The sequence below is a fragment of the Tunturiibacter empetritectus genome (assembly GCF_013410875.1).
GTDB lineage: Bacteria > Acidobacteriota > Terriglobia > Terriglobales > Acidobacteriaceae > Edaphobacter > Edaphobacter empetritectus.
The window spans coordinates 115,344-344,069 of sequence record NZ_JACCCU010000002.1 but is presented as its reverse complement, the minus strand read 5'-3'; the positions used below and the strand labels follow the sequence as shown (position 1 = coordinate 344,069).

Annotated in this window: 202 protein-coding genes and 2 tRNA genes (2 of these 204 running past the window's edge); 106 read left to right on the top strand and 98 right to left on the bottom strand. The window is 59.4% G+C overall.

Annotated elements, in window-relative coordinates:
• From queA to HDF08_RS13620, 3 genes are all read left to right on the top strand, one after another.
• Positions 1-84: the end of a tRNA preQ1(34) S-adenosylmethionine ribosyltransferase-isomerase QueA gene (gene queA, locus HDF08_RS13630; protein WP_218884700.1), read on the top strand. The gene continues 1,011 nt to the left of window position 1, outside the view; only the last 84 of its 1,095 coding nucleotides appear in the window; its start codon lies off the left edge, out of view; it ends in the stop codon at positions 82-84.
• A gap of 283 nt (positions 85-367) precedes the next feature.
• Positions 368-3,205 carry a DNA polymerase I gene (gene polA / locus HDF08_RS13625; RefSeq protein WP_179639216.1) on the top strand — a complete coding sequence of 946 codons (2,838 nt, stop codon included), beginning with the start codon at positions 368-370 and terminating at the stop codon, positions 3,203-3,205.
• A gap of 98 nt (positions 3,206-3,303) precedes the next feature.
• Complete coding sequence (locus tag HDF08_RS13620) at positions 3,304-5,676, top strand: Tex family protein (RefSeq protein WP_257031122.1); 2,373 nt, start codon at positions 3,304-3,306, stop codon at positions 5,674-5,676.
• A gap of 98 nt (positions 5,677-5,774) precedes the next feature.
• On the opposite strand, the gene HDF08_RS13615 is transcribed toward HDF08_RS13620, so the two are convergent.
• Positions 5,775-6,815 (bottom strand): AI-2E family transporter, encoded by a 1,041-nt coding sequence (locus tag HDF08_RS13615; protein WP_179639215.1) that lies wholly within the window; start codon positions 6,813-6,815, stop codon positions 5,775-5,777.
• Between the two features lie 108 nt (positions 6,816-6,923).
• On the opposite strand from HDF08_RS13615, the gene HDF08_RS13610 reads away from it, so the two are divergent.
• Complete coding sequence (locus HDF08_RS13610) at positions 6,924-7,205, top strand: hypothetical protein (RefSeq protein ID WP_179639214.1); 282 nt, start codon at positions 6,924-6,926, stop codon at positions 7,203-7,205.
• Between the two features lie 138 nt (positions 7,206-7,343).
• On the opposite strand, the gene HDF08_RS13605 is transcribed toward HDF08_RS13610, so the two are convergent.
• Positions 7,344-8,258: an Fpg/Nei family DNA glycosylase gene (locus HDF08_RS13605; RefSeq protein ID WP_179639213.1), complete on the bottom strand. Its 915-nt coding sequence runs from the start codon at positions 8,256-8,258 to the stop codon at positions 7,344-7,346.
• A gap of 22 nt (positions 8,259-8,280) precedes the next feature.
• Positions 8,281-9,120 (bottom strand): 3-mercaptopyruvate sulfurtransferase, encoded by an 840-nt coding sequence (gene sseA / locus HDF08_RS13600; protein WP_179639212.1) that lies wholly within the window; start codon positions 9,118-9,120, stop codon positions 8,281-8,283.
• Between sseA and HDF08_RS13595 the strand changes: the two genes are divergently transcribed.
• Together HDF08_RS13595 and HDF08_RS13590 are read left to right on the top strand one after the other, a co-directional pair.
• Entirely contained in the window at positions 9,119-9,292 is a 174-nt protein-coding gene (locus tag HDF08_RS13595) for a hypothetical protein (RefSeq protein ID WP_179639211.1), read from the top strand. The two genes, sseA and HDF08_RS13595, sit on opposite strands and share 2 nt — an antisense overlap.
• Before the next feature lie 47 nt (positions 9,293-9,339).
• Positions 9,340-9,798 carry a DsrE family protein gene (locus HDF08_RS13590; RefSeq protein ID WP_179639210.1) on the top strand — a complete coding sequence of 153 codons (459 nt, stop codon included), beginning with the start codon at positions 9,340-9,342 and terminating at the stop codon, positions 9,796-9,798.
• Between the two features lie 74 nt (positions 9,799-9,872).
• On the opposite strand, the gene HDF08_RS13585 is transcribed toward HDF08_RS13590, so the two are convergent.
• The 7 genes from HDF08_RS13585 to HDF08_RS13555 form a co-directional block, all read right to left on the bottom strand.
• Positions 9,873-10,574, bottom strand: coding sequence for a hypothetical protein (locus tag HDF08_RS13585; RefSeq protein ID WP_179639209.1), 702 nt, complete (start codon positions 10,572-10,574; stop codon positions 9,873-9,875).
• 33 nt (positions 10,575-10,607) lie between these two features.
• The gene (holA, locus tag HDF08_RS13580) at positions 10,608-11,750 is read right to left on the bottom strand and encodes a DNA polymerase III subunit delta (protein ID WP_179639208.1); all 1,143 of its coding nucleotides are present in this window, start codon (positions 11,748-11,750) and stop codon (positions 10,608-10,610) included.
• Entirely contained in the window at positions 11,750-12,259 is a 510-nt protein-coding gene (gene lptE / locus HDF08_RS13575; RefSeq protein ID WP_179639207.1) for an LPS assembly lipoprotein LptE, read from the bottom strand. The genes holA and lptE overlap by 1 nt, the downstream gene beginning before the upstream one ends.
• 216 nt (positions 12,260-12,475) lie before the next feature.
• Positions 12,476-12,835, bottom strand: a complete 360-nt coding sequence (locus HDF08_RS13570; RefSeq protein WP_179639206.1) for a DUF4260 domain-containing protein — start codon at positions 12,833-12,835, stop codon at positions 12,476-12,478.
• Between the two features lie 390 nt (positions 12,836-13,225).
• Positions 13,226-15,145 carry an ATP-dependent zinc metalloprotease FtsH gene (gene ftsH, locus HDF08_RS13565; RefSeq protein WP_179639205.1) on the bottom strand — a complete coding sequence of 640 codons (1,920 nt, stop codon included), beginning with the start codon at positions 15,143-15,145 and terminating at the stop codon, positions 13,226-13,228.
• 631 nt (positions 15,146-15,776) lie between these two features.
• Positions 15,777-16,826: a tRNA lysidine(34) synthetase TilS gene (tilS, locus tag HDF08_RS13560; RefSeq protein ID WP_179639204.1), complete on the bottom strand. Its 1,050-nt coding sequence runs from the start codon at positions 16,824-16,826 to the stop codon at positions 15,777-15,779.
• A 58-nt stretch (positions 16,827-16,884) separates the two neighbouring features.
• Positions 16,885-17,367, bottom strand: coding sequence for a carboxypeptidase-like regulatory domain-containing protein (locus tag HDF08_RS13555; protein WP_179639203.1), 483 nt, complete (start codon positions 17,365-17,367; stop codon positions 16,885-16,887).
• Between the two features lie 85 nt (positions 17,368-17,452).
• Here HDF08_RS13555 and HDF08_RS13550 point away from each other — a divergent pair, with 85 nt between their 5' ends.
• The 3 genes from HDF08_RS13550 to ispF are packed head-to-tail and all read left to right on the top strand — an operon-like array spanning position 17,453 to position 19,310.
• A complete protein-coding gene (locus HDF08_RS13550; RefSeq protein ID WP_257031121.1) occupies positions 17,453-17,890 on the top strand; it encodes a GNAT family N-acetyltransferase in 438 nt (145 codons plus the stop codon).
• A 26-nt stretch (positions 17,891-17,916) separates the two neighbouring features.
• Positions 17,917-18,639 (top strand): 2-C-methyl-D-erythritol 4-phosphate cytidylyltransferase, encoded by a 723-nt coding sequence (ispD, locus tag HDF08_RS13545; RefSeq protein WP_179639201.1) that lies wholly within the window; start codon positions 17,917-17,919, stop codon positions 18,637-18,639.
• Between the two features lie 59 nt (positions 18,640-18,698).
• The gene (gene ispF / locus HDF08_RS13540) at positions 18,699-19,310 is read left to right on the top strand and encodes a 2-C-methyl-D-erythritol 2,4-cyclodiphosphate synthase (RefSeq protein WP_179639200.1); all 612 of its coding nucleotides are present in this window, start codon (positions 18,699-18,701) and stop codon (positions 19,308-19,310) included.
• 199 nt (positions 19,311-19,509) lie between these two features.
• Here the strand turns inward: ispF and HDF08_RS13535 are convergent, their stop codons facing one another.
• A complete protein-coding gene (locus HDF08_RS13535; RefSeq protein ID WP_179639199.1) occupies positions 19,510-20,178 on the bottom strand; it encodes an O-methyltransferase in 669 nt (222 codons plus the stop codon).
• 114 nt (positions 20,179-20,292) lie between these two features.
• Here HDF08_RS13535 and HDF08_RS13530 point away from each other — a divergent pair, with 114 nt between their 5' ends.
• The 3 genes from HDF08_RS13530 (at position 20,293) to HDF08_RS13520 (ending at position 24,754) form a co-directional block, all read left to right on the top strand.
• On the top strand, positions 20,293-22,191 hold the full coding sequence (locus HDF08_RS13530; RefSeq protein ID WP_179639198.1) for a M14 family metallopeptidase: 1,899 nt from the start codon (positions 20,293-20,295) through the stop codon (positions 22,189-22,191).
• 100 nt (positions 22,192-22,291) lie between these two features.
• Complete coding sequence (locus tag HDF08_RS13525; protein ID WP_179639197.1) at positions 22,292-22,723, top strand: hypothetical protein; 432 nt, start codon at positions 22,292-22,294, stop codon at positions 22,721-22,723.
• A 117-nt stretch (positions 22,724-22,840) separates the two neighbouring features.
• Positions 22,841-24,754 (top strand): CocE/NonD family hydrolase, encoded by a 1,914-nt coding sequence (locus tag HDF08_RS13520; RefSeq protein WP_179639196.1) that lies wholly within the window; start codon positions 22,841-22,843, stop codon positions 24,752-24,754.
• A 62-nt stretch (positions 24,755-24,816) separates the two neighbouring features.
• Here the strand turns inward: HDF08_RS13520 and HDF08_RS13515 are convergent, their stop codons facing one another.
• On the bottom strand, positions 24,817-25,590 hold the full coding sequence (locus tag HDF08_RS13515; RefSeq protein ID WP_179639195.1) for an SDR family oxidoreductase: 774 nt from the start codon (positions 25,588-25,590) through the stop codon (positions 24,817-24,819).
• A 154-nt stretch (positions 25,591-25,744) separates the two neighbouring features.
• Between HDF08_RS13515 and HDF08_RS13510 the strand changes: the two genes are divergently transcribed.
• Positions 25,745-26,299, top strand: a complete 555-nt coding sequence (locus HDF08_RS13510) for a TetR/AcrR family transcriptional regulator (protein WP_179639194.1) — start codon at positions 25,745-25,747, stop codon at positions 26,297-26,299.
• Positions 26,300-26,477: 178 nt separating this feature from the next.
• Here HDF08_RS13510 and HDF08_RS13505 read toward each other — a convergent pair whose 3' ends face one another.
• Positions 26,478-27,779: a M24 family metallopeptidase gene (locus tag HDF08_RS13505; protein WP_179639193.1), complete on the bottom strand. Its 1,302-nt coding sequence runs from the start codon at positions 27,777-27,779 to the stop codon at positions 26,478-26,480.
• A 193-nt stretch (positions 27,780-27,972) separates the two neighbouring features.
• Complete coding sequence (locus HDF08_RS13500) at positions 27,973-28,434, bottom strand: REP-associated tyrosine transposase (RefSeq protein WP_179639192.1); 462 nt, start codon at positions 28,432-28,434, stop codon at positions 27,973-27,975.
• A gap of 178 nt (positions 28,435-28,612) precedes the next feature.
• On the opposite strand from HDF08_RS13500, the gene fbp reads away from it, so the two are divergent.
• The 4 genes from fbp (at position 28,613) to HDF08_RS13480 (ending at position 30,488) form a co-directional block, all read left to right on the top strand.
• Positions 28,613-29,656, top strand: coding sequence for a class 1 fructose-bisphosphatase (fbp, locus tag HDF08_RS13495; RefSeq protein WP_257031120.1), 1,044 nt, complete (start codon positions 28,613-28,615; stop codon positions 29,654-29,656).
• Positions 29,653-29,916, top strand: a complete 264-nt coding sequence (locus tag HDF08_RS13490) for an alanyl-tRNA editing protein (RefSeq protein WP_179639191.1) — start codon at positions 29,653-29,655, stop codon at positions 29,914-29,916. The genes fbp and HDF08_RS13490 overlap by 4 nt, the downstream gene beginning before the upstream one ends.
• 111 nt (positions 29,917-30,027) lie before the next feature.
• Positions 30,028-30,103 (top strand) — tRNA-Ala (locus HDF08_RS13485).
• 175 nt (positions 30,104-30,278) lie between these two features.
• On the top strand, positions 30,279-30,488 hold the full coding sequence (locus HDF08_RS13480; protein WP_179638960.1) for a hypothetical protein: 210 nt from the start codon (positions 30,279-30,281) through the stop codon (positions 30,486-30,488).
• 30 nt (positions 30,489-30,518) lie between these two features.
• On the opposite strand, the gene HDF08_RS13475 is transcribed toward HDF08_RS13480, so the two are convergent.
• The 9 genes from HDF08_RS13475 to dinB all read right to left on the bottom strand — a co-directional run bounded on the left by HDF08_RS13475 (position 30,519) and on the right by dinB (position 40,066).
• The gene (locus tag HDF08_RS13475) at positions 30,519-31,349 is read right to left on the bottom strand and encodes a cytochrome c oxidase assembly protein (protein WP_179639190.1); all 831 of its coding nucleotides are present in this window, start codon (positions 31,347-31,349) and stop codon (positions 30,519-30,521) included.
• 135 nt (positions 31,350-31,484) lie between these two features.
• Positions 31,485-32,960: a cytochrome b N-terminal domain-containing protein gene (locus tag HDF08_RS13470; RefSeq protein WP_179639189.1), complete on the bottom strand. Its 1,476-nt coding sequence runs from the start codon at positions 32,958-32,960 to the stop codon at positions 31,485-31,487.
• Positions 32,948-33,640: a QcrA and Rieske domain-containing protein gene (locus HDF08_RS13465; protein ID WP_179639188.1), complete on the bottom strand. Its 693-nt coding sequence runs from the start codon at positions 33,638-33,640 to the stop codon at positions 32,948-32,950. The genes HDF08_RS13470 and HDF08_RS13465 overlap by 13 nt, the downstream gene beginning before the upstream one ends.
• A 64-nt stretch (positions 33,641-33,704) precedes the next feature.
• Positions 33,705-34,484 carry a c-type cytochrome gene (locus HDF08_RS13460; protein WP_179639187.1) on the bottom strand — a complete coding sequence of 260 codons (780 nt, stop codon included), beginning with the start codon at positions 34,482-34,484 and terminating at the stop codon, positions 33,705-33,707.
• Positions 34,481-35,350, bottom strand: coding sequence for a hypothetical protein (locus HDF08_RS13455; protein ID WP_179639186.1), 870 nt, complete (start codon positions 35,348-35,350; stop codon positions 34,481-34,483). The genes HDF08_RS13460 and HDF08_RS13455 overlap by 4 nt, the downstream gene beginning before the upstream one ends.
• Before the next feature lie 22 nt (positions 35,351-35,372).
• Positions 35,373-35,984 carry a cytochrome c oxidase subunit 3 gene (locus HDF08_RS13450; protein WP_179639185.1) on the bottom strand — a complete coding sequence of 204 codons (612 nt, stop codon included), beginning with the start codon at positions 35,982-35,984 and terminating at the stop codon, positions 35,373-35,375.
• Positions 35,981-37,666 carry a cytochrome c oxidase subunit I gene (gene ctaD, locus HDF08_RS13445; protein ID WP_179639184.1) on the bottom strand — a complete coding sequence of 562 codons (1,686 nt, stop codon included), beginning with the start codon at positions 37,664-37,666 and terminating at the stop codon, positions 35,981-35,983. Before ctaD ends, HDF08_RS13450 begins: the two co-directional genes overlap by 4 nt.
• 24 nt (positions 37,667-37,690) lie before the next feature.
• On the bottom strand, positions 37,691-38,719 hold the full coding sequence (coxB, locus tag HDF08_RS13440; RefSeq protein ID WP_179639183.1) for a cytochrome c oxidase subunit II: 1,029 nt from the start codon (positions 38,717-38,719) through the stop codon (positions 37,691-37,693).
• A 288-nt stretch (positions 38,720-39,007) separates the two neighbouring features.
• On the bottom strand, positions 39,008-40,066 hold the full coding sequence (gene dinB / locus HDF08_RS13435) for a DNA polymerase IV (RefSeq protein ID WP_179639182.1): 1,059 nt from the start codon (positions 40,064-40,066) through the stop codon (positions 39,008-39,010).
• A gap of 171 nt (positions 40,067-40,237) precedes the next feature.
• On the opposite strand from dinB, the gene HDF08_RS13430 reads away from it, so the two are divergent.
• Positions 40,238-40,312: transfer RNA gene (locus tag HDF08_RS13430), tRNA-Gly, on the top strand.
• A gap of 72 nt (positions 40,313-40,384) precedes the next feature.
• Here HDF08_RS13430 and HDF08_RS13425 read toward each other — a convergent pair.
• Positions 40,385-41,998, bottom strand: coding sequence for a S41 family peptidase (locus HDF08_RS13425; protein WP_179639181.1), 1,614 nt, complete (start codon positions 41,996-41,998; stop codon positions 40,385-40,387).
• A gap of 277 nt (positions 41,999-42,275) precedes the next feature.
• On the opposite strand from HDF08_RS13425, the gene HDF08_RS13420 reads away from it, so the two are divergent.
• The 4 genes from HDF08_RS13420 (at position 42,276) to HDF08_RS13405 (ending at position 49,229) form a co-directional block, all read left to right on the top strand.
• Positions 42,276-44,234, top strand: a complete 1,959-nt coding sequence (locus HDF08_RS13420) for a peptidylprolyl isomerase (protein WP_179639180.1) — start codon at positions 42,276-42,278, stop codon at positions 44,232-44,234.
• Between the two features lie 81 nt (positions 44,235-44,315).
• Complete coding sequence (locus HDF08_RS13415) at positions 44,316-45,296, top strand: 3'-5' exoribonuclease YhaM family protein (RefSeq protein ID WP_179639179.1); 981 nt, start codon at positions 44,316-44,318, stop codon at positions 45,294-45,296.
• Positions 45,297-45,716: 420 nt separating this feature from the next.
• Positions 45,717-45,887, top strand: coding sequence for a hypothetical protein (locus HDF08_RS13410; RefSeq protein WP_179639178.1), 171 nt, complete (start codon positions 45,717-45,719; stop codon positions 45,885-45,887).
• A 162-nt stretch (positions 45,888-46,049) separates the two neighbouring features.
• Positions 46,050-49,229 carry a TonB-dependent receptor gene (locus HDF08_RS13405; protein WP_179639177.1) on the top strand — a complete coding sequence of 1,060 codons (3,180 nt, stop codon included), beginning with the start codon at positions 46,050-46,052 and terminating at the stop codon, positions 49,227-49,229.
• A gap of 157 nt (positions 49,230-49,386) precedes the next feature.
• On the opposite strand, the gene HDF08_RS13400 is transcribed toward HDF08_RS13405, so the two are convergent.
• The gene (locus HDF08_RS13400) at positions 49,387-49,845 is read right to left on the bottom strand and encodes a hypothetical protein (protein ID WP_179639176.1); all 459 of its coding nucleotides are present in this window, start codon (positions 49,843-49,845) and stop codon (positions 49,387-49,389) included.
• 200 nt (positions 49,846-50,045) lie between these two features.
• Here HDF08_RS13400 and aroC point away from each other — a divergent pair, with 200 nt between their 5' ends.
• The 4 genes from aroC (at position 50,046) to HDF08_RS13380 (ending at position 54,350) form a co-directional block, all read left to right on the top strand.
• On the top strand, positions 50,046-51,230 hold the full coding sequence (aroC, locus tag HDF08_RS13395; RefSeq protein WP_179639175.1) for a chorismate synthase: 1,185 nt from the start codon (positions 50,046-50,048) through the stop codon (positions 51,228-51,230).
• Positions 51,231-51,296: 66 nt separating this feature from the next.
• Positions 51,297-51,836 carry a peptide deformylase gene (gene def / locus HDF08_RS13390; RefSeq protein ID WP_353069392.1) on the top strand — a complete coding sequence of 180 codons (540 nt, stop codon included), beginning with the start codon at positions 51,297-51,299 and terminating at the stop codon, positions 51,834-51,836.
• A gap of 202 nt (positions 51,837-52,038) precedes the next feature.
• Positions 52,039-52,971 (top strand): methionyl-tRNA formyltransferase, encoded by a 933-nt coding sequence (fmt, locus tag HDF08_RS13385; protein ID WP_179639174.1) that lies wholly within the window; start codon positions 52,039-52,041, stop codon positions 52,969-52,971.
• Entirely contained in the window at positions 52,968-54,350 is a 1,383-nt protein-coding gene (locus HDF08_RS13380; protein ID WP_179639173.1) for a transcription antitermination factor NusB, read from the top strand. The genes fmt and HDF08_RS13380 overlap by 4 nt, the downstream gene beginning before the upstream one ends.
• Before the next feature lie 312 nt (positions 54,351-54,662).
• Here HDF08_RS13380 and HDF08_RS13375 read toward each other — a convergent pair whose 3' ends face one another.
• From HDF08_RS13375 to aroB, 12 genes are all read right to left on the bottom strand, one after another.
• A complete protein-coding gene (locus HDF08_RS13375) occupies positions 54,663-55,430 on the bottom strand; it encodes an SDR family NAD(P)-dependent oxidoreductase (RefSeq protein ID WP_179639172.1) in 768 nt (255 codons plus the stop codon).
• 294 nt (positions 55,431-55,724) lie between these two features.
• Complete coding sequence (locus HDF08_RS13370) at positions 55,725-56,564, bottom strand: PASTA domain-containing protein (RefSeq protein ID WP_179639171.1); 840 nt, start codon at positions 56,562-56,564, stop codon at positions 55,725-55,727.
• Between the two features lie 227 nt (positions 56,565-56,791).
• Positions 56,792-59,128: a TonB-dependent receptor gene (locus HDF08_RS13365; RefSeq protein ID WP_179639170.1), complete on the bottom strand. Its 2,337-nt coding sequence runs from the start codon at positions 59,126-59,128 to the stop codon at positions 56,792-56,794.
• Between the two features lie 111 nt (positions 59,129-59,239).
• Entirely contained in the window at positions 59,240-59,620 is a 381-nt protein-coding gene (locus tag HDF08_RS13360) for a hypothetical protein (protein ID WP_179639169.1), read from the bottom strand.
• A gap of 87 nt (positions 59,621-59,707) precedes the next feature.
• Positions 59,708-61,324, bottom strand: a complete 1,617-nt coding sequence (locus tag HDF08_RS13355; protein ID WP_257031119.1) for a Na+/H+ antiporter — start codon at positions 61,322-61,324, stop codon at positions 59,708-59,710.
• A gap of 268 nt (positions 61,325-61,592) precedes the next feature.
• The gene (locus HDF08_RS13350; RefSeq protein ID WP_179639168.1) at positions 61,593-63,047 is read right to left on the bottom strand and encodes a cation diffusion facilitator family transporter; all 1,455 of its coding nucleotides are present in this window, start codon (positions 63,045-63,047) and stop codon (positions 61,593-61,595) included.
• Positions 63,047-64,429 carry an MFS transporter gene (locus tag HDF08_RS13345; protein ID WP_179639167.1) on the bottom strand — a complete coding sequence of 461 codons (1,383 nt, stop codon included), beginning with the start codon at positions 64,427-64,429 and terminating at the stop codon, positions 63,047-63,049. Before HDF08_RS13345 ends, HDF08_RS13350 begins: the two co-directional genes overlap by 1 nt.
• A 143-nt stretch (positions 64,430-64,572) precedes the next feature.
• A complete protein-coding gene (locus HDF08_RS13340; RefSeq protein ID WP_179639166.1) occupies positions 64,573-65,001 on the bottom strand; it encodes a type II toxin-antitoxin system HicB family antitoxin in 429 nt (142 codons plus the stop codon).
• A 9-nt stretch (positions 65,002-65,010) separates the two neighbouring features.
• Positions 65,011-65,187, bottom strand: coding sequence for a type II toxin-antitoxin system HicA family toxin (locus HDF08_RS22190; RefSeq protein WP_179639165.1), 177 nt, complete (start codon positions 65,185-65,187; stop codon positions 65,011-65,013).
• A gap of 60 nt (positions 65,188-65,247) precedes the next feature.
• On the bottom strand, positions 65,248-66,021 hold the full coding sequence (ubiE, locus tag HDF08_RS13330) for a bifunctional demethylmenaquinone methyltransferase/2-methoxy-6-polyprenyl-1,4-benzoquinol methylase UbiE (protein ID WP_373563189.1): 774 nt from the start codon (positions 66,019-66,021) through the stop codon (positions 65,248-65,250).
• Between the two features lie 62 nt (positions 66,022-66,083).
• A complete protein-coding gene (locus HDF08_RS13325; RefSeq protein WP_179639164.1) occupies positions 66,084-66,812 on the bottom strand; it encodes a DUF6843 domain-containing protein in 729 nt (242 codons plus the stop codon).
• 40 nt (positions 66,813-66,852) lie between these two features.
• Entirely contained in the window at positions 66,853-67,959 is a 1,107-nt protein-coding gene (aroB, locus tag HDF08_RS13320) for a 3-dehydroquinate synthase (RefSeq protein ID WP_179639163.1), read from the bottom strand.
• A gap of 225 nt (positions 67,960-68,184) precedes the next feature.
• On the opposite strand from aroB, the gene nadB reads away from it, so the two are divergent.
• Together nadB and HDF08_RS13310 are read left to right on the top strand one after the other, a co-directional pair.
• Entirely contained in the window at positions 68,185-69,771 is a 1,587-nt protein-coding gene (nadB, locus tag HDF08_RS13315; RefSeq protein ID WP_179639162.1) for an L-aspartate oxidase, read from the top strand.
• A gap of 51 nt (positions 69,772-69,822) precedes the next feature.
• On the top strand, positions 69,823-70,074 hold the full coding sequence (locus HDF08_RS13310; protein WP_179639161.1) for a hypothetical protein: 252 nt from the start codon (positions 69,823-69,825) through the stop codon (positions 70,072-70,074).
• Positions 70,075-70,099: 25 nt separating this feature from the next.
• Here HDF08_RS13310 and HDF08_RS13305 read toward each other — a convergent pair whose 3' ends face one another.
• From HDF08_RS13305 to HDF08_RS13290, 4 genes are all read right to left on the bottom strand, one after another.
• A complete protein-coding gene (locus tag HDF08_RS13305; protein ID WP_179639160.1) occupies positions 70,100-70,657 on the bottom strand; it encodes a PepSY domain-containing protein in 558 nt (185 codons plus the stop codon).
• Between the two features lie 206 nt (positions 70,658-70,863).
• Positions 70,864-71,418, bottom strand: a complete 555-nt coding sequence (locus HDF08_RS13300; RefSeq protein WP_179639159.1) for a PEP-CTERM sorting domain-containing protein — start codon at positions 71,416-71,418, stop codon at positions 70,864-70,866.
• 301 nt (positions 71,419-71,719) lie between these two features.
• Positions 71,720-72,640: a TerC/Alx family metal homeostasis membrane protein gene (locus tag HDF08_RS13295; RefSeq protein WP_179639158.1), complete on the bottom strand. Its 921-nt coding sequence runs from the start codon at positions 72,638-72,640 to the stop codon at positions 71,720-71,722.
• A gap of 127 nt (positions 72,641-72,767) precedes the next feature.
• Positions 72,768-72,971 (bottom strand): hypothetical protein, encoded by a 204-nt coding sequence (locus HDF08_RS13290; RefSeq protein WP_179639157.1) that lies wholly within the window; start codon positions 72,969-72,971, stop codon positions 72,768-72,770.
• A 207-nt stretch (positions 72,972-73,178) separates the two neighbouring features.
• On the opposite strand from HDF08_RS13290, the gene HDF08_RS13285 reads away from it, so the two are divergent.
• Positions 73,179-73,721: a DUF3761 domain-containing protein gene (locus HDF08_RS13285; protein ID WP_179639156.1), complete on the top strand. Its 543-nt coding sequence runs from the start codon at positions 73,179-73,181 to the stop codon at positions 73,719-73,721.
• A gap of 223 nt (positions 73,722-73,944) precedes the next feature.
• Here the strand turns inward: HDF08_RS13285 and HDF08_RS13280 are convergent, their stop codons facing one another.
• Genes HDF08_RS13280 through HDF08_RS13270 form a run of 3 tightly spaced genes read right to left on the bottom strand, consistent with a single transcriptional unit; the run spans position 73,945 to position 76,233 of the window.
• On the bottom strand, positions 73,945-74,895 hold the full coding sequence (locus HDF08_RS13280) for a M28 family peptidase (RefSeq protein WP_179639155.1): 951 nt from the start codon (positions 74,893-74,895) through the stop codon (positions 73,945-73,947).
• The gene (gene tatC / locus HDF08_RS13275) at positions 74,892-75,680 is read right to left on the bottom strand and encodes a twin-arginine translocase subunit TatC (RefSeq protein ID WP_179639154.1); all 789 of its coding nucleotides are present in this window, start codon (positions 75,678-75,680) and stop codon (positions 74,892-74,894) included. Before tatC ends, HDF08_RS13280 begins: the two co-directional genes overlap by 4 nt.
• On the bottom strand, positions 75,673-76,233 hold the full coding sequence (locus tag HDF08_RS13270) for a Sec-independent protein translocase subunit TatA/TatB (protein ID WP_179639153.1): 561 nt from the start codon (positions 76,231-76,233) through the stop codon (positions 75,673-75,675). The genes tatC and HDF08_RS13270 overlap by 8 nt, the downstream gene beginning before the upstream one ends.
• A 345-nt stretch (positions 76,234-76,578) precedes the next feature.
• Between HDF08_RS13270 and nadA the strand changes: the two genes are divergently transcribed.
• The 4 genes from nadA (at position 76,579) to HDF08_RS13250 (ending at position 80,193) form a co-directional block, all read left to right on the top strand.
• The gene (nadA, locus tag HDF08_RS13265) at positions 76,579-77,733 is read left to right on the top strand and encodes a quinolinate synthase NadA (RefSeq protein ID WP_218884698.1); all 1,155 of its coding nucleotides are present in this window, start codon (positions 76,579-76,581) and stop codon (positions 77,731-77,733) included.
• Positions 77,730-78,161, top strand: a complete 432-nt coding sequence (locus tag HDF08_RS13260; RefSeq protein ID WP_179639152.1) for a DUF2203 domain-containing protein — start codon at positions 77,730-77,732, stop codon at positions 78,159-78,161. The genes nadA and HDF08_RS13260 overlap by 4 nt, the downstream gene beginning before the upstream one ends.
• A gap of 76 nt (positions 78,162-78,237) precedes the next feature.
• On the top strand, positions 78,238-78,666 hold the full coding sequence (locus HDF08_RS13255) for a Fur family transcriptional regulator (RefSeq protein ID WP_179639151.1): 429 nt from the start codon (positions 78,238-78,240) through the stop codon (positions 78,664-78,666).
• A gap of 33 nt (positions 78,667-78,699) precedes the next feature.
• Entirely contained in the window at positions 78,700-80,193 is a 1,494-nt protein-coding gene (locus HDF08_RS13250; protein ID WP_179639150.1) for a catalase, read from the top strand.
• 255 nt (positions 80,194-80,448) lie between these two features.
• On the opposite strand, the gene HDF08_RS13245 is transcribed toward HDF08_RS13250, so the two are convergent.
• Complete coding sequence (locus HDF08_RS13245) at positions 80,449-81,363, bottom strand: M28 family peptidase (protein ID WP_179639149.1); 915 nt, start codon at positions 81,361-81,363, stop codon at positions 80,449-80,451.
• Between the two features lie 247 nt (positions 81,364-81,610).
• On the opposite strand from HDF08_RS13245, the gene HDF08_RS13240 reads away from it, so the two are divergent.
• Positions 81,611-82,768 carry a lactonase family protein gene (locus tag HDF08_RS13240; RefSeq protein ID WP_179639148.1) on the top strand — a complete coding sequence of 386 codons (1,158 nt, stop codon included), beginning with the start codon at positions 81,611-81,613 and terminating at the stop codon, positions 82,766-82,768.
• A gap of 172 nt (positions 82,769-82,940) precedes the next feature.
• A complete protein-coding gene (locus HDF08_RS13235; protein ID WP_179639147.1) occupies positions 82,941-84,122 on the top strand; it encodes an SH3 domain-containing protein in 1,182 nt (393 codons plus the stop codon).
• A 44-nt stretch (positions 84,123-84,166) separates the two neighbouring features.
• On the opposite strand, the gene HDF08_RS13230 is transcribed toward HDF08_RS13235, so the two are convergent.
• Positions 84,167-85,342 (bottom strand): DegT/DnrJ/EryC1/StrS family aminotransferase, encoded by a 1,176-nt coding sequence (locus tag HDF08_RS13230; protein ID WP_257031118.1) that lies wholly within the window; start codon positions 85,340-85,342, stop codon positions 84,167-84,169.
• 246 nt (positions 85,343-85,588) lie between these two features.
• Between HDF08_RS13230 and hfq the strand changes: the two genes are divergently transcribed.
• The 9 genes from hfq to atpC all read left to right on the top strand — a co-directional run bounded on the left by hfq (position 85,589) and on the right by atpC (position 94,188).
• Positions 85,589-85,909 (top strand): RNA chaperone Hfq, encoded by a 321-nt coding sequence (gene hfq, locus HDF08_RS13225; protein WP_179639146.1) that lies wholly within the window; start codon positions 85,589-85,591, stop codon positions 85,907-85,909.
• A gap of 78 nt (positions 85,910-85,987) precedes the next feature.
• Entirely contained in the window at positions 85,988-87,370 is a 1,383-nt protein-coding gene (gene hflX, locus HDF08_RS13220) for a GTPase HflX (RefSeq protein ID WP_179639932.1), read from the top strand.
• Positions 87,371-87,733: 363 nt separating this feature from the next.
• The gene (locus HDF08_RS13215) at positions 87,734-88,201 is read left to right on the top strand and encodes a F0F1 ATP synthase subunit B (protein WP_179639145.1); all 468 of its coding nucleotides are present in this window, start codon (positions 87,734-87,736) and stop codon (positions 88,199-88,201) included.
• 23 nt (positions 88,202-88,224) lie between these two features.
• Complete coding sequence (locus HDF08_RS13210; protein WP_218884697.1) at positions 88,225-88,923, top strand: F0F1 ATP synthase subunit B; 699 nt, start codon at positions 88,225-88,227, stop codon at positions 88,921-88,923.
• The gene (atpH, locus tag HDF08_RS13205) at positions 88,923-89,462 is read left to right on the top strand and encodes an ATP synthase F1 subunit delta (protein WP_179639143.1); all 540 of its coding nucleotides are present in this window, start codon (positions 88,923-88,925) and stop codon (positions 89,460-89,462) included. Before HDF08_RS13210 ends, atpH begins: the two co-directional genes overlap by 1 nt.
• A gap of 62 nt (positions 89,463-89,524) precedes the next feature.
• Positions 89,525-91,084: a F0F1 ATP synthase subunit alpha gene (gene atpA / locus HDF08_RS13200; protein WP_179639142.1), complete on the top strand. Its 1,560-nt coding sequence runs from the start codon at positions 89,525-89,527 to the stop codon at positions 91,082-91,084.
• A gap of 3 nt (positions 91,085-91,087) precedes the next feature.
• Positions 91,088-92,179 carry a F0F1 ATP synthase subunit gamma gene (locus HDF08_RS13195; RefSeq protein WP_179639141.1) on the top strand — a complete coding sequence of 364 codons (1,092 nt, stop codon included), beginning with the start codon at positions 91,088-91,090 and terminating at the stop codon, positions 92,177-92,179.
• 31 nt (positions 92,180-92,210) lie between these two features.
• The gene (gene atpD, locus HDF08_RS13190) at positions 92,211-93,653 is read left to right on the top strand and encodes a F0F1 ATP synthase subunit beta (protein ID WP_179639140.1); all 1,443 of its coding nucleotides are present in this window, start codon (positions 92,211-92,213) and stop codon (positions 93,651-93,653) included.
• A 103-nt stretch (positions 93,654-93,756) separates the two neighbouring features.
• A complete protein-coding gene (atpC, locus tag HDF08_RS13185) occupies positions 93,757-94,188 on the top strand; it encodes an ATP synthase F1 subunit epsilon (protein WP_179639139.1) in 432 nt (143 codons plus the stop codon).
• A gap of 272 nt (positions 94,189-94,460) precedes the next feature.
• Here atpC and aroE read toward each other — a convergent pair whose 3' ends face one another.
• Positions 94,461-96,053, bottom strand: coding sequence for a shikimate dehydrogenase (gene aroE / locus HDF08_RS13180; protein ID WP_179639138.1), 1,593 nt, complete (start codon positions 96,051-96,053; stop codon positions 94,461-94,463).
• A 279-nt stretch (positions 96,054-96,332) separates the two neighbouring features.
• Here aroE and pgeF point away from each other — a divergent pair, with 279 nt between their 5' ends.
• Positions 96,333-97,184: a peptidoglycan editing factor PgeF gene (pgeF, locus tag HDF08_RS13175; protein WP_373563188.1), complete on the top strand. Its 852-nt coding sequence runs from the start codon at positions 96,333-96,335 to the stop codon at positions 97,182-97,184.
• Between the two features lie 204 nt (positions 97,185-97,388).
• Here pgeF and HDF08_RS13170 read toward each other — a convergent pair whose 3' ends face one another.
• From HDF08_RS13170 to HDF08_RS13160, 3 genes are all read right to left on the bottom strand, one after another.
• Complete coding sequence (locus HDF08_RS13170; RefSeq protein ID WP_179639137.1) at positions 97,389-99,518, bottom strand: prolyl oligopeptidase family serine peptidase; 2,130 nt, start codon at positions 99,516-99,518, stop codon at positions 97,389-97,391.
• 254 nt (positions 99,519-99,772) lie between these two features.
• Positions 99,773-101,491 (bottom strand): hypothetical protein, encoded by a 1,719-nt coding sequence (locus HDF08_RS13165; RefSeq protein ID WP_179639136.1) that lies wholly within the window; start codon positions 101,489-101,491, stop codon positions 99,773-99,775.
• Entirely contained in the window at positions 101,479-102,282 is an 804-nt protein-coding gene (locus HDF08_RS13160; RefSeq protein WP_179639135.1) for an ABC transporter ATP-binding protein, read from the bottom strand. The genes HDF08_RS13165 and HDF08_RS13160 overlap by 13 nt, the downstream gene beginning before the upstream one ends.
• Before the next feature lie 268 nt (positions 102,283-102,550).
• Between HDF08_RS13160 and dxs the strand changes: the two genes are divergently transcribed.
• On the top strand, positions 102,551-104,440 hold the full coding sequence (dxs, locus tag HDF08_RS13155; protein WP_179639134.1) for a 1-deoxy-D-xylulose-5-phosphate synthase: 1,890 nt from the start codon (positions 102,551-102,553) through the stop codon (positions 104,438-104,440).
• Positions 104,441-104,525: 85 nt separating this feature from the next.
• Here dxs and HDF08_RS13150 read toward each other — a convergent pair whose 3' ends face one another.
• Together HDF08_RS13150 and HDF08_RS13145 are read right to left on the bottom strand one after the other, a co-directional pair.
• Positions 104,526-105,110, bottom strand: a complete 585-nt coding sequence (locus HDF08_RS13150) for an SRPBCC family protein (protein ID WP_257031117.1) — start codon at positions 105,108-105,110, stop codon at positions 104,526-104,528.
• A gap of 87 nt (positions 105,111-105,197) precedes the next feature.
• Positions 105,198-105,752, bottom strand: a complete 555-nt coding sequence (locus HDF08_RS13145; protein ID WP_179639133.1) for a fasciclin domain-containing protein — start codon at positions 105,750-105,752, stop codon at positions 105,198-105,200.
• Between the two features lie 276 nt (positions 105,753-106,028).
• Between HDF08_RS13145 and HDF08_RS13140 the strand changes: the two genes are divergently transcribed.
• The 12 genes from HDF08_RS13140 (at position 106,029) to murG (ending at position 120,201) form a co-directional block, all read left to right on the top strand.
• Positions 106,029-106,559: a DUF2127 domain-containing protein gene (locus HDF08_RS13140; protein WP_257031116.1), complete on the top strand. Its 531-nt coding sequence runs from the start codon at positions 106,029-106,031 to the stop codon at positions 106,557-106,559.
• Positions 106,560-106,882: 323 nt separating this feature from the next.
• On the top strand, positions 106,883-107,344 hold the full coding sequence (locus HDF08_RS13135) for a division/cell wall cluster transcriptional repressor MraZ (protein WP_179639132.1): 462 nt from the start codon (positions 106,883-106,885) through the stop codon (positions 107,342-107,344).
• Positions 107,345-107,389: 45 nt separating this feature from the next.
• Complete coding sequence (rsmH, locus tag HDF08_RS13130; protein ID WP_179639131.1) at positions 107,390-108,283, top strand: 16S rRNA (cytosine(1402)-N(4))-methyltransferase RsmH; 894 nt, start codon at positions 107,390-107,392, stop codon at positions 108,281-108,283.
• Positions 108,284-108,501: 218 nt separating this feature from the next.
• Entirely contained in the window at positions 108,502-109,026 is a 525-nt protein-coding gene (gene ftsL / locus HDF08_RS13125) for a cell division protein FtsL (RefSeq protein WP_179639130.1), read from the top strand.
• 95 nt (positions 109,027-109,121) lie between these two features.
• Positions 109,122-111,452: a penicillin-binding protein gene (locus HDF08_RS13120; protein WP_179639129.1), complete on the top strand. Its 2,331-nt coding sequence runs from the start codon at positions 109,122-109,124 to the stop codon at positions 111,450-111,452.
• 97 nt (positions 111,453-111,549) lie between these two features.
• Positions 111,550-113,019, top strand: a complete 1,470-nt coding sequence (locus HDF08_RS13115; RefSeq protein ID WP_179639928.1) for a UDP-N-acetylmuramoyl-L-alanyl-D-glutamate--2,6-diaminopimelate ligase — start codon at positions 111,550-111,552, stop codon at positions 113,017-113,019.
• A complete protein-coding gene (locus HDF08_RS13110) occupies positions 113,016-114,401 on the top strand; it encodes a UDP-N-acetylmuramoyl-tripeptide--D-alanyl-D-alanine ligase (protein ID WP_179639128.1) in 1,386 nt (461 codons plus the stop codon). Before HDF08_RS13115 ends, HDF08_RS13110 begins: the two co-directional genes overlap by 4 nt.
• A gap of 101 nt (positions 114,402-114,502) precedes the next feature.
• Positions 114,503-115,159, top strand: a complete 657-nt coding sequence (locus tag HDF08_RS13105) for a hypothetical protein (RefSeq protein WP_179639127.1) — start codon at positions 114,503-114,505, stop codon at positions 115,157-115,159.
• Between the two features lie 138 nt (positions 115,160-115,297).
• Positions 115,298-116,434, top strand: coding sequence for a phospho-N-acetylmuramoyl-pentapeptide-transferase (mraY, locus tag HDF08_RS13100; RefSeq protein WP_179639126.1), 1,137 nt, complete (start codon positions 115,298-115,300; stop codon positions 116,432-116,434).
• A gap of 14 nt (positions 116,435-116,448) precedes the next feature.
• On the top strand, positions 116,449-117,804 hold the full coding sequence (gene murD, locus HDF08_RS13095) for a UDP-N-acetylmuramoyl-L-alanine--D-glutamate ligase (RefSeq protein WP_179639927.1): 1,356 nt from the start codon (positions 116,449-116,451) through the stop codon (positions 117,802-117,804).
• A 15-nt stretch (positions 117,805-117,819) separates the two neighbouring features.
• Positions 117,820-118,914, top strand: coding sequence for a putative lipid II flippase FtsW (ftsW, locus tag HDF08_RS13090; RefSeq protein ID WP_179639125.1), 1,095 nt, complete (start codon positions 117,820-117,822; stop codon positions 118,912-118,914).
• Between the two features lie 144 nt (positions 118,915-119,058).
• Positions 119,059-120,201: an undecaprenyldiphospho-muramoylpentapeptide beta-N-acetylglucosaminyltransferase gene (gene murG / locus HDF08_RS13085; protein WP_353069362.1), complete on the top strand. Its 1,143-nt coding sequence runs from the start codon at positions 119,059-119,061 to the stop codon at positions 120,199-120,201.
• Between the two features lie 642 nt (positions 120,202-120,843).
• On the opposite strand, the gene HDF08_RS21975 is transcribed toward murG, so the two are convergent.
• A complete protein-coding gene (locus HDF08_RS21975; protein ID WP_306459703.1) occupies positions 120,844-122,106 on the bottom strand; it encodes a YXWGXW repeat-containing protein in 1,263 nt (420 codons plus the stop codon).
• 470 nt (positions 122,107-122,576) lie between these two features.
• On the opposite strand from HDF08_RS21975, the gene murC reads away from it, so the two are divergent.
• The 8 genes from murC (at position 122,577) to HDF08_RS13035 (ending at position 130,711) form a co-directional block, all read left to right on the top strand.
• Positions 122,577-123,968 carry a UDP-N-acetylmuramate--L-alanine ligase gene (gene murC / locus HDF08_RS13070; protein ID WP_179639124.1) on the top strand — a complete coding sequence of 464 codons (1,392 nt, stop codon included), beginning with the start codon at positions 122,577-122,579 and terminating at the stop codon, positions 123,966-123,968.
• Between the two features lie 150 nt (positions 123,969-124,118).
• Complete coding sequence (locus HDF08_RS13065) at positions 124,119-125,453, top strand: cell division protein FtsQ/DivIB (protein WP_373563186.1); 1,335 nt, start codon at positions 124,119-124,121, stop codon at positions 125,451-125,453.
• Entirely contained in the window at positions 125,450-126,691 is a 1,242-nt protein-coding gene (gene ftsA / locus HDF08_RS13060) for a cell division protein FtsA (RefSeq protein WP_179639123.1), read from the top strand. Before HDF08_RS13065 ends, ftsA begins: the two co-directional genes overlap by 4 nt.
• A 216-nt stretch (positions 126,692-126,907) precedes the next feature.
• Positions 126,908-128,698, top strand: a complete 1,791-nt coding sequence (locus HDF08_RS13055) for a G protein-coupled receptor family protein (RefSeq protein WP_179639122.1) — start codon at positions 126,908-126,910, stop codon at positions 128,696-128,698.
• 105 nt (positions 128,699-128,803) lie between these two features.
• Positions 128,804-129,175, top strand: coding sequence for an ArsR/SmtB family transcription factor (locus tag HDF08_RS13050; RefSeq protein WP_179639121.1), 372 nt, complete (start codon positions 128,804-128,806; stop codon positions 129,173-129,175).
• Positions 129,135-129,644, top strand: coding sequence for an SRPBCC family protein (locus HDF08_RS13045; protein ID WP_257031115.1), 510 nt, complete (start codon positions 129,135-129,137; stop codon positions 129,642-129,644). Before HDF08_RS13050 ends, HDF08_RS13045 begins: the two co-directional genes overlap by 41 nt.
• Before the next feature lie 85 nt (positions 129,645-129,729).
• Positions 129,730-130,239 (top strand): SRPBCC domain-containing protein, encoded by a 510-nt coding sequence (locus HDF08_RS13040; RefSeq protein WP_179639120.1) that lies wholly within the window; start codon positions 129,730-129,732, stop codon positions 130,237-130,239.
• Positions 130,229-130,711, top strand: coding sequence for an SRPBCC family protein (locus HDF08_RS13035; protein ID WP_179639119.1), 483 nt, complete (start codon positions 130,229-130,231; stop codon positions 130,709-130,711). The genes HDF08_RS13040 and HDF08_RS13035 overlap by 11 nt, the downstream gene beginning before the upstream one ends.
• A gap of 111 nt (positions 130,712-130,822) precedes the next feature.
• Here HDF08_RS13035 and HDF08_RS13030 read toward each other — a convergent pair whose 3' ends face one another.
• The 3 genes from HDF08_RS13030 to HDF08_RS13020 form a co-directional block, all read right to left on the bottom strand.
• Positions 130,823-131,164, bottom strand: coding sequence for an STAS domain-containing protein (locus HDF08_RS13030; protein WP_179639118.1), 342 nt, complete (start codon positions 131,162-131,164; stop codon positions 130,823-130,825).
• A 106-nt stretch (positions 131,165-131,270) separates the two neighbouring features.
• Positions 131,271-131,744 carry a GNAT family N-acetyltransferase gene (locus HDF08_RS13025; RefSeq protein ID WP_179639117.1) on the bottom strand — a complete coding sequence of 158 codons (474 nt, stop codon included), beginning with the start codon at positions 131,742-131,744 and terminating at the stop codon, positions 131,271-131,273.
• A 177-nt stretch (positions 131,745-131,921) separates the two neighbouring features.
• Complete coding sequence (locus HDF08_RS13020; RefSeq protein ID WP_179639116.1) at positions 131,922-133,508, bottom strand: flavin monoamine oxidase family protein; 1,587 nt, start codon at positions 133,506-133,508, stop codon at positions 131,922-131,924.
• A gap of 309 nt (positions 133,509-133,817) precedes the next feature.
• Between HDF08_RS13020 and ftsZ the strand changes: the two genes are divergently transcribed.
• From ftsZ to HDF08_RS12975, 9 genes are all read left to right on the top strand, one after another.
• On the top strand, positions 133,818-135,335 hold the full coding sequence (ftsZ, locus tag HDF08_RS13015) for a cell division protein FtsZ (RefSeq protein WP_179639115.1): 1,518 nt from the start codon (positions 133,818-133,820) through the stop codon (positions 135,333-135,335).
• Between the two features lie 141 nt (positions 135,336-135,476).
• Positions 135,477-136,772, top strand: coding sequence for a penicillin-binding transpeptidase domain-containing protein (locus HDF08_RS13010; RefSeq protein WP_373563185.1), 1,296 nt, complete (start codon positions 135,477-135,479; stop codon positions 136,770-136,772).
• A 333-nt stretch (positions 136,773-137,105) separates the two neighbouring features.
• Positions 137,106-138,719 (top strand): NAD(P)H-hydrate dehydratase, encoded by a 1,614-nt coding sequence (locus tag HDF08_RS13005; protein ID WP_179639114.1) that lies wholly within the window; start codon positions 137,106-137,108, stop codon positions 138,717-138,719.
• A 25-nt stretch (positions 138,720-138,744) separates the two neighbouring features.
• A complete protein-coding gene (locus tag HDF08_RS13000; protein ID WP_179639113.1) occupies positions 138,745-139,233 on the top strand; it encodes a 2'-5' RNA ligase family protein in 489 nt (162 codons plus the stop codon).
• Between the two features lie 240 nt (positions 139,234-139,473).
• Positions 139,474-141,171, top strand: a complete 1,698-nt coding sequence (locus tag HDF08_RS12995) for an alkaline phosphatase family protein (RefSeq protein WP_179639112.1) — start codon at positions 139,474-139,476, stop codon at positions 141,169-141,171.
• A gap of 158 nt (positions 141,172-141,329) precedes the next feature.
• Positions 141,330-142,133 carry a hypothetical protein gene (locus HDF08_RS12990; RefSeq protein ID WP_179639111.1) on the top strand — a complete coding sequence of 268 codons (804 nt, stop codon included), beginning with the start codon at positions 141,330-141,332 and terminating at the stop codon, positions 142,131-142,133.
• Positions 142,134-142,165: 32 nt separating this feature from the next.
• Positions 142,166-142,642, top strand: coding sequence for a tRNA (adenosine(37)-N6)-threonylcarbamoyltransferase complex ATPase subunit type 1 TsaE (gene tsaE / locus HDF08_RS12985; protein WP_257031114.1), 477 nt, complete (start codon positions 142,166-142,168; stop codon positions 142,640-142,642).
• A 121-nt stretch (positions 142,643-142,763) separates the two neighbouring features.
• Positions 142,764-143,216 (top strand): DUF4019 domain-containing protein, encoded by a 453-nt coding sequence (locus HDF08_RS12980; RefSeq protein ID WP_179639110.1) that lies wholly within the window; start codon positions 142,764-142,766, stop codon positions 143,214-143,216.
• A 362-nt stretch (positions 143,217-143,578) separates the two neighbouring features.
• Positions 143,579-144,502 (top strand): ferritin-like domain-containing protein, encoded by a 924-nt coding sequence (locus HDF08_RS12975; RefSeq protein WP_179639109.1) that lies wholly within the window; start codon positions 143,579-143,581, stop codon positions 144,500-144,502.
• 61 nt (positions 144,503-144,563) lie between these two features.
• On the opposite strand, the gene HDF08_RS12970 is transcribed toward HDF08_RS12975, so the two are convergent.
• The 3 genes from HDF08_RS12970 to HDF08_RS12960 form a co-directional block, all read right to left on the bottom strand.
• Positions 144,564-145,103 carry a GNAT family N-acetyltransferase gene (locus HDF08_RS12970; protein WP_179639108.1) on the bottom strand — a complete coding sequence of 180 codons (540 nt, stop codon included), beginning with the start codon at positions 145,101-145,103 and terminating at the stop codon, positions 144,564-144,566.
• 285 nt (positions 145,104-145,388) lie between these two features.
• A complete protein-coding gene (locus tag HDF08_RS12965; RefSeq protein ID WP_179639107.1) occupies positions 145,389-146,165 on the bottom strand; it encodes a class I SAM-dependent methyltransferase in 777 nt (258 codons plus the stop codon).
• Positions 146,166-146,255: 90 nt separating this feature from the next.
• Complete coding sequence (locus HDF08_RS12960; RefSeq protein WP_179639106.1) at positions 146,256-146,651, bottom strand: metal-sulfur cluster assembly factor; 396 nt, start codon at positions 146,649-146,651, stop codon at positions 146,256-146,258.
• Positions 146,652-146,702: 51 nt separating this feature from the next.
• Between HDF08_RS12960 and HDF08_RS12955 the strand changes: the two genes are divergently transcribed.
• Positions 146,703-147,107, top strand: a complete 405-nt coding sequence (locus HDF08_RS12955) for a (R)-mandelonitrile lyase (RefSeq protein WP_179639105.1) — start codon at positions 146,703-146,705, stop codon at positions 147,105-147,107.
• A gap of 191 nt (positions 147,108-147,298) precedes the next feature.
• Here the strand turns inward: HDF08_RS12955 and HDF08_RS12950 are convergent, their stop codons facing one another.
• The 4 genes from HDF08_RS12950 to HDF08_RS12935 form a co-directional block, all read right to left on the bottom strand.
• Positions 147,299-148,312 carry a polyprenyl synthetase family protein gene (locus HDF08_RS12950; RefSeq protein WP_179639104.1) on the bottom strand — a complete coding sequence of 338 codons (1,014 nt, stop codon included), beginning with the start codon at positions 148,310-148,312 and terminating at the stop codon, positions 147,299-147,301.
• A 16-nt stretch (positions 148,313-148,328) separates the two neighbouring features.
• Positions 148,329-150,419: a 6-pyruvoyl-tetrahydropterin synthase-related protein gene (locus tag HDF08_RS12945; RefSeq protein WP_179639103.1), complete on the bottom strand. Its 2,091-nt coding sequence runs from the start codon at positions 150,417-150,419 to the stop codon at positions 148,329-148,331.
• Positions 150,420-150,543: 124 nt separating this feature from the next.
• The gene (locus HDF08_RS12940; RefSeq protein WP_179639102.1) at positions 150,544-152,145 is read right to left on the bottom strand and encodes a DHA2 family efflux MFS transporter permease subunit; all 1,602 of its coding nucleotides are present in this window, start codon (positions 152,143-152,145) and stop codon (positions 150,544-150,546) included.
• Between the two features lie 180 nt (positions 152,146-152,325).
• Positions 152,326-152,613 carry a hypothetical protein gene (locus HDF08_RS12935; protein WP_179639101.1) on the bottom strand — a complete coding sequence of 96 codons (288 nt, stop codon included), beginning with the start codon at positions 152,611-152,613 and terminating at the stop codon, positions 152,326-152,328.
• 359 nt (positions 152,614-152,972) lie between these two features.
• On the opposite strand from HDF08_RS12935, the gene dnaK reads away from it, so the two are divergent.
• Positions 152,973-154,889, top strand: a complete 1,917-nt coding sequence (dnaK, locus tag HDF08_RS12930; protein WP_179639100.1) for a molecular chaperone DnaK — start codon at positions 152,973-152,975, stop codon at positions 154,887-154,889.
• A 220-nt stretch (positions 154,890-155,109) separates the two neighbouring features.
• The gene (locus HDF08_RS12925) at positions 155,110-155,280 is read left to right on the top strand and encodes a hypothetical protein (RefSeq protein ID WP_179639099.1); all 171 of its coding nucleotides are present in this window, start codon (positions 155,110-155,112) and stop codon (positions 155,278-155,280) included.
• A 3-nt stretch (positions 155,281-155,283) separates the two neighbouring features.
• On the opposite strand, the gene HDF08_RS12920 is transcribed toward HDF08_RS12925, so the two are convergent.
• Positions 155,284-156,393, bottom strand: a complete 1,110-nt coding sequence (locus tag HDF08_RS12920) for an acyltransferase family protein (RefSeq protein ID WP_179639098.1) — start codon at positions 156,391-156,393, stop codon at positions 155,284-155,286.
• Positions 156,394-156,493: 100 nt separating this feature from the next.
• Here HDF08_RS12920 and HDF08_RS12915 point away from each other — a divergent pair, with 100 nt between their 5' ends.
• From HDF08_RS12915 to HDF08_RS12890, 6 genes are all read left to right on the top strand, one after another.
• Positions 156,494-157,111: a hypothetical protein gene (locus HDF08_RS12915; protein ID WP_257031113.1), complete on the top strand. Its 618-nt coding sequence runs from the start codon at positions 156,494-156,496 to the stop codon at positions 157,109-157,111.
• A complete protein-coding gene (locus HDF08_RS12910) occupies positions 157,104-158,006 on the top strand; it encodes an Fpg/Nei family DNA glycosylase (protein ID WP_179639097.1) in 903 nt (300 codons plus the stop codon). Before HDF08_RS12915 ends, HDF08_RS12910 begins: the two co-directional genes overlap by 8 nt.
• Positions 158,007-158,056: 50 nt before the next feature.
• Positions 158,057-159,307, top strand: coding sequence for a DnaJ C-terminal domain-containing protein (locus HDF08_RS12905; protein WP_179639096.1), 1,251 nt, complete (start codon positions 158,057-158,059; stop codon positions 159,305-159,307).
• A 128-nt stretch (positions 159,308-159,435) separates the two neighbouring features.
• Complete coding sequence (locus tag HDF08_RS12900) at positions 159,436-159,936, top strand: hypothetical protein (RefSeq protein WP_179639095.1); 501 nt, start codon at positions 159,436-159,438, stop codon at positions 159,934-159,936.
• Positions 159,937-159,942: 6 nt separating this feature from the next.
• Positions 159,943-160,224: a hypothetical protein gene (locus HDF08_RS12895; protein WP_179639094.1), complete on the top strand. Its 282-nt coding sequence runs from the start codon at positions 159,943-159,945 to the stop codon at positions 160,222-160,224.
• Positions 160,225-160,355: 131 nt separating this feature from the next.
• A complete protein-coding gene (locus HDF08_RS12890; protein ID WP_179639093.1) occupies positions 160,356-160,757 on the top strand; it encodes a MerR family transcriptional regulator in 402 nt (133 codons plus the stop codon).
• Positions 160,758-160,963: 206 nt separating this feature from the next.
• On the opposite strand, the gene HDF08_RS12885 is transcribed toward HDF08_RS12890, so the two are convergent.
• The 3 genes from HDF08_RS12885 to HDF08_RS12875 all read right to left on the bottom strand — a co-directional run bounded on the left by HDF08_RS12885 (position 160,964) and on the right by HDF08_RS12875 (position 166,547).
• The gene (locus HDF08_RS12885; protein ID WP_179639092.1) at positions 160,964-162,145 is read right to left on the bottom strand and encodes a glycosyltransferase; all 1,182 of its coding nucleotides are present in this window, start codon (positions 162,143-162,145) and stop codon (positions 160,964-160,966) included.
• Between the two features lie 90 nt (positions 162,146-162,235).
• Positions 162,236-164,347 carry an ArnT family glycosyltransferase gene (locus HDF08_RS21720; protein WP_373563184.1) on the bottom strand — a complete coding sequence of 704 codons (2,112 nt, stop codon included), beginning with the start codon at positions 164,345-164,347 and terminating at the stop codon, positions 162,236-162,238.
• A gap of 76 nt (positions 164,348-164,423) precedes the next feature.
• Positions 164,424-166,547: an ArnT family glycosyltransferase gene (locus HDF08_RS12875; RefSeq protein WP_179639091.1), complete on the bottom strand. Its 2,124-nt coding sequence runs from the start codon at positions 166,545-166,547 to the stop codon at positions 164,424-164,426.
• A gap of 274 nt (positions 166,548-166,821) precedes the next feature.
• On the opposite strand from HDF08_RS12875, the gene HDF08_RS12870 reads away from it, so the two are divergent.
• Positions 166,822-167,220 carry a hypothetical protein gene (locus tag HDF08_RS12870; RefSeq protein WP_179639090.1) on the top strand — a complete coding sequence of 133 codons (399 nt, stop codon included), beginning with the start codon at positions 166,822-166,824 and terminating at the stop codon, positions 167,218-167,220.
• Between the two features lie 126 nt (positions 167,221-167,346).
• The gene (locus HDF08_RS12865; protein ID WP_179639089.1) at positions 167,347-168,909 is read left to right on the top strand and encodes a Ppx/GppA phosphatase family protein; all 1,563 of its coding nucleotides are present in this window, start codon (positions 167,347-167,349) and stop codon (positions 168,907-168,909) included.
• On the opposite strand, the gene HDF08_RS12860 is transcribed toward HDF08_RS12865, so the two are convergent.
• From HDF08_RS12860 to HDF08_RS12840, 5 genes are all read right to left on the bottom strand, one after another.
• The gene (locus HDF08_RS12860; protein ID WP_179639088.1) at positions 168,861-169,394 is read right to left on the bottom strand and encodes a SixA phosphatase family protein; all 534 of its coding nucleotides are present in this window, start codon (positions 169,392-169,394) and stop codon (positions 168,861-168,863) included. The genes HDF08_RS12865 and HDF08_RS12860 overlap by 49 nt on opposite strands.
• Positions 169,395-169,467: 73 nt before the next feature.
• Positions 169,468-170,604, bottom strand: a complete 1,137-nt coding sequence (locus HDF08_RS12855; RefSeq protein WP_179639087.1) for a hypothetical protein — start codon at positions 170,602-170,604, stop codon at positions 169,468-169,470.
• Between the two features lie 70 nt (positions 170,605-170,674).
• The gene (locus HDF08_RS12850) at positions 170,675-172,780 is read right to left on the bottom strand and encodes a M1 family metallopeptidase (RefSeq protein WP_179639086.1); all 2,106 of its coding nucleotides are present in this window, start codon (positions 172,778-172,780) and stop codon (positions 170,675-170,677) included.
• A gap of 63 nt (positions 172,781-172,843) precedes the next feature.
• Positions 172,844-173,503 (bottom strand): class I SAM-dependent methyltransferase, encoded by a 660-nt coding sequence (locus HDF08_RS12845; protein WP_179639085.1) that lies wholly within the window; start codon positions 173,501-173,503, stop codon positions 172,844-172,846.
• Positions 173,503-174,378, bottom strand: coding sequence for a hypothetical protein (locus HDF08_RS12840; protein ID WP_179639084.1), 876 nt, complete (start codon positions 174,376-174,378; stop codon positions 173,503-173,505). The genes HDF08_RS12845 and HDF08_RS12840 overlap by 1 nt, the downstream gene beginning before the upstream one ends.
• A 56-nt stretch (positions 174,379-174,434) precedes the next feature.
• Between HDF08_RS12840 and HDF08_RS12835 the strand changes: the two genes are divergently transcribed.
• Positions 174,435-175,148 (top strand): DUF4197 domain-containing protein, encoded by a 714-nt coding sequence (locus tag HDF08_RS12835; protein WP_179639083.1) that lies wholly within the window; start codon positions 174,435-174,437, stop codon positions 175,146-175,148.
• Positions 175,149-175,172: 24 nt separating this feature from the next.
• On the opposite strand, the gene HDF08_RS12830 is transcribed toward HDF08_RS12835, so the two are convergent.
• Together HDF08_RS12830 and HDF08_RS12825 are read right to left on the bottom strand one after the other, a co-directional pair.
• Entirely contained in the window at positions 175,173-176,969 is a 1,797-nt protein-coding gene (locus HDF08_RS12830; RefSeq protein ID WP_218884693.1) for a glycoside hydrolase family 57 protein, read from the bottom strand.
• A gap of 166 nt (positions 176,970-177,135) precedes the next feature.
• Positions 177,136-178,260, bottom strand: a complete 1,125-nt coding sequence (locus HDF08_RS12825; RefSeq protein ID WP_179639082.1) for a BON domain-containing protein — start codon at positions 178,258-178,260, stop codon at positions 177,136-177,138.
• Between the two features lie 428 nt (positions 178,261-178,688).
• Here HDF08_RS12825 and HDF08_RS12820 point away from each other — a divergent pair, with 428 nt between their 5' ends.
• Both HDF08_RS12820 and HDF08_RS12815 read left to right on the top strand, forming a co-directional pair.
• Positions 178,689-179,087, top strand: a complete 399-nt coding sequence (locus tag HDF08_RS12820) for a YtxH domain-containing protein (protein WP_179639081.1) — start codon at positions 178,689-178,691, stop codon at positions 179,085-179,087.
• A 120-nt stretch (positions 179,088-179,207) separates the two neighbouring features.
• Positions 179,208-179,783, top strand: a complete 576-nt coding sequence (locus HDF08_RS12815) for a hypothetical protein (protein ID WP_179639080.1) — start codon at positions 179,208-179,210, stop codon at positions 179,781-179,783.
• Positions 179,784-179,801: 18 nt separating this feature from the next.
• On the opposite strand, the gene mnmA is transcribed toward HDF08_RS12815, so the two are convergent.
• From mnmA to HDF08_RS12800, 3 genes are all read right to left on the bottom strand, one after another.
• Complete coding sequence (gene mnmA / locus HDF08_RS12810; RefSeq protein WP_179639079.1) at positions 179,802-180,932, bottom strand: tRNA 2-thiouridine(34) synthase MnmA; 1,131 nt, start codon at positions 180,930-180,932, stop codon at positions 179,802-179,804.
• Positions 180,933-181,233: 301 nt separating this feature from the next.
• Complete coding sequence (locus HDF08_RS12805; protein ID WP_179639078.1) at positions 181,234-181,662, bottom strand: REP-associated tyrosine transposase; 429 nt, start codon at positions 181,660-181,662, stop codon at positions 181,234-181,236.
• A gap of 258 nt (positions 181,663-181,920) precedes the next feature.
• Positions 181,921-185,313, bottom strand: a complete 3,393-nt coding sequence (locus HDF08_RS12800; RefSeq protein ID WP_179639077.1) for an alpha-mannosidase — start codon at positions 185,311-185,313, stop codon at positions 181,921-181,923.
• Between the two features lie 277 nt (positions 185,314-185,590).
• Here HDF08_RS12800 and HDF08_RS12795 point away from each other — a divergent pair, with 277 nt between their 5' ends.
• Complete coding sequence (locus HDF08_RS12795) at positions 185,591-186,547, top strand: alpha/beta hydrolase (protein WP_179639076.1); 957 nt, start codon at positions 185,591-185,593, stop codon at positions 186,545-186,547.
• A gap of 21 nt (positions 186,548-186,568) precedes the next feature.
• Here the strand turns inward: HDF08_RS12795 and HDF08_RS12790 are convergent, their stop codons facing one another.
• Complete coding sequence (locus HDF08_RS12790) at positions 186,569-186,904, bottom strand: YegP family protein (RefSeq protein ID WP_179639075.1); 336 nt, start codon at positions 186,902-186,904, stop codon at positions 186,569-186,571.
• Positions 186,905-187,105: 201 nt separating this feature from the next.
• Here HDF08_RS12790 and HDF08_RS12785 point away from each other — a divergent pair, with 201 nt between their 5' ends.
• Together HDF08_RS12785 and HDF08_RS12780 are read left to right on the top strand one after the other, a co-directional pair.
• A complete protein-coding gene (locus HDF08_RS12785; protein WP_218884692.1) occupies positions 187,106-188,470 on the top strand; it encodes a serine hydrolase domain-containing protein in 1,365 nt (454 codons plus the stop codon).
• A gap of 381 nt (positions 188,471-188,851) precedes the next feature.
• The gene (locus HDF08_RS12780; protein WP_179639073.1) at positions 188,852-190,156 is read left to right on the top strand and encodes a protein kinase domain-containing protein; all 1,305 of its coding nucleotides are present in this window, start codon (positions 188,852-188,854) and stop codon (positions 190,154-190,156) included.
• A 204-nt stretch (positions 190,157-190,360) separates the two neighbouring features.
• On the opposite strand, the gene HDF08_RS12775 is transcribed toward HDF08_RS12780, so the two are convergent.
• From HDF08_RS12775 to HDF08_RS12760, 4 genes are all read right to left on the bottom strand, one after another.
• The gene (locus tag HDF08_RS12775; RefSeq protein WP_179639072.1) at positions 190,361-191,455 is read right to left on the bottom strand and encodes an alpha/beta fold hydrolase; all 1,095 of its coding nucleotides are present in this window, start codon (positions 191,453-191,455) and stop codon (positions 190,361-190,363) included.
• Between the two features lie 68 nt (positions 191,456-191,523).
• Entirely contained in the window at positions 191,524-192,282 is a 759-nt protein-coding gene (locus HDF08_RS12770; RefSeq protein WP_179639071.1) for a bestrophin-like domain, read from the bottom strand.
• Between the two features lie 120 nt (positions 192,283-192,402).
• Positions 192,403-194,328, bottom strand: coding sequence for a M61 family metallopeptidase (locus HDF08_RS12765; RefSeq protein WP_179639070.1), 1,926 nt, complete (start codon positions 194,326-194,328; stop codon positions 192,403-192,405).
• 442 nt (positions 194,329-194,770) lie between these two features.
• Entirely contained in the window at positions 194,771-195,337 is a 567-nt protein-coding gene (locus HDF08_RS12760; RefSeq protein WP_179639069.1) for a glutathione peroxidase, read from the bottom strand.
• Positions 195,338-195,613: 276 nt separating this feature from the next.
• On the opposite strand from HDF08_RS12760, the gene HDF08_RS12755 reads away from it, so the two are divergent.
• Complete coding sequence (locus HDF08_RS12755) at positions 195,614-197,497, top strand: APC family permease (protein ID WP_179639068.1); 1,884 nt, start codon at positions 195,614-195,616, stop codon at positions 197,495-197,497.
• A 190-nt stretch (positions 197,498-197,687) separates the two neighbouring features.
• Here HDF08_RS12755 and HDF08_RS21715 read toward each other — a convergent pair whose 3' ends face one another.
• Together HDF08_RS21715 and HDF08_RS12740 are read right to left on the bottom strand one after the other, a co-directional pair.
• On the bottom strand, positions 197,688-199,160 hold the full coding sequence (locus tag HDF08_RS21715; RefSeq protein ID WP_257031112.1) for a cysteine desulfurase family protein: 1,473 nt from the start codon (positions 199,158-199,160) through the stop codon (positions 197,688-197,690).
• Positions 199,161-199,263: 103 nt separating this feature from the next.
• Complete coding sequence (locus tag HDF08_RS12740; protein ID WP_373563183.1) at positions 199,264-199,731, bottom strand: hypothetical protein; 468 nt, start codon at positions 199,729-199,731, stop codon at positions 199,264-199,266.
• A gap of 85 nt (positions 199,732-199,816) precedes the next feature.
• Between HDF08_RS12740 and HDF08_RS12735 the strand changes: the two genes are divergently transcribed.
• Both HDF08_RS12735 and HDF08_RS12730 read left to right on the top strand, forming a co-directional pair.
• Entirely contained in the window at positions 199,817-200,338 is a 522-nt protein-coding gene (locus tag HDF08_RS12735; RefSeq protein ID WP_179639067.1) for a DUF427 domain-containing protein, read from the top strand.
• Between the two features lie 142 nt (positions 200,339-200,480).
• A complete protein-coding gene (locus tag HDF08_RS12730; protein ID WP_179639066.1) occupies positions 200,481-201,029 on the top strand; it encodes a DinB family protein in 549 nt (182 codons plus the stop codon).
• Between the two features lie 143 nt (positions 201,030-201,172).
• Here HDF08_RS12730 and HDF08_RS12725 read toward each other — a convergent pair whose 3' ends face one another.
• Positions 201,173-202,888 (bottom strand): cryptochrome/photolyase family protein, encoded by a 1,716-nt coding sequence (locus tag HDF08_RS12725; RefSeq protein WP_179639065.1) that lies wholly within the window; start codon positions 202,886-202,888, stop codon positions 201,173-201,175.
• Between the two features lie 215 nt (positions 202,889-203,103).
• Between HDF08_RS12725 and HDF08_RS12720 the strand changes: the two genes are divergently transcribed.
• The gene (locus tag HDF08_RS12720) at positions 203,104-203,691 is read left to right on the top strand and encodes a DinB family protein (RefSeq protein WP_257031111.1); all 588 of its coding nucleotides are present in this window, start codon (positions 203,104-203,106) and stop codon (positions 203,689-203,691) included.
• A gap of 319 nt (positions 203,692-204,010) precedes the next feature.
• The gene (locus tag HDF08_RS12715) at positions 204,011-204,835 is read left to right on the top strand and encodes an EAL domain-containing protein (protein WP_179639064.1); all 825 of its coding nucleotides are present in this window, start codon (positions 204,011-204,013) and stop codon (positions 204,833-204,835) included.
• Positions 204,836-204,967: 132 nt separating this feature from the next.
• On the opposite strand, the gene HDF08_RS12710 is transcribed toward HDF08_RS12715, so the two are convergent.
• Positions 204,968-205,762, bottom strand: a complete 795-nt coding sequence (locus tag HDF08_RS12710) for a TIGR00282 family metallophosphoesterase (RefSeq protein ID WP_179639063.1) — start codon at positions 205,760-205,762, stop codon at positions 204,968-204,970.
• Between the two features lie 90 nt (positions 205,763-205,852).
• On the opposite strand from HDF08_RS12710, the gene HDF08_RS12705 reads away from it, so the two are divergent.
• Positions 205,853-206,227: an RrF2 family transcriptional regulator gene (locus HDF08_RS12705; protein WP_179639062.1), complete on the top strand. Its 375-nt coding sequence runs from the start codon at positions 205,853-205,855 to the stop codon at positions 206,225-206,227.
• Between the two features lie 94 nt (positions 206,228-206,321).
• On the opposite strand, the gene HDF08_RS12700 is transcribed toward HDF08_RS12705, so the two are convergent.
• Entirely contained in the window at positions 206,322-208,466 is a 2,145-nt protein-coding gene (locus HDF08_RS12700) for a winged helix-turn-helix domain-containing tetratricopeptide repeat protein (RefSeq protein ID WP_179639061.1), read from the bottom strand.
• 197 nt (positions 208,467-208,663) lie between these two features.
• Between HDF08_RS12700 and HDF08_RS12695 the strand changes: the two genes are divergently transcribed.
• Positions 208,664-209,194, top strand: a complete 531-nt coding sequence (locus HDF08_RS12695) for a hypothetical protein (protein WP_179639060.1) — start codon at positions 208,664-208,666, stop codon at positions 209,192-209,194.
• Between the two features lie 81 nt (positions 209,195-209,275).
• Here the strand turns inward: HDF08_RS12695 and polX are convergent, their stop codons facing one another.
• From polX to HDF08_RS12680, 3 genes are all read right to left on the bottom strand, one after another.
• Positions 209,276-211,033 (bottom strand): DNA polymerase/3'-5' exonuclease PolX, encoded by a 1,758-nt coding sequence (gene polX / locus HDF08_RS12690; RefSeq protein ID WP_179639059.1) that lies wholly within the window; start codon positions 211,031-211,033, stop codon positions 209,276-209,278.
• A 122-nt stretch (positions 211,034-211,155) separates the two neighbouring features.
• Positions 211,156-211,398: a cold shock domain-containing protein gene (locus HDF08_RS12685; protein ID WP_179639058.1), complete on the bottom strand. Its 243-nt coding sequence runs from the start codon at positions 211,396-211,398 to the stop codon at positions 211,156-211,158.
• 307 nt (positions 211,399-211,705) lie between these two features.
• Positions 211,706-212,359, bottom strand: coding sequence for an NUDIX hydrolase (locus tag HDF08_RS12680; RefSeq protein WP_179639057.1), 654 nt, complete (start codon positions 212,357-212,359; stop codon positions 211,706-211,708).
• A 118-nt stretch (positions 212,360-212,477) separates the two neighbouring features.
• On the opposite strand from HDF08_RS12680, the gene bshC reads away from it, so the two are divergent.
• From bshC to HDF08_RS12660, 4 genes are all read left to right on the top strand, one after another.
• Positions 212,478-214,115 (top strand): bacillithiol biosynthesis cysteine-adding enzyme BshC, encoded by a 1,638-nt coding sequence (gene bshC, locus HDF08_RS12675; RefSeq protein ID WP_179639056.1) that lies wholly within the window; start codon positions 212,478-212,480, stop codon positions 214,113-214,115.
• Between the two features lie 174 nt (positions 214,116-214,289).
• Entirely contained in the window at positions 214,290-214,598 is a 309-nt protein-coding gene (locus HDF08_RS12670) for a hypothetical protein (protein ID WP_179639055.1), read from the top strand.
• Positions 214,599-214,630: 32 nt separating this feature from the next.
• Positions 214,631-215,851, top strand: a complete 1,221-nt coding sequence (locus HDF08_RS12665) for a VWA domain-containing protein (protein ID WP_179639054.1) — start codon at positions 214,631-214,633, stop codon at positions 215,849-215,851.
• A 32-nt stretch (positions 215,852-215,883) separates the two neighbouring features.
• A complete protein-coding gene (locus tag HDF08_RS12660) occupies positions 215,884-217,710 on the top strand; it encodes an ABC-F family ATP-binding cassette domain-containing protein (protein ID WP_179639053.1) in 1,827 nt (608 codons plus the stop codon).
• 215 nt (positions 217,711-217,925) lie between these two features.
• Here HDF08_RS12660 and HDF08_RS12655 read toward each other — a convergent pair whose 3' ends face one another.
• On the bottom strand, positions 217,926-219,329 hold the full coding sequence (locus tag HDF08_RS12655) for an amidohydrolase family protein (protein ID WP_218884688.1): 1,404 nt from the start codon (positions 219,327-219,329) through the stop codon (positions 217,926-217,928).
• A gap of 102 nt (positions 219,330-219,431) precedes the next feature.
• Here HDF08_RS12655 and HDF08_RS12650 point away from each other — a divergent pair, with 102 nt between their 5' ends.
• Positions 219,432-220,733 (top strand): metal-dependent hydrolase family protein, encoded by a 1,302-nt coding sequence (locus HDF08_RS12650; RefSeq protein WP_179639052.1) that lies wholly within the window; start codon positions 219,432-219,434, stop codon positions 220,731-220,733.
• Positions 220,734-220,755: 22 nt separating this feature from the next.
• On the opposite strand, the gene HDF08_RS12645 is transcribed toward HDF08_RS12650, so the two are convergent.
• Entirely contained in the window at positions 220,756-221,265 is a 510-nt protein-coding gene (locus tag HDF08_RS12645) for a DinB family protein (protein WP_179639051.1), read from the bottom strand.
• A 178-nt stretch (positions 221,266-221,443) separates the two neighbouring features.
• Positions 221,444-222,208 carry an enoyl-ACP reductase FabI gene (locus HDF08_RS12640; protein WP_179639050.1) on the bottom strand — a complete coding sequence of 255 codons (765 nt, stop codon included), beginning with the start codon at positions 222,206-222,208 and terminating at the stop codon, positions 221,444-221,446.
• Between the two features lie 133 nt (positions 222,209-222,341).
• Here HDF08_RS12640 and HDF08_RS12635 point away from each other — a divergent pair, with 133 nt between their 5' ends.
• On the top strand, positions 222,342-223,670 hold the full coding sequence (locus HDF08_RS12635; RefSeq protein ID WP_179639049.1) for a Gfo/Idh/MocA family protein: 1,329 nt from the start codon (positions 222,342-222,344) through the stop codon (positions 223,668-223,670).
• A gap of 10 nt (positions 223,671-223,680) precedes the next feature.
• Here the strand turns inward: HDF08_RS12635 and HDF08_RS12630 are convergent, their stop codons facing one another.
• The 5 genes from HDF08_RS12630 to HDF08_RS12610 form a co-directional block, all read right to left on the bottom strand.
• Complete coding sequence (locus tag HDF08_RS12630; protein ID WP_179639048.1) at positions 223,681-224,058, bottom strand: EVE domain-containing protein; 378 nt, start codon at positions 224,056-224,058, stop codon at positions 223,681-223,683.
• A gap of 36 nt (positions 224,059-224,094) precedes the next feature.
• The gene (murI, locus tag HDF08_RS12625; protein WP_179639047.1) at positions 224,095-224,967 is read right to left on the bottom strand and encodes a glutamate racemase; all 873 of its coding nucleotides are present in this window, start codon (positions 224,965-224,967) and stop codon (positions 224,095-224,097) included.
• 191 nt (positions 224,968-225,158) lie between these two features.
• On the bottom strand, positions 225,159-225,833 hold the full coding sequence (locus HDF08_RS12620; protein WP_179639046.1) for a GerMN domain-containing protein: 675 nt from the start codon (positions 225,831-225,833) through the stop codon (positions 225,159-225,161).
• Complete coding sequence (locus tag HDF08_RS12615) at positions 225,830-226,549, bottom strand: N-acetylmuramoyl-L-alanine amidase family protein (RefSeq protein ID WP_179639045.1); 720 nt, start codon at positions 226,547-226,549, stop codon at positions 225,830-225,832. Before HDF08_RS12615 ends, HDF08_RS12620 begins: the two co-directional genes overlap by 4 nt.
• Before the next feature lie 63 nt (positions 226,550-226,612).
• A complete protein-coding gene (locus HDF08_RS12610) occupies positions 226,613-228,064 on the bottom strand; it encodes a DUF1015 domain-containing protein (protein ID WP_179639044.1) in 1,452 nt (483 codons plus the stop codon).
• A gap of 384 nt (positions 228,065-228,448) precedes the next feature.
• On the opposite strand from HDF08_RS12610, the gene HDF08_RS12605 reads away from it, so the two are divergent.
• Positions 228,449-228,726, top strand: the start of a protein-coding gene (locus HDF08_RS12605) for a VWA domain-containing protein (protein ID WP_373563182.1). It continues 748 nt past the right edge of the window; 278 of the gene's 1,026 nt are visible here — the first part of the coding sequence; the start codon lies at positions 228,449-228,451; its stop codon lies off the right edge, out of view.

The following is a 228,726-nucleotide window of genomic DNA, read 5'->3' as shown; positions in this document are numbered from 1 at the left end:
GAAGCGGTACTCGCAGCTTATGCTCACGCCGTCGAGCAGAGGTACCGCTTTTTCAGTTATGGCGACTGCATGCTTCTTCTTTAGGTTGCCTGCATTAAGACTGGTTTTATTCTAAGAAAAATTGAGTGTGGTTTTCTGGGCCCTAAAGTGGTTTTTGCAGGGGGTTTTTGGAAAAAGTGGTGTGCACGACGTGGTTTTTTGCATGGTAGAACGTGGTGAAGTGCGTGGTAGAACGTGGTGAGAAACCGCACTTAAATCAGGGTCGAAAAACATGCCACGATATTCAACTTTATTTTTTTGAGAACTGAGGCGGCGGCCCATCTTGGGCGGTCACATGTCCAGCTGCAACGCGCTACCATCAGACAGCATGGCAAAGACACCCGACACCAAAGCATCTTCCGAGCAGAAGCCCCCGATCTACCTTCTGGACAGCATGGCTTTTATCTTCCGCGCATACCACGCGATGCAACGTCAGCGCCCTATGTCCACCCGGAGCGGCATTCCCACGGCGGCGACCTATGTCTTCGTGAATATGATCAACAAGCTTCGCAAAGACTTTTCTCCTCACTATCTTGCTGCCGTCTACGACCTGTCCGGTCCGGTCTTCCGCGACGAGCGTGCTCGCGAGATGAAGTCGGTGAAGAAGTTCAATATCAAGACCCAGCAGTTTGAAGAGACCGATTATCTTGGCTACAAAGCCAACCGAACAGAGATGCCAGCGGACCTTGCACAACAGCTTCCCTTCATTCGCCGTGCCCTTGAAGCCTTTCGCATCCCAATTCTTAGTTACGAGGGATTCGAGGCGGACGACGTAATAGGAACACTGTCTTGCAAGCTCTCTGCTCTGGGCCACAAGGTCTACGTAGTCTCGTCCGATAAGGATATGATGCAGCTCGTCAATGAAGACGTGTTGATTCTCAATCCAACGAAGGACAACCTCATTCTCGACAGTGCGGGTGTTGAGGCTGCGCTTGGTGTCCTGCCAGAACGTGTCATTGATGTGATGGCTCTGCGCGGCGACTCTATCGATAACATTCCTGGGGCGCCGGGCATCGGCGATAAAGGCTCGGTCGAGCTAATTCAGCAGTTCGGCACCGTCGAGGCCGCACTTGATCGCGCGGATGAAGTAAAGCGAAAGACGTATCGGGAATCACTGCAAAACAATCGCGACAATATTCTCCTCTCCAAGGAACTCGTGACGATTCACACTGGCGTGCCTATCGAATATGAACTGGACGATATGCTTACCCAGGCGCCAGACAATGCTGCATGCCGCGAACTTTTCTCGGAACTCGAGTTCACAACTTTGCTGAAGGAGCTTGCTCCTTCTACGTCCAACGCTCCCCTTACCTACAATCTGCAACCTACACCGGAGCAGATAGCGGCGCTACTTGCTGATGCTCGTTCCATTGATCTTTCCGGAAGAGTCAATGGTTTGACTGTGGCTGTTTTTGAGGATGCCCGGGCTCTTGCAGAAGAGGTCGCCACGGATTTGTCCACAGAGCAAGAGACTGAGCCCGAGCCGCCCCCATCGCAATCCATGTCACTCTTTGAAACTCCGGAGCCAAAGAGTCCGGAGCCTAAGGTTTCGACAGGTGCATCAGTTTTCCAGATTGGTTTAACGACATCTGCTGATTTCGCCATAGTCGTCTCTCTTCACGCGCCTGGTTTGAGAGAGGCGCTGGAAGATCCGACCCTTCCGAAGCACGCCCACGACCTCAAAGCGGTCCTTCGGGCGCTCGAGCCTCACAGGATCGACCTGGCCGGAGTTCGCGATGACGTCATGCTTTACAGCTACCTCGTCAACCCGACGCATGGCTCTCACACTCTTCCAGACGTTACGGCCCGGTTTACCGATCGCGCCCTAAGCCCTGCCTCAAAGACGCCGACTGAGAGCGAGATTGCCAACCTGCTGCCCGAAGCGGCCAATGCGATCCATCGCCTCTCCGGCACGCTTCGCAGTCAAATTGAATCCGCGCATCTGACGCATATCTACGAGACGATGGATCTGCCGCTGGTTTCTGTTCTGTTGCGGATGGAGCAGGCTGGTGTCCGGATTGACTCCGCGGTTCTTGGTGAGATGTCCTCTCGGCTTGCTGTTGATATCGATAATCTTGCCGAGCGCATTTATGCGGATTCCGGCCATCGTTTCAATATCAACTCGCCCAAACAACTCGGCGAGGTTCTCTTTAACAAGATGCTTCTTCCCAAGCCGATGAAGTATGGCAAGGGCAAAGTCGTCTCTACGGCTCAGGATGTTTTGGAGGAGCTTGCGGAACATCATGCCGTTCCAGCTCTTGTGCTCGAGTATCGTCAACTCGCGAAGCTCAAATCGACCTATATCGACTCGCTTCCACAGCTTACCGATTCGTTGGGACGTGTTCATACCACCTTCAATCAAGTCGGTACGGCGACTGGCCGCCTCTCCAGCACGAATCCAAACCTGCAGAACATTCCTGTTCGCACTGCTCTAGGCCGCGAGATTCGCGCTGCCTTTATTCCTGCTCCGGGAAATGTGCTGATGTCGGCAGACTATTCGCAGATCGAACTGCGCCTGATGGCCCACTTCTCACAGGACCCTTTGTTGCTTGATGCCTATCGAACCGGCAAGGATATTCATACTCTGACCGCGAGCGAGGTGTTTGGCGTTGACGCAGCGACGATGGATAAGGAGACACGCGCTCGTGCCAAGGCTGTCAATTTTGGGATCGTGTATGGCATTAGTCCGTTTGGACTTGCGGCGCAGTTAAACATCGATCAGAAGACTGCCAAGACCTACATTGAGACGTATTTTGACCGGTACAAAGGCGTGCAGCGCTTCATTGAAGAGACACTCGAGACAGTGCGTCGAGATCAATCGGTGAAGACGCACTTTGGCCGAATTCGACCGATCCCGGATATTCAATCTCGCAACCCGAACATGCGTGGATTCGCTGAGCGGACTGCGATTAATACGCCGCTCCAAGGCACTGCTGCTGACCTCATCAAACTAGCAATGCTCAAGATTGATCAGATTATTCGGGATCGCAGGTTGAAATCACAGATGACGCTGCAGGTTCATGACGAGCTGCTCTTTGACGTAGTACCGGAAGAGGTCCAAGAACTTCAGGAACTGGTGAAGCAGGAGATGGAGCATGTTGCCGAGTTCTCCATTCCGATTGTTGCCGATGTGGGCGTTGGGCCTAACTGGCGCGACATAAAATAGCACTCTTTTGTCTCTGCATAAGCATCAACACGCTGTGCTGATCGCGTCGTGCGGGTAAGTGACAGCGAGGCGAGTTTTCCTAGGCAGTTGGCGGTAGCATGGCTAGACAAGCCATGACTGACGCAAGCGTTCTCCCTCCCCAGATTTTGCTGCATATTGCCCAAACTCTCAACCTCCCGATGCATGGTCTGGTAGCGGTGATTACGCTTCTAGATGAGGGAGGGACTGTTCCTTTTATTGCGCGGTATCGCAAGGAGGCTACTGGCAATCTCGATGAGGTGCAGATTCGCGATATCGAGGAGAAGCTCGCTTACTTCCGCGATCTAGCTGCGCGGCGAGCTACGATACTGGCTTCGATTACGGAGCAGGGCAAGCTGAACGATGAGTTAAAAGTGCGGATCGAGGCGACTCTTGATAAGAGCGAGTTGGAGGATCTGTATCTTCCGTATCGACCCAAGCGAAGGACGAAGGCGGCGATCGCTCGAGAGAAGGGGTTGGAGCCGCTTGCGCTCTATCTGTGGGAGCAGACGATTGCGGATGAGCCGCTGAGCTTGATGGCTCCGCGATTCGTCGATGGCGAGAAGGGTGTGGCTTCGGTCGAGGAGGCCCTCGAGGGCGCGAGACATATCGTCGCTGAGATGATCAGCGAGAGTGCAGACTTGCGAAAGGCCGTTCGTGCGCTGATGTTTGATGAAGGCGTCGTTGTGAGTCGTAAGGCGATGGACGCGGTGGATGAGCAGGAGAAGTTCAAGATGTACTACGAGTATCGCGAGGCGGTGAAGACGATTCCGTCACATCGGATGCTTGCGATTCGTCGAGGTGAGAGCGAGAACGTTCTTTATTTTTTGATTGAGTTGGAGTCGGCACGAGCGTTGAATGTGCTGCGCCATGGGGTGTTGCGAGGGCAGGGGGATTGGACGCCGCAGCTGGAGCTGGCCGTTGAGGATTGCTGGTCGCGGCTGCTGAACTCGTCGATTCAAGGGGAGTTGCGGCTGGAGTTGAAGAAGCGCTCGGATCTGGATGCGATCCAGGTGTTCCGAGAAAATTTGCACCATCTGTTGCTGGCACCGCCGGCGGGGCCGATCTCGGTGCTGGGGATTGACCCGGGGCAGAGGACCGGGTGCAAGATTGCGGTGGTGGATGAGACGGGGAAGTTCCTCGCCAATGATGTGCTGTATCTGCATACGTCGAAGGGCGCAGCCGAGGCGGCGGGGAAGACGCTTGAGGCTCTGGTGGTGAAGCACCAGGTGAGGGCGATTGCGATTGGGAATGGGACGGCTTCGCGGGAGACGGATGCGTTTGTGCGGGAGTTTCTGCGGGAGCGCGGGCTGGAGAATATCTTCTCGGTGACGGTGAGCGAGTCGGGCGCGAGCATCTATTCGGCTTCGGATGTGGCGCGGCAGGAGTTTCCGGATCTCGACCTGACGGTGCGCGGGGCGATCTCAATCGCGCGGCGATTGCAGGATCCTCTTTCGGAGCTGGTGAAGGTCGATCCGAAGTCGATTGGCGTTGGGCAGTATCAGCATGATGTGGATCAGAGGCAGTTGCAGCAGTCGCTGGAGACGGTGATTGAGAGCTGCGTGAATCGGGTTGGGGTTGACCTGAATACCTCGTCGTGGACTTTGCTGCGGTATGTTTCGGGCGTGACGGAGCGGACGGCGCTGAATATCGTGAGTTACCGGAACGAGCATGGACGGTTTCGTTCGCGGACGCAGTTGATGAAGGTCCCTGGAATCGGGGCGAAGACGTTTGAGCAGGCTGCGGGATTTCTGCGGATTCGTGATGGAGAGAATCCGCTGGATATGACTGCGGTTCATCCGGAGTCTTATGCGGTTGTAGAGCAGATTGCGGCTTCGTTGAAGTCTCCGGTGGAGGAGCTGATCAAAAGTCCGCAGCTGCTGGAGAAGGTGGATAAGAGCGCGGTTTCGGCGGGGAGTTTTACGCTGAACGACATTCTGGAGGAGTTGAAGAAGCCGGGGCGCGATCCTCGAGATAAATTTGTTGCGCCTAGCTTTAACGAGAGTGTGCGGGAGCTGTCGGATGTGATGGCTGAGATGGTGCTGGAAGGCGTGGTGACGAATGTGACCAAGTTTGGCGCGTTCGTCGATATCGGGGTGCACCAAGATGGGCTGGTGCATATCAGTGAGCTGTCGGTGAAGTTCATCAAGGATCCCTCTGAGGCGGTGAAGGCTGGACAGATTGTGAAGGTGAAGGTGCTGTCCGTCGATGCGAAGACGAAGCGGATTGCGCTCTCGATCAAGGCACTGCATGAGAGGGGGCCGAGGGGTGTTCGTCCTGCGGACGGTGGTGCTCGTGGTGGCTCGTCGTCGAAGGAGCAGGGGCTGAAGGGACAGGGAAGACCTACGGTGAAGACCCAGGTTCAGGTGAACGCTCGTGCTGTTGCTCCGGCGAAGGCTCCGATCTCTTTCGACGACAAGCTGGCCATGCTTTCTTCCAAGTGGAAGGGGTAATAGTATCGTTTCTTATCGGCTGGAGAGTACCCCCTCCCCCTTCCCCTATTACCCGCGTGTAAGTTATTTATAGTCAGGTGCTTGCGGGCTGTGCATGTCTAAGTGGTGATTTGGGTAGTGCGGGCGTGCCAGATGTCTAGCAGGGTGGAGGCGATGGTGAAGATGACGGGGCCGAGGATGATTCCGAGGGGACCGAAGACTGCGATGCCTCCGAGGATGGTGATGAGGATGATGGCAGTGTGGGAGCGCAGGTGGCTGCCGATGAGGGTGGGATAGAGGATGTTGTCGATGGTGCTGACGATGAGTCCACCCCAGATGGCGAGCAGGGCGGCCTTGCCCCAGTGGCCGTTGAGGCCGAGGTAGATGGCGATGGGTCCCCAGACGAGGAAGGCTCCGAAGGCCGGAATCATGGCGAAGGCGGTGAGGGTGATGGACCAGAGGATGACGCCGGGAACGCCGAGAGTCCAAAAGGCGAGGCCGGCGAGGACTCCCTGTACGAGTGCGATGGCTAGGCGGCCAAGGAAGGTGGCGTAGATGGTGTCGTCGATGCGCTCGAGCAGTTCGCTGGACTCGTCATCGCGGAGGGGGATGAGGGAGCGCAGGGCGGTGAGGGCAAGCTGGCGGTCGCGAAAGAGGAAGAAGAGGAGGAAGAGCATGACGACCATCTCGGTGATGAGGTGGACGGAGTTGCCGAGGATCATGGCCGCCTTGCTGCCGACGTAGGCTGCGGTGGTGCGGGCGGCGTTGTTGACGTCGATGGAGGCGGAGAAGGCTTCGATGCGATTGGCGAGTGCGGGGTGATTGCCGATGTAGTCGGTGACAAGGTTCTGGGTGTTGGGATTGCGGAGGGAGACGATGGCGCGGAGGGCTTGTTCGCCTAGCTCCTGTGCGAGGAAGAATGCTGGGACGATGACGGCGAGGATGACGAGGAGGAGAGCGACGGTGGCGCAGGTGGTGCGGTGGGGGATGCGGGTGGAGAGCCAGTTGTAGGGAATCTCGGTAACGACCGCGAGCACGATGGCTCCGACGATGGCAGAGAAGAAGGGCTGGAGGATGAAGGCGCAGAGGATGAGGACCGCGAGGGTGAGAAGGTAGAGGGTGATCTGTCTCCAAGGCGGGGATTCTCTGCCTTCTTGCATGAGGTAAACGCTCCAGTGGTTGGATTAGATGCGAATGTAACTGGTATGGGCTGAGATTAGAATACGTGGTCTGTTGACGAATTTAGGAATGTTCGGGGAGGTTGGCGGATGGCGCATCTTGAACCCTGGCTTGCAGTGGGCGTGTTGCTGTCGACGGCGGCAACCGACGCTGTCTACGTGATGTTCAACGCGGCGGTTTCGTCGCAGCGACGATTGCCGGCGGCTACATGGAGCAGCGTGTGGTATTTGTTGTCGGCGTTTGCGGTGATCAGTTATACGAAGAACTGGGTTTATGTCTGCTTTGCGGCGGTGGGGTCGTGGATCGGGGCTTATGTGTCGATGACGGTGTTGCGGCAGGCGAAGGGGCCTCGGGGGCCGGAGGCGGTTTAGGGTTGAAGGTGGGGCGATGCGATTGAGGACGGTCGTCCTTCTCCACCCCCACGAGCAGAAGCGCTCGTCGGGGACCCCGGTTCGGACGATGCCCACATCTCAAAATCGAGATATGGGGCACCCGATTGGTCGGGATTGTCAGCGTTTTTTGAGGGCTTCGAGTTCGTCGAGGGTTCGGGGCCAGTCTTTGCCGAGGAGGCGCGAGAGGCTGCGGTCGGCGAGGACTTTGCCGTCGGTCTGGCATTGGGCGCAGTAGTTGGTCTCGTTGTCGGCGTAGCGGATGCGCTGGATGGGCTGGCCGCAGGTGGGGCAGGGTTGGCCGAAGCGCCCGTGAACGGCCATGTCTTTGCGGAAGGCGGTGACTTTTTCGGGGAATGCCTCGGCCCCTTCGGCGTTGAGGCGAGCTATCCAGAGTTGCATGGTGCTGCGGGTGGCGTTGTAGAGGCGCTGCCACTGGTCTGGAGTGAGCTTTGCGGTTTGCAGGATAGGAGACAACTGAGCGGCGTGGAGGATCTCGTCGGAGTAGGCGTTGCCGATGCCGGAGAGGATGCGGGGATCGGTGAGGGCTCGCTTGAGAGTACGGTTTTCGGTCGTGAGGGCAGTGCGGAAGTCTTCGAGGTTGGGGCTGAAGGTGTCGCGTTGGAAGAGCTCGAGGCCGCCGGGGTCGATCTCTTGCGCGGCGGCCTGGTTGGCGAAGAGGTGGAGGGAGGCTCGGCGTTTGGAGCCGGCTTCAGTGAGGACTAGGGAGCCGTTGGGGAAGTCGAAGGCGGCGAGGTTGTTGCGGCCGCCGAGTTTTGCGCCAAGGGGACGCCAGTGGAGACGGCCGGCGATCATGAGGTGAAGGACTAACCAGATGCCGTTGTCGAACTCGAAGACGATGCGTTTGCCGATGCGGTGGAGTGCTCGGATTGTGTGACTTTCGACTTCTTCGATGCGAGGTTGGACGGTACGGAGAAGGAAGGGGCTTGCAATGCGGAGTTGGGTGAGTGGCTGGCCGAGGATGCGGGACTCAAGCGCGTTGAGATAGGCGGTGATGTCGGGTAGCTCTGGCATGGCAACCGGTTCGGATGAATGGTTAGATGGTTTTTTCGATGACGGAGTCGGGTTGCTGGGCGTACTCGGCCCAGGAGCCGTCGTAGAGGCTTACGTGTTTTGCGCCGGCTAGTTCGAGGCCGAGGGAGATGACGGCGGCAGTGACTCCGGAGCCGCAGGTGGTGGTGATGGGTTGGTGGAGGTCTACTTTTTTTCCGGCAAAGTATTCGCGGAGTTTGTCGGCGGGTTTTAGGCGGCCGTCTTCTACGAGGTCGGTGAAGGGGACGCTGATGGCTCCGGGCATGTGGCCGGAGGAGAGGTTGGGGCGCGGCTCGGGTGCGGTGCCGTTGAAGCGGGCGGCGGAGCGGGCGTCGAGGATTTGTTTTTGGCTGTTGAGTTCGGCTTTGAGTTGGGCGAGGTCCTTTACGGCTTCGTGTTTGAGCTTAGCGTGGAAGCTGGCGGGGGCGTGGTGGACGGGGCCGGTTTCGGTGGGGAGGTTGGCTTCGGTCCAGGCGAGGAGGCCGCCGTCGAGGATATGGACATCCTTCGCGCCCATCGTGCGGAGCATCCACCAGGCTCGGGGGGCGGAGAAGACGCCTTGCTGCTCGTAGATGACGATGGTCGCGTTGTCGGCGACGCCAAGGGTGGACATGCTGCGGGCGAAGGCGTCGGCGGTGGGCAGCATGTGGGGGAGTGAGGTGGTGTGGTCAGAGAGGTCTTCGATGTCGAAGAAGATGGCGCCGGGGATGTGGTTGGCAAGATAGCGGGCGTGGGTGTCGATGGGTGGGGTGACGCCTACGGGAGGGAGGGTGGCGTCGAGGATGATGGTGCCGGGGTCTTCGAGGTGGGCGGCCAGCCATGCGGCGGTGACGAGGGGGTTCATGGAGATTAGATTACTGCGTACGCGGGGTGGAGTGAGTGCGGTGGTCCTTCTCCACCCCCACGAGCAGAAGCGCTCGTCGGGGACCCCGGTTCGGACGATGCCCAAACATCAGAATCGATGTATGGGGCACCCGGCACCCGGCGCCGAAAGGATTGCCGCAGTCTACGCCTAGCGGGAAAGTGATCTGGGTATAAGATTCTCGATCAAAGGAGAAAACTTATGATACGTCGACTCTTTCTGTCACGGTTTGCTCAGTTGGCGGCTTTGCCTCTTGCTTTGGGTGGTGGTTCTCTTGTGGGGCAAACTCAGCATAAGACACTGAAGATCATGATGAAGAGCGCGTGGGGCTCTGACGATCCGACCAAGGCGGCGTTCCCCTTTCTGCATGGGCTGGCGCTCGCGGAAGCTGGACACGAGGTGCAGTTTTTCCTGCTGGGAGAGGCAGTTGGATTGATGCGAAAGACGCTTGCGAATGCGGTTACGCCAGTCGGATGGCCGCCTGTGGGTGAGACGCTGGATAAGCTCGCCGCGAAGCATATTACGATCTACGCCTGTGGGACGTGCTCCCGTGCGAGAGGAGTGACTGAGGCGGATTTGAATAACTATGGGGCGAAGTTTGGTAACCCGACGATCTTTGTGTCGCTGGTGGAGTGGGCGGATCGGGTGATCACGGAGTAGGGAGTCGGGGTTGGAGTGCGGTCCTTCGGACGATGCCCATACATCAGAATCGATGTATGGGGCACCCGGTCAATCTATGACTGTCTCAAAGGAGAGTTGAATCCAAACATTTCATTAAGGAGTACTAGAAGCCGAAGTCCGCTCCAAACTGTCTTTACAAATTCATCTGGATCAACTTTGGTTTTGCTTGAGATAACTTGTAACGGGTGAACGGCGTTTCGGAAGCCTCTAAGTTGATGCATTAGCTCATGATTTCTTTTGGCATCCCAAGTATTCTCTTTAACTTGTCTCGTCATGCGATCGCGATTTTCTCCTCTCAAAAAAGGAAAAACATCTTCGAGAATTAGGAGATCTATCTTTTGTTGGAGGCCTGATGTGCGAAATAGCTTTAGGTTGTCAGTAATTTCGATTAGTTCTGAGAAGTAAAGTATAGGGATATCTACACTGATTCTTTCTGCTTTTCGTGACTGATCCTTCTCTGCTTTTTCCCAAACTTTCGATTTTCGTGCATTACTCGAGTGTTCGAGTACGAGCGCTAACAAAAGGGACTCTAAAATGGACCCAAGAAGGATATTGGTACTTAGTGGACAAGCATATTTCCGAACTTTATTGAGTTCGTCCATGTAGCTTAGAGTTACTCTGAACAATTTCTTACGATCTTCAAGATAATCACCCTCAAAACCACGCATGTTTCTAATTCCTGCGTACAAAGCGTTCAGCTCTGCTTCAAAAGCGCCCTCGGCAGTTTTCGATCGGTCCATTTTTTTGCTGCGCATCTATCCCTCGATTTGCAACCTCACGAATAACATTCATAGTTCCATGGCGAATTGGTGGGTGGGGTCGTAGAGGGTGGGTTTGGGTTCGGTGGAGAGGTCGAGGATGAGGCGCTCTAGGACTAAGAGTTTGTTGGCGGGGGAGCTGCGGAGTTCGAGGTCGGCGCGGGCTACGAGGCGGATGGCGCGGGTGAGTTCGCGGCGTGATTTGTAGCGGCGGGCTTGTTTGATGAGGTCTTCGGCGGCGAAGGGGGGCATGCGGAAGCCCTGCCAGAGGACCTGCCAGATGGCGCGAGGGTCGCGCACGTTTTTCTCCGAGATGATGAGCATCTGGCGGAAGGTGCGGGCGAGCATGTAGAGATGGCCGATGGCGGCGTCTTCGCCACCGTCGGAGGCGTTGAGGAGGCCGTGGAGGAGCAGGAGGGCGCGGGGGCGGTCCTTGGCGGAGATGGCGTCGGTGAGCTCGTAGAGGGAGCGCTGCTTGGCGGCGAGGACCATGGTTTCGACGTCGCCGAGGGTGACGCGGTTCTTTCCTTCGACGTAGAGGAGGAGCTTTTCGAACTCGCTGGCGATGAGCATCATGTCGGCGCCGAGGGAGTCGACGAGCTCGCGGGCGGCGTCGGGGTCGAACTTTATGTTGCGGGATTCGGCGGTGGTGGTGACCCATTTGATGGCGTCGTTTTCGTCGACGCGGGCTAGCTCTACCGTGCTGCACCAGTCGCCTAAGGTCTCGCGGATTTTCTCGTAGCGATCCTTGTCCTGATAGTCCATCTTGCGGAGGTCGGTGGGGATGCGGAGGTGGTCGGCGACGAAGAGGAGGAGGGCTGAAGGGTTGGGCGAGCGGAAGTAGGCGTCGATTGCCGCAAACTCTTCTTTTTTGCTGCCGCGGCCGTAGAGGTTTTTGAGGTTGCGGACGAAGAGGACCTGGAAGGGCGCCATGAGGGAGGGGGTCTGGGCGCGGTCGAGTACCTCGAAGATGCTGGTGTCGGCGAGGTCGAGGTCGTGGAGGCAGAAGTCGCGGGTGTCTTCGGGGGCCAGGGTGGCGAGGACGGCTTTGCGGCAGCGGTCGTAGAGGAAGACCTCGTCGCCGAGGAGGACGTAGGCGGGACGGAGGGTAGCTTGGGAGGCGATCTCTGTGACAAAGCGATCGACGCTGGCGAAGGATTTGAGAGAGGCCATTAGAAGGACTCCAGCATATCGCTTACGACGGCCTGGGCGAAGTCTTTTGCGACGCGGTTGACGGCGTGGTTATCTTCCTGGATGAAGCCGGAGAGGTCCTGGGTGGATTGGTACTGCTCGCGGTAGACGAAGGCGTCGTTGCGGTAGAGGGTGTGGCCGTCGTGGGCGGTGAGGAGGACTTTGGCGGTGATGGTGATGAGGTAGCTGGAGGATTGTCCGGTGGCTCCGTCGTAGGTGAGGGGGGAGATGGTCTGGGTGAGGATGGTGCCGTGGAGGGTGGCGTCGGCGGAGTCTGAATCGGAGGTGAGGATGCGGTATTTGGTGCGGGTGTTGAGCTCGCGGATGGTGGCTTGGGTGAAGGCCATCTCGGTGTGGAAGGCCTGGGCGTTGGTGACGAAGACGGGGACGGCGAGAGTGCGGACGCTGGCGGGGAGGTGGGTCGCGGAGCCGGCCTGGTGGTAGCCGCAGCCGGTGAGCGTGAGGAGAAGGATCGGGGTGAGGAGGCGCATGCGTCTGTTTCTATTGTCGCATTGGTCCGGTGGCGGGTTTTTTTTGCGGAAAAAGTTGAATGGTGGAAAAGGGTGGTTTTATTGAGGGTTTTTGAAAAAGAGGTGTTTGGACGTGGTGTTTTGGTGGTGGGAACGTGGTGGGATGTGTGGTGGACGTGGTGTTTTGGATGGTGAATTTTCGACGCTGAAAATGTGACACAATTTTGAACTTTATTTTCAGGGGATGTGCTGGAGGTGGGTGTCTTTGAAGAAGGTGGGGTATTTGAGGCCGAAGCCGAGGAGGCGGTCCATTGCGATGTGCGCGATCCAGATAAGGGCGATGGCTGGGGCCGCTTGCCAATGCAGGAGATAGCCTGCGAAGAGAAGGGCGAGGGGAAGCCAGAGGGTGTGGACGAGGTTGTAGGTTGCTGCGCCGAGTCTGACGTTGACTGCGTAGCCGAGCATGAAGAGGTCGGGAGCAAGGAAGAGGATGGCGAAGAGAAGCCAGCTGTAGTGGAGGCGTTGGTAGGCGAATAGGGCGGCGGCGAGAAGGAAGGCTTCTTCGATGCGGAGGAGTATGGATGGCCGGGTGAGCATGTGATGTTTATACGTGGTTCCTGGGGGATGATTAGGGGTTCGGCGTGACAAAAAGCAAACGCAGATCCCCTTCGGGGATGACAACTAGAAAAGCAAAGACTGAAACTTGTTGGTTGAAAAGATCCGCAAGGTTGTAGTTGGTAGGCTTCTTCGGGATCCTTCACTGCGTTCAGGATGACGGCAAGAACTTGCAACGGCGAAGGACAACGACAACGGCAAGAACAAGGACAACGGCACGGCGTGCTGCGCGCACGGCGCGATCTGCCATCGAGGCTGACGCGCCTTCGGCGCCTTTCTTGCCGGGGAAAAAGGAAATGGCAGCCTTTGCGGCTGCCATTGGCTTGTTATGCTTTGCTGACTTGCTGACTTGCTGATTTGCTGACTTGCTGCTTAGGCGGGGCTGGGTTGGCTTTCGCCGAAGCCGGGCTTGCGGCCGCCCTCGGGCTTGAGGATCTTCTGGGTTTCTCCGCCGGGGCCTGGGTCTACGCCGGAGAGCGCGGATTTGGCGGCGGGGAGTTCCTTGCCTTCGATGATCAGCTTGATCTCGGCGGCGTCCAGGGTCTCGCGCTCCAACAGGGCGGCTGCCATGCGGTGCATGATGTCCTGGTTGGACTCGAGGATGGTGTAAGCAGACTTGTAGCCGGTGTCTACGAAGGAACGGACTTCCGCGTCGATCTGCTTGGCGGTGTCGTCGGAGAAGTCGCGGGACTGGCCGATCTCGCGACCGAGGAAGACCTCCTGCTCCTTCTTGCCGAAGGTCATGGGACCCAGCTTCGACATACCGAACTCGCAGACCATCTTGCGGGCGAGGTCGGTGGCGCGCTCGATGTCGTTGCCGGCACCGGTGGTCATCTGCTTGAGGAAGATCTCTTCGGCGCAGCGTCCGCCCATGAGGGTGGCCATGCGGGTTTCGAGATAGTCCTTGGTCACGGTGTGCTGGTCTTCCTCTGGGAGGTAGACGGTGACGCCGAGGGCCATGCCGCGGGGGATGATGGTGACCTTGTGGAGGGGGTCAGAGTGCTCGCGGAGGGCGGAGACGAGGGTGTGACCTGCCTCGTGATAGGCGGTGACCTTCTTCTCTTCGTCGGTCAGGAGCATTGATTTGCGCTCGGCGCCCATCATGACCTTGTCCTTGGCGACTTCGAAGTCATACATGTGGACAGCCTTACGGTTGAAGCGGGCGGCGGTGAGGGCTGCCTCGTTGACCATGTTAGCGAGGTCGGCGCCGGAGAAGCCCGGGGTTCCACGAGCGAGGATGTTGAGGTTCACATCCTCGGCCATGGGGACCTTCTTAGAGTGGACCTTGAGGACTTCCTCGCGGCCACGGATGTCGGGACGATCGACGATGACGCGACGATCGAAGCGGCCGGGGCGGAGGAGAGCGGGATCGAGAACGTCGGGGCGGTTGGTCGCGGCGACGAGGATGACACCGTCGTTGGACTCGAAGCCGTCCATCTCGACGAGGAGTTGGTTGAGGGTCTGCTCACGCTCATCGTGTCCGCCTCCGAGGCCTGCGCCACGGTGACGGCCTACTGCGTCGATCTCGTCGATGAAGATGATGCAGGGTGCGTTCTTCTTGCCCTGCTCGAAGAGGTCGCGGACGCGGGATGCGCCGACGCCTACGAACATCTCAACGAAGTCCGAACCGGAGATGGAGAAGAAGGGGACGTTGGCTTCGCCGGCTACTGCGCGGGCCAAAAGGGTCTTGCCGGTTCCCGGAGGTCCGACGAGCAAGACGCCCTTGGGGATGCGGCCACCGAGGCGCTGGAACTTCTGCGCTTCGCGAAGGAACTCGATGATCTCCTTGAGCTCTTCCTTGGCTTCATCGACACCGGCCACATCCTTGAAGGTGATCTTCTTCTGCTGCATGGAAAGCAGACGGGCGCGCGACTTGCCGAAGCTCATGGCCTTGTTGCCGCCGGACTGCATCTGGCGGAGGAGGAAGAACCAGAGGCCGAGGAGGAGGGCGAAGGGCGCGATCGAGATCAACAGGCTGAGCCACTGGTTGGGGCTCTGGTCCTTGATGGTGATGTTGACGCCGTGATCGCGGAGCGTCTTGTACATGTCGGGGTAGTTGCCCGGGATGGTGGTGTGGAACTGATTCTTATCGTCACGGTAGTGGCCGGTGACTTCAGCGCCGTTGACCACGACGTCCTGGATCTTGCCCTGGTCGGCGTCGTTGAGCAACTGGGTCAGGCTGATGTTCTTCTCTTGGGTGCCGCCAGTTGTTTTGACGACAACCTGCCAGAGGAAGACTAAGCAGGTGATCATGAAGACCCAGATCAGAATTTGTTTGACGGTCGAGTTCAATCGAATTTCCTCATTTTTCTAGTCTGCAGCGGCCTCGAAATCGATTGGCGCTTGTCAGACCCAGTCCTCGCAAGCGAAGACGTACAACGGTTAGACGACGACGGTGAGGGAAGGTTCTGTGCTGTGGGATGACCCTGATGTTCAGCAAAAAGCCCTGCCTCGGTCAAGTAGTTAGATTCTACTCTTGGTCTGGGGATTCGTGGGTTTGGAGCAGGAAATAAAAGATGTGACTTTAGGGTGATGGAAGGTGGGGTGGTTTGGGGGTGTTCTTGCCTGATTGTGGACATGCTGATTGTGATGAGTTGCGCTACAGGGGGCTGCAACTGTTTGGAAGATTTGGGGATAGGACTCCTTTCTATCCCGTGTCGCTCTCTAAAAACTAATAACGATATGAAACCGGCAACGACGAAATGCGGGGATCCTTCACTGCGTTCAGGATGACGATGTAAAACGAGCAATGGGGAAGAGGTAAAGCAGGCAACGACAAAGGCGAAATGCGGGGGTCTCCACTCCGCCGTGCGACAAGGCCGCACGGCTTCGGTCGAGATGACGCCTTGTTAGCGTTGAAGATGATGCATTGATAGCGTTTCTGACAGGTTCTTATGCCGGTAGAGGCAACGGGATGTGACTGCTACTGCTGGCGGTAGAGGCGGAGTTCGCGGGGGGAGCGGTCGGCGCGGAGGCCGCTGGGCAGGTGGAGGGCGGAGCCGGTGCGGGCGGCTACGGTGGGGTCATAACGAAAGCCGCAGAGGGCGAGGAGGCGGGCGGTCTCGTCGAAGGTGAGGCGTGCTCCCAGCTGGCGGGCAGCGGCGCGGAGGACTCGGCGGCGGAGGGCGGGGTCGAGGGTGCGGAGGCGGTCAAGCTCTATGGAGACGGCAGATTGGGATTGGCCGGGAGTGGTGCTGACGGCGCGGCCTCCGCCACGGACGGGTTTGCCGGGGAGGAGGAGCTGGGGGAGGAGACGGTTGAGTTCTGTTTGCCAGCGGGTCTCTTCTTCGCGGGCCAGCTCGGCCATGTTGGCGAGGGTCTGGTCCAGATTTGGGTTGTAGGTGCGGAGTTGGGGGAGGAGTTCGTGGCGGATTTTGTTGCGGGTGTAGGCGGTGTCGGCGTTGGTGGAGTCGGTGCGCCAGGGTTGGTTGACGGATCTCAGGAAGGACTCGATTTCGGCGCGGCGGGTTTGGAGGAAGGGGCGGAGGATCTTTCCTTTTGCGAGGGTGATTACGGGATGGATGGCGCTTAGGCCCTCGGTCCAGGCTCCGCGGAGGATCTTCATCAGGACGGTTTCGGATTGGTCGTCGAGGGTGTGGGCGGTGAGGACTGCGTCGGCGTGGCCTGAGGCTAAGAGGTTGGTGAAGATCTCGTAGCGGAGGTTGCGGGCGGCCTTTTCGATGGTCTCGTGGGTTTGAGCGACACGGTTGGGGACGCTGGCTTGATGGAGATGGAGCGGGATGTCGTGGGCGATGCAGAGGTCTTCGACGAAGCGTTGGTCGGCGTCGGCTTCAGCGCCGCGGAGGCCGTGGTGGATGTGGACGGCGGAGAGGCCGATGCCGAGGGGCTCGCGTTGGGCGTGGAGGGTGAGGAGAAGGGCTACGGAGTCTGCTCCGCCGGAGAGGGCTACGCAGAGGCGGTCGCCGGGTTGGACTTGGGTGCGGTCGAAGGGGAGGGTGGGTTCGTGGGGCATGAACTGTAGAAGTCGGAGATCGAACTCTTAATAAGAGTAGCTGAGCGAGAGCCGGATCTTATCGGGAGAGTTTTTTTGATCTTCTGGAGTGGAGTTTGAGTGGCGGAAGGGGGGATAGAGGCAGGGTCGAGGTGAGTGAGGCATTGAGTAGCTCGATCTGGGGGAGCGGGGTGACGTCCACCACCGGCCCACTAAACGATGCTACGCTGAGTGCGACCTGCATCGTAGTCGGGGCCGCAGGAGTGAGATGAACTAGCTGATAGTATGACTCAAAACCTTGCGAGGATACCTTTAGCATGTAATCGCCGGGTACACCTTCGACGGTAAACTGGCCATCTGTGTCGGCTACCGTTTGGAGCCTGGGGATGCCTGGCATCTCCAGCCTGATATCAGCTTTAGGGATGGATGCGCCGGTTACGTCCTTTACGGTTCCGACGATAGACGCGGTCTGGGCGTGTGCTTGTCCAGTGTTTGCGGCAGCAAGGACTAATACCGCGAACCAACTACTCAGCATGGTGGCGCGTTGGATGAGGGATCGCATCGTTGGCCCAACTGGACGACCTGATGATAGCTCAATGTGAACCGATTCTTTCTATACTGAAAAGATGTTTGAGACAAGATTGGCTATGGTTAAGGATGCTGAGTTGATTGCGCGGCAGCGGCGGCAGATGTTTGTCGATGCAGGGCAGGCGGAGGACGCGGCGCTGCAGGCGATGATGGAGAACTTTGTGGCGTGGGTGCGGCCTCGTTTGAACGATGGCAGCTACGTTGGGTGGATAGTGGAGGATGCGGGCCGCGTGGTGGCGGGGGCGGGGATGTGGATGATGGAGTTTCCTCCGCACTGGATGGATGCGCAGCCGATGCGGGCGTATCTGCTGAACTTTTATGTGGAGCCGGAGGCGCGAGGGAAGGGGCTGGCTTATCGACTGCTGAAGACTTCGGTGGAGGCGGCGCGAGGGCGTGGGGTGAAGGTGGTTTCGCTGCACGCTTCGAAGTTCGGCAGGCCGATCTATGAGCGGAATGGATTTGAGGAGTCGACCGAAATGATGCTGCGGCTGGAGTAAGGCGCATCTTGTATACTTCGCAGGTTATGCGAGTTTTTGTGATTCTTCCAGCAGCAGGTATTGGGACGCGGATGGCCGCGGGGGGTGCGTCTGGCTCAGGGCCGGCGCCGAAGCAGTTTCTTGCGATCAGTGGAGTGCCGGTGCTGGTGCGGTCGGTGCGGGCGTTTCTTGCGGTGCCGCGGGTGGATGCGGTTTGCGTGGCGGTGCGGGCGCATGAGCGGGAGCGGGTAGAGGCGCAGATGGTGGAGTTCAAGCTTGGGCCGCGCGTGCATATGGTCGAGGGCGGGGATAATCGACAGGAGTCGGTGGGGAATGCGCTGGCGGCGCTGGAGTGCGATGCGGAGGATGTGGTGCTGGTGCATGATGCGGTGAGACCGCTGATCGATCCGGCGACGATTGAGCGGACGATTGATGCGGTGGTAAAGCATGGGGCGGCGATTGTGGGGCTGCCGGCGGTGGATACGATCAAGCAGGTGGAGCGGACGGCGGATGGGGCGATTGTGACGGCAACAATTCCTAGGGAGCGGATTGTGCAGGCGCAGACGCCGCAGGGCGCTCGGTTTGGGCTGCTGAGGGCGGCATTTGTGGAGGCGGAGGCGGATGGGTTTTCGGGAACCGATGAGGCTAGTCTGCTGGAGCGGGCCGGGGTGGAGGTGGCTGTGGTGCAGGGGTCGGCGAGGAACTTCAAGATTACGCAGCCGGGGGATATTGAGCTTGCGGAGTTTTATCTGGGGCAGGGGAAGGCTTGACGGATCGGTGGGGCGCTCGTGGGTGCTCCGCGATTTTGGGAAGCATGGGAAGATAGCTTATGGGTATGAGGATTGGTTACGGATTCGACTCGCATGCGTTTACGGCGGGTGTGCCGTTGGTGATTGGCGGACTTGCGATTGAACATCCCGAGGGGCTGGCTGGGCACTCGGATGGCGATGTGCTGCTGCATGCGATTACGGATGCGCTGCTGGGTGCGGTGAGCGCGGGGGATATCGGTACGTTCTTTCCGCCGAGCGATCCGCGGTGGAAGGGCGCGGCTTCAAGTGTGTTTCTGCAGACGGCGCTAGAAGAGGTGGCTACGGCTGGATACAAGATCGTGAACATCGATACGGTCCTGGTGATGGCGAAGCCGAAGATTGTGCCGATTGCGGGGGAGTTGCGGGAGAGCGTTGCGGCGCTGCTGGGCGTGCAGCCGGGTGAGGTGGGGATCAAGGCGAAGACGCCGGAGGGTTTGAATCAGGATAATGTCGCTGTGGCCCATGTGACGGTGCTGCTGGAGAGTCTGGGGATTCCAGAGCCGGTGGGGGTTATGGCTGCTTCGGCTGAGAATGAGATTGATGTGGTGGTGAAGACACTGGTAGGGGAGTCGCGGAGTGTTTCGGCGTTGGGGCGGAAGGTGACTCCTTTTGATACGGATGATCTGACTTGAGAAGATGTCCTGCCGGACGAGCGCCCTGCGCGGGCGGCGGTCACTTCGTGACTTGTGTACCCGCTTCGCGCGGCGCTCCAGTTGGTCGCGAAGGGTAATAGTTCCGACCAACGGGAGGACCTATGCTGCTGATCCTGCCTTGTCCGGTATACACGTCACGAAGTGACCGCGCCGCGCGTAGCGGGCCCGTCCGGCAGGACTATGCTTTGACGATGGCTATGGCGAATCCGTCGTAGCCTTTGCTGCCTACGGTCTGGAGCGCGGTGGCGTCGAGGCGGGGATTGTCTCCAAAGCGCTCGAGAAAGGTGCGGGTGCCTGAGACTGCGGGGTCGGTACTTTTGGGATCGAGGATGGCGCCGTCGCGGATGACGTTGTCTCCGACGATGACCGTGCCGGGACGCGAGAGTTTGAGCGCCCATTCCAGGTAGGAGGGGTTGTTGGGTTTGTCCGCGTCGAGAAAGATGAGATCGAAGGGTGCGGCTTTTTGAGCGTGCAGGTTGGTTAGGGATTCGAGTGCGCTGCCGACTTTGAGGTCGACTAGCGAGGACAACCCTGCTCGCTTGATGTTCGCCGCAGCAACCTTTGCGTGGGTGGGATTGAGTTCGAGTGTGACCAGTGTGCCGTCTGGTGGGAGAGCGCGGGCCAGCCAAATGGTGCTGTATCCGCCGAGGGTTCCTACTTCCAGAATGCGCTTCGCTCTATGGATGCGGGCGAGGAGATGAAGGAATTTGCCCTGGTTTGGCGCTACGTCGATGGCAGGTAGACCGGCGTCTGCGTTGGCGCGGACGGCTTCGTCGAGTGCTTGATCGGGATGAACGAGGGTGTGGGTGAGGTAGTGGTCGACTGAGGTCCAAAGATCCTGATTCATATAGTGATGAGGATATCGGTGCGCGGCACGAGGGGCAAGTTGTGTGCGGAGGTCGGTTGCATTCTCGGGAATGTTAGCGTGTTGGTAGATAGTTCATCGTGCGAGGAGTCCGAGATGCGAATTGGTTCCAGCGTTGGTTTGATTTTTGTGGCGGCTTTGGTTTGGGGTGTAGTGGCGCAGGGGCAGACCGTGGCTGATGTTAGTTTGCAGCCTCATGCCGCGGGTAGTGTGGCTTGCGCTCCGAGCGGCGATGCAACCTGGATGACGCCGGCGGAGAAGAGTTGTTATCAGACGACTCCGGATTATGCGGAGACGATGGCTTATCTGAATCGCGTGCAGAGTGCGGCACCGGGACAGGTGAGGATTGAGGCGTTTGGGAAGACGGGTGAGGGCAGGGAGTTGGATGTGGTGGTGGTTTCGCGGGATGGTGTATTTGATCCTTCTGAGTTACATAAAGCGAAACGCCCGATTGTGTTGGTGCAGAACTCGATTCATGCGGGGGAGATGGATGGGAAGGATGCTTGCCTTGCGCTGCTGCGGGATATGGTGATCTCGAAGACGAAGGCTGGTTTGCTGGAGCGGGCGGTGTTTGTGTTCATCCCGATCTATAACGCGGATGGGCATGAGCGGAGGAGTGCTTATAACCGCATCAACCAGGCTGGTCCGGCGGAGATGGGGTGGCGCGGCAATGGGACGAACCTGAATTTGAATCGTGATTATCTGAAGCTGGATACACCGGAGGCTCGGGCGTTCAACTCGATGTTTCATCGCTGGCTGCCGGACTTTTTTGTGGATGACCATGTTACCGACGGCGCGGACTATCAGTATGACGTGACGTTCACGATTGATGATGGCCCGAATGTGCCGAAGGGTACGGCGAAGTGGGTGAATGAGGTCGCGACGCCGACGCTGGAGAAGTATGTGGACTCGCATGGGCATCTGGCTTCGCCTACGTATATCAATCTTGTGAATGACAACGATCCGGCGGAGGGGCTTGGGTTCAATGATGATCCTCCGCGGTTTTCGACGGGGTATGTAATTCTTGAGGGCCGGCCGGGGATGCTGGTTGAGCTGCATATGCTGAAGGACTATAAGACGCGCGTGACGGGGAACTACGAGATTCTGGCTGGGCTGATGGAGTTGATGAACCGCGATGCGGATAAGGTGATTGCGCTGAATGCGGCGGCAGATAAGGAGGCAGAGGCGCTGGGGGCGCATCCGCTGGGGAACGTGATGTACCCGCTGGCGTTGGGATGGAGCGGGGATACGACGCCGTTTTTGTTTCGCGGATACAAGTACACGCGAGAGTTGAGTGAGGTTTCGGGGGCGATGCGTGTGGAGTATACGCATGAGCCGTGGAATGTTTCGCTGCCGTTCCAGACTGGGTTCAAGGTGAAGGCCGAGACGAAGGTGCCGGCTGCGTACATCATTCCGGCGCAGTGGGTGAAGGTGATTGATGTGCTGGCGGCGCACCAGGTGGAGATGGAGCGGACGACGGCGACGTGGACGGGTGATGTGGAGACGTATCAGTGCGCTGGAATGGCGTGGCAGGAGCCTCCGTTTGAGGGGCGGCATCCGACGTTTAATGGTGAGGCGATGCATGATCCGGGGAAGTATGGGAGCTGCGTGCTGGTGCGGGAGAAGAGGACATTTCCGGCGGGGTCGGCGGTGGTGCGGCTGAATCAGCGGCTGTCGAAGGTGGCGCTGGAGTGGCTGGAGCCTGCTGGGCCTGACTCGGCTTTGCAGTGGGGATTCTTCGATTCGATCTTTGAGCAGAAGGAGTATGGCGAGGCGTATGTGCTGGAGTCGCTGGCGCGGGAGATGATGGCGAAGGACCCGAAGCTGAAGACGGAGTTTGAGAAGAAGGTGGCGAGCGATCCGGTGTTTGCGGGGAATTCGTATGCGCGGCTGGAGTTTTTCTATGAGCGGACGCCGTGGTTTGCGGCGAATCGGGTGGGGCAGTATCCGGTGGGGCGGTTGCTGAGTGTGGAGGGAGTTCCGGTGGCGCGATAGTTTGGGGTCGAAGGCAGGCTGACGTTTGCAGGCAAATGTTTGCTGGCCGAGTTTGCGGGCCGATGGGCTATGATGGTGGGCTTCCTGGGAGAGGTGAGCTATGCATGATCTCGTCGTCGATGTTGTGGCTGTTGCGGTGTGCGGAGCGGTGGGCGGTTTTGTGAATGTGTTTATTGGGGACTCTGGACTTCATCTGCCGACGATGGAGCAAGGGGTCTTTCGTCCGGGATACCTTGGGGTGGTGCTGGTGGGGATGGTGGCGGCGGTTGGAGCGTGGCTTGGGACGCAGGGTTCGACGCTGACGAGCGGTTTTGTGCCATCGCCTCCGGTGACGTTGCGGCTGTCGGAGTTGAGCACTGCGATGCTGATAGGTTTTGGCGGAGCGCGATGGTTCAAGTCGGAGGGAGAGACGACGATCTTTCGCAAGGCGGCGGTGATTGCTGCGAGCAAGCCGGCGGACGGGGAGGCTGCAGCTACGATTGCGACGGGGACGCCGTTTCAGGCGCTGACGGCTGCGAACAGGATGCGGTGAGTGCTGGTTCTTCATGGATAGATGAAGAGATCTGTAAGGCGGCGTGAAATATCGTATGTCAGGAATCGCGTGAATCGCGATAGACTGCCACTATTCTGTTTTCACCTTTGAGGTTCGATGATGAGAAAGTTCGCGCTTGTGGTGTGTTTGTTAGCGGTGGTGAGTGGCGGAGTGATGGCGCAGGCTCCGGCGGCGAGTTCGGAAGAGTTCATCAAGACGCACTATGCGAAGTTTGAGTACCGCATTCCGATGAGGGATGGGGTGAAGCTTTTTGTGTCGGTGTATACGCCGCAGGCAGGGGCGTTCAAGGATGCGGGTCCGTATCCGTTTTTGATGACGCGGACGCCTTATAGCTGCGGGCCGTATGGCGAAGACAAGATGCCGACGCGGCTTGGGGTGAGCCAGGAGCTGCTGGAGTCGGGCTACATCTTTGTGTGTGGGGACGCGCGTGGGCGGTATGAGAGCGAGGGCGTGTTTCAGGAGATGAGTCCGCATATCGAGGAGAAGAAGTCCGCGAAGGATGTGGATGAGTCGACGGATATGTACGACACGGTGGAGTTTTTGCTGAAGCACGTGGAAAATAATAACGGCAAGGTGGGGATTACGGGGATCAGCTATCCGGGGTTTTATACGTCGGCGAGCATTATTGATTCGCATCCGGCGATCAAGGCGGCCAGTCCGCAGGCTCCGATGACGAATCTGTTCTTCAACGATGATGGGTATCATGGCGGCGCGTTTATGCTGTCGGCCAACTATGGGTTTTATGTATTCTTCAAACCGCTGAAGAACCCTACGTTGCCGGAGAAGCACGAGCCATTCGACTTTGGTACCCCAGACAGTTACAAATTCTATTTGAAGGCGGGGCCGACAGAGAACCTGGATAAGGCGTTTGCCGGGTCGAACTTTTTGTTTCATGACCAGGTGGTGCATACGACCTATGACGAGTACTGGAAGAAGCGTGATCTGTCGCTGCATATGAAGAATGTTCATGCGGCGGTGATGACGGTTGGCGGGTGGTTTGATGCTGAAGATCTTTCGGGGCCGTTCAAGACGTTCCATGCGATCGATGAGTTCAATCCTGGCGCGGTAAATACGCTGGTGGTTGGCCCGTGGACGCATGGCGGCTGGGCGATGTGGGATGGGGACAAGCTGGGGGATGTGAACTTTGGATCGAAGACCGGGGTGTTCTTTCGGTCGCAGATTCAGTTTCCGTTTTTTGAACACTACTTGAAGGGGCATGACGGCGGAGTGCTGCCAAAGGCTTATGTGTTCGAGACGGGCAGCAATGTGTGGAAGAAGTATGACGCGTGGCCACCGAAGTCTGCGGCTGCGAAGACGCTTTATTTTCGCGAGGGCGGCAAGCTGAGCTTCGATGCGCCTGCGGAGAAGGCCGGTGTGGATGAGTATGTGAGCGATCCGGCTCATCCTGTGCCGTTTGTGAACTACACGACGGACACGGTGCCGCAACGGTATATGGATGACGATCAGCGGTTTGCTTCGCGGCGGCCGGATGTTTTGACGTATGAGACCGAGCCGCTGACGGAGGATGTGACGATTGCGGGGCCGGTGCGGCCGAAGTTGAAGGTGGCTTCTACGGGGACGGATGCGGACTTTGTGGTGAAGCTGATTGATGTCTATCCAAATGATTTTCCGGATCCACCGAACGACGCTGTGGGGAAGCGGGTGCTTGGAGCGGCACCGATTTTGATGGGCGGATATGAGCAGCTGGTTCGGGGCGAGCCCATGCGGGCGAAGTTCCGGGATAGCTGGGAGAAGCCGACGGCGTTGACGCCGGGAAAGATGGTAGAGGTGAATGCGGAGATGCCGGATATCAACCACACGTTCCGCGCGGGGCATCGGATTATGGTGCAGGTGCAGAGCTCGTGGTTCCCGCTGGTGGACCGGAATCCGCAGACATTTGTGGATATTCCGTTTGCCAAGCCGGAGCAGTTTGTGAAGGCAACGGAGAGTGTGTACCGGAGCGCAGGCGCGGCTAGCGGGGTTGAGGTGCTTGTTGTGCCGCAGCACTAATTTTCCGAGACGACAGGGAAGTTGCGGGCGATCGTGAATAGGTTTCGCGATCGCCCGTTGTTTTAGCCGCGGAAGGCTGGTCCGCCGAAGGGAGTGCCTACTGCACCGCCGTCGACGAAGAACTCGACTGCGTTGACGTAGGAGGAGTCATCGGAGGCAAGGAAGAGGACTGCTTTTGCGAGCTCCTCTGCTTCACCGAAGCGGCCTAGTGGAATCGTCGAGGCGATGAACTTTGCTACTCCGTCATTCTCTTCGGTGGTGTGGGTGTTGCGGCTCCAGATGGGTGTTTTGATTGGCCCTGGAGCGACGACGTTGACGCGGATGCCGCGGGGGGCGAGATCGGCGGCCATGGAGCGGGAGAGACCGCGGAGGCCGGCCTTGCTTGCGGCGTATGCGGCGTAGCCTGGCTGGCCGAGCGATCCGATGACAGAGCCGTTGAAGATGACGGAGGAACCGTCTTTGAGGATGGGAAGAGCCTCTTCGACTGTGAAGAAGGCGCCGGTGAGGTTGATGCGGATGATGTTTTCAAAGGTGGCTTCGTCGGTTTTGCCGGTGGTTGTTTGTCCGGCGATGCCGGCGTTAGCGAAGACGATGTCGAGGTGGCCGAAGTCTTTCTTGATCTTGGCGAAGAGATCTTTGCGTGCAGCGGAGTCGGCGACGTCGGCGCGGTAGGCGGTGGCCTTCGGGCCGAGGAGCTTGGCTGCTTCGTCGAGGGTCTTCTGGTCGCGGCCGGTGATGGCGACTTGTGCGCCTTCCTTGATGAAGAGCTGGGCGGTGGCGAGTCCGATGCCGCTGTTGCCGCCGGTGATGAGAGCCTTTTTACCTTCGAGTTTCATGATGGTTTCCTCTTGTCTTGTTAGCTTCTTTGATTGCGGACTGCCTGGGTTGGGTGCAGTCTCTACTTCAGAAATTGGTAAACATGATGATTATCATGCTTAACTCTCTATCAAGCATGACGTGTATCATGTATTAAGTCAAGTGGAGGTTGGGATGAGATATCCGGTAGCAGAGACGGCGGAGAAACATGCGCGGATTCTGGAAGAGGCGTCGCGATTATTTCGCGAAAGGGGATTCTCGGGGGTTAGCGTCAGCGAGATTATGAAGGCGACCGGTTTGACGCATGGGCCTTTTTATAATCACTTCGACTCGAAGGAAGAGCTGATGGTCGAGAGCGTACTGCAAGGGTTCAAGAGCACGCTGGACGGGCTGCATGCGACGGAAGGGACTGCAAGGGGGAGAGCGGAGTATGTGAAGAGGTATCTGAGTGCGGGGCACCGGAATGCTCCTGGTATGGGATGCACGATGGCTAGCCTTTCTTCAGAGATTCGACATGAGCCAAAGGTGAAGGGTGCGTTCACGGATCGGCTGAAGGCTGTGATTGAGGCTGTGACGGCTCACTTTCCATGGCCTTCCAAGAGATCGGCGCGGGGGGATGCGATTCGGATGATGGCTTCGATGGTGGGGGCGATGATTCTGGCGCGGGCGGTGGAGGATGAGAGATTCTCGGATGAGATTCTGAGTGAGGTGCGGAAGGGGTTGGTGTGACGCTTCTGCGGTGGATTGAAGGAAAGGCAACAGCAAGTGCAAAGGCGAAATGCGGGGATCCTTCACTCCGTTCAGGATGACGGCCAAAAACAACGGCAACACAGGCAACAGCAAACGGACACAAAACAGACGGCAGTGGAACAAGGCTTCGATTGCGGTTGTTAGATAGGGTTCTGGCTTATCCGAAGGGGTGTTCGAGGCTGGGGCTTTGCGGGGTGAACATCTTGCCACCGTCTTCGGTGACGTGCCAGTCGTCTTCGAGGCGGACACCGAACTCGCCGGGGAGGTAGATGCCGGGTTCGTCGGAGAAGCACATGCCTGCGGCGAGTGGGGTGGTGTTGCCGCGGACGAGATAGGGCCACTCGTGTCCATCCATGCCGATGCCGTGGCCTAGGCGGTGGGTGAAGTACTTGTAGTCCGGGCCGTAGCCGGCGGCGGTGATGAGGTCGCGCGCGGCGGCGTCGACGGTGTGGCAGGGGGCGCCGGGATGACCCGCGGCAAGGGCTGCTGACTGCGCCTTCAAGACGATGTCGAAGACCTTGCGGGCTTTGTCGAGCTTGGGGATGGTGGGGTCGCCGAGGACGAAGGTGCGGGAGATGTCGGATTGGTAGCCTTCGACGGTGCAGCCATCGTCGATGAGGATGATCTCTGCTTCGCGGATGATTTGCGGTTGGAGGGAGCCGTGGGGTAGCGCGGAGTACTCGCCTACCTGACAGCTGGCGTCGCCGGTGACTCCGCAGCGGGTGTAGGCGAGGTCGACCATCTGGCTGAACTGGCGGTTGGTCATGCCGGGTTGCGCGGATTGGTAGCAGGCTTTGTAGACGGAGAGGGTGATGTTGTTGGCCAGCTGCATGAGGGCTAGTTCGGCGGGGGATTTGATGGCGCGACAGCCGAAGGTGACGGGAGTTGCGCTGGTGGTGGTGAGGGCCGGGCTGGCGTGACTGATGCCGTCGGCGAAGACGAACTGGGTGCGCTCTTCGATGCCGATTCTTCCTGTGGCTACGCCGGAGTCTTTGAGGGCTTTGGCGAGGAGCTGGTAGGGATCTTCGTCTTCGTTCCAGGTGTAGACGCGGGTGATGGAGGCGGAGGGGAGGGTGGCGGGTTTGGCGTCCATGCGTTCGCGCACGCGGCCCTCTTCGAAGACTGGGCAGACGATGAACGGGGCGCCGGTGGCGGGGAGGGTCCAGGCGAAGAGGCGCTCGGACTGGCCCCAGCGGAGGCCGGTGAAGTAGGTGAGGGAGGTGCCGGTTGTGATGACGATGGCGTCGACGCTGTTCTGGTGCATGAGGGCGCGGGCTCGGTCGAGGCGGTGTTCGCGCTCGGCGAGGGTGATGGGGACGGCTTCGGCGCGGCGGTTGGTGAGGGCTGCGATGGAGGGCGGGAGTTTCTCGGTTTGCTCAGACTGGGCGGCTAGTTTGAGCGTGGGGGCGGCTGCGACTGTCGCGGCAGAGGTGATAAGGAAGCGGCGGCGGGTGGGCATGGGTGATTGTAACTAAGGTGTTCGTGCGGTTGGGTGGGTTTGCTTCGAATGATTCTGAAGGCACGGGCGATCAAAGTGCGGTTCGCGCCTGCTGGCGCGAATACCCCACCCTATCGCGATGAGACTGCGAAAGGATGGGGCACCCGGTCTTACCCCGGGGTCTTATCTTGCACACAGCGTACTTTTTTGGCTGTTATCGGGTGATGAGGATTGGATGAGCGTCGTTGGTGGCGTGGGCGTTGAAGCTGCTCCACTGCCAATGGCCGGGCTCTGTGACTAGTCCACGGGTGACTGGGTTGCGGTGAATGTAGCGGAGTTTTTCAATTCTCTTGGGTTCGGTGCGGACGTTGAAATCGTAGTAGCGGGTCTCCCAGACGTAGTCTTCGGTGCGAGTGCGGGAGAAGCGCTGCTTGAGGATCTGGATGGTGAGCGATAGTGGGGCGGATTTGGGTTCTGAGACGAGAATGTGGACGTGGTTGGGCATGATGACATAGCCGTTGATGTGGAAGAGATACTTTTGGCGGGTCTGTTCGAAGATTTCTACGAAGCGGTCGCGGGCTTCGGAGGTACCAAGGATGTTTCGTTTGCGGAAGCAGCTGAAGGTGATGAAATGGAGGTCGCCGGTTTGATGGTATCGATTCAGGCCCAGGGACATAGGGTTAGTTTAGCGAAGACGGTTCGCGCCTGCCGGCGCGAATACCCCACCCTATCGCGATGAGACTGCGAAAGGATGGGGCACCCGGTGTCCATTGCGATGAGACTGCGAAAGGATGGGGCACCCGGTGTCTATCCGCGTTGCATTTGGCACTCCATCAGGCACTGCGGAGGCAGATATGATTGGAGAGACACGGAGAGTGGCGATGGCGATGATTACGACGGTGCAGCAGCATATTTTGCAGGAGCAGCAGGCTGCGTTGAAGGCTACGGGGCGGGAGGCTTCGGGGACGTTCAGCTGGTTGCTGAGCGGGATTACGCTGGCGGCGAAGATGGTGGAGGCGAAGATTCGCTCGGCTGGGTTGAGCGATGTGTATGGCTCGTTTGGTGCTGAGAATGTGCAGGGGGAGCAGCAGCAGAAGCTGGATGTTTACGCGAATCAGGCGCTGCTGCATTGTCTAGGGCTGCGCGATAGCGTTGCGGCGCTGGTGAGCGAAGAGGATGAGCAGCCGGTGACGTTCAACCGGGATGCGGAGACGGGGAAGTACATTATTGTGTTCGACCCGTTGGATGGGTCGAGCAACATTGATGTGAACGTGAACGTGGGGACGATCTTCAGCGTGCTTCGGAGGATGCCGGCGGAGCTGGGGACGCTGGAGGAGTCGATTCTGCAGCCGGGGTTTCGGCAGGTGGCGGCGGGGTATGTGGTGTATGGGCCGTCGACGGTACTGGTGTATACGACGGGGAATGGGGTGCATGGATTTACGCTCGATCCGACGATTGGAGCGTTTGTGCTGAGCAACGAGAAGATGATGATGCCAGAGCAGGGGAGCTACTATTCTGTGAACGAGGCCAATGCGGCGGGGTGGCCGGAGGAGTATCGCGGGTATGTGGAGATGCTGCGGGCGGGTGGGTTGAAGAAGGAGTATAGCTCGCGGTATATCGGGAGCCTGGTGGCGGACTTTCATCGGACGCTGCTGAAGGGTGGGGTGTTTTTGTATCCGCCCACGCTGAAGCAGCCGAAGGGGAAGCTACGGCTGTTGTATGAGGCGAATCCGCTGGCGTTTATTGCGGAGCAGGCGGGTGGGATGGCTACCTATGGAGCAGGACGAATACTCGATATCAAGCCGGAGGGGATCCATCAGCGGACGCCATTTTGTGTGGGGAGTAAGAGGGAGATGGAGGCGCTGGTGGCGGCGGTTAGTCCGGTGAGTGCACGGTGAGTGAGTTTGCTGCGGAGGTGATTGATATTCGCGAGGAGTCGCGTGTGGCGGGGCGGCAGCGATGGCAGATGGCGCTCGATCGGACGGAGTTTGTTGCGGGCGATGTGGGAGTGTTGGAGGCGGTAGCGCGGAGTGGCGCTCGGCTGGTGGTTCCGGTGCTTGAGGTGGTGACGGATGCGGGCGAGGTGTGGCATGTGGTGGAGAAGCCGTTAGCTGCTGGGACGGCGGTGATGGGGCGGGTTCGGGTGTCGGTGGAGTGATGCTGATTGGAGGCTCGTGGTTGAGCCGCTAGGGTGGTTGCTGATACACTCGGAGGTGTTGTTTCGACTGCGTTGGGCCTGCGAAAGCGGTGCGCGATGCGGGTTTGGTGGGGGGCTGTAGCTCAGTTGGGAGAGCGCCTCGTTCGCAACGAGGAGGTCAGCGGTTCGATCCCGCTCAGCTCCACCATAAAAACACTTTACTTTATCTGAATTGATCAAAACTTGACGTGGTTGTTTTCTGCAGAAGAGAACCGTCGATTTGCTGGCTCCCCAAAACCAATTCGCGTAGACTTCGTTCTTTAGAAACGTTCAGTCCCCCGCGTCCTCGGAGAATGATGAGTCCGAAGAGAAAAAGAAAACGAATGAGAGCGATGACTCTCGGTCTCATTATTGGGATGACGGTTGGAATCGCCGTTGGGTGGTGGCGGCAAAGTCTGGCGCTTGGCGTGACGAGTGGAATAGGCCTTGGTTGGGCCTTCGGAAAGCTCATTTCAAAGTATCACTTGCGGTCGACGATCAAAACGGCGCTGCAGGGTGGTTCGCGTCCAGAGGTCGACGGTCGGCAAGACTAGCTAAAAACAGTTCGCTTCTTTGCTAGACGGTTATGACCTGCGGGTCTTCTCTTGTTGGAGGAGGCGGAAGGTGACGAAGACGGCTGGGACGAGGAAGATGAGCGAGCCGAGGACCCACATGATGACGGCTCCTGCGCGCTGGTCGGCGATGGGGTCGATGTGGAAGGGGTTGGGGTGCTCGAGGTAGTAGGTGTAGACGGGGCGGTCGCAGAAGGCGAGGAAGGCGGAGAGTGCTGTGTTGACGATGTCTGCCAGGACCAGATAAGGCAGCATGATCCAGCCGGGGTAGCGCGCGGTGGTGGGCCAGGGGCGGATGAGCGGCCACCAGAAGAGGATCGATGAGGCGAGGAAGCAGATGTGCTCGAACTCGTGCCAGTGTTCGTGCTCGAGAGCGAAGTCGTAGGCGGCGGGAATGTGCCAGAGGAGGAAGGTGAGGTTCATTGCGAGCCACGCTACGACGGGGCGGGTGAGGAAGTGGCCCAGGGTGCGGAGCCACTTCATGCGCAGGAAAGGTGCGAGTAGATGGACGGTGAGCGCGTGTGGGAGACCTCGGAGGAGTGGGACTTGCGGGTAGCCGAGTAGGAGCAGTGGGGGGACGAAGGACATGAGGAGGAGGTGCTCGACCATGTGGGCGCTGAGGAGCGCGTCGGCGAATACGTCCAGGGGAGAGGCGATGGCGAGCCAGATGGTTGCGATGCCGAGGTTGAAGCAGACGAGGCGCCAGGTGGGGAAGAGTGCGGGCCTGGTTTGCCGGATCGCGTACCAGCCGCGGGTGTAGAGGAGGACGGCTAGGAGCAGCGCGGTGGTGAGGAAGAGCGGTGGGGACCATTCTTCGAAGATGGCCCGGTATTCAGGAGGCATGGGAGTAGGGTATATGCGGGCTATAAGGATGAGTCCTGCCGGACGGGCTCGCTGCGCGCGAGGCGGTCACTTCGTGACTTGTATACCCCTTCGGTTGGTCCTCCCGTTGGTCGGAATCAGACTAAGTATGCAGGTCTACTGGTAGCCGTTGAGGGCGAGGTGGCGGGAGGCGTCGATGGCAGGCTGCAGGTCGTTGCCGCGCAGGGTGGTAAGGAACTTGACGAGTGCGGTGGTCTCGGAGGGGTTGAGGGCGTTGCCGTAGGAAGGCATATTGCCTCCGCCTTGCAGGACCTGGCGGATGATCTGGTCTTCGGTCATGCGCGAGGCTACGGCGTCGAGTGCAGGGCCGCGCAGACCGCCTTCGCCGCCGATGGAGTGGCAGTTGCGGCACTGTTTGTTCTGTAGGACGAGGGCGCCTTCGCGTTCGAGCGGGGTGCGGTTATGCAGGTAGGCAACGGGGATGGGATCGCTGGTCCAGGCGTTCATGATGGGGCTCCACGGCGTGTAGGTGCCGAGGTGGGTGAAGACGCCGAGCGAGACGGCGAGGACAGATACGATCAGGACGGCTGCGGGACGGCGAGAGACATGCTTTTCACCTTCGCCGGAGAGCAGCGGGAGGAGGATCATCGCGGCGATGCCGAGGACCGGCATGATGAAGAGGACGGGAGTTTCGATGGAAGGAGGGAGATAGGCGAGGACGGCGTAGAGCCAAAGGAAGAAGTAGTCGGGCTTGGGTGCGGTCTGGATGATGGTGGGGTCGGGTTGGCCGCTGGGGCCGAAGGGGCCGAACCAGAGGGCGCAGGCGATGACGGCGAGCATGATGGCTGCGGCGAAGGCGGCATCCTTCCAGGCGGCGTCGGGGACGAAGGGGATGCCGGTTTTCTTCTCGAGCTCGTGGTACTCGCGCTGGTAAGTGGATTTTTTTACGAGGCGGCCGGGCATGGGCCAGTCGTTGATACCGAGGCGGAGGACCATCCAGACGTGAAGGCCTACGAGGCCTAGCAGCATGCCGGGGATGACGAAGACGTGCAGGGCAAAGAAGCGGGAGAGGGTGTTGCCGGCGATGATGGGTCCGCCGAGCATGAGGCCGACGAGTGGGCCTCCGATGAGCGGGACGCGGCTGAGGATGGAGGCGCCGATGCCGAGGCCCCAGTAGGCGTCCTGATCGAAGCGCAGGACCTGGCCGGTGAAGGCCATGCCGAGCGTTAAGAGGAGGAGGAAGACGCCGATGATCCAGGTGAGCTCGCGGGGGAACTTGTAGGCTCCGAAGAGGAAGACCTGCACCATGTGGATGAGGACGATGGCGACCATGAAGTCCGAACCCCAGCCGTGCATGGCGCGGAGGAACCAGCCGAGCTTGACGTTGTGGTCGAGGAACTGGAGGCTGTTCCAGGCGTTGCTGGCGGTGGGGGCGTAGACGAGGGCGAGCAGGACGCCGGTCATGATCTGCAGTATGAGGATGACTGTGGCGGCGCTGCCGAAGACGTACCACCAGCTGGCGGTGTTGGCGGGGACTTCGTGCTCGGCTACTTCGATGAGGGGTGCGCCGAGTCCGAGACGGGCTTCAAACCAGTTGTAGACCTCGAGGCTGCGTTGTTTTAGGTCTGGCATGAGCTGCACCTCGGCTGGGGTTGGTCGATAGCATTGAGACGGGCTGCGGGGCTGCCGTTGATTTGAGTGAGGGGAGCGACGGTCTTTGCTTCGTTGGCGAGGGTTGGCATTCTGCCGGCGCTGATCATGAGGGTGCCGTTGGAGACTTTGTGGTCGTACTCGAAGAGGCCTCGCTCGGGTGGACCGGAGGCACGGGCTCCGTCGGCGTAGTAGGCGCCGCCGTGGCAGGGGCAGAGGAAGAGCTTGGACTGGGCGAACCAGCGAACGGGGCAGCCGAGGTGAGCGCAGTTGATGGCGAAGACCTGGAAGGTGTCGCCGGAGACGCGGCGGACCCAGGCAGGGACGTCGCCGGTCTGGCCGTCCCAGTCGGTTGTGATGGGGTTGCGGTAGCTGACGAGGCGGGTTTCGCCTTCGGGAAAGTCGGAGATTGGGCCAAGGTTGATCCAGGAGTTTTCGGCGGAGGTCTTCTTGAGCGCGGGGCCGAGTAGATAGCCGACGATGGGGATGGCGAGAACGACGCCGACGACTCCGTTGACCGCGAGGGCGAGCTTGAAGAGGAAGGCGCGGCGGGAGTGGCCCGCGGCGATGCTCGGGTCTTTGACGAAGTCGGGGTGCGGCTCGGTCATCGTTTGACCAGCACGGGTTTGATCGGTTGGTGGGAGCTGTTCACTCGGTGTCATTGCTTCCTGCTCCTGCGTTGCGCTTCTTTTTCAATTCTTTTATCTTCCGAATTTAAAAACATGTTTAGTGAGAGTGATAGGGCTGGCCGGGTTCGGCGATGCGTTTGGAGGCCAGCCAGGCGATGATGTCGGTGATTTGTTGATCGGTGAGAGGCTGGGCGGAGTCAGAGCGCCAGTCGGGCATTCCCTCGTCGGGTCGGCCTGCGATGACGATGCTGCGCAGGCCCTGATCGCTGATGAGGGCGAGATAAGACGGGTTGACGATGGAGCCTAGTTTTTCTGCGCTTGCTTTAGAGTCACTGGTTTTGGGATCACTGGTTTTGGGATCGACCGAGGTGCCTTCGCCGCTTGCTCCGTGGCATCGCGCACAGGCTGCGGCATAGGCTTGCTGGCCGCGGTTGGCATCGCCCTGCGAGGTGGCGGCGTAGGGGGGAGGAGTCACTCCTGCTAGCTGACCCGGGGCACCCCACTGCTGCAGGATGCCCTGCGACAAGATCGCGACCTGCTTGTCGGTGAGTGATCCGCCGGAGGTCCTGGCGAAGGCAGGCATCAGGCCGCCGGGGACGCCTTTGGTGATGGTTTGGTGGATGGTCTGCTCTCCGGCTACTGCGAGGTAGATGGGGTTGGCGAGCGCGATGGCTGCGCCGTTCTTGCCGTTTGCTCCGTGGCAGGCTGCGCAGTTTTCTTTGTAGAGGGTGGGGAAGTCGAGGACTTCATCGGGTCGTATGACCTCGGGGCCTGGTCCGGGGCGACCGTGGATGCGGCTGCATCCGATGGTGGCGAGGCACGCTGTCGACAGGATGAGGGTGCCGAACACTTTAAGTCTGCGAGGGGCTACGCTCATTGGTCGTCGTCTTTCGTAATGGGTACATCGCTGTGAATACCGGCGCGAACGGCGAAGGGCAGAGATCGGAACTGCGGAGTGCGTACCTTGACCTGGAGGTTGACGATGAAGCCGCAGACCAGACCGAAGGCGATCTGTGAGATGACGAACCATAGCCAGTTGATACGGGCGTTGAGGACAGGGCTGATTACTCCGAGCGCGGAGTAGAGGAGGCCGGTCCAGAGCAGAGGCGCGACGAAGCCGGCGGTGAGGATCGGCTTTCTGGGGAACATCGGGAGCATGGCTCCGTAGAGAAGGCCGATGAGGACGGAGGTGAAGGCATGGATGCCAGTAGCAGCTAGAAGGCCTTCGAGATGAAACTGGCAGAGGAAGGCCGTGCTCTCGCTCGCCCAGCTAACGAAGCCGCCTGCAGCCAGAAGATTCACGGCGTACCAGATGCTGTGATATTTGAGCAGGCCGAAGAGAGCTGCGGGAATGATCATTGCGATGCCGCCGACGATGCCGCCCTTGATGCCAGCGGTGACGCTGAAGGTTTCAACCGGCAGCATCTGACGATGATCTGCACTGACGGGAAGCTGTTCGCGTGTGGTGCGGGTGCTGGCAATCTTCATTACGCCGGTTTGAACGGGGACGGCGACGTGAAGCTCGTGCGGGAAGATATCGAAGAACCAGCCGAACATGGCGCGCAGAGTCAGGATGAGTCCCAGCAGACTGATGACCCAGTGCGTGACCATGCCGGCGATCAGGAGCGAGAGACCGAGCGCGAGAACCATGGGCCAGGGCGTTGGCGCCGGAAGGATGACGGTGTCGGACCGGTGTTCGTGCTGGTGGCTTTGTGCGGACGGCGTGAGTTGCTCTTCCTGCATCGTGCTCCTCCTCTCCAGAGAGTTATCTGCCTAAGACGTAGACGACGAGAAATACGACGACCCAGACTGCGTCGACGAAGTGCCAGTAGAGCGAGAGGACTTCGAGTTTCTCGGAGTGCTCTTCTTTTACGTGGCCGGTTAGCGAGAAGCCCAGGACCAGAGTGAGCATGATGAGGCCGACGACGACGTGGGTTGCGTGCAGGCCGACCAAAGAGTAGTAGGTGGTGCCGAAGAGGTTGGTCTTGATGGTGAGACCCTCGTCGTGGATGAGGTGATACCACTCGCGGGCTGTGGTCGCTAGAAAGATAAGTCCGAGGAGGACGGTGATGGCGAGATTCAGGGTGCAGCCTCGGCGGTTGTCTTTGCGCAGAGAGCTGACGGCGAGATGAACGAAGATGCTGCTCGAGAGGAGACAGATGGTGCCGAAGATGGGAAGCTCGAGAACCTGCGCGGGGGTTGGCCCGCTGAGACTCTTGCCGATGTAGTAGATATAGGCGACGACGAAGATGATGAAGATGGCGGACTCGGCGATGATGAGACACGCCATGCCGATGGTGCCGCGATAGGGCAGCTTCCACGGGGTCTCTACGGGGCCGTCGATTGGGATTCTGCTTGCAGTCGTCACAGTTGTCATGATTCGTAGTCCGAGTCTGGATCTTCTGGGTGCTTGATATCCCAGAGTGGGCGGCGGCTGCTGACGGTTGGCTCGATGGCGAAGTTATAGGACGGCGGCGGGGAAGGGACAGACCATTCGAGGGTCCAGGCGTCCCAGGGATCATGGCCAGCCTCTTTGCCTTTGTAGTAGGAGTGAATCATGTTGTAGACCAGGACGAGGGTACCTGCGGCCTGAAAGATAGCTCCGATACCGATGATGAAGTTCAGGGTGTCCCAGCCGCGGCCAGCTTCGTAGGTGTAGATACGTCGCGGCATGCCGAGGATGCCGGGGACGTGCATGAAGTCGAAGGTAAGGTGGAAGCCGATGAGGAAGAGCCAGAAGTGCCATTTGCCGAGTGTTTCGCTCATCATCTTGCCGGTGACTTTGGGGTACCAGTAGTAGAAGGCGCTGAAGAGCGAGAAGACGATCGCTCCGACGAGTACGTAGTGGAAGTGCGCGACGACGAAGTACGAGGCGCTGAGCTGCCAGTCGAATGGTGCCGCCGAGAGCATGATGCCGGTGAGGCCAGCGATGAGGAACTGGAAGAGAAAGCCGATCATAAACATCATCGGAACGGCGAAGATGATTTTGCCGCCCCAGATGGTGGCGAGCCAGTTGAAGATCTTAATGCCGGTCGGCACCGAGATGACCATGGTGGCGAAGACGAAGAAGGTGTTGCCGGCGGGGCCGAGGCCGGCGGTGAACATATGGTGCGCCCAGACGCTGAGGCTGATGAAGCCGATGGAGACCGAAGCCGCGACCATCGCGGGGTAGCCGAACATGGCCTTGCGGGAGAAGACGGGGATGATCTCGTTGGCGAAGGCGAAGGCGGGGAGTACGAGGACGTAGACCTCGGGGTGGCCGAAGATCCAGAAGAAGTGCATCCACAAGATGGCGGAGCCGCCGGCCTGGGTATCGAAGAAGTGAGCGCCGAGATAGCGGTCCAGCGTGAGCATGACCTGCGCGGCGGTGAGCGGACTGACGGCGACGAAGACGAGGCAGGACATGACGAGATAGAGCCAGGGAAGCAGCGGCATGCGGCTCATCTTCATGCCCTTGCAGCGCATGCAGAGGATGGTGGTGACGATGTTCAGTGCAGTTCCTATGCTACCTATGCCGCTGAGAAAGACGGCGAGGGTCCAGTAGTCGGTGCTGTGGCCGGGGGAGAAGACTTTTGAGGTGAGAGGGGCATAGGCGAACCATCCGACGTCAGGCGCGGAGCCTGCGGCGTAGAGGCCGCTGCCGCCGATGTAACTGAAGTAGAGCAGGAGGCCGGCGAAGGCGGAGATCCAGAAGCTGAAGGCGTTCAGCCGTGGGAAGGCCATGTCGCGCGCGCCGATCATCAGGGGGACGAGGTAGTTTCCCATGCCGAAGAGGATAGGCATGCCCATGAAAAAGACCATGGTGGTGCCGTGCATGGTGAAGAGCTGATTGAAGACCTGCGGTGAGACGAAGTGGTTGTTTGGAATGGCGAGCTGAATGCGCATCAGGATCGCTTCGAAGCCGCCGATGACGAGAAAGATGAGGGCGTAGACGATGTACATCAGGCCGATCTTTTTATGATCGACCGTGGTCAGCCACTCGTAGATAACGTTGAGCGGCTGCTTGCCCTGCGTCTCCTGTGTCTCGTCGATCGCTTCCAATACGGGAGTTGTAGTCATGCTTCGCTTCTTTCCGGTAAAGGGTTAGTGAAGCTGAGAGAGATAAGCGGTGATGACGTCGAGATCATGATCGTTCAGGTGCATCGCCGGCATCAGCGAGCCGGGCTTCATGGTGTTTGGATCCTCGACCCACTTCTTCAGATTCTCGGGCGTGTTTTGAATCGGGCCGGAGGCGATGGTGTCGCGGCTGGCGAGATGGGTCAGATCGGGGCCGAAGCGACCGGTGGCGACGGTTCCTTTGACGGTGTGGCAGTTGATGCAGGCGTTCTTCATGAAGACGGCCTGGCCTTCGGTCGCGGCGGGGTTGCCGGGGAATTCTTGTTGCGCGGGTTTGTTCTGCTGCTCGATCCACGCGGCGAATTCCTGCGGGGACTGCGCGTAGACGCGGAGGAGCATCTTGGCATGCTGGGTGCCGCAGTATTGGGCGCACTGGCCGAGATAGAGGCCTGTTGCTTCAGGGTCGATCCACATGGTGTTGACGCGATTTGGGATTAGGTCCATCTTGCCGGCGAGGCGAGGCACCCAGAAGCTGTGGGAGACGTCGGCGGAGGACATGGTGAGATAGGTTGGGGTAGGCGATGCGGGATCGCTGATGGGAACGTGGAGCTCGTTGGCGGTGACAACGCCGGATTTGGGATAGCGATACTCCCACCAAAACTGATGGCCGATGACGGTTACATCCATGGCGCTTGCGGGCTTGGGAATTGCCTGGGTTCCGAGGATCACGCGCGTGGTGGTGAGGAAGAGCGTAACGACGATCAGGATCGGAATGACGGTCCAGGAGAGCTCGATCTGGTTGCTGCCGTAGATCTGGGCGGGCTCGCGATTGGAGTCCGTCGGGCGGTGGCGGAAGCGGATCAGCGCATAGAGCAAGAGGCCGGCGACGATGAGAAATATAACCAGCGTGATAGAGAGGACAAGCATCGACAGGCCGAAGGTGGAGCGTGCCGGAGTGCCTGCGGGGTCGAAGACATTGGTGGGGGTTTGCGCGAAGGCCGTGCCGGCAACTAAAGACAGGCTGAACGCTGCTCCCCGCAAGATCCATGCGGGCATGATTCTGTTTTGAGAGGTATCTGTCGGCGAATGTCCGGTGAAAGGAGACAAGACGGTATGACCTCGCTACGCAACAGGTTGAAGGAGCATCACTAAAGCCAAGGGTCTGAAAACGATGTTAAACCAATCCAGCACGGTTGATTGAACTTGCGAAACATTTTGTTTCCTTTATGACATTCACCTGCGTTAGATGGAAGTGAGATTCAAATGGCGGCAGCTTTATAAAGAGAAATTTTGGAGATTATCTCACTGCTGTTCGCGGCCATGTTGCGCGGGCTTGATGTGGATCTAGTCGAACAGAGGGGACTGCGGGCTTTCGGCGTCGCGAAAGTTACTCAGGCCGACCCCCACCAAACGGAAGCGTTGAGCGGGTTCCAGAGTTATACGCCCTCGGAGGAAGAGAGCGATAGCGGTGAGCTCCTCGCAGGATTCTGGAGGGACGGGAGGGGTGTGGCTGCGGGTGAGGATGGTGAAATCGCTTGTCTTTAGTTTTAGAACCACGGTTCGCGCTATGCGACCTTCTTTGCGGGAGGCGATCCACACTTTTTCTGCGAGACGACGGATGAGCTCCTCGGTTTCAGACAGGGGAATGTCGCGCTCGAAGGTGTCTTCGGCAGAGATGGATTTGGTTGGCCTATCCGGGATGACCTTGCTGTGGTCGATCCCCCGGGCCAGCTCGTGGAGGCGTACTCCGTAACGGCCGAACTGGGCTTCGAGGGCGCTTGATTCCAGGGCCAGCAGGTCAGCGATGGTAAGGATGCCGATCTGCTTCAGGCGGGTTTCGGTGACCTTGCCGACGCCGGGGATGCGTGCGACGGGAAGGGGAGGGAGGAAGGTTTGAACCTCCTCGGGTTGAATGACGAAGAGACCGTTTGGTTTGCGCCAGTCGGAGGCGATCTTGGCGAGGAATTTATTTTGCGCCACCCCGGCGGATGCTGTGAGGTGGAGCTCATCTTGAATCTGCTGCCGGATGGTGATGGCTACCCGCGTTGCGGTGGGCAGGCCGGTCTTGTTCTCGGTGACGTCGAGATAAGCCTCGTCGAGGGAGAGAGGCTCGATCAGATCGGTGTGGCGCTGGAAGATGTCTCGCACGGCACGGGAGACGGCACGGTAGCGAGTGAAGTCAGGCGGTATGAAGATCGCCTCTGGACACAGCCGTTCGGCATGAATGGCCGGCATGGCGGAGTGGACACCAAAGCGTCGAGCCTCGTAGGAGGCTGCACAGACCACGGATCGCTTGCCACGCCAGGCGACGACGACGGGTCTTCCGCGCAGCGCCGGATCATCACGTTGCTCGACCGAGGCATAGAACGCGTCCATATCTACGTGAACGATCTTGCGAACCATGATTTAGATCCATGATAGGCCTCGGGGTTGAGAATGAAGAGTGAGATGTCGGCAGCCATCTTTTGATGTGTGCGCGAAGCGTGCGGATCTTTGTGCCTGATGGGTGCGATTGAGTGAAGCAGAGAAACCCTCAAGTTTTGCTTGAATCTTTTGCGTATAATCGGATGTGATGCGGGAGTAGTTCAGTGGCAGAACGTCAGCTTCCCAAGCTGAATGTCGCCGGTTCGATCCCGGTCTCCCGCTCCATTACTTTGAAGCATGGAAAAGGCGTTCAAGCTTGTGCTTGAACGCCTTTTTCTATCGGCGATGAGTTAAGGTTTAGCGGCTGGCGGTGTTCTTCTGGGCCAGCTTGGAGTGATCTTCGAGGGTCTGGGCTTCGGGTAGGAAGGTGACTGCCTTGGCGATCTGGGGGTCCCACTCGGCGCGGACTTTGAGACCTTCGAGTTGACCGAACTGCGAGGTGAAGAGCTCGCTCTTGATGCTCTCCTTGACCCAGTCGCTGACGCCGGCGATGTCGGAGTCGGTGTAGTCAACCTGATTGTCCTTGAGGAAGGCCTTGAACTGTTGGAGGACTGCATCGTCGACCGTGAAGTCTTTGGTGACGGTGTGGCTGGCGAGATAGTGCTTGCTGAAGTTGAAGAAGGCGTAGTGGATGAGGAGGCTGTCCTGGAAGTGGTTCAACTTCTGGTTGTCGATCTTCTCGTCAGGAGTGATTCCGCCGCCGCCGTAGACGGTACGTCCGGAGTCGGTGAGTTTGACCTCGAGGTTGCTCTTGTCCTTCGTTTTGTCAGCGTCGTCGCGGACGTAGTAGTAGTCGTAGAGGGAGACATGGTCGTAGTTGCGCTGGATGAGGCGGCCCGAGGGCGTGTAGTAGTGATAGGTGGTGAGGGCGAGGCCGGTGTTCTCGGTGATCTGAAAGACCGTCTGCACAAGGCCCTTGCCGAAGGTGGTTTCGCCGACGATGAGGGCGCGGTCGTGATCCTGCAGGGCGCCGGAGACGATCTCAGCGGCTGAGGCGGTGTTGCGGTTGACCAGAACGACGATGGGAAACTTAGGACCTTCTTCGCCGCGGGTTGCGCGGTAGACCTGGTCGGGGAAGGCGCGGCCACGCTGGGAGACTACGATCTGTCCCTTTTGCAGGAACTTGTCGGACATGTTGACGGCTTCGTTGAGCAGGCCGCCGGGGTTACCGCGCAGGTCGAGGACGAGGCCGTGAATGTCGCCGAACTTGTCGAGTGCGTCGCCGACTTCGTGGCTGGTGGTTTCGATGAAGCTGGAGACGTGGATGTAGCCGACGCCGGGGCTGAGCAGGAAGGCCAGATCAACCGAGGGGCGGGGGATTTCGTCGCGGACGAGATCGAAGACGAGAGGCCGGGCTGCGCCTTCGCGAACCATCGTGACGGAGACGTGGGTGCCGCGTGCGCCTTTGAGCATGGTGGCGACTGCAGTGGAGTCCATGCCTTCAGTGGATTTGCCGTCGACGGTGAGGATCTCGTCGCCGGGACGGATGCCGGCTTTATAGGAGGGAGTTCCTTCGAAGGGGTAGAGAACGACGATTTTGGTCTTGCCGCTGGGGGTGGGCTGCGGCTGAATGGTCATGCCGACGCCGTAGTACTTGCCGTGCTGGTCTTCGCGCATCTGGGCGAAGGCTTTGGGGTCGTAGAAGTTTGAGTGGGGATCGAGGACGTGGAGCATGCCTGGAATCGCGCCGTCGTAGATGGCCTTGTCGGTCTTGTCGGTGTTGAGGGGCTCAGCGTAGTTCTGCTCGACCAGGGAGTAGACGTTGGTGAAGGAGTGGAGTGAGTCGCGCAGGGTGGACTCATCGCTGGCGGACTGGGCGGCGACCTTCTGGTTGATGAAGGAGCCGATGACGGCGCAGGTGGCCAGAAAGACGGTAGCGGAGAAGAGTGCGCGGCGGGTGCGGGGAGCCATGGGCTTGGGTGACCTCAAAAAGGGTGGAGACGGCGCTTAAAGATGCGCTGGGACAGACGTCCTATCTTGGACGGAGTATAGCATCCGGGGGTGAGCCGGGCTGCGCCGAAGGAGGGATTCGCTTGTTCGGGGCGCGGCAGTTAGAATTGGGTACGGATACCGTCCAATCCTGGGTTGAGTCTAAAAAGCCAGGGCGGACGTGTTGGGCGAGAAGGGTTCGAACCTGGGCTGTGGCTGGGATTTTGATGTTGGGATGTTGATAAAGATACGAGTGACGATGACCTTGAGAATTTCGCAGTTTGCGGTGGTGTGCGGGCTAGGTTTGCTGACACTGCCGGGAGTGGTGCAGGCACAAGCGCCGCGGTACCAGAGCCCTTTGAGCGTTCCGAACGCGCCGCAACCAGTGTTGACGCTGCCAGTGACTCAGCCGATTACGCCGAATGGGACCGTGGTGGAGGATGTGGTCGTGCATGTAAACGACCAGATCATCAGCCGGAGCGACGTAGAACGGGCGGAACAACAGCTTGCGGAAGAAGCCCGGCAGAGTGGGGCAAGTGCTGCCGACGTTACTGACAGGCAGAAGAACCTGCTGCGCGACATGATCGATAAGCAGTTGCTGCTCTCACGAGGCAAGGAACTGGGGATCAACGCGGACGCTGATGTGATTCGGCGGCTGGACGAGATTCGTAAGCAGAACCACATGGACACGATGGAGGACCTGGAGAAGGCGGCACGACAGCAGGGCGTCTCTTTTGAGGACTTCAAGGCTGGGATTCGCGATAGCGTGATTACCCAGCAGGTGGTGCGGGATGAGGTGGGCCGGCGTCTGCAGATCACGCAGGGCCAGGAGCAGGCTTACTACGACGCACATAAGCAGGAGTTTGTTCAGCCGGAGCAGATCAAGCTGAGCGAGATCCTGATTCCTTCGGCTGCCGACGCCGATGATGCCGCGGTTGCCCAGGCAAAGGCGAAAGCAGACGGTATTGAGGCAAAGCTGAAGGACGGTGGGAACTTCGAGGAGTTGGCGAAGGCGAACTCTGGCGGGCCGACCGCCGATAAGGGCGGGGATCTGGGACTTTACAAGCGTGGGGCGCTGGCGAAGGTGCTGGAGGATCAGACCTTCAGCCTGAAGGCGGGGGAGTGGACGGCGCCGATCCGGACGCGGCAGGGGTTTGTGATCTTGAAGGTCACCGACCATGTGGCTCCCGGGGTGCCACCTATTAAGGACGTTGAACAGCAGATTCAGGAGGCGATGTACTCGGAGCAGATGCAGCCTGCGCTGCGCGCGTACCTGACGAAGCTGCGGGAAGAGGCTTATATCGATATTCGCGCCGGATATGTGGACTCGGGCGCGAGCGCGAAGCAGACCAAGCCGGTATTTACGGCGTATGCTCCGCCGGTCGTGAAGAAGAAGACGGCTCAGCAGAAGAAGAGATTTGATCGGGGCACGAAGTTCTCTACGGCTGCGAAGACGACTACGGCGCCCGTGGCTAAGCCGGTTGCCGCGGTGGCAACTCCGACTACGACCACGACGAAGAACGGAAAGCCTGCAAAGCCGAAGAAGGTGAAGCGGGAGAAGGTTCGGTTTGGACAGGCTCCGCGGAACTCTTTGCCGGCAGGGCCTGAGGAGACGGCTTCGGGGAGCGATGTAGGCGCTGGTGCGGCTTCGGCTTCGTCTGCCTCTGCGCAGGCGGCAGCTCCTGGAACGGCGATTGCACCGCTGGAGACGGTGGCGCAGGAGTCGAGCTCGGATACGGGAGCGAATCCCCTTGCAGCGACAACGCCTGTCGCTGGAAAGACACGTTTCAGTGATCGCGCAAAGGTTGATGCTGTAGCGAAGAAGACGGCGAAGGTAAAGAAGGTGAAGGAGAAGGCGGCTGCTGCGCCTGCTCCCGCGAGTGCGGAAGAGAAGGCGACCCAGCAGACCCAGGCGGCACCGCTGGGACTGAACGGGGACACGGCCAAGAAGAAGAAAAAGAAGAAGGTGAAGGGAGCGAAGAAGGAGCGGCTGCAAAATCAGGCTCCTACTCCGAAGGCTCCGCTGGAGGAGACGCCGTCGAAGGCTCCTGACCGAGGAACTCCGTTGGAAGGAGTTCATGGAACGGGAACTCCTGCACCGAAGGCGAGCGATAAGACGACACTGCCTCCGGCGACTGCGCCTCCTGCCAGTAATCCTCCGGATGGAGGTCAGCCACCGGCTACGCCGGGGTCGCCGATTCCGACTCCTCCTCCGTAGTAGGCGTGCGGTTTTCCTTACAGCGCGAGGGCTTCGGCTCTCGCGCTTCTGTTTGTGTCGGTGCGCGGTATTCTGTTTGAGATGAAAGACTTTTTTGTTGAAGATGCGGCGCGGTTCGATAACGCGACAGTGACGACTTACTTTGTTTTGACGTCGATGCAGGTGAGAGACAAGAAGCAGGGGGGACAGTATCTTGCGTTAATGGTTAGCGATAAGACGGGATCGCTTGAAGCACGCATGTGGGATGACGTGACGGAGGCGATTGCGACCTGTGACGAAGGTTGTTATGTGAAGGTGCAGGGGGATATCTCCAGGTATCAGGGGAGGTTCCAGATTACGTTGAAGAAGCTGCGGCTGGCGGCGGAGTCGGAGGTCGATCCGAAGGACTTTCAGCCTTCGACGAAGTTCGATGTGGAGCAGATGTGGGGGGAGCTACGGGGGTATGTCTCTGCTTTCAAGAATTTAGAGCTGCAACGACTGGTGTTTGCGTTTCTTGATGATGAGCAGATAGGACCTGCGTTCAAGGCGGCTCCTGCGGCGAAGCGGCTGCATCATGCGTGGCTTGGCGGGTTGCTGGAACATGTGCTGACGCTGGTGCGGGTGTGTCTGGGGACGGCTCCTTTTTATCCGGAGGTGGATGCGGATCTGCTGGTTACGGGGGCGATTTTGCATGATATCGGCAAGATTCGTGAACTTTCCTGGGGCTCGAGCTTCAGCTATACGCTGGAGGGCCAGATGATTGGGCATATCAGCATTGCGCAGGGGATGCTGCGGGAGAAGGTGCGGGAGCTGGCGCCGTTTCCGGAGAAGCTGCGGGTGCTGGTGGAGCATATGATTTTGAGCCATCATGGGAAGTATGAGTTTGGTTCGCCGAAGCTGCCGATGACGCCGGAGGCTATTCTTTTGAGTGCGTTGGATGATCTTGAGGCGAAGATGCAGGCGATGCGGAATGAGTTTGCGGCGGCGGTGGCGAGTGGGAAGAGCAGCGGCGAGGTGACCGACTGGGTGAGGAGTATGGATCGGCCGCTGCTGAATACTCAGGGATATTTGAAGGACGAGTAGGCGAGTTTTTGGGGTTTGGGGCGAGAAAAAATATTGGCGTGGTAGAGTGGCGTTTTTGCTGGGGGTTTTGCGATTTTAGGGTGTTTTTTCGCTGGTAAATTGTGGTGTGGTTGTGGTGGGTTTCTGGTGAGAACGTGGTGTTTCGCCGTCACTTTTCCGGCTTGTGAAGATGCGCCACGGTTTTGACATTTATTTTTGAACCCGGCTGGCTGACGGTCAGATGGCACCTGCCATCTTGCCTGCATGCAAGGTTCGGCGGGGCGATAGGGCAGTGGGTCGCGGTACAGGTCCGCTCATGCCACCGCCGCGGTTCCTGCCTGCCCTTTGATTGGGGAACGCCGGACGATGAGGGTAAGGCTAAAAGAGATTTTTGATTTTTTTTGGAAGGTGGCTGTCTAAGCGATTCTGGCGGATTGGCTCATGAGCAATCCTGCTGTGGCGATTTGCCTGGGTGTAGAGACTGCAAACGCAGATTCCCTTGGGAATGACAAACAAAAAAGCGAAAGCGACTCCACGCCAAAACAAAAAAGCGAAAGTGACTCCACGCCAAGCAAAAAAAGCGAAAGCGACTCCACGCCGATTCAGCAATAGACGATCCGCAGGCTTTTTTGTTTGCACGGCGACTTAGTCTGGGGTAACATCGGCAGCATTACCTACATCTGTCATCTTTTGGGTCCACGGGCCTCAGAAGAACGTTTTTATCGACTGTGGCTTATTCGAGCTGGCGGTCTGCTTTTCTTTATCCGGAGGAATATGCATATCAGATATCAACGCCTCGTTGTTTTTCTAGTCATGATGTTCGCGACCGCAGCGGTCTTCGGTCAGGCGACCAGCACCGGGAACATCGTCGGAGCGGTCACGGATGCGACGGGCGCCGCAGTGGCGGGCGCCACGGTTACCGCGACGAACAAGGGGACGAACTCTCAGCGTACGGTCACCACGAATCGTGCCGGGGAGTACAGGTTCGACCTGCTGCCGGTCGGGACCTATACGGTGAAGGTAGAGGCGCAGGGCTTCAGCTCCGGTCAGGCTGCGAATCTTGAGCTGATTGTAGGGACGACGCTGAATGCGAATTTCCCGCTGATAGCCGGGCAGGTGTCGACCTCGATCGAGGTCTCGACCGGAAACCAGCTAGTGAATGCGGAGAAGACGGACAGCTCTACGGCTGTGACTCCGCAGGAGATCAACAATCTGCCATTGAACGGACGCGACTTTGCGAACCTTGCGATTCTGGCGCCGGGCGTGAAGCAGGTGGATAGCTACGATCCAACGAAGAACCGATATGCGGTGTATGCGGTGAACGGTTCGAGCGGCCGCAATACGAACACGACGGTCAACGGCGTGGATAACAAAGACAACACGGTGGGCGGTGCGGTGATGCAGCTGCCGCTCGAGGCGGTGCAGGAGTTCAACATCAGCACGAGCCGGTTTTCTGCTGAGAACGGGCGCAGCGAAGGTGCTGCGGTGAACGTGGTGACCAAGTCGGGGACCAACCAGTTTCATGGTGCGCTGTATGGCTTCTTCCGGAGCCAGGCGATTCAGACCAACAATGCGATCAGCGAACAGGCCGGGCAGCCAAAGCCGGACTACAGCCGTCAGCAGTATGGCGGGGCGCTTGACGGTCCGATCCGCAAGGACAAGGACTTCGGATTTTTTGCGTATGAAGGATTGCGGGAGCGTTCGAGCCTGGCAGTGACCGACCTTTCGTACAACGAACTGGTGCTGGCGGAGCCGTTGGGTGCAAAGCCGATCCATACGATTGCGACTCCCTTCGATGAGAAGAGGTACAACGGCCGGCTGGACCACTACTTCAGCGATCGGGAGAAGTTTTACGTCAGCTACACGGCGCAGGACAACAAGAGCAACAACGATCAGTCGACCGGACAGGTGGATATGACCGAAGGCAACTTCACGATCAATGATCTGATTATTGCCAATGCGACGCTGACCTCGATTCTGTCATCGAAGTCGATTAATAACTTTACGGTGGGATTCCAGTACTGGAATAACCTTATCGATTCAACGACGCGGACTCCGTACTTTCTGTTTCCCGACGGGACGAGCTTTGGGACGAACATCAACGTTCCGCAGAAGTCGAGCCAGCACAAGTTCCAGTTCCGCGATGATTTTTCGCAGACGGTTGGCAAACATACTTTGAAGATGGGCTTCGACTTCCTGTATGAACCGCAGGTTGGCGGATTCTTCGAAAACAATCCGACTCCGGAGTTCGACTTCTTCGATTCTGCAGCGAACCTTCTGGACCCGAGCAAGTATCCGAACGGATTCTCTTCACCGGGTGCGATTCAGGCTTCGACCGGCACCTCGGGCGATCCGAGCTTCAATCTTTCTCCGAAGATGCTTGGCCTCTACTTTGAGGATGACTGGCGGGCGACGTCACGGCTGTTTCTGAATCTTGGCATCCGCTACGATCGCGATATCGATACGTACGGACTGGACAAGCAGGCGAACAGCCGCACGCACCAGGAGCTGGTGGCTGCGGCTGCGACGACGGTGCCAACGCTTCCGACGACCCCACCTGTGAGCCTCGTGGGTGTCGGCTACACGCCCACGTTGGATTTCCTTGGCGGAAACTACACGGGCCTGCCCAAGAATGACAATCTGGACATCAGCCCTCGCATTGGATTCTCGTATGATGTCTGGGGCGACGGGCGGTTTGTGCTTCGCGGAGGATATGGGCTGTATTTTGGCCAGACGTTCGAGAATATTCCTCTGTTCATGATTCAGCAGGCGAACAGCGCGGTGTTTGCGAATACGTATTCGATCGCCTGCGCCGGTCCAACGGATACGAGCTGCGGCGCGGCCAACTTTGTTCCGGGGACAAACATTCCGTTGAGCCAGTACCGGTATGGCGTCGATCCGGCGCCGGTGATTCCACCTGCGAGCTTCAATCTTGCGACGGGATCGACGGGACGCCTTATGGATCCCGGTTTCCGCAATCCTTACACGCAGCAGATCAACCTGGGGATTCAGTATGCGTTGACAACACACTCGGTGTTTGAGGTGGAGTACAACCAGTCGCGCGGCATCCACGAAGACAAGACGGTGAACATCAATCCGACGGAGTACTTCAACGGCGGGATTCGTCCGTTCGCCGCAGCGTTCAAGGCGGCGGGGGTTCCGGTGCTTGGCCGGTTCGGCGCGGAGAAGTCGCTGGGGCGCTCTTACTACGATGGGCTGAATCTGAGCTATCGGCAGTCGTTGAATCGTCACTTCAGCGCGATTGTGAACTATACGTATGCGAAGGCGCTGGCGTTTGAGGGTAATCCTGCGGCGTTCCGCAACTCGGCGACGAATCCGTTTCTTGGGGAGTTCCGGAAGCCGGACTATGGGACGGCGCCTAACGACGAGCGGCACCACATTACGGCGGCTGGAACGATCGCGTTGCCTTGGCGGATCGAGATCTCGCCGATCTTGTCGGTGGGCTCCGCGCGGCCACTGGACATCGTCGAGTCGAGCAGCGATCTGTGGGGGGTAGGCAGCGGTCGCAGCAACCCGCATGCGCTGGTCTTAAGTGGAGCGAAGGAGAGTACGCAGGCTTATGCCGACTATCTGAATACTGCGAAGGCAGCGGTGGCGGCGGATCCGACCGGGGCTACAACGCTGGCGAGCTTCTACAAGAGCTGCCTGGTGTCGGGCCGGTGCCGCGAGGTCTCGTATGACTCGAATCACGGCCAGACGTTCGCACAGCTGGATGCGCGGTTCAGCAAGACGATCTCGATCAAGGATCGCTACAATGTGGCGCTGTTCTTCCAGGGATTCAACCTTACGAATCGCGCCAACTATGGCAACAACTACGATGGCATCGTATCGGACGGGTCAAGTTTCCTGACGCCGAAGGGGTTCATCAATCCGAGCAGCACGGTGATCCCGCGATCGTTTACAGGGGAGTTCGGCGGGAGGTTCTCGTTCTAACGTCGCTAGAGGCCATGATTGCGGTGGTTTGAGGAGTGGACGTCTTCGGTCGCTCCTCAGACTCTGTGAGTGAAGACTTTCGGGAGTGCAAAAAAGAGACATCTCGCCTTGTTCCGGGAGATGTCTCTTTTCTTTTGCTGGGAGGGCTGATTCGGTTTTAGTGGTGACCTCCGCCGCCGTGGCTGCCGCCACCACCGGGGTGACCGCCGCCTTGGAAGCCGGCGCTGTGTTCGTTGGTAGGCTCGTGGCCGGCGTTGCCTATGTGACCTTGCGGGTCGTGGGCTTCGTTGCCGTGGAAGTGGTTGAAGGCCTGCTCGTTTCGCTCGGGCATGGGGCCTGCGTAGCCGTGACGTGGGTCGTAGCGGTTGTCGACGTGTCCGTAGAAGCCGCCGTGGCCGTGGTACCAGGGGCCGGCGCCGATGAAGACTCCGCCGGTGAACCAGTCGGGTCCGTAGTAGCCATAGGGAGCGCAGGGGTATGGGGAGTAGTCAAAGTATCCGTAGGGGCAGTAGGGAGCCGCTCCGATACTGACGGAGATCTGCGCGGGTGCTGCGGAGACACTGCTGACCAGTGCTACGGCGAGAGCAGAGACGGCGAATGGTTTGATGCGGGACATATTTTATCCTCGATCCACTTCGATTTGATTCGTGCTGGGAGGGGGGAGTTGTTTGCGGCACAGATTTGTTTGTGAGATGGGTAGAAGGGTGTGAAGGTGCAGAAGGTGTTGCGATGTGACCGGTTTAGTCTTCGAAGGGTGGTGTGGATCGGGTTGTTACAATTTAGGTTTGGGTGCTGTTTCTTGAGGGATTGATACGGATGTTGCGATTTTCTACGGCGGGAGAGAGCCACGGGGAGAGCCTGGTGGCGACGGTGAGCGGGATGCCCGCGGGTGTGGCTGTGGATCAGGAGTTTGTTGATCGTGAGCTGTGGCGGCGGCAGAAGGGATATGGACGCGGTGGGAGGATGCGGATTGAAAAAGATACCGCCCATATTTTGAGTGGGGTGCGGCATGGCAAGACGATCGGGTCGCCGATTGCGATGGTGCTCGCGAATAATGATTGGAAGAACTGGGTCGACATACTGCCTGTAGAGGTTGGTGATTCAAGCAAGCATAAGGCTGTCGCTTCGCCGCGGCCGGGGCATGCGGATCTGGCGGGGAGTTTGAAGTATGACTTTCCCGATGCGCGGTATGTGCTGGAGCGGGCGAGTGCGCGGGAGAGCGCGGCGAGGGTTGCTGCGGGTGCGATTGCGAAGTTGTTGCTGCGGGCTTTGGGCGTGGAGGTTGCGAGCCACGTGATTCGCGTGGGGAAGGCGGAGCTTGGTCGGTCGGCGATGTGGGAGGAGATTGCGGCTCTGCAGTTGAAGGATGAGGTTTTGTTGAACTGTGTGGATGATGAGGCCGAGGCTCGGATGAAGGCTGAGGTGGATGCGGTGCTGCGGACGGGCGATACGGTGGGTGGTGTGTTTGAGGTGGTGGTGCATGGGCTGCCGCCGGGTGTGGGGACGCATGCGAACTGGGATGAGCGGATGGATGGTTTGTTGGCGCAGGCGGTGATGAGTCTGCAGGCGGTGAAGGCGGTGGAGCTGGGACGCGGGGTGACGGCGGCGGAATCGGTGGGGTCGGCGGTGCATGATGCGATTGGGTATGAGGGTTCGCCTGAGGAGGGACGCGGGTTTACGAAGTTTTCGCGGGAGCAGAATAATGCCGGGGGGATTGAGGGCGGGATCTCGAATGGCGAGGATGTGGTGGTGCGGGGATATTTGAAGCCGATTTCTACGTTGCGAAGGCCGCTGGAGTCGGTGAGTTTTGAGACGCGTGAGCCGGTGAAGGCTGCTTATGAGCGGAGCGATGTTTGTGTGGTGCCGGCAGCTGGTGTTGCGGCCGAGGCGATGGTTGCGCTGACGGTGGCGCGGCTGGTGGTGGAGAAGTTTGGTGGGGACTCGCTGCGTGAGATGCAGCGAAATTTCAATGGCTATTGCGAGCAGATTCGAGCGTATTAGTTTAGGACGTTGAAGTTGAGAAGCAGATTCCTCCGCTGCGCTGCGGAATGACAACAAAGAGGCTGAGTGACTGGAAAAGTGAGCGAGAAGAAGACGAAGATTCATGAGGTGGTGAAGTGGCCGGATCCGGTGCTGGCAAAGCGCGGAGAGACGGTGACGGTGTTTGACGCGAAGCTGAAGAAGCTGGTCGACGAGATGTTCGAGAGCATGTATGTGGCGCAGGGGATTGGACTGGCGGCGCCGCAGATTGCGATCTCGCAGCGGATTACGGTGATCGATGTGAGCTTCAAGAAGAATCCGGAGGAGAAGATTGTGCTGATCAATCCGGAGATTGTGGAGCGTGAAGGGAAGCAGGTAGAGGAGGAGGGGTGCCTGAGTTTGCCGGAGATTCGCGAGAAGGTGCAGCGGGCAGAGTGGGTGAAGGTGAAGGCGCAGGATGTGACGGGGAAGTGGTTTGAGATTGAGGGGACGGAGTTGCTGGCGCGGGCGATGCAGCATGAGATCGATCATCTGGAGGGTGTGCTGTTTATCGATCGGCTGAGCCGGTTGAAGAGGGATCTGGTGATTCGAAGGATCAAGAAGCTAATTAAGAACGGCGAATGGTAGCACTTCGTGCCGTTCTCGACCGCTTCGCGGTGTTGTCTCGGTGACATGAGCTTAATAGCGGCCTCCCGTTGGTCGGCGTAAGATTTTGTTTCCCGAGCATCGCTCGGACCTGGGTGTTGACTTGTCGAGACAAGGTATACAAGTCACGAAGTGACCGCCCTCCGCGTAGGAGGCCCGTCCGGCAGGACAGAGGATTATCAAAATGAAATTGGTTTTTTGTGGCACGCCGGAGTTTGCAGTACCTACGCTTGAAGCGGTGATTGCTGCGGGGCATGAGATTGCTCTGGTGGTGACGCAGCCGGATCGTGCGGCAGGGCGGGGGCTGGAGGTTCATGTTCCTCCGGTGAAGCAGGCGGCGTTACTGCATGGCTTGACAGTGGTGCAACCGGAGAAGATCAAGAACAATCTGGAGTTGCGCGGGTGGCTTGAAGAGATTAAGCCTGATGCGATTCTGGTGGTCGCGTATGGGCGGATCATTCCGCAGTGGATGCTGGAGCTGCCGCGGTTTGGGAACATCAATCTGCATGGGTCGTTGTTGCCGAAGTATCGCGGGGCTGCTCCGATTCAGTGGGCGGTGGCTTGTGGAGAAGTAGTGACGGGCGTTACGACGATGCGGCTGGACGCGGGGCTTGATACGGGCGATATGCTGTTGGCGGCGGTGTGCCCGGTGGGGCAGGAGGAGACGGCGGTGGATGTGTATGGATGTCTCGCACCGCTGGGCGCGGAGTTGATGGTGGAGACGCTGAGACGGTTGGAGGCGGGAACGATCTGTCCCGAGGTGCAGAACCATTCGCTGGCTACGCTTGCTCCTATCTTGAAGCGAGAGGATGGGCTGGTAGATTTTTCTCGCTCGGCGAAGCAGATCTATGACAGGTGGAGAGGGTTTCAACCCTGGCCGGGTGCGCATACGACGCTGCGGGGGAAGAAGCTGATTGTGGCGAAGATGAGAGTTGGGAGTGGGCGTACGGTTGTTGCGGGGGAGCTACTGGTGGATGGGGAGCAGATGCTGGTTGGGTGCGGGGGTGGGACGATGGCGGAGCTGCTTGAGGTACAGATGGAAGGGAAGAAGCGGGTGAGTGCGGCGGAGTTTTTGCATGGGTATCAGGTGAAGAGCGGCGAACGGTTGGGGATATGAAGAAGCAGGGCGCAGGGCTCAGGGATCAGGGGGTAGATGGGACAGCCAAGGTTGGGCCTGCGCGGAAGAGGCCGGTGTCGGCTGGGCCTACGGCTTCGGTGGAGGCTGCGGTTGCGAAGATTACGCCGGCTCGGCTGGCTGCGTTTGAGATTTTGAAGCTGGTGGGAGAGAACAAGGGGCATAGCGACGAGTTGCTGCATTCGGCGCGGGTGGATGGGTTGTCGCCTGAGGATCGGAACCTGACGACGGCGTTGGTGATGGGGGTGTTGCGGTGGCAGATAGCGCTGGATGCGCGGGTGCGTGGGTTGTTGCAGAGGCCGGAGCAGAGGCTGGCGGAGCCGGTGGCGATTGCGCTGCGGTTGGGGGCGTTTCAGTTGCTGCACCTGGATAAGATTCCTGCGCATGCGGCGCTGAGTGAGAGCGTGGAGCTTTGCAGGGCGGCGGGGGAGCCACATGCGACGGGGATGGTGAATGCGGTGCTGCGGAAGTTGGCGGCTAAACCCACATCTCAAAATCGAGATGTGGGGCACCCGGATCTTCGCTCTGGGCGTACGGTTCCGTTGCATGAATCGGTTGCGGCGTTTGCGGAGAGGCTGGGGCATCCGCGATGGCTGGTGGAGCGGTGGGTTGCGGCGTATGGTCGTGAGGCGGCGTTGATGATCTGTGAGGCGGATCAGCGGGAGCCTGCGAAGGGTGGGATGTTTGTGGAGCGGGGTGGGGATTGGCCGGTGATGGATGATGGGTCGCGGCTGGTGGCGGAGATTGCTGCGGCGGCAATGCCTGAGGCGAAGCGGGTTTGGGATTGCTGTGCTGCTCCGGGTGGTAAGACTTTGATTTTGGCGAAGCGACTTGGTAGTGCAGAGATTGTGGCTAGTGATGTGAGTGCGAAGCGGCTGGCGCAGACGGAGGCGAGACTGCGGCGTTATGCGTATGCGGAGCGGGTTGGGTTTTCGGTTGCCGATGCGGCGGATGCCAAAAGTGTCACCGGGGAGTTTGATCTGATTCTTTGCGATGTGCCCTGCTCGGGGACCGGGACGATGGCGGGGAATCCGGAGATTCGGCATCGGCTGAAGGTGGAGGAGTTTGTGCGGCAGGCGGAGAGGCAGAGGTCGATTTTGACGGGGGCTTTGAAACGGCTGGCTCCGGGGGGACGGTTGGTTTATTCGACTTGCTCGCTGGAGGCGGAGGAGTGTGAGGGGGTGGTGGATGCGGTGGTTGGCGCGGGTGGTGTGGTTAGGGTTCCGGTGGATGGTGTGATGGTGGAGCGTGGGGTTCTGAGTGGGGAGATGGGGTCGGCGGTGCGGGATGGGGCGCTTCGGACGCTGCCTGGAGTGCATGGGGGTGATGGGTTTTATGCGGTGATTCTGGAGCGGGCTTAGACGATTCGCGAACGATATTAACTGGGAGAAGTGAAGGGCGGTTCGCGCGTGGCGCGAATACCCCCACCCTATCGCGATGAGACTGCGAAAGGATGGGGCACCCGGCACCCGGCGGATGACGAAAGCAAACCCCAGGGGCTAAAGCCCTCGTCTTTGGCGGGTTTGATTGCCAAGGCTAAAGCCTTGGCCTACCTAGAAGCAAAGGCTGTTCTTTACAGACCTCTCTTTACAGACCCTCCAAAATGACTTAGGCAGAGTTGCCTGTAGTTTCTGAGGTCGAGGCCTTCAACTATTTTCCATACGCGTTTGCTTTTAGATCCAGCCGCCGTCGATGATGTGACTTTGATTGGTGATCGCTTCGCTGTCGTCGGCGGCGAGGAAGAGGACGAGGCGGGCAACGTCGTCGGGCAGGAGGTGGCGCTTGAGGCATTGGCGGCTGAGGACCTCTTGCTCATACTCTGGGGACATCCACAGTTGATGCTGGCGCTCGGTCAGGATTGCTCCGGGCAGGACGCAGTTGACGCGGATTCCCGCTGGGCCCAGATCGTGTGCAAGGGAGCGCGTCATGCCGACGATGGCGGCTTTGGCTGTGTTGTATACGGGGAGGCGGTGGCCTGGAATCATCCACGAGATCGAACTGAGGTTGATGATGGAGCCGCTGCCGATCGCTTTCATCCCTTCCGCCACGGCTTGTGCGGCAAAGAACTGATGTTTGAGGTTGACTGCCATTCTTTGGTCCCAATATTCGGGCGTTACGTTGGCAAAGTCGTGGCGGTCGTCGCTGCCGGCGTTGTTGACGAGGACCTGGGGCGCGCCGAGGCTGCGCGAGATCTGCGCGATCGCCGATTGCAACGTTGGGATGTTCGTTAGATCGCAAGGCAGGAAGAGTGGGCGGTGCGCGCAGTGGGGTGCGAGGCGCTCGACCAGGTTTGTGGATAGCTGCTCGGCGATATCGAGGAAAGCTACTTTGGCGCGTTGCGACGCGAAGTGTTCGACGAGGGATGCGCCTATGCCTGAACCTCCGCCGGTGATGAGCACCACGCGGTCTTCGAGGCTGGGGTAGGTGGCGAAGTTCGACATCAGGTGGCTAACCTCCGATGCGTTGTGCTGGGCAAAAGCCGATTTTAGTGTGGGTGTGAGGAAGGCAACCGCAGATTCCCTTCGGGAATGACAAATAAGAGGCACGGCAGACTCACCCAACTACTACTTTTGCTCCAAGGAAATTCTGATTAAGTATCCAGCATTCCCCCAGCGACTAAAGTCGCGCTGCTGTGGTTAGACTGGCGGCGGGACTAAAGTCCAGCCCTTTCAAAAGCAGGACTTGATCAGGAGTTCTCTAAAAAACTGTGATGCGTGTTTCGCGCAGCAGAATGATTAGTCGGTGAGGGTGATGTGGACTGGGTCGCCTTTGACGACGCGGTGGCCGGCGGGCGGGGTTTGCGCTATGACGGTGCCGATGGAGGAGACGGTGTGGGCTATGGGCTCGGTGAAAGATGGCGTGGTGGCGCTGGGTGGGGATTGCGGCGTGAGTGGGGCGGCTTCTGCTGAGGCTGAGTTTAGGTTGAGGTCTTCGGCGCTGGCGATGTGGAGGCCGGCGGATGCTGCTCTTGCGGCGGCGGCGGTGAGTGTGAGGCCGGCGAGGGAGGGCATGACGAAGGCTTCGGCGGAGGTTGCGGTTTCGGGGTCGCTGAGAAGGAGGCTGACGCGGGGGCGGTCGACGCCGATGGCGTTGGGGTTGGGGGTTTGGGCGATGACGGTGCCGGGTTCTCCGGCGGATGGGATGTGGGCGACGGCGCCTAGTTCGAGGCCGAGGCGGCGGATGTTGATGGTGGCGGTGCGCTCGGTTTGGTTGAGGAGGTCGGGGATGGCGACTTGCTGGGCGCCGAGGCTTTCGGTGATGCGGACGGGCCACTCGCGACGAACGGTGAGGCCGGGGGCGGGGGATTGGGCGAGGACGCGGCCGGGTGGGGTGTTTGGGGAGTAGAAGCGGTTTTCGAGGCTGAGGACGAGGCCGAGGGAGCGGGTCTTCTGGCTGGCTTCGGAGAGGGTGAGGCTGGTGAGGTCGGGGACTTTGACCTCGTGGCCGTGGATGGCGAGGCGCATGGTGATGAAGGCGGAGACGAGCGCGACGGTGAGCATCGCGAGGGCTCCCAGGACGATGTTGAAGAAGCGGTTGATGCTTCGGGTGACTTTTCTGGGGATTCGGAGCTTCATGCGTTTTTTGAGTATATCTTTGTCCTGCCGGACGGGCGCCCTGCGCGGGCAGCGGTCACTTCGTGACTTGTGTACCTTGTCCTGGTGGGATGAGCGGCTTGGGTCCTCGCGATGCTCGGGCCGACCAGCGGGAGGACTTTGGTTGATGACGGCGGCACGACCGGTATACGCGTCACGAAGTGACCGCCCCACGCGTAGTGGGTCCGTCAGGCAGGACATATCTTCTCTCAGTATTTGAAGCGGTAGCGGAGTTCGGCGAAGATTTCGCGCGGGTCGTTGTAGTGGAAGCCGCCGAAGGTGAGGCTATTGTCGAGCAGGACGCGACGGTTGGCTACGTTGGTTGCAGTGACGGAGGCAGTTAGTTTTTCGGTGAAGGACTTGCCGATGGAGAGGTCGAAGGTGGTGTGCTGGGGCAGGTATGGGTTGGGGTAGCGTGGGTCTGCAGGCGGGCCGTCGGGATTGAAGCCGCCGTTGACGAAGCCGGAGCCGTAGTACAGGTTGGTGGAGGCGGTGGTGTGGAAGGGAAGAGTGGCGTTGAAGCCGACGTTGAGGGTGTTGCGCTGGTCGTGATCGACGGGGGTGTAGGCGGGGTCGACGTCGCACTCGGCGGAGGTGGGAGGAGAGCAGATGAGGCCGCCGGTGATGGCTCCGCGCTGCTCGGCGATCTGGTTGGAGTAGGCGAGGTGGAACTGGCCGGTGTTCCAGAGACGAGGGCTGCGGAGGCTGAGCTCCCATGCGCGGACGAGGGCGCCGTCGACGGTGACGGGGAAGTAGATGCTGGAGTCGCCAATGTTGGAGTGGTCGAGGAAGTTGTTGATGCGGGTCTTGAAGGTGTCGGCGTCGAGGAGCCAGCCGCGGAGGGGGATTTGCACGCCGAACTGATGCTCTTCGTCGCGCTCGCCGTGGAGTGGGGCGAAGCTGGTGCCGGAGCTGAGGGCGAAGTTTTGCAGGCTGCAGGTGCCGTCGGCGATGGCTGCTGCGGTGCAGCCGAAGGTGAGTAGCGGAGGAGGCTGGTAGAAGCGGCCGTAGAAGCCGCGGAAGACCCAGTTGAGTTTGGGGATGCGGAGGGCTACGCCGAAGCGGGGGGCGGTGTAGTTCTCGGTGAACGCGGCTTGGAAGTGGGTTTGGCGGAGGCCGGCGATGAGGGTGAGCCAGGAGGTGGGTTTGTAGTTGTCGGTGAGGTAGGCTTCGATGACTCCGCCTGAGGCTGAGTCTGGTGTGCGGAAGGCAGGGGTGTTGGTGCCGTCGTTGAAGATGGCGCCGAAGAGATAGTTGTCGTGCTGGCCGAAGGAGTAGAGGCCGGCTTGGAGGGTGTTGCGGGTGGGCTTGCTGGGAAAGACTTCGGTGGTGATGCTGGCTTGTGCGCCGGCGTAGGTGGAGCTGCGATCGGAGGTGGTGGCTACGGGGATGTCGTTGGGGTTGGATTCGTAGTCGGCGCGGTTGTAGTGGAAGAAGGGTGAGACCTGGAGGACTGTCGCGGGGTTGAAGGTGTGAAGCCAGGAGAAGGCTACGGTGCCGTCAAGCTCGTGCTGGCCATCGCGCAGGCCGCTGGATTGAAACTGCTGGTTGCCGGGGCTGTCGGGGTCGGGATCGTAGGGGATCTGGAAGTAATCGGCGCGGAGCTGGGTGATGAGGCGGAGTTGGTCTTTGGGCATGCGGTTGTAGAGGAAGGATGCGAAGCCGCCGTAGCCGTTGGCGGCGTCGTGGATGACGACTCCTGTGGGTGGGGAGAGACCGTAGTCGCTGCGGTTGCCGGTGAGGCTGGCGTAGTAGGCGAACTTTTCGGTGTGGTCGCCGAAGTTGAGCTGGTCGTTGGTCTGGAGGAAGCTGCCGCCGGAGAGGATGAGTTCGGCCTGACGATTGCGCTCGAAGCCAGTGCGGGGGACGACGTTGAAGACGCCGTAGGTGCGGTCGCCGACGTCGGAGGTGTAGCTGCCACGCTGGACTTCGATGTAGTCGATGTCCTTAGGGTCGATCTGCGCGCCGAGGTTGGAGGCGATGTTGGTGTTGGGGATCTGGACGCCGTCGAGGAGCCACGAGACCTGGTGGCCGCCGCGCATGTGGAGCATGTCGTGGGTCATGTAGGCGCCGGGGACGTAGTTGGTGATCATGGCCATGCTGTTGGTGCGGTCGGCGCCGGGGGTTTGCGCGATGTCGTCGCGGCTGATGAGGGTGGTGGGGGTTACGGTGTTGACGTTGGCGGTGTTGAGGTCGGTAGTGACGCTGGTGGTTTGTTCGATGGTGCCGATTTGGAGCTCGATATGGAGGATGGGCGCAGTGTCGGAGGCTAGCGTGAGGGATTGTCTTGCGGGGTCGAAGCCTGGTTGGGAGATGGTGATGGTGTAGTCGCCTAGTGGGAGAGAGGGGAGGGTGAAGGAGCCGTCCTGCGCGGTGGTGGTGGATCTGGTGAAGGCGGAGTTGGTGGCGTGGAGTTCGATGTGAGCGTTAGCGATGGGGCGATGCTGGGGATCGTGGACGACGCCGTGGAGCTGGCTGAAGATGGTGGCTCGGGCTGTGATGGCGCTGAGAAATGACAGGAGGCAGAGTAGAGCGAGCTTGCGCATAGGATTTTTCCTCGTCAGAGACGCTGACGGAGTTCAGACTGCGTAACGGGACGGCAGAGCGACGTGCCCTCGCGAATGGCGAGAGGTTATGTCGGCTGCTGGTCGGGTCGCTTAGAGGATGAAGAAGGGAGGGCCGCGTTTTTGGCGGGAGCGATCGAGAGCCATGCGGGCGCGGGCTTCAGTCTGGGTTGTGACGGAGGGCTGGCTGACGATCTCTGCAAAGAGGAGGGAGGCAGCGTGGGACGAGAGATCTCCGTGCTGGATTGAGGTGACCGCGGCTGGATAGGACGGGCACTTCTGCGGGATCGTGGAGACATTGATCCCTGAGCTTGAGGACTCCGCTTGCTGCATGTTCCTCATGCAGTGATGTGCGCCGTTCCGTCTGCAACAGGCCGGCAGATTCGCTTGGCTGCCGGCGGTAAGAGCCAGTAGCGGCGAGATCAGCGGGGAGCTGAAGAGGAGTAAGAGCGTGATGCCGATTAAGCGTCGCACGGTTTCATTGTAGCGGAGGTTTGTCAGCGCAGTGTCATGGGATGGGTCTCTTTGATGAGAGTGCATGTTCAAGAGGGGATGAGAGTCTCAGGGATGGATCATCGAGCCGGTATGTACGCGGCTCTCGGCCAGATCGAGCTCTCGCTGCAGGGTGCGCAGGACTTCATCGTCGATCTGCTCCTCATCTCGCAGTCTGATCAACGCTTCGCGTTCGGCCTGCAGCGCGGTCAGAATTGCGTCGTTTCGTCGAGCCTGATGGATAAGCCCGGTCGCCGACCGCTCGCGTTCGAGGGGCATGGCGTCAAGTCGTTGCTGGTATCGATCGATCAGCTCCTGAAAGAGTGGGGATTGGTCTCGATTCTTCGATCTGGTGCGATGCAGATGCATGATTGCTTCCGTCGCGAGGACACGTCGAGCCTCTTGTTCTTCGCGGTTTGTATGCCCCGACTCGGAGAGGCCCATGATTCGAATCAGCCAGGGCAGCGTCAAGCCCTGCACCACCAGCGTGGCTACGATCAGGCAGAACGCCAGATAGATGATCATGCTGCGCTGCGAGAAGGTTCTGCCTCCGGGAAGCGCGTAGGGAAGTGAGATGGCTGCTGCGAGCGACAGCACGCCGCGCATGCCGCCCCACCCGATGACAAACACCTGCCGAGGCTGCGGTGGTTTTACGTCCAACTTTCGGACCCATCGCCGGAGCGCGTAGGCGACGTAGGTCTCCGCGAAGACCCAGGCTATGCGCAGACAGATCATCAGGGCAGAGAAGCCGATTCCATATTCAAGGAGAACCGGGCGGCTCATGCCGACGATCTGCCCGACAACATAGGGGAGCTGAAGTCCGATGAGAACGAAGACGATGCCGTTGAGGATGAAGGTCAGCGCATCCCAGACAGCGGTTGTCTGCAGGCGGACCTGGGGCGACATGTACTCGGGGCTTTTGCGGCTCATGTACATGCTGCAGGCGATGACAGCCATGACACCGGAGACCTGCATGCGGGCGCCCAGGAGGTAAGCTCCGTAGGGTGCCAGGATGCTGATGACGATCTCGATCGGGCCATCGTCGACCCATCTTTCAAACCACGCTACGACAGCTCCGATGGCCAGGCCCACGGCTACTCCACCGCAGGTCAGGAAGACGAGTTGACCGAGTCCTTCGATGACTGATGGCGTTCTGCCTGTGACCAGCATGGTGAGGCCGAATTGCAGGGCGAGGAGTCCGGTGCCGTCGTTGACGAGGCTTTCGGCTTCGAGGATGTCGACGATTCGTTGCGGAAGGCCCACTCTTCGTGCGATCGATGTGGCTGCGATGGCGTCAGTGGCCGCGACAACCGCACCAAGCAGCACGGCGGACTTCCAGTCGAATCCAGGCAGGAGAGAACCCGCGACCACTGCGAGCCCTACGATGGTGAACAGCACCAGGCCGACGGCGAGCATGGCGATGCTGACAAAGTTGCGCTGGAACTCTCTCCATGACAGGGTCCATGCCGCGGAGTAAAGCAGGGGAGGAAGGAAGACGAGAAAGACCAGGTCGGGATCGAGGCCGATGCGCGGCATGCCGGGTAGAAAGCTCAAGAGCAGGCCCGCGATGACGAGCAGGATCGGATACGGTACTTTGAGTCTTCGGGCCAGCCCGGCAAAGACGGCTACGAAGACTAGAAGGAGAAGGAAGACCGCTTGTACGGCATGCACTCCGGAACCCATCATCGAGCGAGCTCTCGAATGCGAGGTGCTGTCGATCTGCTAATCGCGATGGGAAGGGAGGGCATGGGCCATTATCTCGCGCTTATGGTAATTCGCCTGACGGTGCAGAAACTGCAAACGCAGATTCCCTTCGGGAATGACAAACAAAAGAGCGAAAGCGACTCTACACCAACTGAGGCGTTGTTCAAGTGGGTAGAGAGAAAATTAAGACGAAGGTGCGATAACGTCACTCATTTGGTTAACCCGGTTGGAAGAAGATTGGAGAGTCGGGTCAGCGGCGGTTGTCGGTGGCGGGCTCGGGGTGGATGAGGAGGCGGGAGACTTCGGGGCAGTCTAGTTTGAAGGCGTTCTCGAGGGCGGTAATGATCTCGTGGACCTTCGACATGGGGAGGTCGTCGGGCAGGGTGCAGTGGCAGTTGACCTGGATGCGGTCGACTCCTGTGTTGTGGGCGCGGGTTACGAAGACTTCGTGGATGTCGAGGATCTCGGGAAAGGCCTGGGCGGCGCGGCGGAGACGGACTTCGAGCTGGCGGTCGCGCTCGAGGGAGGCGGGGCGCTCGATGGTGGCGGGCTCGCTTTCGATGTGGGTGAGGATGGTGGAGATCTCCGGGATCTCGCGGCGGATGTCGGACTCGAGTTGGGTGACGAGGGCGTGAGCGGCGCTGAGGGACATCTTTTCGTCGACTTCGAGGTGCTGCTCGACGTGGAGCTCGTGGTTGTACTCCTGCACGGCAACGTCGTGAATGGCGAGGTTGGAACGTGCGGCTACGGCGCGGATGCGGTCGTGGAGGCTTTCGGCGAGGGAGGCTGTCGGGATGGAGTGGACGACGACGTCGGCACCGGGGAGATGGCGGCGGACGGCGGCGGTAGCGGCCATGGTGATCTGCTCGGAGCGCTGGAAGGTGAGGTTGCGGGGGAGGCCGAGGGTGAGGTCGGCGAAGTAGTTAGGACCGGCGCGGCGGGTGCGGATGCGGTCGACGGAGAGGACGCCGTTGATGGCGGCGATATCGCGGGTCATGTCGCGGGTCTGGGCGCGGGTTTCGATGGGGGTGGCGTCGGTGAGGGCGTCGATGGTGCGGCGGGCGAGGTTCCAGGTGACATGGAGGATGATGCCGGAGACGAGGATGGCGGCGATGGGGTCGGCTAGTTCTAGCTGGGTGATGTGGAAGCGCTCGCCGATGTAGCTGGCGGTGAGGCCGAGGAGGACGGCGATGGAGGACCAGATGTCGGTGCGGAAGTGGATGGCGTCGGCTTCGAGCGCTTCACTTTTTGTTTCGTCTGCGATTTTTTTGAGCTTGCCGGAGCGGGTGTAGTCGACGGTGATAGAGAGGAGAAGGACAACGAAGGGCCAGATTGAGAACTTGAGCGCTAGGTGTTCGCGATGGGCGATGCGGCGAACGGCTTCGGTAAGGATCCAGACGCAGGAGCCGAGCATGAGGACGGACTCGATTGCGGCGGAGAGGCTTTCGATTTTTCCGTGGCCGTAGGTGTGGTCGGCGTCGGCGGGGCGGTCGGAGACCTGGACGGAGAAGAGGGTGATGGCGGCGGCGATGAGGTCGATGCCGGAGTGGGCGGCCTCGGAGAGCATGCCGAGGGAGCCGGTGAGCAGGCCGGTGAGGAGCTTGAGGAGGGTGACGGCGAAGGCGGCGAGGACGGAGAAGAGCGCGGCGGAGCGCTTGGCGCTGTGTGGGGTGGCGGCTTGTTCGGGCTGGGCCGTTGTGCTCATCAGGAAGATGGTACAGGGTTTTCGGGGCTGAGGGTTTGGCTTCGGAGGCGCGTTTGGGCGCGGAGATAAAACATGATGAAGGCGCCGAGGAGCATGGGGATGCTCATGAGGAGGAGGCCGCGTTGGTAGTCTCCGGTGAGATCTTTGGCGAAGCCTACAAAGTAAGGGCCGAGAAAGCCGCCGATCATGCCGATCATGTTGAGGGTTGCGATGCCGGCGGCTGCGGATCGCCCTTGAAAGAAGCTTCCAGGAAGAGACCAGAGGGGACCCTGCATGGCGTTGTAGGCGATGATGATGGCGCCGATGGCGACGACGACGTTGATGGGATTGGTTGAGAGGCCGCAGGCGAAGAAGCCGGCCGAGATGAGGAAGGCCCAGGGGATGATGTGCATGTAGCGGGGATAGATGCTGTGTGGCGTTCGGCGCTGAACTCGGTCGGAGTAGATGCCGTTGATCAGCATGGCGGCTGCACCGAGGAGGCTGAGGGCTGCGATGAGGTAGCCGACCTTTGACGTGCTGAGGTGGGTCGCTCGCTGGATGACGTCGGGAGCGACAAAGGTGTAGGCGTAGGAGGAGGCAAGCATAAGCAACATGAAGAGGCCAAGCTGCCAGACGCGTGGATCGAGGAGGGCTGCGCTTAGATTGTGGCTGCGCTGGCCGCTTAGAGAGGGATCGTTGTGGACGTGGTGGATGATCCATGCGCGCTCGTCTTCGGTGAGCCACCTGGCCTGCAGGGGGCCGTCGGGGAGGAGGTAGAGGAAGACGATGCCTAGCAGGATGGGAGGGATGCCTTCGACGAGGAAGAGCCATTGCCAGCCGCGAAGGCCGAGGCGCCCGTCGAGGTTGAGGAGTGCGCCGGCGAGGAGACCCATGAAGACGGAGCTGAGCGGCAGGGAGATGTAGAAGCGGCTGATGGCGCGGGCGCGCAGCTCCTGTGGGAACCACTGCGTGAGATAGAAGATGACTCCGGGGAAGAAGCCGGCTTCGGCGACTCCGAGGAAGAAGCGTGCGGTGTAGAACTGCCAGGGGGTGCGGACGAAGAGCATGGCCATGGCAAGGATTCCCCAGGTGACCATGATGCGGGCCAGCCAGCGACGTGCTCCGAAGCGGTAGAGGAGGAGGTTTGAGGGGATCTCGCAGGCAGCATAACTGAGAAAGAAGAGACCCGCGCCGAAGCCATAGACTGTGGCGCTGAAGTGAAGGTCGCGGTTCATCTGAAGGGCTGCGAAGCTGATGTTGATGCGGTCCATATAGGCTGCGCCGTAGCCGAGGGCGATGAGAGGGATGAGATGGCCGGTGGCTTTGCGCATGGCGGATGCGCCGATGGCTGCGTCAGGGGAGACTAAAGGCCCGTCGAGGATGGGGGGCTGCGTCGAGGCCATTGGAATTTCGTCTCATTGAGCGAAGTTGAAGCAAGGCCGAACGAACAACGTAAAAAAAGAGTTATATCGAGCTAACTGCTGAAGTGTCGATTGAATCCGTACTGTCTTTTCTTTGGTAGTCGAACGATGACTTGCCGGGAGGTTTAGGCGGCCAAGTCGTTTGCAGCGCTGATCTGGAGTGTTTTGCCGAGTGCCTTCATCGCGTCTGCAATGCCGTCAATCTTGGACGTGTGACGGATATTGGTAAGCCGGTTTATCTCCTGAGGCGTCGTATGCAGCCTTCTTGCCAGTTCCGCCGGTCTTACTTTTTGCCGCAGCATTTCGTTTAGCAGAAGCACCTTCGCCGCGAGACTGACGGGCAATTCCACGTATCGCTGTTTGCGCTTAAGCAGGGAAGGGCTTGGAACGATGCGGTTTTCTTCGAAATAGAAGTCCAGCGCTGTCTCCAAAGCTTCTTTTGCGGCATGGAGCGCCTGCTCTTCTCCTTCGCCCTGCGTGATCGCTTCGGGAATATCAGGAAAGGTCACGAGAAAGAACTTTCCATCCTGCTTCAGTTTGATTGGATATCGCATGCTCCCCTCCTATTTGAGACCCAACTGCTTCTTGATTGCAGCAACTAGACCGGTGCCGAGTTCTTTGTTGTGCATCGGAAGAACAGATTGCTTTCCGTTCAGCGTGACCTTAAGATGGGACCCTTTTCCTGGCTTGAAGGATGCTCCTTGATCTGAGAGCCAACGCTTGAACTCACTACTCTTCATGAATGCTTAGAGTAAACAATTTTGCTTATATTGGCAAGTAGGATTGTCGGCTTTCAATTGTTAGGGCTTGGTGGCGTGGTAGAGGCCGACGACGCCGAAGGTGTAGCTGGTCCAGGTCGTGTCAATGAAGCCGGCGGCTTTGAGGAGCTGCAACATGCGGGGGGGGCGGGGGAAGCGCTCGACCGAGGCGTTGAGGTAACTGTAGGCGCGCTCGTTGCCGGTGATGAGCCCGCCGAGACGGGGCAGAATGGACTTGAAGTAGATGTTGTAGAGGGCACCGGTGAGGCCTTCGGGCTGGTTGCACTCGAGGATGCCGAGCTGGCCGCCGGGGCGCAGGACGCGAAGGATCTCGGTGAGGCCTTCGTGGTAGTTGGCGAGGTTGCGGAAGCCGAAGGCGGAGGTGACGAGGTCGACGGAGGCGTCGGCTATGGGGAGGTGGAGGGCGTCGGCTTCGATTGGGGTTACATTGTGCGCGCCGAATTTTTTGATGCCAAGGGCGAGCATCTGGTGGGAGAAGTCTACGGCGAGGATGGGGGCTGCGCCTGGGGTGGTGGGGCGATGTTTGAGGAGGGCCATGGTCATGTCGCCGGTGCCGCAGCAGAGATCGAGGGTGACGGCTTCGGGGTGCTGGAGGATGGGGCGGAAGAGGCGGGCGGTGCGGGTCCACCAGGTGCGATCGATGCCGGCGGAGAGAAGGTGGTTGGCGCGGTCGTAGGCGGGTGCGATGGTGTCGAACATCTGCTGGACGGAGGTGGCGGCGGCTTGCTCGGTGGTGAGGCCGGCTGGGCGGGCTCCGGTGGAGCGTTCGTGTTCGGCAGGTTGGGTGATTTTCACAGGGTTATCTTATTTATCCGCAATGGTTAGTGTATTCGCACTGAATGACACAGCAGCATTGATCAGTGGCATATTCCGGGATGAGTTTTGTCTGGAGCAGGGCCATCAAAACGTCTGGATAGCAGGAATGATCTTGTGCCGATCGATATTTCCTCCATCGCGCAATCGTTTGGCCCAATCGGAGTGAGAGAACGGGCGAAGTAAGTCACTACCTCTGTCGTGTTCGCTCGGTTTTCAGGAGTATCCGGCAACGTGCTTGGTCCCGCATCACCTATTTTTTTCAAGTGACCATCGGGATAGACGTAAGCATACTCATCTGAAAAAGCAGTGGGTGCCGGATCCTGGGTCTCAAGTACGCCGTCGTTCGAGAACAAATAGGTGGTCCTAAGATAGTTCTTGTGTACTTTCTGGCCATGATCGAGAGCATGGACGACGTAGAGATCTCCCTGAAATCCGGCTGGAACCAGAAATAATCTCCGTGTCGTGTGCAGCCAGATGCTGACGCCTGTACAGAGAAGCGCGCAATAAATAACAAGAGTGCAGCCGTTCAGGGCGTAGCCTAACCGTCGTTTTCGTTTTGTCGGTACAGATCTCGTGAGGGGCAATGAGATAGCGGTAAGAACAGACCCCGTTGCGAACAACACGAAGAGCGGCCATGTTGTAACTCCGGCAGCAAATGCACCGAGCGCAATCAAAATGAAATAGATGAACACGATCAAGAGAACGCATACAACTACGTTCGCTGCTGTGATTGCCCAGAACCATCTATTTCGGACCTGTTCTGCTGCCATGGGTGGGGTATGGCCTCCTTGGTCGAACTCTCCTCGGTACTTACCGCTGCCGCATGAGGGTGAGCATGGCGTTGGTGGCGGCTAGGAGTTCGGGTTCGGTTACGTTGCGGACTATTTCTACTTTGCCTATGGCGGTGGGGAGGATGAAGGAGCGGATGCCGCTGCGGTTTTTCTTGTCTCGGCTGGTTAGGGATACAAGTTTTTCGGCCGTAGCTTTGAAGGTTGGGAGCGGGCCGTAACGAAGGATTAAGTTTGCTATGCGGTTGGCGTCTTTTTCGCTGATCGTGTTGCGAGCTACTGCTACGCTGAGTGCCGCGATGGAGCCCCAGGCTACGGCTTCGCCGTGGAGGAGCTGCTTGTAGTTGGTGGCGGCTTCGATGGCGTGGCCGATGGTGTGGCCGAAGTTGAGGATCATGCGGAGGCCGGACTCTTTTTCGTCCTGGCTGACTACTTCGGCTTTGACGCGGACGGAGGCGGCTACTACTTTGGCTAACGGTGTTGGGTCTGCGTTTCTTTTTGTGCTCAGGATGGCTTCGGCGTTTTGTTCCATGTAGCGGAAGAGCTTGGCGTCGTAGATGACTCCGGCTTTGATGGACTCCTGGAGGCCGGCGCGGAGTTCGGCGGGGGGGAGGGTGCGGAGGAGGTCGGTGTCGGCGAAGACGGCTTGTGGGTGGTGGAAGCTGCCGATGAGGTTTTTGCCGGTGGCGAGGTTGACGCCGGTCTTGCCGCCGATGGAGGAGTCGACCTGGGCGAGGAGCGTGGTGGGGATTTGCACGTAGCGGATGCCGCGCATATAGATGGCGGCGAGGAAGCCGGTGATGTCGCCGATGACGCCGCCACCGAAGGCGAGGAGGAGGGCGTCGCGGTCGGCTCCTGCGGTGGAGAGTTGCTGGGCGAGGGATTCGACGCTGGCCATGCGCTTGTGGCGCTCGCCTGCGGGGTGGAAGAGGACGGTTGGAGGTTCCTTAAAGCTGGCTAGGAAGGGCTTGGACCAGAGGGACCAGATGTTGGGTGAAGTGATGATGAAGGGGCGGAAGGGTTTGCCAGGGTTTAGTTTGCGGAGGCGAGAGTGGAGGGTGGGGAGGAGGTTTGGGGCTATCGTGACGTTGTAGGTAGCCGAGGGCGTGTTGACGGGGATTACGGGCACGGTTTCTTCATCGTATCGTATCTATTCTTTGTCCTGCCGGACGGGCCCACTGCGCGTGGGGCGGTCACTTCGTGACTTGTATACCGCTTCGCGTGGCGCGAGGGAGGCTGATTCCGACCAACGGGAGGACCACGCGAAGCTTTAAGAAGGCGTGCGAACGCCCGCGCCGCGCGTAGCGGGCCCGTCCGGCAGGACCTATCCTCTAAACTCCAGTAGCATTGAAGGATGGAACGGTTTGATTTTTTGGTAATAGGGGCAGGGATTGCAGGGTTGAGCGCGGCGATTCGGTTGGCGGAGACGAGCACGGTACTAGTGGTGACCAAGGAAGAGCTGGCGGAGTCGAATACAGCTTATGCGCAGGGTGGAATCGCGGTGGCGATGGGAGGAGAGGAAGATGTCGCACTGCATCTTGAGGACACGATGGCGGCTGGCGATGGGCTGGTGAATCGTGAGGCCGCTGCGGTGTTGGTGACCAAGGGGCCGAAGCGTGTGGAGGAGCTGCTGGAGTGGGGGACGGCGTTCGATCGCTATCCGACGGACAAGAACGGGGTGGAGGGCGAGTTGATGCGGACACGCGAGGGGGCGCATAGCCTGTCGCGGATTCTGCATGCGAATGGAGATGCGACGGGGAAGGAGATTGCGGTGTCGCTGCTGCGGCATGTGCGGGAGATTCCCTCGATCGAGTTGATGGAGTGGGCGACCAGTGTGGATCTGCTGGTGGAGGGTGGTCGCGTGGTGGGGGCTACGCTGCTGGATGGCGAGGGTGGCCTGAGGGTGGTGCGGGCTGGGGCTGTGTTGCTGGCCAGCGGCGGGGCGGGGCAGGTCTATAGCGATACGACGAACCCTGCGGTGGCTACGGGAGACGGGATTGCGATGGCTTACCGGGCGGGTGCGGCGGTGAGCGATATGGAGTTCTATCAGTTTCATCCGACGGCGTTTATTGAGCCAGGGGCACCGCGCTTTTTGCTGAGTGAGGCGCTGCGGGGCGAGGGCGCTACCCTGGTGAATGCGAAGGGGGAGCGGTTTATGGAGCGGTATCATCCGCTGCTGGAGCTGGCTCCGCGGGATGTGGTGGCGCGGGCGATTACGCGGGAGGGCATGGATGGGCCGGTGTATCTGGATATGCGGCATGTGGCTTTGAATCCGACTGGGAGTCCGGGCGCGACGGACTTGCAGAGGCGGTTTCCGGGGATCTCGAAGTTTCTGGCGAAGTATCGGCTGGAGTTGGGGAGGGATCTGGTTCCGGTGCGGCCGGCGGCGCACTATCTGATGGGTGGGGTGAAGACGGATGTGCAGGGAAGGACGACGCTGCCGGGGTTGTATGCGGCGGGCGAGGCGGCCTGTACGGGGGTGCATGGAGCGAATCGGCTGGCGAGCAACTCGCTGCTGGAGGGGCTGGTGTTTGGGCCGCTGGCGGCGGAGACGATGGTTGCGGAGACGTCGTTGGCCGAGCTTGATGCAAGTGCTTCGGTGGTGGCTTCCAGTGGGGGTGTGACGCCGGAGGCTGCGACGGAGCGATGGATCAAAGAGCTGCGCGATCTGATGTGGAAGTACGCCGGGCTGCTGCGGGATAAGGCTGGTCTGGAGCAGGCTAAGCGTGGGTTGGATGCGTTGGGGACGGCTATGCCGAAGGGGCTGACCCGGCGGGCGGTGGAGGCCAGGAATCTGCATGTAGTGGCGGAGCTGATCGTGACGTCGGCGCTGGGGCGCGAGGAGAGCCGGGGAGCACATTTTCGGAATGACTTTCCGCTGCGGGATAAGGTTGCGAAGCACTCGGTGATGCAGAATGGGAGGCTTGAGTTTGTTGCTTGAGATGGGGCGGGTTGTTTTGGGGATAGATTGGAAGCGGATAGAGGTTCAGGCTTGAGCCGGGGGCACGGTCTTTCGCGATTGGTGGCATCGATTGTGGGAGCGGGGTTGAGTTTTTGCGTGGTCGCGGTGGCGATCTATTGCAAGGTTGCGGATGTCAGGGAGAATGGACTCTTCCATGGCGGCCCGGAGGCGCTGGCAGCGGCGATGGCTGGATTGTTTGGCGGCGGGATCGTTGCGGTTCTGGTCCTGGTGTTTCTTCTGCGTTGGGGGAATGGCAGCGAACGACGGGAGTTGGAGCCGTGATGTGGCTGCGACTTTAGGGGCGTAATTACAGGATAGTTAGAAGTATGGGAATGACGACACCGGCGATGAGTATCGCTGTGATGAGACCTCTGTTGCGGATGTACTTGTAGGACATGTAAATGCCAGAGATGGTCGAGATAAAGAGACCGATGGAGACGAGAAGAAAGAAGATCTTCAGGGGCAAGGTGTTGTGTGGTTTTGGTGCGGGTGCGTCCGCTGATTGGGGCGATGGGCTTTGCGCCGGCTGCGTGCCGGTGATGGGGGCAGATTGAGATTTGTCGGGTTGCTTGTCGGCGCTGTTGTTTGAGGGCTTGTCTTGTAATTTGGCTGAGGAATTTTCTGGGGATCGCTCTGGTGGGGGGAGTTTTCTTACGGGAACGACGGTGGTCTGCTTCTTGTGGATCTGGCCCAGCGTCACGGCCCAGGCGGGCGGTTTGTAGCTGCTGCCGCGCGTGGTTTCATGGAGGCTGAAGGTTTGGAGGGCTCCGGTAAAGGCGAAGAAGAGCAGGGCAGGTGCAGTAAAGACCCCGAGATAGAGATGGACAAGTCTGGTGTACTTCAGTGCGGAATGAGAAGAGGACATTAAGTCTTTTTACACAAGGAATTGAAATACGACAAGTTCAGTCCTAGTTGGATCCGGGTTTCAGCAAGATTCGTCTTGTCTGGTCGATTTTGAGGGAAAAGGGGATGGATCGCGTGGCGATGGATTGGATGAAAAAAAGCGGGCCGCCAGATTTGACGGCCCATAAGTTTGCCTTGAGCTAACGTGGTTTGCTGTCGGAAAACACTTTAGGCCGTCGCGAATTTGCGGCGGACGGTAGCGGCTGCGCCGAGCAGGCCTGTGGCCATGAGGCTCAGTGTGCCGGGTTCTGGGACGGGGCTGTTCGAGGAAGGATTGGTGAAGTCAAAGGAGCCTGAACCTGCTCCGATGCTGCCGTCGAAGTTGACTCCGGCTACGCCTCCTGCCACGTTGGCGCCGAGGCCGAGAAAGGTCCCGACAGTTATGTCACCGAGGGTGGCATTGGTAAAGGAAAATGCAAGGCTTTGGCAGGGAGCTGCGTGGTTGAAGACGACGGTTACGGCGACGCAGGCCTCGGTAACGTTTAAAACACCAAGTACTCCTGAGACGTCTGCGTAGCTTGCGGTGAAGGTTTCGAGACTGGTGCTGAAGATGTCTGTGCTGAGCTTCGTGAAGCTGAACACCTCGGCATCACCGATGACGATTGGGGTAATGATTTGATCACCGGCACCGGCATTAATGATTGCGGAGATTGAGTCGGCGTGAAGGGCGGATGGGATAAGGGCGAGAGTAACCAGAGCGAGAAATGCGGCAGGCGATTTCATAGGTGTGACTCCTTATACCTGTGGTTATTGCAAGTCCCTGGCCAAAGACTATTTATCGCCAAGAAATAGGAAACTCTGGTTTTAGCGGTGTTTCTGAACTACTTGCCAGGATTTCGCATAACGGCGGAGGGCGGATCTTGGATTTGAGTTCGTATGGAATTTTTTTCGGAGTCTAGTCTCCGGCTGCCTTTAAGTGGAAAAAATTTTCCACTTAAAACTGCAAATTTACCCCATTCCCGCCGACGGCAGCTCTATCAAGAGTCCGCGCAACGCAAATTTTCCCTATAAATTCAATGCTTTATCAGGCCACGGAGCGCTTTTTTGGGAGGAGTGAGAGAGCGATGGTGATTCCGAGGATGGCTACGATCGCGACGAGCGAGAGCAGGGGACCGATCTCGATCCAGTGGGCGGCGAGCATTTTGAAGGCTGCGAAGGCGAGGACCGCGGCGAGGCCGTAGTGGAGGAAACGCAGCTTGGCGAGCAGGTGGGCGAGGAGGAAGTAGAGAGAGCGAAGACCCATGACGGCCATGATGTTCGAGGTGTAGGCGAGGAAGGGCTGGCGGGTGATGGAGAGGACGGCGGGGATGGAGTCGAGGGCGAAGACAACGTCGGTGAGTTCAATGGCGATGAGGGCGAGGAAGAGAACGGTGATCATGCGCTGGCCGCTCTCGAAGACGAAGAACTTGTCCTGACGGAGGCTAACAGGGTGGAGGCGGGAGAGCCAGGCGATCCAGCGGGGCGTCTCGGTTTGTGGCTTTTCGGCGCCTGGGAGGACGAGGCGAATGGCGGCGAGGAGCAGGATCGCAGCGAAGAGGTAGCTGACCCACTCGAAGCGGGCAAGGAGGCCGAGGCCGGCGGCGATGAAGGCTCCACGCATGAGGATGGCGCCAAGGACTCCCCAGAAGAGAGCTTTGGGCTGATGGGCAGGTTCGATCTTGAAGACGCGGAAGAGGAGGAGGAAGAGGAAGAGATTGTCGATGGAGAGCGACTCTTCGATGGCATAGCCGGCGAGGTACTGGGTTGCGGACTGGCTGCCCATGGAGCGAAAGAGGAAGAGGGCGAAGGCGAGGGCGGCGGCTACCCAGAGGATGGTGGCGGCGACGGAGGTGGATTGGGTTTTTGAGGGGCCCTGGCGGCGGACGTATAACAGCTCGGCCCCGAGGAGGATGAGGATGAAGAGGTGGAAACCTATCCAGTGGCTGATGGGGGTCGCGGCGAGCATCTCATTTGGATGCTACAGGGCGCGGGCTGGAGCTTGCCTGGAGGGTGGATCAATTTGGGGGGCCGAGCTCGTCTGGGGAGGGTTTGACGGAGCTATTACCTGCTGTATTGCAACTACAGAGCGCTGGCTAGTGGGCGCCGGCGACCATGGAGTAGACCGTGTAGACGATAATTGCGAGCGCCATCCACAGGAGGGAGGAGAGAAAGAGGCTGCGCGCGATATCGAGGACATGATGGGTCTCGAGGAAGCCGTCTGCATTGTTTTGACGAGCGGTGCGGGTGGTGAGTTCTCTGTATCGGTTGTGAATGTCTGCGTACGATGGTGTCTGCATGGTCCCTCCTATCGGCCAAGACTAGGGGGAACGTTAGCCTGGAGACTATCCCTCGAATGCAGTAGTTTGTAACTCGTTTGGGTGATAATTGGTCTGTTTTTTCGAGACGATGGAACTGGTTTTCGGCGGTTTTTGGTGACAGCTGAGGCGCGATGGGGTAGGATTTGGCGGTATTCGGGCCACCTAAATCAAACTACTGGAGATGTTATGAAGATTTCGATGTGTTTAATGGCGGTTGCGGTGGGGCTGGTCGGGACACAGATGGCTGCGGCTCAGGCAGCGGCACCAGCGGGATCTACAGGCATGTGCAAGGACGGAACCTACTCGACGGCTGCGAGTAAAGCCGGGGCTTGCCGGGGACACCAGGGGGTGAAGGAGTGGTATGCGGCTTCGACGGCGAAGGCACCCGCTGCTGCTGCGGCTGCACCTGCTGCTGCACCTGCGGCCAAGACCGCTTCGGCAACTGCTCCTGCTGCTGCGGCGACAACTGCACCCGCGGCTGCGGCTGCATCTGCGTCGGCTTCGTCGGGTGGTACGTCCGGAAAGATGTCTCCAGCGCAGAAGGCTGCGGCTCGTCCGCTGGCTGCGGGCGGCGGTCCTGGCCTGGTGTGGGTGAATACGTCGAGCAACGTCTACCATTGCTATGGGACGGACTTCTACGGCAAGACGAAGGAAGGCGCTTATATGTCTGAGGCTGATGCCAAGGCTAAGGGCGCTCATGGGGACCACGGAAAGAGCTGCACGAAGTAGAGACTGTCCTGCCGGACGGGCCCGCTACGCGCGGCGCGGTCACTTCGTGACGTGTATACCTTTCCTCGGGTTAGTGAAAGATATGCGCCCTCCCGTTGGTCGGAATAAGATTTTCATCCCGACCAACGGGAGGACCGGCATCTACGGCTCACCGCGACAAGGTATACGAGTCACGAAGTGACCGCCCTCCGCGCAGGAGGGCCGTCCGGCAGGACACTATCTTTTAGGGGCGCTGGTTGATTAAGCGGATCATCTCGAGGAAGATGTCGCCGGAGATCTGCAGGGAATGGGCGCTGATCTTGTCGAGGGTGTCCTTGTCGGTGTGGTGGTAGCCGTCGGGGAGGGCTGCGGTGAAGGCGCCGTAGTGGGCGTCGATCACATCGAGGACAGGTACGCCGCGTGCCGCGAACGGGAGATGATCATCTTCTTCGGCCTCGCGGTATTTGAAGATGCTGGCGGAGTGGCCGGTGTTTTTGGCGGCGACTTTTAGCAGGTCGAGCAGCCACGGGGTGGAGTTTTCTACGTAGTCAATGTTGAGATCCTTGTCGGCGATCATGTCGGCGACTAGGAGAGCTTTCATTTTGGAGAGGGTGCCGTCCTGGGACCATTTGGCGGCGAGGTGACGGGTGCCGTAGAGGGAGTCGGCGGTGGACCACTTGCCGCTGACGGACTCTTCTCCGTCGTCAAAGACGAGCCAGATGGAGTAGCCCTCGGGCGGGTGGGCTCGGAGGACGCTGGCGATTTCGATGAGCAATGCGCTGGTGGCTGCGCCGTCGTTCGCGCCGTAAAAATCGATGTCGCGAAGGTAGTAGTTGGTCTCGTAGTGAGAGACGAGGACGATGATGCCGTCTTTTTTGCCTGGAAATTTGGCGATGTAGTTGGTCATCGTCTGGAGGCCGGCGGGGGTGGTGGCGGTGAACGTGTCGGCGACGAAGTTTCCCTTGGCGGCTTCGGGGGCGAAGTGCTGCTTGAGGAACTCTTCGGCTTTGGCATGTCCGGGAGAGCCGTTGAAGCGTTTGGGAGCTACGTCGAGGAGCTGTTTGGTGAGGTTGTAGGCAGCTTGTCCGCTGAATTGAGGGGAGGCGGCTCTCTGGGCGTTAGCTTTTGGGGCATTGATTGCAGATGCAAGGAAGGCGAGAAGCAGCGCGAGGAAGAGTGGTCGGCGTCGGGTCATGCGGCTTTACTGGCCTCTTTGGGTTTGCGACGGGATGGATGAACGAAGTACGCGACGCCTACGCCGAGAAGATAGAGAACGAGCATGGGACTGGCGAAGAGGATCATGCTGAAGGGGTCGGGCAACGGACAGATGATGGCCGAGATGAGGAAGATGACGAGAATGGCGTAGCGGATGTGCTTGATGAGGAACTTGGCGTCGACGATGCCGAAGAGCGAGAGGAAGAAGATGAGGATTGGCAGTTCGAAGCAGATGCCGAGGCCGAGTATGACGGCGAGGAAGAACTGGGTGTAGTCCTCGATGGTGAGGATGGGGTGGAATCTCTTGCCGAAGTCCAGAACGAGGACTTTGATGGCGCCGGGGAGCACCCAGTGATAGCCGAACCACGCTCCCGCCATGAAGAGACCGATGGTCGCGCCCATGAAGGGAAATACGTAGCGCTTCTCGTTGGCGTACATGCCGGGCGAGATGAAGAGCCAGAGCTGGTAGAGGATGAAGGGCGAGGCTAGGATCGCGCCACCCAGCAGGGCGGTCTTGAGGTAGAGATTGAGACCGTCGGTGGGGTGGGTGAAGTTGAGTGCGATGTGGAGGTCGTCGAGTGGTTTCTGGACAAGGCCGTAGAGCCGCTCGTGAAAGGCGTAGGCAACGGCGAATCCGATGAGCAGATAGACGGTGGCATGGATGAGGCGTTTGCGGAGCTCGGTGAGGTGCTCCATCAGGCTCATGCCTGGGAGTTCGGCGCGGTCGGTGACTGCGGCGCGAACGCTGTCGACCAGATCAGCCATGGTGGGTGGCCTCGCTGGTGACTACTTCGGCTGCCGGTTCGGGCTCTTGGGTGTGGGGGATTGCGTCGAGGACGGGCGAGAGAGCCGAGTTGCTGACAGGAAGGCCGGTGGAGGGTGGCATGAGATTGAGGTCACCGGAGGTTGCAATGGGAAGCGGCGCGGGAATCGCGGGCGGCATGTGTGGGTTGTCTTCCACCAACTCCTGAGTGAGCTGAGCGATGCGCTCGGGGGTTACGTCGGAGGTGGAGGCTTCGGTGAGTGCGGGCGGTGCGATGGTGTTCTCGCCGTCGGCTATGACTGGTGCGGTAATGGCTGGTGTGACTATAACTGGGGAGACGGGGGCGGCGGCCTCCATGGCGGCGATCTTTTTTCGCTGCTCTTCCTGGTCAGCGACGCGAAGTTCGTCTTCCATCTGCATGCGGAATTCGTTGGAGGCGCGACGGAACTCGGCCATGAGCTTGCCCAGTTGGCGGGCGAGCTCAGGCAGCTTCTTCGGGCCGAAGAGAAGCAGGGCGAGGAAGAAGATGACGGCGCTGTCCTGAAAGCTAGGCATAAGTCAATCCCATGATACGGCTTACGAGTTGGTGGAACAAATGGATGGAGCGCTTTGATGCTGTTATAAGATTTCCAGTGTAGGCAGCAGGATCGTTCGAAGAAAAGCGCACCTTTTGATTCGAGCGTGTGTCTAATTGTACGAACGAGTGATCTGACGGATCATGAGTGATGAAGTGGTAGGAGTTGCAACACCCCCGTGGGTTGGGTGACGGTTTCAAGCCGGCACAGTGAATCCACTGCAACTCAAGCAGTGCATGCTTTCAACATCCCCGTCTCAGAGGCGAAAAGACGATATCGGCCTAGCCGGTGCCAGACGACCTTGTGAGACTGAAGGCGGAGTACTTTGAACGGACTACTAGAGATCGCACCGGCTGCGGCCGTGGCGGAGAGCGTTGCAGATTCGTGTTCTTTAGACAATTACCTTTCGCAGCCGGACCATACGATGGACGCCCGGATCGCTGCTGCGCGCGAGAAGCTCGGCGAAGATGTTGTTTTGCTCGGCCATCATTATCAGCGGGATGAGGTGATTCGTTTTGCGGACTTTACCGGGGACAGCTACAAGCTTTCGAAGGTCGCCGCCGAGACAAATGCGAAGTACATGCTCTTTTGCGGCGTGCACTTTATGGCGGAGACGGCGGATGTGTTGGGACGGCCGTGGCAGCAGGTGATTCTGCCGGATTTGAATGCGGGCTGTTCGATGGCCGATATGGCGGAGATTGGGCAGGTAGAAGACTGCTGGGATTCGCTGGAGCGCGCGGGGATGACCGATGAAGCTTCGGGTGGGTTGATTCCGCTGACTTATATGAACTCGGCTGCTGCGATTAAGGCTTTCTGCGGCGAGCGGGGTGGTTTGGTATGTACGTCTTCGAACGCTCGTGGCGCCTTTGAGTGGGCGTTTGCACGTGCGGGGAAGATTCTCTTTCTGCCGGATCAACATCTGGGACGGAACACCGCGTTTGCGATGGGGATTCCGCTAAGCGAGATGGTGGTTTGGGATCCTTACCAGATTAATGGCGGAGTTAGCCCCGACCGTCTCAAGGCGGCGAAGGTGATTCTGTGGAAGGGGCACTGCTCGGTGCATCAGAGGTTTCTGCCGGAGCATGTGGATCGCGTGCGCCGGGAGGAGCCTGGCATGCAGGTGATCGTGCATCCGGAGTGCCGCTGGGAGGTCTGCCAGAAGGCGGATGATGTGGGTTCGACCGAGCACATTATTCAGGCGATTGAGCGGGCGCCGGAGGGTTCGAGTTTTGCGGTTGGGACGGAGATTCACCTCGTCAACCGGCTGGCGAAGCGGTTTGGGTCGCTGGGCAAGCGGGTGATTACGCTTGATGACTCGGGCTGCCTGTGCACGACGATGTATAGAATTTCGCCGCAGCATCTGGCGTGGGCTCTGGAGAATCTGGTTGAGGGACGGGTTGTGAATCGCATCAAGGTGGATGATGATGTGAAGCAGTGGGCGCGTGTTGCGCTGGACAGGATGCTGGAGATCAGGATTTGAGTAAGACGTTTACGTTGGGCGAGGCACAGACGTTGCTGCCGGTAGTAGAGGCTCTGCTGAGAAAGGCTCGGGAGGGACAGGCCCGGGCCGCGGAGTTTGAGTACGAGATGCAGCAGTTGAGCCACAGGATCTTTCTCTCGGGTGGGATGCATGTGGATGTGAGCGTCGCTGCTCGACGCCGAGCGGAGCGGGATAAAGCGGTGCAGGTGGCCAAGGATACGCTGGCTGAGATCGACTCGATCGGGGTTCAGGTGAAGGATCTCGAGGAGGGTCTGCTGGACTTTCCTTATGTGATGGATGGGAGAACAGTGTTGCTCTGCTGGAAGCTGGGCGAGCCGACGATTGCCCATTGGCACACCGAGGAGGAGGGGTTTGATGGGAGAAAGCCTCTGGATTCGCGGTTTGGCAAGATGGAGCGGCTGAACTAGATTTGGGTGGAAAGATTCCCTTTCTATGGATAACTAAATTTATCGGACGATAATCTTTATCGTTTATACTCGTCTCATGTTGGTGAATGAGGCCAGATCGTTTCGTGAGCTCTGCCAGGAGAACGGCATCGCTGTGACTCACCAACGGCAGGTCTTGTACGAAGTGATGAAGACGATGCATGGCCATCCGAGTCCGGAAGAGGTCTATGCGCAGGTAAAGAAGAAGGTGCCGGCAATCTCGCTGGCTACCGTTTACAAAAACATACATCTGTTTGTGGAGAGCGGCGTCTTTCGCGAGGTGAGCATGCATCATGGCTCGCTGCGCGTAGAGATGAACGATGAATCGCATCACCACATGGTGTGCTCAAAGTGTAAGGCGATTACCGACATTGGAGAAAAAGAGCTTGGGCTGGTGTCGAAGCAGGACAAACTGCCCGGCGGCTTTCTGGTGGAGCGGTATGCAGTGGATGTGATTGGCATTTGTGCAAAGTGCCAGCAGGCTTAGGGCGATTTCCTAACGAGTGGTAAGAGGTGAACTATGGCAGAAGATCTGAAGAGCAAGCAAATGACTACCGATGCCGGGCGACCGGTTGGCGATAACCAAAACTCCATCACGGTGGGCAATCGTGGACCGATCGTGTTTGAAGATTATTTGCTGTTTGAAAAGATGGCGCACTTCAATCGTGAGCGTGTTCCCGAGCGCGTGGTTCATGCGAAGGGTTCGGCGGCGCATGGCACCTTTACCTGTACTCACCCTGATATGGCGAAGTACACGACCGCGAAGGTGTTTGAGAAGGGTAAGAAGACCCCGACGTTCCTGCGGTTTTCGACCGTTGGCGGCGAGAAGGGGTCGGCTGACTCTGAACGCGATCCGCGTGGGTTTGCGCTGAAGTTCTACACGGAAGAGGGCAACTGGGATCTGGTGGGCAACAATACGCCGGTTTTTTTTATCCGCGATCCTCTGAAGTTTGGCGATTTCATTCATACGCAGAAGCGTGATCCGGAGACGAACCTGAAGTCGCCGAAGATGATGTGGGATTTCTGGTCGCTTTCGCCGGAGAGCCTGCACCAGGTTACGATTCTGTTTTCGGATCGCGGTACTCCGGATGGCTATCGCCATTTGAATGGATACGGCAGCCACACGTTTTCGCTGATCAATGCGAAGAACGAGCTGTTCTATGTGAAGTACCACTTCAAGACGAAGCAGGGGATCAAGAACTTCACTCGCGAAGAGGCCGACCACATGAAGTCTGTGGATATGGATCACTCGCAGAGCGATCTCTTCCGCTCGATCGAGAAGGGCGACTTTCCCAAGTGGACGGTGCAGATTCAGATCATGCCAGAAGCTGAAGCAGAGACTTACCACATCAATCCGTTTGACCTGACGAAGATCTGGCCACATGCGGACTATCCTGTGATCGAGATCGGAGAACTGGAGTTGAACCGCAATCCGAAGAATTATTTTGCTGAGGTTGAGCAGGCGGCGTTTGATCCGAAGAACGTTGCTCCGGGCATGGGTTTTTCGCCGGACAAGATGTTGCAGGGCCGTTTGATCAGCTATCCGGATGCGCACCGGTATCGCATCGGAGTGAACTACAACCTGCTTCCAATCAACGAGCCGAAGTGCCCGTACAGCACGTACAACCGTGATGGCAGCATGCGCTACGGTGAGAACGGCGGTAGTGGTCCGAACTACGAGCCCAACAGCTTTGGCGGACCGACGCAGGATAAGAAGTATCTTGAGCGTCCTGTGACCTACAACACGGCGACCGTGGGACGGTACGACCATCGTGAGCATGATGGCGACTACTACACGCAGCCGGGAAACCTGTTCCGCCTGATGACACCGGATGCGCAGGAGCGGCTGTGCGGCAATATCGCGGCCGGCCTGGGTAAGGTTGAGACGCGGATTCAGGACCTGCAGATCAATCACTTCTACAAGTGCGATCCGAAGTATGGCGAAGGTGTTGCCAAGGCTATCGGACGCAAGATTGAAGATATTGTGAAGAAGGAAGAGCTGGTTGGTGCATAAGTAACTTTTTTAGTTACATAAAGAGGCGGCCCTTTGCGGGCCGCCCTTTTTCTTTAAAAGACTATGTCCTGCCGGACGGCCTCCTGCGCGGAGGGCGGTCACTTCGTGACTTGTATACCCCTTCGGCTGGTCCTCCCGTTGGTCGGGGGAGAGATTGATTTCGACCAACGGGAGAACCCTCGAGATTCATTTCGCCAAGACCGGTATACGCGTCACGAAGTGACCGCTTCGCGCGAGCCCGTCCGGCAGGACGTTTTACGGCGTTGGGGCGGTGGGGTTGGCGTCGGGTTTATGGCCTGGGAGCCACTCAGGCTTCCACGAAGTGTCGGCCAGCCAGCGGATGGGGTTGACCATAGAGGCGATGGCGTTGGTCATGTGGGTGAAGTCGATGGTGCGGATCTCGTCGCTGGGCTGGTGGTAGTCCTTGTGCAGGCCGTAGCTCGAGACGGTTTGAGCGACGATGCCTTGCTGAGCCAGCGCGTAGTTGTCGGAGCGGCGGAAGAAGTTTTCTTTGGGGTGAGGGTCGTTGACCAGGTGGGCACCGTGCTTTGCCAGTTCTGGGCCAAGGTTGGAGCGATCGAAGCCGGTGAGCCAGAGGGTTCCGGCTGGGACGGCCGGGTCGGGGCGGCCGATCATCTCGAACTCGAGGTTAGCAACGATGCTGGCCAATGGCACAGGCGGGTGGGCGAGGAAGGCGCGGTTGCCGAAGCCGCCGAGTTCTTCAGAGCCGAAGAGTGCGAAGACGATGGTGCGTTTGGGTCGTGGGCCGGTGGAGAGGATGTGGGCTAGTGTCAGCACGGCGGTGGTGCCGGAGGCGTCGTCGTCGGCTCCGTTGTAGTTGGTGTCGCCGGCGGCGTTGGCGGGACCGATGCCGAGGTGGTCGAGATGCGCGGTGAGGAGGATGACCTCATTGGGTGCCGTGGTTCCGCGCAGGATGGCGATGGCGTTCCAGGTCTCTTTGCGGGGGACGTCCTGAAACTTGGCGAGGCGCTGCTGGGTTCTTACGGGCAGGGGATCGGGGAGGGGGGACTTCTGGAGAAAGGTACCGTTGTCTCCGCCGGGCTCGAGGCCGAGGGACTGAAGTTGAGAGGCCACGAAGAGGGCGGCAATATGCTCATCGCGTGTAGCTGAGCCTCGGCCGTGAAGTTCATCGTCGGCCAGGAAGTTCATATCTGCGTGAACTTCCTGTTGCAGTGCAACGGAGAGCGATACTGTTTCTCGAGCTGTTGCGTCGAAAGGGTGAGAGGGCTGCGATTGTGCTTTGGAGGGAAGACTTTGTGCGAGCAGTATTGCGGCCAAGGGCAGAAGATGGAAAAGCTTCGAGGGTTGCATTGCGAAAATTATAGAGGAACGTTTTTGTTGAATTAATTCTGCGTTGGCTGCGGCTGCTGCGAAGATAGAGAAGAGGCTTTGGACGATGGAACGATGGGGAAGTTTCGGGCGTTGGGCGGTTGTAGGCGTTGCGTTGATGCTGCCAGTTTTCACCGGGTGTACGGGATTCTTTCCCCCGGTCGACAACTCTGGTGGTGGCGGGACCGGAGCGGGTGGGAACCAGGTATATGTGGTGAATCAGACGACGAAGTCTGTGAGTGGATTCGCAGTGGGGACGGGAACCTTGACGGCTGTGAGCAACTCGCCGATCGCGCTTGGGTCGCAACCTTTTGCGGAGGTGGTAACTCCGAATAATGCTTTTCTTTACATTGCGGGGCAAGCGTCGCTCAGCTTGTATCTGATCAACTCCAATGGATCTTTGAGTGCGCCGACCGCCGGCGCGGTGCCGAGTCTGGTGACTGCGGCTTCGCTGGCGGTTTCGCCGGATGGGCAATGGCTGATTGCGCTCGACAGTTTCACGCAGCAACTGGATATCTATCAGATCAACTCCACTACGGGTGCGCTGACCGATGTGGGGTCGCCTACGTATGTACTTCACGCTGGGGCGGGGACCTGGCACCCTTCGATGGTGAAGGTGTCGCCGGATGGGACGCTGATCTTTGCTGCACTTGGAACCGGCGGTGACGTCGTGTTTACGTTCGACACAGCTACTGGTACTGCGGTGCAGAGCCAGAGTCTGGCTAATGTGGATGCGAGCACAGGTGATGTTGGGCTGGCGATCGATCCCAAGACGGCTTATCTCTACATTGCGCGAAGCGGGACCAGCGGGGGAGTCGCCGTCTACACGATCGGGTCTGGAGGCGTGTTGAATTCGGTTACGGGGTCGCCATTTGCAGCGGGGAACGGAACCATGTCCGTCGTGCTGGATAGTACGGGCACTTACGCCTATGCGGCGAATCGTACTGATGGCACGATCTCTGGATACACGATTGTCGCTGGGACTACCCCTGCGGCTTTATCGTTGACTCCGCTGAGCGGGTCGCCCTATAAGAGTGGAGCGTCGGTGCAGTCGCTGGGGATCGATCGAACCGGGAAGTATCTGCTGGCGGCGTCGGTGGGTGGGAGTCCGGATCTGACGATGTACAGCTTCGACATTACGACTCCGGGGAAGCTTGACGCGGCGACCAGTATCGCTACTGATACCGATCCCGCTGGGGCTGCCGCGGTGGCGCTGACGCACTAGTTGTTCCAGACCGGGACGGTGGTATTGGAGTTGATGCCTGGATGTTATGGATTTAGCGAGGCCGCCGTTAGTATGGAAGAAGTGGTGTGTCGTGACGCGGAGTTTCAAGGCTATCGTTTCTTCATCTGGACAATTCGGTTTCGTGCGGTGCTTTTCGCGGATTTGCGGCTTCTTGGCGGTCTCGGTGCTTCTGGTGGCGGGCGGGAGCGGGTGCTCGCGACTGCGGCCTAAGCCGGCGGCTCAGTATGTGTATGTAACGGCGAAGCAGACGTTCTTGCGCGACCGAGTGGCGGCGGTCTCCAATCGCACGGCTACGGTGGAGAACGGCGATCGGCTCGAAGTGCTCGATCACGGACGGCGGTTTGTGAAGGTCCAGACAGCCAAGGGAGAGCAGGGCTGGATCGATGAGAAGGTCGTCGCGACGCAGGATGTCTTTGATCAGTTTGAGAAGTTGAAGCAGGATCATAAGGCTGATCCGGTGGTTGCCTCGGCGGTGGTGCGGGACGAAGTTTATATGCATGCCAAGCCGGGCCGCGACACGGAGAGGTTCTTTCGTCTGGCGGAGGGCGAGAAGCTGAAGCTGCTGTCTCGCGCGACGCTGGCAAAGCCTCTGCCGCCGGGAACGCGGGTTGCGAAGGCTGCACCTCCCACTCCAGCGGCTGCGGCTGGTGCTGCAGGAAAGAGTGCGAAAGGTGCCGCGGCTGCTGCAGTGCCGGACGAGCCCGCTCCTCCGGTGATGGAAGACTGGTGGTTGGTGCGTGACTCCAAAGGCGATACAGGCTGGCTCTTTAGCCGGATGATGGATGTCGATGCGCCGGACGCGATCACGCGATACTCCGAAGGACAGAGGATTGTCGGTTCGTACATTCTTACTACGGTGAACGATCCGGAGGCCGAGCAGGACGATAAGAATATTCCGATCTACGTGACGGTGCTGAGCCCTTATAAAGCAGGGCTGACGTATGACTTCGATCAGGTGCGCGTCTTTACGTGGAATGTAAAGAAGCATCGCTATGAGACGGGGTTTCGCGACAGGAATATTGAAGGATATCTTCCGGTCACGGTAACGATGGCTAGCGATTCTTATGGCAAGTTGCCGGCGGCTACGACTGCGGCGCCAACCTTTTCGTATCGAGTGCTCTCCGATGAGGCTGGGCCGGTGGTGCCTGATCCTGTGACGGGTGCGATTGTGCCGGGCAAGACGGTGATGAAGATCTATCGGCTGGAGGGCAATCTGGTTCGTCGAGTGATTCAGCCTGGAACAACAGCGCCTGGGGAGGCTCATCCGGAGCCTGTGTCTGAGAAGAAGAAGGCTGCGGCGGCCAGGGGCGGAATAGGCAAGAAGAAGCGGTAGGGTGTGTCTGGCGTGCAGACTTCCGCGGATGACTAAGAAGGTTTTTACTGATAGAAGCTGGCTATCGTGTCGACTACGGTTTGCTGCTCGTCTTCGCGTAGCTCGGGATACATAGGGAGGGCCAGGACTTCATCGGCAGCGGCTTCGCTGATGGGGAAGTCGCCCTGCTTGTAGCTGAGGTAGGAGAGACTGGTCTGCAGATGCAAGGGGACGGGGTAGTAGATCTCGCTGCCGATCTTTCGATCTGTAAGGTATTGGCGGAGTTCGTCGCGGCGGGGTGTGCGGATGACGTACTGGTGGAAGACGTGGCCGGCGCGCGGGTCGGTGATTGGGAGGACGATGCCTTTGTCGGTACTGGCTGTGCTGTCTGCGGTGAGGTTGGCTTTGTGGAAGAGCTGGTCGTAGCGGGCAGCGTGGTCGCGGCGCTGCTGGTTCCACTTTGGCAGATAACGGAGTTTGACCTCGAGGACAGCGGCTTGAATGGAGTCGAGGCGGGAGTTCCAACCGATCTCCTCGTGATAGTAGCGGCGGCGCATGCCGTGGGCGCGGAGGACGCGGGCATGATCGTCGATTGCGGCGGAAGTGGTGGTGACGAGGCCGGCATCTCCCATGGCACTTAGATTTTTTGTGGGATAGAAGCTGAAGGCGGCTGCATCTCCAAGGGCTCCTGCGGGGACTCCGTTCCATGTGGCTCCGAAGGCCTGGGCGGCATCTTCGATGAGCAGGAGTTTGTGGTTTTGTTTCAGTGCGGTGAATGCGTCCCAATCGGCGCACTGGCCGTAGAGGTGAACGGGGAGGATGGCTTTGACGTTGCGGCCCACGGGAGAGTCGAGGAGTTTCGCGACGGCCGGGGCTGAGAGGTTGAAGGTGGCAGGGTCGATGTCGGCCAGCAAAGGTGTGGCGCCGCAGCGGAGGATGGCGCTGACAGTGGCGAAGAAGCTGAAGGGGGTGGTGATGACCGCGTCGCCGGGGCCGACGTTTGCGGCGGCGAGAGCGAGCCAGATGGCGTCGGTGCCGCTGGCGCAGCCGATGGCGTGAGGAGCTGCGCAGGCAGTGGCAGCGGCGTGTTCGAAGCTGGTGACCTGGGGGCCAAGGATGAAGTGCTGCGACGTGCAGACGGCTTCGATGGAGTCGAAGATCTCCTGCCGGAGGACGGCGAACTGGCGGGAGAAGTCAAGCATTGGAACGGGTTGCGGCTTGCGGATGGTCACATCTGCCATGGTATATCGCTCGTATGTCGCTGCGGAGACTGCGCCAGACTGCCGTTCCGTCTTGCAATGCGTCTAAGGAAGTATTGCGTTCGTCTCTACCATGTGACGGGCCAGGTTGATTATTGCCGTCGATGCTCGTATTGTTGACAGTCTTGGCTTCAGACTTGGCGTTTGCGCTGAGTTTTGTTCTGAAGCCGATGGGTCACGGCAGAACCTCATCGCAGTATGAACATTTGAATAAAGGAGATCGGCCCCATGGAATCAAAGCCGGCACAGAACATTCAGGATACTTTTCTCAATACAGTGCGAAAAGATAAGAGTCCGATCACGATTTACCTGGTAAGCGGCGTGAAGCTGACAGGGAAGATTCGGTCGTTCGATAAGTACTCGGTGTTGCTGGAGAACAACAGCCAGGAACAGCTGATCTTCAAACATGCGATCTCGACGGTGGTGAGTGGGCGAGCAGGGGCGCATGGGGATGTGCGGAGTGATGCGAAGCCAGAGGTGCGGGCGGCGGTAGGTTCAGCCCCTGCCGGTGGGCCAGTACAAGAGGCGACAGGGACACAAGGCCGCTAGCCGTTGACAACTGAAGATGGAAAGAGGAATGGAAGGAAGCCTGCGAGGCGCAGTCTGGTGGAGGCGCACGAGGCTGCGATGCGCCATGGGCGGGGTGATCTGCCCCAGGCGGAGCGCGCCGTTCTGGTCGCAGTGGAGTTTACCGGGGAGCGGCGCAAGCTGACTGCTGCAGCGAGACTGGCAAAGACCGCAGCTGCGGTCTCGGCTGGTACTGCGCTGGATGGCCTCGATCTTTCTGTGGCGCCTAAGGCTGTGGCTGACCTTGACTTCGATGCTTCGCTGGCGGAGTTTGAAGAGCTGGCGAGAAGCGCGGGAGCCGAGGTGGCTGCGACCCTCATTCAACGGCGGCCGAGGCCAGATCCTGCGACGCTGGTGGGGCAAGGCAAGTTGGAGGAGATCGAGGGCGTGATTGCCTCGACCGGGGCTGACCTGGTTCTGTTCGATCACGATCTGTCGCCGTCGCAGCTGAGAAACCTGGAGGCGAAGCTGCCTTGCCGGGTCATCGACCGAACGCAGCTGATTCTGGATATCTTCGCAAGACACGCGCGGACGCGGGAGGGTCAGCTGCAGGTGGAGTTGGCACAACTGGAGTACCAGCTTCCCCGGCTGGCTGGGCGGGGGAAGTCGATGTCGCAGCTGGGCGGCGGCATCGGGACCCGTGGACCGGGTGAGACGCAGCTGGAGACGGATCGACGGAAGATCAATCTGCGCATCGACCATGTGAAGGAGCAGCTGGAGTCAGTGCGGCGAATTCGCAGGCAGCAAAGGCAGCGGAGAGAGGCGGTGCCGGTCCCTGTGGTTGCGCTGGTGGGCTATACGAATGCGGGGAAGAGCACACTGTTCAATGCGCTGACCGAGGCGGGAGTGCTGGAGTCTGCGCGGATGTTTGCTACGCTCGATCCCAAGCTGCGTCAGTTGACGCTGCCTTCGCGGAGAAAGATTCTGCTGTCGGATACGGTGGGATTTATTCGCAACCTGCCGCACACGCTGGTTACCAGCTTTCGGGCGACGCTGGAGGAGGTAGAGCGCGCGGAGCTGCTGCTGCATATTCGCGACGCTTCGAGTCCCATGGTGGATGAGCAGAAGACTCAGGTTGAGAAGGTCCTGGCGGAGTTGGACGTTTCGAAGAAGCCTGTGATCGAGGTGCTGAACAAGATCGACCTGGTTGGGAATGACGAAGGGATGCCCATGGGAGCGCCCGGAAGTATCGCGGTCTCGGGACTGAAAAAGCTGGGGCTGGACCATCTGCTGGCAGCGATCGATGCTGCATTGGTTGTCGATCCGCTGATTGAGATGCAGTTTCGTCTGCCGCAGTCGGAGGGAGCCGTACTGGCGGCGTTGGAGGCAGGGGCGGTGGTAGAGGGAAAGCGCTTCGAGGGAAATCTTGCCTACGTTACGGCACGAGGGCCCGCTTCATTGCTGAACAGATTCAGAAGATTCCGGGAACGGGCGATTGAATAGAAGACACCCTTAACTAGCATAGGCCGCCTGACGGGGAGCGGAGGTGGTGTCCCCAATCACGCGACCTATGTGACCCAGAGCTTAGGGTCCAGGTGGTACATCAAAGTCTAGTCCTTTGCCCGAGGAAGTCAAAGGAAACGTGCAAATAATTGGCTCAAGGGCTTGGGAGTGAACCACGTGCGAATACCGTTCACGATGGCCGATATTCATCAGGTGATTGGTTGACACCCTTGTAACCGCTTTGCTAAAACTAGGTGTACCTCGAACTATCATGCAGCGCCTGCGCCAGTGATTTCTGGAACAGAGTAGCGGTGTGAGACCGCTCACGACAGGACTTTCAAGCGGCCCCGGCCGACCCCATTCATGGATCAGATACTGAATCAACTCGGTGGACTTGTGCTCGGCTCCGTGCCGACGATGGTCTTGTTTATCTTGCTGGTGGTGGCTTATGGGCTGATTGTTCGACGTCCGCTGGATCGCGTGCTGGCTGAGCGGCGCGCCCGTACCTCAGGTGCTCTTGAGCAGGCTCGGAGAGCGATTGCCGCAGCGGAGGCGGAGACCGCGGCTTATGAAGAGAAGTTGCGCCACGCCAGGGTTGAGATCTTCCAGATGCGCGATAAGAAGCTGAAGCAGTGGAATGCGGAGCGGGAGGCAGCACTCGCCCAGGCCCGTCAGCAGACGCAGGACCGAGTTCATGGAGCCAAGCAGGAGATAGAGCAGAGTGCTCATGAGGCGCGGCTGCAGATTGCAGGAATGAGCGAAGAGTTAAGCTCGCGGGTTCTCAATGCGGTGCTTCCAGCTGGAGTTCAGGCAGCGGAGGTTGCGCAGTGAAGAATTCTTTTGTGAAGAGGCTTTTGCCTGCTGTTTTCTTGCTTGGATTTCTCTTCGCGCCAGTACGCCATGGGAAGGCACAGGATGCAGGTGCTCCCAGCGCAGGCACTGATCGGCCCGCCGTCTCCGAGACGCAGTCCTCCGAGAAGAATCAACAGGAAGAAGACGAAAACGACAAGTACCTTCATTCGGCCACGGTGCGCGCTCTTGGGGCGAAGGTTGGTTTGAACGCGGAGCAGGCGGCTACGGCGTTTACGGTTGCCAACTTTGTAGTTCTAGCCGCGCTCGTAGGGTGGTTTCTGGCGAAGACGTTGCCGAAGACCTTTCGTAATCGGAGCACATTGATTCAGAAGCAGCTCGTGGATGCGCGCACTGCGACCGAAGATGCCAATGCCAGGTTGAACAGTGTAGAAGCTCGCCTAAGCAAGCTGGACAGCCAGATCGCGGCCATGCGCTCCCAGGCAGAGAAGGACTCCGCGCTCGATGAACAGCGCATTGCGGCCAGCGTGGAAGAGGAAAAGCAGAAGATTCTGGCGGCAGCCGAGCAGGAGATTACTGCCGCGACGGCTCTTGCGCAGCGACAGATACAGCAGTATGCGGCAGAGCTTGCTATCGAACAGGCAGCACGCAAGCTGGTAGTCACGGCGGAGACTGACCGTCTGTTGATCCAGAGCTTTGCGCAGCGGTTGACCGGCGACGATTCGAAGAAAGGACAAAACTGATGTCTGTCCTTTCGTTGCGTTACGCTCACGCGTTTGCCGCAGTGGCTGCCTCTGCGCACCTTGATGCAGCCGCGGCACAACAACAGCTTCGTGATTTCAGTGGAACGTTCGCGGGTAGTCATGACCTTCGTGAAGTTTTGATGAATCCGTCGATTGCGAACGAACAGAAGTTGAAGGTGCTCGATGCGATTGCAGGACGCATCGGGATGTTCCCGCAGGTGCGAAATTTTATTGCAGTGATCATGGATCATCAGCGCCTCGATGAGTTGAACGAGATTCTCGAGGAGTACCACGTCCTTGCCGATGAGCAATCGAACATGGCGGAGGCGGAGATTACCAGCGCCCGGCCGTTGAATGATCAGGATCGTGCCGAACTCGAGGCTCAGGTTGCGAAGCTCGCGGGGGGTCGCGTTCGGGCCACTTATCTCCAGGATGCAACTCTGTTGGGTGGAGCTGTAGTGCGGCTTGGTTCCACGGTGTACGACGGGTCCATCCGCGGACAGTTGCAGCAGTTGAAGCAGAAGCTTGTGAACGCGTAGAGTCTTGCCGGCGACGGCGCTAAGTTTTTGAAGGTTTGACACGAATCGAGTAGAAGGAAGACATGGCACAGATCAAGGCGGATGAGATAACAGAACTGCTTCGCCAGCAGATTGAGAACTTTGAGCAGCGCATCCAGGTGGATGAGGTTGGAACGGTCATCTCGCTGGGTGATGGTATCGCGCGTGTCCACGGCCTGGATAAAGTGATGGCCGGTGAGCTGATCGAGTTTCCGCACGGCGTTGCGGGCCTTGCCATGAACCTAGATGAAGACCAGGTCGGCGCGGTGCTGCTGGGTGACTACACGGAGGTCAGCGAAGGCGATCAGGTGAAGCGGACCGGTAAAATCATGTCCGTGCCGGTCGGCGAGGCTCTGATTGGCCGCGTTGTAAATGCGCTGGGTCAGCCTATCGACGACAAGGGTCCGATCAATACCGACAAGTATCTACCAGTGGAGCGGCTTGCTCCTGGCGTTATCGATCGTCAGTCGGTGCGTGAGCCGATGGCTACCGGCATCAAAGCCATCGACACGATGATTCCGATTGGCCGCGGCCAGCGTGAACTTTTGATCGGCGACCGTCAGACCGGAAAGACTGCAATCGCGCTCGACACCATCATCAACTCCGCCAAGAACAACCTGATCTGCATCTATTGCGCGGTCGGGCAGAAGCGTTCTTCCGTGGCACAGGTGGTGCAGACGCTTGAAGAGCATGGCGCAATGGCTTACACCATTGTTGTTGCCGCGACTGCCTCTGAGCCGGCGCCGATGCAGTACCTCGCTCCGTTTGCTGCGACGGCAATGGGTGAGTACTTCCGCGACAGCGGCAAGCATGCGCTGGTGATCTATGACGATCTCTCGAAGCACGCCGCCAGCTATCGCGAGATCTCGCTGCTGCTCCGCCGTCCGCCTGGGCGCGAGGCGTACCCCGGCGATGTGTTCTATCTCCACTCTCGGCTGCTCGAGCGCTCCTCAAAGGTTTCAGACAAGCTCGGCGGCGGTTCGCTGACGGCGCTTCCGATCATCGAGACGCAAGCTGGCGACGTTTCGGCTTACATCCCGACGAATGTGATCTCAATCACGGATGGGCAGATCTTCCTTGAGACCGACTTGTTCAACTCTGGCGTGCGTCCTGCCGTCAACGTTGGTCTCTCCGTATCACGCGTAGGCTTCTCGGCTGCAATCAAAGCAACCAAGCAGGTTGGAGCCACCCTGAAGCTTGATCTGGCGCAGTATCGCGAGCTGGCTGCGTTCTCGCAGTTTGGTTCGGATCTGGATAAGGTAACGCAGCAGCAGCTCAACCGCGGACAGCGCCTGACGGAGCTCCTCAAGCAGCCGCAGTTCCAGCCGCTCAGCGCGGAGAAGCAGGTTGCAATCCTCTTCGCTGGTGTAAACGGCCTTCTGGATGATGTAGAGGTTAGTGATCTGCGGGCGTTCGAGGACGGCTTCTATCCTTATCTCGAATCGGCACAGCCCGCGATTCTGACAGACATCGCCACCAAGAAGGCTCTGGACGACGATTTGAAGTCTCGTCTGACCGCGGCGATCAAAGAGTACAAGGGCAACTTCCTCGCAGATCGCAAGGACAAGAACCAGCAACAGAAAGAGACGGTTGCAGCTAAGTAAACCATGGCAAACGTACTCGATTTACGTCGTCGCATCCGCAGTGTGAAGAACACGCGGCAGATCACGAAGGCCATGAAGATGGTCTCGGCGGCTAAGCTGCGCCGTGCGCAGGAGCGTGCCATGCAGGCACGACCCTACGCCCAGATGCTGATCAACGTGCTGGAGTCTCTGGTGCGCCGCACCGATATCTACAACGAGCAGACCGGCGAGATTCTTCATCCCCTGCTGATTGAGCGCGAAGAGAAGAACGTACTCGTCGTCGTGATCGCAGGCGATAAGGGATTTGCAGGCGGCTTCAACTCGAACGTTGGCAAAGCAGCGCAGAAGTTCATCGACGCTCGCGTGGCGAGAGGACAGAACATCGACCTTGAGCCCATTGGGAAAAAGGCGATTGGCTTTTACAAGAGGAAGTTTCCAGCGGCGAACTACGAGAAGACAGAAGAGCACTACGACAACGATCTCGCAATACACTACGATACGATTCGCCATCGCGCAGCACAGATCGAAGTTGCAGCGGAGCATCCGGACCTTCTCGTCAAGACCGAATTTGAAGCTGTCTCCAAGCTGGCGCACTCCATCATCGAACGTTACGAACGGTCGGAGATTGACTCTGTCTATCTCGTCTACAACGAGTTCAAATCTGTGCTGCAGCAGAGAATCGTTGTAGAAAAGTTGCTGCCGATTGTCGAGCTTGGAGCTCACAACGTTGAGTCTTCTCAGGAGCCGACCCAGGAAGAGCGCGATGCGGCTGTTAAGGCAGCGCAGTCGGAAGGCATCAGCGTTCATGTACCCGAAGCCAGCGAGATGGAAGAAGAAGCCAAGAAGTTTGGCACCGCCGATGTCGATGACATCTTCGACCAATCGCCGGAGAGACTCTTCCGTCACCTGATGCCGCGTTATGTGACGACAGTGATCTTTCATGCATTGCTCGAGTCCACCGCTGCAGAACACGCAGCGCGTATGACGGCAACCGATGCTGCGACCAAGAACGCAGGCGACCTGATCGACAGCCTGAGCCTCACCATGAACCGCGTACGTCAGGCAGCAATTACCAAGGAAATTATTGAGATTGTGAGTGGCGCGGCTGCTCTCTAAGCACAGACGGCTGCAATAACGAAAGAGACCTATGGCAGAGAATATTGGCAAAGTAATTTCGATCAGCGGACCGGCCGTTGACGTTCAATTCGAAGAGTCGCACATGCCGCCTATCTTTCAGGCGATCCGCATCGTCAGCGAAGGCTTTGATGTTCCCACCCCGTTGGACGTAATCGTTGAGGTCCAGCAGCATCTTGGTGAAGGCCGCGTGCGCTGCATCGCAATGGTCGCGACCGAAGGGATGGTTCGCGGGATGAAGGCGATCGACACCGGTTCGGGCATCATGGTGCCGGTGGGCCGTGAGACGCTTGGCCGCGTGCTCAACGTGCTTGGCGAGCCGGTGGATGAGCTGGGACCGGTCAACGCGAAGGTGCATATGCCGATTCACCGGCTGGCTCCTGCGTTTGATGAGCAGTCAACCAGTGAGGAGATGTTCGAGACTGGCATCAAGGTCATTGACCTCATCCAGCCGTTTATGAAGGGCGGCAAGATCGGCCTGTTTGGTGGCGCTGGTGTGGGCAAGACCGTCATCATTCAAGAGCTGATCAATAACGTTGCCAGCCAGCATGGAGGCTTTTCGGTGTTCGCCGGTGTGGGCGAGCGTACCCGCGAAGGCAACGATCTTTGGATGGAGTTTCAGGAGTCCGGCGTTATCGACCTGAAGGATCTGCCGAAGAGCAAAGCGACGCTGGTCTATGGGCAGATGACTGAGCCGCCAGGGGCGCGTCTTCGCGTGGCGCTGACCGGCCTTACAGTGGCGGAGCACTTCCGCGACGAAGAGGGCGCGGATACGCTGCTGTTCATCGACAACATCTTCCGCTTTACCCAGGCGGGTTCTGAGGTTTCGACGCTGCTTGGCCGTATGCCTTCGGCCGTAGGCTATCAGCCTAATCTTGCGACCGAGATGGGTGAGTTGCAGGAGCGCATCACCTCGACGAAGAAAGGTTCGATTACGTCGGTGCAGGCGGTGTATGTGCCTGCCGACGACTTCACTGACCCGGCTCCGGCGACGACCTTTGCTCACCTTGATGCGACCACATCGCTTTCGCGGCCCCTCTCCGAACTAGGAATCTATCCCGCTGTAGACCCGCTGGCTTCTACCTCGCGCATTCTGACTCCTCGCGTGGTCGGGCAGGAGCACTACGATGTGGCGCAGGGTGTGAAGAAAATTCTGCAGCGCTACAAGGATTTGCAGGACATTATCGCAATTCTCGGTATCGACGAGCTCTCGGAAGAGGACAAGGTCACCGTGGCACGTGCGCGTAAGGTGCAGCGGTTCCTGTCGCAGCCGTTCCATGTGGCTGAGATCTTCACCGGTATCCCAGGCGCTTACGTCAAGGTTGCGGATACGGTTCGGAGCTTCAAGGAGATTATCGAAGGCAAGCACGATGACATTCCCGAGCAGGCCTTCTATCTGAAGGGCGGAATCGAAGACGTGATTGCAGCTGCAGAGAAGATGAAGCAGACGGTATAGAGCAGCGAGTCAGCGAAGTGCAGCAAGTCAGCGAGTTAGCAGAGAAAACAGCAAGTCAGCTGACCAGTTTTCGCTAACTTGCTGACTCGCTATGAAAGGAAACATGGCAGAGACACAACAATCTGGTCTTCTCAGCGTTCGGCTGGTCACTCCCGACCGTGTTCTGCTGGATGCGACGGCAGAGGCGGTGGAGTTGCCGTCGATGTCGGGATATCTGGAGGCGCTCTATGGTGCGGCGCCCCTGCTCGCAGAGCTTGGTGCGGGCGAGGTGCGCTTACATGGTGGCAGCTCAGGCGATCAGAAGTTTTTCGTAGCCTGGGGCTTCGTGGAGGTGCTGCCGGAGCGTGTGACGATCTTGGCGGAGACCGCGCTGCATCCCAACGAGATTGACACCGCCGAGGCCCAGAAGGAGCTTCAAGAGGGTCAGAAGCTTTGGAACGAGGCTGGTGACGACGGTGCGAAGTACGACGAAGCCAATGCGGTTACCCGGAAGGCTGAGGAGAAGCTCGCTTCAGCGCAGGGTAAGAGCAGCTAAGCCCGTCTGCTGTCCTCAAGCCATCAGGAGCCGCCTCGATCGAGGCGGCTCCTTTGTTTTAGAAAAAATAATCAAAAATCTTGGCGTATTTTTGAGGTTCCCCGAGAACGCTGTTTGGGAGCCACGTCCACCACGCATCTCACCACGATCACACTACAAAATCACCACACGAAAACACGCGAAATTCTAAAACACCCCTCGAAAACACCAGCAAAGACAGGGAAAACCCCGGGATCGCCGGGGTTCCATTTTTTTCCTGTGCAGCAGTCCAATCAGGAAGCTTTTTTCGTTTTGGCAGTAGGTGCCGGTGTCTCTGCAGCAGACTCGGCCTGCTGGCGTAGAGCGTGGATGACGACCCGCAGCATCTCCTCTTCCGGAGCAGGTTTTCCGGTGAAGATCTCGAACTGGCGCGCTCCCTGCTGTACGAACATCTCGATGCCGGTGATGATGGGGATGCTGTGTTGGCGCGCGAGACGAAGCAGTGGCGTTTCGAGCGGGTTGTAGACGAGATCAAATACCAGTTTGGTGTTGAGGTCTGCCGCTTCGAGGACCGGCGCGCCCTTGATGCCGGTCATGCTGATGGGAGTCGCATTGACGATGACGTCGAAGGTGGTCTTGGCGAGGGCGTCCTTCTTGATGGTCTTCGAACCGGACTGCCTTGCCAGCTTCTGCGCTGTTTCGGCGGTGCGATTGAGGATGAAGACGTCTGCTCCCTTATCGCGCATCCCAAAGACTGCAGCGCGAGCAGCTCCACCGGCACCGAGGACAAGGGCCTTTGCTCCGCGAAGAGACATGCGCTTCTCAATGGGGCCGGTGATGCCGGCGACGTCCGTGTTGAAGCCATAGAGCTTGCCGTCCTGACGTAGCACGGTGTTGCAGGCGCCGATCTTGGCGGAGAGGGGATCGGTCTTTTCGAGGTGCGCCATGATCTCCTGCTTGAGTGGCATGGTGACGCTAAGGCCTTGGATGGGGATCTCGTGGACGAGTTTGAGCAGGTCGGAGAGTTTATTGGCTTGAAGCGCGAGATAGACGGCGTTGACGGTCTCGCGGCGAAAGGCCGTGTTCATCATGATGGGAGAGAGTGAGCTGCGGATAGGGTTTCCGGCGACGCCATAGACCTTGGTGGCTGCGTCCACTTGATCGATGCGATAGGTTTCGATGAGTGTGCGGGCGGCGATCTGGCCGGGGGCAGTCTCTTCGCCAGCGGTGGCTGCGGCGAAGGTAAAGGCAGAGCCGGCGCGGAGGCCGAGGACGCGCGAGATGATGCCCGCATCGCCCATACAGACAGCGACAATGTTGGAGTGATCGTCCATCCGCTCGATGAAGCGCATGAGGGTGACGTTGTCGGTAAGAGATTTGGCGGTGGGGACGATCTTGATGAAGTCTGCCTTGAAAGGCTCGATGCGCTTGAAGATGCCGTCGAGATCTTTGGTTGCGGTGAAGTCGTGGTGGCTGACGATGAGAGCGATGCCTGTATCGCGCAGCTTCTGAAGCTCGCCTTTCTTCAGGCTCTCGGCGGATTCGAGTTCAAGGTCGACGATGTGGAAGCCGGAGGTTCCTGCCTTGGAGAGAATCTCCATCTCGGCGGCGAGATTGCCGGAGAATTTGCCGCCGTTGGCGGCGCGGCGGCAGGTCGCGATAGCAGTGACAGCGGTATTTTCACTGAGGAAGTGCTTTAGCTTTGGCAGGGCGAGGAGAGGCTTTTCCAGGTAGTCGAGGCGAAACTCGAGGAAAGGAGTTTCTTTGGCGACGGCGCTGGCTTTTTCAAGCATCTCGGCAGGCGTGGCGCCGATGATGGGCACGCAGACTTTACTGATACGGGAACGAATAAATTGGGGGGCTACGGTGGGCACATTCACTCTCATGTCTACAATCGCGGTATATTACAGACCCGCGGGGAAGGATGCAAATTTTTGTTGCAACAGAAGGGGGTTAGTTGGTGCCCCTGCATCATCAGCTGTTACCGTCTTTTTGATGCTGTAACCCTCGTTGCGGTACTAAAAATAGACTCTGCGGATTGAGGAATGTTACCGGGAAGGGTTTTATGGAATCGGCGGCGATAACATTAGGGATCAGGGACGCCTGTTAGCGGGTACTGCCAGGAGTGCGTTAGGGTTATGGGCGCTCAAAATAAAGGAGTTAGTGTGAGTGAGCAGATTGAGGTGGTGCGGGTTGCGGCGTGGGAGGGGCTGGGGTGGCTGCGGCATGGGTTCAGTACGCGCGGTGGGGGTGTTTCTTCGGTTTATGGGGGAAAAATGCTGAATCTGGGGTGGACGAAGGAGGATGCGGCTGCTTCGGTGGTGGAAAATCGAGTGCGTTTTGTGCGGTGTGTTGATGGTGACTTGGTGCAGAAACGTGGTTCTTCGCTGGTGGGATTGAGGCAGATTCACTCGGATGTGGTGCGGGTGGTTCGTGAGGGGGATGGGGCGCTCGCGGGGAAGCTGGAGACGGCGGAGGGGAGGGCCGTGTTGGAGGGGGACGGCTTGATTACGAACGTGCCGGGCGTGTTGGTGGGGGTAGGGACGGCGGATTGTGTTCCGGTGCTGGTGGTGGATCGAGAGAAGAGGGCAGTGGGGGCGTTTCATGCGGGGTGGCGGGGGACGGTGGCGAAGATTGTGGAGCGCGGGGTGGCGATGATGGTGGCGGAGTATGGGTCGCGGGTGGAGGATCTGGAGGCGGCGGTGGGGCCGAGCATTGGGGCTTGCTGCTACTCGGTGGGTGAGGAAGTGCATCGGGAGTTTGGGGAGCGATTTGGGTATGGGGAGGAGCTTTTTCGGGTGGGTGCCGCGGAGGAGGAGGGGAAGCTGTATCTGGATCTTTGGGAGGCTAATCGCAGGCAGTTGGTGGAGGCTGGTGTATGGGAGGAGCGGATCACCGTGGTGGGTGAGTGTACGGCTTGTGCGGTGGATGCGGTGGGGGAGATGAAGTACTTTTCGCATCGTGGAGCGAAGGGGGTGGCGGGGAGGATGTTGAGTGTGGTGGGGGTGGCTGGGTAGGTGCGAAAGGCGCTCTGTCCTGCCGGACGGGCGCCCTGCGCCGGCGGTGGTCACTTCGTGACTTGTATACCCCTTTGGTTGGCGCTCCCGTTGGTCGCGAGCTAAAGTCTGTGCCGACCAACGGGAGGACCCACGGCGGTTGTTCCAACACGACCGGTACACGCGTCACGAAGTGACCGCCGCCCGCGTAGGGCGCACTTCACCTTAGTCCATGAGCTTGCGTGTGAGGTAGGTGTATTGTTCGGCGCGGGTGTTGGCCTGCTCTTTGAGGTTGGCTCCGGCGGCGTGACCGCCTTCGACGATCTCGTCGTAGAAGAAGGGCTTGTGAAACTCTTCGAGGCGTGCGGCGAATTTGCGGGCGTGGACGGGGCCGACGCGGTCATCTTTGGTGGTGGTGAAGATGAGCGGCTCGGGGTAGTTGGTGTTGGGATTGAGCTGGTTGTAGGGGGAGATGTGGGCGAGGAACTTTCGCTCATCTGGGATGGTGACGGTGCCGTACTCGCCGACCCAGGAGGCTCCGGCGGCGATGTGCTCGAAGCGGATCATGTCGAGCAGGGGGACCTGGATGACGACGGCGTTCCACATCTCGGGATGCTGGGTGAACTCGACGCCCATGAGGAGGCCGCCGTTGGAGCCGCCTACGATGCCGAGGCGGCGGGGTGAGGTGATCTTGCGGGTGAAGAGGTCCTGGCCGACGGAGGCGAAGTCGTCGTAGATGCGCTGGCGGTGGGTCTTGAGGCCGGCGTCGTGCCAGGCGGGGCCGAACTCGCCGCCGCCGCGGATGTTGGCGAGGACGAAGGTGCCGCCTCGCTCAAGCCAGAGCTTGCCGAGGATGGGATTGTAGAGGGGCGTCATGGAGACCTGAAAGCCTCCGTAGGCGTTCATGAGGGTGGGGTTCGAGCCGTCGTACTTGATGTCTTTGTGGCGGACGAGGAAGTAGGGGACTTTGGTTCCGTCTTTGGAGGTGGCCTGGAGTTGCTCGACGATGAGATTGGAGGCGTCGAACTGGGCGGGGAGAGTTTTGGCGGACTTTAGACTCGTCGATGCGGCGTCGCCGAGAAGGAGGGAGGAGGGCGTCAGGAAGCCGGTGGTTTCGAGGAAGAACTTGTTGTCGGAGGTGTTGGTGGTGGCGATGCTGACGCTGAGGTTGTCGGGGATGTCGAGTTTCTTGCGTGTCCAGGTGTTGTTGGCTTCGTGGGTGTAGAGGTAGGCGCGGCCTTGTACGTGGTCGAGCGTGGTGAGGAGGAGATGGTCTTTGGTGATGGCCGACTCCTGAAAGAACTCTTCAGTAGTGGGAGTGAAGATGACGGTGGGCTTGAGGTGGACGGGGTCCTTCTTTACGGCTTCGAGGTCGAGTGCAATGACTGAGCCTTGAGGGAAGGTTTTCGAGTGGCCTTCGGGCTTCCAGTCCTGGTTGAGTTCGACGATGAGCTGGCCGTCGAGCATGCCGTGGGTCCGCGACTTGCCAGGCACGAAGACTTTTTTGGGACCGCTGTCGGTGTAGAGGAAGGTCTCACGCTCGAAGAAGTTGACTCCGCGGTCGAGGATTACAGCGGTGTGACCCTGGCTGTCTTGAATTGCGGCTGCGCCGACTTCTACGTCGGTAGGTGTGCCTCGATAGACTTCTTTGGCCTGGTCGAGGGTCTGGCCGCGCTTCCAGAGCTTGATGACGAAGGGATAGCCGGATTGGGTCATGGTGCCTTCGCCCCAGTCGCGGGCTACGAGGAGGGTGTCTTTATCGACCCAGGTTACGTCCTGCTTGGACTTCGGTAAGACGAAGCCGCCTGCGACGAACTTTCCGGTCTTGAGGTCGAACTCGCGGAGTGTGTCTGCGTCTTCGCCGCCGGCGGAGAGAGAGACGAGGCAGAGCCCGTCTCCGGGGTAGAGGCAGTTAAGGCCCTTCTCGACCCATTTTTCGTTGTCCTTTGCGGCGAGGGCGTCATAGTCGATGACGGTCTGCCAGTCGGGCTGGTCGGTGAGGTAACTGTCGAGGGAGGTTTTGCGAAGAATGCCGCGGACGTGCTGGGCGTCCTGCCAGGTGTTGTAGATCTCACCGACGCGGAAGTCTGGAGTTGGGAGGCGGGTGGGCGATTCGAGCACCTTGAGCGCTGTTTCGGCGAGCGCGGGGTATCGCGGGTCGGCTTGCAGGACTTTGGCGGAGCGGGCATTTTCTTCGTTGACCCAGGCCATGGCTTTGCCGCCGGAGACGTCTTCGAGCCATTGGTAGTTGTCGGGCTGCTCGGGTGTGGTTTGGGCGGTGGCGTGAATGGAGCCGAAGGTGGTTGCTGTTGCGAATGCGATGAGGACTGCTGCCCTGCGGCTCGTGAGGTGCATCTCGTCTTTTTTCCTTCCTGATACTCACTTGGTGCGTTTGGCGGCGGTAGGTGAGCTGGTGTGCGGAGAGAGCCAGTGTAGCGTAGGTCTCGCCACGGGTGTCGTGAACTTTCTTGGGAAATGAAGAACAGACAACGGCTTGAACGTGTGGGTGGAAAAGGGCGAGCGGTTTGGGCAGGTGGAGTTCGTCGGGATCCTTCGCTGCACTCAGGATGACGGCAAAGGCTAATACGGCTTCGCCTGGACTCAGGACACTAGGTCTTGCATAGCTCTTCGGCGATGGTCTCGCGATGGTTCAGCGCGATGGTGTCGAGACGGTTGAGGACGTGGAGGTAGAAGAGGAAGGCTGCCACAGCGAGGGCGAGGAGGATGGGGATCATGAGCCAAGGTTGGCCCAAGTGTTGGCTGAGAAGGACGATGGCAAAGCCGATTCCGAAACAGGCTAGAACAACGCCCAATGCGATGAGAGCGCTGAGTTGAGAGGTCTGTTTGCGGCTGATCTTCGACAGGTCGATTTTTTTTGGTGCGCTGAGGGAGCGGAGATTGCCGATGGCTCCGTTGGTGAAGGTGGCGAAGACGAGCCAGCAGAGGGTTGCGAGGGCGATGAGGAGCGATGGAGTGCCGGCGCTGAAGGTGAGAACTGCGAAGATGAGGCCGAACTCGATAAGGCTGAGGAGGAAGCCTATGAGGTTCTTTGCGAGGAAGACGTCGCGGAGGCGGGTGGGGCTGAGGAAGTAGAACTGGACGCCGGGGCCGTCCATGCCGAGGCCGTTGTAAGAGAGGATGGAGACGCCGAGGAGGGAGTAGGCGACGGCGGCGGGGAAGACGAGGCTGCCGCCGGTACCGCTGGCTCCCATGCGGTTGGCGAAGAGGAAGACCATAAAGATGGGCGCGATGAAGCCGTAGAGCTGATTGGTGTTGCGGCGGAGGTAGAGGAGCTCCTTACGCAGACATGCGGAAAGGATGGGGCTGAGGCTGAAGAGGCTGCGGGTGGGCTGAGCCGTTGCGGACGGCGCGCCGGCGATGCGCTGCGGGGGCGAGATGCGGGTTGCGGTGGGTTGGTGGGAGACCTGGCTTAGATTTTCGCCGCGGAACTCGCGATGCATACGCCAGGCGTAGATGGCCAGGAAGAGGCATCCGAAGGCGGTGAGGCCGAGGAGAGATGCGATGGCGATGAGGTGGTGTCCCTGCGTAGAGCTGACGATGGAGGTGGCGGCCAGGCCGGGTGGAAGGAAGTCGGCGATGGGGCGAATGCGGTTGAAGATTTTGATGAGGATTGGAAGTTTGCTGGCGTGGTGGCCGTGTTGGAAGGCTGGGTTGAAGTTTAGATTGATGTACTGAAAACCGAGGGAGCCGAAGATGATGAGAGCGGTGAAGATCTCGCTGGCGCGGCGGGTGGAGAGCCAGCGCTCGACCCAGGTGGTGGCCATTCGGGTGAAGAAGATGTTTGCCAAAGCGAAGACGAGGAGAGTGAGGGTGGCCCAGGGGATGAGCGAGGGCCTGGCTATACCGATGCCGATGTCGGTTGCGATGAGAGCGAGAGTGCCAATGACGTTGGCCGCAGAGAGGAGGCCGAAGAAGAGGCGCGCCAGGAGGTAGCGGGGGAAGCTGATGGGGAAGCGGATGATGGTGTTGACGTCGAAGCTGAGGCCCGGCGCGGAGATGTTGAGGACGACGAGCTGCCAGAGCAGGAAGACGCCCCAGGTGATTGCGGAGAGCATGGCGAGGCGATTGGTGACGACGAGAAGATGTGCTCCGATGCCTGCGCCGAGGATGGGGAAGATGGCGATGATGGCGAGGAAGGGGACGAAGAGGATGCGGGCGATGAGTTCGCCGGTTCCACCTTTGCGGCGGAAGGCGTTGCGGAAGATGCACCAGCGCAGTTGGGCGAGGGCGGCGAACTGGGCGCGGCTTTGGGCGGAGGTCCAGGGTTGATTTGGAGGTTGGCTTGGAGTTTCGGTTAGCCCAGCCATGAGAGCTCCTGCTCGGGTTGGATAGTGGCAGGATCGCTGCCTACTATGTCCAGGAATATTTGTTCGAGGGTGAGGATCTGGTTGCTGCCGTTGCCTTCGGGGTTGCGGGCCTGGACGCCGGCTCGGAGCTCTTCGAGGGAGCCGTTGGCGATGAGGTGGCCGCGGTCGATGATGGCGATGTGGGTGCAGAGGCGCTCGACGATCTCGAGGACGTGGGAGGTGAGGAAGATGGTGGCGCCGCGGGCGATCATACCCTGGAGCATGGCTTTGAGGGTGCCGGAGGCGATGGCGTCGACGCCTTCGAAGGGCTCGTCGAGAAAGAGGATGCGGGGGCCGTGGATGACGGCGGCGGCGAGGGCGAGTTTTTTCTGCATGCCGTGGGAGAAGTCGGTGATGAGTTTTTTGGTTTCGCCGGCGAGGCTCATGAAGTCGAGGAGTTCGGTGGTGCGGGCGGCGGTGATGGCGGCGTCGAGGCCGTACATGCGGCCTACGAAGCGGAGGTATTCGGCGGCGGTGAGGCGGCCGAAGAGAGCGAGGCCTTCGGGGACTACGCCGATCTGGCGCTTGACCTCGATGGGGTTGGTGGCGGCGTCGAGGCCGAGGATCTGGATGGAGCCGGAGGTGGGGGCAAGCAGGCCGGTGAGCATCTTGATGGTGGTGGATTTGCCCGCGCCGTTGGGACCGAGGAAGCCGAAGAACTGGCCGGGAGCGACGGTGAGGTTGACGTCCTGAACTGCGGTGAATTCGCCGAAGCGGCGGGTGAGGCCTGTGGTGGTGACGGCGGGGACCATGTGGGGGAAGGATATCGCAGTGGATGTGTGGGCAGGGCAAATTAAGGGTGCTTTGGGTTGTCTATTGCCTCGATTCTGCTGGGTTGAGGTGCGGGAGAGATCCAATGAGGTAGGAGCTGCGTCAAAGAATCGAGGCGGAAAAATGCAACAACACATGAAGATGTGGGTTGGTATACTTAAAAGTCAAGTTATTTAGCTGGGTTGAAGATGTAGTTTGGTTTTCGGCAGGACGCGACGCTCGGTCAGCGAGACTGCAGACAGGTTTTGAATGAGTAAGATTCTCGAGACAATTAACTCTCCCGCTGATGTGAAGAAGCTTTCGATCGCGGAGTTGACGCAGTTGGCAGAGGAGATTCGGGCGCGACTGATTGTGGGGGTTGCAAAGACGGGCGGACACATCGGTCCGAATCTTGGCGTGGTGGAACTGACTCTGGCGATGCACTATGTGTTCGATACACCGACCGATAGCTTTGTCTTCGATGTGAGCCATCAGGCCTACGTGCACAAGCTACTGACGGGGCGGGAGAAGCTGTTTCATACGATTCGGCAGCCGGGTGGACTGAATGGATTTATGCTGCGCACTGAGAGCGAGCATGACAGCTATGGTGCCGGGCACGCAGGAACGGCGCTGAGTGCGGCGCTGGGGATGGCTGTTGGCCGCGACATGGCGGGTGGGAAAGAACACATCGTTGCGTTGGCCGGGGACGCGGCGTTTACAAATGGCATCTCGTTTGAAGCGCTGAACAATATTGCGGCTCAGACGAAGAGATTGATCGTGGTGTTGAATGATAATGCCTGGTCGATTGATAAGAACGTAGGGGCGATTGCGGAGTACTTCCACAAGATCGTGACCAATCCTACGATCTCGAGTCTGCATGATCGAGCGGCCGATCTGCTGGAGCGGTTTGGCGGGAAGACGGTGCGGCACGTTGCTCGCAAGGCGGAGGAGGCGGCGAAGGGTTTGATTGGGCCGGGCACGCTCTTCGAAGAGTTTGGGTTGAGTTACTTCGGGCCGCTTGATGGACATAATCTGCCGCTGCTGATTGAGACGTTCCAATTTTTGAAGCAGCAGAACAAGCCGGTGGTGCTGCATGCGATCACGCAAAAAGGAAAGGGTTTTCAGCCTGCGATAGAAAAGCAGAAGAAATTTCATGGGCTGGGGCCTTACGATGCGCAGACCGGTGAGACCAAGCCTGCTGGGCAGAAGACCTACTCGGAGATCTTTGCAGAGTCGTTGACGAAGCTGGCTACGGCGAACGATAAGGTGGTGGCGATTACGGCTGCGATGCCGAACGGCACGGCGCTCGATCTTTTTAGGCCGCATCATCCGAAACGGTACTTCGACGTGGGGATCGCGGAGGAGCATGCGGTGATCTTTGCGGCTGGAATGGCGACGAAGGGATATAAGCCATTCTGTGCGATCTACTCGACGTTTTTGCAGCGGGCGTTTGATCAGGTGGTGCATGATGTCTGTCTGCAGAATCTGCCTGTGGTGTTCTGCATGGATCGCGGGGGGTTGAGCGGGGACGATGGGCCGACGCATCATGGCCTGTTCGACATCAGCTATCTGCGCAGCGTGCCGAACCTGGTGCACATGGTGCCGAAGGATGAGGATGAGTTGGCCGACATGATGTATACGGCGATGCTGCATGAAGGGCCGAGCGCGATTCGATATCCGCGTGGGACTGGGCCGGGCGTTCAAGTGAAAGAGCAGCAGGTGGCGCTCGCGATCGGCAAGGCTGAGGTGATCTGCGACGGAGTGGATGTCGCTATCTTCGGCCTGGGTGCGATGTTGCCGGAGGCGGTACGGCTTGCGGAGATGTTGAAGCTGGAAGGATTTTCTGCGGCGGTGATCAATCCGCGCTTTGCGAAGCCGGTGGATCGCGATTGCGTTGGGGAGTTTGGCGGACGCTGTGGGTTGGTGATTACGTTAGAGGATCATGTGCTGGCAGGTGGGTTTGGCTCTGCCGTGATGGAGACCTTGAACGAACTTGAGTTGCAGGTGCCGGTTGTGAGGGTGGGCTGGCCGGATGCGTTCATCGAGCATGGCAAGGTGGAGTCGCTGCGGGAGAAGTATGGCCTAACGGCAGAGGCAGCGCTTGAGAGGTCGAGACCTTATCTCAGCAAGATGATGGAGCAGGTGCTGGCTAAGCACTAGGTGGAAGGATTGGCGGCCTGCAGTTCGCAGCGCGTGTTTTTTCAACTTCTTTAGCGGCCTTGATAGGTTCCGTTAAGAGCGACTTTCAGCGATGGGTCAGGTGCGCGAGCAGCTCGCTGGTGCGGGCGTGACGATAGGCGAAGGTGCTTCGTAGCTGGGAGGTAACGAAGAGGCTGTTGGCTAAGGTGCCCAGTTTGCCCATCGGCAGTTCGTAGTTGACTTCGTCCTCGAGCAGGGTGCCCGAAGTGACGCTGCCTGAAAGTTCTGTTCGCGTCTGCGGTTTTACGTGGTGGCAGTGATGCCAGTAGGCGAAGGGACCGCGGAGCTGCTGGTCGCAGAAGTGATCGTTCCAGGCGAACTCAGAGATCTCAGCGTCCCATGAAACTCGAATTGGCGAGTATGCGAAGGGCCGAAAGCTGAGGGTCAGCCTGGTTCCGGCACCGGCTGTGATGCTGTTGGAGGTTACGGGTTGCGTGGGTGGGGGTGCGAGGGAGATCTTCTCGATGCGGGCCTTTTGCCAAGGGAGCATGAGCCGGGGGAGGTTGTCGGGGTTTGAGAAGAAGGCGAAGACTAGTTCGACAGGGTAGGGGAGCCACTGTCCGGAGTGGAAGGTGCGGCGCATCGCTGAGTCGGTTATAGCGTGTTCGAAGGGAGAGCGCGAGGGATGCAAGGCTGTTGAGCAAAGAGTGTTTTTCATGGGGTGAGAAAAAGGGCGCCTCGTTATGAGGCGCCCCAAGGGAACTGCTGGAGGAAGACACTAGTTGGGCATGAGGACGGTGTCGATGACGTGGATGACACCGTTCGACTGGAAGACATCGGCGGTGGTGACGGTGGCCGTGCCGCCCTTGGCATCGGTCAGAATGATGTTGCCGCCGGACATGCTGGCGGTGAGATCTTCACCCTGGACGGTCTTAAGGGTGGCTTTGCCGCCGCCCTTTTTGATCATCTTCTCGAGTTCCTTAGAGCTGATCTTGCCGGCTACGACGTGGTAGGTGAGGATCTTATCGAGGGTGTCCTTGCTCTCTGGCTTGACGAGAGTGTCGACGGTGCCGGCGGGGAGTTTGGCGAAGGCGTCATCGGTTGGGGCGAAGACGGTGAAGGGTCCGGGGCTGTTGAGTGTGTCGACCAGGCCACCTGCCTTGACGGCAGCGACGAGGGTCTTGTGGATCGGCGAGTTGACTGCGTTCTCGACGATGGTTTTAGTGGGGTACATCGCAGCGCCGCCGACTTCGGGATCCTTCTGGGCGTGGGCGCTGAGGGAGGTGATGGCCAAGGCAGCAACTGCCAAGGTCGCGAGGAAGGTCTTCTTCATTGTCGTTATCCTTTATCGTTCTTGTATCGTTCTTGTATCGTTCTTGATTCTTAGAAGTTGGTTCCCTGCAAGGGCACTCATAAGCATCTACGTGCGCTTGCTGAGACTGGATTGGTCTCGTTCCAATCATGCTCGTGAGATGTCCTTTCAGGAGGCGGCGTTAGGAGGTCTATTGGGTGCGCGTAACAGTTGAGGGGAAGATGTTGATGGGGTGAAGATGCGTGACACGAAGGTGGCGTTGACAATTTCATCGCGTCCTCGTCAACTGAAGGTCTGATGATGTTGAAAGAACCGATCAGCAGGAGCGAGTCGATACAGGCACCGGAGCACGGGCATCACGCGACCGGAGTGCATGATCGTGGGTTGATGCTGATCGGGCTTTTCAAGCTGGCGAAGGCGATCTTCTTCTTCTGTATCGGTGCGGGCGCGATTCATCTGCTGCATAAAGATATCGGCGATGAGGTGACGCGGCTGGCGCTGAAGCTGAGATTTGACCCTGAGAGCCGGCTGGTTGCTTTGTTGCTGCACAAGGCTGACCTTATCGATGCTCATCGGATGCGACAGATCAGTGTCGCGACGTTTGGCTACTCCGCGCTGGCTCTAACAGAGGGGATTGGACTGCTTCTGGAGAAGGTGTGGGCCGAGTATCTGACGCTGATCCTGACGATCTCTTTTTTACCTTGGGAGCTGTATGAGCTGGTTCGAAGGCCCGACTGGTTTCGCCTGAGCCTGTTGCTCATCAATCTGGCAGTGCTTGCGTACCTGGTGTGGCTGCTTCGGCGGAAGAAGTTGCTAAGTGGGAGCTAGCGTTTTCGCTTTTATTTCGCTTACCAGATGGATTCACGCTCTGCAAGTAACAGAGTTGGTATGAATCAACCGAGCCAACACTACAGCTAGCGGTTACCTCTTCGGTATACACAAGTAGCTGAGTTTTCCACATTCCAATATGGGAAATACACAGAAGTTGCACAAATTAGTCCTTTACAGGGCTAGATACCTCGGCGATGCTGGTGGAGCGAAGTAGAAGATTTTGGAGTTTCGTGGACCAAACTAGGTTCCTTGACAATAAGATTCTACGATGCGGAGCTGGTTTGAACCAAAGATGAGCCGGGAGAGGTATCGAGGTCGTTATGTTTCGGGGAAATCACCCAACCCGCGTGGACGAGAAGGGCAGATTGAAGCTGCCTGCCGAGTTCAAGCGCCGTGTGGATGAGCTGTATGGCCCCCAGTTCTACATAACGAGCATGGATGGGAGGCGGGCGCAGGTTTACCCGCTGAAGGAGTGGGAGCAGATTGAAGCGTCGCTGTCGAAGATGTCCCCAATGGATCCGGTACGGAAGAAGTTTCAGGATGTAACGAACTTTTACGGGCAGATGGCGGAGATGGATGCGCAGGGCCGGGTGCTGATTCCGCAGAAGCTGCGGGAGTTGGCGAAGGTGACAGGCGAGGTGAATGTTCTGGGGTCGCAGACGCTGCTTGAGGTTGTGAATGCGGAGATGTTCGACGCGGAGATGAAGAAGGCCAGTGGCGCGGTTGAGCTGACGGACGCGGATCTGATGGCGTTCGCAGAGAAGACAAAGGTTGTTGCTTAAAGGTTGCAAGGTGGCCCCCAGGGGCAGCACGGAAGGCGGGTTGATATGAAGAGTCCGCAACATGTGCCGGTTCTTTTAGAAGAAGTTCTGGAGTACTTGAATGTGCGGCCGGGCGGCGTGGTGGTTGACGCGACGCTGGGTCTGGCGGGGCACTCTTTGGAGATTGCGAAGAGGCTGGGCGGCAGAGGCAGGTTGATTGGCTTTGACCGTGACCCGGAGGCGATGGAGAAGGCCAAGGCAAGGCTAGAAGATTTACGGGTCGAGCTTGGAGACGAGATGCCGGAGGTGGTGTTTGAGCCGAGGGCGTTTTCGGAGGCCTCGGGAGTGATCGAGCCGGGAAGCCTGGATGGATTGCTTGCCGATTTTGGCGTGAGCAGCCTGCAGCTGGACGAGGCGCACAGAGGATTTAGTTTTCGGACCGATGGCCCGCTTGATATGCGGATGGATACGCGCAGCGGAGAGACGGCCGAGCAAGTGGTAAATCAGGAAGACGAAAACGAACTCGCCGACCTGATTTACGAATTCGGAGAGGAAAGGAGGTCGCGGAGAATCGCCAGAGCCATTGTTAGGGCCCGGCCGATTACGACTACAGCAGAATTGGCTCGAATCGTATCGGCCGAGGCCCCACCAATGAAAAGCGAGAAGATTCATCCGGCTACTAGAACCTTTCAGGCACTTCGGATTCGAGTGAATAACGAGTTGGGAGAGATTCAATCGCTGCTGAAGAGCGCGGGGTCTCTGTTGAAGCCGGGGGGAAGGCTGGTGCTGATCAGCTTTCACTCGTTGGAGGATCGGCTGGTGAAGGATGCGTTCAAGGCGGCAAAGGACGCGAAGGTATTTGAGGTCTTAACGAAGAAGCCGGTTGTGGCGGCTGAACAGGAACAGATGAGAAATCCGCGGTCGCGTAGTGCGAAGTTGAGGGCGGCCGAAAAAATTTAGGTACAAGATTCTCTATTGCACTAAAAATGGTGCAGTCTATAGATAGAGAAGACAAGTGATCGGGCCGGGGTTGTCCCACCTTCTTTCAGGCGAAAGACAACTCTGCAACACAAAGTCCCTTCCTCCATAGCGATCCCGGCCCGGTTCGTACGTTAAGGAGAGTGGCAAGGTTTGATTGAGAGATAGAGATTCAGAGGCGAGTTTTAGAGAGGTGCACCATGGCAGCTTCGGCGATGGCAGGACAACAGCTAGAGATGTTGGGTTCGCGGGCGCAGAGCCGTGCGGAGTCGCTGACGGCGCGGAATCGTGAGCTCTATGAGGCGCAACGGCGCGCGCGGCGTGGACCGACGCCAGAGGTCTTCTTTACCAAGCACATCGACAACAGCCGCATTGTGAAGGCGGACGATCCGGAACGGCGTCGCGAGATGCGCACGTTTACCGCAGTAATGAGCGTGTTGTTTGTGCTGGTGATGGTCTATGTGTGGCAGCACTTTTCTGCGATTGAGATTGGGTATCACGTTGAGGCGCAGAAGGCGCAGGTGGAGCAGTTGCGGGAGGAGAATCGGCAGCTTCGCTTGTCCGAGGCGCAACTGACCGATCCTGGCCGGATCGATCGGATTGCAAAACAGCTTGGTCTGGGCGAGCCCCAGCCGGGCCAGGTAGTGCGGCCGGAGGGCGGCGGAGATCCGAATGCCCCGGCGCTGGCGCAGGCGAGCGCTCCGGCGATGCAGATGGCTCAGTAGTGGATCGTCGGGTCGTCGGCAGAGGGTGTTCGACTTTGCAGAGAATGTCTGACGAAGAGGACCGGGAAGTACACTAACGATAAAGCAGGGATGAGATGAACAAGGCGCCACGGCAGACGTTGACCGCTCCGATACGGAGGATCCGTTTCGCCTATGTGGCGCTGTTTTTTTGCGCCTGGACGGTTTTGATCGCGGTACGTCTGGGCTGGTTGCAGGTGGTGCGCCACTCGGACTTTGTGCATCGTGCGGCGCTGCAGCAGCAGAGGACGTTCGAAGTGGCTCCACGGCGGGGGATGCTGTATGACCGTAATCTGCGGGAGCTTGCGGTGACGGTGCAGGTGGATAGCGTCTATGCGGTGCCGTCGGAGCTGGGGGATAATCGTGCGAGTGCGGCGGAGATACTGGCTGAGATTGTGCATGCGGATCCGAGGGACAACTTTACATCGCAGCAGCAGATGCTGGCTCGGTTCAACGCCTCGAGGAACTTTGCCTGGGTTGCACGGAAGGTTGATCCTGGTATTGCTGATCGTCTGCGCGAGCTGAATTTGAAAGGCGTCTATTTTCAGAAGGAGTTCAAGCGGTTTTATCCGAACAATGATTTAGCCGCGCAGGTGTTGGGGTATGTGGGTACGGATGATGTAGGGCTGGGCGGGCTGGAGCGACAGTTCGATGAAGATATGCATGGTGAGCCCGGTCATATGCTGACTGCGCTCGATGCACGGCGGCACGTGTTGGGCAGTGAAGAGAGTCAGCCGATGCCGGGTGAAAATCTTGTGCTCTCGATCGACGCAAATATTCAGTACATGGCGGAACGGGCGCTGGATGCACAGATGCTCAAGACAAAGGCGCTGCACGGGACGGTGGTGGTGCAGGATCCGCATACTGGGCAGATTCTTGCGCTGGCGATTTCACCTCGATTTAATCCGAACGACCAGAGGCACATGGACGCGAGTGTGCTGCAAAACCTGGCTGTGAGTGATGTGTATGAGCCGGGGTCTACGTTCAAGCTAGTGACGTATTCGGCGGCGCTCGATGGCGCAGGTGTGCAGCCGACGGACCTGGTGGACTGCCAGAACGGGGCGATGACGATGTATGGCCGCACGCTGCATGACGATCACAGCGACCACTTCGGCGTGGTGACGGTGCAGTATGCGCTGGAGCACTCGAGCGACGTAGGTGCGGCGAAGATGGCGTTGAAGCTGGGGCCGAACAAGTTCTATGGATATATGCGCGGATTTGGTTTTGGCGACCGGTCAGGGATCGAATTGCCCAGCGAGACCCGAGGGCTGCTGCGGTCACCGAAGAAGTGGGGATCGACGAGCATCCTGTCGATGGCGATCGGGCAAGAGGTTGGCGTAACGCCGGTACAGCTGGTGACGATGGTGAGTGCGCTCGCGAATGGCGGGGTCTACATGCCGCCGCATGTACTATTGCAGTCGACTGATGAGATGAAGGGGGACGCAAGATTGAAGCCCGCAGCATTTCGGCCATCAAATCAGTTGCCGGCCACACTGCCGGATGGGGCTCATCGGGTGATCTCAGAGATGACCTCCGCGAAGATGCGGATGATGATGCAGGGCATCGTGACCGAGGGGACGGGCAAACTGGCTGCGTTGAACGGTTACAGCTCTGCGGGCAAGACTGGGACCGCACAGAAGATAGATGTGGCGACGCACACATACTCTCATACGAAGCTCGTAGCGAGCTTTGCGGGATTTGCGCCAGTGAGTAATCCGGCGATCTCGATCGCTGTGGTAATCGATACGCCGACAGCTGGTGGTGAAGCAGCGCACTACGGAGGAGCAGCGAGTGCGCCAGTGTTTGCGGATGTGGCGCAGCAGGTGCTGGAGTATCTGGGTGTACCGCATGATCAGCCGTTGAAGACCCAAAAAGAACTGATTGTTGCGGCAAAGGCGGACGCGGAGGGGGATGCGCCGAGCGAAAACACAGCAGATCTGAATGCGATGTTCGATGATGTGAACAGCTTACCGGCGGATGATCCGCTGCGCACCCCGGCGGCCGCCGCGGCTGCCGAGGTTGCGGTGAATAAGACTCCGGTAGCTGTGACGCAAAAGGCGCAGGGTAAGACAGCTGAGATTTTGAACATGCTGCCGGTGAAGGTTCTGGCGGCGTTCCATTCAGGGGATGGGAGCGGTTCTGTGTCTCCTGCGTCTGCGCCACTGTCAGCGCAGAAGGCTCGTCCTGCTGTTGATGCAAACGAGAAGGGCGCGGTTGTCGTGGATGCGGGACTACGTGTGCCTGTGCCCTCGTTTGAAGGGTCGGGGCTGCGGGGGGTGGTGGAACGTGCGGATTCCGTGGGTTTGCGGGTGCAGGCCGTGGGAAGTGGGTTGGCTAGAGAGCAGGCTCCGGCGGCGGGGACGATGGTACCGGCAGGAACTGAGATCGTGGTGCGGTTCAGTCGATGATGGTCAGGTGCTGGGAGATATTCGGAATCTCGGCTAGCATCGCTCTATGAGTTGTGAGACGGTGAACTGGCAGACAGTTTGCGAGGGCTTGAGCGCCATGGATCGGTATTGCACTTCCGTCGAGGTTTCGGGGGTGGAATATGACTCTCGGCGGGTGAAGAGCGGGCATGTGTTTGTCGCGATGCGGGGTGAGGCGACGGATGGAAATCGCTATATAGAGGCGGCTGTCGCGAAGGGGGCGACGGCGGTGGTGACGGACTCTCGCGAGGCTTATGAGAAGCTGCGCCATGAGCATGTGGGCGTTGGCGCGGCGTTGGTGGAGCGGGGGAGGCGGGCGCTGGCAGAGGTAAGCGCTGCGGTCATGGGGCATCCGGAACGTGATCTTGCTTTGAGCGCAGTGACCGGGACGAACGGAAAGACGACTACGGCATTCTTGCTGGAGGCGATGCTGCGTAGTGTGGGACGGACGTGTGTGTTGATCGGGACAATTGAGACACATGTTGGAGATGAGGTGCGGGTTTCTCCGCATACGACGCCAGAGTCGCGGGATGTTCTGGAGATCTTTGCGGATGGTGTGAAGGCGGGAGCTACGGAGGCCGTTATGGAGATGTCATCCCATGCGCTGGAGCAGGAGCGTGTCTGGGGGCTGCCGGTGGATGTGGCGATGTTTACGAATCTGACACAGGATCATCTGGACTATCACGGGACGATGGAGAAGTACTTTGCGGCGAAGGCGCGACTGTTCGAAGGAGTTGGGTCGACTCCTCCGAGGATAGCTGTTGTAAATCATGATGATGAATATGGCGGCTTGATTGAGAAAGCAGCTATAGGATGCAGCGAACTTTGGACTTACGGGTTCAAGAAAAACTACGGTGGGGTTCCAGAGTTTCGCGCGGAGAATGTGACCCTGCAAGCAGGTGAAACGTCTTTTGATTGGAAGACGCCAATGGGGACAGTGGAGATGAGATCTTCCCTGACCGGGCGAGTGAATGTGTACAACCTGCTAGCAGCATCTTGTGCTGCCTTGGCTCGGGGTTTGAGTTTGGAGCAAATTGCGGAAGCTGCTGGTAAGTTGATGCCTGTTCCGGGACGCTTTGAGACCATCGCGAATCAACTCGGCTTTACTGTGGTGGTGGACTACGCGCACACGGACGATGCTTTGCGGAACTTGATCTCGCTGGCGAGGGAGTTGGTGGCGGAGCGCGGGGCCAGGGTGATCACTTTATTTGGCTGTGGCGGCGATCGGGATAAGACGAAGCGCCCGCGGATGGGCAGGGCGGCGGGCGAGGGAAGCGACCTTGTGGTGCTTACGAGCGACAATCCTCGAAGTGAAGATCCGATGACAATTATCAACGAGGCTCTGGTGGGGGTGCGGGAGACGACGGCTAGGTGCATAGTAGAGCAGGATCGAGCTGCGGCGATCGAGATTGCGATTCGCGCGGCCAAGGTTGGAGACATTGTTCTGATCGCTGGAAAGGGCCATGAGAAGGTGCAGATCCTGCGAGATGGGACGGTGCCGTTTGATGATGTGGCAGTAGCTGCTGAAGTTTTGAGGGAGATAGCGTGAAGCTGACCTTGGGGAAGATTGCTGACTGGATTCATGCCGATGGCGAGTTCGATACGTCGGCCGAGGCGGAAGGCTATGGGATTGATTCGCGGACCATCGGCGCAGGGGAACTTTTTTTCGCCGTTCGCGGCGAGAGACTGGATGGACATGACTATGTAGAGGCCGCGCTTGCGAATGGGGCGGTCGCTGCGGTAGTGAGTAATCGATGGGTCGTGCCGGCTGAGGTGGATGAAAGGCGGTTGTTGCGGGTGGCAGCGTGCGATGACTGTGTGTTGATGGCGCTGCAGCAACTGGCTCATGCGGTGCGGCGAGAGTGGGGCGGGAGGGTGATCGGCGTAACCGGGTCGGCCGGAAAGACGACGACCAAGGAAGCCGTGGCGCAGGTTTTAGGCGCGAAATTCAAGGTGCTGAAGTCGGCAGGCAACCTGAACAACGCGTTTGGGCTACCGTTGCAGCTTCTGAAGTTGGAGCGGGAGCATGAGGTTGCGGTGATCGAGATGGGAATGAACCACGCGGGGGAGATTGCCGCGCTGTCGAGGATTGCGGAGCCCGATTGGGCGGTGGTGTCGAACGTGGGGCCGGTGCATCTCGAGTTCTTTCCGGAGGGACTAATTGGAATCGCACGGGCGAAGTATGAGTTGATTGAGGCACTGCCCGCGGACGGCATCGCGGTTTTGAACTTCGATGACGCTTTTGTGGCGGCGTTTGGCCGTGGACTGGGAGAACGCGCGGTGTTTTACGGGTTTGGCGAGGGTGCGGGTGTGAGAGCTGTGAACGTGGCGGAGGTGGGTACCGAGGGCGTGGTGTTTACGGTGGAGGCCAGGGGGCAGCGTGCGAGTGTGCAGTTGAAGATGTTGGGGCGGCATAATGTTCCGAATGCGCTGGCCGCCATTGCAGTGGGCCTGCAGAGCGGGATGGGACTGGGGGATTGTGCTGCGGCTGTCGGTGAACTGCGGGCAGGAGACAAACGTGGCGAGGTTCTGGAGTGGCGGGGGGCGACGCTGATCAATGACTGCTATAACTCCAATCCGACGGCGCTGAATGCGATGATCGATGCGTTGATGGCGATTCCGGCGGAGCGACATATTGTGGTTGCGGGGGAGATGCTGGAGCTTGGTCCGGATTCGGCTGCGCTGCACGCAGCGTGCGGTACGAGGATGAAGGAGAGGGGGGTAGATTTTGTGCTTGGAGTACGGGGCGCGGCCGAGGCTACTGTCGAGGCGGCAAGAGCTGCGGGTACGGAGGCGCTTTTTGTCACGAGCCCTGAGGAGGCGGGGGAGTGGCTGGTTGCGAATGTGCGTCCGAGCGACGTAGTGTTGTTGAAGGCTTCGCGGGGCGTGCGCCTGGAGAAGGCTTTGGCGGCGATTGCCGGAAGGCTGTAGGACGCTTGGGGTTTAAACGCATCTGACTGATTTGCCGGGCTTGATTTTGACGAGCTTGGTTTACCGATTTGCGGTACTAGAACCTAGGGGAGTGGAGAGATATGTCGAGCAATGGGAATGCGCTGGTCAAAAGGGAGTCCGATTCGGCGCTGAAGAAGCATGCGAAGAAGGCGATGAAACATGCCGCGAAAAAACACCCGGCAAAACATGCCGCCAAGCATGCTAAAAAAGCTGCGAAGGCCGCGAAGAAAGCTGCAGAGAAGGTTGCGGGTTCTGGATTTGTCTATGCAACCGATCATGGGCTTATGACTGCGTTTCACCACATGCAGCGGGCTTCGGTGGTGATCTCGTTGATGGAGAAGGGGACTGGGGAAGATCTGAGGGATCTGCTGGAGCGTGGGGTGAAGCTCTACCGCAAGGCGACCGAGGGTGAAGAGGGCAACAAGTTTGTGCTGCGGGCGATTGGGGTTTTGCGCGCGGCGGAGCATCTGTCGCTGGCGGGTTTGTATGCAGCTAGGGACAAGCACCGGCAGAGGGTAGCGTCGCCTTCGCCGGAGTGGCTGGAGAGATTTATTGCGGAGGCGGATCATCGGCTGGAGAAGATCGAGAACGCAGAGCGCGGCAAGGGGACGGATCTTTTTCCGGTGACGGTGGAGTTGCTGCGGCAGGCGGAGGATTCGGACCACGATGCACATCTGGCGTTCGAACTTGCGATGGCGGCGGATGCGCTCTGCTTTGCTCTGGAGCATGGGCTTTGAGCTGAGAACCTCGGATTCGGTGGGCATTCGAGTTGGTTCACAGATGAGATAAACCAAGGATGTGGGGGATGGTGCTGTTAAGATAGCCGTGACTCGCAACGAAAACGGGCATTAGCTGCGGGTAAAGGCGGAGGCGTTTTGCTCTATTGGTTGCTGTACCAGAAGCTGTTCCCTTACTTTCGGCTGTTTCGCATATTCCGATATCTGACGTTTCGTACTGTGTTTGCGAGCCTTACGGCGCTGCTGATCGGGTTGCTGATCGGCCCGTATGTGATCGAGAAGCTGCGCGAGTTTCAGATTGGGCAATACATCCGGGAAGAGGGACCGCAGTCGCACCAAAAGAAGAGTGGGACACCGACGATGGGCGGGGTGCTGATCTGCATCTCGATTTTGGTGCCGACGTTGATGTGGTCGGATCTTTCGAATCCCTATGTGTGGCTGGTGATGCTGTCTACGCTTGCGTTTGGGGCGATTGGATTTGCGGATGACTATATCAAGGTGGTGCACCGGCAGAATCAAGGCCTGACGGCGAGGGCGAAGTTGGGTTTGCAGTTTATTGCGAGTGGGCTGGTCGCGGCTGCGCTGGTGGTGATGGAGATTCGCGGGGGCTACTCGACACGGCTGATGGTGCCGTTTGCAAAGCGATTCAGGCCGGACCTGGTGTGGGAGTGGATGGGGCATATTCCACATATGCACTGGCTGGTGTTTGTGCCGTTCGTTGTGTTTGTGATGATCGTGATTGCGGGCGCGAGCAATGCGGTGAATCTGACCGATGGATTGGATGGGTTGGCGATTGGGTGCACGATCATTGCGGCTGGAGCCTTGACGGTGCTGACCTATGTCAGTGGGCATGTGGTGTTTTCTGATTATCTTGAGCTGCAGCGAATGCCGATGGTGAGCGAACTGACGGTTTTTTGCGGGTCGATGGTGGGCGCTAGTATCGGGTTCCTTTGGTATAACGCTCATCCGGCTGAGATCTTTATGGGGGATGTTGGGAGCCTTGCTCTGGGTGGGGCGATTGGAACGGTGGCGGTTGTGATTAAGCAGGAGTTGCTGCTGCCGTTTATTGGCGGGGTGTTTATTCTTGAGGCGTTGAGCGTGATGCTGCAGGTGGGGAGCTATAAGCTGAGGAACGGGAAGCGCATCTTCAAGATGGCTCCGCTGCACCATCACTTTGAGTTGATGGGATGGTCGGAGTCGAAGGTGATTGCGCGATTTTGGATTCTGGCGCTGGTGTTTGCTTTGTTCGCGTTGACTACTTTGAAGCTGCGATGAGAGTGTTGGGCATGATGGATTTGAAGAATAAGCGGGTGTTGGTGGTGGGGTTGGGGAAGTCCGGGCTGTCGGCGGCGATGTTTCTGCGTGCGCAGGGGGCGCGGGTTACGGTAAGCGACACGCGTAGTGCGGTTGCGCTGGCGCAAGAGATTCCTGCGTTGCTGGAAGCGGGGATTATGGTTGAGTCGGGTGGACATGGGCTTCTGACGTTTCGGCGGCAGGATCTGATTGTGGTCTCGCCGGGTGTGCCGATGGATACGCCGGAGGTGAAGCAGGTCGTCGCGTTTGGGTTGACGGTGATTGGAGAGTTGGAACTTGCGAGTCGCTATCTGCAAGGGCAGGTGGTGGCGATTACTGGATCGAATGGGAAGACGACGACGACGACGCTGGTGGGGAAGATCCTGAGTGATGCAGGGGTGCCGACGCAGGTGGGCGGGAATATCGGTCTGCCGGTGATTGATCTGGTGGCGAAGAGTACGCCTGAGACGGTGAATGTGTTGGAGGTTTCGAGCTTCCAACTGGAGACGGTGGAGGAGTTTCATCCGCGGATTGCCGTGATTCTGAATATTACGCCGGACCATTTGGATCGGCATGGCAGCTTCGAGAGGTATGTGGCGGCAAAGGAGAGGATCTTCGAGCGGCAGGGTGCTGGGGACGCGCTGGTGTTGAACGGAGATGATCGCGTGACGCAGATGTGTGCGGCGCGGGCGAAGAGCGAGGTGTTCTGGTTCAGTGGGACCAAGGCCGTGCGGAAGGGCGCGTTTGTGCGGGATGGCGTGATTGTATGGGTGGAGAAGGAGGGCGGGGTGACGGAGCCGGTGATGCCGGTCTCGGAAGTGCCTCTGAAGGGTGCGCACAACATCGAGAATGTGCTGGCTGCGGTGTGTGCGGCTCGTTTGGCGAAGGTTTCGGCGGAGAGTGTTCGGGCTTCTGTGGCGAGCTTTACGGCGGTGGAGCACCGGCTGGAGCTGGTGCGGAAGCTGAATGGGGTTGAGTTCTACAATGACTCTAAGGCGACGAATGTGGATGCGACGATGAAGGCTGTGGCTTCGTTCAGCAAGGGTGTTCACCTGATTCTTGGCGGGAAGGATAAGGATTCGGACTATGGGCTGATGGCCGAGTTGCTGAAGGAGAGGGTGAAGGTTGTTTATACGATTGGTTCAGCTGCAGAAAAGATTGAGCGGCAGCTGCACGGAGTCGTGAAGATGGTGGCAGCGGGAACGATGGAGACGGCGGTGGCTGAGGCGGCTAAGGCTGCTGTGACGGGCGATGTGGTGCTGCTGTCGCCTGCGTGTTCGAGCTTCGACCAGTTTGAGAACTATGAGCATCGCGGTCGCGTGTTTCGGCAGTTGGTGAATCAATTAATTTAGAAGTGGAAGTGATGCATGGCGAAGAGAGTTGGGGTGGACAAGTGGCTCTTCGGAGTGGTGCTGCTGCTGGTGCTGTTTGGGCTGGTGATGGTGTTCTCGGCGTCGGCGGTGATGGCGCAGTCGAGTCTAGGGTCTCCCTATCCTTATGTGATGAAGCAGGCGATCTGGGCGGTGCTGGGGCTGATTGCGCTGGTTGCGTTGATGCAGGTGGACTATCGGACCTATAACAATCCGAAGGTCGTGTTTCCTGCGGTTGCGGTGACGATGCTGATGCTGATAGGCGTGTTTGCGATGAAGGACTCGCATGCGACGCATCGCTGGGTTCGGTTTGGAAACCTGTTTACGTTTCAGCCTTCGGAGTTGGCGAAGCCTGTGCTGGTGCTGTTCCTTGCTTACTTTCTGCAGACTCGAATCCACCAGATGGACGACTGGAAGGGAACGATTCTGCGGGCGGTTGCGGTGCCGATGGCGTTTACGGCTTTGATCTTGAAGGAGCCGGACCTGGGGACGGGGCTGGTGTGCATGTCGGTGACGGCGTTGATGCTGTATCTGGCTGGGGCTAAGACGAAGTACTTTGCGGTGGGTGCGGCGTTTGCGGCTCCTGTTCTTTACTTCATGCTGTTTCATGTGGCGTTTCGACGGGCGCGGATGCTGGCATTTGTGAATCCTGAGGCCGATCCTCGCGGGACTGGGTTTCACATTCTTCAGTCGCTGATTGCGGTTGGGACGGGTGGGATCCGTGGGCTTGGGTTGATGGAGGGGCGGCAGAAGCTGTTCTACCTGCCTGAGGTTCAGACGGACTTTATCTTTGCGAACATCTGTGAGGAGCTGGGGTTGATTGGGGCACTGCTGGTGGTTGGGCTGTTTGTGGCGCTGGGGTATCGGGGGCTGCGGGCGGCGTTTCTGTCGACCGATCCGTTTGCGCGGTTTCTTGCGTTTGGGCTGACGACGGCTATTCTGATCCAGGCGTTCTTCAATATGAGCGTGGTGCTGGCGCTGCTGCCGACCAAGGGGATTCCGCTGCCGTTTATCTCCTCGGGGGGGACATCGATCTTTATTACGCTGGCCAGTATGGGCGTGCTGCTGAATATCACTCGCGAGATCGATTGAGGTGGAAGAGAGTCAAATCCTTTGTCCTGCCGGACGGGCCCACTCCGCGTGGGGCGGTCACTTCGTGACTTGTGTACCTTTTCTGGGTGGGAGGAGCGGCATTGGTCCTTCCTTCGGTCGGAATTTAGCTTGGAGTACAGCTCGGTGAGACAAGCTTTGCGAGTTTTGATTGCTGGCGGGGGCACCGGGGGGCATGTGATTCCGGCGCTGGCGATTGCGCGGGAGCTGCGCGATGCGCATGAGGCCGAGGTGCGGTTTGTGGGGACGGCGCGGGGGCTTGAGACTCGCCTGGTGCCGGAGGCTGGGTTTCCTCTGGAGCTGATTCGCGTAGGGCAGTTGAAGAATGTGAGTTTAGCGACGCGGGTACGGACGGTGGCTGATCTGCCGCTTGGCGTTGCTCGGTGCCTGGAACTGGCGCGGAGCTTCAAGCCGGATGTGGTGGTGGGGGTGGGCGGGTATGCTTCGGGGCCGGCGATGATGGCGGCGGTTCTGTTGCGGGTTCCTACGCTGGCGTTTGAGCCGAATGCGGTGCCGGGGCTGGCGAACCGGCTGGTAGGGCGACGCGTGAGTGCGGCGGCGGTGAACTTCGAGGAGACCCGGAGGTACTTTCGCGGTGCACGGGTAACTGGGATTCCGGTGCGGCAGGAGTTTTTTGAGATTGCTCCGATGCCGGATGCGAAGGAGGATCGCATCTCTTTCGTAGGTAGTGTTGCCCAGGATGGGCCGGCATCGGCTCGACGGTTGCTTGTGTTTGGCGGCAGCCAGGGGGCGCGGGTCTTCAATTCGGTGATGCCGAAGATTGCAAAGCGGCTGTTGGAGTATGTGCCGGGGCTGAGGATTCTGCACCAGACTGGGAAGGGGCAGGCGGAGTCGACCGGGGAGGCGTATGGGGCGAGCGGTGCGGATCCCTCTCGCTGGGAGGTAGCGGCGTATCTCGACGATATGCCGAGGAGGTTTGCGGATGCGGATCTGATTCTTTGCCGCAGTGGTGCGAGTACGGTTGCGGAGCTGGCAGCGGCGGGACGGCCGGCGGTGCTGGTGCCTTTTCCGGGAGCGGCGGACGACCACCAGATGAAGAATGCGGAGGCCTTTGCGCGGGTTGGGGCGGCGGAGCTGCGGGTGCAGGAAGCGGACGACCTGATGGGAGCGTTTCTGTTAAGCGACCTGTCTGGACTTTTGCTGGATGCAGGGAGACTGGCGGAGATGGGCCGGAGAGTTCGGGGACTGGCACACCCGGATGCGGTAACGGAGATTGGGCATATGGTGGCAGAGCTGGCGGGGTGTTGACGATTCTGTTTGAGCGTGGCCATTCGGTGTTTCCTTTCATGGGGTACCCCCCCCCCTATTATCGGCGCGTAACCCATTTATAATCATCTACTTGCGTGAAATGTGGCCTCGTAAAATATTCATTCTAAAAAGGTTACTTGCAGAATCGTCTTTCTAAAGGAGTTACGGGCTTTAATGGCGAAAGCCCCGATTTTGGCCGGGGCTTCTTTGATCTATGTATCAAGTATAGCGGTTGGAGCATAACTGATACGCCACGCGAATCTGCTGGATTGGCGCGGGTTTTGATGATTTGGGGGCTTGACACGGTTTTTGATGGGACTTAGCAGAGGGAAATGGTGAGCAATCTCAAGCGGTTGAATGTGGGTTGAAAGGGTTCTAGCGGTATGGGTGAGTGGTGGTGTGTCGGGATCCTTCGCTACGCTCAGGATGACGGCAGGAACGGGCAAAAGCAACAGCAGAGGCAACGGCAGCAGCAGAGGCAAATGCGCGGGCGTTTCTCCACTGCGCTGACTACGATGAGACTGTGGTTCGCTTCGGTCGAAATGGCGGTTTGTTGAGTGGTGATGAAAGCCAAGGAAAGGGCTGAGGATTTGATTCCTCAGCCCTTTAAATTTTCAGTTCTTTGGTTTGCTGGCTCGGGTTTTAGCGATGACCGCCGCCACCGCCGCCGTGTGATCCGCCGCCACCGCCTCCGCCGCCACCACCGCCATGGAAGCCACCTCCTCCACCGCCGCCGCTATAGCCGCCTCCGCCATGCGAACCGCCTCCGCCGTAGTTACCTCCACCGGAGTATGAGGCGTGGGGAGCGCTGGCGTAGTTAGCGTGACTCTGTGCAGCGGCTGGCTGCGAGTAGCCGCGAGAGGCTCCGCTGTAGGCGCTGTTGCCGGCATAGGTTCGGCCTGCGTTGTAGTTCGCGCTGCTACCGCTGTAAGCGCGGCTTGCGTTGTAGTTCGCACCGGCATTGCTGTAGGTGCGGCCTGCATTGGCGTCGGTGCCGTTGTAGGCGCGGGCGGTTCCGTTGTTGGCGGTTGCTCCACTATAGCCGGTGTGGATGCTGTGGTCGCCGAAGCCTGCCGGATTGCCGCGGCCGACGTTGGATTGGGCGAAGCTGTGGCCGTTGATGCTGGAGCCGCGAGCGCCGGAGAAGTTATTGCCGTGATAGGCGGTGTTGTTCACGTGAGTGAAGCTGGCTCCGCCAGGGCGGCCGGAGTAACCGTTATAGGAGTGATTGTAGAAGTTGCCGCCATGCCATCCGCGACCGATGTTGCAGTAGGCGCGGTTGTAGTAAAAGCGGCCGCCGCCCCAGTATCCGCCGTAGAAGCCTATGCCGAAGTAGCCGAAGCCGTAGTTGATGCCGCCGTAGTAGCCGACGTAGGGACCCCAGTAACCTGCGTTCCAGTAGTAGCCGTCGTTGAAACCCCAGTAGCCAGGGGTCCAGAGGGCTCCGGAGTAGGGAGCGAGTACCCATGCGCCCTGAACCCACTGATAGCCATCAGCGGTCCAGGCCCAGTAGCCGGGGGTCCATATATAGCCATCACCGGGGGCGGGGGGCTGCTCGTAGTCGGGGATTTGGGGTGGGGCCTGCTCGATGCCCTGGGGTTGTCCGGGCTGAGGTGCTCCATACTGCTGGGGCGCGCCCTGGTTGGGATCGCCGTACTGCTGTGGAGGTCCCTGGTTGGGGTCGCCATATTGCTGAGGGGGGGCGTACTGCTGCGACGCGGTGTTGTCCTGCTGCTGGGCCGCGAATTGGGGATCCTGCTGAGCCTGCTGGGCGGCGGGAGAGCCGTATTGATCGTTGGGGTTGTAGGGTTCGACTTGAGCTTGGGCCATAAGCGGCATGGCCAGCGTGAAGCCGGCTAGTGTTGCTACACCGAGTGAGTTTCTGAAGAGGCGGGTGAACGTCATAGCGCTACCTTCCTGCTCAGCCTTCGGTTATCCGGGGTTGCGTCGTGCGGCGGACTTCGCGGAGAGCAAGGACGAGTTCCAGCCCGGCTGGGAGTTCCCGGGTCAAGTGCTCAAATGATTAGACACGAATATATATCGTTTGTTGCGAAATATTGACAGAGCAGGGTTCCTTGGTGTGGCTGAAAAGGTTGTAGGGATTTGATCGATTTGTTGGGGGATTTGTGATTATTTAGGCGCGGCGGAGAGTGGAAATGACCGGTCCTACCGGACGGGCCCGCTGCGCGTGCTTCTGTCCTGCCGGACGGGCCCACTGCGCGTGGGGCGGTCACTTCGTGACTTGTGTACCTTTTCTGGGGTGGAAGGATCGATTGTGCCCTCCCGCTGGTCGGGATAGAGAGAGATTCTTTGCGCTGATAGAGTGAAGGATTAGCTCGTTGCGCGCAATTTTTTGAAAGTAGAGATTGGTCAGCATGTTTGTGCCTGGACATTTTTTGTTTGCCCCGTCGCAGAGGATTCACTTTATCGGGATCGGCGGGATTGGGATGAGCGGGATCGCGGAGATTCTGCTGACGATGGGGTACTCGGTCTCGGGGAGCGACCTGCGGCGGAGTGCGGTGACGGATCGGCTGCTGGGGATGGGGGCGCGAATCTTTGAGGGACACGTTGCAAGCAATGCTGCTGCCAGCGATGTTGTCGTGACGAGTTCGGCAGTGGCTAAGGACAATCCTGAGGTGCTGGATGCGCGGGAGCGGAAGATTCCGGTGATTCAGCGGGCGGAGATGCTGGCGGAGCTGATGCGGCTGAAGTATGGGATCGCCGTGGCGGGAATGCATGGGAAGACTACGACGACCTCGATGGTGGCGGCGGTGCTGGCAGGGGGCGGGCTGGATCCGACGGTGGTGGTGGGTGGAAGGGTGAATGCGCTGGGGTCGAATGCTCGGCTGGGCAACTCGCAGTACCTGGTGGCGGAGGCGGATGAGAGCGACCGGAGTTTTTTGAAGCTGTCGCCGGTGCTGGCGGTGGTGACGAATCTGGATCGCGAACATATGGATTGCTATCGCGATATGGAGGATGTTGAGGGAGCGTTTCTCGAGTTTATGGATAGGCTGCCGTTCTATGGAGCGACTACGGCGTGCGTGGATAATGCCCTGCTGCGAACGGTGCTGCCGCGTGTGAGGCGGAAGGTTTATACCTATGGCGAAAGTGTGGATGCGGACTTTCGCGTGGAGGTGTTGCCGAAGGATGCGGAGTGTCACTCGTGTTTCGCTGTGAACTACAAGGGGCTTGTGTTGGGGAAGTTTCGGCTGCATGTTCCGGGGCGGCATAATGTGTTGAATGCTGCGGCTGCGGTGGCGGTGGGGGTGCAGCTGGGGGTGGCTCCGGACCAGATTGCGGCGGGGCTGGAGACGTTTCGTGGGGTGGATCGGCGGTTTCAGATCAAGGGTGAGGTGCGGGGCGTGACTGTGGTGGATGACTATGGACATCATCCGACGGAGATTTTGGCTACGCTGCGGGCGGCGCGGGAGTGTGGGTACTCGCGGTTGCATGTTTTGTTTCAGCCGCATCGGTTTACGCGGACGCTGGATTTGATGGCGGAGTTTGCGGGGGCTTTCAGGGACGCGGATACGGTTGAGGTGTTGGATATCTATGCGGCGAGTGAGGCTCCAATTGCGGGGGTTGATGCGCAGACGCTGGTGAAGGCGATTCGGGCTGCGGGTGGAGCTGGGGTGGAGTATGCGGCTTCGGTGGATGAGGGCGTCGCGGCGCTGGTGCGGGAGGCAAAGGTAGGGGATGTGATTTTGACGCTGGGGGCGGGGAGTGTATCGCAGGCGGGGGCTGCGTTGCTGGAGGCTTTATCTTGAAGTGGGACGAATGGGTGAGTTCCTGAAAGGGTACATGCTGAAGATGGGTGGGAATGGCAGGCGCGGTGCGAGTTATGCTCAGGATGGCGATTCTCGCGGCCTTGCTCAGGCGTGCGACAAAGCGATGCTTTTTCGAGGGGTGGAACAACGGTGCTAGAGGCGCCTGAAAAGAATTACGTCTCGGAGTCTCGAGGCGCGCGGGGGCCGCGGCGGGTGTCGGCTTCGCCGGAGCGGCGGCTGCGTCGCGATCTCAGCGAGGACTTTGCGGACGATCCGCATTGGGACGATGACGCTCCGGTGGGACGACGCAAGGCGGGGGTACGGGTGCGGTTTCGCGGAGTGCCTGCGACCAAGTGGGGAAGGATCGCTGCGGGATGTGGGGTGTTGGTTCTGCTTGGGGTCTGCGCCGGGCTGTTTGCGATAGCGAGGAGTTTTTTGTTGCACGATGAGCGGTTTGTGATTCCTTCGTCATCGTCGATTGAGTTTCAGGGGAATGCGCATGTGACGCGGGCGCAGCTGTTGAGCATCTTTGGCGAGGATGTGGAGCGGAATATCTTTACGGTGTCGCTGACGCAGAGGCGCGCGGAGCTGGAGCGGCTGCCGTGGGTGGCGCATGCGACGGTGATGCGGCTGCTGCCGAACCGGATGAGGGTGTCGATTGTGGAGAGGACGCCGGTGGCGTTTGTGCGGCAGGGAAATCATATTGGATTGGTAGATGGGAACGGCGTGCTGCTGGATATGCCGGTGGGGGCCAAGCCGGATGGGAAGTATTCGTTTCCGGTGGTGACGGGGATCTCGGCGGATGATCCGCTGTCGACGCGTGCGGCACGGATGAAGATCTATGAGCGATTTACGTCGGAGCTGGACGGGGCGGCGGGGACGGGCGGGGAGAAGATTTCGCAGGGGCTGAGCGAGGTGGACCTGTCGAATCCTGAGGATGTGAAGGCGTTGATTCCGGATAAGTCGAGTGAGGTGCTGGTTCACTTTGGCGATGCGGATTTTCTGGACCGCTACAGGAGATTTGAAGAGCATCTGCCGGAGTGGCGGACGGTTTATCCGAAGCTCTCGTCGGTGGATATGCGGTATGAGCGGCAGGTGGTGCTGGAGATGCAGCCGGGAGCGGGTGGACCGGTGGCTTCGTCGCCGAACGGCGCGGCGGTGATGGCGGCTGATACGAAGACGCCTGCTGGAGCGGCTCAGCATACAAGTATCGATGAGGCCAAGCCTGCGGCGAAGCCTGTTGTGAAGACTCCCGCAAAGGCTGCGCCAGCGGCACACGTTGCGGGAGTGAAGTACGCGGCTGTGAAGGGAAAACCTTCTGCTAAGGCGACAGCAAATGGTGCAGCGAAGAGTCATTCGCCGGTGAAGGCGAAGAAGGTCGATCCAAAGGCGAAACATGTTGTCGTTGCGAAGCCCCACTCAGTGGTTGCGAAGCCGTCGGCTGGTTCGACGCAGTATCATCCTGCACAGGCGGTACAACCATGAATCAGAAGCAGGACAATCTGATCACCGTGCTCGACGCGGGAAGCACGAAGAGTTGTGTGCTGGTGGCCGAGTTGCAGGACGGCGTGCTGCGGTATCGCGGGCATGGCGTGGAGCCGTCGCGAGGAATGCGCAAGGGTTTGATTGCGGAGCTGGGACCAGCGGCGGAGGCGATCAATCGGGCGGCGCTGACGGCGGAGCGTGTGGCGAAGGCTGGGATTGAGACGGCGATTGTGGGCATCGGCGGGACGCATGTGCGGGGGGTGAACTCGCGCGGCGGCATCAGCATGGGCAGCAGAATGCGGGAGATTACGCGGGAGGAGGTGCGTGCTGCGGTGGATCGCGCGCGTTCGGTGGCTCTGCCTCCGGATCGCGAGGTGCTTCACCTGTTGCCGCAGGAGTTCATCCTGGATGATCAGCCGGGGATTCATGATCCGGTGGGGATGGTGGGGAACAGGCTTGAGGTGAATCTGCATCTGTCGACGTGCTCGGGTGGTGTGGCGCAGAGCGTGATTACGTGCGCGAACCGTGCGGGGCTCGAGGTGATGGATACGGTGTATGAGGGGATCGCTGCAGCTGAGGCGGTGTTGAGCGCCGATGAGCGGGAGCTAGGCGTCTGCATGGCTGATATCGGGTCGAGCACGACGGAGCTTGCGGTTTTTTTTGAGGGCTCGATTGCGCATACGGCGGTGCTGCCGATTGGTGGAGATCACTTTACAAATGATCTGGCGGTTGGGCTGCACGTGACGGTTGAGGAAGCAGAGTATCTGAAGAAGATGTATGGGCACTGCGTGGTGACGGCGGTGCCGCAGTTGAATGAGATCGAGGTTGGCGGCAACCTTGCGATCGGTGCCCTGGGTGGGGGCGGGCAGTCGGCGCGGATGGTGCGGCAGAGATTTCTGGCGGAGATTCTAGAGCCGCGTGCGCGCGAGTTGTTTACGATGCTGCGGGATAATCTGCGGCAGGGTGGAGTGCTGGAGGCACTTGGCGCGGGCTGTGTGGTGACTGGCGGCGGCGCGAACATGGCCGGGCTGTTGGATAATGCGGAGAGTTTGTTGCGGGTGCCGGCGCGGATCGGATACCCGGTGCCGCTCTCGCGGATGCCTGCTGAGCTGGCGGTGCCGGAGTTTTCGGCGGCGATTGGGATGCTGTTGTATACGCACAGGACGCAGGTTCGGCGTGCGAGCGAAGAGCAGGGGCTGAAGGCGAAGTTGAAGGCGATCTTTGCGGGTAGCTTCTAGATCTGCTTTTTCTGTTGAAAGCACTAAGACTCTTTGCATGTCGCTCCTTCAACCTAATTGGATTCCAAGTCGCGCCCTGCAAATAAGTGCACCTCCTTATCGAAATCACTTCCCAATATTTTGTTCTGATGCGAATCAGGTTGGTCGCTAAGATAGAGTCGGCCGCGTTAGATCGCGAGTTCTCGGGCATGTTTTTACAAATGATTGGCGGCGAACATGACGCTCGATACGGTTCAGGTTGGCAGTGACGGGCTTGAGGTGAGAAGGAGTAACGCCATCCTGAAGTGGCGGTATTTATCGCTTCACTTTTTTGTGGGCGCTACTGTGATGTTGGCCGGGGCGGTCGAAGGTAGATATGGGAGGTTGGAGTTGTCCGGGGACGATATCTCCTACCTCGATGTTGCCAATATGATTCGAGCCGGTGATTGGAGGGCGGCGCTCAATCCGCTGTGGAGCATTGGATATCCCCTGCTGCTGTCGGTTGTGAGGCGCCTATTTTCTTCCACTCTACATGGAGAGATGACGGCGATCTTCTGGCTGAACCTGACGATATATTTCGTCACGTGGATTGGGTTTCTGTGGCTTCTCAGTTTGATGTCGCGTGCTGTGCAGGGAGAGCTTTCGAGCGACGGGGATGCCCGGATGTCGCCCTTTCTGCTGATCAGTGCGGCTTGCGTGTTTGTTACGGTGCAGACGGGAGTGGGGCGGGTCTCTACGATCGGTCCGGATCTGCTGGTGGCGTGCCTCTTTTTTTTCACGTCAGGATTTGCGTTGAAGGTGTACTCCCGTCCGACGGTGGGCAACACCGCGTTGTGGGGAGTCGTGCTGGGTTTGGGGTTTCTGAGTAAGGCGATCTTCCTGACTCTTTCGGGAATATTCTTTCTGGTCGCGATTGTTTTTATGGGCTGGCATCGTAGCGTTGCTCCGCTTCTTCGCACGGTGGTGGTGCTTCTGCTCTTTGTCGTTCCTTATGGGGTGGGACTATCGTGGGCGCTTGGACGGCCGACGCTGGGTGAGGCGGGAGCGTTGAACTACGCATTTCACGTGAATCATTTGAAGCATTGGATGGGTTGGCAGGGAGGTCCGAAGGAGTTCGGATCGCCGATTCATCCGGTCGAGATGCTGAGTGCTCATCCTCCGGTGTTTGCCTTTGGAGAGCCCTTTCACGTGACGTACCCGCCACAGTTCAACATCGTTTATTGGTATGAAGGGTATCGTCAGTTTTTTGATTTCAAAAACTCAACTCGAGCGTTGGTTGAAAACGCGCGCGCCTTGAAGTATGTGTTTCAAGAGATTATTCCAGTCGCTCTTGTCGTTGCTCTCTCCTTCTGTGTTGCCTTCTGGCCTCGGGCGGGTGAGCGTGCTGGAGCAAGGCGGTCTTTGAACCCGTGGCGCTTGTATCTCCCTTCGCTGCTGGGGATCTTCGCTTTCCTGTTGGTTCATATTGAAGGACGGTATGTGGCGGGATTTCTCTGTGTGCTGGGGATGGCGCCGTTTCTTCGGTTAGACGGTTGGCGTGGCGGGCTTGGGTCTGGAGTGCGCGCGACTGCGCTCGTCCTGTTGTTGGTAGCTACCTTGTTCAATTCGGCGGAGCGGCTGCGAGGCGCTGTTCGATTGGCTGCTGCCGGTACAGATATGCAGAGCGGGGGCCAGTGGGCTGTCGCTGAGTACCTACGAGGACTGGGTTTGAAAGCGGGAGATAGAGTGGCCTCGGTCTCACCAGGAAACGACATACGTTGTACGTGGGCTTACGCCGCTCGATTGCATATTGTGGCGGCGATTGGGAACGATGCGTATGACCCACAGAATCAGGTGCAGGATGTGCATCTGTTCTTCGATACTCCCTCGATCCAGGCAGAGGTGCTGGAGGTGTTCCGGCGGCAGGGTGCTGTGGCGGTGGTGGCGACGGAGATTCCGTTTGATGTTTCGTCGCCGGGGTGGCAGCGGGTTCCTGGAAGCAGGGCATGGGTACTTCTGTTGGAACCGTCGGCTTCCGCCAGTCGATAGTGGAAAGCTTTTGTTCTAAGCGATTTTTTAGTTATTGTTGACAAATTTTGTTTACAGATTTTGTATTTAACGTTATGGTTATTTAACTTAGTTGTTAATCACGATATGACAGATCAGATCAGCTCGACGTTTGCTGCATTGGCCGATCCGACCCGGCGGGCGATTCTTGCGCGGCTGGCGTTGGGAGAGACCTCGGTGACGGAGATTGCTGCTCCGTTCGAGATGAGCATGCCGGCGATCTCACGGCACCTGAAGGTGCTGGAGAAGGCTGGGTTGATCTCGCGGGGACGAGAGGCGCAGTGGCGGCCCTGCAAGCTGAAGGCGGAGCCTTTGAAGCAGGCGTCGGACTGGCTGGAGGAGTACCGCAACTTCTGGGAGCAGAGTTTCGATCGATTGGACGAGTATCTGAAGACCTTACAGAAAAAGGAGAAGCGAGATGCCGGAAACAAGAATGGAAGTGGTCGAAAACGCCGTTGAAATGGAAGATGCTGCAGGGCGGGAGATTGTGTTGTCGCGTGTGTTCGACGCGCCGCGCGAGATGGTGTGGGAGGCCTGGACAGATCCGAAGCAGGTTGCGCTGTGGTGGGGGCCGAAGGGCTTTACGACCACGATCGAAGAGATGGATGTGCGGCCGGGCGGCGTGTGGAAGCAGGTGATGCATGGTCCGGACGGAACCGATTATTCGAACAAGAGCGTGTTCCTCGATGTAGTGCCCTATGAGCGGCTGATGTATACGGTGCGTGGCGGCAGAGCGGGCGGACCAGAGGTGCAGATTGAAAAAGCGGTGATCTTTGAAAACGACGAGGGAGGAACACGGGTGACGATGCGTCTAACCTTTACCTCGGCTGAGGCTCGGGAACAGAATGTGCGTGACTACGGTTCGATTGAGGGCATTAAGCAGACCTTCGAGAAGCTGGCGGAGTATTTGGCGGGCCGTCTTTTCTGAACGATGGTGACGGCGTAAACACAGGGGTATGAGAGCACAGGGCCTGGAAGAGGTCGGGCCTCGAAGATACAGGGAGGAGTTTCGAATGAGCACAGCGACGGTATCGCCAACGGTGAGAACACGGCAAGAGCTGGAGATTACGAGGGTCTTCGATGCACCCCGCGAACTGGTGTGGAAGGCGTGGACCAATCCCGATGAGATGAGACAGTGGTTCGGGCCGCGCGACTTTGTGGCTCGTAACCTGACGGCGGTGGCGCGGCCGGGCGGGAGATGGCGTAACTGCTTGCATAGCGACGGCTTCGACACGGGAGACGGGGAGAAACGCAGGCTCGACCTATGGCAGGGCGGTGAGTATCTGGAGGTGGTTGAGCCGGTACGGCTGGTCTTTACCTTTCAGTGGGACGAGGGCAGTGGACTTCCGGAGCACGAGACTGTGATTACGATCACGTTTGAGGAAAATAAGGGGAAGACGACGATGAACTTCCACCAGACTTTCTTCGTAACTGAAGAAGATCGCGATGGGCATATGAAGGGCTGGAACAGCAGCTTCGAGAAGCTCGATGATCTTTTGCGCGAGGTGAGAGATGGCCGTTGAAGGAGGAGTGATGGAAGCGGGGCTGCTTGAGGTCTGTCTAACGCGAAGAGTGGCGGCTCCGCCGGCGATGGTGTTTGCGGCGTGGATCGATCGGGAACAGCTGGCGAAGTGGTGGGGGCCGAAGTGCTTCACCAACCGGGTGTACCAGGTGGATGCACGGGTCGGCGGCGCGATTTTGATCGATATGCAATCGCCGGAGGGCGTGGTGTATCCGATGACGGGGCGGTTTGTGACGATCGATCGGCCACACAGGCTGGTGTTTGTGACAGCAGCGATCGATGAGCATGGCAAGCCGATGTTCGAGGTAATGAACACGGTGACCTTTACAGAAGCGCGGGGCGGAACGGAGATCTCGCTGGTGGCGCGCGTGATCAAGACGACGTCTGCTGCTGCGCCGAAGCACCTTGAGGGGATGTCGCAGGGGTGGTGCCAGAGCCTGGATCGGCTGTCGGAGCTGGTGGCTCTGGTCTAGCGTGGCTTGGCTTTAGCTGTTTGGTGCGTTACGAGCTTCAGATTTCTCCTGAGATGCGCGTGTTGTCGGGTGCACACGAGGGGAGTCTGAGGCTCTGCTTCTTGGTGTGGTTCATGCTGCCAGTGCGGCGTCGAGATCCGGGTCGATGGGAAGGATGGCGTCGGTGCAGGTCAACTTGAGGACTTCAAGGACGCGGCCGGTGGGGGCGACGAGACGGAGTTCGCCACTGTGGGTCTTCATTTTGCCGTAGAGGATCATGAGGAGCCCGAGGCCGGCGCTGTCGAGGAATTCGACTCCGGAGAGCTCGAGGACGAGCTTACGAACTCCATTGCCGGCGACTTCGGTGATCCTAGATTCGACTTCGCGCAGGCGCATGCCGAGGGTCATGCGTCCGGTGAGACGGAAGATGGCGGTGGTTGCATCGGCGCGGTCCAACTCGGCTTCGAGGATCATGAGGTGGTGTCTCCTAAGTGTTTGCAAGCATACCGCAGGTTGGATTGCAGGCTTTTGCGTAGCGGGATTTCGTTGGTGAATTTATTGGGCGCTGCTTTCGATGCGGTTATTTGTGGGCGGCGTAATCTTTCCGATCTTTGTGATCTTCGAAGGAGAGGGTGTGAGTTGCGCCTGGGTCTTCAATGGGCGTGAATCCCATACTTTCGTAGAGGCGCGCTGCGTTTTCGTTTTCTGCGCGGAGGCGTACGTGACGGAAGCTCTTTCGGGCCTCTTCCACGAGGGTGGAGACGAGGGCTCGGCCTACTCCCTGATTGCGCCATGCGGAACGGACGTAGACGCGGCGGACGCGGCCGGTGTGTGGTTCGGTGGTGAAGGGATCGATGGTGAGCCCGCCGACGGCGACGAGCTGGCCGTGGTCGAGGTGGCCGCAGAGGACTTCACCGGTGGCTTCGAAGCGATTGGCTCCGCTGGCCCACTCGTCAACGAGGGTATCAATGAAGTCGTAGCCGTCTCTTTTTGCTTCGGCGTGAAGTTCTTCCAGTCCGGCTATTGGTAATTCGATTTTTTGAATCAGGATCATCGGTGGTAAGGGGCGAGGCGTGGTGATGATTTAGGTGTCGTGCTTCTGCATGAATGACGAAGAAAGAACAGGCAATGGCAGAAGCGAAATACAACGGCAAAAGCAAATACGGGGATCCTTCACTTCGTTCAGGATGACGGCTTCGTTTAGGGTGGCGATTTCGTTTGCGGGAGTCTGTCAGGTTTGCATCTGTTTTGCGATGCGTTCGATGGCGTGGTGGGCGGAGAGGACTGCGCCTTCTTGCCAGGCGACGAGGTGAGAGAGGTAGTCGCCGGCGAAGTATGTTTTGCCCTCGGGTTTTTCAAGCTGTGCGTAGGCCGGGGCGCTGCCGGAGACGAAGTTGTTCGCGAGGCAGCCGAGGGAGTATGGGATCTTGGCCCATGCGACATAGATCGGTTTGGTGAGCAGGTGGGAGCGGCCTGGGTGAAGGAGCTCAACGGCCTGACGGGAGGCTTCGAACTTTGCTTCGATGGTGGGGAGTGCGCCGAAGGAGGAGAGCTTGCCGGTGGTAGTGCCGCCGAGGCCGCCAATGAGCTCCTGCTCGGAGTTGAAGCCAGCAACCAGGACCCCAGTGGGAGAGAAGAGTTTATCGGTGGGGTACCAGACGAGGTCGACTTTGTCTTTGAGGAAGGAGATGCCACCGTAGATGTTGTTCTCTTTCTCCCAGAAGCGTGGAGACTGCCAGGCGATTTTATAGAGCGGAACCATGGGCATGCCTGTGAATGCCTGTTGGGTTTCGGGAGAGAAGTTGTTTTTGGTTTTGGCGAGGATTGGCAGCGGCAGGGTGCAGATGCAGAAGTCGGCGGAGATGGTTTGGGGTGTGCCGGATTTGGTGTAAGCGACGGTGACGCTTTGGCCGGAGGTGGTGATCTCGGTGACGGGACACTCGTAGTGGATCATGTCGCCGAGAGAGTTTGCGAAGCCGTATGCGATGCGATCCATACCGCCGATGGGCTGGAACATGGTGGCCTGCCAGTCGATCTGCTCTTCGTAGAACTCGCCGGTGGACATGTCGGCGGCGAGGAGTTCGGAGAAGTTGAGCGGTTTGTGCAGAACGGGGTTGACAGGGCCTGCACCGGGGCCAGTGATGAAGCCTGCGCGAGGAGTGCCGGTGTAACGTCCATCTTTGTTGAGGTCGCCGAAGTTCTGAAGGAATTCGAGAAGACGGGCAGTTTCTTCTTTGGAGAGCTCGTGGTCGAGGGTGTGTTTGTTGATCGCTTTCGAGAGGAGTTCGGCGAGATAGCCGCGTGTGTCGTGGACGACCTGTCGCTGCTGGACGGGGTCGCCGTGGTTGAGCTTTGGAGACTGCATGAGGGCTGAGCGCGAGGTGTTGACTTCGACTTCGAGGCGAACGCCGAGCTCCTGACAGTACCCGAGGATGTGGGTGTGGATGGAGGGGATGCGCGCGGGACCGGCGTTGAGGTAGCCGCCGTCCTGCCAGTCGCAGTTTTGGATGGTCCCGTCGGTGAACTCGACCTTGGTGCCGTCGCGGACGGTCCAATTGCGGCCGCCGGGGCGGTTGCGTGCTTCGAGGATGGTGCAGTCGAAGCCGGCTTTGCGGAGCTCGTAGGCGGCAGTCATGCCGGCGATGCCTGCGCCGAGGATGATGATTTTTTTGCCTTTGCCGAAGTCGGCGGGGAGCTGCGGGAGCGGAGACTGGCCGACGGCGGGCATGAGGCCGAGCGCCTGCATGGTGGCGAATGCGGCGGAGTAGCCGCCGATCTGGGCGATGCGCTGAAGGAAGACACGTCGGGTCAGGCTCATTGCGATGGCTCCGATGGGCTCTTGAGTTTGGGAGGGACTTTTCCAGTTTGAGGTGCGGGTGTGATCTTTGCAAGCGGAAAGAAGATCGTGAGACGGAGCGACGGCGAGGAAAGGTGTTTCCTGCTCCGTCGAGACGACAGAGGTTGACGCGCGATTGGTGATGGCACTGTCTCGAGTGCCGCACCCTATCAAAAGCGGTGCAAGTTTGCAGAGTTTGGAACCATGCGTGGTACGGGCGGTGGAAAACGGGGGTCGTGCGTTGGGCAAGGAGATGGGAGAATTAAACAACTTTCAAGGAGTCCTGTTGCCATGTCGAATTTGCCCAATAATTCTAACGATCCGAACGATCTCCGCATTCACTATCACGATGAGATACCGCGTGGAGCGAGGATCAAGGTGATCGGCGTGGGCGGCGGCGGGAACAACGCTGTGAATCGCATGATCGCGGCGAACGTTGTGGGCGTGGAGTTTATTGCGGCGAATACGGATGTGCAGGCGCTGCAGGTGTCGAATGCTCCGGTGAAGCTGCAGCTGGGTGTGAAGCTGACGAGTGGACTGGGCGCGGGTGCGAATCCGGATGTGGGGCGGCGCGCGGCGCTTGAGGATTCGGACAAGATCATCGAGGCGCTAGAGGGCGCGGATATGGTGTTTGTGACTGCGGGGCTTGGTGGCGGTACGGGGACCGGAGCTGCTCCGGTGATTGCGAGCCTGGCGAGTGAGATGGGCGCGCTGACGGTGGCGGTGGTGACGCGACCGTTTGCGTTTGAAGGCAAGCGACGGATGCAGCAGGCCGAGCGCGGGATGCAGGAGCTGCTGGAGTCGGTCGATACCGTGATCGTGATTCCGAATGAGAAGCTGCTGGCGGTGGCGAAGGATGCTGGATTTTTCGAGAGCTTCCGGATTGCGGATGATGTGCTGCGGCAGGGCGTGCAGGGGATCTCGGACATCATCACGATTCCTGGTGTAATCAATCGCGACTTTGCCGATGTGAAGACGACGATGGCCGGGATGGGTTACGCGGTGATGGGGACGGGTGTGCGGTCTGGTGCGAACCGTGCGGTGGAGGCTGCGATGGCTGCGATGGCTTCGCCGCTGTTGGAGGCGGGAGCGATCGATGGCGCGCGCGGGATTCTGATCAACATTACGGGGTCGAGCAGTCTGAAGCTGAGCGAGGTGAATGAGGCTTCGAGCATCATTCAGAATGCGGCGCATGAGGATGCGAACATCATCTTTGGCGCGGTGCAGGATGAGTCGATGGGCGATGAGGTGAAGATTACCGTGATTGCGACGGGCTTCAAGCAGCAGGAGATGCCGCAGCGGCGGGAGCGCATGCTGGCTGAGGCGACGCTGCCAACGATGCGGTATGACGTGCCGATACAGCCTCGCGTGGTTTCTGCCCGACCAATGGGTACGAGATTTGCCAGTGAGATAGAGCCGGCAAAAGAAGCGGTGCGGCCGGTGCATGAGACGAGCGAGAGGAGGGAGCCGGTGGTGAAGATGGAGGCGGATGCTCCGGCGGAGTTGGTTCCGGTTCCGGCGTCGGTGTTTGATGACGATTTTTTCCGGGCTCCTAGGGTTCCTGGGGTGCGCGGGGACAGAGCTGCTGAGGTGGATCGGGTGGAGGCTGGACCGGTTGAGCGGGCGAGGGATACTCACTTTTCGGCGCCAATGCGCGTCCAACAAAAGGACGTGCGCAGTGTGACGGGCGAGGCGGGGGACTCCTCGGTCCGGGTTCCGGCGTTTGGGAGCGCGGCGGCAGTGGCGGCTGCGGATCCTGCAGAGCCGGATGAGCTTGATATTCCTGCGTTTTTGCGACGCGGGAACTGAGGCGTACCACTGATTTCGTGGGGAGTAGCACGAATGGGGAACGGCGCTACTTTGAGAGATGGTGTTGAATTAGTGTTTTATTAGACGAATTGTGGATCGATGGCAGTTCGATTGCAGTCAAATCATTAAGAGGGAACGCCTGTGTCGAGATCATTGAAGGTTTTTGGCGCGCTCCTCTTCGGCCTTGTTCTGGGTGCTGGAGTGGGTGCTAACGCCGCGACGACTGCAAGTGGGACGACTCCAACCGGGAAGGCCAGGCGACACTCCGCTGGTACGACGCGAGTTGCCACTACTGTCAGGGCTCGTTCGGGGGCTTCGCACGCGGGTTCGGCTCATTCAGGTTCGACTCGTTCTGGTTCTTATGGGGGTAGGACGCACGTTGTTGCAACGCATGGGGTTGTGGGGCGCCATCGGGGAGCCCGGCCGACTTTGGCGGTACGGCGGACGCGTTACCAGGAACACTTTTCGGCGAGTTCGTTTGCCGACAATCTGACGCTCGGTGATGTGGTGGAGGGCGAGGATCCTCTGGTTCGCGCGGCGGCGATTGAAGCTCTGGGCAATATGAATGGCACGGCGATCGCGATTGATCCCTCGACGGGGCGAATTCTGGCGATGGTGAACCAAAAGCTGGCGCTATCGCGGGGGGCTGAACCCTGCTCGACGATTAAGCTGACGGTGGCCTTAGCGGCGCTTGAGGAGGGGATCGTTCGCAAGGATACCCCTGTGAACCTGGGCGGACGCTACCACATGACCATGACCGATGCTCTGGCTCACTCGAATAACCTTTATTTTGAGACGCTTGGACGGCAGCTCGGGTTTGAGCGGGTGAAACATTACGCCAATGAATTTGGGCTTGGCGAGCTGGCTGGATATCACATTCAAGGTGAGCAGCTGGGGACGTATCCAGATGAGGTGCTGCCGGCGTCGCTGGGTGGAGTGGGCAGGATGTGCTCATTTGGCGAGAGTGTTTCGATGACTCCGCTGCAATTGGGTGCGCTGGTTTCGGCGATCGCGAATGGTGGGACTCTTTATTATCTGCAACATCCTGAAACAGCGGTGGATGTGGCTACGTTTGAGCCTAAGGTGAAGCGGGTGTTGGATATTGCTCCGCTGATTCCTGAGATTTCGGTGGGGATGTCGGGCGCGGTAGAGTATGGGACGGCGCGGTCTCTGCGGGCTAACTTCAGCCAGTTTCCGGTGATGGGCAAGACGGGGACGTGCTCGAATAATGGCACTCGATTCGGGTGGTTCGGGTCGTTTGCGGATACCCCCAAGGGTCAGATAGTTACAGTGTTTTTCCTCGAGGGGGGACGTCCTACCTTTGGGCCGAAGGCGGCTGAGTTGACCGGGGAGTTCTACCGGGCGCTGTGGAATAAGGATTATTTCTTGCAGAAGCAGACGGTTGAAAGCAATGGCGTTATGGGCGGTTCTGAGTAGGGGTTGGGGCAAAACGTGGTGAAAAGCGCTGGTAAGAACGTGGTGGCAGCGTGGTGTTTCGGTGGTGAAGAGGTGGTGTATGGCAGCGTGTTTTTATGTTGCTAAAAAAGTGCCACTTTTTTGGATTTATTTTCGTCTTCGTCCCTTTTTTGGAGTTGGATCTTTACTCCCTCTACTTGAGTTGATTCCAAGTATTCTCTTTTTTGAGTTGAATTCAGCAAAGGCCCGACCTCGGTTGAGGTTGGGCCTTGCTGTTGTGTTTCTTGTGTGGATGGGGTGAAAGCGGAGCAGCGTAGTCTTGGCTTCGGCGGGGGAATCGGGTAGAAGGGAAAGATGAAGATTCTTACAGCGACAGAGATGCAGTCGGTGGATCGATGGACTGCAGAAGAGTTTGGGATCTCGCTGGACAGATTGATGGAGGCGGCTGGTGGGGCGGTAGCGCAGTTTTGTCTGAGGCAGTATCCGGCGGCGATTCGGGTGGTGGCGTTGTGCGGGAAGGGGAACAACGGCGGGGATGGTTTTGTTGCGGCGCGGGTGCTGGCGCAGGCGGGACGTTTGGTTCGCGTCGTGTTGCTGGGACGGGTGACTGAGGTAAAGGGGGAGGCGGCCACGGCGCTAAGGAAGCTGCGGGAGGAGTTCTCGTCGGTTGCGGTGGATGAGGTGGTGGATGAGGGTGGCCTGACGGCTTGCGCAGGTGTGATGAACGAGGCGGAGTTGCTGCTGGACGCGGTGGTGGGGACGGGATTCAAGCCGCCGCTGCGCGGGCTTGCGGTTTCGTTGCGGGGGATGGTGGAGGGGCTGGGAACACCGGTGGTGGCGGTTGATCTGCCTTCGGGTTGGGATGCGAACTCGAAGGAGCAGACGGCAGCGGGGTCGTTTCGGGCTGATGGGGTGGTGACGTTTACCGCGCCCAAGATCGCGCATGTGTTTGGACATCTGACGCGCAATGAGAGGACCGGCGGGGTGTTTGGTCCGGTGGTGGTCGCGGGGATCGGGTCGCCTGAGGATGCGGTGGTTTCGGCGAGCGGGTTTTCGTGGGCGGGCTCGTCGAAGGCGATGGCGGAGAGGCCGCGGGATGTGAACTCGAATAAAGGCAGGTTTGGTCATGTGCTGGTGGTTGGGGGGAGTTACGGGAAGGCGGGGGCTCCGGCGATGGCGTCGCTGGCGTGCCTGCGGACCGGAGCTGGGCTGGTGACGGCTGCGGTGCCAAAGAGCATTCTAGATTTGGTGGCGGGGATTGCGCCGGAGTTGATGACGGTGCCGCTGGCGGAGGGGACCAAGGGATCGGTTTCATTCAAGAACCTGGATGGCGCGAAGCTGGATGCGCTGGTGAAGAAGATCTCGGTGGTGGCAGTGGGGCCGGGGCTGTCGACCGAGGGGGATGCGCCGGCGTTTGCGCGGCAGATTGTGGAGAAGACTTCGGTGCCGGTGGTGATCGATGCGGATGCGTTGAATGCGTTTGAGGGAAAGACGGAGCTGCTGCATGGCGAGGGGCGGGTGATGGTGCTGACGCCGCATCCGGGGGAGATGGCGCGGCTGGCTGGGATGACGGTGAAGGAGGTGGAGGCGGATCGGGTGGGGCTGGCGCGGAGGTTTGCGATGGAGCACAAGCTGACGCTGGTGCTAAAGGGGTGGCGGACGCTGATTGCGCATCCGGATGGCTCGATTGCGGTGAATACGAATGGGAATCCGGCGATGGCGAAGGGTGGGAGCGGAGATATTCTGACGGGGATTGTGGCAGGGATGCTGGCGCAGTATCCGAACGATGTGGCGCGGGCGGTGGAGACGGCGGTGTATCTGCATGGGCTGGCGGGGGACTATGCGGCGCATGCGATGGATGAGCATACTGTACTTGCAACCGATACGGTTACACATCTTTCGGATGCGTTCCGGTACCGGGTTGTTGATGCGGATGGGCTGGTCTGGATCTGCGGGTTGCGGAGTTGATGATGACGCGCAACCGTTTCGCGCTATGATTTGCCTTGTTACGCTGCGGCTGGATGAGGCTTCTCAGAGGCATTTCGAGCGGCTGCGGCGGCTTCACTTTCCGGTGGCGCGCAATTTGATTCCTGCTCATCTGACCTTGTTCCATCGGCTGCCTGATGTTCCTGAGGTTCGGACGGCTCTGGCTGAGGCGGCCAGGGTTGAGGTGAAGTTTCCTGTCGAAGTGGCAGGAGTCCGGTCACTGGGTTATGGGGTGGCGTATACGCTGGCATCGCCTCTGCTGCAGCGCTTGCATGGGGAGTTGGCGGGTGTCTTTGCAGCATGGCTTTCGGCTCAAGATCGGCAGCGATTCGCGCCTCACATTGTGGTGCAGAACAAAGCGACGTCGGAGGCAGCGCGCTCTCTGCTGGAGGATCTGCGGCAGGGCTTTCAACCGATGCGGGTGGAGGCTTGCGGGCTTGATCTTTGGGAGTATCTTGGGGGACCCTGGCGGTGGCTTGAGACGTTCCTTTTCTGAGACGAGAGGAGTGATTGAGTCGATGCGCCTCTAGTTCACTGTTGTGGGAGACGGTTCTAGTGTCAGGACGCGGCTGGCGGCATCCTTTTTTTCGAACGGATAACAGACAAATTCGACGCTATGAAAACGTCACCCGATTAGTGGATTCTTTTCAGACGATTTTTCTGGTTTATCGAATTTTCATCGTTCCGCAATGACAGTCTGGTGGCGACTCTGTAGTTTTCGTTGCCGGAGGGTTTCATGAAAAAGTTAGTTGCTCTGTCTCTAGCGGCATTTGTGTGTTCGGCCGGTTCGGCGATCGCGGAAGACCACGACTCACCTATTAAGCGGGTCCTGCTTATCAGTGTTGACGGTTTGCATGCTGTTGACTTCGCGAACTGCGCGAACGGCACCAGCACGGTCAACTACGGCGAACCGTATTGCCCCGCGCTTGCGGCGCTTGGCAAGACCGGGGTCAATTATGTTTCGGCCAGCACCTCGAAGCCGTCCGATTCCTTTCCCGGCCTGGAGGCGATCGTTACTGGCGGCAGCCCTGCCCTGACCGGGGTCTACTACGATGTCGCCTACGCGCGGAACCTGGATGCCCCGGCGAAGACTACCGGCAACGGCGTTGCGGCTGGCCCCTGCACTCCTTATACAACGCCCACCGGTACGAGAACCGAGTATGAAGAAGGAATCGACATTGATCAGACCAAGTTGAACGGTGGGGCGCCGGGTGCGTCGTTGACCGATGGCGGACTGAACTCGATCGATTCGCGGAGACTTGTTCGCGATCCGAACAACGGCTGCAATCCAGTTTTTCCGTGGGATTTCGTCCGTGCCAACAGCATCTTCAGCGTCATCCACGCAGCGGGGGGATATGCGGCGTGGTCAGATAAACATCCGGCTTATGCGTCGGTTTCCTCGGGCCTTGGACCGATTGCGCTCGACGATTTCTACTCACCCGAAATCAACTCGAACGTAGTCGCGTTGCCAAACGTAAAGACGCCGACGGGCGACTCCTGCGAGACGATCCGCGATTCCGGTTCAGATCTTTCGTCCTGGACCAACAGCTTCGATAACATCCAGTGCTACGACACCTTGAAGGTCAATGCGATCCTGAACGAGATTGAAGGCAAGAATCACCTTGGCACCAAAAAGACTCACGTTCCTAATATCTTTGGGATGAACTTCCAGGCAGTCAGCGTAGGGCAGAAGCTGGTTGAGAAGAGCAATGGAGTGAAGGGTGGATATCTGGACGCAGCGGGGACACCGACCGCGGCACTTCTGGGGGAGATCAAATTTGTCGATGCGTCAATTGGCGAGTTTGTTAGGGAGCTGAAGGAACAGGGTCTTTACGACTCGACGATGATCGTGATTACGGCCAAGCATGGTCAGTCGCCGATCGACTCCAGCCGGTACGTCTCTCAGCTGATCAACGGAACTTCGCCCGCTACGCTACTCTCGAATGCGGGCTATATTCCGTACTCGGAGTCGACGAACAACCCCACTGGAATTGGACCGACGGAAGATGATGTCTCGCTGCTCTGGCTGAAGAGTTCGTCTGAGACGGACGCCAGCGTGAAGATTCTGGAAGAGAATGCTTCTGCCACCGGCATTGCGCTTGGTCAGATTTACTATGGCCCTTCGCTCGCGTTGAACTTCAACAAGCCGACGGAAGATCCGCGCACGCCGGATATCATCGTGACCCCGAATGTGGGCGTTACCTACTCCGGTAGCAGTGCAAAGTTGTCTGAACACGGCGGGTTTGCGCATGACGATACGAATGTTGTGCTGCTGTTGTCGCACTCCTCCTTCCGGGCGCGTACGGTTCGTGAAGAGGTAGGCACCGCGCAGGTGGCGCCTACGATCCTGAAGGCTCTGGGCCTCGATCCCAGGGCGCTGGATGCTGTTCGCATCGAAGGAACGAGCGTTCTTCCGGCAGTGCCGTTGCAGTAGCAGGTTTCTACCAGATGGAATAGTTGAAGGCGGATGCTCCCAGCGGGCATCCGTTTTTTTTCGAGATACGTTGCTCGATGCCGGGCTGCGTGTGTTGATTTTCCGGTCGCTTTGAGAGATTTCAGGGCTATACTTTCGCCGTGGTGCGGAGGGTTCGGATGCGCGTTCTGTCGTTGAGACTGCTCCCTTTGATTGTGCTGGTTGCGCTGATTGTGCTGGCTGTGGCTCCTTTTGTTCTTGCTCAGAGTGAGAACAAGCCGGAGCCTCCGGTGGTTCACTCACAGGATGGCGGAACGAGTGGGAGGATGGAGAGTATCTTTATCCCGCCGCTGACGGGTGCTCCGTTCAGCATGATGCTGGTGACGGAGTGGTCGCGGCCCCTGGGAAATGGAGGCTCGTTCACGCTGGTCAACAAGAGACGCATTGTGCGGGATGGGCGCGGGCGGATCTACCAGGAGCGCTGGCTGCTGGTGCCGAAGGGGAGCAAGATCGAGTCGCGCATGGACGTCATTCAGATCACCGATCCGAAGGAGCACACGTGGTTGAACTGCGGCGTCGACGAAAAGGTCTGCGAGGTGCGGCCCTATGGGTTGGTGCCGGAGATGGTCTATAAGCCAGGGATGGGGACTACCGGGCCGTTGCCGGACGGGCAAGGTTTTCGTCAGCATGACGATCTGGGGCTTAGCAATTCGAACGGAGTGGACACGATCGGGTATCGGGAGACGGTGACGCTGAATCCCGGGGTGCTGGGAAACGATCTGCCGATGGTGAGCACGCGGGAGTTCTGGTACTCGGCTAAGCTCGGCATCAACCTGATCTCGAAGGTCGACGATCCGACGAGTGGGAAGCAGTTTTTCTCGGCGACGGAGTTGACTACGTCGGAGCCGGATCCGAGGTACTTCGTGGTGCCTGAGGGATACAAGGTGGTCGATCGGCGGAAGGGGGAGGAGAAGCCGAATTAGTCTGGGCTGATGCGGGTTCGCCTGGTGAGAAGATGATGGAAGAGGGCGAGCGCGTGAGTCTGGAGTTGCGGGAAAAGAAGCGGTTCAAGACGCGGAGTGAGGCGGGGACGCTGGCGATGGGGGAGCGGGTGGCGGAGATGTTGCTGCCGGCACCGAAGATGTTTGTGCTGCGGGGGGATCTGGGGGCGGGGAAGACGACGCTGGTGAAGGGGATCGCCGCGGCACTGGGGGCGGCGGAGGCGCAGGATGTGACTAGCCCTACTTTTACGCTGGTGCATGAGTATGCGGGGAGGAAGGTGCGACTGTTTCATCTGGATCTTTATCGGCTGGAGACAGAGCGGGAGTTGTTGACGCTGGGGCTGGAGGAGATGGCGGAGGAGCCGGATGCGCTGGTGCTGGTGGAGTGGGGGGAGAAGTTTCCGAGTGTGGTGGCGCGGGCGGATGGGGAGATTGCGATTGAACATGCGGGTGGGGATGAACGCATGTTTTATGTTCGGGTGAAGGGGTAGGGATGTGGTTTACTGTGTGAGCTTCGGATTGGAGGCTGGACGAGGCGTATGCGACTGGTTTGATTGAAGTCGTTTTGCGGATTTGGATTTAGTGATGATTTGTAACTAACGGGAGGCCTGAATGCGTAGAGTTTTAAGGATTGTCCTGGTGGCGTGTGTGATTGCGGGAGCGACGCGCGGAAGAGTGAGTCTTGCGATGCAGGAACATGCTCCGCAAGCGCAACAGGATGCGGTGCAGCTGGCTGCTCGTGGGGCAGAAGAGTGGATGTCGAAGCTGGATGCGGGCAAGTATGCGGAGTGCTGGACGGAGGCTTCGGAGGTGGTGAAGAACGCGGTCACGATGGAGAAGTTTGAATCTTCGATGAAGACTGTGCGTGAGCCGATGGGAAAGCTGGAGAGCAGGAAGCTGCAGAGTGCGTCGTACACAACGTTGCTGCCGGGAGTTCCGCCTGGGGAGTATGTGGTGATTCTGTATGAGACGAGCTTTGAGCATAAACCTACAGCGCAGGAGACCATGATCATGACCCGCGAGAAAGATAAGATCTGGCGGGTGGCGGGGTACTACATCAAGTAGGCTTTCAGTTATCACTCCGCTTCTGTCGCAACTCCAGGGTGCCAGGGCCGTCCTGTACTTGGTTATTTCCTGGTGAGACTACGACGTAAGGGCGTAATCGTCCTTGCTGCGATCGTCCTTGCTGCGATAAAAGGCTCGGATGTTTGAGCCGATGAAAATTCACAAACCTGGGCAATCCGCTGTCTGGTCCGGCGCGTTCTGAAGATGTCGGAGCCGCAAGGATCTGCTGTCTTGCCTTTTTGTTCGCAGGCATCGTACCCCTCCCGATTCCGGTTCGACCGGGCCTCGTTTAATTCACGTTCAATTTAAAAATGAAATCTAGCAGGTAGCAGTGTGTTTGATGGCCCGGGGAGGGCCAGCTTATGAATGAAGTCAATGTTGCTAAATCGGCAGCGGGTCAGCTGCCACGTCGTTCCTTTGTCACACGCGCTGGACTCTTCGGATTGTCTGCGGCAGCGGCGGCGTTTCTTCCGGGAACTCCGGTTCGTGCTGAGTTCGATCGTGACGATCGCGACAATCTGAGCGGTGATACGGCGCAGGAGATCTTTACCGCAGCTCTGATTGCGGAGGATCTTGCGTCAACGTTCTACTACAACGGTCTGGTCGGGCCAGTGATTATGGATCCGAATCTTGCAGGACCGGGTGGCTCTGCGAACGATGTAACGTCTGCGGGCAATGCGGGAAATGTGCAGTACTTTCAGGCGGCTTTGAGCGAAGAGATTGCTCATGCGAACCTGCTGCGCTCGTTGATTGGGAAGACGTCTTCGACGACGGATCCAGTGCAGACATTTTATCTGCCGACGGGAACCTTCGATACGCTGGCGGCGTTTACGGGTGTTCTGGATGCGCTGGAGAATGCGTTCATCGGGGCGTATTTGAATGCGACGATCGAGTTTGCACAGATGGCGGTGGACACGAGGGGGTATGAGGGTCGTCAGAGGGATGCGAGCGGTAAACCTTATACGAGCCGGGAGTTGGAGTACTTTGCCCAGGTGGCCGCGTCGATCATGGGGGTTGAGGCGGAGCATCGCGTGCTGGGACGAGTGGTTTCGAATACGAATCCTGCGAACAACCTGAACTACGAACAGACGGATGGATTGACGTCGGTCTATAACGGGAAGAAGAGTGCGGTGGTTGCGTTGACTCCGTTTCTTGCTCCCGGGCCTGGGTTGACGGCTTACTCGCTGCAGCTTGCGTTGAGCAAGGCGGGTACGGTGTCGCTGGCTGCTACGGGTGCACCTCCAGCACCTCCGGTCTATCCGAAGGATCATGATAGAGGCTGGTAAGTTGATGCAGAGATAGGGTGCGACCTAGTGGTCGCGCCCTATTTTTTACTTCTTCGGGTGTTTAGTTTCTGCGATAGCGAATAGTGTTCTCTTCTTTGCCTGGGCCTTCAAGGGTGAAGCCGCAGTGCTCGAGGATGCGAATGGAGCCGGTGAGGTGGGGGAAGGTGTGGGCGAAGATTCGCTTCGCTAAGCCGGTGGCTTCGATCCAGTGGATCATGGCTTTGGTGGCTTCGAGGGCGTAGCCGCGGAGGCGGAACTCGGGGAGGATGGCGTAGCCGATCTCGGCGGCTTTATGGTCATCGGGCCAGCGGAAGCCACCGACGGAGCCTATAAGGGTGGCGGGTTGATTGTCGATTGGGCGGAGGATGACGTAGCGGTGCCAGCCGATGTCAGTGGGGTCTTCGGCGAAGCGCTGCTGAAGGAGTTGGAGGACGTGGGGCTCCCAGTCGGCGTGGGGCCACTCGGGGGTGACGCGGCAGTGGAGGATGTCGCCTAGTTTGCCGTCGGAGTTCTGCTCGGAGGTTAGGGACTCGGGGGTGATGGCGACTAGTTGGAGACGGGGCGTTGCGATATTGGGTGTGGCTTTGCCTGAGGATGGCATTTTGCGTTTCTCCTGAAGGATCTTGCGGGGCTGGATGGCATGGGATGGCGATGCCCGGTTGTGGCCGAGGCGTCGCTGGCAGCTCGCTGGATGATTCAGGCAATCATAGGCACGAACAGCGTACCACTTGCGGCGTGGGCTTGGGGATTTATGGCAAATGCCTGATGATGTGGGGGACTGCAAACGCAGATTCCCTTCGGGAATGACAAATCAGAACAGCAACTGCAAACGCAGATTCCCTTCGGGAATGACAACGAAAGGCTCTACACCATTTGTATCGTTGCTCTAAAGTTTGGTGGAGCGGCCCGTGAGGCGGTAGATGGCGCATTCTTCGTCACCGGTGGAGCCATACTCTTTTTGCTGGGCGATGGCGGCGAGGTCGGCGGCGTGGTCTTCGGGGGACATGACTACGGGGCCGAGGAAGAGGCGGGTGAAGGCGGGGTGGCGATCGAGGACGGCGCGGCACTCGGAGTTGACGTAGAGGAGGTCGAACGCTGGGGCGGGAGTGCCTCGGTGCGGGGTGAATTGAGCTTCGATGCGGCGGAGGAGAAGTTTGAGGACGGGGGCTTCGAAGGGATGGAAGAGGAAGGCGAGGGTTGGGGTTCTGGGGAAGTCGAAGGTGAGGGCGTCTTGCTCGAGGAGGCGGATGGGGGCGAGCGGGGAAGCTGTGGAGTCGGCGGAGTGGGAGGTGCGCCAGTGATCTACGTTTGTTTGTGCGGTGTCGGCCAGGGTGGGATTGAGTTCGATGCCGATGACCTGGTGGAAGGGGAGTTCGCTGGCGACGAGCATGGCGCGGCCTTTGCCGGCACCGATGTCGACGAAGGTGTAGTGGTGGGTGGGGTGGGGAGGATTGGTGTCGCGCCAGAGTTGGACGAGGGTGCGGAGGATGCTGGGAGCGACGCCGTAGTAGGCGGTGACGTGGGCGTCATTGGGGTGGCCGGTGGTGAGGTTGCCGGCTGCGATGAGGCCGCTGGTTTCGACGCCGTGGATCTGGTCGAAGGGATGTTGCGGCGGCGGAGGCGTGGGCATGACCAGCGGGGACTTTGATTTGCGTGGCGGCATGGTTAGAGCAAATCTCCTGATCTGTGGAGCGGATAATTCCGAGAAGCGCCGTTTTTCTTGAGAAAAAACGGCCATGACGGTCGAGACTCCCTATACACCTTCAGGAGATTTGCTCTGGCGGATCTGGACCAGGTGCGGGTTGCCGTCGAGGCCGAGGGTCTTGCGGCCGGCGGGTGTGATGTTGAGGGGGGACCAGATGGGCGTGTCGAGGAGGGTGATGGTGGTGCGGCTGACGGCTTCGAGGCCAGCGAGGCGGTTTGAGATCTGTGCGCTGAGTTGGGCGTTGGCGGCTTCTTCGGTTTGGGTGGGAGTGACGGAGATTTCTATGATGTGCTTTTGTGGGACGCCTGGGATGTTTACTCCGGGGGCTTCGGTGTCGGGTGTGATGGTGATGGAGTGGATGAGACCGAGGTCGACGATGTTGCAGGGAAGGACGGGGTCGTAGCAGTCGCGAAGGGCTTGGAGGATGTCGGACTGGGTGAGCATCAGCTTCGATGATAGCGTTCCTGCGGAGTGGCGAAGTGCTAGAGTGGCGGGATGAAGATTGTGAAGAGTGGTGACAGAGGTTGCAGGAAGGGGCCGGGGGATTGGTTTACCGGCGATGTTTGGATCGATGGGATCGTGGAGGCGGCTGCGCCTTCGCGGTTGCAGGCGGCTCGGGTGACGTTCTCTCCGGGGGCGCGGACGGCGTGGCATAGGCATCCGGTGGTGCAGGTGCTGGAGGTGATCTCCGGATTGGGTTGGGTGCAGTTGGAGGGGCAGGCGGCGCAGGCGATTCATCCGGGCGATGTGGTGGTGATCGGGGCGGGGGAGAATCATTGGCATGGGGCGCAGGCTGGGCGGACGATGGTGCACCTGGCGATGCAGCAGGCGGATGATTCGGGGAGTACGGTGGCGTGGGGGGCGAAGGTGACGGATGAGGAGTATGGTGCGGCGGGGTGATGGGTGCTGCGCAAGTGGAATGGGTGCGGCTGGTGGGTTTGAACGGTGTTATGTACGTTTAGAAGGATGATGCTGAGGGTTTCTTAGGAGATGTTGGCGCTTGAAAGAAACGTACCTCAGCGGCTAAAGCCGCGTGCATTCCTCTCTATTTACGGCACGGCTGAAGCCGTGCCCTTAACAAAGCTGGTTCTCTAGTTTTTTCGCTCGACTAGATATTGGGCTAGGGATTTGAGTGGGTCGGCGGCGGAGCCGAAGGGGGCTAACGCGGTGAAGGCGTCGGCGATGAGTTCTTTCGCGTCGTGGAGGGATTGATCGATGCCGAAGACGGCGGGCCAGGTGGCTTTGGTGCTGGCGGTGTCTTTGCCTGCGGTCTTGCCGAGCTCCTCCGAGCTTTGGGTCATGTCGAGGACATCGTCGACGATTTGGAAGGCGAGGCCTGCCTTTTCGCCGAAGGTGCGGAGGCGGGCGGTGGTGTCGGCATAGGGAGCGTAGGCTACGCGGCCTGGCCTGGGTCCGATGAAGTGTTCGTCACGGGGGTAGCTGCTGGTGGAGCGATGACGCAGGCTGAGGCCATAGAGACCGCCGGCAACAATGCTGGTGGTGATGAGGGCGCCAGTCTTGGAGCGGTGGATCGCTTCAACGAGGGCGGCTGTGGGTTGGGTGCCTTCGGCTTCGATGTCCATGACTTGACCGCCGATCATGCCGGGAGGGAGCTTGGTATCGAGGTCGCCAACGCGGCCAACGCCGGTGCCGATGGCGAGGGTGATCTCGCGAAGGATGGCGATTGTGGCCGGGGATGGGATGGGAAGGGCAGCGATGGTTTGGAAGGCGAGGGTCTGAAGGGCGTCGCCGGCGAGGATGGCGGTGGCTTCGCCGAAGACGACGTGACAAGTGGGCTGGCCGCGGCGGAGGTCGTCGTTGTCGAGGGCGGGAAGGTCGTCGTGGATGAGGGAGTAGGTGTGGATCATCTCCAATGCGGCGCCGAGGTCGGCGATTCCCTCGGGATAGGCATCAGTGCAGGCGGCGAGGCGGGCTGCTTCCATACAGAGGATGGGACGGAGACGCTTGCCGCCGGCGAAGGTGCTGTGCCGCATGGCCCGGTGGATGGAGTGCGGGAGGGTGTCGGTTGCGGGCAGGAGGCGTTCGAGGGCGGCATCAGTGAGCTGGGCGCCGGAGAGAAGCAGGTCTTTTACTGTGGGTTGCATCGGGTTCGATGATAAATCAGCTTGAAGGATGTGGGCTTGATGGTGAGGGATTTCGACGGAGGATGAAGAGAAGAACGGCGAGGGAGACGAGGGAGATGGCGTCGCCGAGGGTTTGGTCTGGGGTGCGGGCGTAGGTGATTGCGATGCGGGCTGGGCCTGCGGGGAGGTGGATGGCGATGAGGCCGTCGTCGCGCTGGTCGCGCGTGGCGAGGAGAGACCCGTTGTCGGTGATGTGCCAGGCGGGGTAGTCGCGAAGGTTGAGGATGAGGTCTTCGGGGGTTGGCGGGTTGAGGGTAAGGTGCGTGGGTGCAGGGGCGGGTTGGGTTTCGGTGGGGGCTTTGGCGTTGGGGTCTTCCGAGAGCCAATAGGGTGGGTCGGTTTGGGCGAGGGAGTCGTTGTCGGCGGTGGTGGGGGTGTACTCGTCGGTGGGGTCGGTGCCGCGGTTGGAGTGGAAGAGAGCTTCGCGGGCGGTGGGGGTGTCCTCTTCGTCGCAGGATTGGTGGAAGAGGGCGTAGGCCGGGGAGGTGAGAGCTGCGGCGAGGGCGATGGTGATTGCTGTGCTGATTGTGGGGTTGAGGTTTGTGCGACGGATGGCGAGGGCGACGGCGAGGCTCATGATGGCGGCGAGGATCGCGAGGAGACGCCAGGGGAATTGGAGGAAGGCTAGTTCGGGGGTGTGGTTCCAGAGGATGGAGGTGAGTGGGGTGAGAAGGAGGGCGATGGTTATGGTGAGGATGGCTAGGGATGCGAGGAGTGCGTTGCCGATGTGGACGAGATGCGGGGGGCTCTCCACTTCGCGACGGACGATGATGCTGTCCGTCGCTTCGGTCGAGATGACGATATCGTGCTTTGGTAGAGATGACGGCTGGTGGTTTGTGCCGGCAGGTATTTGTCGTTCCGGGTTGGATGGTTTCTGCGGTGCTGGATTGGGTGTCTGGGATTGTGGTTTGCTGGGTGAACGAAGTTTGGTGATGGAGATGATGAGGGCTGTGAGGGTTGTGGCAAGCAGGATGAGGGCCAGGAGAGATGCGGTGTGGAGGACTTGATCGTGGAGGGTGTCGCCGGTGTGGTGGAAGAGGAAGTTGTCCTGGATGCGCATGTTGGGGATGATGGCCATCGCGATTTGGACGTAGCGGCGTTCGTAAGCGGCGGGGAGGAGATAGAAGGCGGCGAGGGCGAGGCCGAGGGCGGTGCCGGCGATGGTGTTGAGGGTTAGGCTGAGCGGTGTTTGAGATCGGGCGTTACTGGTGGTGGCGAGAGCGATCGCGCTTGCGCGCGATGCCCACATCTCAGAGTCGAGATATGGGGCACCCGGTTTGTGGATGCTGCCGGATGTTTCTGTGACTGCGGTTCGCGCGTGGCGCGAATACCCCATCCTATGCGATGAGACTGCATAGGATGGGGCACCCGGATCTGTATCCGCATCTGGACCCGGACCTGTATCCGGATCTGTACCCAGATCTGTGGCTACTCGGACTAGGGTGAGGAGGGCTAGGGTGTAGCAGCTCATGACGGCGGCGGGGGCGTTGGTGAGCCAGAGGAGCGTTATGGGGATGGCGATTCGAGGGATGGTGACTCGCTGACGCAGGATGGCGTGGAGGAGGAGTGGGATGAAGGCGGTGGCGAGAAGTTCGGCGTAGGCGGTGCGCTCGTAGGCGGTGAAGAGCATGTAGGGGTTCACCGTGTAGAGGACTGCTGCGACGAGTGCGGCGGTGGGTGAGGTGAATTCGCGCGCTAGACGGTGGAGGGCGAGGCCGCTAAGGGTGAGGGCTAGCCAGGTGTAGAGGATTGGCGTTGCAGTGATGGGGAAGAGGAGGGTGAGGATTGCGCCGAGGGTCCAGGAGAGAGGCGGGTAGAAGACGAAGCGGGGTTCGCCGGCGTTATAAGCCGCAGTGTAGGCCCAGTGAGGGTGGAGGTTGCCGTGGGTGAACTGGCGGGCGGCTTCCATCCAGTTGAGGAGATGGAAGTCGAAGTCGTGGCCGCAGGAGCAGCCATTGAGGAGAAGAGGGAGGATGGCGATGCAGGCGGCTAGTGGGATCAGGAGGTAGGGGAGCCGGTCGCGCTGCATGTGTTGAGGGTATCGCAGTGGGGTTGCGATGGCTCTCAACTACTTGTCCTGCCGGACTGTTAATTGCTTGTCCTGCCGGACGGGCCCACTTCGCGTGGGGCGGTCACTTCGTGACTTGTGTACCCCTTCGGTTGGTCCTCCCGTTGGTCGGAGGGAGAGGTGGTTAGTGGGCACCTTCGGGGGCTTTGCCTGGTTTTACTTTTTTGAAGAACCAGACGATGCCTACACAGAAAAAGCAGAGCAAAGAGAGCCAACGAAAGACGTCGACAAAGGCCCATGCGGAGGCTTGGCGCTGGAGCTGCTGATAGAGCTGGGCCTGGGCAGGGTTTGCGGCATTGGATGTGCCAAAGGAGCCGGTTAGAGCTTGCGTCATGCTGCCGAGGGCGTTCTGGAATTGCTGGCCGGTGCGGGGGACGGAGTTGATGATCTCGTTCTGGTGGACGGCGGAGCGGCGGGTGAGCAGGGTGGAGGCGATGGAGATGCCGATGGATCCGCCGACGTTGCGCATGAGATTGAAGAGGCCGCTGGCGTTGCCGATCTGCTCCTGCTGAAGAGTGCCATAGGCGGCCGTGCTGATAGGGACGAAGATGAAGCTGAGACCGAAGCCGGTGATGAGGATGGGGAGGAGGAGTGTGGTGGGGGAGATGTCGAGCGTGACGTTGCCGAAGTAGAGGGTGGTGAGGCCGAAGGTGAAGAAACCGAAGGTGAGAAGGTATCGGGGGTCCATTTTATTGGAGAGATAGCCGATGACGGGCATGCCCATGACGGCTCCGATGCCTCGGGGAGCGACGACCAGGCCGGCGGTGAAGGCGGTATAGCCGAGAAGCTCCTGATAGAAGAGCGGCAGGACGGTGACGGTGGAGTAGATGCCGATGCCGAACATGAAGATGAGGATGCAGCCAAGGAGGAAGTTTCGGTCTTTGAGGACCTTGAGGTCGACGATGGTGTCTTTGTCGCGCCAGCAGTGCCAGCAGAAGTAGACAAAGGAGGTGACGAGGAAGAGGACGGCCCAGCGGATCCAGATGGCGCCGAACCAGTCGTCTTCCTGGCCCTTGTCGAGCACGACCTGGAGGCAGCCGGTCCAGACGACCAGGGCAGCGAAGCCGTAGCGGTCAAAGGCGGGAACCCGGGCTTTGCTGATGTAGGGCGGGTCTTTAATGAAGCGGGTGATCATGAGAATGGCGAGGATGCCGATGGGGATGTTGATGTAGAAGGCGTAGCGCCAGGAGTAGGTGTCGGTGAGCCAGCCGCCGAGGGTGGGGCCGAGGACGGGAGCGACGACGACACCGAAGGCGAAGACGGCCATGGCGGCTCCGCGCTTGGCAGGCGGGAAGGATTCGAGGAGGATGGCCTGGGAGAGTGGTTGGAGCGCGCCGCCGCCTGCTCCCTGGACGACGCGGGCAAGCAGCATGATGCCGAGGGTAGGGGCGGCTCCGCAGGCGAAGCTGGCTACGGTGAAGATGACGATGCAGGTGAGAAGAAATCGTTTGCGGCCGAATTTGAGCGAAAACCAATTGCTTGCGGGGAGGACGATGGCGTTGGCGACGAGGTAGCTGGTGAGGACCCAGGTGGCTTCGTCGTTCGAGGCAGAGAGGGAGCCGGCGATGTAGGGAAGTGCGACCGAGGCGATGGCGGTGTCGAGCACCTCCATGAAGGTGGCGAGCATGACGGAGGCGGCGATCAGCCAGGGGTTGACGCCCTGCGTGACGGAGGCGGATTGATCGGGTGGTGCGGTCGCAGCCGAGGCCATGGTCTTCCGATGCATTCTCTCTGGTGGAGTGATTGTCTCCTAGATAGAGGCGAGAAAGAAGCTAATGGATGCATTTGAGGCCAGGCTGGTGCGGTTAGCGACGCAAAAAGGCGGCAGGCCCGTTGGATGGAGCCTGCCGCGCTTGGTTGGTTGTGGTTTCCGGCGATCGTGCTGCCGGGTCGGTGTCGATGGGTCTTAGGAGGGGTTGCGGCCGCTCGGGCCCATCGACTGGGAGACTGTACGGAAAGATCCGCCCTGGAGCCTGCGGGTAGAGGGCGCGTGGCGGAGCGGGGGGACCTGAACGGAGTCGAGGCTCTTGGGAAGGTGGGTGGACCAGCTGTAGCTGGTGGAAGAGATATTGGTGGAGTTGATGTCTTCGGTGGCGTTGCAACCGGAGAGGAGTCCGGCGAGGAGGCCAGCCAGGCCCAGGGAGGCGACTTTCAGGAGACGACGTGCGGTACGGCGGGCAGAAGGGGTAGGCATGAGCAACGCTCCAAGTGATACAGAATTGAGGGAAGCGTATCCGGGGGCATCAAGGGCGACAATGACACCTTCGGTGTACCGGAGGTTTGAGGCGGCGTGAGATTTTTGGCAAACCGCGTGTTTGATTTATCGGCGGTAGGGAGGGGCTGAAGAGGGGTGTGGCGGATTTATTTTGCCTGGCCAGGCGCCTTTATATCGTAGAAGGGGGAGAGCTAACTCTATCTAAGGAAAAAGGTAAGGGTGTCGCAATCAGGAGGTGACCCGGTGCATCAGAATACTTGACAATAAGTGACTCAAGGTGAGATCCTTGGGATGTCAAACAATATAGATGGGCTGTGCGCCCGGAATGGGGATGTGGGATGGCGAAGATTATTGGAATTGATCTGGGAACGACGAACTCGTGCGTTGCGGTTATGGAAGGCGGCGAGCCGAAGGTGATCCCGAACGAAGAGGGCGGCCGGACAACTCCGTCTGTGGTTGCGTTTACTAAGAGCGGGGAGCGGCTTGTGGGCCAGGTGGCCAAGCGCCAGGCGATTACGAACCCGGAGAACACGATCTATTCGATCAAGAGGTTTATGGGCCGTCGCCTGAATGAAGTTGGCGATGAGCTGAAGATGGTGCCGTACAAGGTGGTGGCGAAGGGCGACAACATCGTTGTGGTGGCGCAGGGTAAGGAGTACACCCCGCCTGAGATCTCGGCGATGATTCTGCAGAAGTTGAAGAAGGCTGCGGAGGACTATCTCGGCACGTCGGTGACGGAGGCTGTGATTACGGTTCCGGCTTACTTCAACGATGCGCAGCGGCAGGCGACGAAGGATGCGGGCAAGATTGCCGGCCTTGATGTGAAGCGCATTGTGAATGAGCCGACTGCGGCTGCGCTGGCGTATGGGCTGGATAAGAAGAAGGACGAGACGATTGCCGTGTATGACTTCGGCGGCGGTACGTTCGATATCTCGATCCTTGAGGTTGGCGAAGGCGTGATTGAGGTGAAGTCGACCAACGGCGATACGCACCTAGGCGGCGACAATCTTGACCAGCGCATTGTGGATTGGCTGATTGCGGAGTTCAAGTCGGAGACTGGGCTTGACCTGCACTCGAAGGGCAACGAGATGGCGTTGCAGCGGCTGAAGGATGCTGCGGAGCGCGCGAAGATCGAGTTGTCGACGGCGCAGGAGACGGAGATCAATCTGCCGTTTATTACGGCGGATGCGAGTGGTCCGAAGCACCTGGTGCGGAAGCTGACTCGTGCGAAGCTTGAGAGCCTTGTGGATGATCTGCTGCAGCGGTCGATTGGGCCGTCGAAGCAGGCGATGAAGGATGCCGGCGTGGATGCGAGCCAGATCGATGAGGTGGTTCTCGTCGGTGGCCAAACTCGTATGCCTAAGATTCAGCAGCTGGTGAAGGACCTGTTTGGCAAGGAGCCGCATAAGGGTGTGAACCCGGATGAAGTTGTGGCAATTGGCGCGGCGGTTCAGGCTGGTGTGCTGGCCGGCGAGGTGAAGGACCTGTTGCTGCTCGATGTGACTCCGCTGACGTTGTCGATTGAGACGATGGGCGGCGTGGCGACGGCGATGATCAACCGGAATACGACGATTCCGACGAAGAAGACGGAGACGTTCTCGACAGCGGCTGACTCGCAGACTGAGGTTGAGGTGCATGTGCTGCAGGGGGAACGGCCGATGGCGTCGCAGAACCGGACGCTGGGCAAGTTCAAGCTGGCTGGAATTCCTCCGGCTCCGCGTGGCGTGCCGCAGATCGAGGTTACGTTCGACATCGACGCCAACGGCATTCTGAATGTGACGGCGAAGGACAATGCGACGGGCAAGGATCAGAAGATTACGATTACGAGTTCGTCGGGCCTGAGCAAGGAAGAGGTTGAGCGGATGGCGAAGGATGCCGAAGCTCATGCCGCGGAAGATAAAGAGCAGCGCGATGCAGTTGAGGCTCGGAATGGGCTTGATTCGCTGGTCTACAACATCGAGAAGATGTTGAAGGATGCCGGCGATAAGGTTCAGGCATCAGATAAGAGTGAGGTTGAAACTGCGCTGGCTGAGGCGAAGACGACTCTGGCGGGAACGCCGAGTGCGACAGAGCTGAATGCTGCGAAGGATCGTCTTACTACAGTAAGCCACAAGCTGGCTGAGGCGATGTACAAGGCCTCTGCGGCTTCAACGCCGACCGATGGTGCGACAGGCGCGACCGAAGCTCATGAAGAACCGAAGAAGGATGAAGGCGTCATTGATGCTGAGTACGTCGACGTCGATGAAAAGAAATAAGTGTAATCCGTAACGCTGGTTTGATCGTATGAAAAGAAGGGGGCGTTCCTGCCGGGGTGCCCCTTCTTTTTACCGGTTTGGGATGCGGTGGTTGGCGTGTAGAGTGCGTCTATCACCAGAAAGGTGTGTAGCGGTGACCAGAAAGAAGAGAGAAGATCAGTACGCTGGAATGTTTTGGATGGAGAACCTGGAACTCAATCGATTGCTTGGAGGGAAGACCATGACCGAGACGATGTGGAAGTGCGACCAGGTTCGAGCAGGCCGGCTGTACAACCGGATGATGTTCGACACCAAGGAAGAAGCAGTTCAGTTTATGCAGCGCATGCAGCAGATGGAGCCGGATCAGATGTTTTCGATCGAGGCGATTGAGGCGCGGCAGGTTTGGAACTGATGCTTAGATGGAGCGTGTTCGAACAAACTCGAAACGCTTTTTGAAACGCAGGATGGGCGCTTCAAAGAATCGATACGAAAGAGAAGCAATCAGGACAGTGAGGACGAAGGCAAGCGCTAATTCCATTGCGTTGGCCGTCGTCCTTGCTGTTTGAGGGTTGATGAATCTGGGTCGGAGAGCGCGGCCGGCGACTTCGATCATCATCCAGTGAAAGACGTAGAGTCCGAAGGAGATCTTTCCGAGGTAGACAAGTGGTTTGAGTTTGCCGAGGCGGGATTCCCCGAGGAAGCTAAAGAAGAGAAGAATGCAGCCGATGTTGGCGCAGAGATAGCCGGGAGCGATGAGATGGAAGGCGCCAGCGGCAAGGCTCTCTTTGATCTGAAAGATATGTTGGGCAAGTACGAGAGTCGACAACCCGGCGAGGAAGAGAACGATTCGTAGGAAGGGATGGAGGTTTGGAGCGCGGCCACGCAGGGCCAGGGCAAGTATGGCTCCGGTGCTGAAGAACTGGAACTGAACAAAGCTGTTGACCCAGATGGAAGTAGTGACATCTGCGCCGATGTGGCAGAGCCAGGCGAGGGCGATGTAGGCGATGAAGAACATCGCGATGGAGAAGATGATGGAGCCGGAGCGGTGGAGGTATTTACGGACTGAGGGCCAGAGGATGTAGAACTGCTCTTCGACTGGAATGCTCCAGAGAGGCGTGGACATGGTGAAAGTGAAGCCGTGATGGGCAACATACCAGTTTCCGGCGATGAGAAGAAACGCCACGAGGCGCGAGGTCGAGAAGACTCCGGGATGCAGACGGTGCGGAAAGAGATAGTCGGCTATGAGGACCGTGAGGTAGAGAGGCCAGATGCGCAGGCCGCGACGGATGTAGAAGGCTTTGAGGTGAATGGCGCCGGACTGTTTTTTTTCGCGCTCCAGGAGTTCGGTGATGAGGTAGGAGCTAAGGAGAAAGAAGAGGCAGACGCCGAGTGCACCGGAGATGCGAAGGGAGCTTAAGAGGCCGTCAGGGACGTCGAGGCCGTGAAAGAGGAAGACGAGAAGAAAGGCGAGGAAGCGTAGGACGTCGAGCTCGGGGCGATAAAAACCAACGCTTGAAGCAGCCAAAAAATGTTCTCGGAGCCCGGGTAGGGCAAGGAAATGCAAATCTTCGGCAGAATAGCATGTGTTTAGGCGGATACAAAGGTGATTGCCTGGAGGGCATCTGATGGTGAATTGGGAGGCAGTTCAGGCGGTGGCAACGGCTGCGCTTGTGATTACGAGTGCTGGAGCCATCTCTTACGCCGGGTTGCAGCTGCGGCATGAGCGGGATTACCGGGCGGTGGAGAATCTTGAGAAGCAGCTGAGTTTTTTTCTGTCAGAGAGGTTTGTGGCGGTGAGGCGGAGGCTTGCGGAGTCTCGGCTGGACGAGAAGGGATTGAAGCCGTGGACGGTGGAGGAGCCTCCGGTGAGCGCGTTCGAGGTGCTGGATTTTTATGAGCATCTTTCGCTGCTGGTGAAGAAGGGCCACCTGGATGTTTACGATGTCTGGCACACGTTCTACGAATGGGCTCAGCCGGTTTATGTGGACATGCAGCTGTTGATTGAGAGTGAAGAGAGTGCTTACACGGAACACTATCGAGATTTGCAGCGGATGATGCGGCAGATGGATGAGATCCAGATGGACCGGATGCAGACGCAGAAGGGAGAGCACTGGGCGCTGTGGACTCCGGAGCGGATTGTTGAGCACTATCAGTATGAGTTGAATTCGAGTGGGCGGCCGCGGCGTATTCGGCGGCGATATCAGACGCAGGTGACTGCGACGAGGTTGAGAGACGATGCCTGAGGGAAATGAGATTCATCGTTGGGCCGAGAGACACGCGGCTGCGTTTGCAGGGAAGATGGTTCGGGTGGATGGGCCGCAGGGGCGGTTTGTCGATGCGGGGATGATCGATGGGAAGAAGCTGCGGCGCGTGCTGGCTGTGGGGAAGCACCTGGGGTATGACTTTGGGAAGGACTTGATTCTGCATGTGCACCTTGGGCTGCAGGGGGACTTTACGGAGGGATCGGGGCCGCTGCCGGATGTGCGTGGTGCGCTGCGGTTGCGGATGTGGAATGAGGCGGCGGTGAAGAAGCCTGCGGTACCGGGAGTGAGTAAGCGGCATGCGTGGTACTCGGATGACGACGGGACTGGCCATATTGAGGCTGCAAAGGTGGCCTGGGTGGAGCTGCGAGGTCCGATGGACTGCTCGATCTACTCGCAGGAGAAGTGGGATGCTCTGCTGGAGCGGCTGGGGCCGGATCCGCTGAATGGGGATGGGCCGGAGAAGATGATTGCGAGGGTTGCGAAGAGTAAGAAGACGATTGGGGAGTTGTTGATGGACCAGTCGGTGGCGGCTGGAATTGGGAATATCTATCGCGCGGAGTTGTTGTTTCGGGCGAGGCTGAGTCCGTTTACGCCGGGGAAGGAGGTAGAGGAGAGCACGCTGCGGTCGATATGGAAGGAGGCGGGCGTGTTGATGAAGGCGGGGATGATTGACCGGAGGATTGTGACGACCAAGCCGAAGGATCGGCCGCATAAGAGTGGGCCAGTGCTGAAGGAAGAGGCGCATTATGTGTATCGGCGGCAGGGACGGCCCTGCTGGATCAGCGGGACGAAGATTTTGACGAAGGTAATGGCCGGGCGGAACTTGTTCTGGTGTCCGGTATGCCAGGCGGGGCCGGATTCGCAGGCTCAGTGAGGTTTAGAGATGCGCGTGAGGCGCATTGGTAAGAGAATGGAAGAAAGATTATGGCGACGACACAGACGAAGGACTACTACGGCACGCTGGGCATAAAGAAGACGGCGACGGCAGATGAGATTCGCAAGGCTTTTCGGAAGGCTGCTCGGAAGTATCACCCGGACGTGAATCCGAATGACAAAAAAGCTGAGGAGAAGTTCAAGGAGATCTCCGAGGCGAACGATGTTTTGAGTGATGAGAAGAAGAGGAAGATCTACGACCAGTTTGGGTTCTACTCGGACAATATCGACCCGGCTGCGGCGGAGGCTGCTGCTCGTGGCGGCCATGGCGGAGGCGCGTCTTCTTCTGGTGGGTATGGTGGGGCGCAGCGTGGACCGCGTGGTGGGCAGGAGGTTCCGTTCGACTTTGGCGGTTTCGATTTTTCGGACTTTCAGAGTGGGCGAGCGGCGCAGCAGCAGGAGCCGGGCGGTGGGTTTAGCGGGAGCTTCAAGGACATCTTCAGCGGGATGTTCAACGGCGGAAAACAGGCTTCGCGCGGGCCGCAGCCTGGGACTGATCTTGAGTACCAGGTGAGCGTGGACTTCTGGACGGCGGTGCGCGGCGGCGTGGCGCGGCTGGAGATTCAGCGGCAGGAGGTCTGCCCGACGTGCAAGGGGAAGTCGACGACGGGCGGGAGCGTGGAGTGCTCGGAGTGCCATGGGTCGGGGCAGGTGACGCAGATGGGCGGCCGGATGAAGTTCAACATTCAATGCCCTCGGTGCGGCGGGTTGGGGAAGGTGCAGAACTCCTGCCCGACGTGCGATGGCGAGGGCGTGGTGACGAAGCGGGAGCCGCTGGAGTTTCGCATCAAGGCGGGGACGCGCGATGGGCAGAGGATTCGGCTGGCGGGGAAGGGCAATGCCGGGATCAACGGTGGGGCTGCCGGAGATCTGTTTTTGATCATCAAGGCGGGGACGCATCCGGTATTTACGCGGAGTGCGGATGACATATATGTAACTGTTCCGGTTACGATGACGGAGGCAGCGCTGGGAGCGAAGATTGACGTGCCAACGATCGATTCTCATGAGAGTGGAGCGCGGACGCAGTTGAAGATTCCGCCGGGTACGCAGACGGGGCAGAAGCTGCGGTTGCGGGAGAAGGGCGTGCCTTCGGCCTCGCGGGAAGGAGTGCGCGGGGATGAGATTGTTGAGGTGAAGATCGTGGTGCCGAAGGTGCAGGATGAGCGGAGCAAGGAGATTCTGCGGGAGCTGGCGAAGTTGAATCCGGAGGATCCTCGCGAAGATTTGTTTGCGAAGGCGTAAAAACAACTTCGCCGTGGAGCCGGGCCATTGCCGGGCCATTCACTGAGAAATATTCAGACGTACATGGTTTGTTTGCACTGATTCTGGTGCAGCGTGATGAAATCTCTTTAGTTCGGAGGTGATTCCATGTGGCTTCTGGCGAAGGCGCTGATGTTTCCCGGTCTCCTGTTCTCCATGGTGATGGCCTGTGCGGGGTGGGTGCAGGCGCAGAGTGGATTGCGATCGCGGCTGAGGTGATTGTTGGCCGCATGCTGGTGAAAAACGGCGAGCGGCAGGCGGCACTGGAACACTACAGGACGGACCGCACCTATCATCTGGAGTACGACGGAACCGGCGGGAGGCACCACGCGGAGATGGTGGTGCGGGCGGAGTATGTGGCTCCGGGGCGGAAGTACTTCACGGTGCTGTCGGAGTCAGGCTCGAAGGTGTTGTGTAAGGAGGTGTTGCACAGACTGGTGGAGAGAGAAGAGCAGACGGCTGCAAAGATGGATTGGCAGCGGTCGCTGTTTTCGACCGACACCTATAACGTGGAGTTGGTGGGGCAGGAGCAACTGGCTGGCGTGAACACGTGGGTGCTGAAGGTGGAACCGAAGGTCTCGAGCAAGGTGGCCTACCGGGGGAAGGTGTGAGTGAGCATGGATGACTTTGCCATGGTGCGCGTAATGGGGGAGCCGGTGAAGAGTCCTTCCTGGATGATTGACTGCGCAGCGTTCGACTCGTGGTACATGCGGCGGGGGGATGTTTGGGTTCCTGCGAAGAATGTTTCGACGACGCATGTACGGATTGGCGGCGAGGCGAAGGTGACGATCGACTACGGGAAGTATGACGTGCTGGCGGCGAGGCGGGTGGGAACTGCGGATGAGCAGGGGATGGGACGAGTTCGAGGTGCGACGCTGGCGGCTGGTCTTTTGCGGTAGGCAGGTGCGCGAATAACTTCGATGTTGATCTTGAGGATGGCATCCCAGAGGTTGTTTGACGATCGTGTGCCCTGAGGAGCTAGACTTCGATAAAGGATTTGATCGGGGCTGGGACTTCAGGGGTTGGGACTATGGCGACAAAGCGGAAGACCAAGGGCGCGTACATGATCTCGTCGGTGGCGGAGATGTACGAGATTCATCCGCAGACGCTGCGGCTGTATGAGCGGGAGGGGTTGCTGCGACCGTCGCGGAGTGAAGGAAATACGCGGTTGTATACCGATGAAGATCTGGAGCGGCTGGAGTTTATTTTGAACCTGGCGCGGGATCTGGGGGTGAACATCGCGGGGATCGCAATTGTGCTGCAGATGCGGGAGCGGATGGAGGAGATGAACCGGCAGATGCAGGGGTTCGTCGACTATGTGCGGACGGAGATGCTGACGCGGATGCAGCAACAGCAGGTGCCTGGGACTGGGCTGGTTCCTATGCGACGGCAGGTGGTGGTGACGGGGCGGAAGGATAAGAAGAGTAGCTGAGGGGGGTTCAGAAGCCGGTCCTGCCGGACGGGCCCACTGCGCGTGGGGCGGTCACTTCGTGACTTGTATACCCGCTTCGCGTGGCGCTCCCGCTGGTCGCGAAGGAAGATGATTCCGACCAACGGGAGGACCGGGCGAAGCTGAAAAAGGCGTGCGAACGCCCGCCCTCCGCGTAGGAGGCCCGTCCGGCAGGACAGATTCTTAGCCTAGTGTTGCAGGGGGCCTAGGCGAACCAGGACGCCGCCGGGGTTGATGCGGTAGCGCTCGCCGCGGTAGATGATCTCTCGTCCAAAGTAGCTGGCGGCCCAGCTGTAGAAGCCGAGGAGATCGCACAGGGGATAGAGCCAGAAGAATTTTAGAGCGAGCTTGTCGCGCATGATGACGAAGCCGATGAGGAGGGCCTGAAGCCAGCGATTTGCGAGCGCGGCAAAGAGGAGCCAGAGGCCGAGGGTGGGGCGTCCGATGGCGAGGGCGGAGAGAAGGCCGAGGATGCCGAAGGGCATGGCGTAGGTGAGGCCGGTGCCAAGGTGTCCGGCGGGGCGGGTGCCGCGAGTATTTTTCATCCAGCTGATCTGATGGTGCAATCCGGAGAGGACGCTTCCGTAGTTGATGCAGTGATCGACGATGGCTGTGGAGAGGATTACTTTGTAGCCCTTCTCTGCGATGCGGTTGCCGAGCCAGAAGTCGTCGGCGAGCAGATCTCCCATGTCTTTGAGGCCACCTATCTCGTCGATCAGGGGCTTTCGGGTGAGGAGCGTGGGCCCGAGTCCGAACTTGATGTCTTCGAGTAGATTTGCGGTGAGGACGCCGCTGGAGAACTCGACGGTCTGGGTGAGCGCGGTGAGCAGGGAGGTGCTTCGTCCGGGTTTGCCGCGGAAGGTGCAGGTGACTAGTCCGACGGCAGGGTTGGCGAGAGGTTGCAGGATGTCGTGCAGGTAGGAGGGGCTGACGCGGACGTCGCTGTCGGAGAAGAGGATGATCTCGTGCGTGGCTGCTTCGACCAAGAGCGCCATGGAGAAGGTCTTGGGGTTCTGCCAGAGCGGTTCGCCTGAGGCGATGAAACGCGCAGCGATGGATGGAAATCGGCTGGCTACCTCCTGAGCGCAGAGGATTCCGGGGTCGGAGAGGGACCTTGCGCAGAAGATGATTTCGAAGTCGGGATGGGTGAGCCGGAAGAAGCTCTCGAGGTTTTGCTCGAGTCCCATTTCCTTGCCGTGCAGAGGCTTAAGGATGCTTACCGGAGGGGCGTAGCTGCCTTGATCATTGCGGCGGGAGCGGAACTTCAGGCCGCCTATGATGGCCAGAAGGAAAGATACTCCGGAGGTCAGGGTGCCGAGTATGCCTAGGATGAGGGCGACTCGAGCGATCAGGAGCAGGGTGGAAAACATGACTGCTGTAAGGATATCGACTCGGGTGCTGTTGTGCCACTGCGGGGGATTCGGGGTGCGTGGTGTTGGGAGGTTTTGTCAGAGGAACAATTATCGATTGGAGAGGATGAATTTGCCGCCCTCTGCCCCGAGGAGATGAACGGGGGCGAAGCGTGCGAGGTCGGCGGCGCGTTGTTTGCTGAAGGTGAGCAGGAAGATGCGCTGGGGTCCGGTCCAGGCCTGGCGGAGTCCGTCGTCGGTGCCGAAGATGGGGGGAGCGTCAGGCCAGAAAGAGCCGTACCAAGGACCGTAGATGCGCCCGTTGACGAGGCCTGCCTGTTGGCCGGTGTAGAAAAGGAGAGAGGAGCCGGAGGAGAGCCAGCCGTCGATGATGACGCGGTCGCCGGGTCGGAGTTGCTGTTTGACGGTGAGGGCGAGATTCTTCGATCCGAGGACGGGATAGAAGCGGACGAGGCCCTCGTGGGCGGCGAGGAGGGTGATGGTCATGGCGGCGGCCAGCACGAGATTTGCGGCGTAGGTGAAGGAGCGGCGGCGCAGGAGATAGCTGCCAATTCCGACGCCGAGCATGCTGAGGGCAACGGCGGTGAGGGGGCCGCGGAAGAGTCCCATGGCGTCTCCGGTGAGGTCGAAGAGGTGGCCCAGGGAGAGGTTGTAGAAGTCGGGGTTGGAGTTGAGGAGAGATGCGAGGTCGGTGCCGGGGGCGGGGTGGGGTGCCGTGAGGGCGAAGTATCCGCAGACGATGGCGAGGGTGGTGGAGAGGGGGAGGAGGAGGCAGAGGTGCCAGCGGAGGGCGCTGCTGGCTGCTTCTAGTTTGGTGGAGGTGCGACTTTGAGTCTGGTCGGCTTGAGCGAGGAGGCCGCCGCCCATAAGGCATAGAGCGGGGATTGCGGGGATGGAGTAGTACTCCTGGCGGCTGGAGAGGGAGAAGAAGCCCATGACGAGGAGGCTCCAGAGAAGGAGAGAGAGCGATGCTTCGTGCTCGCGTGCGCGAGTGAGGGTGTTTGTGGCGATGCGGTGGCGGAGAGTTCGGATGTGGGCGGCGATCGCTCCGGGGAGGAAGACGGTCCAGGGCATGATCCAGATGGCGAGATAGATCCAGAAGACGAGGACGGGGGTTTGGCCGTAGTCGTGGGGGATGCGTTTGGAGAGGAAACGGGCGATGTGCTCGTTGTAAAGATAGAACCAGGCCCAGCCCGCTTTGGCTGGGAGACCGAGGCCTGGGGTCATAGAGATGGCTGGGTTTCGGAGGGCGGCGAGGATGTGCCAGGGGGCGGCTATGGTCAGGAAGACCAGGGTGCCGGGGATGAGGTGGAGTCTCAGGAGGAGGTGGAGTTGTCTGGTGATGGCGAGGTAGAGGAGGACGAAGGCTATGGGGAAGACCACGCCTATGAGTCCTTTGGTCAGGACGTTTAGGGCCATGACTGCGGCGAAGGCAAGGCATGGGAGGAGAGCGGAGGAGCTTACGTTCCCACCCTTCGCAAAGTGCGCGAAGGATGGGGCACCCGGGCTTTCGTGGGTGGGGGAGGAGAGCGGATCGCTTACGCGATTGCTCATCTTAGCGGCGATAAGACTGCCGCGAAGATGGGGCACCCGGTTTTGTGACTCGATCTCAGATGTCCGGTTTTGTGGTGATTCGTGGATGTGGTCGAGGGCTATGAGGAAGAGGTGGACGGCGAGGGTCATCCAGAGAGCGATGAGGATGTCCGGGATGTAGAAGCGGGTGTAGAGGTAGGGGCCGATGCTGGTGGCCAGGGCGATGGCTGCGTAGAAACCTCCGCGATCGGGCTTGCAGGATGGAGTGACGGTTGCGAAGAGGCGAATGCCGAGGGCGTAGACGGCTAGAAGAAGCGCGAGGACGGCGAGAGCGAGGGGGAGGCGCGCGGCCCAGTCGTGGATGCCGAAGAGGCGCATGGAGCCGGCGGCCATCCAGTACATGAGGGGAGGCTTGTCGAAGAAGCGTATGCCGTCGATGTAGGGGGTAACGTAGTCGTGGCGTTGGAGCATCTCGCGGGCGATCTCGATGTAGATGGAGTCGACGTCGTCGAGGAGACCGGGGGTGAAGAGGCCGCCGATCTGGAGGATGAGCCAGAGAAAGAAGATGACAGCGAGAGAGGCGGGATTCCAAAGGCGGCGCGATGTGGCGTTTTGTGGAGAGGTCTCGTGCACTGGGGTTTCTTCGTCGAGTTTTAGCTGGTTCTGCATGTTCGGTTTATGGCTTTGCCAGATAACCCGGTGATGCGGTCGATCTGCGAGTTGGGAGTTGTCTCGTTGATTCGACTCAGGGAGTTCTGCTTGGATAGTCCAGGGGACGGTCGGTAAAGAGGGCTTTGCCGGAGCTTTCGAAGAGAAGGACTTTGTGGTTGCCGAGGAGTTGGTCGACGGTGTCGCGTTTCTCCAGGGGGACGAAGAGGAGTTTGCGTTCGCCTTTGCCCCAGATCGTCAGGAGATCTTCCGAAGTGAGGAAGACGGGAGGCGCGTCGGGGAAGGTGCCGCCGAAGAGCATGGAGGAGGCGCGGCCGTTGACGAGATAAACCTGACGGCCTAGGTAGAAGGTGATCGAGGAGCCGTAGGACTGATCGCCAAAGAGGATGACTTTGTTTTCACGGGAGATGGAATGGTCGGCTTCGAGCTGCTGGATGGTGTCGGCGAAGCTCTTGGAAGAGAGCATGGGGGCGAAGCGGGCGAAGGCGATGTGGGCTGCGATGAAGAAGGCCGTTGCGGTGAGGGCTACGGCTACGCTTGCGGCGAGGTGACGGCGTTGGGAGCGCAGAAACCAGGCGATGGCGGGGCCGATGAGGAAGGCGATGGCGGCTAGTGTTGCGGGAAGACGCAGGGCGGCGAAGCTGGGGCCGGTGAGATCGAAGATGCCGGACATGGAGAGGGTGTAGTCGCCTACACCGCGATGGGCGAGGAGATCGCCGATGTCCGGAACAATGGGAAGGTGGCGGGAGGTCCAGAGGCCGTAGAGGAGTGTGATGGCGATGGCGACGCCGAGGACGGTGAATGTGGCGTGGCCGACGGTGATCCAGCGGCGGGAGCCGGAGTCGGTGGAGTAGGTCTGCTCGGCGTGCGCGAGGGCGACGGCGAGGAGAAGGATCATGGAGAGGTAGGCGGGGAAGGTGTAGTACTCCTGGTTGGTGGAGAGAGAGAAGAAGACCAGGACGAGTGACGCGAAGATGCTGAGAAGGAGCGTGCTGCGCTGGGCGAGGGTGTTGACGCGAAGCAACGGAGTGCCGGACGGGGAGTTCGACTGGCGACGGCGAAGACCATGGAGCAGGAAGAGGATGAGCGCCAGGAAGAGCGTGAAGATGTAGGGAATCTTGAAGGCGTTTTGCAGGATGAGACCAACTACGACGACGGCGTAGGGCTGCCAGTAGAAGGTTCTTGTTTCGTCGACTGGCGCGGGATTCGAAGCTCGGTAGCGCTGGAAGGCGAGGTAGGCCTGGCGGCAGAGGGTTCCGCAGAAGAGCGACCAGGGGAAGAGCCAGACGAGATGAAGGCTCCAGAAGAGATAGCCGGGGAGTTTGTTGTAGTCCTTGGGGTAGCGGCGGCCGAGGAAGCGGAGGACGTGCTCGTTGATGAAGTAGAACCAGAAGAAGCCGTGGCCGTTCATGCCTCCGGTGTTGCGCAGGCCGGCGAGGATGTGCCAGGGAGCCGCGATGACGAGGAAGAGCAGGATGCCGGTGAAGGGTTTGAGACTGCGCCAGTTTTTGTATTCGCCGCTGAGAGCAAGATAGACGATGGCTGCGCCGAAGAAAAAGACGAGAGCCACGAGGCCCTTGGTGAGGACGGCGAGAGCGAGCGCCGTCCACATGGTGTAAGCATAGACAGCTGGGGAGAACGATGCGCGGGTGTCTGTACTCTGCTGGGTTGTGGTTGCGTTGAGGGATCGTAGGAGGCAGGAGAGAGCTATGGCGAGGAAGAGGGAGAGCAGGACCTCGGGAATGTAGTAGCGGGTAAAGAGGAAGACGCCGACGGTGGTGAGGGTTGCGAGGCCGGTGTAGAAGGCGGCGCGGGCGTTGAAGGCTCGATAGGCCCAGTAGTACCCGAGCAACGCCAGGAGAAGAACACCGATGGCCTGAGGGAGATGCGCGGCAAAGCTGTTGAAGCCGAAGAGGCGAAAGCTGAGTGCTCCCAGCCAGTAGGGGAGCGGCGCCTTTTCGAGGTAGCGAATGCCGTTGACGCGCAGGGTGACGAGGTCGCCGGAGAGGGCCATGTGACGGGCGGCGCTGGCATGGGTGGCGTCGGCGTCGTCGAGCAGCGGGGGAGTAAAGAGGGCTGCGAAGAAGATGATGAGCCAGAGTCCGGTGAGAACGAGGAGAGCTGTGGAGCGGCGGGGCGTGCAGGAGTCGAGGGACGCCTTCGTGCCAGCGGATGCTTCAAGTAAGGTTTCTTTGATCATGATTTGGGCGCTCTCTAAGCATAAATGGGGGAGAGGGCATGTTGTTGGTGTCGGCGGGCGGGATTTAGGGAATCGGCTGCGGGATGTAATCTGCTGGAGGTGGGATTTTGCTCCCTGAGGTGATTCCAGAATCATGCCTACGTTTGCCGCGATCGATATATCACTGCAAAGCATGAATAACGTTCTCGCAGGCTGAATTATTAGGTTCTCATCTACTAGCAGCAATCTGATAGGTGCTACTAGTAGAGAACATGTTTTTTGGAGCTATGAGGATATGAGCTTTGCCGAAGTAACCTCTGAACTAAAGGGTTTATATAAAGATCAATTGGGTTACCCTCATCCGCGCGTGACGGGGTTGAGTGAAGCGGACGTCCAACGTTGGGGCGATTCTCTTGGCGCGTCCCGATCCACGCTATACGATCAGATAGCACTCTATCTAGCGCGCGGTTTTCACGCTTCCGAGTTGACGTTTGCATTCTGTGATGCAGTTATCAACGATTTGTTCGGTGTGATTACATCCGCTGACGAGCATCGCCCAGACCTCTTCTGGGAGGTGTACCTCGCTTTTGATGAAGGAGAGTACTACCACGGTAACAATCGCGACGAGGACCCCATGGAGGTCTATACCCGACCAATGATCGCTCGTATAGTCAGTGGCATTTCTTCAAACTGAGACGCTACCGCAGTCTCAACGTCTTTGTTTTTCACACTACCTTGAACATGTATCTTGCTAAACATAGGGTTTTGCTCGGTGATCTCCGTGCAAGCCCGGTTGATTTTACCTGGAGTAACTAGCCTCATGGCCACTTTTGCCGCCGTAGATATTGGATCGAACTCTTGCCGCTTGAAGATTGCTACGGTTCAGATGCACCGGTTGAAGACTCTGCACGAGGACCGCGAGGTGACGCGGCTGGGGGAGAGTGTGTTTCAGACGGGAGTGATCTCGCCTGAAGCGATGGCGTCGACGATTCGGGCGCTGAAGCGGTTCCACAAGGCGGTGCAGCTGCATGTGGTGGATAAGGTTCGTGTGGTGGCGACGAGCGCGATGCGGGACGCGCGGAATGCCGCGGCGTTTACGGAGTGGGTGAAGGCGACGACGGGATGGAACGTCGAGGTGATCTCAGGGCTCGAGGAAGGGCGGCTGATTCATCTGGGGGTGGTGACGCATGAGGTTGGGGCACGGGGGCGGTGTCTGTTGATCGACTTGGGCGGCGGGAGTTGCGAGGTAACGCTGTCGGATGGGGGGCGGAACAAGTCGATGGTGAGTATGCCGCTGGGCGCGGTGCGGCTGCAGGAGGAGTTTCTGCGGACCGATCCTCCGTCGAAGGAGGATGTAGCGCGGTTGAAGCAGTTTATCGACCGCGAGTTGAAGCGGGCGGAGAAGAAGCTGGGAACGCCGAGGGTGGGGCTGGTGATTGCGACGTCGGGGACGGCGTCGGCGCTGGCGGAGGCGAGTGGGCATGTTCGTAAAGGCAGACTCGTGAAGAAGACGCTGGCCAAGAAGCGGTTGGAGCGCGTGGGTGCACTGACTGCGGATACTCCCGATGTGCGAAGGCTGGCGGATCGGCTGGCGAAGATGAACAACGCCGAGCGGGAGGCGGTTCCGGGGATTGGGCCGCGAAGGTCGGAGATCATTATTGGCGGGTCGCTGGTGTATGCGAGCCTGCTGGAGAAGATGGGGCTGAAGGGCTTTCGCTATTCGCCGCTGGGCTTGCGGGATGGGATGTTGGCGCAGATGCTGGCGGAGGTGGATCTGCGGACCTCAGTGCACCAGAAGATCGAGAGCGAGCGATGGGCTGGTGTGCTGGAGGTCTGTGAGAGATATGGAATCGAGCAGCGGCAGGTGGAGCCGGTGAGACAGCATGTGGTGGAGTTGTTCGATGCCCTGGCGCGGGTGCATGAGCTGCCGGAGGAGTACAGGCTGTGGCTTGAGGCGGCGGCGATGATGCAGGATGTGGGCAAGTTTATGAACCACCAGGGACACTACCGGCATACGCAGTACATCATTGCGAACTCGGAGATCTTCGGATTTTCGCCGGAGCAGCGCATGATCGTGAGCGCTGTTGCCCGGTACATGGGGAAGAGCCGGCCTGATGCGCTGGACCGGCCGATGCGGTGGATTCCTGTGGAAGAGCACATGAATGTAACGCGGGCCGTGGTTCTGCTGCGGCTGGCGGTGGCGCTGAATCAGGATCGGGCGAGTGCCGTGCTCCAGATGAAGACGCATGTGTACCCAAAGCGGGTGCTGCTGGAGCTGGTGCCAGGTCGCGGTGGGGCGGAGCTGGAGGCGTGGTCGCTGAAGAAAGAGGCGGCTTACTTCCGCGAGGTCTTTCGGCGGGAGCTCTTCGTCGAGGTGGCGTAGAGGGCGCGGACGGTGCGGGGGTCCAGCAGGGCCTGCAGGGTCGCTGGGCCTCGGGTGAGGACGACGCGGGCGATGGAGCCTTTGCGCAGCCGGATCTTGGCTTCGGGGCTGGATGCGGGCACCAGAAGCGATCCCAGGAAGGTAGTGAGATTGGGATTATGACCGACGACGAGGATGTTTTCGTGGCTGGCGAAGTCGCGCAGGAGCTTCTGGAAGTCTTTGACGGTGGCGGCGGGGGCGAGTGATTCCGATTGCAGGATCGGGGCCTCGTAGCCGGTTTCGGTGCCGATCAGTGTGGCGGTCTGGAGGCTGCGCTTGAGTGGGCTTGAGACGATGAGGTCGAACTGGATGTTCAATGCGTTGAGCACGTAGGCGAGCTGTAGGCTGTGCTTCTTACCCTCTTTGTCGAGGGGGCGTTTTAAGTCGAGGAGGGGGTTTTTTCGACGAAGACCGGCGCTGGCGTGGCGAAGAATGTACAAATTCATAATCTATTCACATTTTACCGCAGGGTTGTTTCTGCATCATGGCCGGGCTGTGAACTTGTGGTGAGATCGCGGACTATTGCGCTGGTTTGGTTGGATCGTGATGGAAGACTCCTGGGTCTGGCTCATCGAGTGAGGGGGAGGGTGGTTCGGGATTTGGGATTGGGTCTGGGATTGGGGCTGGGGTTTGGGCAAGGGGTTGCGATGGCTGCGGTGTTTCGTGGGTGGGGATGGGGGTATGGGTTGTGATGGGGTGATTGGGATGCAGCGGGTCGATGGGATTTATCTTGCCTACGACTGGAAGGATCGGCAGGGGAGAGGGGCGGAAGATCGGGTTCTGGAGGGCGAGCGAGGTTTCAGCTCCGCGCTGCCAGAAACGGGTGAAGAGGTAGAGGAAGAGTCCGAGCTGAGCGAGCACGACGGTGGGCCAGACTCGCGGCTGGGCGAGCATGTGCATGGAGGTGCGGGCGGTGACGATGACGGCGGCTGCTCCGAGGAGGGTGAGGAAGAGGAAGACCGGCCAGGCTTGAGAGAAGTGGGCGCGGAGGGTTCTCCAGGCGGGGCCGAGAGCGCGACGCATGCGGCGGTCCGGTTTGCCGTTGTGGCGCAGGTGTTGACCTAGCTGGACTGTGTAGACCTCGACGAGATCGAAGTAGAGGCGGAGGATGGAGGCGACGAGGAAGATAAGAATGTAACCGATTAAGGTCGCGAAGAAGGCGTGACGTCCAACAGCGTGCTTGTCCACGTGTTCGGCCCACTTGCCCTGAAGAAATACGAGAGGGCCGAGGATGAGCGCAGAGATCAGGATTGTGAGGAGGGTGATGCGGGCGAATCTCCAGAAGTGGAGCAGGCCCTGGTGGAGGAGAGTGCTGAGGCGGGCAGGAGTTTTGGTCTGGTAGCAGAAGAGCGTTCCTGGGACCAGCAGAAAATAGACTAGCAGGTAAAGGGGGATGGACGATAAGGAGCCGGTAGCGCCGGCGGAAGGGCCGTCTTGCAGGCGGAGTACAACTTCAGCTCCGGCACCGAGGTCGAAGCCGCTTGTGAGTTTTTGAGCGGCGAGGGAGTGATCCATGATTGAGCTGAACTGACTATGAAGGCGGACTGTGAAGATCAGTGCGAGAGCAAGGTTGAAAGCGTAGGCCCAGAGAACCGCGGGGAATCGGCGCAGCGTGAGGAAGAGCCCGTGAAGAAAGATGTTGCGACGTTCGATCATTTAGAGAACTCCTGATTTATGAGTGCGGGGCCTTCAGTTTTAGTCAGATGGTCAGTTAAAAAACCAGCATTCATACGATCCAGGAGGCGAGTTGGGCTAAGAGTTGTTGGAGGCTGAGCCAGAGGTTGGAGAGCTTGCGGGCGGGGATGTTGTTGGCTGCGGTGGTGTAGCTGTTGTTGAAGAAGTTTTTGTCCATGAGGATGGTGTGGTCGGGATCGATCTCGACGGAGAGAATTTTCGCGTTGCGGGTGTAGGTGAACCTGGTCCAGCGATCAAGACCGTCCCAGTGTTCGCGCAGGCGGGTGCCATCGTCGAAGACGATCTCTGCGGTGACAGGGAGGACGAAGTCGCCTTTGCGGCGGAGGTAGACGGTAGAGAGGTACTGGATCTGCTTCTTGTCTTTCGGCTCGGGAAGCCACCACGTGAGGGGATCGGAGGAGACTTGATCGACGGCGTAGTCGAACACCTGGGTTCCGTAGACGGCCTGGTTGAAGTAGGGCCGCAGACTTGAGACGGGTATGACCTGCGAGTTGACTGGAGCATTGAAGACGGCGGCGAGACCCGTCTGAGCAGCGAGTGGTAAGGTGTCTGGTTGGGTTGCTGTTTGAGCAGAGCGATTGATGACTGCGCCTCCGATGGCGGTGGCGCGGCCGTTTTTTATGGCTACTTCTTCAATGGTGCGGAGGAAGTCTTCGGTGGTGGGATGGGTGAAGCGATAGCGCATGAAGTAGGTGCGCATGGCCTCGTCCATAGTGTCGCGGCCGATGATGCCTTCAAGGGTGGCGAGGAGGGTTGCCGATTTGCCGTAGGTAATGCCGCCGTAGGAGTTGGCGTCGCGGAACTTGTAGGCCCAACGGGTGACGGGATCGAAGTCGGCTTTGGCGATGTATTCGAGCCGCTCATTTTCATAGTCGCCTGCGTTGGCGTAGGAGCGATCGAAGACGGAGGTGTTGGGGCCGAGGATGGCACCGAGCACACCGACTTCGGTGTAGGAGTTGATGCCTTCGTCGAGCCAGGCGTCTTCGAACTCGTTGGTGGCGACCATGCCGTACCAGTATTGGTGGCCGAACTCGTGTTCGGCGGCGATCTCAGTGAGGTGGGTTGGTTCGTACCAGGAGGTGTCGCCGGTGAAGAGGGTGGGGTATTCCATGCCACCCATCTCTGAGCCGGGTTCGGGGTCGATGACGGTGACGATCTTGTAGGGGTAAGGACCGTAGCGCTGGTCGAACTGGGCGAGGGTCTTTTGAATGATGTCGAGGTAGCGGAAGCCGGCTTTGGGATGGGCGGCGAGGGCGAGGACGTGGATCTTTACTGGTCCGAGGGAGGAGAGGTAGGTGCCGTCGGTGATGGTGAAGTTCGGGCTGGCGGCCCAGGCGAAGTCTCCAATGTCTTCGCCATAGAAGGTGAGGGTCTTTGTGTTGTCGGAGTTGATGACTTCGCCGATGGGGACGCCGCTGGCTCCGACGATGTAGCGACGAGGAAGGGTGAGGGAGACGCGGAAGGTGGCGAAATCGGAGAAAAACTCGGTGGTGGAGTGGTACTGATGGCAGTTCCAGGCACCGTGCCAGAAGACGCCGGGCTTGGGGTACCACTGGCCGCCCATGATGAAGTCTCGCTTGTAGCCGTTGCGCGCGACGGAGAGCGGGAAGACGTCGTGGAAGGCGATGCGGAAGGTGATGGAGTCGTTGGGCGCGAGGGAATGGGGGAGGGTGAGTTCGGCTACGGTGTGGTCTTCGGCGTTGTTGTCATCGGGTGCGATGAAGTGCATGGCTGCGGTGAGGTCGCCGTAGCCGTCGGCCTCGATGTGGGAGATGGTGATGCTGCCTAGCTTCTCTGGGGGGTAGCTGCTCTCGTCTCCCGGGTCGCGGACTCCGCCGGTGAAGTGGGTTTCGCGGGTGAAGGTGGACTCGGGTCGGAAGGCGTTGAGGTAGAGATGAAAGGGAATGGAGGTGAGGGATTGGCCGGTAAGGTTCTTATAGGTGAGTGTCTCAGTCGCGTCGAGAGTTTTTTTGCTGGTGTCGAGTTTGGCGTCGATGTTGTAGGCGACGACGCGGGTGGAGAGTGGCTTGCCGTCGGGGGAGTTGGTGGCGATGCTGGGCTGCGGAGTTGTCTGGGCGGGGAGGGCGAGGGGGAGGAGAAGCAGGGTGGCGGCGAGGAATAAGTGGAGGCGCGGCATACGGGGATTGTAGGGCTGCTTGGAGTCTCGAGAAGAAAAAGTTTGCGTTGTTCCCAGATGGATCTATCGCGCCGCAGACTGAAACTGCCAGAGTTCGGTGACCAGGAGGCCGGCGAGCCGATGCTGGCGGGCGATTTGGGTGAGGCCGGCCTTTTGGAGTGGAGAGGCGTGGTTGGGGAGTTTTGTGGTGCGGAGGTTGGTGAGGATGCGGAAGGCGAGATAGAGGCTGCGGACAAGGATCTTCGCGGGAAGACGCATCAAGCCGTTGGGGATATGGAAGTCGGAGACGAGCCAAAGTGCATCTTGAGAGAGAGTTGGGGCGATGTGATTGATGAGGATTTCGAGGTCGGGTTGGGTGAGGCAGTCCAGGAAGAAGTGCGTGACGACGAGGTCGTAGGGGCCGTCGAGAGGGCACGTCAACGCGTTGGCTTGATGTGTGGTGAGGCGTGTGGAGGCGTTCGGGGCACGTACTTCGCAGCGTTGACTGAGGAGATGGAGCATGGCGCCGCTGGTGTCGACTGCATCGGCGCGGAGGCGAGAGTTTTGGTTAAGGAGTTCGGCGAGGAAGCGGCCGTCTCCATCGCCGAGGATGAGGGCTCGCCTCTGCTGGAGGAGATTGGGGAGGAAGTGAAGGCGGCAGTGTTCGAGGGAGCGACCGAGCGTGAGGCATTCCATCCAGCGATAGGGGCGTGCGATGAGATCGAAGCTGGGGTGAGTGGGCATTATTGGTGCAGGAAGGGGAGTAGAAGGAGAGGAGTGGTGAGGGCGAGGTCGGCGAGGCTTCTGAGGGTGAGGCGTGCGGCTTGATGGCGGCGATGGTGAAGAAGAAGCAGAGATGCGGCTGAGGCGGCGATCGCGCATGCGATTGGCCATGGAACTTGACGATCGAGGACAGAGGTGGCGGCGCTGAGAACGATGAGAGCGAGTGTGAGAGGCGAAAGTGTGCGGAGGGCGAATCGAGTCAGGGCGTGTGCGGGCTGACTTGAGTAAGGCGGCGTGTTGTGCTCCCAGGCATAGATGAAAAGGCAGTTGAGGCTGCAGAGAGCTGCGAAGAGAATTGCAAGTGGAAGAAGGGAGATACGGAGTTCGGGGCGGCGGGCTACGGTCGGAATAAAGGTTGCCGCGGCGAAGAAGAGGCCGACGGCGATCTCTTTCGGGAGACGGTGAGCGCTGCTGGTGGCGTGAATGAGGATGAAGTACCCCGCGAGCAGGCCGCCGAGGATGAGGTAGAGGTGAATGGCTGCGGCTTCGAGACGGGGGAGAAGGATTGCGAGCGTGATGGAGGCTGTCATGATGCCGGCGAGGAATGCGCGACGATGGCGATTGTGAAAGTAGTGACGCGCTTCGAGGTCTCCGTTGGCTGTGGCTCCTATGAAGCGGGCATCGAGAAGACGGTCGGCTGCATAGAGCATCCAGACCGCGAGAAACATGGCAACGACGCTGACGGTTGGCAGGCGAAGGTGATTGGCGGAGGCGATGAACCAGATCCAGAGAGAGGCAATGGTTGGGGCGTCGAGGGAGAGCAGATGCCATAGGGCCAGGGGCGATGCGTGGGGCGAGGTTCGTTGAGCCGGGGAGACTGGAGACGCTACCGCCATCTCTCTATAATGCGATATTTTCCCGGACGTCATCGGATAGGAGTATGGTTTCGGGCATGCAAATACGATCTGTACACCACCTTGCGCTTCTCGCGGTCATGATGGGCTCCGTGGCTGGTAACGGCTGGTCTTCTCCAAAGCCAGTGATGGGAGATGTGTCCACCCTGACAACCGCGCAGGCTTCTGGTGGGTTGAAGGAGGCGCTGTCGCGTGGAGTCACTGCGGCAGTGTCTGAGACCGGCAGGCCAGGGGGTTTCGAAAACAATTCGCTGATCAAGATAACGATGCCGGAGAAGCTGCGCACGGTGGAGAAGGGTTTGCGCGCGATCGGCATGGGCGCGAAGGTGGATGAGTTCGAACACAGCATGAATGCTGCGGCGGAAGAGGCGGCCCCGGCGGCGAAGTCGATCTTTATGGATGCGCTGAAGGCGATGAGCTTTGAGGATGCAAAACAGATTGTGATGGGCGGCAATACGGCTGGGACCGATTACTTCAAGCGTACGACGACGTCGCAGGTGTCGGAGGCCTTTAAGCCCATCATTGAAAGGGAGATGGCGAAGACCGGCGTGACGGAGAAGTTCAACGCGATGATGGGATCCGCGCCTCAGATGCCATTCGGGAAGACGCCGTCTGTCGATATTAATGGCTACGTTCTGGAGAAGAGCGTGGATGGGATGTTCACGATGATGGGTCAGGAAGAGGCGAAGATCCGCACGAACCCATCCGCACAGGTGACTCCTTTACTGAAGAGTGTGTTCGGCAAGTTTTGAGATAAAGCGAAAGCTGCGAGATGGTCAGACTGCGGTCGCGACCGGGAGGAGCGTGGGTTGGTCTGGGCGGGTCTCGGAGGCGCCGGATACCCACAGGGCGGGATCGATGTCGGGGAAGATGCTGTCTCGGAGCTCGATCTCGGTGAGGCGGGTCTGCCCGGTTTCAGTGATGGCGCCGTTTGATTCGAAGGTCTGCCAGATGGCTTTGACTTCGTTGAATTGATCGTTGTGGGTGAGGAAGCGAATTTCGGCGTAGTCGCGTGCGGCTCCGGTGGTGATGAGGAACTGCCAGTCGGAAGATTCGAGGAGGAGGAGTTCGCGGCAGAGCTGTTGCATGATGCGCAGGCCTAGGGCTGAGGTGCGCCAGAGGCCCGCCGTGCAGACGTCGCGGGTGTAGATCTCGGCCGGATAGATGTGGGTGTAGGTCCAGCTGGTCTCCGGGTTGAGCCAGACCTGATTGTTGCCTTCCGATCCCCAGGAGCCTTCAGGCATGGCGATGAAGCCGGCGCGTGGGTACTGATCGAGGTAGTCGGCGCAACTGATGAGCTGGATTCCCGACTCGTATTCGTGGAGATTGCGAGCGACGGCTTCTAGCCAGAGGGGACCCTCGAACCACCAGTGTCCGAAGAGTTCGGCATCGAAGGGGGAACAGAGAATAGGTGGAATGGTGTCGTTGAAGCCGGACTTAAGCGCCTCGTATACGAGGTGGACGAAGTGGCTGGCGTGAGCTTTGGTGCGCTCGCCTGCTTCGTGCGGGTAGTAGGGTTGCTTATCGTTCATGTCGACTCTGGAGCCGGTGACGCGCCAGTAGCGATGACCGCCGGGCCAGCGTTTCTTATGGAAGTCGAGGTATATGTTATCGCCGGGGTAGCCGGTGTCACCGGACCAGACCTGGAGGCCAGTGCGGGGATCGCGGGGAAAGATGGTCGTGGCGTGATCCTTATTGTAGGGGCCGTCGACGTAGTACGGCTGGTAGAGCGAACGATGTGCCTGATGAGGCTGAAGGGCTTCCTCGTGGCTTTGTGCCTTGTGGTCACCGGGTTGATCGTAAGGGGAGGAGGTGCGGCGGGACTCTTCGACGAGGTGGGTGTCGACGAAGAAGAACTCCAGGCCGGACTCGGAGAGAGCTTGTTCGACGCCGATGCGATTGAAGGCTGGAGGAGTGGGGGTGCCGTCGGCGTTCGAGACCGGATAGCTCCAGGACCCGGCGGGCCGATAGCCGCACTCGGGCGCCCAGATGCCACGGGGAGCTTTGCCGATGTGGCGGACGTGAGTGTCAACGGCGGTGCGGATCTGGGCGCGGACGCTCTCGTCGGTGCCGAGCAGGGGCATATAACCGTGAGTTGCGCCGCAGGTGATGATGTCGATGAGGCCGGTGTCGTTGAAGTGGCGAAAGGCGGCGATGAGATCGCGATCGAAGTGATTGAAGTCTTCGAGCGCCTGCGAAAAGAAACGCTGCCAGAAGCGGGCTGTCTCTGCCAGGTGATTGTCGCCTGACTGCAGGAAGAACGCTTCGTCTTCGCGGGCGGCGACGATCTTGCGGGTGAGGTAGTGGGGGAACTCGGCCAGGAAGACAGGGTGAGAGAGCTGCTCTAAAAGGATAGGCGAGAGATTGAGGTTGCAGTTGAAACGAATGTGGTCGCGCTCGAGATTTTTAAGGACCCGGAGGAGGGGAAGATAAGTCTCGGCGGCTGCTTCGTGCAGCCACTCAAGACCATGAGGCCAGGTGCCGTGATTGACGACATAGGGTAGGTGCGCATGGAGGGTGAAGGTAAGGAACCCTGCGGGGCGCGACGCATTATCGATGGATGCCTTTGTCAAGACGAAACACCTCGGGAGGCAGTGTTATGGGTTAAAAGCACTATCGCGACGTTCGCGTCGGCTGAATGAGCTGGTTGACGTTCGTTATGCCTATCAGTTTCAGGCGATGGGCGACAGTTGGAGTCGATCTGCCGCACCTGTTCTAACTTTTAGATGCAAAGTTTATCTACTGTGGTGGCTGGTCTGCGGGTCTCGATTGCAGGTCCGGATTGGTGGTTGTGCTTTCGGAATTTTTTGCCGGAACCGAGAGGGACAAGGTGTTCGTCAGGCGGAAACGGATGAGACTTTCCGAGGGGATTTGAACCTGCTCGCCTCGGGTGATGGTATTGGCTCCGGCTCCGAGGCCGCCACCGGCAGCGGCGCCGACTGCGGCTCCTTTGCCGCCGCCGAGTATGCCGCCAAGGATAGCACCAACAGCTGCGCCGCCGCCGACTTTTTCGGCTGTGTTTTTGCCGCGGCCTTTACCTTGGACGCTGTAGGGTTCGGTGGTGACTGCGAGCGCTTCGCCACGGCGGTTGATGCTGGTGAGTTCAACGGTGAGTAAGGAGTTTCCTTTGTAATGGGCCGCTTCCTGCGCGGCGGAGACACGGCCAGAGACGGGTGTTCCCTGGCGGATGACGACGAGGCCGTCGATAATAACGTCTGTGGCGACGGTACCGGAGAAGCTGTCACCTTGCTGAGTAGTTGCGCTATCGAGCGTTTGGGTGATGCGGACGGGGATCGTAGTGTCCGGTGGCACGGTGATGCTACGGAACGCAGGAGGAGGTGGCGGCGGCGGAGGGGGAAGTTCCTGCTGCGGGGGCAGCGGAGGGGTTGCTGCTGCCTGCTGGACAGGCGCTTCAACAGGGGCCGACTCGTGGACGACTGGTGCTGCCTTTGGCTTAAACGCCGGTTTGGGAGCGGGAAGTTTCCTTGGGGTGACAGGTATGGGAGGGGGCAGTGGGATGGCTGTGGCAGTGACAGCTGGCACGGGAGCTTGCACGGCGAGATTATTAACTACCGTTTTAATGCCGGCGACTTGAGCGGCGTCGGCTGCGGCGAGGGACCGCGCTGCTTCGCTGCTGACGTTTCCGGTGAGGGTGGCTACGCCGCTCTGAACGTTTGACTGGATTGGTTCAGCGCTAAGCGCGCCATCGCTTGAGATACGGCTTTGCAGGGCTGCGGTGAGGCTGGCGTCATCGGTAGGTGTTGCGGGCGCCGAACTCTTGCATCCAGAGAAGCCAAGAGTGACGGCTAAAATCGTGGATGCCAGAAGAGCGCGTGTGGCGGAGAGGTGGCGGTTGGCGTACATGAAACCCCTTTCGTGCGTCGAGCGACTTGCACTGCGAACACTGTAAACCACTGACAACTATCCGATGCGGCGTCTCAGGCCGAAGTTTCTAGGAATGGCGGTTTCCTCATCTTCGTGGAGAGGGCGTTTAAGGATTAGACGAGGCAGTTCTCGAAAGATATCGAAAAAATCCAGACTGCTCGTCCGGCGGCTGAGGCGACAGCTTGTAGCAAATGACTCGGTCGATGAGGGAGCGCGCAACCTAATTGGAGGGCGGGGCATCTCCCTAAGCAGGGCGTTGTGAACGTGCGGCGGCTGCCGCGGACGAACCGGAGTATCTCGGATATATGAGAATCGGTTTGAGATTTGACTTAGTAAATCCGCAAGTTGAGTTATAAAGGGCGGAGAGGCAGATTCCGCACCTGAAGCCTGGAAAGAGGAGAATGAGCATGTCAGATAACGACAACGAGAGTGGAGTAAGTGGATTGGGTTGGTTCCTAGCGGGACTTGGTATTGGTGCCCTGGCGGGGGTGCTGTATGCCCCAAAGGCTGGTAAAGAAACCCGCGAAGATCTGGTCGCGAGCGCTATGGATGCCAAGGATAAGGCAGCGGTTCTGGCGCAGCAGGCGCAGGATCGGGCGGCTGTTTTGGCCGCACAGGGTAAGCAACAGATGGGCGAGTATGTCGATCGCGGTAAGGATTACTATGATCGCGGCCGGACGCAGTGGGCTCAGTATGTTGAGAAGGGCAAGGGATTGGTGCAGGAGCATAGCGATAAGGTGTCTGCTGCGATTGATGCGGGCAAAGAAGCATATGCGAGCACTACGACGGGCGAATCTCACTCGTAAGACGGTTGTCTGTTAGTTGTTTGTCTGTTAGTGGTTTCTGATAGTCTAGGCCCGGTCGACCCTTGCTGGCGGCCGGGCCTTGTGATTGTTATCTCGTAACTTGAGGGATTGAGAGACGTTATGGAAGCGATGCGGATCGTGATGTCAGGTATGTGGCTGCAGGACCCGGATTCGCTTTCGTCGGGGAATTCGAAGCTGCTGATGGTCTTCGTTGCGATGGTCGCGGTTGCACTGATCGTGCAGGCGATCGCATTGATTGCGATGGCTATTGGCGCGGCGAAGACGAGGAAGCGCGGGCTGGAGATTGTGGAAGAGATTCGCTTGAAGATGATGCCGATTCTCGATAGCTCTCACGGATTCATTCAGGACACTGCGCCTAAGGTGAAGATCATCACGGAGAACTTTGTTGAGACGAGCCATGTGATTCGCGCCAAAGCTCACGAGTTTGATTCGACTGCGAGCGATTTGAATTCGAAGACGCGCGCGCAGGTGGCACGGGTCGATGGGATGGTCACCTCGGTGCTGAATACCACCTCGGACATCTCGGAGACGGTTCAGCGGGGGATCAAGGTTCCGCTGCGTGAGGTCTCCGGGCTGGTGAATGGGCTGAAGGCGGGGCTGGATGTTCTGGCGGGACGGACGAAGGGGTTCGGTGGCGGGCGACCGAGTACCCGACGCGACTCCGATCAGGGGTAGTAGCTCTCTGAATTTTTGCTAGGTGATCCAACCGCCCCCGACCACCTCGTCTTCCTGATAGAAGACGGCGGACTGGCCGGGGGTGATTGCACGTTGGGGCTCGTCGAAGAGAGCGTGGACCGTCTGGTCGGCTGTTCCGTTCGTGACGCGGGTGAGGGTGGCCATGGCCGGGGTGTGGCGGTGGCGGATCTTGATGCTGACGCGGATCGGCTCGGTGAGCTCTGGGATGGAGATCCAGTTGAGGCGGTTGGCGAAGAGATCGCGCGAGAGCAGATCTTCGTCGGAGCCTACGGTGACCTGGTGAGAGTCGGGGTGGATGGCGAGGACGTAGAGCGGGTTGACGCTGGTGAGGCCAAGGCCTTTGCGTTGCCCTACGGTGAAGCTCTGGATGCCATCGTGTTGGCCGAGGACTTCGCCGGTGGTGGTGACGAGTTCTCCGGCGGTGTTGGGGAGGTCTTCGCCCTGCTCGTCGAGGTAAGCCTTGAGGAAGGTGTTGTAGTCGCCACCGGGGATGAAGCAGATCTCCTGCGAGTCGGACTTCTGGGCTACGGCGAGGCCTGCGTCTGCGGCCATCTGGCGGACGGCGGGCTTCTGCATCTCGCCCAGGGGAAACATGGTGCGGCTGAGCTGCTCCTGCGTGAGGCCGAAGAGGAAGTAGGTCTGATCCTTGGACTTGTCTTCGGGGCGGGAGAGGATCCAGCGTCCGCGTGCTTCATCGAAGCGGTTGCGTGCATAGTGGCCGGTGGCGATGCGGTCGGCGCCGATCTGACGGGCGGTGGTGAGGAGCTGATCGAACTTGAGGTGGTTGTTGCAGAGGGTGCAGGGGATTGGGGTGCGGCCGGCGAGGTACTCGGAGACGAAGGGCTTGACCACGTCGGCCTCGAAGCGCTCCTGCTGGTTGACGACGTAATACGGTATGTCGAGCTGCTCGGCGACGTGGCGTGCGTCGTAGACGTCGTCGATGGAGCAGCAGCGGCCCTGGACGGCTTCGGGCATGCCCTCGTGTCCGGCGAGGCGGCGCTGGTTCCAGAGCTGGAGGGTGAGGCCGACAAGGTCATGGCCTTGAGCGCGCAGGAGGGCGGCGACGGCGGAGGAGTCAACTCCTCCGGACATGGCGACCGCTATCGTGTTGTTGGGCTCATGAGGCATTGTGGTTCCTGTGCTCGCGGAGGGGTACCCCCCCTATTGCCCGCGTGTAAATTCTTTATTTGCAATTACTTGCGGCGAGCTAGTCTTCGTAAATACGTGCTGCTAAAAGACTTAGCCGCAGATACGTCATTCCAAACGACTTATGCGCACCACGCAAGGAAAGCCCCGAATCTCTCTGCCGGGGCTTTCCTTACTCTTCATTGAGTATAGCAGTTTGGGTAGAACTAATACGCCACGCGATTTTGCTGGATTGGCGCGGGGTTTGGTGATTTGGGGGCTTGACAAGGTTTTTTTTGTGGGCTTAGTCGGGGGCGATGCTGGTCGCCGAAGACCAGGGGTAAACTTCTGCGCTAGATACAAGGTTGGCGCGCACGGGATTTTGGTGGATGTAAGTTCGGCGGATCTCGAACTCGACTCGGTTACGAATGCGGTGGTCGGTGAAGCTTCGCTGCCAGATGGGTTGGGAGGAGGAGAGGCGGTGGGAGAAGCCTCCTTTGATTAGCCCTACGGCTCTCTCGAGGGAGATGGTTTGTGGGGTGAGGAGAAGGTTAATGTGATCGGGCATGATGACGAAGGCGTGGAGTTTGTAGTGGCCTTTGGCTCGATAGTGTTGGATGGTATCGAGGAAGAGTTGGGCGTGGCGGTCTACCTGGAAGAGGCGGCGGCGGTTGTGGGTTGCGCTGGTGATGAAGTAGGTGCCGGGGCGAGAGGTGCGGGGCGGGATCGCCATGGGGAGATTGTAATGCGGGTACCTTAGGGCTGAAGAGGGTGATGAAAAAATACCCTTCCGAACGAAAGGCTGACCTCAGCGGCTAAAGCCGCAATACAGTCAAAGCTCTTGCGGCACGGCTGAAGCCGTGCCCTTAAGCAGAACGGACTTTTTTGCAGGCACTAAAGCCCCGTTTGTGGCTGAAGGTATGGCGCGGCTAAAGCCGTGCCCGTAAGCCAGACGGTTTTTGAGATGGCGAGATCTATGGCGTGTTGACTTCTATTTTGCCGCAGTGGTTGGGGTTGGGTAGATGGCCTGGAGGGTGAGGATCTCGTAGGGTTTGATGGGGACGGTGACGGTGTCGTTGGTGAGATTGAGGTGGTCGCCTTCGGGTTTTTCCATCATGTTGGATTCGATGGCGTAGGTGGCGCCGTGGGGGATGTGGAGTTTTACTTCGGTGGTGGTGCCGGCCCACTCGTACATGCGGAAAACGAGGGCGTCGGAGTCTTCGGCTTTTTTGATGGCGGTGAGGGTTACGTTGGGGTTTTCGATGCTGGCGAAGGAGTGCTCGGCGGGTAGGGTGCCGGTGTGGGAGAAGACTTGAGTGGCTTTGAGGGGGTCGTTGAGTTCGTAGCCGCGGCGGACGGTCTGGGCTTGCTTCCAGGAGCCGGTGTGGGGGTAGAGGGCGTAGACGAAGTGCTGGTGGCCCCGGTCGGCTTCGGCGTCGGGCCAGGTGGGGGAGCGGAGGAGTGTGATGCGGAGGGTGTTGCCTGCGGCGTCGTAGCCGTACTTGGAGTCGTTGAGGATGGAGAGGCCTTGCTTGTCGTCGCCGAGGTCGGCCCAGCGCATAGCGGGGACTTCGAACTGGGCTTTTTCCCAGGAGTTGTTGCGGGTGGTGGGGCGGGCTATGGATCCGAAAGGAATTTCATAGGTCGCCTTCGGTGATGTGGCGGCCAGGGGGAATGCGGCTTTGAGGAGGACGTGGGTCTCGTGCCATTCGATGTCGTTGGAGATGCGGACTGTGTCCGCTCCTGCGTCGAGGGAGATGTCTTGAACGAATTTTGAGGATTGCCAACTGCGCGTGACTCGGATTGTTTTGCGGAGGGGGCCGTTGTCGGTGATGGCGATGGAGTCGAGGGTCGTGATGGGGGTCATCGTGCCGTCGAGGGTGCCGGGGTCTATGTTCCAGGCGTCGTATTGCTTGGGGGTGTCCTTAAAAGTTTGGAGTTGGTTGGCGCAGGCATCATTGGCAGGGTTGGCAGCGACGTATGTGTGGGCTGGAAAAGAGTCCGTTGTGAGGTTTGTAATGCATCCAGTTTCTTTGCTTATTCTGACTTGAAGGTGACTGCGGCCGGTACTCAAGGTGTAAGAAGACGAATCCTGCGAGAAGGAGAGTCCGGAATATTTCAGATCCGTTAGCTGCTCCTTATGGAGACGTCGCAGATCAGCGTTCTGCGGCAGGTTTCCGTACGCGTGAAGGACGGTATAGCCAAGAGCCGGGACTTCGTTGACGCGGGCCAGAACCGTAAATTCGTTGCTGCCAGGCTGATGAGAGACGATTTGAGAGAGCAAGATGGCGTTGCGAGTGTCCGTCAGTTCGATCGTCTCTGAGGGACTGGGAAGCTGGATGTGAAGTTCTACGGTTTCACTGCGGGGCCACGCCATTGCGTTGTAGACGAGGACAGGGACGCCGGTTTTGGTGCTGGTGTCGATGCGAGTGGAGAGGGTATTGAGGGAGTTGTCGGTGATCTCTTTGTCGGCGTGGAAGACTTCGGTGTATTCGCGTTGGGCGTCTTTGTAGATGATGGCGATGCCGGAGCCGGCGGCAAGGTCGTGGAAGCCGTTGAAGGTGATCTTCTTCCAGTTTTCGGTGAGTTCGGCGTTGGGGTAGGGTTGGCCGTCCAGCCAGGCGAGGGAGGCTAGCTTTTCGGCGTCGAGGGTGGCTACTTCGCTGGTGCGCATGTTGCGCTTGTGAGCGGCCTGGGTGGTGTAGACGCCGCGGTGGTATTCGAAGTAGAGCTCGTCTTTCCAGGTAGGGATTCCCAGTGCGCCGTTCGCGGCTGGTGGGGCGGTGTAGCCCTTGGCGATGCTCTCGTAGTCCCACGTTGGGGAGGTGGGGTTGAGGTTTTTTTCTACGTTGGTGAAGTAGTTTTGCGCGGTGTGGTAGCGCATGGTGGGGACGGCGTCGTGATCTTTGGTGCCGGCGGCGATCCAGTGGTCGGCCTGGTCTAGCATGGCGCGGGTGGGGCCGCCGCCGTGGTCGCCGATGCCGTAGAGGTCGAGGAGTTCGGTGGTGCCGGGGTTGCGGTCGGCGGACTCGGCGAAGTCGGCGGAGATGCGGGTGGGGTTGACGTTGTCGTGGACGTAGTCGGTGGGGAAGTAGGTGAGGACTTTCGAGCCGTCGGGCGACTCCCACCAGAAGAGGCGGAAGGGAAGCTGGTTGGTGTCGTTCCAGTGCATCTTCTGCGTGACGAAGTAGTCTAGGCCAGAGCGTTTGTAGATCTGGGGTGTCTGCCAGTTGTAGCCGAAGGAGTCGGGGTTCCAGCCGATGCGGGCGACGACGCCATACTGATCGTGGAAGACGCGTTGGCCGATGAGGAGTTGGCGGACCTGGGATTCGCCGTCGGGGAGGTTGAGGTCGGGCTCGACCCACATGCCGCCTACGATCTCCCAGCGGCCTTCTTTGACGCGCTGACGGATCTGCTCGTTGAGGGCGGGGTACTTTTCGGCCATCCACTCGGTGTACTGCGCGGCGGATTGGGAGAAGGTGTAGTCGGGGTACTCGTTCATGAGCTGAAGCGCGGTGGTGAAGGTGCGCTTGACGACGTCTATGGTCTCGCTCTTGGGCCAGAGCCAGGCGGCGTCGATGTGGGAGTTGCCGGCGAGATCGATCTTTGCTTCGGCGAGGACGGGGTGGAGGGTGGTGAGGATCTCCTGCGCGTGGCGGAGGGATCGGTCGAAGGCGGCCTGGTCGGCGGAGGCGAGGGCGTTGGTGTTGATGGCGGCTACGGCTTCTTCGACTTTGGGAAGGAGGTCTTTGCGCGGCGTGGGAAGTGCTGGAAGGAGGTTGGCGGCGGCAATGCACTGGATGCGGATGTCGTCTGGGGAGGGACGGGCGGTGGCGCCGGTGGCGTTGGGGTTTGGCTCGATGGTTAGCCGGACGCCGGAGAAAGTCTTGTCGTCGACGGTCTGGAGGAGTTTGACGGCTACGAGGATCTTGTCGCCGGGGTTGGCGGGTTCGAAGAGGACGATGGGTTCGAGGTCTTCGCCGAGGGCGACGCGCTTGCCGTTGAAGTAGATGATCTCGGGGACGGCGCCGTTGGCGTCGGAGCGGAACTGGAAGGAGATGCGGGAGCCGGTGATGTCGTAGCCGTTGAGGGTCTTGGGGACTTCGATCTCGCGACGGTACCAGACGGCCTCGTGGGGGGCTTTGGATTTGGGCTGAACGAGGGTCCAGGAGGAGTCGTCGAGGGTGGTGGATTCGCCGTGGGGGATGTCGCCTGCGTGAAAGCGCCAGTCGCCTGCTGGGAGAGAGTTGAGGGTCTCGAGGGTGTTGAGCTTGGCGACGGCGGCGGGGGAGAGATTCTTCTGCTCGCGGACTGGAGTGAAGGATTGGGCGAGGAGAGGGGCGCAGGAGAGCAGGAGGGCGAGCGACAGCTGGCGAAGGCGCATAAGGGCAAGGGTATAGCAATGCAGGGGCTTGTCACAACGGCGGGCAGTTGTGGGGTCGAACCAACTTCGCAAACGCTGAAGGACAGAAACTCGTGCATGATGGAGAGACTCTGTGCGACTCCGTGCGATGCCAATGGCAGACTGCCGGGAGTTACTTAAGCAAGAACCGACCTTGATCGATCAGGCGCTGCGTAGGATGCAGTGTGTGAATGGTCCTGTTCCACGTTGCGAAAACAGGCAACGAATGACCGACGCAGACAAAAGAGGATGGCACGGTATGGGAGCTGTGTGGAAGACGTTGATCTTGAGTGTGCTTGCGGTCCTTACGGTTGGCCGGCTTGGCGCACAACAGGCTGTCTGGGAGCCATCGTCTGGACACACGCAACTGCCGATATGGCCGAAGACCCCGCCTGACGGGCGACTGATGACGGGACCGGAGAAGATGGAGAGCGTTGGAGGAGAATCGCTGGTTGCGGGTAAGCCGTGGCTTGCGGTGGAGAGGGTTTCGCAACCCACGATGACCGTTTATTCGCCGACGGGAAAGAACACCGGCGCTGCTGTCATCGTGTTTCCTGGAGGGGGATATGAGATTCTCGCCATCGATCTTGAAGGGACAGAGGTTTGTGACTGGCTTGTCTCGAAGGGCATCACCTGCGTGCTGCTGAAGTATCGCGTTCCCGCGCCGAGATCGGCTCCAAGCTGGGGTGCTTACCCGCAGTCTTCGATGGCTCTGGAAGATGCCCAGAGGACGATTGGGCTGGTTCGTCTTCATGCCGCAGAGTGGCACATCGACGTGCATAAGGTGGGCGTGCTGGGGTTCTCTGCAGGTGGTCACCTTGTGGCGGCGACCAGTGTTCACTTTGACAGACGCCTCTATCCCGAAGTTGACGCTGCCGATAAACAGAGTTGTCGTCCGGACTTCGCGGTGGCTCTCTATCCCGGTCACCTTTCGGTGAAAAAGGGCTCGCTGGAGTTGAACCCGGATATCGCGGCCCACATCACCGCTCAAACGCCTCCTACGTTTCTGCTTCAAAATGAAAACGATAAGGTCGACAGCGTATGGGACTCCCTGACATATTACGTGGGACTCAAGAAGGCTGGTGTGCCGGTCGAGTTTCATTCGTATGCCGAAGGCGGCCATGCCTTCGGGCTGCGCAGAACGAAGTATCCTGCAACCGCATGGCCGCAACTTGTAGAGACGTGGCTGCGAACGATTGGAACAATTCCTGATTAGGACCGATCGCTCGGGTAGAGGTTAGGTGGTCAGGTCGTGGACTGGCGCTGCGGGGGCGTTAGTTTTGACCGACTCGATACCGGCTTCGCGCGCGGCGATGGAGGAGTAGGTTTCGCTGGTGCCGATGACCTGGTGGTTGGCGGCTTTGAGGTTGAACATAGGCTGGCCGTTCCTGGCGTCTTTGCGCTCGTAGTGATCGTCGATGGGGGCGTTCTTCTTGACCGACTCGATGCCGTTTTCGGCGGAGGACTTGCCGACGTACATCTCGCTGGAGAGGATGATCTGGCCGTTGGCGGCCTTGAGGTGGAAGTAGAACTCACCGTCTTTTGCCTTCCTGATCTCGAACGTGCCTGCCATGGATTCTCCTTGTGGGGGAAGGGGTTGGGGTGTTTTGCGAGGGGCCGGATTTTTGCTGATTCGGATTGTAGCTCGTGTTCGCGAGGCGGTTGAAAATTAATTGGAGAGGGCTGGCGGGTGAATGGGGGCGCTGATAGTCTTTCGTGCATGATGAATCAGCGAGTTGGAGTGACGGCGGTTTTTGGATTGGTTTTTGCAACCATGAGTGCGGCTTGGGCGCAGAGTTTGCTGCCTGCGGCTACGGCGACGGGGATCGATGCGGCTGCGGCTGAGGTGCTGAAGTCTACTGGGGTTCCGAGCGCTTCGGTGGCGGTGGTGCAGGGTGGGAAGATCGCCTACGTGAAGGCTTATGGGAAGGCGCGGTTGGAGCCGGTGATGCTGGCGGAGCCGGGGATGCAGTACTCGATCGGGTCGGTGAGCAAACAGTTTACGGCGGCGATTATTTTGCTGCTGGTGCAGGATGGCAAGGTGAAGCTGGACGATCCGGTGGGGAAATATCTGCCGGAGTTGACGCGGGCGAATGAAGTGACGGTGCGGCAGGTGTTGTCGATGACCTCGGGGTACCAGGACTTCTGGCCGGAGGACTATGTGATGACGTCGATGATGCAGCCGGCGACTCCACAACACATTCTGGATGTGTGGGCGAAGAAGCCGCTGGACTTCGAGCCAGGGACGAAGTGGCAGTACTCCAATACCAACTATGTGATTGCGGGGAGGATCGCAGAGGTGGTTGCTGGGAAGCCGTTGATCGATCAGTTGCAGGAGCGGATCTTTCGTCCGCTGAAGATGACTGGGGTCTTTAATTCTGATGCCAGCAGACTGCGCGCGAATGATCCGACTGGTTATTACCAACATGCGCTGGGGCCGCTGCGTCCAGCTCCGCAAGAGGGTGCGGGGTGGATGTTTGCGGCGGGAGAGTTGGCGATGCCGGCGAGCGATCTGGCGCTGTGGAATATCAGTTTGATGAATCGGACACTGCTGGCGCCGGCTTCTTATGACGAGATGTTTACGGAGGTGAAGCTGAAGGATGGCAGCGGCACGCACTATGGACTGGGCGTGCAGGTGGGTGAGCGCGATGGGCATCGGGTGATCTCGCATAGCGGCGAGGTGTCGGGGTTTGTGTCGCAGAACACGGTGTTTCCTGACGATAAGGTGGCGGTGACGGTGTTGACGAATGAAGATGCTTCGAGCGCTGCGGCTGCGTTGGCGCGGAAGATCGCTCCGCTGGTGCTGGGAGCGGCTCCTAAGACTGCGGATGGGGCTGCAACGGCTGAGAGACGTGCGCTTGATATCTTTACCGGGTTGCAGGAGGGGAAGCTGGATCGCTCGCAGCTGACGGCGTATTGCGATGCTTACTTTACCGAGGAGGCTGTGCAGGATTTTGCGAGTAGTCTGAAGCCGCTCGGCGCGCCGACCAGCTTCAAGCAGATGGACGAGGAGTTGCGCGGCGGGATGACGTTTCGGGTCTTTGATGTGAGCTTTCCGGATAGAAAGCTGCGGGTGACAGTCTATGAAGAGCCGGATGGGAAGCTGGAGCAGTACCTGGTGATTCCTTCGGGGAGCTAGAGTGTTTTGTGGCGGGAGGCTGCCCTCCAAAACGAAAGGCGGACCTCAGCGGCTAAAGCCGCAATACAATTAAAGCCTTTGCGGCACGGCTGAGACGTGCCCTTAGCAAAACGGACTTTTACAGTAGCCGCTGCATCGAGCGGTGGTGGCAGAACAGATGCTCGCCGCGTGAGAAGCAAAGGTTTGCTGCGTGACAAACAAAAAAGATGTGCCGTCGACGCCGATGGGCCGGTATCCGTTGAGTGACGCGGCGCAATAAAGGATAATGGTCTCTGGTGATGAGGCGTATGGTTGCACGCAGGGCTTTCGTCGTCCCTCTTTGTTCTATTTGCCCTTTGCGGCTTTCTCCCTTGAGTCAATATTCAGGACGGTGGATCAGACATGGAACTTTGGACAGAGTATGAAGGAAGAACGATCGATGGGGCGTTCCCTCTCACAAAACTGATACGGCCCGAAGGCAGAAGCGCCTTTTTTTCGACATCAAACGGCGTGGGTGGCCCGACGGTGATACGGCTGATCGAATCGCACTTTGATGATGAAGAGATTCTGGGGCGGTGGCGCGGGATTCAGGCGTTGAATCATCCCAATCTGGTAAAGCTGATTCAGTTTGGCAGGGTGACGCTGGATGAGACGTCGCTGGTTTATGCGGTGATGGAGCCGGTGGACGCGAACATGGGCGAGATTGTGTCAGAACGGCGCATGACGGTACAGGAGACGAAACAGGTTGCGACGAGTCTTGCTTCGGCGCTGGACGCGCTGCACACGAACGGGTTTGTGCATGAGCATATTGAGCCGGCGAATGTGCTGGCGGTAGGCGAGTCGATCAAGCTGCGGAGCGATTGCATCCGTGAAACTCCTGAAGGGCGGGAGGGCAGCGAGCTGAAGCGCAAGGACGCGCACGATTTCGCGGTGGTGCTGCTGCAGGCGTTGACGCAGAAGAAGACGCTGGAAGAGGCGAAGCGGGAGCTGCCGCCAGATCCTCCGCTGGATCCGATTATTCGTAAGGGGATCAGCGGGGAGTGGGGGATTCCGGAGATGGTTGCGGCGTTGCGGCCGGACACGGAGATTCGGGTGGAGGCTCGTCCTGTTGCGGTGAGCCAGCCTCGAGCGGAGAAGGTAGTCGAGACGCCGCCAGTGGAGCTGCCGACTTATCCGACAAATCGCGTGCGGGTTGCGGAGGAGAAGACGGGCGGGATTGAAGGCCGGCGGCTGCTGATTGGCGGGGGAGCGATGGTGCTGTTGCTGCTGATCGCGTTGTTCCTGCATGGGCGGTGGTCGAAGTCCGCTGGAGCGGTGCAGGCGAATGCGGTGGTGCCTGCAGTGGGGACCGAGGCGAACGATGCGGCTCCTGTGCCGGCCTTGGAGGCTCCTGCTGCTGTTTCTGCTCCTGCTCCTGCCGCTGCTGCGCCGGAGGCTTCGGTGCCTGCGCCGGCTGCTGGTGGTACGGGTCAGTGGCGGGTGGTGGCGTTTACGTATAACCGCGAGGCTCAGGCTCAACAGAAGGTGGAGAGTCTTAGGGTGGTGCATCCAGATCTGCGGCCAGAGGTGTTTACGCCGAGCGGGCGGGCACCGTACCTTGTGGTGGTTGGTGGGACGATGAGCAAGGATGAGGCGTTTGCGTTCGTCAGGAAGGGACGCGCAGAGGGGCTGCCTCACGACAGCTACGCTCAGAACTATCGCCGGTAGCGGCGCCTTGTCCTGCCGGACGGGCCCACTACGCGTGGGGCGGTCACTTCGTGACTTGTATACCTTGTTTTGGCAGATCGGTGGAGTTGGTCCTCCCGCTGGTCGGAAGGGGCATTCCCCCAGCGCTAAAGCCGCGTTGCTGTGGTTAAACTTGCGGCGGGACTAAAGTCCCGCCCTTTCAAGATAGGATTTGATCAGGGTTCCCTAGTGTTTTTCTATTTGGGCGAGGAAGTCGATGAGGTATTGCTTCCAGACGGCGGCTTGTGTGTGGGTGCCGTGGCCACGAGTGGCATCGGAGATGGGGATGAGTATGAACTTTGCATTGGGCATCTTCTTGACCATCTCTTGGGCGATGCCTAGCTCGGGTGGGTTGATGAAGTCGTCGGCGGAGTTGATCCAGAGGACGGGCGCGGTGATGGCGGAGAGCTTCGGCTCGGGGTTGTAGTTGCGTGAGGCGTTGACGTAGTAGAGGAAGTTGTTGGCGTCGGTGCGGGCGATGCTGGCGGTAAGGACGCGGTCGATGTAGGCTTCGGCCTGCTGGCGGGTGGGGTAGTTTTTCTGCATCTGGAGCGGGGCGCTGCCGGCGATGAGGATGAGGTCGTTGGCTCCGCGAAGGCCTTCGACGGGCTCGGTGGTGTACTCACCATTGTTCCAGGCGGGGTCGTGCTTGATGGACTCCATGGCCATGTAGCGCCACATGCGATTGCGGCCGGCGAGTTCGGCGGGCAGGCAGGCGAAGGGGGCGAGGGCGTCAGCGAAGTTGGGGAAGGTCTCGCCCCAGACGAAGGACTGCATGCAGCCCATGGAGGTGCCGAGGATGAGGCGGAGATGGTCGACGTGGAGGCCTTCGAGGAGCATGGTGTGCTGGGAGGCGACCATGTCGTCATAGTCGTACTGGGGGAAGTGCATGTGGAGGCCGTCGGAGGGCTTGGAGGATTCGCCGTGGCCGATGTCGTCGGGGAGGATGAGGAAGTATTTTGTGATGTCGAAGGGCTGGCCGGGGCCGAAGAGAACATCGGAGAAGGCGGGGTTGAGGAGAGAGTGGGCGTCGCCGCCGGTGCCGTGGAGCAGGAGGATGGCGTTGTCGGTGTGGCCGTCGGCGCCACGGTGGGGCTCGCCGAGGGTGAGGTAGTGGAGCTTGAGTTCGAGGAGAGTTTCGTTGGTGCCGAAGCGGAAGTCTTTGATGGTGTAGGTGCCGTCCTGGGTGGGCCACTTGGTGGGGATAGTCTGGGCGGAGGCTACGACGGAGAAGAGCGCGAAGAAGGTGAGGCTGGGAACGCGGGTGAGGAACCTGATCATCGGGAGCTCCGGCGGCGATGGTTTGTGTGCTGGATTCAAGATATATCGGATATCACGATTGAGTGCTTCTAGTTGTTCATGTTCTGCTTGGCGCGCTGGAAGGCGAAGTTGCTGACGTGAACCCAGCCGCGGAAGGGTAGGTTGACGTCGGCGATGGCGAGCAGGACGAGGGTGATGAGGAGAGTGAAGCAGAAGACCTGGAGCGCGTGAAGGGCTCGATTGGCTGAGCCGAAGAGGGAGGCCGAGAGAATGGTGACGAGTCCACCGGCGAGGAGAACTCCCCAGAAGATGGTGGGAAGGCGATAGGCGCTTTGGATGAGGCGTGTGCGGCGGTGTTCGGTGAGGGCGCTTAGTTCGCTGAGGGCGTGATCCTCGGCGAGGAGTTCGGAGGGGGAGGCGGCTTTGACGGACATGAGGGTCTTCCACATATCGCGATTGATGAGGTTGCTCTCTTCGGGGAGGCGGCTGTTATGCATCTCGGGCCAGTCCTCGTTGATGACCGCGTCGACGTAGGCGCGGGCCTGTTGTTCGAGGAGTATGCGCTGCGGCGTCGGAAGACCTTCTGCGAGTTGATAGATGTTGCGCACGGCGTTGGCTTCGAGGTCGGTGTTGATATTTGCTTCGCCGAAGTTGGTCCAGACGGTGTAAAGCATGAAGCCAAGAATGACCGCGTAGGTGGTGCCGAGGATGCCGAGCTGCCAGCCGATGAGGTCGTTGTGTACCGTGCGGCGTTCGCGTGGCCAGACGCGGTTGAGAAGCGCCAGGAAGAGCATGGAACAGGTCATGGTGACGATGAGGATGACGATGTTTTGGGTGAGGGTCAGCATGAAGGGCAAGCATCTCCGCGTGATGGATTCCAAGCTTATCCCAGCCTGCTTGCTGGCTACAGCAAAAAAGCGCCGCTCTTGATGAAGGGCGGCGCTTTGAGTTGTTTCGTCTTGTGGGGATTATTCGGTGGAGTCTTTTTCTTTCTTTTCGGCTGGGATGGGTTCTGATTTGGCGAGTGGTTTGGTGATGTCGTCGAGGTAGGCGGGGGTGCCTTCGGCGCGAACTAGACGAGGGTAGCGCTCGCCGTCGTGGTAGTCGATGTCGGCGGTGGTGACGAAGGTGTCGCTTTGGAGGATGAAGTGGAGGGGCTCGGAGGTTCCCTTAGACTGCTTGATTGCGGTCTTGAGGGCATCGGAGGAGAAGACGTTGCCGTTGACGGCGATGATCTTTTGTCCGGGGAAGAGCTTTGCCTTGTCGGCGGGGCCGTTCCAGCGGACGTCGGAGATGAGACCTTCTTTATTGAGGCGGAGGCCGAGGGAGTACCAGGCGTTGGTGCCAATGCCGTAGCGAGCGTAGGTCTCGGCGACTGTGCGTTCTGATTTGGAGGGCTCGTCGGTGTAGACGAGCTTGTAGCCGCCGCGTTCGATGCCGGCGAGGTCGGCGCGGGGGTTGAGGTTGTCGATCCGCTCGTGGAGGAAGGTGGCCCAGTCGTACTTGTAGACCTGGTTGAGGTCGGCGATGAGCTCGTCGCGGTTGTAGGTGACGATGAGGGGGCCGGTGTTGCCGCCTTTGCCGAGGAAGATGTGGAGGAAGTCGGTGAGGGACTTTTTGTTATCGGTCTTCTGGCGGATGAGGGTGTCGGCGTCGAGCCAGAAGAGCTCTCCCTCCTGGTAGTAGTCCTGGCCGCGCTTCCAGTTGGACCAGGCGGGGTTGCCGCCGCGGAGGATGCTGGCGGCGATGGCGGTGTCTTCGGTAGAGCGCCACTCGCGGCCAGGCTTGTAGTCGAGGTCGGCTGCGGAGAGGGCGAGCAGGTCGCGGTACTGCTCCTGTGACTTGAGGCCGGAGCGGGCGGCGAGGACGTTGCCGAGATAGTGGGTCATGCCTTCGTAGACCCAGAGGAGCGAACCCTGCTGCATCTTTTCGAAGTCGTCCTGATAGAGGTTGAAGGGGCGACGGTACTTACCGTTCCAGGAGTGGGTGAACTCGTGGGAGAGGAGGTCGGATTCGGCGAGTTGGTGCGATGGGTCGGAGAAGCCTTTTTCGCCTACGCCATTGTCGGAGGATTGACCGTGCTCGAGACCTTCGCCGCCGGCTACGTCAGAGAGGGTGAGGAGGAAGTGGTAGACGTTGTAGTGGCGGGAGTCGTAGGCGGCGCCGGTCTCGCGGACGAGGTTGTTGAGTTCGGCGAGGAGCGCGGGGCGGAGCTTGGAGTCTTCGGGTGAATCGGAGACTACGTCGATGTAGTGCTTCGGCGTGACCTCGGGGGCGAGCGCGAACTCGTGGAAGTACTGGCCGGTGATAACGGGGGAGTCTTCGAGTTGCTCGACGGTGGTGGGGGCGTAGTGGGTGAGGCCGCCTTTAGGGTTTTGTGGATCATAACCGTCGGTGGGTGTGAGGGCGGTGCCGATGCCCCAGCCTGCCGGGACTTTGACGGAGGGCTGAATGGCGATCTCTTTTACGGGAGTCTTCGCGGGGTAGAGCAGGAGCTTCTCCCATTCAAGGACGGCCAGCTTGTCGCTGACGCGGGCGGTGACGATGCAGTCGAGGTGAGCGTGCAGGGTGGTGACCCCAGCGGGAACGGTGACGTGGAACTCGTAGAGGTCTTCGTCGTCGCGGCGCCAAGGGAGGACCTTGCCGTTGGCGGTGAAGACGACTCCGGTGATTTGATCGACTGGGCCGGTGGGGCGATGGTTGCCGGGGATCCACTTGGGAGTGGTGAGAGAGACGGGGCCGGGCTGGACGGGGATGTCGACTTCGGCGTGGTAGATCTTGCGGGGAGCTTCGGAGAGGTCGGCGGTGATCTGGATGGGCTGCTGGGCTTGCAGGAGGCCAGGGGTTGCGAGGGTGAGCAGAGCTAGAGGCAGGAGGGTGTGGCGGATGATCATGAGCGGGAAGTTCCTCTCGAAGTGAGGCGAAGATTTTAGATATTAGAAGAATAGACGATGTAGAGGTTGGAGAAGACGCTAAAAGCGGTGGGCTGCGGTTGGTATGTCTCTAATGCGGTCGCGGAGGCTGCGAGGTGGAGTTGGAGCTGGTGGCGGAGAGAAGATTGGAGGAGAGCGGTCGGGCTAGCGCCCGATGCCCACACATCAAGGTCGATGTGTGGGGCACCCGCGGGCTGTTTATTGGCCCTCAGAGACGCTTCTAATAAATTAGCGCCCGAAGGCTGTGGATTGGCGAAAGATAGAAGCAAAGAGCGAAATGCGGGGGTTTCTCCACTCCGCCGCGCGATGAGACTGCGCGGCTCCGGTCGAAATGACAATTTGGAGAGGAGTTTTGAGACATTCTCTCAGAGTGCTCTCCGGCTTAAGGTTTGTGGTTCGATGTTCAGGAGTTGAGTGCGGATTCGATGGCGGCGACAATGGCCGGATCGTCGGGCAGGACTTCGGGAGAGAAGCGGGCGGCGACGTTGCCGTTGCGGTCGACGAGGAACTTTTCGAAGTTCCAGAGGATGCCGGGTTCGGGGTTGGTGGTGGTTTTGTGCTGTTGGAGAAAGCCGTTCAGGTTTTCGCGGAAGGCTTTGCGGCCGGGGCTGGTGGCCTTTGGCTGGGCGGCGATGAGGGATTGGTACAGAGGGTGAGTGTCAGGGCCAGTGACGGTGATCTTGGAGAACATGGGGAAGTCGACACCGAAGGTGGAACGGCAGAAGGTCTGGATGTCCTCGTTGGAACCTGGCTCCTGAGCACCGAAGTCGTTGGCGGGGAAGCCGCAGACGACGAGGCCGGAGTCTTTGAAGCGGGCGTAGATCTTTTCGAGGGCGTCGTACTGGGGGGTGAGACCGCACTTGGAGGCGACGTTGACGATGAGGAGGACTTTGCCGCGGTAGTCGGCGAGGGAGGTGCTTTCGCCGGTGATTTTGTGAACGGGGATGTCGTAGAGAGCAGCGGGGGACATGGATTCTCCTGAGAGCTTTAGTGAGTTGATTATAGGTGCGCTGTGTCCTACCGGACGGGCCCACTGCGCGTGGCGCGGTCACTTCGTGACTTGTATACCTTGTTTTGGCGGGATCAACTGCGCGTGGCCTTCCGCTGGTCGGCACGGACTTTGGCTGTGGGAGGCGGAATAGAAAGCGCGGTCTTTATGCGATCTTTACGACTTTTTCGAGGGAGTGAAGGTTAAATAAAGAGATTGAGTGAGTTGAGTTGACAGAGGCGGTACGATCTAAATCGTATGTCACTTACAGATTCGATTATTGGACGACCGCTTGCTACGAGTGAGGAGCGGGCAGAGCACATTGGTGTTGCTGCCGGAATTCCTATCTTTGGCCTGGATGGGCTGACGAGCGCGGCGTACGGGCCTGAGGCGGCGATGACGCTGCTGATTCCGCTGGGGATCGGCGGCGTGGAGTATGGCTGGCGGATTATCGGGGCGATCCTGATCCTGCTGGCGATTGTGTACTTCAGCTATCGGCAGACGATTGCGGCGTATCCGGGTGGCGGTGGGAGCTATACGGTGGCGTCGGAGAACCTGGGGGAGAAGCCCGGGCTGCTGGCAGCGGCGGCGCTGATGATCGACTACATTTTGACGGCGGCGGTGGGAATCTCGGCGGGTGTGACGGCGCTGACGTCGTCGGTGCAGGGTACGCGATTCGCCGGGCTGCAAAGCCACACGCTGCTGATCTGCCTGATAATCCTTGTGATTCTCGCGCTGGTGAACATGCGTGGCGTGAAGGATACGGGAACGGCATTTATGCTGCCTACGTTCCTTTTTGTCAGTACGCTGCTGGCACTGATTGTGGTCGGAATGTGGAAGACGATTCACGCGGGAGGGCATCCGATGCCGATGGCTCCGATTCCTGCTGCGCTGCCGGCCAGCGTTGGGACGCTGGGAATGTGGATGCTGTTGAAGTCGTTTGCAAGCGGATGCGCGGCGATGACCGGGGTAGAGGCGGTGTCGAACGGCGTGATGGCGTTTGGCGAGCCGAGAGTGCAGCGGGCGCAGCGGACGCTAACGGTGATCATTGGGATATTGATGGTTCTGTTGTTCGGGATTGCTTACCTGGCGAAGACGTATCGGGTGATGCCGATGGACCCGGATGCGGCGCATTTTCAAAGTTTGCTGAGCTTGCTGGTTACTGCGGTGTTTGGGCGGGGATGGTTTTATTTTCTGACGATGGGCAGCGTGTTGGTGGCTCTGGCGTTGAGTGCTAATACGGCGTTCGCGGATTTTCCGCGGCTGACCAGGGCGATTGCGATGCATGATTATCTGCCGCATGTGTTTATTCTGCGCGGGCGGCGACTGCTGTATTCGCATGGGATCTATGCGCTGACCGGGTTCACGGCGGTGATCCTGATTCTGTTTGGCGGTGTGACGGACCGGCTGATTCCGCTGTATGCGATTGGAGCGTTTCTTGCGTTCACGCTGTCGCAGGCGGGAATGGTGGTGCATTGGAAGAAGGGCGAGGCGCATCCGGGACGCGTTTGGCACATGTTTGTGAATGGCATTGGCGCGGTGGCGACGGGGATTACAACAGTCGTCGTGCTGGTGGCGAAGTTTCGGGCGGGCGCATGGGTGACGGCGCTGCTGGTGCCGGTGTTGATCGGGATCATGTGGGTGGTGAAGCGGCACTACTCGCGGGTGCGGCGAGAGATGTCGGATATGGCTCCGTTGAACCTGGTGAATCTGCAGGAGCCGATTGTGGTGATACCGATGGCGCGCTGGGACCGGATTACGGAGAAGGCGATGCGGTTCGGGCTGTTGCTGTCGAAGGAGATCAAGGTGGTGCATGTTCACTCGGACGACGAGGAGGGCAGCCTGGATGAGATATGGGATGAGCATGTGATGGCGCCGATCAAGCGGGAGGGGCTGCAGGAGCCGGAGCTGGTGACGATTCCTTCGAACTACCGGTTCGTTATTACTCCGCTGATGGATTACATTCTGAAGCTCGAGGAGGAGAATCCCGGGCGGAAGGTGGCGGTGCTGCTGCCGGAGCTGGTGGTGCGGCACTGGTGGGAGAATGCGCTGCATAATCAGCGGGTTCAGCTGCTGAAGCTGCTACTGCTGGTGAAGGGGAATCAGCGGATTGTGGTGGTTAATATTCCGTGGTACCTGTAAGGGCGTATTACTGGGGTTTTTGGGAAAAATGGTGTTCTGGACGTGGTGTTTTGATGGTGTAGTTGTGGTGAGATGCGTGGTGGAACGTGGTGTTTCGCCGCGTGTTTTTCCGTGATGGAAGATACGCCAGCTTTTGGGGATTTATTTTGTATGAAGGCCGCCCCTTGCGAGGCGGCTTTTGTTTTCCGGGTTATGCGGGGATCAGGGCGGTGGGGGACTTGCGCCAGGTGGGGCTGAGGTCGCGGAGGCGGGCTACGGCGGCGGGGATCAGTGTAAGGGCCAGGTCGATCTCTTCGGCGGTGGTGAGGCGGGAGAGGGAGAAGCGGATGCTGGCCCGGGCGCGGGCGGGGGAGAGGCCCATGGCGGTTAGGACGTGAGAGGGTTCGGTGGCGCCGGACTGGCAGGCGGAACCTCCACTGACGGAGAGGCCCTTGAGGTCGAGGGCGATGACGAGGGCTTCGGCTTCGATGTGGTCGAAGTAGAGGCTGGTGGTGTTGGAGACGCGGGGTGCTCCGGCTCCGTTGACGCCGCACTCTTCTACCTGGGAAAGGATGCCGCGCTCGAGGCGGTCGCGGAGGGCTGTGAGGTGGGTGGGGCTGTCGGCTCGGTCGAGGAGAGCGGTCGGGCTTGCGCCCGGTGCCCACACATCAGAGTCGATGTATGGGGCACCCGGTTCTGGGGCGGGAGCGGAACCTGTGGAAGGCGGTAACCCACCCTTCGCAAAGGGCGCGAAGGATGGGGCACCCGGTTCTGTCGTGGGACCGGAACTTTGGGCAGGGACACCCGGATTTGTGGTGATACTAGGATGCTGGTTGGTGCTTGGATTTTTGATGGTGCTCGGATTTTCGGCCGGATTGGTGGCGGGGGTTTCTGCGAGCCATTGCTGGGCTAGTTCGGCGGCTTTGCCGAGGGCGACGATGCCGGCTACGTTTTCGGTTCCGGCGCGGCGCTGGCGCTCGTGGCTGCCGCCGTGGAACATGGGGGCGAGGCGGACGCTGCGTCGCACAAAGAGCGCGCCTATTCCCTTCGGGGCGTAGATCTTGTGGCCGGACAGGGTGAGGAGGTCGACGTCCTTGAGCGGGCCTTTAGGGTTGAGGTCGAGGGGGAGACGGCCGACGACCTGGACGGCGTCGGTGTGGAAGAGTGCGCCTGCGGCGTGGGCGATGGCGGCCAGCGTGGCGATGGGCTGGATGACGCCGGTCTCGTTGTTGGCGAACATGACGCTGACGAGCTTTGTGTTGGGGCGGATGGCGGCCAGGAGTGCAGCGGGTTCGATGATGCCCTGCGGGGTGCTGGGTAGAAAGGTGACTTCTACATTCTTCGCGGTGAAGGATTGGGCCGCGCGGAGGATGGCATCGTGCTCGATGCTGGTGGTGATGAGGTGGGCGGGTTCGCCGGTGAGCTTGGGGCTTCCGAGGGTACCGAAGAGAGCGAGGTTGTCGCTCTCGGTGCCGCCAGAGGTGAAGACGATCTCGGAGGTGCGGCAGCGGAGGAGGCGGGCGATGCTGTCGCGGGCGTGGTCAACGGCGGCGCGGGCGAACTGGCCCTGCTGGTGGATAGAGCTGGCGTTACCGTAGTGCTCGAGGAAGAAGGGGCGCATGGCTTCGAAGACCTCGGGGAGCAGAGGCGTGGTGGCGTTGGCGTCCAGGTAGATTCGGCGCATGGGTTTATTTTACTGTGCGGGGTGCGAGCGTGTTTTGCAGCCAAGGGTATGAAGGTTTTTAAACCTGGTTGTGGCGGTTCTTTTTTGTCGTTGGCTTTTTTCGCTAATTGTTTTGTGCGGGGAACGAGCGCAGGAGCACGGGCGAGAAGGTGACGAAGAAAGCAACGGCAAGCACGACGGCCAGAGTGGCTGGGGTGTACGAGATCGTGAATATCGACCAGGAGACAAGGATCCAGAAGGCCATGTTGGCGGAGGCGGCGAGGTAGACCCAGTCGGAGAAGCGATGTTGGTCCTGGAAGAAGCTCATGTTTCGCAGAGGTGGAGTGGGGCTTTTGTTGAAGGAGACGGCGCGGAGAAGGACGACTGGTGACAGGTTTACGAGAAGGACGATTGCTGTCCATGCGACGGGAGCATAGGTCTGTGGATAGTGCGGGACCAGACGCCAGGTGATGAGAAGAGTGACGAGGATGTTTGCGGTGGCGCCGGCGTTGACCAGAGCGGGAAAGTGCGCCATGTCGGCGAGGCGATCCATCCGGTCGATTGGTTTGTCGGTACTTTTGATGATGTGCACAGAACCTCCATCGCACGGGTGCATGGCACAAAGCTTCGACTGGCCGCGCGTGGATGCAGTTTACAGTTGAAGTTGAGAACGAGCGATGGACAGAAGAGAGATTGCAGAGGGAGGTGCGGAGGCCGAGGTGACTCGGAAGGAGTCGGTCTGGGACTATCCGCGACCGCCTCGGCTGGAAGCGACCGCGCGTCATCTGCGGGTGGTGCATGCGGGAGTTGTGGTGGCGGAGACGAGGCGCGGGATGCGGATTCTTGAGACGAGCCATCCGCCGGTGTACTACTTTCCGCCGGAAGACGTGGCGATGCAACTGCTGCGGGCGAGTGGGCGGCGGGGGAGTTTTTGCGAGTTCAAGGGCGTGGCTGGTTATTGGGATCTCGTGGTGAAGGAGGGGGCATCGCTCTTTGTCGGGGTGGCGTGGAGCTATGCGAATCCGTCAAAGAGCTACTCGGGGTTGAAGGACTATCTGGCGTTCTATGCGAACAGGGTGGACGAGTGCTGGGTGGATGAAGAGCGAGTGGTGGCGCAGCCTGGCGACTTCTATGGCGGGTGGATCAGTTCGCATGTGACGGGGCCGTTCAAGGGTGCGCCGGGAACCTTGGGTTGGTAGGTGCCGGGCGAGTTCGTTGATGACTTGTCTTCGTTGATGACTCGTTACTGACAGATCTTGAACTCGTCACTTCGTTTGCTGAGAGATTTTGACGGCTGTGCGGGTTGCTTTCTGGGGATGTTTGATTGGATAGTAATGAGCTATGGAAGAGCGCGAACGGCGAGTTGTTTTGGAGCAGTTGAGTTCGAGTGAAGTGAGGCTGTTGAAGTTGGTGAGTGGACTGACGGAGGCGCAGTGGAGCTTCAGGGAGTCGCCTGAGCGGTGGTCGATTGCGGATAATATCGAGCACCTGATTGTGTTTGAGGGATTTATACGGTCGGCGATTGCGAAGACTCTGGAAGCGGTGGCAGAGCCTGAGAAGAAGGCCGAGGTGGGGGCGAAACAGCCGCTGGTTCTTGGATTGGCGAATGACCGGAAGAACAAACTGATTGCTCGAGAGGTGGTGCGTCCGGTGGGAAGGTGGGCGGACCGGGACGAGTTAGTTTCTGAGTTTCGAAAGACTCGGGCGGTGTCAGTTGCATTTGCTGTAGAGACGGAGGCGAATCTGCGCGATCATTTCTTTCCGCATATTTCGTTTGGGGATCTGGATTGCTATCAGTGGCTGGTGGTGTTGAGCCAGCATAGCCTGCGGCATGCGTTTCAGATTGAGGAGATCAAGGCTGATGCGGCGTTTCCTGCTTCGGCGGATTGAGCGATTGCGGTGAGCTTCGTTGTGTTTGTTTGTTGGGGTGAGGGAGAGGAGAACAAATGCGGGGGTCTCTCCACTGCGGCGGCAAAAGCGCCGCCTCCGGTCGAGATGACAATTCATAGGTCCTAATAGGGTGTTATAGGAGCTTAGTAGGTGGGGCGCTTGAAGCTTTGCAGGTGGGCGATGGCTTCTTGTGCGCGGGTGCGGAGTTGGACTAGTTCTGCAGGGGATTTTTTGCGGAGGGTGGTGTAGGGCATCTGCAGGCGAAAGTTTTTGGAGAGGGTGGACTGGTTGCGCTCGAGGAAGGTCCAGTAGAGAGAAGTGAAGGGGCATGAGCCTTCGCCGGTGGATTTCTTTGGGTCGTATTGGCAGTGGCCGCAGAAGTTGGACATGCGGTTGATGTAGGCAGCGCCGGAGACGTAGGGTTTGGTGGCGGTGAGGCCGCCGTCGGCGTAGGTGGCCATGCCAAGGACGTTGGGTTCGACGACCCAGTCGTAGGCGTCGATGTAGGCGAACCAGAACCAGTCGGTGAGTTCGCGGGGGGAGAAGCCGCAGAGGGTGGCGAGGTTGGAGAGGACCATGAGGCGGGTGATGTGGTGGGACCAGCCTTCGGAGATGACCTGCGCGACTACGGTGTCCATGCAGTGGAGGCCGGATTTGACGCCCCAGTAGACGGCGGGAAGAGGGAGCGAGGCGTGGAGGGCGGAGGGTGTGGCTCCGGCGTAGGGGTCGGTTGACGGCTCGGTGGGTTGGTAGGCTTTGGCCGCGGTGGGGGTCTGGTTGGGCGAGGGCTCTTGTGGGCGGGGGCGTGACTCTTGCGGGACGTGATCAGCTATGAGGCGGTAGCCGTCGGTCTGTTCGTGGAGGTGGCGCATGAACTCTCGCCAGCCGAGGAGTTGGCGGATGAAGCCTTCGGCGGAGGCGAGGGGGACGGCTTCGGTGGCGGCACGGTCGGCTACGTCGCGGATGAGATCGAGGGCGAGGAGGCGGCCGAGGTTGAGCAGGACGGAGGTTTTGGAGTGGAAGAGCTGGAGGTGGTCGTCGCGCATGGCGTCTTCGAAGCGGCCGAAGTTTGGGAGGAGATGGTCGAGGAAGAAGCGCCAGAAGAGGTCGCAGTCGGATTGGGTGCAGGGGAGGTCGAAGTTTTCGGTGGTGCCGAAGTGATGGCTGTAGGTGGACTCGATGAGGGCGATGACCTCTCGGGTGATGGCGTCGGGTGGGAAGGCGGGAGGGGTTGGGATGGGGACTTCATTTTTGTAGGGGCTGCGGTTGGCGGCGTCGTACGAGAATTGGCCGCCGACGGGCTTGGCGTTTTGCATGAGGATGCCGGTTTGCTCGCGCATGCGGCGGTAGAAGCGGTCCATTACATAGGATTTGCCGTGCTGGTAAGGGCCGTAGGTGTTGAGGAAGTCCTGGGTGGTGGAGGCCCAGGTGGTGTCTTCGACGAGTTGGAGTTGCAGGCCTTGTTGGCTGGCTGTGGCCAGGTCGAGGCGTAGTTCTCGTTCGGCAGGTGTCATGCAGGTGAGGGTGGGGAGATGGCGTTTGCGCTGGAGTTCGAGGAGGGCCTGGCCGTGGCTGTGGGGCGAGAGGTGGTAGAGGACGGAGACGCCTTTGGCGCGCTGCTCGAGCGCGAAGTGGCGCATGTTGGAGATGAGGACGGCGAGTTTTTTCTTGTGGTAGGGGCGGCGGAGGGCCTTGGCCGTGGATTCGACGATGACGATGCCGGTATCGGCAGGGGGCTGGGCTGTGAGGGGGCCGGTGCGGTCGGTGTAGCGGTCGTAGGGGATGTAGATCCAGCGGCGATTTTTGATGTCGGCGGGGGTGGGCTGCGTAGAGTCGATCTGCTGCTGGAAGGCGGGCATGACCTCTAGGGTAGTTTGCGGAGGCGGGTCAGGCGCTGGAGTTGTTTTTGGATTTTGATGGGCTGGAAGTTCGGCGGCTGTGGTTCTGCGTGGTGGAGCGGCGGGCGAGGGAGCGCGGGATGACCAACGGGCTGACAAACGATCGTTGAAATCTGGTAGGCTTAGCGCGGTTCTGCGACTTTCGGTCGCGGCATAACGAAAGAGACTGGAGAAGGATGATGATGAAGCGGATGGTTGTGGTGTTGGCGCTGGCTGGTTGTTGTGTGACGGGATTGCAGGCGCAGATGGATGCGAAGGGGCCGAAGATTGCGGCGGGAACGATGGTTGAACCGGCGAAGAGCTTCGATGGGATGCTGAGTGATTTTGAGAAGGAGTTTGTGCCGTTGGCCGAGGCGATGCCGGCGGAGAAGTACGACTTTGCTCCGAGTGCTGCGATCTTTGTGGCGGGGCAGGGCAGCGAGTATGCGACGGTGAGCACGTTTCGGCAGATGGTGCTGCATGTGGCGTCGGCGAACTACTACTACGGCAGCATGGTGGGCGGGATGAAGGCGGATGTGGATGTGAAGGCGCTGGCCGATATCAAGAACAAGGATGCGGCGGTGACGGCGTTGAAGGCTTCGTTCGTGTTTGCGCATAAGGCGTTTGCGACGTTGACGGCGCAGAACGCGTTTGAGAGCGTGAAGGGGACCAATACGCGGGCGAGCCTGGCGGGGGGATTGGTGGCGCATGCGTCGGACCACTATGGGCAACTGGTGGAGTATCTGCGGATGAATGGGATTGTGCCGCCGGCCAGCAGGAAGTAGGGCCAACGCCACCGACGATGCGGTGGGATGTTGCGGAGTATTGAACAGGGCAGCCTTCGCGGGCTGCTCTTGTTTTTTTGCGCGGGGGCTGGGATTGGGGATGTCGTGGGTGATATCAAATTGCTGTAAAACGGGGCTTTTGCGGAGAAACTAAAGAAAAGCTGCATCTGAGCCGATGTTTTCTTCGTTAGCTCAAGTACAACCTTCCGGATTGTTAGGGGGAGAAGACCCCAAACATGACCCGTCCGCCAGGTGGAAGCATTGGAAATATTTGTATCTCCCAAACTGCTTATGGTGTGCAAAGTAAGGGGGACCGGCAATGCTTTTTTTGACGCAGAGTGGTTACGGATCGAAGCATCGGGGGCGAAGAACGTTTCCTGAGTTTCAGATTGTCTTACAGCCGATTGTGGACCTGGAGACCGAGACAGTCTATGCGTATGAGGCTCTCTGCCGCGGTTTGCATGGAGAGAATTATGCAGCGCTAATCAAAGATTTTGAACCCTCTCGGATTTCTGCGTTCGACAAGCTGGCTATGGCGAAGTCGATGCGTCTGGCTGCAGCGATGCGATTGGAGCAGAGCGGCACCAAGCTTGCCATCAATCTGGGGCCTTTGATGGAGCTGCGGGGTAAGGACGCTTACTATGTGATTCGGCTGGCGAAGCACTATGGACTGCGAACGGAGTCTCTGGTGCTGGAGTTGTCGGAGGGCGTGCGGCTGGATGGCAACGAACTGGCACGGATCGTCGATCTGCATCGCAAGGCTGGGGTGGTGATTGCGATCGACGACTTTGGGGCAGGATATGCGGGGTTGAGTGTTTTGGCGCGATGCGCTCCGGATGTGGTGAAGATCGACCGAGAGCTGATTAAGGGGATTGCGACGAATCGCGCGAAGAAGACGATTGTTGAGGCGTTCAGCAAGGTGTGCCGCAAGCTGGGGGTGAAGCTGATCGTAGAGGGCGTAGAAACGGTAGAGGAGTATCTGACGCTGCGAGGGTTTGGGATTCGCTACATGCAGGGATTTTTGTTTGCGCGTCCGGTAGGGTGCGAGATTCCGCAGGTGCGGTATCCGCGGAGTGAGCCAAGACTCTTTTCGCGGATTACACGGGATGAGGTGGAGTGGCTACGCAATGCGATTCGGCAGTGACTTGATTCGGAGAAAATAAGCAACTGCAGAAAGCGAAATGCGGGGGTCCTTCGACTGCGTGACTCACAAAGTGCCGTGAGTCACTTCGCTCAGGATGACGATCTATAAATTTTCTGTACAGATACTTGAAGATTATTCGCCTAGCATGATGCGCTGGATGTGATGGGCGCGGCCGGTGGCTCCGTCGCAGTTGATGAGGGCGGCACACATCTTTGGGTTGCCCTTGGCGGGTTCGAACTTGCCGGGCATGCCGGTGAGGAAGCGGGCGAGGACGAGTTCTTTTTCTACGCCGATGACGGAGTCGTAGGGGCCGGACATGCCTACGTCGGTCTGGTAGGCGGTGCCGTTGGGTAGCACGCGCTCGTCAGCGGTGGGGATGTGGGTGTGGGTGCCGAGGAGGGCGGTGATGCGGCCGTCGAGATACCAGCCGAGGGCGACTTTTTCGCTGGTGGCTTCGCCGTGGAGATCGAGGAGGATGACTTTGGCGGTGATCTTGCTGAGGAGCTCGTCGGCTTTTCGGAAGGGGTCGTCGCAGGAGGACATGAAGACGCGGCACTGGAGGTTCATGACGGCGTAGGGCTGGCCGGTGGGGAGCTCGCCCTGGTAGACGCCGAAGCCTGGGGTGCCGACGGCGTAGTTGGCGGGGCGGAGGACGCGGCGGCCACGGGCGTGGGAGTCGGCGGGGACGGTCATGTACTCGAAGATCTCGCGCTTGTCCCAGATGTGGTTACCGGTAGTGATGACGTGGGCGCCGAGGTCGAAGAGCTCTTCTGCGATGGAGGGGGTGATGCCGAAGCCGCCGGCGGCGTTCTCTCCATTGATGACGAGGAGGTCGACGGCGTTGGTTTCGAGGACGTGGGGGAGGTGTTCGCGGACGATGTGGCGGCCGGCGGAGCCGAAGACGTCGCCGACAAAAAGGATGTTCACTGAAGAAGTTTACATGGTGGTGGGTGGAGAATCTTTCGCGGATGGGGGATGAGTCGGCGAATCCTCGGCTGGGTGTGGTAGCTTTTTTGAATGGCACAGAGCGGGCGGTTTCAGTTGAGCGTGCGAATTTTGGCGGTGCTGGCGAGCGAGCCGGGAGCAATGCATACCTCGTCGGCGATTGCAGAGGAGCTGAAAGAGAGCGCCGTGATGGTGCGGAGATCTTTTCTGCTGCTGCATAAGGCGGGATTGATTGAACAGAAGAAGGGTCCGCATGGGGGTGCGAAGCTGAAGCTTCCGGCGAAGCAGATCGGGCTTGGGGACGTGTTTGAGGCGTCGGCGGGGGATTGGCTAAGCATCGAGGATAAGGCCGTGAGCGCGTGGATCAAGAAGGTGCGCGGGGATGCGGTGACGGCGATGAATGAACACTCGCTTGCTGGAGTGGTGAAGAGGATGAAGAAGAAGTAATTGGACGAATTGGTTTTTGTGGTTTGGCCTCGGTGAACAACCGGGGCTTTGCTGCGTTTGGGTGTTGCTTAGGTGCATTGGCGGGTTGGCGGGGTCAGTATTTTGGCGGGAGGCCGGTTCCTCTGATGATGGCGCGATAGCGTTCGTCGGAGTGGAGGAAGTCGTAGGCGGGGTCTTGCTGGATTGAGAGCAGAAGCGGAGAATGTTCGCGATAGCCTGCTTCGAGCAGCGAGAGAGCTTTTTCTTTTTGCCGGAGTTGCGCGTATTGCAGCGCCAGATCGACAGGCGACACGTATTGCTTCGTGGCTTTCTGTTTGAGGTCGTTGAGCCGCCAGAGGAGTAGGGCAGGGTATCCGCCCTGCTGGAATGTCCGGTGGATGATCGCGGCAGTATCCTTGTCGCCTGAGAGGAGCGTGGCCTTCTCCCATTCCTGTGCGGCTTGCTTCAGATCGCCTTTGCGGCGATAGATCTCACACAGCATCCAATGTAGACCATTGTCCCCGGGCTGGGACTCGAGGCGTTGAAGAACATCGTTGATCGCGGCGTCGTACAGTCGTGCCTCGCTGTAGGTGTACGCCAAGCCATAGGGGCGTTCAAACGGATCTAGTTCCATTGCCTTTTTCTCCAACTGAATCGCTTCTTCGTTGCGATTGAGAGTGACGTACATCTTGGAGCGGAAGTGGTAGGCCTCGGCGTAGCGGGGATTGAGATCAGCCGCGCGGACGAGCTCCGGATCGGCCTGCACCCAATCCCAAGGACTGATAAAGAGCATGGCTCCAAGTACGAGGTGGGCCTCGGGAAGTGAGTCGTCGAGAGCCACCGCTTTGCGTGCGGCTTCCAGCCCTGCAACTGTTTCTCTGGGATCGATCTCGCCGGCCAGGGTGCCTTGGCCGTAGTACATCGCAAGACCAGCCCAGCCGAGGGCGTAGTCGGGCTGGATCCCGGTGGCTTTCCTGAAGTATGGACCTGCCTGCTCGTTCATGCCCTTGAACCAGAGATATCGTCCGCGCAGGAACGCGTCATGGGCCTCGGGGCTGATGTAGCGTTGCGGCGATGGTTGAGGGACGGCACTATTGAGCTTCTTCGCGATGGTCTGTGCCGCTTCATTGGGGAGCGCGACGATGTCGTTTACGTTGCGGTCGTAGCTTTCGGCCCAGAGATGTGTGTCGCTGGGGGCCTGGATCAGCTGGATAGTCATGTGCACTTTGTCGCCGGTGCGGGCGATGGAGCCTTCAAGGATGCCGTCTACCCCGAGTTCGCGGGCAATCTCGGGGAGGGGGCGGTGGGCGCCTTTGTATTGCATGGCAGAGGTTCGGGAGACGACGCGGAGGGTTGAGTTCTTGGCGAGCATGGTGGTGATCTCGTCGGTCATGCCGTCGGCGAAGTAGTTCTGGGTGGGGTCGCCGGAGAGGTTGTCGAGCGGGAGGACGGCGAGGGAGGTGATTTTGGATGCGGCGTTCGTGAGGGGGCGGCTTCGCAGAGTGCGTGCGCCGAGAACGATTGCGAGGATGAGAAGAGCGAGGGCTGATGCGAAGAGCCAGAGGCGACGATGAGAGCTGCGGGGTGGGTAGGCTTCGGGCTGGTCTGGAGGTTCCGGGTTGCCGCGGTGTGGTTGTGCGAGGTGGGGTGGGGGATCCTGCAGGGCGACTGCGTTGGGCGCCGCAGGAGGCGGATTGGTGTCGCCAACTCTCCGGTTTCTATTTGCGAGAGATTGTTGGCTCTGATCCCCGGTTGAAGGCGGAGGAGGTTCTGCGGGCAGCACGGGGATCGGTCCGATGAAGCGATAGCCCTGTTTGGGCAGGGTATCGACGAACTTGGGATTCGAGGCAGAGTCGTTTAAGACCGAGCGAATCTGACGGATGCAGAAGTTGAGGCTCTGGTCGAGATCGACGTAGACGTCGTCTCCCCAGACGTAGTCGCTGAGCTCTTCGCGGGTGACGATGTTGGGAGCGCGCGCGATTAGGAGTTCGAAGACGCGGAAGGGTTGAGGCTGAAGTTTGAGCGGTACTCCGTTTTGCGACAGCACGCCGCGTTTAGGGTCGAGTTCATAGTCCCCAAAGCGGATCGCGGAGTTGAGCTTTCGCGGCAAAGCCTCAGACATTGGAAGACGATTATAGTTTGCTGCCTGAATGCTGCTGGTGAATGAGGTGCTCCTGCGATGCGGGGATGTTGCAACCTGCTGGATGCAGATGGTTTGCGCTTCCTCATTGGGGATGAGGAAGTCCTCAGAACAACTCATGATCGATTTGTCGCGGCAGGTGCTAGGTTCTGTGCGTCGGCAAGAGTCGGCGCCAAAGGAGAAGTGTTATGAGAGGGAGATTCAGCATATTGACTGTGGCTCTTGGAGTCGTCGCTTTGGGAGGTGTCTTTGCACCGGTTGCGAGGGCCGGATGCGGTGCTTATCCGGGAGTTCAGACGAGGGGTAGTGTAAAACCCATGGCCTTTGTGCTTGGTTCGGGCTTGACGGGCGCGGACTGGGACTTTGGCCATGAAGGGGCTTCGATTGTAGGACTGTGGCGGTTCAAGTTTCTCTCGGAGGGCAACCTGACGTCGGCTGGAATCCCTGACGGCGCGGTGCTAGACCAGGGATACTCGGCCTGGCACAGCGACGGGACCGAGATTATGAACTCGGGCCGTGATCCTCTGACGGGCAGTTTTTGCCTGGGCGCGTGGAAGCAGACGGGACGATCCAGCTTCAAACTTAGCCACTACGCTATGAACTGGAGCGGCCTGACTGTGGATGCGAAGGGGAATGTAATTTTGGATCCGAAGACCAAGCAGCCACTGAACGTTCTTATTGGGCCTTCAAACATCAGCGAAAATGTCACTGTCGATGGAGACAGGGACAGCTTCCAGGGGACATTCACCATTGAGAACTACGATCCACTGGGCAAGGTACTGATTCGTCTGACGGGGAAGGTCACAGCGGTGCGGCTCACGGCGGATAGCCCTGGGTTCGTGCAGTAGAAGCGTGCAGTAGATGAGACTGATGGCCTGGAAGATCGGGAGTCTTCCGGGCCATCGTTTCGACGCGTGGGTTTGCGACGATCAGGGTTTGGGGCGGAGTTGCTGGAGGAGAGCCTCGGCGGTGGGTTGGGTGTTGAGGATGTCGGCGGGGGTGAGCCAGGCGCGGCGAAGCTGGGTGATGCCGTAACGCATCTGGTCGAGCTCTTCGGTGGCGTGGGCGTCGGTGTTGATGACGATCTTGCAGTTGTGTTTTTTCGCGAGGCGGAGGTGGAGATCGTTGAGGTCGGCGCGGGCTGGGCTGGCGTTGTGCTCGACGGCTACGCCTTTTTGTGCGGCGGATTTTAAGATTGCGTCGATGTTGATGGCGTAGGCTTCGCGGCCGAGGACCTTGCGGCCGGTGGGATGGCCGAGGATGCGGACGTGCGGGCTTTCGAGGGCGCGGAGGACGCGTGCGGTCATCTCTTCGGCTGGTTGGTTGAAGTGGGAGTGGACGCTGGCTACGACGATGTCCATTTGGGCCAGGGTGGAGCCGTCGAGATCGAGGGCGCCGTCGCCGAGGATGTCGACTTCGATGCCGGGGAGGATGCGGATCTTTCCTTCGAGCTCTTGCTGGAATTGCGCGTCGATCTCGCGGATGCGTTTGATGTGGGCGAGGGCCCTCGTGTCGTCGAGGCCGTTGGTCATGGCGAGGTTTTTGCTATGGTCGGTGATGGCGATGTAGGCGAGGCCTCGGGCGAGGGCGGCTTCGGCCATCTGACGGATGGTGTCGCGGCCATCGGTGGCCTCGGTGTGCATGTGCAGGTCGCCGCGGATGTCGGCCAGCGTGATGAGCTGCGGGAGGGTGTGGGTTGCGGCGGCTTCGAGCTCGCCTCCGTTTTCGCGGAGCTCGGGTGGGATGTAGTCGAGGTCGAGGGCGTTGTAGATCTCGGCTTCGGAGGCGGCGGCTACGATGACGTTGTCTTCGAGGCGAAGGAGCGCGTATTCGCTGAGGGTTAGGCCACGTTTGATGGCGCGCTGTCGCAGAGCTACGTTGTGCATCTTCGAGCCGGTGAAGTATTGCAGAGCGGCGCCGTAGCTGGCGCGGGGGAGGAGGCGGACGTCGACCTGAAGGTTGTTTCGGAGGGTGAAGGAGACTTTGTTTTGCCCTTTGGCGATGAGCTTGTCGATGAGGGGGAGGGATGCGACATGTTCGACGGCTGCCGAGACGACGTCGGGTTCGCAGGCGGGACCGGTGGCGAGGAGGTCGAGGTCGCCTACGGTCTCGCGGCCGCGGCGGAGGGAGCCGGCGGGGATGATCTCGTCGATGCCCGGGAAGGCGCGGATGAGGTTGATGATGGTGTCGGCGTGTTGCTGGGCCTTATCGATGCGGAATCGGCTGGAGTTCTTGCGGTGGTCTTCGATGCCCTTGAGGAGCTTGGTGACGAACTTCTCGCCCATGCGGGGGAGCTTGGTGAGTTGGCCGGCTTTGGCGGCGGCTTCGAGGCCGTCGATGTCGCAGACCTGGCAGGAGGACCACACGAGGGCTACTGTCTTGGGGCCCATGCCGGGTAGGCGAAGGAGGTCGAGCATGGTGGGTTTGTACTTTTGCAGAAGCTCTTCGCGGAGGGGCATGGTGCCGGTGGTGAGAAGGGCCTGGATGTTGGCGAGCATGCCTTTGCCGATGCCGGCGATGGCGAGGAGTTGCTTGGGATCGTCGGCGATGGTGGCGAGCTGGGTGGTTTGCTGCTCTACGGCTTCTGCGGCCCGGCGGTAGGAGCGGATGCGGAAGGGGTCGGCGGAGTCGATCTCGAGGAGGGAGGCGGTTTCGTCGAGGAGGCGTGCGATCGAGATATTGTCCATGGGAAGGCGTCAGAGGCGGGTGCGGCCACTGATGTCAGTATGCAACAAATTGTGAGGGGCTTACAGGGATCGAGCAGGGCTGATCGTACGAGCCGCTGCACCGACCTGAGGAAAAGTTAACGCTACTGACTTTGACTCGCTTGATTTTGACTCGCTTCTTTGAGACGAGCTACTTGATCGGCCTGAGGTCCTTTGGTGCCCTGGATGATGTCGAACTCAACCTCATCCCCTTCTTTGAGGCTCTTGTAGCCCTCGCGCTGGATGGAGCTGTAGTGGACGAAGACGTCGGCTCCATCATCGCGACCCAGGAAGCCGTAGCCTTTTGCGTTGTTAAACCATTTCACTGTGCCCTTATATTGTGCCACTGGAGCGACTCCCTTTCTTTGGTTCTGTAACTATGGTGCACCGCGAAGAGAAAGCGTTTCAACGGCGGCGCCCATCTGAAAGGTGTGACGCAAAGAGGGAAGAAGGAGTTTTCTCAAGGGGTGATTGCAAGCAGGGTTTTTGCGGATGCAGGCGTGTTTGGCTATGAACTTGCACCCTATATGGAGGTGTGGCAAGTGATTGCGTGCAGATGGTTTTTGATGAGATGGGAAGGAGTTGAAAAAACTTTAAAGAAGTGAGCGTTATGTTTGGCGGAGGCTTGACAGGACACTTTACCTGCGAAGTGGATTAGAGCCGGCCAGCGCGACGAGCTGAGTCGTAGAGCATGAGACCGATGAGAGTTTTTCCATCGTGGATCTTGTTGTCGGCGATGAGAGCGAGGGCTTCGGAGAGGGGGAGGCGAAAGACTTCGATGTTCTCATCGAGTTCGGGGGCGGAGGCGCCTTCACGGAGGTCGCGGGCGAGGTAGATCTGCATCCACTCGCCGAGGAAGCCCGGGCTGGCGAAGTATTTGGTGAGGAGGGTCCAGCGTTTGGCGCGGTAGCCGGTCTCTTCGATCATCTCGCGTTTGGCGGCGGCGAGGATGGCTTCTCCGGGTTCGACGCGACCGGCGGGAAGTTCGATGAGGAGCTGGCCGGCGGCGTGGCGATACTGGCGTTCGAGGATGATGTCAGGGTCGGCGGGATTTTTGGACTCGTCTACGGCGAGGATGACGACGGAGCCGTTGTGGCGGATGACGTCGCGGGTGTTGAGGTGTCCGCCTGGCTCCTGGACCTTGTCGGTGAAGACGGAGAAGACTTTGCCTTTGTAGGAGAGTTTGGAGGAGATGAGCTTTGATTTGGCGAATTTTGATGCGGGCTTGATGGTGGTTGCGGCAGGTGGTTTCGGGGTCTCGGACTGGAGGGCGCTGGGCTTGGTTATCTGCTTTCTTTTTGCGGCCATGAGGCTAAAGTATCATCCTGCATCTAGACTTGGGTGACGGGCATCCAACGGAATGCGCGGAAAAATTTGCTGTGGGACTGCGTGTTGCCCTAGGGAACGAGTCTGAGGACAGGTCTGCATGAGCGTTGAGTGTTTTCCGATCACGGTGCTGCCGCATGTGTCGCAGATCTACCGCGACTATCTTGCGATGGCGGAAAGCGCCGGGGACTCTGCGGTTCGGCGGTGGTATGGGGCGGAGCCATTTGCGGGGAGGTGGATCGGAAGAGGAGAGCCGGTGAAGGATGCCGGAGCGTTGGCGGACCTGTTGGAGAAGCAGGCGGTTGAGTTTGGTGCGGGGGACGCCGCGAAGGCCAACATTGCGAAGTTGCGCGCGGGGGCGCGGGCCGTGGTGACGGGGCAGCAGGTGGTGCTGTTTGGTGGGCCGCTGCTGACGATTTTGAAGGCAGCTACGACAGTGGCGCGGGCGAAAGAGGCCACTAAGGCAACGGGCGTTGAACATGTGCCGGTGTTCTGGATGGCGACGGAGGATCATGATCTGGAAGAGGTGGATCAGGTTTCGCTGCTGACGAAGACGTCGGTGGAGACGCTGCGCGCTGGGTTGAAGGTGGCGCGGGCGGTGCCGGTGGGCGGGGTTGTTCCGGGGCCTGAGTTGGAGGCGATACTGGAGCGGGCGAGTGAGCTGCTGGAGTTCGCTCCGGTGAGCGAGTGGCTGCGGGAGTGTTATGGGCCTGAGGGCGGGAGGTGGCCTTCGCTGGCGCTGGCCTTCGGGCGATTGATGACGAAGATCTTTGCGGAGCAGGGGCTGGTGGTGATGGATGCGGCTTCGCGAGAGTTTCATGCGCTGGGGGCTGGCACGCTGCGATATGCGATTGAACATGCGGCGGAGTTGCAGGATGCTTTGATTGCTCGGGGTAAGGAGTTGGTGGCGCGCGGGTATCATGCGCAGGTGCTGGTGGCCGAGGGTGGGTCGATGTTGTTTCTGCTGGATGAGGCGACGGGAGAGCGAGTAGCCTTACGGCGCGGTGCGTCGGTTGATGGTGGGGCTCAGTGGAAGGCTGGCGGGAGGAGTTATTCGACGGCGGAGTTGATTGCGATTCTGGAGGCGACGCCGGAGAGGTTGAGCCCGAATGCGCTGCTCCGACCTGTGTTTCAGGATATGGTGCTGCCGACGGCGGCTTATGTGGGCGGGCCGGCGGAGATCGCTTACTTTGCGCAGAGCGCGGTTTTGTATGAGGCGATATTGGGACGGATTACGCCGGTGCTGCCGCGGTTGAGCGCGACGCTGCTGGAGCCGGCGATTGCGACGGTGATGGATAAGGATGAGGTGCAGTTGCCGGATGCGATGACGACGGCGGAGGTGCTGGCGCAGAGGTTGGGGGCGCGGGCGATGCCGATTGAAGGAAAGCGCAAGCTTGCTGCGGTGGGGAATGCGGTGGAGACGGAGTTGAGCGCGCTGACGACGTACCTTGCGGGGATGGATGAGTCGCTGGGGCAGGCGGCGGAGGTGTCGGGGTCGAAGATGCGGTACCAGATGAATCGGCTGCGAAGGATGGCGGCTACGTTTGAGCTGCAGAAGGAGGCGAGTCTGCGGAAGCATGCGGAGGCGATTGTGCTGAATGTGTTTCCAGGGGGGCATCCGCAGGAGCGCGTGGTGGCGGGAGTGTGGTTTATGGCGCGGTATGGGGATGGATTGGTGGAGAAGCTGGTTGGAGTGGCGGGGAATCAGTGTCCGGGGCATGTGGTGGTGCGGCTGTGAAGTTTGAAGGGCTGTTTGCTCAGGATGGGATCTGCAAAGCGGTTCGCGCGTGGCGCGAATACCCCACCCTATGCGATAAAACCGCAAAGGATGGGGCACCCACATCTTGAAACCCACATCTTGAAGCTGGTTTGGTTGGGGGGCAGTTTTAGAATAGGTGGGTGAGGTGTTGCGATGGGTTTGAGCGATCAGCCGTTTGAGGTGATGTGCCCGGATTGTGGGGGGATGCTGAAGGTGGATCCGGTGACGCGGGCGGTGATTGCGCATACGTCCGCTCCGAAGAAGAAAATGTTTGAGGACTTTGGCGAGGCGGCGAAGGCGTTGCGCGAGGCGGATGCGCGGCGGGATTTGATCTTCGCACAGAGCGTTGACGCGCAGAAGAATAAAGACGATGTGATGGCGAAGAAGTTTGCGGAGGCGGTGAAGAAGGCGAAGGAGACTCCGCTGACGGATCGGCCGCTGCGGGATTTTGATTTGGATTAATTGTTTGTGTTGGAGTAATCCTGAGGCTCGATATGAGATACCAGGCTGGACTCGCTCTCGCATTTTTATTTCTGGCAAGCTCTGGGTCCGTGATGCTTGCGCAGACTGCTCCTCAGGTCTCGCAGACTCCCTCGTTTAGTACGCATTCGAGCCTGGTGGTGGTGCCGGCGCTGGTTCGGAGTAAGTCGGGGAGTCTGGTTTATACGCTTATGGCGGATGACTTCTTGCTGACTGACGATGGCGTTCCGCAGATGCTAACGCTGGAGCAGGATACGGGTGGCGAGCCTTTGGCTCTTGTCGTGGCGATCGAGGTTGGTGGGGCGGGCGCTCGCGAGTTCAACAAGTACAGTTCGATTGCTCCTCCGCTGGCGCCGATGCTTGCGTCGATTGTTGGCAATGTGCCGCACAAAGTTGCTGTGGTTACGTTTGATAGCACGCCTGCGTTGCTTCAGGGTTTTACGTCCGATACGGCTGCTGCTGCGGATGCGATTCAGACGCTGATGCCGGGCTGTACACGGCAACATCATCTAATGAACTGCGCCTCGCCACTTGCTATTCACGACGTTGGACTGGGGGATAACGGAGCTGCGATTCTCGACACACTCGGCTTCTCTGTCGATCTGCTTCGGGATCAGCCGCGCCAGTATCGGCGTGCGATTCTGCTGATCAGTGAGACGCTTGATCGCGGCAGCCACCTGAAGATGGAAGAGGCGTTGCGCATGGTGAGCGATACGAATACGACGATCTACAGCATTGGGTATTCGACGGGAAAGTCGGAGGCGGCGCACTATGCGGCGCGAGAGCTGCCGACGCAGCCTGGTGAGCTGGGGTTGGAGAATCATCATCCGAATCCGCAGAATGGGTGCATGGGCAGGGATCCCGACCCCGATCCTGATGCTACTCATAACAAGGCTATTCAGGCTTATGACTGCCTGACTCAGCTTGCGCCGCCACTGGCGCTTGCGAAGATGGCTGCTATCGAAGCTACGGATGGTCTGAAGCGGAATGTTCCGGAGACAGTTGCACGTCTAACCGGTGGAGAGTACTTCAAACTGACGGACATGAAGAGTCTGGAGCGTAGTCTGGCTGCGATCTCGAATCACATTCCGAATCGGTATGTGCTTAGCTTTCAGCCGCAATCTCCTTCGCCTGGTCTCCACGAGATTAGCTTGCATTTGCGGAACTACTCGAAGCTGCAGGTGACGGCGAGAAGCAGCTATTGGGCAGATGTCGAAACTACTCCGGCCAATTAGGAAGCGCGCGGGAGAGACGGTAGACTGAAGAAATGCCACCAATCTTAAATGCGCAGGGTTTGACTAAGGCCTTTGGCGCTACGCCTTTGTTTCGTGAGATCAGTTTTACTGTTTCGGATGGAGATCGCATTGGGCTGATTGGGCCTAATGGTGCAGGGAAGTCTACGCTGCTGAAGGTGCTGGCGGGAGATGAAGACGCCGATGCCGGGGACGTTGCGGTGCGGAAGCGGGCTCGTGTTGGGTATGTGGAGCAGGAGTCAGTGTTTGCGCCGGGGGTGACAGTGCGTGAGGTGCTGGAGGCTGCGCTGGTGCGGGCGAAGGTGTCCGACGGGGAGCATGAGGGCCGGCTGCGGGAGACGAGTGGGCGGACGGGGTTTCCGGATTTGAGCGCGGAGGCTGCGCGGCTGAGCGGTGGGTGGCGGAAGCGGCTGGCGATTGCGGAGGCGGTGGTGACGCATCCGGATGTGCTGCTGCTGGATGAACCGACGAACCATCTGGATTTAGCTGGGATTGCGTGGCTGGAGGAGCTGCTGAATGAGGGTAGTTTTGCTTGTGTGCTTATCAGCCATGATCGTTATTTTCTTGAGAATGTTGCGACAGAGATAGTCGAACTGAATCGCGTGTATGCCGAGGGGCTGTTGCGGGTGAAGGGAACCTACTCGAAGTTTATCGAGGGCAAGCAGGCGTATATGGAGGCGCAGAGCAAGCTGCAGGATGCGCTGAAGAATCGCGTAAAGATTGAGGTGGACTGGCTGCGGCGCGGGCCGAAGGCGAGGAGTACGAAGGCGAAGGCTCGGATTGATAATGCGCAGGATCTGATTGGACAGTTGAAGGAAGTGAACTCGCGCGTGCAGACGTCGAGTGCAGGGATTGATTTTTCTGCGACGGATCGGCAGACGAAGCGACTGGTTGAGTTGGAAGATGTGAGCGTGGTGCTGGGGGATCGGAAGATTGTTGAGGGGTTGAACTTTCTGGTGACCTCTGGAATGCGCGTGGGGTTGGTGGGGCCGAATGGGAGCGGGAAGACTACGCTGCTGCGGTTGTTGACTGGCGAGTTGGAGCCTTCGCAGGGAACGATCAAGAAGGCGGCTTCGTTGAAGATTGTCTACTTCAGCCAGATGCGCGAACTGGAGGAGGGCGTGACGCTGCGGCGGGCGCTGGCTCCGGACTCGGACTCGGTGGTGTATCAGGGGCGCGTCGTGCATGTGGCTAGTTATGCTACGAAGTTTCTCTTCACCAGCGAACAACTCAATCAACCTGTCGAAAGGCTGAGTGGAGGTGAGCGGGCACGGGTGCTGATTGCGAAGCTGATGCTGGAGCCTGCGGATCTGCTGCTGCTGGATGAACCGACGAACGATCTGGATATTGCGACGCTGGAGATTCTGGAGGAGAGTCTGCTTGAGTACACGGGGGCGCTGGTATTAGTGACCCATGATCGTTACATGTTGGATCGTGTGTCGACGATTGTGCTGGGGCTGGATGGGCGGGGTGGTTCGGAGATGTTTGCGGATTACTCGCAGTGGGAGCAGTGGCGGGGTGTGAAGGTGGAGGAGGCGATCGCTCCGGGGGTTGCTGGTATTGCAGTTTCGCCTGCTCCAGCGATTGCTTCGAATGGGGCCTCGAATTCGGGTGGGAAGAAGAAGCTTTCGTATCTGGAGGCTCGGGAGTATTCGGGGATCGAGGCTGCGGTGGAGGCGGCGGAAGATCGGTTGCAGAAGGCTCGGGAGATGATTGAGGACCCGGCGGTGGCGGTGGACGCGGGGCGGTTGACGGCGGCGCTTGCGGAGATGGAGGCGGCGCAGGAGGAGGCGGACGGGCTGTATGCGCGGTGGGCTGAGTTGACGGAGAAGGTTGGGTAGGTTCTTCGCTGTTGCGAATGGTGGACGAGAGCGGTTCGCGCGTGGCGCGAATAACCCACCCTATGCGATGAGACTGCAAAGGATGGGGCACCCGGCTCCAGAGCGGATTTGCTGTTGGTGTGGAGGAAGGCAACCGCAGATTCCCTTCGGGAATGACAAACAAAAGGTATGACAAAGAAAGGACGCGGCAGACTTACCGCCAACTGCTGCTGGGTTTAGTGTTGCGCTAAGACGCGGCGGTTGGCTTCGGATTGGACTTTGTCTAGGTCCTGGTGGAGGAGTTGATTGTGCTCGACCATGAGTTCGCCGCCGACGTATACGCTGTCGATGTCGCGCTCTGAGGCGATGAGGACGAGGTTCGCGTAAGGGTCTTCGAGTGATACGCCGAGACGTTTTGGATTGATGAGGAGGAAGTCGGCGAATTTGCCGGGTTCGAGCGAGCCTAGCTTGTCTTTGACGTTGAGGACGTCTGCTGAGCCCATGGTGTGCAGCCAGAGGACCTGGTAGGGGTTCATGACGGTGGCGTCTTCGTATTTATCGTGGATGGCGTAGAGGCCGGTGCGCATGTTTTCGAAGGGGTCGGCGAGGTCGGCGCTGGCTTCGCCGTCGACGCCCATGCCGACGCGGATGCCCATCTTGAGGTACTTCGGAATGTCGGCGATGCCTGAGGCGAGGCGGCCGTTCGAGAGCGGGTTCCACGACATGGAGGCTCCGGCTTTGGCGGTCTGCTGGAGGATGAAGTCGTCGGAGTGGATGAAGTGGCCGAAGATGAGCTGGTTAGTGAGCAGGCCGCTGTCCATGATCCAACGAAACTTGGAGCGCTGCTCGCCCTGGTCGTCGGGCGCTTCGATGTAATGGGTTTGGTTGCCGAGGTGGAACTCCTTCATCATGGCCGCTTCCATGACGGCCTGCTGGTAGGTGTTGTTGAAGGCGGTCATGCCGCTGATCATGACGCTGAGGAAGCGCGGGTTGGGTGGTTGGGCGGCGGTCCAGTCGAGGAAGATCTTGAGGCGGGAGCGGGCCTGATCGATGGTGATGGCGGGAGACATGCGATCGGGGCCGTAGCTGTGAATGAAGCGGATGCCGGAGTCTGCTGCGCCATGGAACTGGGCCTCTTCAAACTGATTGTTCAACTCGGCGGTCTTGGCTCGACCGCCGTAGGTGAAGTTGTAGGCGGTGGTGATGCCGTGCTCGAGGTGGTCTAACGAGCCGAGGAGAGCGAACCAGTACATGTCTTCGGGCGAGGCTTTGGCGGCATGGATTCCATAGAGATCGTCGATCCAGCCGGGGAGAGTCTTGTCGGCGGCGAGGCCGCGATAGGCTGCCTGCCAGAGATGGCTGTGTGCGGAGATGAAGCCGGGGATCATGAGGTCGCCGTGGGCATCGATGACTTTGTCGGCGTGGAGGGTGGCGGGCGGTTCTCCTGCGGCAACGGCCAGGATGGTGCCGTCTGGTGCGATGGAGATGTAGCCGTTGATGGGCTCGCGCTGGTTGGGGGCCATGGTCATGATGCGCGCGTTGCGGATGATGAGTTTGGGATTGGCGGCGAAGGCGGGGTAGGTCATGAGCGCGAGGAGGAGGAATACTCGGCGGATGAGGCTTGAAAGATGGCTGGGCATGCGTTGTGTTTAGCGTGGATGGGTTTTCAAGTCAATTGGAAAGTGCGCGGTTCGCTTGAGTGTTGTTGGGTTGGCGGCGTTTCGCGATATGCTGCTGGGACTATGAAAAAACTTTTTTGCGGGGTGTTGGTCGGGTTGGCGGCTTCGGTTTGCGTGGCGCAAGATACAGGGGCGACGAAGCATATGGTGGTGCTGCATGCGGCGCGGATGCTGGATGTTGCAGCAGGGAAGGTGGTGGCGCCGGGTGAGGTGCTGGTGGAGGGAGAGAGGATTGTTGCTGCTGGCTCGCGTGTGGATCGACCGGCTGGGGCGGAGGTGATTGATTTAGGGGATACGACGCTGATGCCGGGATTGATCGATGCGCATGTGCATCTGTTTCTGCATCCGGGAGCGGAGGATCTACAGACGGTGCAGGAGAGTGTGCCGGAGCGAACGCTGATTGCGGCGGGGGCGGCGAAGGCGGATCTGATGGCGGGGTTTACGGCGGAGCGGGATATGGGCACCGAGGGTGCTGGGTGCGCAGATGTTGCGGTGCGGAATGCGATCAACTCCGGGTTGATACCGGGGCCGCGAATGCGGATGAGCTGCAATGCGATCGATTTGACGGGTGGGCATGAGGATGCGATTGGGTATAACCCGGCGCAGAGGGTGCTTTCAAATGCGGACTATGCGGATTCGAGTGAGGAGATTGTGAAGGTGATGCGGGAGCAGCGAAAAGGTGGCGCGGACTTTACGAAGGTGTATGAGACAGGGAAGGATGGGGTGCGAGAGGGTGAGTTTGTGACGCCGTATCAGTACACGGAGGCGGAGCTTCGAGCAGCGGTGAAAGAGGCTGAGCGGACGGGCGGTGGAGTGGGTTCAGGGCGCGGGGTTGCAGTGCATGCTACGGGAGAACCGGGGACGGGATTTGCCGTGGCGGCTGGAGTGGCTTCGGTGGATCATGCGTATCAGTTGAGCGATTCGACGATGAAAGCGATGAAGGAGAAGCAGATTTATGCTGTGCCTACGTTTGCGATCAGCGAGTATTTCGCGGACCACGCTGCGAGCAAGCCGGCAGAGGCGAGGGAGAGGCAGTTGATTGCGTATCATGCGACGGAGTTCAAGAAGCAGTTGGCGGCGGGTGTGCCGATGGCGGTGGGCAGCGATGTGGGGCCGTTTCCGCATGGGACGCAGGCGCGTGAGCTGGAGTTGATGGTGGAGTTTGGCATGAGGCCGGCAGCGGCGTTGCAGGCGGATCTGCTGAACGGCGCGAGGCTGCTGGGATGGGCGGGGAAGATTGGAGAGTTGAAGGTTGGGTATTTTGCGGATGTGATCGGGGTGCCGGGAGATCCGTTGCAGGATATCTCGGCGACGACGAAGGTGTCGTTTGTGATGAAGAACGGGGTGGTTTACAAGCGGCCTTGAGGTGCAGGCTGCGGTGTTGCTTTCAGGCGGACCACTGCTCGTCGGCGGAGGGGCCGTAGAGTGCAGGGACGGGGATGTCGTTGAGGCGGAGATAGACACCTAGCTGCGCGGTGTGGTGGATGAGGTGGTTGAAGCACATCTGGCGAAAGGTGAGCGAGCGGGGGTTGTTGGAGATGACGTGCTCTCCGTAGCTGAACTTCCAGAGTTTGGCGAGGTTCTCGTCGGAGCATGCGGCGATGGCGTTGCGACAGGCGGCTGCACTTTCGTCGAGCTGCTGCAGGGCGTTGGCGCGGGTGGTGAACTCGAGTGGGGCATGGGGACGCTTTGGGGCTGCTATGTCCATTTCGTCGTCGAGGATGATGTAGGAGCCGAAGAGGGGCAGGGTAGCGCAGTGCATGGCGAGTTTGCCGAGGACCATGGACTTGTCGTGACACTTCCAGTTGTTCTTGCCTTCGGGGACACGCTCGAGGGTGCGGCGGGTGTTGGAGATCTCGTTGTCGAAGTCCTGGAGGAGGATTTCAGCGATGGTCATGTGGGCTCCTTTTATACGGACAGAAGGATATACGAAGCGGGAAGGGCGAAGAATGAAAAGTAAATGCAAATACGGGGATCCTTCGGCTGCGCAGATCACGATGAGACTGTGACCTGCGCAGCTCAGGATGACGTCGCCTGATTTCTAAGGGTCGAGGCTGCTGTCGGAAAGATCGTTGCTAGAGGCCGGTGATGTTGAAGCCGCAGTCTACGAAGGTGATTTCGCCGGTGATGCCGCTGGCGAGGTCGCTCGATAGGAAGAGGGCTGTGTTGCCGACTTCTAACGCGTCGACGTTGCGATGGAGTGGGGCGCGCTGTTCGACTGCGGTGAGGATGGTTGTGAAGTCGCTGATGCCGCGCGCGGCGAGGGTCTTGATGGGGCCGGCGGAGATGGCGTTGACTCGAATCTTCTTCGCGCCGAGATCTGAGGCGAGGTAGCGGACGGCGGATTCGAGTCCGGCTTTGGCGACGCCCATAATGTTGTAGTTGGGGAAGACTTTTTCGGCGCCGTAGTAGGTAAGGGTGAGGATGGAGCTTCCTTCGGCCATGAGAGGCTCGGCTGCGCGAGCGAGGGCGATGAGGGAGTAGACGCTGATGTCGTGAGCGATGCGGAAGTCTTCGCGCGGAGTTCGCAGGACATTGTTTATTTTCATGTTGGGTGCGAATCCAATGGAGTGAATGAGAATGTCGAGCTTGCCATAGACGGTTTTGAACTGCTCGAAGACGGCGTCAATTTCTGCGTCGCTGGAGACGTCGCAGCGGAAGGTCTTGGCGCCGGGGAGATCGGCGGCTAACTCTTCCGCCTCGCGCTGGAGACGCTCGCTTTGATAACAGATGGCGAGGGTGGCGCCGGCTTCGGCGAGCTTCTGGGCGATGGCCCACGCGATGCTGCGTTTGTTGGCGAGGCCGAAGACGACGGCTACTTTGCCTTTGAGGTCAATCATGATGCGTGGTGATCCTTTCGAGACGGCTTGGGCGGGTGGGGCGTGGCCCAACAGAAAGGATAGCAGGGTGAGGGCGGTACGAGATGAGTGGGAGTTCTTCTATAGTGGAGGCGCTGGTTGAGGAGGATATTTGATGTCGGAGTTTTCGCGTAGAAGGTTTTTGCAGACGGGGAGTGGGTTGGCTATGGCGGCGGCTTTGCCTGGTGTGTTGCCCGGTACAGTGATGCTGGGGCAAGAGCAGGCGGCGCCGGTGGCGAGTGGGGACCGGGTACGGTTTGCGAGTATTGGGGTGGGGATCCAGGGGTCTCAGTTGCTCAGGAACGCTGTGAGTCTGCCGCAGGCGCAGTGTGTTGCGGCGTGCGATCTGTATGACGGGCGGCATACGCTGGCGAAGGAGATTGCGGGCGCGAATATCAAGACGACGCGACGGTATCAGGAGATTTTGGAGGATAAGGATATCGAGGCGGTGATTGTTGCGGTGCCGGATCACTGGCATAAGCAGATCACGGTGGATGCGATTCGTGCAGGGAAGGATGTGCACTGCGAGAAGCCGATGTCGCACACCATCGCCGAGGGGGAGGAGATGGTTGCGGCGGTGAAGGGAAGCAAGAACTTTGTGCAGGTGGGGTCGCAGAGGGTGAGCTCGAAGGTGTTTGCGAAGGCGAAGGAGTTGTACGACTCGGGCGCGATTGGAGAGGTACACCAGGTGGAGCTGCAGCTGGGGAGGAACTCACCAGGTGGGGCCTGGGTGTATCCTCCGCCGCTGGATCTTTCGCCGGAGACGCTGGACTGGGCGACGTGGGAGGGGACTGCGCCGAAGAAGGCGTTCGATCCGATTGCGTTTGCGCGGTGGCGTGCGTTCCATGAGTACGGCACGGGAATGGCCGGCGACTTGATGGTGCATCTGTTGAGCGGGATGCAATTTGTAACCGGGATCCATGCGACTCCGGATCGGGCTTATTCGATTGGGGGCATCTATCGCTGGAAGGATGGGCGGAATATGCCGGATCTGATGGTGACTGAGTTTGAGTACGGCAATGTTGCAGTGACGGTGCGGCTGACGCTGGGGACGGAGACGCCTGAGGTGACTCGGGTGATGGGGCCGAAGGGCGTGATTGAGATTTCGAATACCAATACGGTGACGTTGATTCCTCAGTTGGGGGTAGATCGATCGCCGGCTTATGGGATCAATGGGTTTCCGGCGGCGATGCATGCTCAGTATGAGAAGCAGTGGCATGCGGAGCACGATGCGTTTCTGAATGAGCATCCGCTGGATGACACGATGATGTGGAAGGGGCCGTCGTGGGATGAGCTGCGGCCGCACCTGGCGACGTTCTTCGATGCGGTGAGGTCGCGGAAGCCGGTGGCGGAGGATGTGGTGTTTGGGCACCATGCGGCGTCGGCTTGCCACATGGCGAATGCTTCTTACTTTGAGAAGAAGGTGATTTTGAAAAAAGTCTAGGAAGAAGGCTCTAGGCGGTGAGCCAGTCGTACTGAGCGTCTGTGAGGGGGACGACGGAGAGGCGGAACTGGCGGAAGAGGATGGAATCTTTGAAGACGGCGGCGGTGCGCATCTCGTCGAGCGGCTTCTCGGTTTTGAGGCGCTTAACGGGCTTGATGCGGACCTGCGGGTTTTTGGGGTCGGCGGCATCGACGGAGACTACCTTGGCTGTGCCGACGGCTGCTTTGCCGACGACGGAGTGATAGATGACGAGTTTTTCGCCGGGCTTCATGCCTCGAAGATTGAGGAGGGCCTGGTTGTTGGAGATGCCGTCCCAGGTGGTCTCGCCGTCGCGCTCGAGGTCTTCGAAGGAGTATTTGGTGGGTTCGGTTTTTAGCAGGTAGGGCATCGTTTTTCTCCGTTTGCAGGATAAAGCAAAGTTAGCTTAGCCGCCGAGGTCGACTAGATTGACTTTGGTGACGGGTTGGCCGAGGAAGTTGGAGCCGAGGCGCTGGAACTTTTCTATGGAGTCGGTGGCGTAGAAGGTGCAGCTTGGTTGGGTGGTGGGGGTGAGGTTGGGGAAGTGGTTGGCGACGAGGGCGGCGGTGGCCCGGGCGGTGGCGTCGGCGGAGTCGATGACGGTGAGGGGGTGGCCGATGGAGTCGAGGGTGCGGTGGATGGCGGGCTCGATGAGAGGGTAGTGGGTGCAGCCGAGGAGGAGGGTTTGGGTGGCTGGCGCGGCGGCGAGGGCTTCGGTGAGGTAGATTTTCAGGACTTCGTCGGTGACGGGGTGGTTGGTCCAGCCCTCTTCGACGAGCGGGACTAGGAGTGGGCAGGCTTTTTCGCTCGCCTCAAGGCCGAGGGCGTTGAGAGCGTGGGTGTAGGCGTGGGATTGGACTGTGGCTTGAGTGGCGAGGACGAGGACGTTGTTTGGACCGTCGGGAGTATTGGACCCCGGGGAGCTCGAGGTTGCGAGGGCGGCCTGGGCTCCGGGTTCGACTACGCCGATGACGGGGATGGGCAGGGCTTGCTGGATGTCCGGAAGGGCCAGGGCGGTGGCGGTGTTGCAGGCGATGACGAGGAGGTCGGCACCTTGATCGTGGAGGAACTTTGCGCTGGAGACGGCATAGCGGGCGACGGTTTCGCGGGACTTGGAGCCGTAGGGGAGACGTGCGGTGTCGCCGAGGAATAGGTAGTGGGCGTGGGGGATGAGCGGAAGGAGGGCGCGGAGGACGGTGAGGCCGCCGAAGCCTGAGTCGAAGACGCCGATGGTGAGGGATTTTGCGGGGTTTGGATTGGCTGCGGGGCTGTCGGTCATGAGTGTTTTGTTATTGCTGCTGAAGCTCTTGTTATTGTTGAACATTTTTTTGCGGAAAGGTTCTGAAGGTTGTAAATGCTTAGTGACCTTCGGGATCCTTCGCTACGCTTAGGATGACGGCAACACAAAGCAAGGACGTGGGGTGAGCTATCTATGCTGAAGGCTCTTTTGTATGTTAGGCTGTTTTTCTTTTAAGGCTGAGGGGTTTCGGTGGGTGGGGCCGGGTGGGAGGTGGTGTCGACCGCGGGGTAGGTGCGGAGGAGGTCGGCGTGGCCGGCGAGGGTGTCGTGGGGCTGGCCGTCGACCAGGAAGCGGACGCCGGTGATCTGGGGGAGCGCGGTGTGGAGGGTGCCGACGATCGATTGCACGGTGAGAGCCTCGACCTGGATGCCAGAGGGGTGATTGTCTACGAAGGAGCCGTGGAGGTTGACGATGGCTTGCTGGTTGGCTTGGGAGAGGTCGGCTAAAGGCCGATGCGGGGTCTTGGTCTGGTTTGTCTGGGTTATCTCGGGGGGAGTCAGGAGGAAGACATCGTCGACGGCGGGGCCGGCTTGGAGTGGATGTTTGGAGGTGGGGAGGGCGTAGGTTGCGAGGAGGTGCTCGAGGAGGGTGCGGGCGCGTAGGGTTGGTGCCTGGGGCAGGGCGAAGGATTCGGTGGTGGGGGTGATGGAGGCGTCGGTGTCGCTGGCGAGATAGAGGGTGATGTCTTCGGTGCTGGTGGCGGTGGGGGCGGCGATGGGGGTGGCGTCGTTGAGGGCGGCGAGGCGCTTGTGGGCCTGCTGGCAGCCGCGGAGGAGAAAGGCCGACATGAGGAGGATGCCGCCCAAGAGGCTCCAGAAGAGGATGCGCTGGTAGCGGGGGATCATCGGGCAGCTCCGGCGGCGGGGTTCTGGTTCCTGCGCCAGGTGGTGAGGCCGGTGGCGATGGCCTGGGCGATCTGCTGCTGGTAGTTGGCGTCGCTGACAGGGGTGGGGTCACCGTCGGTTGGGGTAAGAGGCGCGATCTCTATGGCGACGGCGGGGCAGGTTAGGTTATCAAGGGGGCGGAGGGAGGCGCGGGTGAGCAGGACGGGCAGGCGGGAGTGAAGGAGGGCGAGGCCGAGGGAGTTGGCGAGGGCGAGGCTCTGGGGGATGGAGGCGGATTGCGCGGTGTCCCAGGGGATGGCGTGGTGTGTTTCGGTGTCGGCGTCGTCGGGCGGCGGGACGTCGGAGGTGATGATGTGGACGCCGTTGCCGCTGGCGGTGGCGTGGAGGACGAGGCAGGCGGTGGGGTGCGAGTGGTTGGCGATCTCGGCGCGCTGGTCGGTGGTGAAGGGGACGGTGGGGTCGGTGTCGCGAGTGGCGATGACGGAGAAGCCGCTGGTGGAGAGGAGTGCGCGGAGGCGAGTTGCGAAGGCGAGGGTGAGGGATTTTTCAGGGAGGTTGTCGGTGAGCCGGGCGCCGGAGTCGGTGCCGCCGTGGGCGGGGTCGAGAAAGATGGTGGTGCGGGGGATGGGTTGCGGGGTTTGCGCGGTTAGGGGGGCGAGGCTCGCGAGGAGGACTAGGGCTAGGCGCGCGGCGAATTGCTTTAGGGGGTAAGTCAAAGGGTTTGAGTGGTCGCGGGTTTGATTGTAAATGGGTTTCGCGACCACTCGGGTTGGTGAAGTTTAGTCGAGGGCGTAGATGGCTAGGCCGCTTAGAAGTTTGGGGTAGAAGTCGGTTGATTTCTGGGGCATGACGTCGCCGGAGAGAGAGATGTCGCGGAGCTGGTCTAGGGTGATGGGTTTGATGAGGAAGGCTATGTCGGCTTCGCCGCTGGCGACCAGGGCGGTGGCTTCGGCGGGCTCTCGAATGTAGCGGACGTTGCCGAGGCGGGTGATGGTGTCCTGGTCGAGGCCGAGGAGCTTGTCGAGGATGATGCTGTGGAGTTGGACGACGTCGAGCTGGGCCTGGCGGGGAGAGATGCCTTTGAGGGCCGCTGCGATGACGTCGGGCTTTGGGGTGAGGAGGTAGTTGCCGTCGCCGGTGGCGGCCAGGAAGGCGGTGCCGGGGGTGGCGTTGAGTGCGGCGAGGTCGGGTGTGGTTAGCTCTTTGATGTTGAAGAAGGCGCTGGCTTTGGTGATGAAGTCGGGTGAGCTGAAGCTGGGCAGGCCGTGGACGACGCGGTGGGTGGGCAGGATGGTGATGCCGGGGGCGTCCATGTTGACGAAGGTCATCATCATGGCGGCTTCGGGGAAGGCCGGGGTGGGGAGGGTGGAGCGGGTGTCGCCGTCGGCGATGACGGAGGGGGAGCTGTCTTCGTCGCCGGGGATGGCCTGCTTGAAAGGGAGTTTGAGTTGGGCTGAGCGCTCCTTTGCGTAGGCGACGGAGGTCTCGTAGCGGTGGTGGCCGTCGGCGATGATGAGCTTCTTGTCGGCCATGGCGGTGAGGAGGAGATTGATGATGTGGGGATCGGTGATCTTCCAGAGGCGATGGACGACGTTGTACTCGTCGGTGATGGCGAGGTCAGCTGGTGCGGTGTCGGGGCCGATCTTGCCGCTGAAGTCTTTGCCGGGGCCGCTGGCGCCGAAGATGAGCTTTTCGGCGGTGAAGGCTGGGTCGGAGTAGAGCATGTAGATCTGCTCGCAGTAGGCGCGGGTGGCTTTGAAGAGGGCGAGGCGGTCGGACTTGTGCTTGGGGAAGGTCTGCTCGTGGCGGTAGACGACCTTGTCGGCGTAGTCGTAGAGGTGGCCGAGGGCGATGAAGCCGCGGCGTTCGCGGGTCTCCGTTTGTCCAGCCGCGGCGCCGGTACCAGGAACTTCATAAGTCTGGGAGTAGCCGTAGACGGCTGGCTCGGCCTCTTCGGCGAGGACACGATCGCGGCGCCACTCGCGGAGGGTCTCGGCGGCGCGGGTGTAGACGTTGTGGGCCTGTTCGCCGTAGGGGAGGAAGTCCTGCGGGTCGGTGTCGCCGGGCTCGTGTTTGCCGAGGATGATGCGGATGAGGTTGTAGGGGCTGGCTTCGTAGTAGAGCTGCTGCATGGCTGGGGTGATCTTGTCGTAGGGCTGGGTGACGACGTCTTCCATGTTGACGCGGGCGGGGTCGTAACGGAGGGCGCGGAAGGGGTAAAGACGGGCCATGCTTTGAAGGTTCTCCAGAGTTGGATTCTGTGGTGATTGTACGGGTTGGGACGTGAAGAGAGGGTAAGAAGGGGTGAGAGGAATCCGGAGGTGTATGGAGAACGTTGAGGAGACAGCAACTGCGCGCAGGCCAAGATGAATTGATGACAAATGGGGTTGACAGGGGGTCTATTATCTTCAGAACGCAGCATCTGATGGACTTGGCGGGCTGTGGGTTGAGTGATTGGTAGAGGCTCCACAGATGTGCGACTGGTGAGTGGTCGCGAGGACTACATAGGTGCCGAGATGGAGATCAATAGACGGGACGGGGTAGTTGTTGGAGACGGGCGAAGAGAGTGTGGGGCGGCTCGCCTGAGAGGGCGTTGGGCCGGGTGGAGGCTTGGGGTGTTGCTGGGTCTGTGTTTGGGGTTATGGGGTGGGGCGGAAGGTGGAGTTTGCCTCGCGCAGGAGCAGGAGAATCCGCTGGATGTGGTCCATACGCCTGCACCGCCTGCGCCGCCGAAGACGCCTGAGGAGAAGAAGCCGGTGATCGAAGGTGCGGCAAATGCGGCTGCGCTGGGAACTTCGCGACGGGATGCGCGGATTCGAGTGGATGTGAACCTCGTGCTGATTCCGGCGACGGTGACCGATCCAATGAATCGGCTAGTGACAGGGTTGGAACG

Coding starts and splice junctions, on each gene's coding strand:
- polA (WP_179639216.1), top strand. CDS start 368: ATGGCAAAGACACCCGACACCAAAGCATCTTCCGAGCAGAAGCCCCCG.
- HDF08_RS13620 (WP_257031122.1), top strand. CDS start 3,304: ATGGCTAGACAAGCCATGACTGACGCAAGCGTTCTCCCTCCCCAGATT.
- HDF08_RS13615 (WP_179639215.1), bottom strand. CDS start 6,815: ATGCAAGAAGGCAGAGAATCCCCGCCTTGGAGACAGATCACCCTCTAC.
- HDF08_RS13610 (WP_179639214.1), top strand. CDS start 6,924: ATGGCGCATCTTGAACCCTGGCTTGCAGTGGGCGTGTTGCTGTCGACG.
- HDF08_RS13605 (WP_179639213.1), bottom strand. CDS start 8,258: ATGCCAGAGCTACCCGACATCACCGCCTATCTCAACGCGCTTGAGTCC.
- HDF08_RS13595 (WP_179639211.1), top strand. CDS start 9,119: ATGGAGATTAGATTACTGCGTACGCGGGGTGGAGTGAGTGCGGTGGTC.
- sseA (WP_179639212.1), bottom strand. CDS start 9,120: ATGAACCCCCTCGTCACCGCCGCATGGCTGGCCGCCCACCTCGAAGAC.
- HDF08_RS13590 (WP_179639210.1), top strand. CDS start 9,340: ATGATACGTCGACTCTTTCTGTCACGGTTTGCTCAGTTGGCGGCTTTG.
- HDF08_RS13585 (WP_179639209.1), bottom strand. CDS start 10,574: ATGCGCAGCAAAAAAATGGACCGATCGAAAACTGCCGAGGGCGCTTTT.
- holA (WP_179639208.1), bottom strand. CDS start 11,750: ATGGCCTCTCTCAAATCCTTCGCCAGCGTCGATCGCTTTGTCACAGAG.
- lptE (WP_179639207.1), bottom strand. CDS start 12,259: ATGCGCCTCCTCACCCCGATCCTTCTCCTCACGCTCACCGGCTGCGGC.
- HDF08_RS13570 (WP_179639206.1), bottom strand. CDS start 12,835: ATGCTCACCCGGCCATCCATACTCCTCCGCATCGAAGAAGCCTTCCTT.
- tilS (WP_179639204.1), bottom strand. CDS start 16,826: ATGCCCCACGAACCCACCCTCCCCTTCGACCGCACCCAAGTCCAACCC.
- HDF08_RS13555 (WP_179639203.1), bottom strand. CDS start 17,367: ATGCGATCCCTCATCCAACGCGCCACCATGCTGAGTAGTTGGTTCGCG.
- HDF08_RS13550 (WP_257031121.1), top strand. CDS start 17,453: ATGGTTAAGGATGCTGAGTTGATTGCGCGGCAGCGGCGGCAGATGTTT.
- ispD (WP_179639201.1), top strand. CDS start 17,917: ATGCGAGTTTTTGTGATTCTTCCAGCAGCAGGTATTGGGACGCGGATG.
- ispF (WP_179639200.1), top strand. CDS start 18,699: ATGGGTATGAGGATTGGTTACGGATTCGACTCGCATGCGTTTACGGCG.
- HDF08_RS13535 (WP_179639199.1), bottom strand. CDS start 20,178: ATGAATCAGGATCTTTGGACCTCAGTCGACCACTACCTCACCCACACC.
- HDF08_RS13530 (WP_179639198.1), top strand. CDS start 20,293: ATGCGAATTGGTTCCAGCGTTGGTTTGATTTTTGTGGCGGCTTTGGTT.
- HDF08_RS13525 (WP_179639197.1), top strand. CDS start 22,292: ATGCATGATCTCGTCGTCGATGTTGTGGCTGTTGCGGTGTGCGGAGCG.
- HDF08_RS13520 (WP_179639196.1), top strand. CDS start 22,841: ATGATGAGAAAGTTCGCGCTTGTGGTGTGTTTGTTAGCGGTGGTGAGT.
- HDF08_RS13515 (WP_179639195.1), bottom strand. CDS start 25,590: ATGAAACTCGAAGGTAAAAAGGCTCTCATCACCGGCGGCAACAGCGGC.
- HDF08_RS13510 (WP_179639194.1), top strand. CDS start 25,745: ATGAGATATCCGGTAGCAGAGACGGCGGAGAAACATGCGCGGATTCTG.
- HDF08_RS13505 (WP_179639193.1), bottom strand. CDS start 27,779: ATGCCCACCCGCCGCCGCTTCCTTATCACCTCTGCCGCGACAGTCGCA.
- HDF08_RS13500 (WP_179639192.1), bottom strand. CDS start 28,434: ATGTCCCTGGGCCTGAATCGATACCATCAAACCGGCGACCTCCATTTC.
- fbp (WP_257031120.1), top strand. CDS start 28,613: ATGATTGGAGAGACACGGAGAGTGGCGATGGCGATGATTACGACGGTG.
- HDF08_RS13480 (WP_179638960.1), top strand. CDS start 30,279: ATGAGAGCGATGACTCTCGGTCTCATTATTGGGATGACGGTTGGAATC.
- HDF08_RS13475 (WP_179639190.1), bottom strand. CDS start 31,349: ATGCCTCCTGAATACCGGGCCATCTTCGAAGAATGGTCCCCACCGCTC.
- HDF08_RS13470 (WP_179639189.1), bottom strand. CDS start 32,960: ATGCCAGACCTAAAACAACGCAGCCTCGAGGTCTACAACTGGTTTGAA.
- HDF08_RS13465 (WP_179639188.1), bottom strand. CDS start 33,640: ATGACACCGAGTGAACAGCTCCCACCAACCGATCAAACCCGTGCTGGT.
- HDF08_RS13460 (WP_179639187.1), bottom strand. CDS start 34,484: ATGAGCGTAGCCCCTCGCAGACTTAAAGTGTTCGGCACCCTCATCCTG.
- HDF08_RS13455 (WP_179639186.1), bottom strand. CDS start 35,350: ATGCAGGAAGAGCAACTCACGCCGTCCGCACAAAGCCACCAGCACGAA.
- HDF08_RS13450 (WP_179639185.1), bottom strand. CDS start 35,984: ATGACAACTGTGACGACTGCAAGCAGAATCCCAATCGACGGCCCCGTA.
- ctaD (WP_179639184.1), bottom strand. CDS start 37,666: ATGACTACAACTCCCGTATTGGAAGCGATCGACGAGACACAGGAGACG.
- coxB (WP_179639183.1), bottom strand. CDS start 38,719: ATGCCCGCATGGATCTTGCGGGGAGCAGCGTTCAGCCTGTCTTTAGTT.
- dinB (WP_179639182.1), bottom strand. CDS start 40,066: ATGGTTCGCAAGATCGTTCACGTAGATATGGACGCGTTCTATGCCTCG.
- HDF08_RS13425 (WP_179639181.1), bottom strand. CDS start 41,998: ATGGCTCCCCGCACCCGCCGCGCACTCTTCTCCGCTACCGTCTTTCTG.
- HDF08_RS13420 (WP_179639180.1), top strand. CDS start 42,276: ATGACCTTGAGAATTTCGCAGTTTGCGGTGGTGTGCGGGCTAGGTTTG.
- HDF08_RS13415 (WP_179639179.1), top strand. CDS start 44,316: ATGAAAGACTTTTTTGTTGAAGATGCGGCGCGGTTCGATAACGCGACA.
- HDF08_RS13410 (WP_179639178.1), top strand. CDS start 45,717: ATGAGCAATCCTGCTGTGGCGATTTGCCTGGGTGTAGAGACTGCAAAC.
- HDF08_RS13405 (WP_179639177.1), top strand. CDS start 46,050: ATGCATATCAGATATCAACGCCTCGTTGTTTTTCTAGTCATGATGTTC.
- HDF08_RS13400 (WP_179639176.1), bottom strand. CDS start 49,845: ATGTCCCGCATCAAACCATTCGCCGTCTCTGCTCTCGCCGTAGCACTG.
- aroC (WP_179639175.1), top strand. CDS start 50,046: ATGTTGCGATTTTCTACGGCGGGAGAGAGCCACGGGGAGAGCCTGGTG.
- fmt (WP_179639174.1), top strand. CDS start 52,039: ATGAAATTGGTTTTTTGTGGCACGCCGGAGTTTGCAGTACCTACGCTT.
- HDF08_RS13380 (WP_179639173.1), top strand. CDS start 52,968: ATGAAGAAGCAGGGCGCAGGGCTCAGGGATCAGGGGGTAGATGGGACA.
- HDF08_RS13375 (WP_179639172.1), bottom strand. CDS start 55,430: ATGTCGAACTTCGCCACCTACCCCAGCCTCGAAGACCGCGTGGTGCTC.
- HDF08_RS13370 (WP_179639171.1), bottom strand. CDS start 56,564: ATGAAGCTCCGAATCCCCAGAAAAGTCACCCGAAGCATCAACCGCTTC.
- HDF08_RS13365 (WP_179639170.1), bottom strand. CDS start 59,128: ATGCGCAAGCTCGCTCTACTCTGCCTCCTGTCATTTCTCAGCGCCATC.
- HDF08_RS13355 (WP_257031119.1), bottom strand. CDS start 61,324: ATGATGGGTTCCGGAGTGCATGCCGTACAAGCGGTCTTCCTTCTCCTT.
- HDF08_RS13350 (WP_179639168.1), bottom strand. CDS start 63,047: ATGAGCACAACGGCCCAGCCCGAACAAGCCGCCACCCCACACAGCGCC.
- HDF08_RS13345 (WP_179639167.1), bottom strand. CDS start 64,429: ATGGCCTCGACGCAGCCCCCCATCCTCGACGGGCCTTTAGTCTCCCCT.
- HDF08_RS13340 (WP_179639166.1), bottom strand. CDS start 65,001: ATGCGATATCCAATCAAACTGAAGCAGGATGGAAAGTTCTTTCTCGTG.
- HDF08_RS22190 (WP_179639165.1), bottom strand. CDS start 65,187: ATGAAGAGTAGTGAGTTCAAGCGTTGGCTCTCAGATCAAGGAGCATCC.
- HDF08_RS13325 (WP_179639164.1), bottom strand. CDS start 66,812: ATGGCAGCAGAACAGGTCCGAAATAGATGGTTCTGGGCAATCACAGCA.
- nadB (WP_179639162.1), top strand. CDS start 68,185: ATGGAACGGTTTGATTTTTTGGTAATAGGGGCAGGGATTGCAGGGTTG.
- HDF08_RS13305 (WP_179639160.1), bottom strand. CDS start 70,657: ATGTCCTCTTCTCATTCCGCACTGAAGTACACCAGACTTGTCCATCTC.
- HDF08_RS13300 (WP_179639159.1), bottom strand. CDS start 71,418: ATGAAATCGCCTGCCGCATTTCTCGCTCTGGTTACTCTCGCCCTTATC.
- HDF08_RS13295 (WP_179639158.1), bottom strand. CDS start 72,640: ATGCTCGCCGCGACCCCCATCAGCCACTGGATAGGTTTCCACCTCTTC.
- HDF08_RS13290 (WP_179639157.1), bottom strand. CDS start 72,971: ATGCAGACACCATCGTACGCAGACATTCACAACCGATACAGAGAACTC.
- HDF08_RS13285 (WP_179639156.1), top strand. CDS start 73,179: ATGAAGATTTCGATGTGTTTAATGGCGGTTGCGGTGGGGCTGGTCGGG.
- HDF08_RS13280 (WP_179639155.1), bottom strand. CDS start 74,895: ATGACCCGACGCCGACCACTCTTCCTCGCGCTGCTTCTCGCCTTCCTT.
- tatC (WP_179639154.1), bottom strand. CDS start 75,680: ATGGCTGATCTGGTCGACAGCGTTCGCGCCGCAGTCACCGACCGCGCC.
- HDF08_RS13270 (WP_179639153.1), bottom strand. CDS start 76,233: ATGCCTAGCTTTCAGGACAGCGCCGTCATCTTCTTCCTCGCCCTGCTT.
- HDF08_RS13255 (WP_179639151.1), top strand. CDS start 78,238: ATGTTGGTGAATGAGGCCAGATCGTTTCGTGAGCTCTGCCAGGAGAAC.
- HDF08_RS13250 (WP_179639150.1), top strand. CDS start 78,700: ATGGCAGAAGATCTGAAGAGCAAGCAAATGACTACCGATGCCGGGCGA.
- HDF08_RS13245 (WP_179639149.1), bottom strand. CDS start 81,363: ATGAACTTCCTGGCCGACGATGAACTTCACGGCCGAGGCTCAGCTACA.
- HDF08_RS13240 (WP_179639148.1), top strand. CDS start 81,611: ATGGAACGATGGGGAAGTTTCGGGCGTTGGGCGGTTGTAGGCGTTGCG.
- HDF08_RS13230 (WP_257031118.1), bottom strand. CDS start 85,342: ATGGCAGATGTGACCATCCGCAAGCCGCAACCCGTTCCAATGCTTGAC.
- hfq (WP_179639146.1), top strand. CDS start 85,589: ATGGAATCAAAGCCGGCACAGAACATTCAGGATACTTTTCTCAATACA.
- hflX (WP_179639932.1), top strand. CDS start 85,988: ATGCGCCATGGGCGGGGTGATCTGCCCCAGGCGGAGCGCGCCGTTCTG.
- HDF08_RS13215 (WP_179639145.1), top strand. CDS start 87,734: ATGGATCAGATACTGAATCAACTCGGTGGACTTGTGCTCGGCTCCGTG.
- atpH (WP_179639143.1), top strand. CDS start 88,923: ATGTCTGTCCTTTCGTTGCGTTACGCTCACGCGTTTGCCGCAGTGGCT.
- atpA (WP_179639142.1), top strand. CDS start 89,525: ATGGCACAGATCAAGGCGGATGAGATAACAGAACTGCTTCGCCAGCAG.
- HDF08_RS13195 (WP_179639141.1), top strand. CDS start 91,088: ATGGCAAACGTACTCGATTTACGTCGTCGCATCCGCAGTGTGAAGAAC.
- atpD (WP_179639140.1), top strand. CDS start 92,211: ATGGCAGAGAATATTGGCAAAGTAATTTCGATCAGCGGACCGGCCGTT.
- atpC (WP_179639139.1), top strand. CDS start 93,757: ATGGCAGAGACACAACAATCTGGTCTTCTCAGCGTTCGGCTGGTCACT.
- aroE (WP_179639138.1), bottom strand. CDS start 96,053: ATGAGAGTGAATGTGCCCACCGTAGCCCCCCAATTTATTCGTTCCCGT.
- HDF08_RS13170 (WP_179639137.1), bottom strand. CDS start 99,518: ATGCACCTCACGAGCCGCAGGGCAGCAGTCCTCATCGCATTCGCAACA.
- HDF08_RS13165 (WP_179639136.1), bottom strand. CDS start 101,491: ATGGCTGGGCTAACCGAAACTCCAAGCCAACCTCCAAATCAACCCTGG.
- HDF08_RS13160 (WP_179639135.1), bottom strand. CDS start 102,282: ATGGTCCCCGCCGTCACCACCACAGGCCTCACCCGCCGCTTCGGCGAA.
- dxs (WP_179639134.1), top strand. CDS start 102,551: ATGAGTAAGATTCTCGAGACAATTAACTCTCCCGCTGATGTGAAGAAG.
- HDF08_RS13145 (WP_179639133.1), bottom strand. CDS start 105,752: ATGAAGAAGACCTTCCTCGCGACCTTGGCAGTTGCTGCCTTGGCCATC.
- HDF08_RS13140 (WP_257031116.1), top strand. CDS start 106,029: ATGATGTTGAAAGAACCGATCAGCAGGAGCGAGTCGATACAGGCACCG.
- HDF08_RS13135 (WP_179639132.1), top strand. CDS start 106,883: ATGTTTCGGGGAAATCACCCAACCCGCGTGGACGAGAAGGGCAGATTG.
- rsmH (WP_179639131.1), top strand. CDS start 107,390: ATGAAGAGTCCGCAACATGTGCCGGTTCTTTTAGAAGAAGTTCTGGAG.
- ftsL (WP_179639130.1), top strand. CDS start 108,502: ATGGCAGCTTCGGCGATGGCAGGACAACAGCTAGAGATGTTGGGTTCG.
- HDF08_RS13120 (WP_179639129.1), top strand. CDS start 109,122: ATGAACAAGGCGCCACGGCAGACGTTGACCGCTCCGATACGGAGGATC.
- HDF08_RS13115 (WP_179639928.1), top strand. CDS start 111,550: ATGGATCGGTATTGCACTTCCGTCGAGGTTTCGGGGGTGGAATATGAC.
- HDF08_RS13105 (WP_179639127.1), top strand. CDS start 114,503: ATGTCGAGCAATGGGAATGCGCTGGTCAAAAGGGAGTCCGATTCGGCG.
- murD (WP_179639927.1), top strand. CDS start 116,449: ATGGATTTGAAGAATAAGCGGGTGTTGGTGGTGGGGTTGGGGAAGTCC.
- ftsW (WP_179639125.1), top strand. CDS start 117,820: ATGGCGAAGAGAGTTGGGGTGGACAAGTGGCTCTTCGGAGTGGTGCTG.
- HDF08_RS21975 (WP_306459703.1), bottom strand. CDS start 122,106: ATGACGTTCACCCGCCTCTTCAGAAACTCACTCGGTGTAGCAACACTA.
- murC (WP_179639124.1), top strand. CDS start 122,577: ATGTTTGTGCCTGGACATTTTTTGTTTGCCCCGTCGCAGAGGATTCAC.
- ftsA (WP_179639123.1), top strand. CDS start 125,450: ATGAATCAGAAGCAGGACAATCTGATCACCGTGCTCGACGCGGGAAGC.
- HDF08_RS13055 (WP_179639122.1), top strand. CDS start 126,908: ATGACGCTCGATACGGTTCAGGTTGGCAGTGACGGGCTTGAGGTGAGA.
- HDF08_RS13050 (WP_179639121.1), top strand. CDS start 128,804: ATGACAGATCAGATCAGCTCGACGTTTGCTGCATTGGCCGATCCGACC.
- HDF08_RS13045 (WP_257031115.1), top strand. CDS start 129,135: ATGCCGGAAACAAGAATGGAAGTGGTCGAAAACGCCGTTGAAATGGAA.
- HDF08_RS13040 (WP_179639120.1), top strand. CDS start 129,730: ATGAGCACAGCGACGGTATCGCCAACGGTGAGAACACGGCAAGAGCTG.
- HDF08_RS13035 (WP_179639119.1), top strand. CDS start 130,229: ATGGCCGTTGAAGGAGGAGTGATGGAAGCGGGGCTGCTTGAGGTCTGT.
- HDF08_RS13030 (WP_179639118.1), bottom strand. CDS start 131,164: ATGATCCTCGAAGCCGAGTTGGACCGCGCCGATGCAACCACCGCCATC.
- HDF08_RS13025 (WP_179639117.1), bottom strand. CDS start 131,744: ATGATCCTGATTCAAAAAATCGAATTACCAATAGCCGGACTGGAAGAA.
- HDF08_RS13020 (WP_179639116.1), bottom strand. CDS start 133,508: ATGAGCCTGACCCGACGTGTCTTCCTTCAGCGCATCGCCCAGATCGGC.
- ftsZ (WP_179639115.1), top strand. CDS start 133,818: ATGTCGAATTTGCCCAATAATTCTAACGATCCGAACGATCTCCGCATT.
- HDF08_RS13005 (WP_179639114.1), top strand. CDS start 137,106: ATGAAGATTCTTACAGCGACAGAGATGCAGTCGGTGGATCGATGGACT.
- HDF08_RS13000 (WP_179639113.1), top strand. CDS start 138,745: ATGATTTGCCTTGTTACGCTGCGGCTGGATGAGGCTTCTCAGAGGCAT.
- HDF08_RS12995 (WP_179639112.1), top strand. CDS start 139,474: ATGAAAAAGTTAGTTGCTCTGTCTCTAGCGGCATTTGTGTGTTCGGCC.
- HDF08_RS12990 (WP_179639111.1), top strand. CDS start 141,330: ATGCGCGTTCTGTCGTTGAGACTGCTCCCTTTGATTGTGCTGGTTGCG.
- tsaE (WP_257031114.1), top strand. CDS start 142,166: ATGATGGAAGAGGGCGAGCGCGTGAGTCTGGAGTTGCGGGAAAAGAAG.
- HDF08_RS12980 (WP_179639110.1), top strand. CDS start 142,764: ATGCGTAGAGTTTTAAGGATTGTCCTGGTGGCGTGTGTGATTGCGGGA.
- HDF08_RS12975 (WP_179639109.1), top strand. CDS start 143,579: ATGAATGAAGTCAATGTTGCTAAATCGGCAGCGGGTCAGCTGCCACGT.
- HDF08_RS12970 (WP_179639108.1), bottom strand. CDS start 145,103: ATGCCATCCTCAGGCAAAGCCACACCCAATATCGCAACGCCCCGTCTC.
- HDF08_RS12965 (WP_179639107.1), bottom strand. CDS start 146,165: ATGCCGCCACGCAAATCAAAGTCCCCGCTGGTCATGCCCACGCCTCCG.
- HDF08_RS12960 (WP_179639106.1), bottom strand. CDS start 146,651: ATGCTCACCCAGTCCGACATCCTCCAAGCCCTTCGCGACTGCTACGAC.
- HDF08_RS12955 (WP_179639105.1), top strand. CDS start 146,703: ATGAAGATTGTGAAGAGTGGTGACAGAGGTTGCAGGAAGGGGCCGGGG.
- HDF08_RS12950 (WP_179639104.1), bottom strand. CDS start 148,312: ATGCAACCCACAGTAAAAGACCTGCTTCTCTCCGGCGCCCAGCTCACT.
- HDF08_RS12940 (WP_179639102.1), bottom strand. CDS start 152,145: ATGCATCGGAAGACCATGGCCTCGGCTGCGACCGCACCACCCGATCAA.
- HDF08_RS12935 (WP_179639101.1), bottom strand. CDS start 152,613: ATGCCTACCCCTTCTGCCCGCCGTACCGCACGTCGTCTCCTGAAAGTC.
- dnaK (WP_179639100.1), top strand. CDS start 152,973: ATGGCGAAGATTATTGGAATTGATCTGGGAACGACGAACTCGTGCGTT.
- HDF08_RS12925 (WP_179639099.1), top strand. CDS start 155,110: ATGACCGAGACGATGTGGAAGTGCGACCAGGTTCGAGCAGGCCGGCTG.
- HDF08_RS12915 (WP_257031113.1), top strand. CDS start 156,494: ATGGTGAATTGGGAGGCAGTTCAGGCGGTGGCAACGGCTGCGCTTGTG.
- HDF08_RS12910 (WP_179639097.1), top strand. CDS start 157,104: ATGCCTGAGGGAAATGAGATTCATCGTTGGGCCGAGAGACACGCGGCT.
- HDF08_RS12905 (WP_179639096.1), top strand. CDS start 158,057: ATGGCGACGACACAGACGAAGGACTACTACGGCACGCTGGGCATAAAG.
- HDF08_RS12895 (WP_179639094.1), top strand. CDS start 159,943: ATGGATGACTTTGCCATGGTGCGCGTAATGGGGGAGCCGGTGAAGAGT.
- HDF08_RS12890 (WP_179639093.1), top strand. CDS start 160,356: ATGGCGACAAAGCGGAAGACCAAGGGCGCGTACATGATCTCGTCGGTG.
- HDF08_RS12885 (WP_179639092.1), bottom strand. CDS start 162,145: ATGTTTTCCACCCTGCTCCTGATCGCTCGAGTCGCCCTCATCCTAGGC.
- HDF08_RS21720 (WP_373563184.1), bottom strand. CDS start 164,347: ATGCAGAACCAGCTAAAACTCGACGAAGAAACCCCAGTGCACGAGACC.
- HDF08_RS12875 (WP_179639091.1), bottom strand. CDS start 166,547: ATGATCAAAGAAACCTTACTTGAAGCATCCGCTGGCACGAAGGCGTCC.
- HDF08_RS12870 (WP_179639090.1), top strand. CDS start 166,822: ATGAGCTTTGCCGAAGTAACCTCTGAACTAAAGGGTTTATATAAAGAT.
- HDF08_RS12865 (WP_179639089.1), top strand. CDS start 167,347: ATGGCCACTTTTGCCGCCGTAGATATTGGATCGAACTCTTGCCGCTTG.
- HDF08_RS12860 (WP_179639088.1), bottom strand. CDS start 169,394: ATGAATTTGTACATTCTTCGCCACGCCAGCGCCGGTCTTCGTCGAAAA.
- HDF08_RS12855 (WP_179639087.1), bottom strand. CDS start 170,604: ATGATCGAACGTCGCAACATCTTTCTTCACGGGCTCTTCCTCACGCTG.
- HDF08_RS12850 (WP_179639086.1), bottom strand. CDS start 172,780: ATGCCGCGCCTCCACTTATTCCTCGCCGCCACCCTGCTTCTCCTCCCC.
- HDF08_RS12845 (WP_179639085.1), bottom strand. CDS start 173,503: ATGCCCACTCACCCCAGCTTCGATCTCATCGCACGCCCCTATCGCTGG.
- HDF08_RS12840 (WP_179639084.1), bottom strand. CDS start 174,378: ATGGCGGTAGCGTCTCCAGTCTCCCCGGCTCAACGAACCTCGCCCCAC.
- HDF08_RS12835 (WP_179639083.1), top strand. CDS start 174,435: ATGCAAATACGATCTGTACACCACCTTGCGCTTCTCGCGGTCATGATG.
- HDF08_RS12825 (WP_179639082.1), bottom strand. CDS start 178,260: ATGTACGCCAACCGCCACCTCTCCGCCACACGCGCTCTTCTGGCATCC.
- HDF08_RS12820 (WP_179639081.1), top strand. CDS start 178,689: ATGTCAGATAACGACAACGAGAGTGGAGTAAGTGGATTGGGTTGGTTC.
- HDF08_RS12815 (WP_179639080.1), top strand. CDS start 179,208: ATGGAAGCGATGCGGATCGTGATGTCAGGTATGTGGCTGCAGGACCCG.
- mnmA (WP_179639079.1), bottom strand. CDS start 180,932: ATGCCTCATGAGCCCAACAACACGATAGCGGTCGCCATGTCCGGAGGA.
- HDF08_RS12805 (WP_179639078.1), bottom strand. CDS start 181,662: ATGGCGATCCCGCCCCGCACCTCTCGCCCCGGCACCTACTTCATCACC.
- HDF08_RS12800 (WP_179639077.1), bottom strand. CDS start 185,313: ATGCGCCTTCGCCAGCTGTCGCTCGCCCTCCTGCTCTCCTGCGCCCCT.
- HDF08_RS12795 (WP_179639076.1), top strand. CDS start 185,591: ATGGGAGCTGTGTGGAAGACGTTGATCTTGAGTGTGCTTGCGGTCCTT.
- HDF08_RS12790 (WP_179639075.1), bottom strand. CDS start 186,904: ATGGCAGGCACGTTCGAGATCAGGAAGGCAAAAGACGGTGAGTTCTAC.
- HDF08_RS12785 (WP_218884692.1), top strand. CDS start 187,106: ATGAGTGCGGCTTGGGCGCAGAGTTTGCTGCCTGCGGCTACGGCGACG.
- HDF08_RS12780 (WP_179639073.1), top strand. CDS start 188,852: ATGGAACTTTGGACAGAGTATGAAGGAAGAACGATCGATGGGGCGTTC.
- HDF08_RS12775 (WP_179639072.1), bottom strand. CDS start 191,455: ATGATCAGGTTCCTCACCCGCGTTCCCAGCCTCACCTTCTTCGCGCTC.
- HDF08_RS12770 (WP_179639071.1), bottom strand. CDS start 192,282: ATGCTGACCCTCACCCAAAACATCGTCATCCTCATCGTCACCATGACC.
- HDF08_RS12765 (WP_179639070.1), bottom strand. CDS start 194,328: ATGATCATCCGCCACACCCTCCTGCCTCTAGCTCTGCTCACCCTCGCA.
- HDF08_RS12760 (WP_179639069.1), bottom strand. CDS start 195,337: ATGTCCCCCGCTGCTCTCTACGACATCCCCGTTCACAAAATCACCGGC.
- HDF08_RS12755 (WP_179639068.1), top strand. CDS start 195,614: ATGTCACTTACAGATTCGATTATTGGACGACCGCTTGCTACGAGTGAG.
- HDF08_RS21715 (WP_257031112.1), bottom strand. CDS start 199,160: ATGCGCCGAATCTACCTGGACGCCAACGCCACCACGCCTCTGCTCCCC.
- HDF08_RS12735 (WP_179639067.1), top strand. CDS start 199,817: ATGGACAGAAGAGAGATTGCAGAGGGAGGTGCGGAGGCCGAGGTGACT.
- HDF08_RS12730 (WP_179639066.1), top strand. CDS start 200,481: ATGGAAGAGCGCGAACGGCGAGTTGTTTTGGAGCAGTTGAGTTCGAGT.
- HDF08_RS12725 (WP_179639065.1), bottom strand. CDS start 202,888: ATGCCCGCCTTCCAGCAGCAGATCGACTCTACGCAGCCCACCCCCGCC.
- HDF08_RS12720 (WP_257031111.1), top strand. CDS start 203,104: ATGATGATGAAGCGGATGGTTGTGGTGTTGGCGCTGGCTGGTTGTTGT.
- HDF08_RS12715 (WP_179639064.1), top strand. CDS start 204,011: ATGCTTTTTTTGACGCAGAGTGGTTACGGATCGAAGCATCGGGGGCGA.
- HDF08_RS12705 (WP_179639062.1), top strand. CDS start 205,853: ATGGCACAGAGCGGGCGGTTTCAGTTGAGCGTGCGAATTTTGGCGGTG.
- HDF08_RS12700 (WP_179639061.1), bottom strand. CDS start 208,466: ATGAGTTGTTCTGAGGACTTCCTCATCCCCAATGAGGAAGCGCAAACC.
- HDF08_RS12695 (WP_179639060.1), top strand. CDS start 208,664: ATGGCCTTTGTGCTTGGTTCGGGCTTGACGGGCGCGGACTGGGACTTT.
- polX (WP_179639059.1), bottom strand. CDS start 211,033: ATGGACAATATCTCGATCGCACGCCTCCTCGACGAAACCGCCTCCCTC.
- HDF08_RS12680 (WP_179639057.1), bottom strand. CDS start 212,359: ATGGCCGCAAAAAGAAAGCAGATAACCAAGCCCAGCGCCCTCCAGTCC.
- bshC (WP_179639056.1), top strand. CDS start 212,478: ATGAGCGTTGAGTGTTTTCCGATCACGGTGCTGCCGCATGTGTCGCAG.
- HDF08_RS12670 (WP_179639055.1), top strand. CDS start 214,290: ATGGGTTTGAGCGATCAGCCGTTTGAGGTGATGTGCCCGGATTGTGGG.
- HDF08_RS12665 (WP_179639054.1), top strand. CDS start 214,631: ATGAGATACCAGGCTGGACTCGCTCTCGCATTTTTATTTCTGGCAAGC.
- HDF08_RS12660 (WP_179639053.1), top strand. CDS start 215,884: ATGCCACCAATCTTAAATGCGCAGGGTTTGACTAAGGCCTTTGGCGCT.
- HDF08_RS12655 (WP_218884688.1), bottom strand. CDS start 219,329: ATGCCCAGCCATCTTTCAAGCCTCATCCGCCGAGTATTCCTCCTCCTC.
- HDF08_RS12650 (WP_179639052.1), top strand. CDS start 219,432: ATGAAAAAACTTTTTTGCGGGGTGTTGGTCGGGTTGGCGGCTTCGGTT.
- HDF08_RS12645 (WP_179639051.1), bottom strand. CDS start 221,265: ATGACCATCGCTGAAATCCTCCTCCAGGACTTCGACAACGAGATCTCC.
- HDF08_RS12640 (WP_179639050.1), bottom strand. CDS start 222,208: ATGATTGACCTCAAAGGCAAAGTAGCCGTCGTCTTCGGCCTCGCCAAC.
- HDF08_RS12635 (WP_179639049.1), top strand. CDS start 222,342: ATGTCGGAGTTTTCGCGTAGAAGGTTTTTGCAGACGGGGAGTGGGTTG.
- HDF08_RS12630 (WP_179639048.1), bottom strand. CDS start 224,058: ATGCCCTACCTGCTAAAAACCGAACCCACCAAATACTCCTTCGAAGAC.
- murI (WP_179639047.1), bottom strand. CDS start 224,967: ATGACCGACAGCCCCGCAGCCAATCCAAACCCCGCAAAATCCCTCACC.
- HDF08_RS12620 (WP_179639046.1), bottom strand. CDS start 225,833: ATGATCCCCCGCTACCAGCGCATCCTCTTCTGGAGCCTCTTGGGCGGC.
- HDF08_RS12610 (WP_179639044.1), bottom strand. CDS start 228,064: ATGGCCCGTCTTTACCCCTTCCGCGCCCTCCGTTACGACCCCGCCCGC.